154 protein-coding genes, 3 pseudogenes and 2 riboswitches are annotated in these 178754 nt (G+C 72.3%); of the genes and pseudogenes, 76 read left to right on the forward strand and 81 right to left on the reverse strand.

What is annotated here, in order from left to right; genetic code table 11:
* Nucleotides 1-146: 146 nt before the first annotated feature.
* The gene (locus ACFYPR_RS26165; protein WP_387262938.1) at nucleotides 147-1403 is read right to left on the reverse strand and encodes a family 16 glycosylhydrolase; all 1257 of its coding nucleotides are present in this window, start codon (nucleotides 1401-1403) and stop codon (nucleotides 147-149) included.
* 279 nt (nucleotides 1404-1682) lie between these two features.
* On the opposite strand from ACFYPR_RS26165, the gene ACFYPR_RS26170 reads away from it, so the two are divergent.
* On the forward strand, nucleotides 1683-2081 hold the full coding sequence (locus ACFYPR_RS26170) for a hypothetical protein (protein WP_354855030.1): 399 nt from the start codon (nucleotides 1683-1685) through the stop codon (nucleotides 2079-2081).
* Between the two features lie 12 nt (nucleotides 2082-2093).
* Here the strand turns inward: ACFYPR_RS26170 and ACFYPR_RS26175 are convergent, their stop codons facing one another.
* Together ACFYPR_RS26175 and ACFYPR_RS26180 are read right to left on the reverse strand one after the other, a co-directional pair.
* On the reverse strand, nucleotides 2094-3542 hold the full coding sequence (locus ACFYPR_RS26175; protein ID WP_387262941.1) for an aminotransferase class V-fold PLP-dependent enzyme: 1449 nt from the start codon (nucleotides 3540-3542) through the stop codon (nucleotides 2094-2096).
* Complete coding sequence (locus ACFYPR_RS26180) at nucleotides 3532-5280, reverse strand: ATP-binding cassette domain-containing protein (protein WP_387262944.1); 1749 nt, start codon at nucleotides 5278-5280, stop codon at nucleotides 3532-3534. Before ACFYPR_RS26180 ends, ACFYPR_RS26175 begins: the two co-directional genes overlap by 11 nt.
* 158 nt (nucleotides 5281-5438) lie before the next feature.
* Here ACFYPR_RS26180 and ACFYPR_RS26185 point away from each other — a divergent pair, with 158 nt between their 5' ends.
* From ACFYPR_RS26185 to ACFYPR_RS26210, 6 genes are all read left to right on the forward strand, one after another.
* Nucleotides 5439-5831, forward strand: coding sequence for a PPOX class F420-dependent oxidoreductase (locus tag ACFYPR_RS26185; RefSeq protein ID WP_354855033.1), 393 nt, complete (start codon nucleotides 5439-5441; stop codon nucleotides 5829-5831).
* 86 nt (nucleotides 5832-5917) lie between these two features.
* The gene (locus tag ACFYPR_RS26190) at nucleotides 5918-6613 is read left to right on the forward strand and encodes an alcohol dehydrogenase catalytic domain-containing protein (protein WP_387262947.1); all 696 of its coding nucleotides are present in this window, start codon (nucleotides 5918-5920) and stop codon (nucleotides 6611-6613) included.
* 523 nt (nucleotides 6614-7136) lie between these two features.
* Nucleotides 7137-8684: a multiple monosaccharide ABC transporter ATP-binding protein gene (mmsA, locus tag ACFYPR_RS26195; protein ID WP_355135975.1), complete on the forward strand. Its 1548-nt coding sequence runs from the start codon at nucleotides 7137-7139 to the stop codon at nucleotides 8682-8684.
* Nucleotides 8681-9979 carry a multiple monosaccharide ABC transporter permease gene (mmsB, locus tag ACFYPR_RS26200; RefSeq protein WP_355135977.1) on the forward strand — a complete coding sequence of 433 codons (1299 nt, stop codon included), beginning with the start codon at nucleotides 8681-8683 and terminating at the stop codon, nucleotides 9977-9979. The genes mmsA and mmsB overlap by 4 nt, the downstream gene beginning before the upstream one ends.
* A 51-nt stretch (nucleotides 9980-10030) precedes the next feature.
* Complete coding sequence (locus ACFYPR_RS26205; protein WP_387262951.1) at nucleotides 10031-11137, forward strand: substrate-binding domain-containing protein; 1107 nt, start codon at nucleotides 10031-10033, stop codon at nucleotides 11135-11137.
* Nucleotides 11138-11249: 112 nt separating this feature from the next.
* On the forward strand, nucleotides 11250-12512 hold the full coding sequence (locus ACFYPR_RS26210; protein WP_387181709.1) for an ROK family protein: 1263 nt from the start codon (nucleotides 11250-11252) through the stop codon (nucleotides 12510-12512).
* Here the strand turns inward: ACFYPR_RS26210 and ACFYPR_RS26215 are convergent.
* Together ACFYPR_RS26215 and ACFYPR_RS26220 are read right to left on the reverse strand one after the other, a co-directional pair.
* Nucleotides 12509-12649, reverse strand: coding sequence for a hypothetical protein (locus ACFYPR_RS26215; RefSeq protein ID WP_354855038.1), 141 nt, complete (start codon nucleotides 12647-12649; stop codon nucleotides 12509-12511). The genes ACFYPR_RS26210 and ACFYPR_RS26215 overlap by 4 nt on opposite strands.
* Before the next feature lie 74 nt (nucleotides 12650-12723).
* A complete protein-coding gene (locus ACFYPR_RS26220) occupies nucleotides 12724-14334 on the reverse strand; it encodes a hypothetical protein (protein ID WP_387262955.1) in 1611 nt (536 codons plus the stop codon).
* Nucleotides 14335-14470: 136 nt separating this feature from the next.
* Between ACFYPR_RS26220 and ACFYPR_RS26225 the strand changes: the two genes are divergently transcribed.
* Nucleotides 14471-15583: a DNA glycosylase AlkZ-like family protein gene (locus tag ACFYPR_RS26225; protein ID WP_387262958.1), complete on the forward strand. Its 1113-nt coding sequence runs from the start codon at nucleotides 14471-14473 to the stop codon at nucleotides 15581-15583.
* Between the two features lie 48 nt (nucleotides 15584-15631).
* Here ACFYPR_RS26225 and ACFYPR_RS26230 read toward each other — a convergent pair whose 3' ends face one another.
* The 3 genes from ACFYPR_RS26230 to ACFYPR_RS26240 are packed head-to-tail and all read right to left on the reverse strand — an operon-like array spanning nucleotide 15632 to nucleotide 17951.
* On the reverse strand, nucleotides 15632-16612 hold the full coding sequence (locus ACFYPR_RS26230) for an ABC transporter permease (protein WP_387181715.1): 981 nt from the start codon (nucleotides 16610-16612) through the stop codon (nucleotides 15632-15634).
* Nucleotides 16609-17499 carry an ABC transporter ATP-binding protein gene (locus ACFYPR_RS26235; protein ID WP_387262960.1) on the reverse strand — a complete coding sequence of 297 codons (891 nt, stop codon included), beginning with the start codon at nucleotides 17497-17499 and terminating at the stop codon, nucleotides 16609-16611. The genes ACFYPR_RS26230 and ACFYPR_RS26235 overlap by 4 nt, the downstream gene beginning before the upstream one ends.
* Before the next feature lie 44 nt (nucleotides 17500-17543).
* Nucleotides 17544-17951, reverse strand: coding sequence for a GntR family transcriptional regulator (locus ACFYPR_RS26240; RefSeq protein WP_355068880.1), 408 nt, complete (start codon nucleotides 17949-17951; stop codon nucleotides 17544-17546).
* 179 nt (nucleotides 17952-18130) lie between these two features.
* Between ACFYPR_RS26240 and ACFYPR_RS26245 the strand changes: the two genes are divergently transcribed.
* Nucleotides 18131-19399: an Nramp family divalent metal transporter gene (locus tag ACFYPR_RS26245; RefSeq protein WP_355068882.1), complete on the forward strand. Its 1269-nt coding sequence runs from the start codon at nucleotides 18131-18133 to the stop codon at nucleotides 19397-19399.
* A gap of 63 nt (nucleotides 19400-19462) precedes the next feature.
* Here ACFYPR_RS26245 and ACFYPR_RS26250 read toward each other — a convergent pair whose 3' ends face one another.
* From ACFYPR_RS26250 to ACFYPR_RS26275, 6 genes are all read right to left on the reverse strand, one after another.
* Nucleotides 19463-19735 carry a hypothetical protein gene (locus ACFYPR_RS26250; protein WP_355068884.1) on the reverse strand — a complete coding sequence of 91 codons (273 nt, stop codon included), beginning with the start codon at nucleotides 19733-19735 and terminating at the stop codon, nucleotides 19463-19465.
* A gap of 66 nt (nucleotides 19736-19801) precedes the next feature.
* Entirely contained in the window at nucleotides 19802-22660 is a 2859-nt protein-coding gene (locus ACFYPR_RS26255; protein WP_387262962.1) for a DUF5682 family protein, read from the reverse strand.
* The gene (locus ACFYPR_RS26260; protein WP_234582269.1) at nucleotides 22657-23769 is read right to left on the reverse strand and encodes an AAA family ATPase; all 1113 of its coding nucleotides are present in this window, start codon (nucleotides 23767-23769) and stop codon (nucleotides 22657-22659) included. The genes ACFYPR_RS26255 and ACFYPR_RS26260 overlap by 4 nt, the downstream gene beginning before the upstream one ends.
* A 14-nt stretch (nucleotides 23770-23783) precedes the next feature.
* A complete protein-coding gene (locus ACFYPR_RS26265; RefSeq protein WP_387262965.1) occupies nucleotides 23784-25223 on the reverse strand; it encodes a VWA domain-containing protein in 1440 nt (479 codons plus the stop codon).
* A complete protein-coding gene (locus ACFYPR_RS26270) occupies nucleotides 25220-26611 on the reverse strand; it encodes a hypothetical protein (protein WP_363938507.1) in 1392 nt (463 codons plus the stop codon). The genes ACFYPR_RS26265 and ACFYPR_RS26270 overlap by 4 nt, the downstream gene beginning before the upstream one ends.
* Nucleotides 26611-27078 (reverse strand): hypothetical protein, encoded by a 468-nt coding sequence (locus ACFYPR_RS26275; protein WP_355136476.1) that lies wholly within the window; start codon nucleotides 27076-27078, stop codon nucleotides 26611-26613. The genes ACFYPR_RS26270 and ACFYPR_RS26275 overlap by 1 nt, the downstream gene beginning before the upstream one ends.
* A gap of 333 nt (nucleotides 27079-27411) precedes the next feature.
* On the opposite strand from ACFYPR_RS26275, the gene ACFYPR_RS26280 reads away from it, so the two are divergent.
* The 5 genes from ACFYPR_RS26280 to ACFYPR_RS26300 all read left to right on the forward strand — a co-directional run bounded on the left by ACFYPR_RS26280 (nucleotide 27412) and on the right by ACFYPR_RS26300 (nucleotide 32766).
* The gene (locus ACFYPR_RS26280; RefSeq protein WP_387262968.1) at nucleotides 27412-28521 is read left to right on the forward strand and encodes a lectin; all 1110 of its coding nucleotides are present in this window, start codon (nucleotides 27412-27414) and stop codon (nucleotides 28519-28521) included.
* A gap of 173 nt (nucleotides 28522-28694) precedes the next feature.
* Nucleotides 28695-29816, forward strand: a complete 1122-nt coding sequence (locus ACFYPR_RS26285; protein ID WP_387262972.1) for a hypothetical protein — start codon at nucleotides 28695-28697, stop codon at nucleotides 29814-29816.
* Between the two features lie 91 nt (nucleotides 29817-29907).
* Nucleotides 29908-30957: a nitronate monooxygenase gene (locus ACFYPR_RS26290; RefSeq protein ID WP_355136003.1), complete on the forward strand. Its 1050-nt coding sequence runs from the start codon at nucleotides 29908-29910 to the stop codon at nucleotides 30955-30957.
* A 67-nt stretch (nucleotides 30958-31024) separates the two neighbouring features.
* The gene (locus ACFYPR_RS26295; protein ID WP_355068116.1) at nucleotides 31025-32119 is read left to right on the forward strand and encodes an SRPBCC domain-containing protein; all 1095 of its coding nucleotides are present in this window, start codon (nucleotides 31025-31027) and stop codon (nucleotides 32117-32119) included.
* 14 nt (nucleotides 32120-32133) lie between these two features.
* Entirely contained in the window at nucleotides 32134-32766 is a 633-nt protein-coding gene (locus ACFYPR_RS26300) for a hypothetical protein (protein ID WP_354855059.1), read from the forward strand.
* 40 nt (nucleotides 32767-32806) lie between these two features.
* Here ACFYPR_RS26300 and ACFYPR_RS26305 read toward each other — a convergent pair whose 3' ends face one another.
* Nucleotides 32807-34843 (reverse strand): glycosyl hydrolase family 28-related protein, encoded by a 2037-nt coding sequence (locus ACFYPR_RS26305; protein ID WP_354855060.1) that lies wholly within the window; start codon nucleotides 34841-34843, stop codon nucleotides 32807-32809.
* A gap of 221 nt (nucleotides 34844-35064) precedes the next feature.
* On the opposite strand from ACFYPR_RS26305, the gene ACFYPR_RS26310 reads away from it, so the two are divergent.
* The 3 genes from ACFYPR_RS26310 (at nucleotide 35065) to ACFYPR_RS26320 (ending at nucleotide 37367) form a co-directional block, all read left to right on the forward strand.
* Entirely contained in the window at nucleotides 35065-36168 is a 1104-nt protein-coding gene (locus ACFYPR_RS26310; RefSeq protein WP_354855061.1) for an NYN domain-containing protein, read from the forward strand.
* Nucleotides 36169-36515: 347 nt separating this feature from the next.
* A complete protein-coding gene (locus ACFYPR_RS26315) occupies nucleotides 36516-36737 on the forward strand; it encodes a hypothetical protein (RefSeq protein ID WP_030335934.1) in 222 nt (73 codons plus the stop codon).
* Between the two features lie 471 nt (nucleotides 36738-37208).
* Complete coding sequence (locus tag ACFYPR_RS26320) at nucleotides 37209-37367, forward strand: hypothetical protein (protein ID WP_387262976.1); 159 nt, start codon at nucleotides 37209-37211, stop codon at nucleotides 37365-37367.
* 48 nt (nucleotides 37368-37415) lie between these two features.
* On the opposite strand, the gene ACFYPR_RS26325 is transcribed toward ACFYPR_RS26320, so the two are convergent.
* The 4 genes from ACFYPR_RS26325 to ACFYPR_RS26340 all read right to left on the reverse strand — a co-directional run bounded on the left by ACFYPR_RS26325 (nucleotide 37416) and on the right by ACFYPR_RS26340 (nucleotide 41272).
* On the reverse strand, nucleotides 37416-37964 hold the full coding sequence (locus ACFYPR_RS26325) for a DUF1062 domain-containing protein (protein ID WP_387262979.1): 549 nt from the start codon (nucleotides 37962-37964) through the stop codon (nucleotides 37416-37418).
* Nucleotides 37965-38164: 200 nt separating this feature from the next.
* Nucleotides 38165-39226, reverse strand: coding sequence for a Gfo/Idh/MocA family oxidoreductase (locus ACFYPR_RS26330; protein ID WP_387262981.1), 1062 nt, complete (start codon nucleotides 39224-39226; stop codon nucleotides 38165-38167).
* A gap of 100 nt (nucleotides 39227-39326) precedes the next feature.
* Nucleotides 39327-39992 (reverse strand): response regulator transcription factor, encoded by a 666-nt coding sequence (locus ACFYPR_RS26335; RefSeq protein WP_354855065.1) that lies wholly within the window; start codon nucleotides 39990-39992, stop codon nucleotides 39327-39329.
* Nucleotides 39980-41272: a sensor domain-containing protein gene (locus ACFYPR_RS26340; protein ID WP_387262983.1), complete on the reverse strand. Its 1293-nt coding sequence runs from the start codon at nucleotides 41270-41272 to the stop codon at nucleotides 39980-39982. Before ACFYPR_RS26340 ends, ACFYPR_RS26335 begins: the two co-directional genes overlap by 13 nt.
* A 163-nt stretch (nucleotides 41273-41435) precedes the next feature.
* Between ACFYPR_RS26340 and ACFYPR_RS26345 the strand changes: the two genes are divergently transcribed.
* The 3 genes from ACFYPR_RS26345 (at nucleotide 41436) to ACFYPR_RS26355 (ending at nucleotide 44736) form a co-directional block, all read left to right on the forward strand.
* Complete coding sequence (locus ACFYPR_RS26345; protein ID WP_387262985.1) at nucleotides 41436-42131, forward strand: SDR family NAD(P)-dependent oxidoreductase; 696 nt, start codon at nucleotides 41436-41438, stop codon at nucleotides 42129-42131.
* Nucleotides 42125-43759, forward strand: a complete 1635-nt coding sequence (locus ACFYPR_RS26350) for an MFS transporter (RefSeq protein WP_354855068.1) — start codon at nucleotides 42125-42127, stop codon at nucleotides 43757-43759. The genes ACFYPR_RS26345 and ACFYPR_RS26350 overlap by 7 nt, the downstream gene beginning before the upstream one ends.
* A 209-nt stretch (nucleotides 43760-43968) precedes the next feature.
* The gene (locus ACFYPR_RS26355; protein ID WP_387262988.1) at nucleotides 43969-44736 is read left to right on the forward strand and encodes a TetR/AcrR family transcriptional regulator; all 768 of its coding nucleotides are present in this window, start codon (nucleotides 43969-43971) and stop codon (nucleotides 44734-44736) included.
* A 185-nt stretch (nucleotides 44737-44921) separates the two neighbouring features.
* Here the strand turns inward: ACFYPR_RS26355 and ACFYPR_RS26360 are convergent.
* Nucleotides 44922-45275, reverse strand: a pseudogene (locus tag ACFYPR_RS26360) (transcriptional regulator); the annotation flags it as partial.
* Between the two features lie 107 nt (nucleotides 45276-45382).
* Between ACFYPR_RS26360 and ACFYPR_RS26365 the strand changes: the two are divergent.
* Nucleotides 45383-46318 (forward strand): SDR family NAD(P)-dependent oxidoreductase, encoded by a 936-nt coding sequence (locus ACFYPR_RS26365; RefSeq protein ID WP_354855071.1) that lies wholly within the window; start codon nucleotides 45383-45385, stop codon nucleotides 46316-46318.
* Between the two features lie 177 nt (nucleotides 46319-46495).
* On the opposite strand, the gene ACFYPR_RS26370 is transcribed toward ACFYPR_RS26365, so the two are convergent.
* The 3 genes from ACFYPR_RS26370 to ACFYPR_RS26380 all read right to left on the reverse strand — a co-directional run bounded on the left by ACFYPR_RS26370 (nucleotide 46496) and on the right by ACFYPR_RS26380 (nucleotide 48553).
* Nucleotides 46496-46891, reverse strand: a complete 396-nt coding sequence (locus ACFYPR_RS26370) for a hypothetical protein (protein WP_363937191.1) — start codon at nucleotides 46889-46891, stop codon at nucleotides 46496-46498.
* The gene (locus ACFYPR_RS26375) at nucleotides 46888-47328 is read right to left on the reverse strand and encodes a hypothetical protein (RefSeq protein WP_363937193.1); all 441 of its coding nucleotides are present in this window, start codon (nucleotides 47326-47328) and stop codon (nucleotides 46888-46890) included. Before ACFYPR_RS26375 ends, ACFYPR_RS26370 begins: the two co-directional genes overlap by 4 nt.
* Nucleotides 47329-47674: 346 nt before the next feature.
* On the reverse strand, nucleotides 47675-48553 hold the full coding sequence (locus ACFYPR_RS26380; protein WP_355068135.1) for an alpha/beta hydrolase: 879 nt from the start codon (nucleotides 48551-48553) through the stop codon (nucleotides 47675-47677).
* A gap of 137 nt (nucleotides 48554-48690) precedes the next feature.
* On the opposite strand from ACFYPR_RS26380, the gene ACFYPR_RS26385 reads away from it, so the two are divergent.
* From ACFYPR_RS26385 to ACFYPR_RS26395, 3 genes are all read left to right on the forward strand, one after another.
* Nucleotides 48691-52146 (forward strand): BTAD domain-containing putative transcriptional regulator, encoded by a 3456-nt coding sequence (locus tag ACFYPR_RS26385; protein WP_387262992.1) that lies wholly within the window; start codon nucleotides 48691-48693, stop codon nucleotides 52144-52146.
* A 131-nt stretch (nucleotides 52147-52277) separates the two neighbouring features.
* Nucleotides 52278-53849, forward strand: a complete 1572-nt coding sequence (locus ACFYPR_RS26390; protein ID WP_387262995.1) for a Na+/H+ antiporter — start codon at nucleotides 52278-52280, stop codon at nucleotides 53847-53849.
* A gap of 145 nt (nucleotides 53850-53994) precedes the next feature.
* Nucleotides 53995-55290, forward strand: a complete 1296-nt coding sequence (locus tag ACFYPR_RS26395) for a hypothetical protein (protein ID WP_354855077.1) — start codon at nucleotides 53995-53997, stop codon at nucleotides 55288-55290.
* 9 nt (nucleotides 55291-55299) lie between these two features.
* On the opposite strand, the gene ACFYPR_RS26400 is transcribed toward ACFYPR_RS26395, so the two are convergent.
* The 4 genes from ACFYPR_RS26400 to ACFYPR_RS26415 form a co-directional block, all read right to left on the reverse strand.
* On the reverse strand, nucleotides 55300-56046 hold the full coding sequence (locus ACFYPR_RS26400) for an amino acid ABC transporter ATP-binding protein (RefSeq protein ID WP_354855078.1): 747 nt from the start codon (nucleotides 56044-56046) through the stop codon (nucleotides 55300-55302).
* Entirely contained in the window at nucleotides 56043-56822 is a 780-nt protein-coding gene (locus ACFYPR_RS26405) for an amino acid ABC transporter permease (protein WP_354855079.1), read from the reverse strand. Before ACFYPR_RS26405 ends, ACFYPR_RS26400 begins: the two co-directional genes overlap by 4 nt.
* 39 nt (nucleotides 56823-56861) lie before the next feature.
* The gene (locus tag ACFYPR_RS26410) at nucleotides 56862-57692 is read right to left on the reverse strand and encodes an ABC transporter substrate-binding protein (RefSeq protein ID WP_354855080.1); all 831 of its coding nucleotides are present in this window, start codon (nucleotides 57690-57692) and stop codon (nucleotides 56862-56864) included.
* Nucleotides 57693-58036: 344 nt separating this feature from the next.
* Nucleotides 58037-58148: riboswitch (SAM riboswitch) on the reverse strand.
* 83 nt (nucleotides 58149-58231) lie between these two features.
* Complete coding sequence (locus ACFYPR_RS26415) at nucleotides 58232-60172, reverse strand: amino acid transporter (RefSeq protein ID WP_387262997.1); 1941 nt, start codon at nucleotides 60170-60172, stop codon at nucleotides 58232-58234.
* 229 nt (nucleotides 60173-60401) lie between these two features.
* Between ACFYPR_RS26415 and corA the strand changes: the two genes are divergently transcribed.
* Entirely contained in the window at nucleotides 60402-61526 is a 1125-nt protein-coding gene (gene corA, locus ACFYPR_RS26420) for a magnesium/cobalt transporter CorA (RefSeq protein ID WP_355068145.1), read from the forward strand.
* Between the two features lie 16 nt (nucleotides 61527-61542).
* On the opposite strand, the gene ACFYPR_RS26425 is transcribed toward corA, so the two are convergent.
* A complete protein-coding gene (locus tag ACFYPR_RS26425) occupies nucleotides 61543-61728 on the reverse strand; it encodes a hypothetical protein (RefSeq protein WP_007457747.1) in 186 nt (61 codons plus the stop codon).
* Between the two features lie 384 nt (nucleotides 61729-62112).
* Between ACFYPR_RS26425 and ACFYPR_RS26430 the strand changes: the two genes are divergently transcribed.
* The gene (locus tag ACFYPR_RS26430; RefSeq protein WP_355068146.1) at nucleotides 62113-62322 is read left to right on the forward strand and encodes a hypothetical protein; all 210 of its coding nucleotides are present in this window, start codon (nucleotides 62113-62115) and stop codon (nucleotides 62320-62322) included.
* Here ACFYPR_RS26430 and ACFYPR_RS26435 read toward each other — a convergent pair.
* Nucleotides 62319-62834 (reverse strand): 2'-5' RNA ligase family protein, encoded by a 516-nt coding sequence (locus ACFYPR_RS26435; protein WP_355068148.1) that lies wholly within the window; start codon nucleotides 62832-62834, stop codon nucleotides 62319-62321. The two genes, ACFYPR_RS26430 and ACFYPR_RS26435, sit on opposite strands and share 4 nt — an antisense overlap.
* 79 nt (nucleotides 62835-62913) lie before the next feature.
* Between ACFYPR_RS26435 and ACFYPR_RS26440 the strand changes: the two genes are divergently transcribed.
* The 3 genes from ACFYPR_RS26440 to ACFYPR_RS26450 all read left to right on the forward strand — a co-directional run bounded on the left by ACFYPR_RS26440 (nucleotide 62914) and on the right by ACFYPR_RS26450 (nucleotide 65975).
* Nucleotides 62914-63423, forward strand: a complete 510-nt coding sequence (locus ACFYPR_RS26440; protein WP_354855085.1) for a DinB family protein — start codon at nucleotides 62914-62916, stop codon at nucleotides 63421-63423.
* Nucleotides 63424-63507: 84 nt separating this feature from the next.
* Nucleotides 63508-63897, forward strand: coding sequence for an SCP2 sterol-binding domain-containing protein (locus ACFYPR_RS26445; RefSeq protein WP_354855086.1), 390 nt, complete (start codon nucleotides 63508-63510; stop codon nucleotides 63895-63897).
* Nucleotides 63894-65975, forward strand: coding sequence for a glycogen debranching N-terminal domain-containing protein (locus ACFYPR_RS26450; protein ID WP_355136044.1), 2082 nt, complete (start codon nucleotides 63894-63896; stop codon nucleotides 65973-65975). The genes ACFYPR_RS26445 and ACFYPR_RS26450 overlap by 4 nt, the downstream gene beginning before the upstream one ends.
* Before the next feature lies 1 nt (nucleotide 65976).
* Here ACFYPR_RS26450 and ACFYPR_RS26455 read toward each other — a convergent pair whose 3' ends face one another.
* Nucleotides 65977-66243, reverse strand: a complete 267-nt coding sequence (locus ACFYPR_RS26455; protein WP_354855088.1) for a hypothetical protein — start codon at nucleotides 66241-66243, stop codon at nucleotides 65977-65979.
* Nucleotides 66244-66347: 104 nt separating this feature from the next.
* Nucleotides 66348-66851 carry a DinB family protein gene (locus tag ACFYPR_RS26460; protein ID WP_355068150.1) on the reverse strand — a complete coding sequence of 168 codons (504 nt, stop codon included), beginning with the start codon at nucleotides 66849-66851 and terminating at the stop codon, nucleotides 66348-66350.
* A 132-nt stretch (nucleotides 66852-66983) separates the two neighbouring features.
* Here ACFYPR_RS26460 and ACFYPR_RS26465 point away from each other — a divergent pair, with 132 nt between their 5' ends.
* A complete protein-coding gene (locus tag ACFYPR_RS26465) occupies nucleotides 66984-67940 on the forward strand; it encodes a DUF72 domain-containing protein (protein WP_387263001.1) in 957 nt (318 codons plus the stop codon).
* Nucleotides 67941-67996: 56 nt separating this feature from the next.
* On the opposite strand, the gene ACFYPR_RS26470 is transcribed toward ACFYPR_RS26465, so the two are convergent.
* Nucleotides 67997-68371 carry a hypothetical protein gene (locus tag ACFYPR_RS26470; RefSeq protein WP_354855091.1) on the reverse strand — a complete coding sequence of 125 codons (375 nt, stop codon included), beginning with the start codon at nucleotides 68369-68371 and terminating at the stop codon, nucleotides 67997-67999.
* Between the two features lie 156 nt (nucleotides 68372-68527).
* The gene (locus ACFYPR_RS26475) at nucleotides 68528-69184 is read right to left on the reverse strand and encodes a hypothetical protein (RefSeq protein WP_354855092.1); all 657 of its coding nucleotides are present in this window, start codon (nucleotides 69182-69184) and stop codon (nucleotides 68528-68530) included.
* 195 nt (nucleotides 69185-69379) lie between these two features.
* Here ACFYPR_RS26475 and ACFYPR_RS26480 point away from each other — a divergent pair, with 195 nt between their 5' ends.
* Nucleotides 69380-69550 (forward strand): hypothetical protein, encoded by a 171-nt coding sequence (locus ACFYPR_RS26480; RefSeq protein WP_354855093.1) that lies wholly within the window; start codon nucleotides 69380-69382, stop codon nucleotides 69548-69550.
* Nucleotides 69551-69583: 33 nt separating this feature from the next.
* On the opposite strand, the gene ACFYPR_RS26485 is transcribed toward ACFYPR_RS26480, so the two are convergent.
* The 3 genes from ACFYPR_RS26485 to ACFYPR_RS26495 form a co-directional block, all read right to left on the reverse strand.
* A complete protein-coding gene (locus ACFYPR_RS26485; protein WP_387263105.1) occupies nucleotides 69584-70387 on the reverse strand; it encodes an alpha/beta fold hydrolase in 804 nt (267 codons plus the stop codon).
* A gap of 161 nt (nucleotides 70388-70548) precedes the next feature.
* The gene (locus ACFYPR_RS26490; RefSeq protein ID WP_354855095.1) at nucleotides 70549-71805 is read right to left on the reverse strand and encodes a hypothetical protein; all 1257 of its coding nucleotides are present in this window, start codon (nucleotides 71803-71805) and stop codon (nucleotides 70549-70551) included.
* Between the two features lie 149 nt (nucleotides 71806-71954).
* Nucleotides 71955-72635 carry a hypothetical protein gene (locus ACFYPR_RS26495; RefSeq protein WP_354855096.1) on the reverse strand — a complete coding sequence of 227 codons (681 nt, stop codon included), beginning with the start codon at nucleotides 72633-72635 and terminating at the stop codon, nucleotides 71955-71957.
* Between the two features lie 215 nt (nucleotides 72636-72850).
* On the opposite strand from ACFYPR_RS26495, the gene ACFYPR_RS26500 reads away from it, so the two are divergent.
* The 5 genes and pseudogenes from ACFYPR_RS26500 (at nucleotide 72851) to ACFYPR_RS26520 (ending at nucleotide 81125) form a co-directional block, all read left to right on the forward strand.
* Nucleotides 72851-74950, forward strand: a complete 2100-nt coding sequence (locus tag ACFYPR_RS26500) for a hypothetical protein (RefSeq protein ID WP_354855097.1) — start codon at nucleotides 72851-72853, stop codon at nucleotides 74948-74950.
* 129 nt (nucleotides 74951-75079) lie between these two features.
* The gene (locus ACFYPR_RS26505; RefSeq protein ID WP_387263108.1) at nucleotides 75080-77224 is read left to right on the forward strand and encodes a type IIA DNA topoisomerase subunit B; all 2145 of its coding nucleotides are present in this window, start codon (nucleotides 75080-75082) and stop codon (nucleotides 77222-77224) included.
* A gap of 112 nt (nucleotides 77225-77336) precedes the next feature.
* Nucleotides 77337-77765 (forward strand): annotated as a pseudogene (locus tag ACFYPR_RS26510) (DNA gyrase subunit A); the annotation flags it as partial.
* Nucleotides 77763-78398, forward strand: a pseudogene (locus ACFYPR_RS26515) (LAGLIDADG family homing endonuclease); the annotation flags it as partial. The pseudogenes ACFYPR_RS26510 and ACFYPR_RS26515, both read left to right, overlap by 3 nt.
* Before the next feature lie 144 nt (nucleotides 78399-78542).
* Nucleotides 78543-81125 carry a DNA topoisomerase (ATP-hydrolyzing) gene (locus tag ACFYPR_RS26520; RefSeq protein ID WP_387263110.1) on the forward strand — a complete coding sequence of 861 codons (2583 nt, stop codon included), beginning with the start codon at nucleotides 78543-78545 and terminating at the stop codon, nucleotides 81123-81125.
* 120 nt (nucleotides 81126-81245) lie between these two features.
* On the opposite strand, the gene ACFYPR_RS26525 is transcribed toward ACFYPR_RS26520, so the two are convergent.
* The 8 genes from ACFYPR_RS26525 to pseB all read right to left on the reverse strand — a co-directional run bounded on the left by ACFYPR_RS26525 (nucleotide 81246) and on the right by pseB (nucleotide 89302).
* Nucleotides 81246-81881, reverse strand: a complete 636-nt coding sequence (locus ACFYPR_RS26525) for an alpha-ketoglutarate-dependent dioxygenase AlkB (RefSeq protein WP_387263005.1) — start codon at nucleotides 81879-81881, stop codon at nucleotides 81246-81248.
* Nucleotides 81882-81915: 34 nt separating this feature from the next.
* Nucleotides 81916-82575, reverse strand: coding sequence for an HAD family hydrolase (locus ACFYPR_RS26530; RefSeq protein ID WP_387263008.1), 660 nt, complete (start codon nucleotides 82573-82575; stop codon nucleotides 81916-81918).
* Between the two features lie 53 nt (nucleotides 82576-82628).
* On the reverse strand, nucleotides 82629-83687 hold the full coding sequence (locus ACFYPR_RS26535) for a PseG/SpsG family protein (protein WP_387263011.1): 1059 nt from the start codon (nucleotides 83685-83687) through the stop codon (nucleotides 82629-82631).
* Entirely contained in the window at nucleotides 83684-84406 is a 723-nt protein-coding gene (locus ACFYPR_RS26540; protein ID WP_363940916.1) for a glycosyltransferase family protein, read from the reverse strand. The genes ACFYPR_RS26535 and ACFYPR_RS26540 overlap by 4 nt, the downstream gene beginning before the upstream one ends.
* 77 nt (nucleotides 84407-84483) lie before the next feature.
* A complete protein-coding gene (locus ACFYPR_RS26545) occupies nucleotides 84484-86313 on the reverse strand; it encodes a class I SAM-dependent methyltransferase (RefSeq protein ID WP_387263014.1) in 1830 nt (609 codons plus the stop codon).
* Nucleotides 86303-87154 carry a hypothetical protein gene (locus ACFYPR_RS26550; RefSeq protein ID WP_387263015.1) on the reverse strand — a complete coding sequence of 284 codons (852 nt, stop codon included), beginning with the start codon at nucleotides 87152-87154 and terminating at the stop codon, nucleotides 86303-86305. The genes ACFYPR_RS26545 and ACFYPR_RS26550 overlap by 11 nt, the downstream gene beginning before the upstream one ends.
* Nucleotides 87155-87164: 10 nt before the next feature.
* Nucleotides 87165-88322 (reverse strand): DegT/DnrJ/EryC1/StrS family aminotransferase, encoded by a 1158-nt coding sequence (locus tag ACFYPR_RS26555; protein ID WP_387263018.1) that lies wholly within the window; start codon nucleotides 88320-88322, stop codon nucleotides 87165-87167.
* Entirely contained in the window at nucleotides 88319-89302 is a 984-nt protein-coding gene (gene pseB, locus ACFYPR_RS26560; RefSeq protein ID WP_354855104.1) for a UDP-N-acetylglucosamine 4,6-dehydratase (inverting), read from the reverse strand. The genes ACFYPR_RS26555 and pseB overlap by 4 nt, the downstream gene beginning before the upstream one ends.
* Before the next feature lie 364 nt (nucleotides 89303-89666).
* Between pseB and ACFYPR_RS26565 the strand changes: the two genes are divergently transcribed.
* On the forward strand, nucleotides 89667-91400 hold the full coding sequence (locus tag ACFYPR_RS26565; RefSeq protein WP_387263021.1) for a hypothetical protein: 1734 nt from the start codon (nucleotides 89667-89669) through the stop codon (nucleotides 91398-91400).
* Nucleotides 91401-91510: 110 nt separating this feature from the next.
* Here the strand turns inward: ACFYPR_RS26565 and ACFYPR_RS26570 are convergent, their stop codons facing one another.
* Nucleotides 91511-92020 carry a GNAT family N-acetyltransferase gene (locus tag ACFYPR_RS26570; RefSeq protein ID WP_354855106.1) on the reverse strand — a complete coding sequence of 170 codons (510 nt, stop codon included), beginning with the start codon at nucleotides 92018-92020 and terminating at the stop codon, nucleotides 91511-91513.
* 99 nt (nucleotides 92021-92119) lie between these two features.
* Here ACFYPR_RS26570 and ACFYPR_RS26575 point away from each other — a divergent pair, with 99 nt between their 5' ends.
* Genes ACFYPR_RS26575 through ACFYPR_RS26590 form a run of 4 tightly spaced genes read left to right on the forward strand, consistent with a single transcriptional unit; the run spans nucleotide 92120 to nucleotide 94931 of the window.
* Nucleotides 92120-92371: an acyl carrier protein gene (locus ACFYPR_RS26575; protein ID WP_354855107.1), complete on the forward strand. Its 252-nt coding sequence runs from the start codon at nucleotides 92120-92122 to the stop codon at nucleotides 92369-92371.
* Entirely contained in the window at nucleotides 92368-93663 is a 1296-nt protein-coding gene (locus tag ACFYPR_RS26580) for an AMP-binding protein (RefSeq protein WP_387263024.1), read from the forward strand. Before ACFYPR_RS26575 ends, ACFYPR_RS26580 begins: the two co-directional genes overlap by 4 nt.
* Nucleotides 93656-94411, forward strand: coding sequence for an SDR family NAD(P)-dependent oxidoreductase (locus ACFYPR_RS26585; protein WP_354855109.1), 756 nt, complete (start codon nucleotides 93656-93658; stop codon nucleotides 94409-94411). Before ACFYPR_RS26580 ends, ACFYPR_RS26585 begins: the two co-directional genes overlap by 8 nt.
* On the forward strand, nucleotides 94395-94931 hold the full coding sequence (locus ACFYPR_RS26590; protein WP_387263027.1) for a hypothetical protein: 537 nt from the start codon (nucleotides 94395-94397) through the stop codon (nucleotides 94929-94931). The genes ACFYPR_RS26585 and ACFYPR_RS26590 overlap by 17 nt, the downstream gene beginning before the upstream one ends.
* Nucleotides 94932-95471: 540 nt before the next feature.
* On the opposite strand, the gene pseI is transcribed toward ACFYPR_RS26590, so the two are convergent.
* Together pseI and ACFYPR_RS26600 are read right to left on the reverse strand one after the other, a co-directional pair.
* On the reverse strand, nucleotides 95472-96524 hold the full coding sequence (gene pseI, locus ACFYPR_RS26595; RefSeq protein ID WP_387263030.1) for a pseudaminic acid synthase: 1053 nt from the start codon (nucleotides 96522-96524) through the stop codon (nucleotides 95472-95474).
* A 133-nt stretch (nucleotides 96525-96657) separates the two neighbouring features.
* Entirely contained in the window at nucleotides 96658-97842 is a 1185-nt protein-coding gene (locus ACFYPR_RS26600) for a glycosyltransferase family 2 protein (protein ID WP_387263033.1), read from the reverse strand.
* A gap of 247 nt (nucleotides 97843-98089) precedes the next feature.
* Between ACFYPR_RS26600 and ACFYPR_RS26605 the strand changes: the two genes are divergently transcribed.
* From ACFYPR_RS26605 to ACFYPR_RS26625, 5 genes are all read left to right on the forward strand, one after another.
* A complete protein-coding gene (locus tag ACFYPR_RS26605; RefSeq protein WP_387263036.1) occupies nucleotides 98090-99283 on the forward strand; it encodes an acyltransferase family protein in 1194 nt (397 codons plus the stop codon).
* Between the two features lie 92 nt (nucleotides 99284-99375).
* On the forward strand, nucleotides 99376-99873 hold the full coding sequence (locus tag ACFYPR_RS26610; RefSeq protein ID WP_387263039.1) for a hypothetical protein: 498 nt from the start codon (nucleotides 99376-99378) through the stop codon (nucleotides 99871-99873).
* Nucleotides 99874-100091: 218 nt separating this feature from the next.
* Nucleotides 100092-100859 carry a hypothetical protein gene (locus tag ACFYPR_RS26615; RefSeq protein WP_387263042.1) on the forward strand — a complete coding sequence of 256 codons (768 nt, stop codon included), beginning with the start codon at nucleotides 100092-100094 and terminating at the stop codon, nucleotides 100857-100859.
* Nucleotides 100860-101144: 285 nt separating this feature from the next.
* Nucleotides 101145-101285, forward strand: a riboswitch (cyclic di-AMP (ydaO/yuaA leader).
* Between the two features lie 232 nt (nucleotides 101286-101517).
* A complete protein-coding gene (locus ACFYPR_RS26620) occupies nucleotides 101518-102360 on the forward strand; it encodes a C39 family peptidase (protein ID WP_354855116.1) in 843 nt (280 codons plus the stop codon).
* 125 nt (nucleotides 102361-102485) lie between these two features.
* Entirely contained in the window at nucleotides 102486-103232 is a 747-nt protein-coding gene (locus ACFYPR_RS26625; RefSeq protein WP_355067354.1) for an alpha/beta hydrolase, read from the forward strand.
* A 4-nt stretch (nucleotides 103233-103236) separates the two neighbouring features.
* On the opposite strand, the gene ACFYPR_RS26630 is transcribed toward ACFYPR_RS26625, so the two are convergent.
* The 4 genes from ACFYPR_RS26630 to ACFYPR_RS26645 form a co-directional block, all read right to left on the reverse strand.
* The gene (locus ACFYPR_RS26630; protein WP_387263045.1) at nucleotides 103237-104907 is read right to left on the reverse strand and encodes a CDP-glycerol glycerophosphotransferase family protein; all 1671 of its coding nucleotides are present in this window, start codon (nucleotides 104905-104907) and stop codon (nucleotides 103237-103239) included.
* Between the two features lie 39 nt (nucleotides 104908-104946).
* The gene (locus ACFYPR_RS26635; RefSeq protein ID WP_387263048.1) at nucleotides 104947-106452 is read right to left on the reverse strand and encodes a D-ribitol-5-phosphate cytidylyltransferase; all 1506 of its coding nucleotides are present in this window, start codon (nucleotides 106450-106452) and stop codon (nucleotides 104947-104949) included.
* A 144-nt stretch (nucleotides 106453-106596) separates the two neighbouring features.
* Complete coding sequence (locus tag ACFYPR_RS26640; RefSeq protein ID WP_354862102.1) at nucleotides 106597-107406, reverse strand: ABC transporter ATP-binding protein; 810 nt, start codon at nucleotides 107404-107406, stop codon at nucleotides 106597-106599.
* A 4-nt stretch (nucleotides 107407-107410) separates the two neighbouring features.
* The gene (locus tag ACFYPR_RS26645; protein ID WP_354862092.1) at nucleotides 107411-108307 is read right to left on the reverse strand and encodes an ABC transporter permease; all 897 of its coding nucleotides are present in this window, start codon (nucleotides 108305-108307) and stop codon (nucleotides 107411-107413) included.
* Between the two features lie 217 nt (nucleotides 108308-108524).
* Here ACFYPR_RS26645 and ACFYPR_RS26650 point away from each other — a divergent pair, with 217 nt between their 5' ends.
* The 3 genes from ACFYPR_RS26650 (at nucleotide 108525) to ACFYPR_RS26660 (ending at nucleotide 113399) form a co-directional block, all read left to right on the forward strand.
* Nucleotides 108525-109124: a TetR/AcrR family transcriptional regulator gene (locus ACFYPR_RS26650; RefSeq protein ID WP_354862104.1), complete on the forward strand. Its 600-nt coding sequence runs from the start codon at nucleotides 108525-108527 to the stop codon at nucleotides 109122-109124.
* Nucleotides 109125-109258: 134 nt separating this feature from the next.
* A complete protein-coding gene (locus ACFYPR_RS26655; RefSeq protein WP_387263050.1) occupies nucleotides 109259-111370 on the forward strand; it encodes a DUF6077 domain-containing protein in 2112 nt (703 codons plus the stop codon).
* 271 nt (nucleotides 111371-111641) lie between these two features.
* Complete coding sequence (locus ACFYPR_RS26660) at nucleotides 111642-113399, forward strand: CDP-glycerol glycerophosphotransferase family protein (RefSeq protein WP_387263053.1); 1758 nt, start codon at nucleotides 111642-111644, stop codon at nucleotides 113397-113399.
* Nucleotides 113400-113514: 115 nt separating this feature from the next.
* Here the strand turns inward: ACFYPR_RS26660 and ACFYPR_RS26665 are convergent, their stop codons facing one another.
* Nucleotides 113515-113853: a DUF952 domain-containing protein gene (locus ACFYPR_RS26665; RefSeq protein WP_354862097.1), complete on the reverse strand. Its 339-nt coding sequence runs from the start codon at nucleotides 113851-113853 to the stop codon at nucleotides 113515-113517.
* A 126-nt stretch (nucleotides 113854-113979) separates the two neighbouring features.
* On the opposite strand from ACFYPR_RS26665, the gene ACFYPR_RS26670 reads away from it, so the two are divergent.
* From ACFYPR_RS26670 to ACFYPR_RS26680, 3 genes are all read left to right on the forward strand, one after another.
* Nucleotides 113980-114291 (forward strand): hypothetical protein, encoded by a 312-nt coding sequence (locus tag ACFYPR_RS26670; protein WP_354862099.1) that lies wholly within the window; start codon nucleotides 113980-113982, stop codon nucleotides 114289-114291.
* 84 nt (nucleotides 114292-114375) lie between these two features.
* Nucleotides 114376-115032, forward strand: coding sequence for a response regulator transcription factor (locus ACFYPR_RS26675; RefSeq protein ID WP_039907784.1), 657 nt, complete (start codon nucleotides 114376-114378; stop codon nucleotides 115030-115032).
* A 9-nt stretch (nucleotides 115033-115041) separates the two neighbouring features.
* Complete coding sequence (locus ACFYPR_RS26680) at nucleotides 115042-116481, forward strand: ATP-binding protein (RefSeq protein WP_387181844.1); 1440 nt, start codon at nucleotides 115042-115044, stop codon at nucleotides 116479-116481.
* Nucleotides 116482-116527: 46 nt separating this feature from the next.
* Here the strand turns inward: ACFYPR_RS26680 and ACFYPR_RS26685 are convergent, their stop codons facing one another.
* From ACFYPR_RS26685 to ACFYPR_RS26700, 4 genes are all read right to left on the reverse strand, one after another.
* Nucleotides 116528-117490 carry a TAXI family TRAP transporter solute-binding subunit gene (locus tag ACFYPR_RS26685; RefSeq protein ID WP_387181847.1) on the reverse strand — a complete coding sequence of 321 codons (963 nt, stop codon included), beginning with the start codon at nucleotides 117488-117490 and terminating at the stop codon, nucleotides 116528-116530.
* Between the two features lie 71 nt (nucleotides 117491-117561).
* Nucleotides 117562-118254, reverse strand: coding sequence for a hypothetical protein (locus tag ACFYPR_RS26690; RefSeq protein ID WP_363936670.1), 693 nt, complete (start codon nucleotides 118252-118254; stop codon nucleotides 117562-117564).
* Between the two features lie 106 nt (nucleotides 118255-118360).
* On the reverse strand, nucleotides 118361-119158 hold the full coding sequence (yaaA, locus tag ACFYPR_RS26695; RefSeq protein WP_354856700.1) for a peroxide stress protein YaaA: 798 nt from the start codon (nucleotides 119156-119158) through the stop codon (nucleotides 118361-118363).
* 52 nt (nucleotides 119159-119210) lie between these two features.
* Nucleotides 119211-120878: an ArnT family glycosyltransferase gene (locus ACFYPR_RS26700; protein ID WP_387263056.1), complete on the reverse strand. Its 1668-nt coding sequence runs from the start codon at nucleotides 120876-120878 to the stop codon at nucleotides 119211-119213.
* Nucleotides 120879-121001: 123 nt separating this feature from the next.
* Here ACFYPR_RS26700 and ACFYPR_RS26705 point away from each other — a divergent pair, with 123 nt between their 5' ends.
* On the forward strand, nucleotides 121002-122042 hold the full coding sequence (locus tag ACFYPR_RS26705; protein WP_387263058.1) for an App1 family protein: 1041 nt from the start codon (nucleotides 121002-121004) through the stop codon (nucleotides 122040-122042).
* A 16-nt stretch (nucleotides 122043-122058) separates the two neighbouring features.
* Here the strand turns inward: ACFYPR_RS26705 and ACFYPR_RS26710 are convergent, their stop codons facing one another.
* Nucleotides 122059-122589, reverse strand: coding sequence for a DUF6036 family nucleotidyltransferase (locus ACFYPR_RS26710; RefSeq protein WP_354856705.1), 531 nt, complete (start codon nucleotides 122587-122589; stop codon nucleotides 122059-122061).
* Nucleotides 122586-122948, reverse strand: a complete 363-nt coding sequence (locus ACFYPR_RS26715) for a hypothetical protein (RefSeq protein WP_354856706.1) — start codon at nucleotides 122946-122948, stop codon at nucleotides 122586-122588. Before ACFYPR_RS26715 ends, ACFYPR_RS26710 begins: the two co-directional genes overlap by 4 nt.
* Nucleotides 122949-123469: 521 nt before the next feature.
* On the opposite strand from ACFYPR_RS26715, the gene ACFYPR_RS26720 reads away from it, so the two are divergent.
* Together ACFYPR_RS26720 and ACFYPR_RS26725 are read left to right on the forward strand one after the other, a co-directional pair.
* Nucleotides 123470-123889 carry a hypothetical protein gene (locus tag ACFYPR_RS26720; RefSeq protein WP_355067329.1) on the forward strand — a complete coding sequence of 140 codons (420 nt, stop codon included), beginning with the start codon at nucleotides 123470-123472 and terminating at the stop codon, nucleotides 123887-123889.
* 78 nt (nucleotides 123890-123967) lie between these two features.
* Nucleotides 123968-124294: a hypothetical protein gene (locus tag ACFYPR_RS26725; RefSeq protein ID WP_354856707.1), complete on the forward strand. Its 327-nt coding sequence runs from the start codon at nucleotides 123968-123970 to the stop codon at nucleotides 124292-124294.
* A gap of 116 nt (nucleotides 124295-124410) precedes the next feature.
* Here the strand turns inward: ACFYPR_RS26725 and glgB are convergent, their stop codons facing one another.
* Together glgB and ACFYPR_RS26735 are read right to left on the reverse strand one after the other, a co-directional pair.
* Nucleotides 124411-126513 (reverse strand): 1,4-alpha-glucan branching protein GlgB, encoded by a 2103-nt coding sequence (gene glgB, locus ACFYPR_RS26730; RefSeq protein WP_354856709.1) that lies wholly within the window; start codon nucleotides 126511-126513, stop codon nucleotides 124411-124413.
* Nucleotides 126501-128732, reverse strand: coding sequence for a maltotransferase domain-containing protein (locus ACFYPR_RS26735; protein ID WP_387263061.1), 2232 nt, complete (start codon nucleotides 128730-128732; stop codon nucleotides 126501-126503). Before ACFYPR_RS26735 ends, glgB begins: the two co-directional genes overlap by 13 nt.
* Before the next feature lie 116 nt (nucleotides 128733-128848).
* On the opposite strand from ACFYPR_RS26735, the gene ACFYPR_RS26740 reads away from it, so the two are divergent.
* Together ACFYPR_RS26740 and ACFYPR_RS26745 are read left to right on the forward strand one after the other, a co-directional pair.
* Entirely contained in the window at nucleotides 128849-129106 is a 258-nt protein-coding gene (locus ACFYPR_RS26740) for an AbrB/MazE/SpoVT family DNA-binding domain-containing protein (protein ID WP_354856713.1), read from the forward strand.
* Nucleotides 129096-129551: a type II toxin-antitoxin system VapC family toxin gene (locus tag ACFYPR_RS26745; protein WP_355067325.1), complete on the forward strand. Its 456-nt coding sequence runs from the start codon at nucleotides 129096-129098 to the stop codon at nucleotides 129549-129551. The genes ACFYPR_RS26740 and ACFYPR_RS26745 overlap by 11 nt, the downstream gene beginning before the upstream one ends.
* Nucleotides 129552-129780: 229 nt before the next feature.
* Here the strand turns inward: ACFYPR_RS26745 and ACFYPR_RS26750 are convergent, their stop codons facing one another.
* Entirely contained in the window at nucleotides 129781-130008 is a 228-nt protein-coding gene (locus tag ACFYPR_RS26750; protein ID WP_354856718.1) for a winged helix-turn-helix domain-containing protein, read from the reverse strand.
* A 430-nt stretch (nucleotides 130009-130438) separates the two neighbouring features.
* Between ACFYPR_RS26750 and ACFYPR_RS26755 the strand changes: the two genes are divergently transcribed.
* Nucleotides 130439-131617, forward strand: a complete 1179-nt coding sequence (locus ACFYPR_RS26755) for a helix-turn-helix domain-containing protein (protein ID WP_354856720.1) — start codon at nucleotides 130439-130441, stop codon at nucleotides 131615-131617.
* A gap of 22 nt (nucleotides 131618-131639) precedes the next feature.
* Here ACFYPR_RS26755 and ACFYPR_RS26760 read toward each other — a convergent pair whose 3' ends face one another.
* Entirely contained in the window at nucleotides 131640-132890 is a 1251-nt protein-coding gene (locus tag ACFYPR_RS26760; RefSeq protein WP_355067324.1) for a DUF222 domain-containing protein, read from the reverse strand.
* A 108-nt stretch (nucleotides 132891-132998) separates the two neighbouring features.
* On the opposite strand from ACFYPR_RS26760, the gene ACFYPR_RS26765 reads away from it, so the two are divergent.
* The gene (locus ACFYPR_RS26765) at nucleotides 132999-133943 is read left to right on the forward strand and encodes an inositol-3-phosphate synthase (protein WP_355067322.1); all 945 of its coding nucleotides are present in this window, start codon (nucleotides 132999-133001) and stop codon (nucleotides 133941-133943) included.
* Here ACFYPR_RS26765 and ACFYPR_RS26770 read toward each other — a convergent pair.
* Together ACFYPR_RS26770 and glgA are read right to left on the reverse strand one after the other, a co-directional pair.
* Nucleotides 133915-134409, reverse strand: coding sequence for a hypothetical protein (locus ACFYPR_RS26770; RefSeq protein ID WP_355067320.1), 495 nt, complete (start codon nucleotides 134407-134409; stop codon nucleotides 133915-133917). The genes ACFYPR_RS26765 and ACFYPR_RS26770 overlap by 29 nt on opposite strands.
* A gap of 13 nt (nucleotides 134410-134422) precedes the next feature.
* Nucleotides 134423-135628 (reverse strand): glycogen synthase, encoded by a 1206-nt coding sequence (glgA, locus tag ACFYPR_RS26775; RefSeq protein ID WP_354856730.1) that lies wholly within the window; start codon nucleotides 135626-135628, stop codon nucleotides 134423-134425.
* Nucleotides 135629-135700: 72 nt separating this feature from the next.
* Here glgA and glgC point away from each other — a divergent pair, with 72 nt between their 5' ends.
* Nucleotides 135701-136933 carry a glucose-1-phosphate adenylyltransferase gene (gene glgC, locus ACFYPR_RS26780; RefSeq protein ID WP_354856733.1) on the forward strand — a complete coding sequence of 411 codons (1233 nt, stop codon included), beginning with the start codon at nucleotides 135701-135703 and terminating at the stop codon, nucleotides 136931-136933.
* A gap of 28 nt (nucleotides 136934-136961) precedes the next feature.
* Nucleotides 136962-138599 (forward strand): phosphoglucomutase (alpha-D-glucose-1,6-bisphosphate-dependent), encoded by a 1638-nt coding sequence (pgm, locus tag ACFYPR_RS26785; protein ID WP_387263065.1) that lies wholly within the window; start codon nucleotides 136962-136964, stop codon nucleotides 138597-138599.
* 68 nt (nucleotides 138600-138667) lie between these two features.
* Here the strand turns inward: pgm and ACFYPR_RS26790 are convergent, their stop codons facing one another.
* Complete coding sequence (locus ACFYPR_RS26790) at nucleotides 138668-140545, reverse strand: nucleoside-diphosphate sugar epimerase/dehydratase (RefSeq protein ID WP_354856736.1); 1878 nt, start codon at nucleotides 140543-140545, stop codon at nucleotides 138668-138670.
* A 163-nt stretch (nucleotides 140546-140708) separates the two neighbouring features.
* Entirely contained in the window at nucleotides 140709-141635 is a 927-nt protein-coding gene (locus ACFYPR_RS26795) for an NAD(+)/NADH kinase (protein WP_354856738.1), read from the reverse strand.
* A 250-nt stretch (nucleotides 141636-141885) separates the two neighbouring features.
* Between ACFYPR_RS26795 and ACFYPR_RS26800 the strand changes: the two genes are divergently transcribed.
* Nucleotides 141886-143091 (forward strand): hypothetical protein, encoded by a 1206-nt coding sequence (locus ACFYPR_RS26800; protein WP_354856740.1) that lies wholly within the window; start codon nucleotides 141886-141888, stop codon nucleotides 143089-143091.
* Complete coding sequence (locus tag ACFYPR_RS26805) at nucleotides 143088-144359, forward strand: hypothetical protein (RefSeq protein ID WP_387263068.1); 1272 nt, start codon at nucleotides 143088-143090, stop codon at nucleotides 144357-144359. The genes ACFYPR_RS26800 and ACFYPR_RS26805 overlap by 4 nt, the downstream gene beginning before the upstream one ends.
* Nucleotides 144360-144416: 57 nt before the next feature.
* On the opposite strand, the gene ACFYPR_RS26810 is transcribed toward ACFYPR_RS26805, so the two are convergent.
* Genes ACFYPR_RS26810 through gmd form a run of 3 tightly spaced genes read right to left on the reverse strand, consistent with a single transcriptional unit; the run spans nucleotide 144417 to nucleotide 147768 of the window.
* Nucleotides 144417-145541, reverse strand: coding sequence for a DegT/DnrJ/EryC1/StrS family aminotransferase (locus tag ACFYPR_RS26810; RefSeq protein ID WP_354856743.1), 1125 nt, complete (start codon nucleotides 145539-145541; stop codon nucleotides 144417-144419).
* Nucleotides 145538-146758 carry a glycosyltransferase gene (locus tag ACFYPR_RS26815; protein ID WP_387263071.1) on the reverse strand — a complete coding sequence of 407 codons (1221 nt, stop codon included), beginning with the start codon at nucleotides 146756-146758 and terminating at the stop codon, nucleotides 145538-145540. Before ACFYPR_RS26815 ends, ACFYPR_RS26810 begins: the two co-directional genes overlap by 4 nt.
* Nucleotides 146755-147768: a GDP-mannose 4,6-dehydratase gene (gene gmd, locus ACFYPR_RS26820; protein ID WP_354856749.1), complete on the reverse strand. Its 1014-nt coding sequence runs from the start codon at nucleotides 147766-147768 to the stop codon at nucleotides 146755-146757. Before gmd ends, ACFYPR_RS26815 begins: the two co-directional genes overlap by 4 nt.
* A 214-nt stretch (nucleotides 147769-147982) precedes the next feature.
* Between gmd and ACFYPR_RS26825 the strand changes: the two genes are divergently transcribed.
* Complete coding sequence (locus ACFYPR_RS26825) at nucleotides 147983-149230, forward strand: glycosyltransferase (protein ID WP_355136133.1); 1248 nt, start codon at nucleotides 147983-147985, stop codon at nucleotides 149228-149230.
* Between the two features lie 55 nt (nucleotides 149231-149285).
* Nucleotides 149286-150410: a non-hydrolyzing UDP-N-acetylglucosamine 2-epimerase gene (gene wecB, locus ACFYPR_RS26830; protein ID WP_355067308.1), complete on the forward strand. Its 1125-nt coding sequence runs from the start codon at nucleotides 149286-149288 to the stop codon at nucleotides 150408-150410.
* On the opposite strand, the gene ACFYPR_RS26835 is transcribed toward wecB, so the two are convergent.
* The gene (locus ACFYPR_RS26835) at nucleotides 150339-151052 is read right to left on the reverse strand and encodes an acetyltransferase (RefSeq protein ID WP_355067372.1); all 714 of its coding nucleotides are present in this window, start codon (nucleotides 151050-151052) and stop codon (nucleotides 150339-150341) included. The two genes, wecB and ACFYPR_RS26835, sit on opposite strands and share 72 nt — an antisense overlap.
* A 289-nt stretch (nucleotides 151053-151341) precedes the next feature.
* Between ACFYPR_RS26835 and ACFYPR_RS26840 the strand changes: the two genes are divergently transcribed.
* Nucleotides 151342-152457, forward strand: coding sequence for a glycosyltransferase (locus ACFYPR_RS26840; RefSeq protein WP_355067306.1), 1116 nt, complete (start codon nucleotides 151342-151344; stop codon nucleotides 152455-152457).
* A 129-nt stretch (nucleotides 152458-152586) separates the two neighbouring features.
* Nucleotides 152587-153105, forward strand: coding sequence for an acyltransferase (locus ACFYPR_RS26845; protein ID WP_354856757.1), 519 nt, complete (start codon nucleotides 152587-152589; stop codon nucleotides 153103-153105).
* A 27-nt stretch (nucleotides 153106-153132) separates the two neighbouring features.
* Here the strand turns inward: ACFYPR_RS26845 and ACFYPR_RS26850 are convergent, their stop codons facing one another.
* Nucleotides 153133-155163: a hypothetical protein gene (locus ACFYPR_RS26850; RefSeq protein ID WP_387263073.1), complete on the reverse strand. Its 2031-nt coding sequence runs from the start codon at nucleotides 155161-155163 to the stop codon at nucleotides 153133-153135.
* Between the two features lie 168 nt (nucleotides 155164-155331).
* On the opposite strand from ACFYPR_RS26850, the gene ACFYPR_RS26855 reads away from it, so the two are divergent.
* The 4 genes from ACFYPR_RS26855 to ACFYPR_RS26870 are packed head-to-tail and all read left to right on the forward strand — an operon-like array spanning nucleotide 155332 to nucleotide 160155.
* Nucleotides 155332-156297, forward strand: coding sequence for an NAD-dependent epimerase/dehydratase family protein (locus ACFYPR_RS26855; RefSeq protein WP_354856763.1), 966 nt, complete (start codon nucleotides 155332-155334; stop codon nucleotides 156295-156297).
* Nucleotides 156294-157721 carry an oligosaccharide flippase family protein gene (locus tag ACFYPR_RS26860; RefSeq protein WP_354856765.1) on the forward strand — a complete coding sequence of 476 codons (1428 nt, stop codon included), beginning with the start codon at nucleotides 156294-156296 and terminating at the stop codon, nucleotides 157719-157721. Before ACFYPR_RS26855 ends, ACFYPR_RS26860 begins: the two co-directional genes overlap by 4 nt.
* Nucleotides 157718-158905, forward strand: coding sequence for a glycosyltransferase (locus ACFYPR_RS26865; protein WP_363936224.1), 1188 nt, complete (start codon nucleotides 157718-157720; stop codon nucleotides 158903-158905). Before ACFYPR_RS26860 ends, ACFYPR_RS26865 begins: the two co-directional genes overlap by 4 nt.
* Nucleotides 158902-160155, forward strand: a complete 1254-nt coding sequence (locus tag ACFYPR_RS26870; protein ID WP_387263076.1) for a glycosyltransferase — start codon at nucleotides 158902-158904, stop codon at nucleotides 160153-160155. Before ACFYPR_RS26865 ends, ACFYPR_RS26870 begins: the two co-directional genes overlap by 4 nt.
* Before the next feature lie 37 nt (nucleotides 160156-160192).
* Here the strand turns inward: ACFYPR_RS26870 and ACFYPR_RS26875 are convergent, their stop codons facing one another.
* Genes ACFYPR_RS26875 through ACFYPR_RS26885 form a run of 3 tightly spaced genes read right to left on the reverse strand, consistent with a single transcriptional unit; the run spans nucleotide 160193 to nucleotide 163753 of the window.
* On the reverse strand, nucleotides 160193-161662 hold the full coding sequence (locus tag ACFYPR_RS26875) for an O-antigen ligase family protein (protein ID WP_387263079.1): 1470 nt from the start codon (nucleotides 161660-161662) through the stop codon (nucleotides 160193-160195).
* A gap of 58 nt (nucleotides 161663-161720) precedes the next feature.
* Complete coding sequence (locus ACFYPR_RS26880) at nucleotides 161721-162713, reverse strand: SDR family oxidoreductase (RefSeq protein ID WP_354856773.1); 993 nt, start codon at nucleotides 162711-162713, stop codon at nucleotides 161721-161723.
* Nucleotides 162710-163753: a polysaccharide biosynthesis protein gene (locus ACFYPR_RS26885; RefSeq protein WP_354856776.1), complete on the reverse strand. Its 1044-nt coding sequence runs from the start codon at nucleotides 163751-163753 to the stop codon at nucleotides 162710-162712. The genes ACFYPR_RS26880 and ACFYPR_RS26885 overlap by 4 nt, the downstream gene beginning before the upstream one ends.
* Before the next feature lie 266 nt (nucleotides 163754-164019).
* Here ACFYPR_RS26885 and ACFYPR_RS26890 point away from each other — a divergent pair, with 266 nt between their 5' ends.
* From ACFYPR_RS26890 to ACFYPR_RS26905, 4 genes are all read left to right on the forward strand, one after another.
* The gene (locus ACFYPR_RS26890) at nucleotides 164020-164760 is read left to right on the forward strand and encodes a sugar transferase (RefSeq protein ID WP_354856778.1); all 741 of its coding nucleotides are present in this window, start codon (nucleotides 164020-164022) and stop codon (nucleotides 164758-164760) included.
* On the forward strand, nucleotides 164757-165683 hold the full coding sequence (locus ACFYPR_RS26895) for an NAD-dependent epimerase/dehydratase family protein (RefSeq protein WP_387181918.1): 927 nt from the start codon (nucleotides 164757-164759) through the stop codon (nucleotides 165681-165683). The genes ACFYPR_RS26890 and ACFYPR_RS26895 overlap by 4 nt, the downstream gene beginning before the upstream one ends.
* Nucleotides 165684-165688: 5 nt before the next feature.
* Nucleotides 165689-166930, forward strand: a complete 1242-nt coding sequence (locus tag ACFYPR_RS26900; protein ID WP_387263083.1) for a glycosyltransferase family 4 protein — start codon at nucleotides 165689-165691, stop codon at nucleotides 166928-166930.
* A 146-nt stretch (nucleotides 166931-167076) separates the two neighbouring features.
* Complete coding sequence (locus ACFYPR_RS26905) at nucleotides 167077-168024, forward strand: DUF389 domain-containing protein (RefSeq protein ID WP_387263086.1); 948 nt, start codon at nucleotides 167077-167079, stop codon at nucleotides 168022-168024.
* Here the strand turns inward: ACFYPR_RS26905 and ACFYPR_RS26910 are convergent.
* From ACFYPR_RS26910 to ACFYPR_RS26920, 3 genes are all read right to left on the reverse strand, one after another.
* Nucleotides 167954-168421: a hypothetical protein gene (locus ACFYPR_RS26910; protein ID WP_387263089.1), complete on the reverse strand. Its 468-nt coding sequence runs from the start codon at nucleotides 168419-168421 to the stop codon at nucleotides 167954-167956. The genes ACFYPR_RS26905 and ACFYPR_RS26910 overlap by 71 nt on opposite strands.
* A gap of 21 nt (nucleotides 168422-168442) precedes the next feature.
* Nucleotides 168443-169327: an aminoglycoside phosphotransferase family protein gene (locus tag ACFYPR_RS26915; RefSeq protein WP_387263113.1), complete on the reverse strand. Its 885-nt coding sequence runs from the start codon at nucleotides 169325-169327 to the stop codon at nucleotides 168443-168445.
* 467 nt (nucleotides 169328-169794) lie between these two features.
* A complete protein-coding gene (locus tag ACFYPR_RS26920) occupies nucleotides 169795-172236 on the reverse strand; it encodes a Tex family protein (protein ID WP_387263091.1) in 2442 nt (813 codons plus the stop codon).
* A 157-nt stretch (nucleotides 172237-172393) separates the two neighbouring features.
* Between ACFYPR_RS26920 and ACFYPR_RS26925 the strand changes: the two genes are divergently transcribed.
* On the forward strand, nucleotides 172394-173905 hold the full coding sequence (locus tag ACFYPR_RS26925) for a deoxyguanosinetriphosphate triphosphohydrolase family protein (protein WP_387263093.1): 1512 nt from the start codon (nucleotides 172394-172396) through the stop codon (nucleotides 173903-173905).
* 67 nt (nucleotides 173906-173972) lie between these two features.
* On the opposite strand, the gene ACFYPR_RS26930 is transcribed toward ACFYPR_RS26925, so the two are convergent.
* The 4 genes from ACFYPR_RS26930 to ACFYPR_RS26945 all read right to left on the reverse strand — a co-directional run bounded on the left by ACFYPR_RS26930 (nucleotide 173973) and on the right by ACFYPR_RS26945 (nucleotide 178510).
* Nucleotides 173973-175115: an MBL fold metallo-hydrolase gene (locus tag ACFYPR_RS26930; protein ID WP_387263095.1), complete on the reverse strand. Its 1143-nt coding sequence runs from the start codon at nucleotides 175113-175115 to the stop codon at nucleotides 173973-173975.
* Between the two features lie 113 nt (nucleotides 175116-175228).
* The gene (locus ACFYPR_RS26935) at nucleotides 175229-176239 is read right to left on the reverse strand and encodes a serine hydrolase (protein ID WP_354856795.1); all 1011 of its coding nucleotides are present in this window, start codon (nucleotides 176237-176239) and stop codon (nucleotides 175229-175231) included.
* Between the two features lie 106 nt (nucleotides 176240-176345).
* Entirely contained in the window at nucleotides 176346-177329 is a 984-nt protein-coding gene (locus ACFYPR_RS26940) for an SDR family NAD(P)-dependent oxidoreductase (protein ID WP_387263098.1), read from the reverse strand.
* Entirely contained in the window at nucleotides 177326-178510 is a 1185-nt protein-coding gene (locus ACFYPR_RS26945) for a zinc-dependent alcohol dehydrogenase (protein ID WP_354856800.1), read from the reverse strand. Before ACFYPR_RS26945 ends, ACFYPR_RS26940 begins: the two co-directional genes overlap by 4 nt.
* Between the last annotated feature and the right edge of the window lie 244 nt (nucleotides 178511-178754).

Here is a 178754-nt window from a genome sequence, read left to right on the forward strand (position 1 = left end):
TTTTCATAAAACCCCACAGCGGGGGGGGTTTTGGGGGCGCCCGGACCACCGAACTAAACAGGCTCCCCGGGGGGGCGTTTTTGCCCCCGGGGGGGGGGGGGGGGCGGGGGGGGGCCCGGCCCCCCCCACCGCTCGTGCCGGCCTCGTCAGAAGCGGGACCACTTCTGGTTGGCCGCGCCGAGGCAGTCCCACAGGTGCAGCTTGCCGCCGTTGTTGGGGTTGGCGTCCCGCACGTCCACGCACTTGTTGGCGCTCAGATTGACCAGGTCGCCCGCGCCGTTGAGCGTGAAGCGCTGGGCCGGATTGCCGTTGCAGCTGACCAGGTTGACCTCGGTGCCGTTGGCGGTGCCGGCCCAGGCCGGGTCCATGCACTTGCCCATCGCCCGCACGGTGCCGTCGGAGGCGAACGTCCACGCCTGCGCCGCAGTCGTGTTGCAGTCCCAGATCTGCAGCTTGGCGCCGTCGACCGGGTTGGCGCTCGGGATGTCGATGCAGCGCCCGCTCTGCGCTCCCCGGATCCGGGTGGTGCCGGGCGCCGGGTCGCCGCCGCCGGAGGTGTAGCTCGACACCCGGACGTAGTCGACAAGCATCTGCTGCGGGAACTGGGTGGAGCCGTCCGGGTAGCCGGGCCAGTTACCGCCGACCGCCACGTTGAGGATCATGAAGAACGGGTGGTCGAACACCCACCGGTTGCCGCCGAGTCGGGCGGGGTCGACCCGGTGGTACTGCACCCCGTCCAGGTACCAGGTGATCGCACCCGGCTCCCAGTCCACCCGGTAGTCGTGGAAGCCGTCGGCGAGCGGGCTGCCGAGGGTCCGGCTGCCGGTGATGCCGCCGCTACCGGAGTAGCCAGGCCCGTGCACCGTGCCGTAGACGGTGTTCGGCTCCCGGCCGATGTTCTCCATGACGTCGATCTCGCCGGCGTCGGGCCACCCGCCGCCGGTGCCGAGCATCCAGAACGCCGGCCAGATGCCCTGGCCGCGCGGGATCTTGATGCGGGCCTCGAAGCGGCCGTACGTCTGGGTGAAGGTCGCCGCGGTCAGCAGCCGGGCCGAGGTGTACTCGCAGCGACCGTAGTGGCACTGGTAGTTGGCCGGGTTCTCCCGGCGGGCGGTGATGACGAGGTTGCCCTGGCCGTCGTGCACCGCGTTGCTGGTGCTGTTGGTGTAGTACTGCCGCTCGTTGTTGCCCCAGCCGCCGCCGCCGATGTCGAAGCGCCACTTGTTCTGGTCGACGGGCGTGCCGGCCGGGGCGTTGAACTCGTCCTGCCAGGTGAGCGGGCCGATGGCGGCCTCGGCCCGGTCGGACTGTCCCGGGAGGGTGAGGGAGGCGAGGGTGGTGACGAGGACGACCGCCGCGAGGACGAGGGGACGCAGGCGGGATGGGGGGCGGGCTGTGAACACGGGAGGCTCCTCAGCGAGGTGGGTGGCGGAGGCGGCGCGTCGGAGAGTCTCGGAGAGCGCTCTCTAAAGCGAAGCATGTCGATATGAGGAATTTCTGTCAAGAGTGTTTCCAATGCGACGACGGTCCGTTACCGCCTGATCGCACCCCTCGATAGCGGTCGAATCGACCCTTCCTATTGCCGTGGAGCGTCCACGCGGGACAGGATGACGAGGTCCGCAGGAAACCTCCCCGTAACCTGCGTGCTGCTGGTCTCTGTCACAAGGAAGTGGGAGTCAGTCATGAGCGACGCGTCGACGGCGCTGGGTGTGCGCCTCTACCCGGACCTGGTCGAGCGGGGTGGCCTCGCCCCCGCGCTCATCGAGACCGCTGCCCACCACCAGCTCGACGTCGGGCGGGTGACCGCCCCCGAGCAGGGGCGCGCCCGGTTCACCTGCGCCGAGCTGCACTCCGATCAGGGTGTGGTCTGCATCGGGCTGGGTTCGCAGGCCCGATACTTCATGATCGACCTCCGGTCCGCGGGCGAGGTTCTCGCGCGCGGTGACTGCATGGACCTCGTCCAGGTCGTCCAGGTGGCCGCGGCCTGGCGGGCCGGGCTGACGCTCGCCGAACTGACCGCCCGCTTCGCGTTCATGGAGGAGATCAAGCACCGCCCGGCGTCGGTGCCGCAGGCCGTCTAGCCCGCGGGCGCGTCAGCAGCGCAGGCGGGGAGGCAGCGGCGGCTCGGCGCCGACCTCCCGGTCGAGGTAGGACGCCTCGACGAAGGCGAGGAAGCGTTGCGCGTCGGAGGCGTTGGAGGCCAGGCCGAACGAGACCCGGACCGCGCCGCCGGTCGGCAGCCGCAGCGCGCCGAGGTACTCATCGATCGTGTCGACCCGCGCGAGCAGCCCTCGCCGCAACGAGGTCCCGCTGATCTCGAACGCGCCCTCACCGGCTCCCGGGTTGCAGAAGCAGCCGGTCCGCAGCGAGAAGCCGGCCGCGGCGGACTCCCGCGCGACAAGTCGCTCGTCCACCGGGGACCCGTCCGGGCGCAGGACGTTGAACGTCACGGTGCCGCCCCGACCCACGCCCGTCGTCGGCCCGTACACCCGCACCAACGGTTCGCCGGTGCGGTGCCGCAGCGCGGACAGGCGGCCCAGCAGCCACTCGGTGAGCAGCCCGACCCGGGTGTGCACGAGGTCCACGCCGATCGAGTCGAGCCACCGCAGCCCGAACTCGACATCCGGGATGCTCAGGAAGTTGGGCGTGCCGTCCTCGAACGCCGACTCGTCGTCCATCGAGCGGTGCCAGTCGCCCTGCACGCTGACCGCGCGGATGGTGCCGCCGGCGAACCACGGCCGGCGCAGCCGGGCCAGCGCGTCGCGGCGGGCCAGCAGCGCGCCGACGCCGGTCGGGTAGCCGAAGAGCTTGTACCAGCTCAGGCAGACGAAGTCGGGTCGGACGGCACGCAGATCCAGCCGGTTCGTCGCGGCGAACGCGGCGGCGTCCAGCAACACGTCGTAGCCGTGCCGGTGGGCCAGCTCGACCCAGTCCAACGGATGCTGCACGCCGGAGAAGTTGCTCTGCGCCGGGTACGCGAACAGTCCACGGCGACCGGACCGCCCCCGCCGCCCGGCGTCGAGCACCGTGACCAGGTCGGACTCGGCGACCCGCAGCTCCGGCCCGCTCAGCGGCACGTACCGCACCGGCGCGTCGGCCGCCCGGGCGTACTCCCGGATGCCGTTGACCGAGTTGTGGTTGTCCCAGGTCAGCGCGAACGGCGCGGCCGGGCCGAAGTCGTACGCCTCGCCGACCAGTCGACAGGCGCCGCTGGCGTTCGGGGTGAAGACCACCGCGTACTCGGCCGGGTCGGCGTGGAAGAAGTCGAGCACCGCCCGCCGGGTTGACTCCACCAGCGACCCGGCCGCCACGCTGGTGGGGCTCTCCGAGTGCGGATTGCCGTAGAGGCTCGCCAGCAGCCGGTCGTGGTGCGCCCGCACCTGAGCCTGCGCGGTCACCCCGGCGCCGGCGTAGTCGAGGTAGACCTGGCCGTGCCGGTCGAGGTGCTGGTACTCGGTGGCGCGCAGCTCGTCGATCCGGGCGGTGTCGGCGTACCCGGGCAGCGCCGCAGGTGAGGGGAAAGGGGCGTGCTCAGGACGCACGGCGGGCCTCCCGGCGCTCCAGGACCACCCACGCGGCGGCGAGGAAGAGCAGCACGAACCCGCCGAGCACCAGCCAGTCGAGGAAGATCGGCCGGGAGAAGCTGTCGCCGTACGTCTGCAACAGCGGCGGGCCGAGCGGCGAGCCGCCGTCGCGCCACAGCCGCTCCACCCCGGCGGTGTGCCCCAGCCCCTCGAACGCCCACCGGTTCGACATCGCGTAGCTGAGCCACCGGCCGCCGGTCGCCATGGCCGGCACCGGCAGGATCGCCCCGACGAACAGCACCTGCGGGAAGCACAGCATCGGCAGCATGAGCGTCGCCTGGGCCGCGTCGGAGACGGCCGCCGAGCAGAGCAGGCCGAGCGCGAGCGCGGCCGCCGAGGAGAGCAGCAGGGTCGCGTACAGGGCCGCGAAGTCGCCGCCGTCGACCGGGGGCAGCCGGTCCATGCCCCGCAGCACCCCGAGCAGGGCCAGATCCACCAGGGCGAGCAGCGGCAGCAGCACCGCGACCTTCGCCAGCAGGTACGGGAGCAGCCGGACACCGGCAAGCCGCTCCCGACGCAGGATCGGCAACTCCGTGCAGATCTGGAGCAGCCCGTAGGTCAACCCGAAGAAGAAGCCGCCGAACGCGATCCAGAACAGGATCATCACGGTGACGGTCGGGCGGGGGTTCGCCGGGTCGAAGGCACCGGGGCGAAACAGCAGCGCGAACATGCCGAGCACCATGAGGGGCGAGCCGAGCAGGATCGCCAGCGTCAGCCGGTTGCGGGCGACGATCTCCGCGTTGCGCGCGGCGAGGAGCATCCACTGACGCAACCGGCCGACCCGCCGTGCGGCACTCCCGCCCGGGTCGTCGGTCCCGCCCGGGTGCTCCGTGGTGCCTGGATCGCTCCCAGCGCGGGACGGGCCGGCCGGGCCCGGGTCGACCGTGTCGGCGGCCCGGTCGGCGTCGCGGTACGCGGCGAAGCGCTCGGGCCACCCGGCCGGGTCGGACTCCTCGTCAAGCCGCAGGTGCACCTCCGCCAAGGACCGCAGGCCGAAGAACTCCCGGGCGGCGGCGGGCGTGCCGGCGTAGGCCAACCGGCCCTGGCGGGTCAGCACGACGACCCGGTCGCAACGGTCCACGTCGGTGATCTGGTGGGTGGTGAGCACGACAGTGGTCCCGGCGTCGGCGAGGGTACGCAGCACCCGGAGCAGTTCCACGGCGATCGCCGGGTCCAGCCCGGAGGTGGGCTCGTCGAGGAAGAACACGCCGGGTCGGGTCAGCAGCTCGACGGCGATGCTGGCGCGCTTGCGCTCACCGCCGCTGAGGCGGCCCACCGGCACGTCGGCCCGCTCGGTGAGCCGCAGGTCGGCGAGCACCGCGGCGACCCGACCCGACGCCTCGGCCGGGCCGGTCCCGGAGGGCAGGCGCAGCCGGGCCGCGTAGTGCAGGGTGCGGGCCAGCGGTAGCTCGCGGTGGATGATGTCGTCCTGCGGGACGAAGCCGACCGCGCCCGGCGCGGCGCTGCCGTCGTACGCCACGGTGCCCGCAGCCGGTCGGCGGACGCCGGCCAGCGTCTCCAGCAGGGTGGTCTTGCCGGCGCCGCTGACCCCGATGATCGCGACCAGCTCGCCCGGCGCGATGGTCAGGGAGATGTCGTCCAGGATGCGCTGTCCACCTCGGACACTCTGGCCCAGGCCGTCGGCCACGATGGCGACGCCGGTACGCGGTGGTGCGGCGGTCTGCTCGGTCGTCATGTCGAGGGTGCCCGATCCGGTCGGTGACGTGGTACGCCTGACATCGTGCCTCGCCGATGCTACGTCGCGCCCCGGGCGCCGCCGGGGCCTCGATCACGACGTGCGACTGTTGCCGGGCGACCAACGCGAGGTTGGACGCCACCGGAAAGGACCGGCACGTGAACCTGCCCGATGACCTGCTCGCCCTGCTGCGCGCGCCGAGCACCTGCTACCTGACGACGCTGATGCCGGACGGCTCGCCGCAGCTCACCCAGACGTGGGTGGACACCGACGGCACGCACATCCTGATCAACACGGTGGAGACGCACCAGAAGACGCGCAACGCCCGCCGGGACCCCCGGGTCGCCGTGGCGATCTCCGACCCGGACAAGCCGGGCCGCTACCACGAGGTCCGGGGCCGGGTGGTCGACCTGAGCACCGAGGGCGCAGCCGAGCACATCGAGCGGCTGGCCCAGCGCTACCTCGATGGGCCGTACCCGTGGTTCGGCGGCCGCGACCAGGTCCGGATCATCCTGACCATCGAGGCCGACCGGGTCCGCTCGATGGGCTGACCGGCCCGCCGGCCGCCCGACATCGCGACAGCATGAACGACCCGACCGGGGGAAGACCGACACTCCACCACCGGAAGGGGGTCGGGATGAGAGCCGTCGTCTACGCGGACGTCCGGACCGTCGCGGTGCGGGAGGTGCCCGACGCGGCGCTGGAGGCGCAGACCGACGCGCTCGTGCGGGTCACCTCCACCGCGCTGTGCGGCACCGACCTGCACATGTACGACGGGCGCACCGGCGCCGACCCCGGGCTGGTGCTCGGTCACGAACCGCTGGGCGTGGTGCAGGAGGTCGGCTCGGCGGTGCAGACCGTGCGTCCGGGCACCCGCGTGGTGATCCCCACTCACCTGTTCTGCGGCACCTGCGTGATGTGCGCCCGCGGGCTCTCGGCAGCCTGCCTGCGGGCCCGGGCCGAGGGGCCGGGCGCCGCGTACGGCTACGCCGGGATGGGCCCGTACCGGGGCGCCCAGGCCGACCTGCTGCGCGTGCCATGGGCCGACGCGAACTGCGTGCCCGTGCCGGGGGAGCCGGGTGACGCGCACGAGGACGACTTCGTGCTGCTCGCCGACGCGTTCGTCAGCGGTTGGCACGCCGCGGCCACCCTCGCCGGAGTCCAGGCCGGCGACACCGTGGCCGTGCTGCTGCGCGACCTGGTCGTCGCGGGTCGTGCCCGGCCCGGCGTGATCGTGACCCACCACGGCACCCTCGCCGACGCGCCGGAGCTGTACCGCAGCTTCGACCGTCGGGAGAACGGGGTGATCAAGGCGGTGCTGCGCCCGAGCTGACCGGCCGGCGGATCGTGCCCTTTGGGCCTGATCCGCACGTAAGGGAGGTTCAGCCTCCCTGGTGGTGCGCGTGACGAGATCACCGTCGTCGATCCGCTCCGCCATGGGAGGCGTGGGTCACACCGCCGGCCGAGGGTGGTCGTCGCGCCCGCGGGGCGGTGCCGGCGGCGCCGCGCGATCACGATCGCTCGATGGCGGCGTACTCGCGGGTAGGTCGCGCTTCGTCCGGCCGGCGGGGATCGTGCCTGGTGGCGGGCCTGGTAGCAGCGACCGGAAACGATCATCCTTCGGTCCCGCATTTGACAACGTTGCCACCGACAGGCCATGGTGCCACGAGGGGCTGCGGGGGCGGCTGTGACGGGCGAACACTCTGCTACGTCTATATTGCCGGATTGTTACATTTTCAACAGGCCCTCGCCTTGCGGATGGGCTGTTCGCCGCAATACGTTGCCGTCAACAACAAAACCGAGTGAAGGTTCAACCTTCCGGAGGCAACGATGACGTTGGCGAGGTGGTACGAGCGATGAACGACGTGCCCACCCTCCTTGAGATGCGCTCCATCACCAAGGAGTTCCCCGGAGTCAAGGCCCTCTCCGACGTCAACCTGGTGGTTCGCGCCGGCGAGATCCATGCCATCTGCGGCGAGAACGGTGCGGGCAAGTCCACGCTGATGAAGGTCCTCAGCGGGGTCTACCCGTACGGAAGCTACGACGGCCAGATCATCTACCAGGGGTCGGAGAGCAGGTTCTCCGACATCCGGGCCAGTGAGAACGCCGGAATCGTGATCATCCACCAGGAGCTTGCGCTCATCCCGGGCATGTCGATCGCCGAGAACATCTTCCTCGGCAACGAGCCGCGCAAGCACGGCGCGATCGACTGGAAGGCCGCCAACCGGATGGCGCTGGACCTGATGGCCCGGGTCGGCCTCCAGGAGGACCCGGACACCCTGATCAAGGACATCGGTGTCGGCAAGCAGCAGCTCGTGGAGATCGCCAAGGCGTTCGCCAAGGACGTGAAGCTGCTCATCCTGGACGAGCCGACGGCGGCGCTGAACGAGGCGGACTCCAAGCACCTGCTGGATCTGCTGCGGGGGTTCCGCTCGCGCGGCATCACCTCGATCATGATCTCGCACAAGCTGAACGAGATCGAGGCGATCGCCGACCAGATCACCATCCTGCGCGACGGCCGGACCGTGGAGACCCTTGACGTCAAGGCGGACGGGGTCGACGAGGACCGGATCGTGCGGGGCATGGTCGGCCGCGAGCTGGCCAGCCGGTTCCCGGACCACACCCCGAACATCGGCGAGGTCTTCTTCGAGGTCCGCAACTGGAACGTCCGGCACCCGATCTCCGCCGAGCGCCAGGTCTGCAAGGACGAGAGCTTCGTGGTGCGCCGCGGCGAGATCGTCGGCTTCGCCGGCCTGATGGGCGCGGGCCGCACGGAACTCGCGATGAGTGTGTTCGGCCGCTCCTACGGGGTGTACGAGTCGGGCACGATCATCAAGGACGGCAAGGAGATCGTCCTGAAGTCGGTCGCGGACGCGATCGACAACGGGCTCGCGTACGTCAGCGAGGACCGCAAGGCGATCGGCCTCAACCTGCTCGACGACATCAAGTCGTCGACGGTGGCCGCCAAGCTGTCCAAGATTTCCCACCGCGGCGTCCTGAACGAGGTCGAGGAGTACCAAGCGGCCGAGGCGTACCGCAAGGAGTTGCGGACCAAGGCCCCGACGGTCGACGAGAGCGTCTCCAAGCTCTCCGGCGGTAACCAGCAGAAGGTCGTCCTGGCCAAGTGGATGTTCACCGACCCGGACCTGCTGATCCTCGACGAGCCGACGCGCGGCATCGACGTGGGTGCCAAGTACGAGATCTACGGCATCATCCAGCGGCTCGCCGACCAGGGGAAGGGCGTCGTCGTCATCTCCTCGGAGCTGCCTGAGCTGATCGGGCTCTGCGACCGCATCTACACCGTGTTCGAAGGCGCCATCACGGGCGAGATCGCCCGGGCCGACGCCACCCCGGAAAACCTCATGAAGCAGATGACCTCGACGAAGAAGATGCTGACACGATGAGCCGATTGAAGGACCTTCAGAAGAACCTCTTCGGAGGCACCACCTCCAACGCTCGCCAGTTCGGGATGATCTTCACCCTGGTGGCGATCGTCGTCCTGTTCCAGATCCTGACCGATGGCCTCACCCTCCGGTCGGACAACCTGATCGCGCTGTTCCAGCAGAATTCGTACATTCTGATCCTGGCCATCGGCATGCTCATGGTGATCGTGGCCGGACACATCGACCTGTCGGTCGGCTCGGTCGCCGCCTTCGCCGGCATCCTGGTCGCCAAGTCGATGACCGAGTGGGATCTGCCCTGGCCCGCCGCCATCGTGTTCGGCCTCGCCATCGGCGCGGTGATCGGCGCCTGGCAGGGCTTCTGGGTGGCCTACATCGGGGTGCCGGCGTTCATCGTCACCCTGGCCGGCATGCTGCTCTTCCGGGGCGGCAACCAGTTCATCGGTAACGCGCAGAGCATCCCGGTGCCGGAGGGCTTCCGGGAGATCGGCTCCGGGTTCCTGCCCGAGTTCGGCCCGAACACCGGCTACAACAACGCCACGCTGCTGCTCGGTCTGGCCGCGGCGGTGGCTGTGGTGTGGCGCGAGATCCAGGCCCGCAAGACTCGCCGGGCGATGGACGCCGACCCGGCGCCGATGTGGATCTCGATTCTGCGGATGGCCATCATGGTCGGGGTCATCGCCTTCGCGGCGCTGCGCTTCGCCAGCGGTCGGGTCGGCACCAGCTTCCCGATCTCCGGCATCATCCTGCTGGTCCTGGTGATCGCGTACTCCTTCTACACCCGCAACACGGCCGGTGGTCGGCACATCTACGCGGTGGGCGGCAACTCCCGGGCGGCCGAGCTGTCCGGCGTGAAGCTCAAGCGGGTCAACTTCTTCGTCATGATGAACATGTCCGTCCTGGCCGCGCTGGCCGGCATGATCTTCGTGGCCCGTTCGGCGGCCTCCGGTCCGCAGGACGGCAACGGCTGGGAGCTGGACGCCATCGCCGCGGTCTTCATCGGTGGCGCGGCCGTCTCCGGTGGTATCGGCACCATCAGCGGCTCGATCGTCGGTGGTCTCGTCATGGCCGTGCTCAACAACGGCCTCCAGCTGATGGGCGTCGGCACCGACCGCGTCCAGATCATCAAGGGTCTGGTCCTGCTGCTGGCCGTCGCGATCGACGTCTACAACAAGAGCCAGGGGCGCTTCTCCATCATCGGGAGCCTGATGCGACCGTTCCGTCGCGACGACTCCGCCCCACCCGCCTCACCGCCGGACGCGGAGCGCGAGCCCGCCAAGGCAGCGGTGTCCGGCTGACGGCCACCGACCTCTCCACCCGTCTCACATCTAGAAAGGCAAGTCCTCACCATGCGTAAATTCTTCGGCACGTCGGTGGTGGCCATCAGCGCCGCCGCCATGCTGGCCCTGGCGGGCTGCGGTTCCGGCCGCGACGGCGACTCCGGCAGCTCCGACGGCGGCAACGCCAAGGGCTTCGCGGCGAACTCGCTGATCGGCGTGGCCCTCCCGGCCAAGACCTCGGAGAACTGGGTCCTCGCCGGTGACCTGTTCACCAACGGCCTCAAGGAGGCCGGTTTCCAGGCTGACGTGCAGTACGCCGGCGCGTCGACCACGGTCGCTGACCAGCAGGCCCAGATCACCGCCATGACCACCAAGGGCGCCAAGGTCATCGTCATCGGCGCGACCGACGCCGCGCAGCTGTCGACCCAGGTCGCCGCGGCGCACGCCGCCGGCGCCAAGGTGATCGCGTACGACCGTCTGATCAAGAACACGCCGGACCTCGACTACTACGTCGCGTTCGACAACTTCAAGGTCGGCCAGCTCCAGGGCCAGGCCCTGCTGGACGGCATGAAGGCCAAGAAGCCGAACGGCCCGTACAACATCGAGCTGTTCTCCGGCTCGCCGGACGACAACAACGCCGGTGTCTTCTTCGACGGCGCGATGAGCGTGCTCAAGCCGGAGATCGACAAGGGCACCGTCGTCGTCGCCTCGGGTCAGAAGGACGTCAAGCAGACCGCCATCCAGGGCTGGAAGGCCGAGGGTGCGCAGGCCCGCATGGACCAGCTGCTGACCTCGACCTACGGCAGCAAGGAGCTGGACGGCGTCCTCTCCCCGAACGACACGCTGGCCCGCGCCATCCTGACCTCGGTCAAGGGTGCTGGCAAGCCGACCCCGGTCGTCACCGGTCAGGACTCCGAGGTTGAGTCGGTCAAGTCGATCGTCGCTGGCGAGCAGTACATGACGATCAACAAGGACACCCGCAACCTGGTGAAGGAGACCATCAACATGGTCAAGGCTCTCCAGGCTGGCAACGCCCCGCAGGTGAACGACACCAAGTCCTACAACAACGGCAGCAAGGTCGTGGACACGTTCCTGCTCCCGCCGGTCGCCGTCACCAAGGCGAACGCGGCCGAGGCGTACGCGAACGACCCGAAGCTCGCGCCGCTCACCAAGTAATCACCGCACGGTAGGTAGTAACGCCGATGGGTCCCGGGTCTCCTCTACCGGGACCCATCGTCGTCCCTGCACCCCCACACCAACCTGCACCGACCCGGAAGGAGGTCTGACCGTGGCGACACCAGTACGGTCCAGGCCAGCCGGCGTCGGCCGCAACACCGAATCCCCGCTGCCCTCGGTCCCCGGCGCGAGCCAGGAGGAGATCCGGCGGCAGAACCTCGGCGCCGTGCTGCGCTACGTGCACCTGCACGGGCCGACGTCGCGGGCCGAGCTGACCAGCCGCCTCGGCCTCAACCGCAGCACCATCGGCGCGCTCGCCGCCGACCTGACCGCCAGCGGCCTCGTCACCGAGGAGGCGCCGACCACCGCCCGGCGGGCCGGCCGTCCCTCCCTGGTGGTCAGCCCCCGCTCCGACCGGGTCTACGCGCACGCGCTCAGCATCGACGCCGACCGGCTGCGCGCGGCGCGGGTCGGCCTCGGCGGTCGCATCCTCGACCGGCGCGAGGTCGCCCGTCCCGGTGGCATGTCGGCGGTCGACACCGTCGGCCCGCTGGCCGATCTCGTTCGCGACATGGAACGCGGCGTCGCCTCCGACGCGCTGCTGGTCGGGGGAGCGGTCGCCGTCACCGACACCACCCGCGACCCGGACGGCAGGCTCCGGATCGTCGGCGTCGACGAGGGCCTCAGCGTGGCGCTGGAGGCCGAACTCACCGCCGGCCCGGGGTTCGTGGCCGGCGACCTCGCCGACATCGCGGGCCTGGCGGAGCACATCCGGGGCGTGGCCCCCGGCATCGACGACCTCATCTACCTGCACGGCGACCTGGGCATCAGCGCCGGCATCGTCGTCGGCGGCCGGTTGATGATCGGCCACCGGGGTCACAGCGGCAAGGTCGGCCACATGGTCGTCAACCCGAATGGCCTGCCGTGCGGCTGCGGCTCTCGTGGCTGCTGGGAGACCGAGATCGGTGAAGCCGCGCTGCTGCGCCACGCCGGCCGCGACCCGGACGACCGCGCCGCCGTGACCGAGGTGCTGCGCGCGGCGGCGGACGGCGATCCGGCCGCCCGCCGGGCCGTCGAGCAGGTCGCCGACTGGCTCGGCTTCGGCGTGGCCAACCTGGTGAACGTGGTCAATCCCGACGCCGTGGTGTTCGGTGGCTCGCTGCGCGACATCTTCATCGCCGGCGCGGACACGGTGCGGCGACGGCTGGACGCCATGCCGCTGCCGGCCTCCCGCGAGCACCTGCGGCTGCGCGCGGCGGCGCTCGGCCGCGACGCCGTCCTGATCGGCGCCGCCGAGTTGGCCTTCGACAAGCTGTTGGCCGATCCGCTCAACGTTGGCGTCGCCGGTCAGTCGGGTTCCGCCGGCCCGGTCTAGGCGATCTGCCGTACCACGCTGGTCCCGTTGCCCGGCCGGGACTCCCAGGCCCAGGACTCGTGCAGCTCCAGGCCGACCTCGCCGGCCACCACATCCGCCAGGGCGGCGAACCGCCGGCCGTCCAACGAGATCGTCACGCCCACCGAATCTAGTCGGCCCGATGTCGAGGCGTACGCGCCCCCGGTGGTCGGGCCACCGGGGGCGCGGTCGATCATCCGGCGGGACGCAGCACCCGCCCAGGGCCGGCTGCGTTGTCGGCGGCAGCCTGGGTGCGCTGAGCCCCGGTGACGCAGACGTCGTCGCCGATGAACGCTTCGCGCCAGACGTAGCCGGCGACGCAGGTGTGCGGGCCGTACGGGCCGCTGACCCACCGGCTCGCCGCGACCGCGTTGTCCGCGAGCACCTGGGAGCGGGTCGCGCCGGTGACGCAGACGTAGTCGGACTGGTCGGCGTCGCGCCAGACGTATCCGCTGACGCAGGTGTTCGGACCGGACACCAGCCGGGCCGGGTTGCGCCGGGAGGCGGCGGCCGCGTTGTCGGCGGCGGCCTGGCTGCGCTGAGCCCCGGTGACACAGACGTCGTCCCCGGCGTACGCCTCGCGCCAGACGTAGCCGGCGACGCAGGTGTGCGGGCCGTACGGGCCGTTCACCCAGCGGCTGGCCGTGGCGGCGTTGTCCGCCCACACCTGGCTGCGGGTGGCGCCGGTGACGCAGACCAGGTCGCCGGCGCGGGCCTCGCGCCAGACGTAGCCCTGGAGGCAGCGGTTGACCACGTCGGTGGTCACGGTCACCGAGGCGGCGTCGCCGGAGAGCCAGTTCACGCCGATCTGCACGCCGTTGGCGTTGAGTGACTGGGCCGGCCCGCCGCCGGGGCCGGTGCGCAGCAGGGTGGGGGTGCCGTCGCGGACCTCGTGCAGCAGCACCGTGTCGGCGGGGATGCCCGCGCTCCAGCCGGTCTTGCGGCGGAACTCGACGGTGTAGTAGTGGAAGAGGTCGGCCGGGTCGAACGGGATCCGGACCAGCTGCGGGCCGCTCGCGGCGGGCACCTCCAGCGGGGCCAGGATAAGGGTGCGGGAGCCGATCCCGTCAGCGGCCATGGTGAACACCCGGTTCTTCGGCAGCCAGCTCAACTCGTCGCGGTGCGGCCCGTTGAGCCCGACCGCGCTGGTGCCGTAGTTCGCGGTGCCGAAGGCGTGGATGTGCATGGCGCTCATCTCGTCCCACGGGTCGTCGTACTCGCCCGGTTGGGACCACGGCGCGTTCTGGTACGTGGTGTCGTTGGAGAAGGAGTGCCCCAGGTTGTAACCGTGCAGCATCTCGTGCGCGGCGAAGCCGACGTTCCAGGCGCCCGGGTCGAGGAGCACCCGGCCGCCGGCCGCGCCGGAATCCACCCAGTCGTTGAGCATGACCGCGATCCGGTTGCCGGCGGGCACCGCGTAACCGGCGGTCGCCGCCGTGTCCACGCAGTGCTGGATCCGGGTCCACCTGTCGATCGACCCGAACTGGGCAAGCGTGTACGGCATCGTGTACCAGCCCCGCACGACCGAGCCGGCCAGCGACACCCGACCACCGGACTGGTCGGCGAGGTAGTCGGCGACCCCGCCGGTGCCGGCCCCGGCGGCGGTGAGGAAGTTGGCGAAGTGCGACGGCGGTTGGGGCTCCGCCGGCTTGTCGCTGAACTTGCACAGCAGCACCGACCATGCGGTCGCGTTGCGGATCGGGCTGGCCGTCGCCGGGGCGGCCGGCACCGCGACCGCGCCCAGCACGGCGCAGGCGAGCGCCACGGCCGACGCGGCGACCCGACGGAGGATTCTGGGCTTCACACGTACGCTCCCATCTCTGCGGCCCGGCCAACCCGGGCCCGGGGTCCACATCGGAGCACCGTGGGTGAGTGAATCGGCACGTTGAGTCGAGTTGGCGACGGGCCGGAATCCGACTTCGTCGAGCGGAGTGATGTCGGTGCGCGCCGCTAAGCTCGGCGGCGTGGTCGTCCACCAACTCGACAGGGCACAGGCCCGGCGGATCGCCGTCCGCGCCCAACTGCTGGCCGCCCCGCGCCCGACCGACCTGCTGGCGGTGGTCCGACAACTGACCCTGGTGCAGATCGACCCGACCGCCGCCGTCGCGCCGAGCGCGGACCTGGTCTGCTGGAGTCGGCTCGGCTCGGCGTACGAGCCGGTGCACCTGCAACAGGCCCTCGAACGGGACCGGACGCTCTTCGAGCACCAGGCGATGGTGCGTCCCATGGACGACCTGGGGCTCTACCTCGCCGCGATGGCGGCCTGGCCCACGCACGAGCGGCCGCGCGCGTGGCTGCGGAGCAACGACTCGTTCCGTCGTGACGTGCTCGACCTGCTCGCGCGCAGCGGGCCGTTGCTCTCCCGCGACATCCCGGACACCTGCGTGGTGCCCTGGCCGTCGTCCGGGTGGACCAACAACCGCAACGTCACCCAGATGTTGGAGTTCCTGGTGCTGCGCGGCGAGGTCGCGGTCGCCGGCCGCCGGGGCCGGCAGCGCCTGTGGGACGTGGCCGAGCGGGTCTACCCGGCCGGCACACCCGTCGTCGGCCTGGAGGAGGCACACCGGCTCCGCAACGAGCGGCGGCTGCGGGCCCTGGGCATCGCGCGGGAGAGGGCGATGGTCGTTCCGGGTGAGCCGGCGGACGTCGGCGCCGCCGGGGAGCCGGCGGTCGTCGAGGGCGTCCCGGGCGTCTGGCGGGTGGATCCGGCCGCGCTCGGGCAGCCCTTCGCCGGGCGTACGGCGGTGTTGTCGCCCTTCGACCGGCTGGTGCACGACCGGGTCCGTCTCGCCGAGCTCTTCGAGTACGAGTACGTGCTGGAGATGTACAAGCCGAAGGCCAGCCGGCGGTGGGGCTACTTCGCGTTGCCGATCCTGCACGGCGACTCGCTGGTCGGGAAGGTCGACGCGACGGCCGACCGTCGGCGCGGCACGTTCACGGTGCACGCCGTCCACGAGGACGTGCCCTTCACCGCGGAGCTGACCCGAGCCGTGCACGACGAGCTGCGTGACCTCGCGTCCTGGCTCAAACTGACCGCCGAGGGTCTGCGCTGACGGGTGATCGCCGAGGCCCCCGTGGCTCCGGCGATCACCCGCCCCCGATTACGCGATCCGGCGGACCCGACGCACGGCGAGGTAGAGCAGGAGCACGGCGAGGGCGACGAAGATGCCCGTCTCGATGCTCTGGAACAACCAGAACCGGTCCGCCGGCTGGTACAGCTCCCAGTTGTACGCGCCCGGTCCGATACCCAGCTCGGCGCCGCAGGCCTGGCCGGTCGGGCCCTTGCCACCCGGCGGGCACTGGATCCGGGTGTTCTCCGCCGCCATCGTGCCGTCGGCGTTGCGGACTCCCACGGCGAGAACCCAGTTGCCCCGGTCTCCCTCCGGAATCCCGGGCCCCTCGATCGGGAAGGTCTGGGTGCGGGCGGGCTGGTAGTGCGGTCGGGCCAGGATCTCCACCGCCGCCCGTACGCCGATGAACCCGGCCAGGGTGATGCCCATGGCGGGCAGCATCCGCTTGAAGATGGTGCCGGCGAAGATGCCGAGCGCCACGGCGAAGAGGGTGTAGCCGATCGGCACGATGCCCTGCAGGTCGAAGACGATCATGCCGAGTCGGCCCTGGTGCGCGGCGTGGGTGAGCGGTTGGACCCACCACGACATGCCCAGTCCGTAGCCGGCCGCGAGGAGCACGACGGCACCGCCGACCAGCCCGAACTTCACCAGCGCCCAGCGGGTGCGGCCGACGCCCTGGGTCCAGACGAACCGGTGCGTACCCTGCTCCACCTCGCGAGCCACCAGCGGCGCGCCCCAGAACAGGCCGACCAGCACCGGCAGGGTGATCAGCAGCACCGCCACCAGGTTCAGACTGTCGTACCGGTCGCTGAAACGGCGCAGGCCCACGTCGCAGGTCTGCGCGGCAGCCTCGCTGAGGGTGGACGGGCGCAGACACTCCGCCAGCCCGAGGTCGGCGAAGGTGTGCCGCATCGACAGGCCGATCGGCACCAGCACGGCGGCGAGCACCAGGAACCCCAGGAGGGTGTAGAACGCCAGCTTGCGGTGTTGCCGCCAGGTCAGCCAGATCATGCCGCCACCCCCCACTCGCTGTGACTGGTCTGCGTGACGCCGTCGGCCAGGTAGGCCAGGACGACGTCCTCCAGGCTGACGTCGCGCACCGCCCAGGCGGGGTCGGTGACCGGGCCGTCGGTGCGCACCAGCAGCGTGGACTGCCGGTCGGTGTGGCTGGCCCGGACCACCTGCGCGACGCCGCCGATCGGACCGCCGTCGTGCCGGGGGCCGACGAGCTGCCGGTGCGTCGCCACCAGGTCATCGACCAAACCGGTGAGCTGCACCCGGGCGGCGTTGAGCACGATCAGGTAGTCGCAGACGCGCTCCAGGTCGGCCAGCAGGTGTGAGGAGAGCAGAACTGTGGTCCCGGAGTCCGCGACGCTGCCCATCAGCGACTGGAGGAACTCCCGCCGGGCGAGCGGATCGAGGCTGGCCACCGGCTCGTCGAGCAGCAGCAGCCGGGGTTGTTTGGCCAGCGCCAGAGCGAGCGCCACCTGGGCCCGTTGCCCGCCGGAGAGTTTGCCGACCGGCTTGTCGGGCGGTATGCCGAGCTGCGCCAACCGGGTCCGGGCCAGCGCCCCGTCCCACCGCCTGTTCAGCTTGTCGCCCGCGATGACCAGCTCGGCGGCGGTGAAGTCCGGGTACAGCGGGGTGTCCTGGGCGACGAACCCGATGTCGGCCAGCCCTTCCGTGTCGCCGTACGGCGACCTGCCGAACACCCGCACCGCGCCCTCGTCGGGCTTGAGCAGCCCGACGGCCAGGTGCAGCAACGTGCTCTTGCCCGCGCCGTTGGGCCCGACCAGCGCGGCGATCCGCCCGGCCGGAAGGTGCAGCGAACAGTCCCGCAGCGCCCACGTTCTGCCGTACCGCTTGCCCAGCCGGTCGGCCTCCAAGACCATGTCCATCCTCTGTCCTCTCGTAGCGCCGCGTGCTCGCTGCGCTCGCCCGCTCACGCGGGCTCCTTCTGTGGGGTGTCGTCGGCGAGAGTGGCGCGCAGTGTGGTCTCCACCAGGGCGACGACGTCCTCGGCCGTGAGGCCGGCGGCCTGCGCCCGGTGCAGCCACGCCACGAGGTCGTCGCGCAGCTCGGCCTGGTTGGGCAGGGACGCGCCGGCCAGGGTGCGCTGGACGAACGTGCCCACCCCTGGTCGGCCGCCGACCAGACCCTCGATCTCCAACTCCCGGTACGCCTTCAGCACCGTGTTCGGGTTGATCGCCAGCGACTGGGCGACGTCCCGGACCTTCGGCAGCTGGTCGCCGGGTGCGAGCAGACCGACGCGCAGCGCCTGCTTCACCTGCTGCACGAGCTGCATGTAGGTGTTCACCTTCGACCGGCTGTCCAGCACGAACTCGATCACTCGTGATGATCCTTCCTGTTGTCCTACGACAGTAGGACTAATAGACAGCTTGGTAGGACGCCCGCCCTCTGTCAAGCGGCTCCGCCGCCCTGGCACCCCCGGGCCAGCGATTGGCACCGACGGGTCAGCCACCCGGGAAGGGAACCGGCACGCGATCCGTGCGGAGGGGGAGGTGCTCGATGGTCACCAACGAACTCACGACGACGAGGGCGACGCCGTTGCAGGTCGCTCGCGCCCGGGGCCGGGTACGCGGGCGGTTGATCCTGCTCGGCCCGGCGTTCGTCGCCGCCGTCGCGTACGTCGACCCGGGCAACTTCGCCACCAACTCGGCTGCCGGCGCCCGCTACGGCTACCTGCTCGTCTGGGTCGTGGTCGTGGCCAACCTGATGGCCATGCTGGTGCAGACCCTCACCGCCAAGCTGGGCCTGGCCACCGGCCGCAGCCTGCCCGAGCTGTGCCGCGAGCGCCTGCCCCGCCCGGTGAACCGGATGATGTGGGTGCAGGCCGAACTCGTCGCGATGGCCACCGACCTGGCCGAGGTGATCGGTGGCGCGGTCGCCCTGTACCTCCTCTTCGGCATCCCGCTGCTGCCCGGCGGGATCATCATCGGCGCCGCCGCCTTCGTCGTGCTCGCCCTGCGCTCGCGCGGGTTCCGCGCGTTCGAGATCGCCATCGCCGTGCTGCTGGGCGTCATCGTCCTGGCCTTCGCGGCCAACCTGCTCGCCGCCGGCTCCGATCCGGGCTCCGCCGTGGCCGGCCTGGCGCCCCGGCTCCAGGGCACCGACAGCGTGCTGCTGGCCGCCGGAATCCTCGGCGCCACAGTCATGCCGCACGTCATCTACGTGCACTCCGCGCTGACCCGCGACCGCATCCCCGCGACCGACGACGCCGAGCGCCGTACCCTCTTCCGTGGCCAGCGCACCGACGTGCTGCTGGCCCTGACGGCGGCCGGCGCGGTCAACCTCGCCATGCTGCTCATCGCCGCGGCCAGCTTCCGGGGCGGCGGCCCGGTGGGCGCCGACAGCCTGGAGGGGGTGCACGCCGGCCTCGGCCAGAGCATCGGTACCTTCGCCGCGTTCGGGTTCGCGGTCGCCCTGCTGGTCTCCGGGCTCGCCTCCACGAGCGTCGGCACCTACGCCGGCGAGGTGATCATGCAGGGTTTCCTGCGCCGTCGGGTCCCGCTGCTGCTGCGCCGGCTGGTCACCCTGGCACCCGCGCTGGCCGTGCTCGCGATCGGCCTCGACCCCACCCGCGCCCTGGTGTTGTCGCAGGTCATCCTCAGCTTCGGCATCCCGTTCGCGCTGATCCCGGTGGTCGCCTTCACCCGCCGCCGCGACCTCATGGGCAACCTGGTCAACCACCCGCTCACCACCGCCGCCGCGGCGCTGGTGGCCCTCCTGGTCGTCGCGCTCAACGCGTTCCTGCTGTGGCAGGTCGTCGCCGGCTGACCCGGCGGCAACGGACCCGATCCGCCCGCCGGTCGCAGCCTCGTCGGGCCGCGACCGGCGCGGTCAGGTGCGGCGACCCTCGTCGCGCGCGGGGATCTCCTGACGCTGTTCGAGGGCGTCCGCCGGGTTGGCCTCTGCCGGGAGCGACGTGACCTCCTCAAGCGTGCCGCCCGGCAGGGCGCCCTGCTCGGCCAGGTCGGCCTCGGACGCCTCCGGGTCGACGTCGCCGGACATCCGATCCGGCGGCCCGACGTCGAACGCGTCCTGCCGCTGCTCGGCGGCGTCCGCCTCCGGGGGAGGAATCGGTTCGCCCTGATCATCCCGGAACGTGCTCATCGAAAGCCTCCTGCCCGACGGGTGTCGACGTGCCGCCGGGCCGCTGCCTACCCGCCGTGGTCGCGCTCACGCCTGGGCCAGCACTCGCGCGGCCACGGCCTCGATCGTGTCGGGATGCTTCGCCACCAGCGCGGCCACGCCGCCCGGGTCGGCGGGAGCGTCGGTGACCGGCAGCCACCCGCCGTCGTGTCCGAGCAGAGAGGCGATCGCGTCGACCGCCTCCGGATGCGCGGCGACCAGGACGCCCACCCGACCCCGTGGCGCGACGACGGCGCGCATGTCGCCCACCTCCTGCGCACCCACTCTCGGCGGCGGCGGGGACGCGACCCACGGCGGCACCCAGGAATCCAGCTCCGGCAGCGCCTCCGGGAAGGTGCGCCCCGCCTCGCGGATCAGCAGCGGGACCAGCTCCGGCCTCTGGTCCCGCAGGGTCGTGATCAGGGACGGCAGCCATGGCAGCAGCACCGGGTCGGGTAGCCGGGCGAAGGCGGTGGACATCGTCTCGACGACGAACGGCGCCAGCGCGGGCACCGGCTCCAGCGCGTGCACGAACCCGGCCAGATACTGCGGGAAGGCCGGCACCACCAGCGGGTTGGCCAGCAGCTCGGCACACCGGGCCCGCAGTTCGGCCAGCGGCAGCAGGCCGAGCTGGTGTCGGGCCGCCCAGAGCAGGGCGACCTTCGCCGGCGCCGTCGGGTGCGACTGCCCGACGGCCAGCTCCAACTGAGACCGGTCGCAGCCCAGCGACAGCGCCAGGCCCTCCATGGAGAACAGGAAGCCGAGCATCGCGCCGACCTGCCGGACCCCGGTCTCCTCGGCGGCGATGGCGGTCGGCAGCAGGGTGCAGTAGTGCGCGTACCCGGTGGTCACGAACGCCGCGCACCAGGGCGGAAAGGTCGGCGCGGTGGCCCGGTAGTGGGCCAGCAGGCGCCGGATGCGGCGCAGCACGTCCGGGGCGTCGTCGACGGTGCGCTCGGCGGCGAGCAGGTCCACCGCACGCGCCCCCAACTCGTCGACCAGACGAGGGCTGTCGAGCAGCCGGATGGCGTCCTCGACGGCGGCCAGCGCACCCGCGGCGGTGGCGTCGGGGCCGCGTACCGCCCGCCGCAGTCGCTGCTCCAGGACCTGCTCGACGGTCACGCCCTCGTAGCCCAGCTCGATCAGCGCCCGCTGGTGGCGGCCGAGCGCCAGGTCCCAGCTCTCCTGGACCGAGCGGTGCCCGAGCCGCCGCTCGCCCATGATCGGGCGGACCGCGGCCGGTGGCAGCAGGTGCCGCAGGATCCACAGCAGGTCCGAGCAGCGGCCCAGCTCCGGCTGGGCGGCCAGATCGAGCAGCGCCCGCTGCACTGTCCGCTTCTCCAGGGCCAGGCCGAGGGGCTGGAGACGATCGAGCACCTCGCGGGCCAGCGGCGGGAGGGCGTCGTAGCCGACCTGACCGATCCGGTCGCCGCCCAGCAGGATCTCGCAGAGCCGCCGGACGTCGCGCCGGCCGGGCACCACGTCCTTCTCGATGCAGGTGACCGCCGCGTCGGCGAAGTCGTACGGGGTGGGCCGGGCCCGGTTGCGCAGGCCGGCCAGCAGTACCGAGGTCTCGAAGACGGCGATCGCGTCGGCGGTGCTGGCCAGGTACCCGTTGCGCCGGGCCAGCCGGACGATGTCCACGCACCAGCCGCGCAGCTCCGCCTCGTCCAGGCCGTCCAGGTCAGGCGCCGCGGCGAGGAAACCGGTGAGCCGGTCGCTGACCGGCCCGGCGGGGGAGGGCGCCGTCGGGGTCCGGCCCCGCCGCCCCCGGCTGGTTCCGGTGCGCTGGCCGTCCAGCCGGTACGGGGACAGCCCGTGCCGGCCCACCGCCTTCGTCCAGGTCGCCGCCGCGATCGACACCGAGCCCGGCGCCAGCCCGAACTGGGCCTCGATCGCCGAATGGCTGGACGGGATCAGGCCGTACCGCCAGCGGGTGTCGGTGCGCGGGGTGATCTCGAAGTCGTCCGCGGTGGAGCCCAGCCCGAACTGCTCGACCCGGCTGGCGGCGTGGAACGCGCCGCAGACGTAGAGGCAGTCGGCCGGGTCGACGCCGGAGGTGGCGAGGTGCTGACGCATCCGCGTCCACATGTACCGCTCGCGATCCTCGTCGCGGTCCAGCCGATCCTCCCCGGCCGGGCGCAGCCGCCGGAACAGGCTGCCGATCAGCACCATCACCTGCCGGTAGGTGTCGTGGTCGGCGTCGGCCAGCGGGCGTTCCACGTACTGGTCCCACCACTCCGACCAGTGCCGCACCTTGCCGTGGTGCAGCAGGTACGCCTCCAGCTCCGCGAACCGGGGCCGCAGGTCGCCGATCTCCACCCCGACGGCGTCGCCGTGCAGCCCGGACTCCTCTCCGGTGGCGGCCGGCCCGCTTCCGTCGGTCGGCCCGGCCGCGCCGCTCCCGCCGGTCGGCTGATCGCGCGGCGACCACTGAAAGACGTGGTCGGTGGAGCGGTCCACCAGCACCAGCTCCACGCCGGGGGTCTCCAGCACGTACGCGATGGCCTGGTACTCCGCCGACGCCTCGGTGACCGGCGCGACGACGCTGAGCGGCCCCCAGTCGGCGGGAAAGCCGGACAGCTCCGACGCGAACGCCTGCACCGCGACGGGCAGACGGCAGTTGCGCAGCTCCCCGAGCAGCGGTTGGAGATCTTCGCACAGCTCCAGGTAGATGACCCGGGGCTGCTTGGCCCGCAGCCGGCGCACCATGGCCAGCGCGGAGGCCGGTGAGTGGTGGCAGACCGGGAAGATCTCCAGTCGCTCGCCGAGCGCCCGGTCGACGTCGTCGACCATGCCGGCGAGGATCGCGCCGAGCGCGTCGGCGGAGCCCGCGAACGCGGCCGCCGCGTCGCTGAGCTGCTCGCGGAGCGCGCCGAACGGGCCGGCGACGGTGGACGCGGTCACGACAGGGACGCGATCGCCTGACGACCGCCGTCGAGGAAGCCCGCCCACCCGTCGTCGTCCTTGCGGGCCCGGGGCTCCACCACACCGTGCAGGTACTTGTTGAGGATCGCCAGGTCCTCCGGGCTGCGCCGGGCCAGCGACCCGACCAGCGAGCCGGCGAGCGTCGCCGCGCGCAGCGTACGGTCGCCGAAGAACTGGCTGTGCAGGATGGCGTCCTCCAGCACACCGATCTGCTCGGCTGTGGACAGCGCCGACTCCAACTTCTCGTCGTCGCTGGTCGCGGCGGCGGCGCCGGCGCGCAGGTCGGCGAAGCTCTGCAACAGGATGTCCAGGAGGGTCGGCGGGACGTCCAACTCGATGCGGTGCCGGCGCAGCAGCTCCTCGGTGCGGAACCGGACGATCTCCGCCTCGCTGCGCTTGTTGGTCACCACCGGAATCCGCACGAAGTTGAACCGCCGCTTGAGCGCCGAGGAGAGGTCGTTGACGCCCCGGTCCCGGCTGTTGGCGGTCGCGATGATCGAGAAACCGGGTTGGGCGAAGACGATGTTGTCCTGGTCCAGCTCGGGGATGGCGACGTACTTCTCGGACAGGATCGAGATCAGGGCGTCCTGCACGTCGCTGGTGGAGCGGGTCAGCTCCTCGAAACGCCCGACCACGCCACGCTCCATCGCCGTCATGATCGGTGAGGGGATCATCGACTCGCGGGACTGGCCCTTGGCGATCACCATGGAGACGTTCCACGAGTACTTGATGTGGTCCTCCGTCGTGCCCGCGGTGCCCTGCACGACCAGGGTCGAGTTGCGGCAGATCGCGGCGGCCAGCAGCTCGGCCAGCCAGCTCTTGCCGGTGCCGGGATCGCCGATCAGCAGCAGACCCCGGTCCGAGGCGAGGGTGACGATGGCCCGTTCGACGAAACTGCGGTCGCCGAACCACTTCTGCGGGATCTCCCGGGACAGGCCGTCGGCCCGCTCCGAGCCGAGGACGAACAGCCGGACCATGCGCGGGCTCAGGCGCCACGAGAACGGCTTCGGGCCGGTGTCGACCGACTCCAGGAAATCCAGCTCGTCGGCGTACGTGACCTCGGCGGGGGCGCGCAGCATCTCGGACATGAGGGGTTGCTCTCCTAGGTGAGGAAGTTCTTCAGCTCGACGACGAGCTTGCGGATGTGACCGGAGATGACCGGGGTGCCCTGGTCCTTGAAGCGCTGCCGGAACCAGGGGTTGACGCTCTGCTGCCCGGAGCTGCTGACCGAGCCGACCGGAATGACCTTGACGCCGGAACGGTGCACGGCCTGGAGCCCGTCGAAGACCGCCTGGTGGTTGGCCTCGTAGAAGTCGGAGATCCACACCAGCACCGTGTTCTTCGGCTCGGCGATCTTGGGCCGGGCCAGCGTCAGCGCCGCCGTGCCGTCGGTGCCGCCGCCCAACTGGGTACGCAGCAGCACCTCGAACGGGTCGTGCACCCACGGGGTGAGGTCCAGTGCCCGGGTGTCGTACGCGACGAGGTGCACGTCGACCTTCGGCAGCCCGGCGAAGATCGAGGCGAGGATCGTGCAGTTGACCATCGCGTCGACCATCGAGCCGGACTGGTCGACGACGACGATGAGCCGGGACGGCGTGGTACGCCGCGCGGTGTGCCGGTAGTAGAGCCGGTCGACGTAGAGCCGCTCGTCGTCCGGGCTCCAGTTGGTCAGGTTCTGCCAGATCGTGCGGTCGAGGTCCAGGTTGCGGAACACCCGCTTGGGCGGCACCGACCGGTCCAGTGCGCCGACACTGGTCTGTTGCACCTGCGTCCGGAGCACCTCGGCGACCTCGTCGACGAAGCGCCGGATCAGGGCCTTCGCGTTGGCCAGCGCCACCCCGGACAGGTTGGCCTTGTCGCGCAGCAACTGCTCGATCAGCGACATGCTCGGGGTCAACTGGCTGGCCAGCGCGGGATCGGCGAGCACCTCCCGCAGGTGCATCCGCCGGACCAGGTCACCCTCCAGCCCGGCGAGGGTGCCGCCCAGCCCGCCGCCCTGACGGCGCAGTTCGCCGGGCTCGCAGCCGAGGGCCTGCTCGAACCAGCCGGCGTCGGACTGCCAGCGGGCCAGTTGGGTGGCGCTGACCGGACCGGAGCCGGTGGCGAACACGTTCAGCAGCACCTTCGACACCAGCGCCGCGCGGCGCACCTCGGCCGCACCCGGCCGGTAGGTGGAGCCGTCGCTCTCCGACCCGACCGGCCCGGTGCCCTCCGGTGCGGCGGCGTGCGCCTCGGCGGCGTCCGGGTCGGCGGTGTCTGGCTCGGCGGCGTGCGGCCGGTCGTCGTGCGGCCGGGCTTCGGCGGAGGTGAGCAGGCCGCGCAGCTCTGCCGCGAGTGCCGGGAAGCGCTGCACGATGGTGTCCACCGAGACCGACGGGTCCAGCAGGGCGGCGGGCAGCCCGAGGTCGTCGACCACGGCCACGCTCGCCGACTCCAGGCCGGGCTGCTCGTCGCGGTCGAAGAGGCGGGACAGCAGCCGCCAGTAGAGGACCTGACGGCGGTTGGCGTCGGCGAACCCGCCGGTGGGGATCGGCGCGGTCATCGGCGCAGCAACCGTCCCGCGCGCTCGCGCAGCACGGCCACGGCGTCGCCCGCCCGGGCCTCCTCCTTGGCGACCTTCGGATCGGTGACGCCGCACGCCCAGTCGCCGTTGTGTGCCTGCACCGTCCGCCGCTTCACAGTCGCCCGGACCGCCAACGGCTGGAGCAGCCAGCGGCCGTCGTCCCAGCGTAGGAGGCCCAGGCAGGCCGACGCGGCGGCGACCAGGTCGGCGGTCAGCGGGCCGGCGGCCGGCAGCCGGTCGACGGCCAGCACGACCCGTTCGCCGTCCACCTCGATGCCGAGCGTGCCGTCCTCGTCGCGGATCGCGGCGCCCTCGACGAGCACCGGCTCGGCGATGCCCGTCGGGTGCCGGTCGAGGGGGTCGGTCGCGGCCGTGCTCGCGGCCGGCAACAGCACCCGGGCGGTGGCGAACGGGTCGGCGGGCTCGTCGAGCTGGACCCGGTCATCGACCCAGCCCAGGTCGCCACCGCGCAGCGGCAGATCGGTCACGACCAGCGCCCGCCGCTCGGCCAGCGCGGTGAGCAGCAGCGGGTGTGCCGACAGCAGCCGCCAGATCGCCGGCCCGACGATCGTGTCGACCTTCGCGGCGGCGACCGCCGTGCGGACCAGCAGCGCCGGCCCGCCGTCCGCCGGCTCAAGGACGGCGTGCAGCTGGACCTGCACGGCGGTGTCGTGACTGTGCACGTCCACACCGAGCGGCAACAGCCGCCCGGAGACCGCCGGCGCCTCACCGGTCGGCGGTGCGCCCTCGGTGAGCAGGACGCCACGGGCCCACAGGTCGGCCCAGCGGCGGGCCGGCACCTGCGCCATGGTGGCGACCGGAACGCAGGCCCGCAGCTCCGCGGCGAGCCCGTCGAGCAGCACCGCGATCCGGCGCAGCTCCGGCACGGCCAGGCTGGCCTCGACCACCCCGGCGGCGGCGGAGAGCAGCTCGTGGTCGACGCCACGCCAGCCGGTGACCGCCACCTCGTGCCACCAGGCCCGCGCTCCGGCGAGCGCGGGCGGCGCCTCGCAGGGCCCGGTGGTCGGCGTCGTCCACGGCGACCGGGTGCGGCCCAACGCCTCGTCGAGCTGCCCGAGCAGGGCGTCGTGTGCCGCGCCGAGCAGCGCCGAGCGCGCCCCGGCGAGCGCGGCGAGGTGCTCCGGGGTAACCGATCCGGCGGTGACCGCGTCGACCGCGGCGGTCACCGGGCCACCCAGTGGGGTGCCGGCCAGCGCGTCGGCGAGCGCGGCGAGCGCCGCGGCGCCCCGTTCGCCGATCCGACCGAAGCCGTCGGCGAGGGCGTCGTCGAAGCCGGCGACCACGTCGAGCGCGTCGCTCAACCCGGCCGGGACCGCATGCAGGCGCGCGACCTGGGCGCCGCGCATCAGCGGCCGGACCCGGTGGCCGGGAACCAGTGCAGCTCGGGCAGCGCGACAGCGCTGACGGGCAGCTCCAGGTAGGAGAGGTGGCGCAGGAAGCGACTGAACACCACCGCCGCCGAGGCGGGCTCGGGCTGGCCGTCGAGCCGGGACAGCAGCTCGCTGCCGTCGGCCAGCCCGTCGCCGACGTCGACCCGCAGGTAGCGGGCCACCCGGTCGACGCCGTACTGGAGGACGGCCTCGTCGGCGAGCGCGTGCAGGTGCTTGCACGGGATGCCGCGCAGGCCGCCGCAGGGCCGGTTGTTGTTGGTGCTGCACTGGTAGGCGTGGGTGCCGGCGGCGACCGACGAGACGTAGACCCGCTCGACGTCCGACCCGCTGGAGACCACGCCCTGCAACCGGCCGTCAGCCAGCTCGACGAAGGGCACCTTGGCCAGCTTGCGGGGGCGGGCGGGCGGCACCACCGCCACCACGCTGCGCCGCCGCCAGTCGGCTCCGTCGGCGTTCGTCACGTCACGGCCTCCCACTTCGAGAAGAATCCAGGGTGGTGCGCACGCCGGCCGGTGCCGGTGCCGCTACGACGACACGATCATGGACTACGGGTACGACAGATCCGGTGGCGGCGCCGGTCCCCGCGAACCGTTCGGCGCAGCCAGCGCGGCGTTCGGCTCGCGGCCGCGCCGGGCCGGGTCCGGCCCACCCGGCTGATAGCCGAGCATCGATGGATCCGTTCGGATGTGGTAGCCGTTTTCGGCGGGCGGCGTGCCACGACGGTCCCGAACGACCCGCGAGGAGAGGGATCAACCATGCGATGGAACGCACGACGGGCCGCCGCCGGGGCCTTCGGGCTCGCCCTGGGTGCCGTACTGGCGTTGGCCCAGGTCGCACCCGCCCAGGCCGAGTCGAACGGCGGGGTACGCGTGATGCCGCTCGGCGACTCGATCACCAACGGGTTCAACGTGCCCGGTGGGTACCGGATCAACCTGTGGCAGCGGCTGGCCGGCGGCGGTTACACCGTCGACTTCGTCGGCTCGCAGTTCAACGGGCCGGCCAGCCTCGGTGACCACGACCACGAGGGCCACTCGGGCTGGCGCATCGACCAGCTCGACGCCAACATCGTCGGCTGGCTGCAGGCCACCGCCCCGCAGACGGTCCTGCTGCACATCGGCACCAACGACGTGAACCAGAACTACGACCTGGCCAACGCGCCAGCCCGGCTCTCCGCGCTGATCGACAAGATCAGGGCGACGGCGCCGGAGGTCGAGCTCTTCGTCGCCACCATCATCCCGGAGTCCGACCCGAATCTTCAGGCCCGGGTGCAGACGTACAACGCGGCGATCCCCGGGATCGTGGCGCAGAAGGGCAGCCGGGTGCACCTGGTCGACATGCACGCGGCCCTGAGCACCGCCGATCTCGCCGACGGGGTCCACCCCAACGCCGGCGGGTACGACAAGATGGCCGCCCGGTGGTACGACGCACTGCGATCGGTGCCGGGCAGCCTCGTCCCGCCGAGCGGACCGCCGGTCGGCACCCCGGTCGGTCTGCTCAACCCGAACTCGGGGCGCTGCCTGGACGTCTCCGGCGTCAGCACCACCGCCGGCGCCCCGGTCATCATCTGGGACTGCCACGGCGCCGCCAACCAGCGCTGGACCCGCACCGCCGCCGGGGAGCTGCGGGTCTACGGTGACCGCTGCCTGGACGTGCAGGGCGGCGCGAGCGCCGACGGCACCAGGGTGCAGATCTGGACCTGCAACGGCGGTGCCGCCCAGCGGTTCACCTTCCGCTCCGACGGGGCGATCGTGCTGACCAGCGTCGGCAAGTGCGTCGATGTGGCATCGGCCGGCACCGCCAACGGGACCGCCGTCCAGCTCTGGACCTGCAACGGCAGCGGCGCGCAGCGCTGGTCCACGAGGTAGCGGGTCCGACGCCGGTCCACCTCGTGTCCCGGTGGACCGGCGTCCGCCCCCTGCGAGCCCCCCGGTTGGCGGCGCGGATGTCGTCGGGTCCGCGCGGATGGTCGCCGCCGCTGGTCACGATCGGCCAGGATGGGCGGGACGGCCGGACAACGGCCGCGGCGAGGAGGCGGGCGATGCGGGTACGCGGCTGGGTGACCCGGGGGCGGCACGTCCGCGCGGCGGCGACGCTGGCGGCTCTCGTCACCGGCGCGGTGCCGCTGGCCGCGGTGCAGTCGCCGGGCCCGGCGGCCGCCGGCGCGGCGTCGGCGGGGGCGCCCGTGTGCCAGGTCCGCGACGACCGGCTTACCGAGATTTCCGGGATGGTCGCCACCGACGACGGGTACGTGGTGATCAACGACGGCGCCGACGACGAGGCCCGCCTCCGGATCTTCTTCCTGGACCGGCGCTGCGCGGTGGCGCGGACGGTCAGCTACCCCTCCCGTCCCCGGGACACCGAGGACCTGGCCCTCGGCCGGGACGGCACCATCTGGGTCGCCGACACCGGTGACAACGACCGCAACCGCGAGACCATCGCGCTGTGGCGGCTCGCGCCGGGGGCGGACCGGCCGGTGCTGTACCGGATGAGGTACCCGGACAATCCGCACGACGCCGAGGCGCTGCTGCTCGACGCGGCCGGCCAGCCGCTGATTATCACGAAGGGCGGCAGCGGCACCGTCGTGGTGTACTCGCCGGCCACCGCGCTGAAGCCGGGGGTCACCACACCGCTGGCCTCGGTCGGCCGGGTGGTCCTCCCGTCCAGCACCACCAGCAACCCGTTCTCGTTCCTCGGGCGGGGCGTCGTCACCGGTGCGGCGAACGCGCCGGACGGCCGCCGGGTGGTGCTGCGGAGCTACGCCGACGCGTTCGAGTACGACGTGGTCGGCGGTGACGTGGTCGGCGCGCTGACCGGTGGCACCCCACGGGTCACGCCGCTGCCCGACGAGCCGCAGGGCGAGTCGATCACCTACAGCCGCGACGGCCGGTCCCTGCTCACCGTCTCCGAGTCCGCCGACCAACCGGCCGGCAGCCGCCCGACGATCCTGCGGTATCCGGCCGCGACCGCGACGGCCGCCGCGCCGCACCCGGCGGAGTCCACCACGGCGGCCCCGCCGTCGCCCCCGCCGGCCCGCCCGGCGGCACAGGCGGCCGGCATCGGGGGCGGTCGGACCTGGCCGCTGGCCGCCGGCGCCGGGACGCTGCTGGCACTCGTCGCCGTGGCCGGGGTGCTGTGGCGGCGGCACACCGACCGACGCTGACCGACGACGGCGGGCCGGGCGCGCGGCACGGTGTGCGGGCCGGCACCGCGTCGCGAACCGGGGGACCGGCGCGCTGCGGCAGGATGGGTGGATGTCCGTGCTGTCCGAGCTGCGCCACCCGATCGTCGCCGCGCCGATGGCCGGTGGCCCGTCCACCCCGGCCCTCGTGTCGGCCGTCTCCGCCGTCGGCGGGCTGGGCTTCCTGGCCGCCGGCATGATCGACACCGCGCGGCTGGTCGCCGACATCGCCGAGGTGCGCGCGCGTACCGACCGGCCGTTCGGGGTCAACGTCTTCCTGCCCGGCGACGACACGGTCGACGAGGCCGCCATCCGGGCGTACGCGCAGCGGCTCGCCCCGTACGCCGACCGCCTCGGAGTGCGGTTGGGTGAGCCGGTGGGCGGCGACGACGCGTACCCGGAGAAGCTGGCCGCGCTTCTCGCGGACCCGGTCCCGGTGGTGTCCTTCGCGTTCGGGCTGCCCGACCGCGCCGTGGTGGCCGCCCTGCGGGAGCGCGGCACCGAGGTGTGGGCCACCGTCACCCGCCCGGCCGCCGCCACGGCCGCCGCCGAGCTGGGCGTGGACGCCGTCGTGGTGCAGGGCACCGAGGCCGGTGGGCACCGGGGCGGGATCCCGGACGACGACGACTACGCGCTGTTGCCGCTGCTCCGGCTGGCCGCCGCCGAATGCGACCGGCCGTTGGTGGCCGCCGGTGGCATCGCCGACGGCCCCGCCCTGGCGGCGGCGCTGGCCGCCGGGGCGCAGGCCGCCCAGCTCGGCACCATGTTCCTGCGCTGCCCGGAGGCGGGCAGCTCACCCCTGCACCGCGCAGCGGTGGCCAGCGCCGCGCCGACGGCGTTGACCCGGGCCTACACCGGCAAGCGGGCCCGCGGCGTGGTCAACGACTTCCTGCGTACGCACGACGCGGTCGCGCCGGCCGGCTACCCGCAGGTGCTGCACCTGACCCGCCCGCTGCTCGCCGCCGCCCGGCGCGACGACGACGCCTCGGTGGTGAATCTGTGGGCCGGGCAGGCGCACCCCCTCGCCCGGGACGTACCGGCGGCCGAACTGGTCGTCGAGGTCAGCGCCGCCGCCCGGGCCGCGCTGACGGCGGCGGCACAGCGGGCGACCCGCTGGGGCTGACCAGGCGACCTGTCGTCGATCCGGGCGGGCGGAACGGCCCGGACGCCCAACCCGTTAGAGTCTCGCCGTGATCGAGATCGGCGCGCACGTCGACCTGTCCCACTCACCCGACCGGGTCTGGCTCGCACTGACCGATCGGGAGCTGTTGGGCCGCTGGTTCGCCGAGGCGGACATGGTGGAGGGGGTGCCGGACCGGCTGGTGCTGCACACGGCCGGCCTGCCCGGCTTCGACGCCGACGTCGAGGTCGAGGTGACCGAGCGGCGGGTGCCGGAGCTGCTGGTGTTGCGCTGCGACGAGGCAGGTCGGCTCACCGAGCTGACCTGCGCCGTCACCGCCACCAAGCAGGGCAGCCGGTTGACCGTGCGGGAGGTCCCGACGCACGGCTCCTGGTCGGAGGAGCACCACGAGCCACGCGAACAGCAGCTCCGGCAGGCGTTGACCGTGCGCCTGCCGGCCATCCTCGACTGGCTCGCGTTCCAGCAGGTCGATCTGCGGCGTGGCGTGGCGGGGATGACGACCGAGCTGCCGGTGATCGGCGCGTCCGGCCCCGCGCCGGCCCGGGGTCGGCGCCGTGCGGCGGTCGCCGGGCTGACCGGGGTCGTGCTGGTGGCGGGGCTGGTGGCGTGGCTGACGCTGCCGGGCGAGCCGGAGCATTCCGCCGCGCCGACGCCGACCGCGACGTCGACGACGACGCCGCCGAGCATGGCGGCGGCGGCGCCGACCGCGCAGCCGAAGGCGACACCGTCGGCGCGAGCGTCGCGCAGCGTCACGCCGACCACCGCCCGTCCGAGCCGCACCCCGTCGGCGACACCGTCGCGTACGCCGACGGCGGCGGTGCCGCCACCCCCACCGCCGCTGGTGGCGCGCTACGACACCGACTCGAGCCGGCTGTTCGGCTACACGGGGGAGGTGGTGGTCGACAACCCGGGCCCCGCGCCCGCGGAGCAGTGGGTCGTGGTGGTGACCCTCGCCGACGGCAGCAGCGTCGACGACGTCGAGGGAGCGGACTGGCGTCAGGACGGGCAGGCCATCACCTTCAGCGGCTTGGCCGTGCCGGCCGGCGGGTCGCGGACGATCCGGTTCGACGTCCGCGACAGTCGGCCTAAGGCAAGGGAGCCGGAGGGCTGCACAGTGGGCGGCAACCCGTGCGCGGGGCTCTGACTAGGCTCCTCGGCATGGCACTGCTGCACCGGGCGACGCTGCGCCCCACCAAGCTCGAACTGCTGACGACCTGGCTGCCCGGCCGACCCTGGTGGCAGGGACCGGCCGGCGTCGACGTGGTGAGTCGGGGGGCGTACCGCTTCGACGACCCGGCCGGCGAGGTCGGCATCGAGACCATGCTGGTCGCCGCCGCCGACGGGCCGGTCCACCAGGTCCCGCTCACCTACCGCGCCGCGCCTCTCGACGACGCCGACGAGTGGCTGGTCGGCACGACCGACCACTCGGCGCTCGGCCGCCGGTGGGTGTACGACGGCTGCGCCGACCCGGTCTACGCGGCGGCGCTGACCCACGCCATCCTGGCCGGCGCCGGTCAGGCGGAGCAGTACTTCGAGGTCGACGGCCGGCGCGAGGTGCGACCGCCGACGATGGCGATCGACGTCAGCGGCGACGGCGGGGCCGTGCCGGCGATCGGCGCCGTCCGGCAGGTCGTCGACGAGGACGACACGGTCATCGTCACCGACGCGGTGGAGCTGGTCGTGGTCCGCCGGCCGGCCGCCGGGGCGGTCGGGGCCCGGGGCGCCACCCTGAGCGGCGCCTGGGACGGGCAGCCGACGACGGTGCCGCTGGCGTACGCCCGGAGGCGGTGACGGCGGTGGGCGGCCCGATCGGTCGGGCCGCCCACCGCGTTCACCACTGGGCCGGAGGCGGTGGCGGTGCCACCGGCGGTCGGTCGTCGCAGGTGATGGTGTTGGGCAGCAGCCACGGGGCGAGCCAGCCGCCGTCGTTGCCGCCCAGGTCGGTCAGGGTGAACTCTGAGCCGGCCGGGGTGAAGTGGAACGACCCGCAGTTGTTCACGCCGACCGCTCCCACGTTGCGGGCGTCCACGTTGGCGAACGAGGCCGACCCGGCCGAGCGGGCGCTGAGCACTGAGGTGCCGGTGCCGTCGACCCGGATGTCGCGGAAGCGCACGTTCGTGATCGAGTAGAGGTCCTTCACCGGCCAGTCGCTGACCAGCATGATCGCGTTGTAGGTGCTGTCCAGGTACGCGTCGCCGGTCACCTCGACGTTCGCGTCGATGCTGCGGTCCAGCGCGAACATCCAGATGGCGCCGAGCCCGATGTTCCAGTTCAGCTCGTAGGTGCCGGCGCGGGCGGTGGTGTTGGCGGTGAACCGCAGGTACCCGGCGAACGGCTCCGCGCCGAAGCGGGCGCCGGCGTGCAGCCCGCTGCCCTCGCGGACCGGGTCGGCGACGAGGTTGTGGGAGACGGTGGTGTCGGTGCCGCCGTAGATGGCGATGCCGTTGGCGAGCGTCGGTGACTGCACGGTGTTGTGGTCGAACGTGTTGCGGGCGTTGGCCGTCTTCTCCGACCACATCGCCAGGCCGTCGTCACCCGTGTTGCGGACGAAGGTGTGCGCGACGAGGGAGTCGGTCACGCCGGTGTGGAAGTTGAGCGCGTCGGCGATCTGGTCGACGACGATGGTGTTGGTGACGCGGACGTTGCGCATCGGGCCGTCGAACCACAGGCCCGCCTTCGTGTGCCGCAGGTGCAGCCCGTCGACTGTGGAGTCGCTCATCGCGCCACCGATGGCGTTGACCTGGTCGGTGTCGATGCGCTCGCGTACGTCGCCCTCGATGGCGAAGCCGGACAGGTGGACGTTGCGGCTGCCACCGTCGGCGGCGTCGCGACCGTAGAAGCCGACGCCGGTGTGCACCGAGCCGTCCGGCGCGGGCGTCGACAGCGCGACCTCGCGCCCCTTGAAGACCGTGTACCAGTTGCCGGCGCCCTCGATGGTCACGTCGTCGACGATGATGTGCCGGTTGACCTGGTACGTCCCCGGCGGAACGTAGACCTTCAGGTGGGTGCGCCGGGCGAAGGCGATGGCCTTGTCCAGAGCGTCGGCGGAGTCCCGCCGGCCGGTGGGGTCGGCGCCGAACGCCAGCACGTTCGCGGCGAGCAGCCGTACGCGCGGCGGTGCGACCAATTCGGAGTCGAGCAGGTCGATGACCGTCCACGCGGCGGCGCTGCCGGCCGGCGCGGTGAGCCGGACCGTGTCACCGGCCCGGTAGGTGCGCCCGAGCAGTAGCCGCTGCTCGTCGTAGAAGTGGGTGGGCCGAAACGGCGTGCTGATGCTCGGGTACGGCGTGGTGGCCGACGGCACGCACTGGCACTCGGTGATCCACCAGTCCGGGTGCAGCAGCCCGGCCTGCGGGTCGTTGGTGAACGGGTACTGGTTGTAGAGCCACGAGTACTGCGAGGTCAGCGTCATGGTGCGGACGTGCTTGCCGTTGACGGCCACCCGCAGCGGCGCGGTGATCCCGCCGCCGGAGGGCGCGTCCGGAATGCTGTACCGCACGGTGATCCCGTTGGTCGTGCTGGGCAGGACGAACTCGACGTACTCGCCGGGGGTGAGCCGGACGGCCCGGCGGCCGGACGCCTCGGCGGGCAGCGTGTAGGCGGACCGGTCGGGGCCGATGACCTCGCCGTTGGTCCGAGCGTTCTCGGCCTCCTGTTCGACGAAGTCGACGTCGGCGCCGCGCCCGGCGACCAGCGTCGGATCGAGCGCCGCCCGGGTGACCACCGGCTGTGCGCCGGGTGAACCGGGTGGGCCGGCGGCGGCCACGGTGGGCCCGGCGACCAGCACGGCGAGGCCGGTCGCGAGCGCGACGGCGGTGGCGACCGGGCGGCCCGGGCGTCCCCGTGCCGGCAGGATGCTGCGAAACATCGGTGACCCTCCTGGTGGGGTGGTGGTGGAGGTCCGCCCGGCGTTCCCCCGGACGCCCGACATTGATCGTCATGATGCAGCACCGAACATCGCACTGCAAGACGACAATCGAAGATTGAAAAGAGGCGACTATTAGGCCGCAAGAAATGGACGGTCGGTGAGTTGAGGTGTCGCGCGTCGCGTGCGCCCCCGGCCACCCCGCCGGGCGTAGGCTGAGGCGCGTGGATCAAGAAGACCGGATCGCCCTTTTCCTCGACTACGAGAACCTGGCGTTGGGGGCCCGCGACCACCGTGGCGGCGCGGACTTCGACTTCCGGCCGATCGCCGACGCGCTGGCCGAGCGAGGGCGGGTCGTGGTGCGCCGGGCGTACGCCGACTGGTCGTACTTCGACGAGGACCGCCGCATGCTCACCCGAAGCCACGTCGAGCTCATCGAGATCCCGCAGCGCATGGGCGCGTCCCGCAAGAACGCCGCCGACATCAAGATGGCCGTCGACGCGATCGAGCTGGCGTTCGAACGCGACTACATCTCCACCTTCGTCATCTGCAGCGGCGACAGCGACTTCACCCCCCTGGTCCACAAGCTCCGCGAGCTGAACAAGCGGGTCATCGGTGTCGGGGTCGAGGGGTCCACGTCGGCGCTGCTGCCCCCGGCATGCGACGAGTTCCTCTACTACGACCGGCTGGAGGGTGTGGACATCCCGCCCACCCGCAGCCGGCGCGGTCGCCCGGCCCGGCAGCCCGGCCCCGACCAGCGCCCGCCCGAGCCGGAGCAGCAGCGCGAGCAGGAACACGAGCAGGAGGCCGAGGGTCGGCCGGTGGGTGAGGAGCCCGGCCGGGACGTGGACGCCCTCGCCGTGCAGGTGGCCCAGACGGTGGCCGGGTTGCAGGGCAGCGCGAGCGGCGAGGTGACCGCCTCCCGGCTCAAGCGCACCCTGCTGCGCAAGGACCCGACGTTCAGCGAGTCCGACTACGGCTTCCGCACCTTCGGTGAGCTGCTGCGCCACCTCGCCGAGCACAACGTGATCGACCTGGGCGAGGGGCCCGCGAAGGGCGACCCCGAGGTCTCCCTGCCCGAGCACGGCGACCGGGAGGTCGCCTTCGGCCTGCTCCGGGGTGTGGTGGGCGACCTCGGCAGCGCCGGCAACCCGGTGGCGCTCTCCGGCCTGAAGAACCAACTGCGCCGGGCCCGCCCCGACTTCAGCGAGAAGAAGCTCGGCTACCGCAGCTTCCTGCAGTTCTGCAAGGCCGCCGCCACCAGCGGCGCCGTCGACCTACGGTGGAGCCCGGAGGCGGACGACTACCTGCTCACCGCTCAGGGGTGAGCGACCGCCTCCGGTAGGCCCTGCCGGCCGCCCCGTCATGACTCGGAGTCCCGTTCGACCCGGCCGTGCGGGTGGCGTTCCCGCCACCGTTCACTCCGGGTGACATCCAGATCACCGCAGCGGGTGGATTTCCCCTCTGGGCAGGACACGTTGGCCAACACCCTGGCCGGCGTGTTCAGCGGTATGTGACGCCGGCCTGATTGATCGCTCAGGACGGGGAGAAATCGCCGATGCGGTCCCTCCCCGTCGCCCGCACAGGTGGAACTGTGTCTGAGTTGCGGCTATTACGGCGGTATATGCTCACCTGCGCCGTACCCCCAGCACGAAAATTGCTATACGGTCGGCGAATGAAGGTGGAGGAACACTGGTGGAACGGTGACACGACCCCGCGCGGGCGCCGGGACGTGTATATCCGTACTGACGGGCAAGGTTGGGAGGTCCGCGCCCAGATCGGTGGGGCGTCGGGTCGTGAGCGGGTGCAGCAGTGCCCCAGCCGGGCCTCGGCGGCCATCCTCGCCGACGCCTGGCGCGGCACTCACCCATCCTGGCGCGAGCTGAAGCAGCGCTGATCCGGCACCGGGCCGGGCCGGCAACGCTCCTGGGCTCCCGCCCGGTGCGCTCCCCGGCCCGCCCGGTGCTCGACTCACCCCCGACCGTCAGCGCGTTCCCCGGCAGCTGTCGACGATGGCTGTCCGGCTCGTGGCTCACTGCTTCTGGAACATGACCGAGGCGACGTCTGCCACGAATGCCGAGGCCCAGTCGAGCTGGGGGCAGTTGTCGCGGCCCCTGCACTCCAGGCACCCACCTGCTCGCGCCGCGCGTCATCCGGAGTCCTCGATCACCTGCTGGTGAGCAGTTCGGGGAGGCTTTCCTGGAACTGGTGAGCATCACGTGATCAAGGCGCCACCGCGCAGCGGAACCTCGGATACCGCACCATCGCCGAACTGGAGTGCCCGGTGGCCGGGTCCGGCGGGTGCTTTCCGTGTTCCCCGGGGCAGGCCGGGTACACGGGGGCGGTCCGCGTCCGATGGAGGTCGCCCATGTCGCAGGGTCCCGACGAGGAGAACCCCAGGCTCGACGAGGAGGTCCGGGAGGCCGAGCGCCGGCTCGCCGACCTCGCCGACTCGACGGACGACGCGCTGACCGACGACGACGCCCGCGTGCCGGACGGCGCCCTCTCCGAGCAGGAGCCGGAGTAGGGCCTGTCCGGCAGATAAAACCGGACAGGCCCGTGGTCCGGGACGGGCTCAGCGCTTGAATGTGAAGGTGAAGTCGCCGGAGAGCTTGCCGCTCAGGCGAACCGTCGAAACGATCTTCCCCTCCTCGCTCAGCCTGTCGACCTCGGCCCGGGAAAGACCGAAGCCCTCGGCGATCAGTCGCGCGGGCCGGACCGGGATGCGCGCCGCGAAGCGGACCGAGACGTCGACCATCTCGCGGTCCAGGTGCGCCGATCCGTTGGTGTCGAGACGCCAGGCGTCGTCCCAGTTCAGGACGAATCGATTGCGACGCTGCACGACCGGATCCTGAAGCAGTTCGGCGATCAGGCGACGGTCGTTGTCGTGCAGCCGGTCGAGCAGCTCAGGTCGGATGGTGCGGACTGTCGTCCGCTCCAGGACCGTGAGCTTCACCGTGTCCCCGCACCCGGTGCAGAGCGCGAGGAGCCAGATGTCGATCAGCTTCTGGTTGGCGTTGACGCGGAATTTGCCGCTCGGCCGGAGGTGCGCGGACGCGCACACGTGGCAACGGCGGCGAACGATGGGCAGGCAGGTGGGCACGACGGCCCATTGAGAGAGCACAGAAGTACACCGTTTCCAGTGAGAAGTCCGCAGCAAGAAGGAGCGCGGCGCACAGGCGCGACGCGCGAATCAGCGCTCGGGAGGTCTCACAGGGTGTACAACGGGACGTCCTCGCCTCGACGACAGGTTGAGGCAGGACGCTAGCGGCGCAAGCGCCGCCACTCCACTGGTTTTCGCGTACCTCTGAGGGCTCGGCCGTCTCAGGCGGCCGGGACCGGCAGCACCACGCCCTCAGCCGCCGACCGGTGCGCCAGCTCGATCAGCTCGACGGTGGCGACCGAGTCGCGCGGGTCCACCGGCATCGGCGTGCCGTCGCGCAACGCCGCCGCCACCTGGGCGTAGAAGCTCTGGTACGCCCCGGGCATGGTCGGCGTCGGGCGCAGGTCACCGTCGACGCCGAGCAGGCCGTACCGCTCCGGCGGGACCTCGCCCCAGCCGGGCTGGTCCGGTCGGCCGCCGTCGTGCAGCGCGGCTTCCTGCACGTCCAGCCCGTAGGTGGTGTAGCCGGCCCGGTCGCCCAGCACCCGCAGCCGCGGCCCGAGCTGAGCGGTGATCGCCCCCATCCACAGGTGCGAGTGCACGCCGTTGGCGTGGGTCAGCGCCACGAACGCGTCGTCGTCGACCTCGGCGCCCGCGCGGCGGCGGTCGACCTCGGCGTAGACCCGCTCGACCGTGCCCAAGAGCTGCACGGCCTGGTCGATGAGGTGCGCGCCCAGGTCGAACAGCGCGCCACCGGCCTCCTCCGGGCCGGCGAGCTCCCGCCAGCCCGGCTTGATCGCCGGACGGAACCGCTCGAACCGGGACTCGAAGCGCAGCACCCGCCCCAGCTCGCCCCGCTCCACGAGCCCGCGGACGGTCAGGAAGTCCCCGTCCCAGCGGCGGTTCTGGAACACCGTCAGCGGCACTCGGAGACGGTCGGCCTCCTCGACCAGCGCCCGGGCGTCGGCGGCGGTGGGGGCCAGGGGCTTGTCGACGACGACCGGCAGGCCGGCCGCGAGGGCCGCCCGCGCCATCGGCACGTGCTGCCGGTTCGGCGTCGCGACCACGACCAGGTCTAGAGCTTCCGGCGTACGCCACAGCTCGTCGGCGTCGTCGACCAGGCGGGCGTCCGGGAAGTGCTGGTGCGCCTGCTCGCGCCGTTGCGGATCGCGCGTCACGATGGCGTCCAGCCGCAGCCCGGGTGTCGCGGCGATCAGCGGTGCGTGGAACACCCGGCCCGCCAACCCGTATCCCAGCAGACCGACCCGCAGCGCCTCCGCCATGCCGTACTCCCATCTCCTGGCCCGCGCCCTGGACCGGCGGCGGTGCCGGTGCTCGAATCTACGCCGCGCCCGGTCGGGCCCGATCGGGGCCCGGCGCTGGTCAGCCCACCGGGTCGGCGCGCAGATAGGTGAGCACGGCGAGCACCCGGCGGTTGGTGTCGTCGCTGGGTGGCAGGTCCAGCTTCAGCAGGATGTTGCCGACGTGCTTGCCGACGGCGGCCTCGGTGACGTGCAGCCGGGCGGCGATCGAGGCGTTGGAGCGCCCCTCGGCGAGCAGCGCCAGCACCTCCCGTTCCCGGGCGGACAGCGCGGCGAGCGGGTCGCGGGGGCGGTGCAGCAGCTGCCGGACCACGTCCGGGTCGATGGCGGTGCCGCCGCCGGCGACCCGGCGCAGCGTGTCGACGAACTCGGTGACCTCGGCGACCCGGTCCTTGAGCAGGTAGCCCACCCGTTGGCCGTCGCCGCTGTCCAGCAGCGCCGCCGCGTACCCGGTCTGCACGTACTGGCTGAGCACCACGACCGGGAGGTGGGGTCGCTCGCCGCGCAGCGCGACGGCCGCGCGCAGCCCGTCGTCGCGGCGGCCCGGCGGCATCCGGATGTCGGTCAACACCAGGTCCGGTTGGTGTTCACGGACCGCCGTCAGCAGCTCGGGCGCGGAGCCGACAGCCGCGCAGACCGCGAAGTCGAAGCGGGTCAGCAGCGCGACCAGGCCCTCGCGCAGCAGCACCTCGTCCTCGGCGAGCACCACCCGGGTCACCGACGACATGGCAGCTCCACCCGGACCACTGTAGGGCCGCCGGACGGGCTGGACAGCAGCAGCCGGCCGCCCACGGCGGCCACCCGGTCGGCGAGCCCGGTCAGGCCGGTGCCCCGGGCCGGGTCGGCGCCGCCGTGGCCGTCGTCGGTCACCTCGACGACGAGGTCCGCGCCGGCCCGGGTGAGGCGTACGTCGGCGCGGGTCGCGCGGGCGTGCCGGGCCACGTTGCCCAGCGCCTCGGAGACCACGAAGTAGGCGGTGGTCTCCACGATCTCCGGCAGCTCACCGGGCAGGTCGGCGTGCACGGTGACCGGGATGGTGGCGGCACCGGCCAGCTCGCGTACCGCGCCGGCCAGGCCGAGGTCGGTGAGGCTCTGCGGGCGGATGCCGTGCACCAACTGCCGCAGCATCACCATCAGACCTCGGGCCTGGTCGTGCGCCACGGCGAGGGGGCGGGAGGCGGGGGAGTCCTCGGGTACGTCCAGCCGGGCCAGCCCCAGCTGAAGGCTGAGGCTGGTCAGCCGGGGCTGCGCGCCGTCGTGCAGGTCCCGCTCGATCCGGCGCCGTTCCGCCTCGTACGCGCCGACCAGCCGGGTGCGGGAGCGGGTGACCTCGCGCAGCGCCGCTGCGTCCACCGGGTGGGCCAGCAGCCAGCGGGCCACCGCCGCCTGAACGGCGGCGAGCAGACCGACGGCGTAGCAGAGCACCGGGATCAGCAGCACCCCCACGATCGCGTACGGGACGGCCTCGCCGGTGCTGTCGATCGGCTGCCAGATCACCACCGGCTGGTTGGCGTCGCCGGCCAGCCAGGGGCTGGAGATCATCCCGAGGTCGAGCAGCACCAGCACCAGGAACACCCAGTACGCGACCGGCACGAACCCGCCCAGCCAGAACAGGTATGCCACCTCCCGCCAGGTCGCGGGGCTGCGGTAGCGGGCGGCCAGGCCCGGCCACGGCGACGAGGGCAGCGGACGGTTGTCGACGAGCCGGACCCGCCACCGCTCGACGGCGGCGACCGCGAAGCTCAGGATCGGGGCCAACGCCACCAGGATGACGCTGCCGGAAATCAGGAACAGCATCAGCGCGATGCTCGGCGGTCGGCCCTGCCGCCGGAGCGCGTTGACGGCGGGCAGCATGGGTCCGCCGATGACGAGCAGGCCGACGCCGAGCACCCCGGCGATCGGCACGGTGGTCACCAGGTAGGCCAGCGCGCGCCAGGGCCAGGCGGAGAGCAGCCAGCGGCGCTGGCGCAGCGCCCCGGCCAGGTGCGAAGGGTGTTCCGGAGTCATGCAGCAGACGCTAATCGGGAGCGACCGGGTGCCCCAGCCGTCCAGATCCACTCTTCGGGTATGCCCAGCACTACCGCCGTAGCGGGTGTGCGGGGTCCGGAAACGGGAAGAACGCGCCATCACGCGATCCGTGTGACCTGTGGCGGCGGCGGCTGGAGAGACATTGGATGCCAGAACCTTCGTGGTGGTCGGCGGTACCAGCGGGCTGGGCCTCGCGGTGGCCCGGCTGCTGGTCGACGAGTACCACGTCGTGGTGTTCGGCAACGTGCCGGCCGAGGTAGCCGCGACGACCGACGAGCTGGGGTGCGACGGCGCGGTCTGCGACGTCTCCTCCTACGAGCAGGTCCGGGACGCGTTCGCCGAGGTGGTGGGGCGCTACGGCACCGTCGACGGGGTCGCGGCCTGCGCGTCGATGTGGGCGGGCGGCGACCTCGGTGACCTGCCCGTGGAGCACATCCGGCGGGCCGTGGAGATCAACGTCCTGGGTACGACGTACCTGCTGCGGGAGGCGCTGGAGCATCTGCACCGGCAGGGCTACGGGAACGTGGTGTACATCGGCGCGATGGCGCTGGCGGCGCCCCGGCCCGGCATCCCGGTCTACCGGGCGACCAAGAGCTACGGCAGCAGCCTCGTCGAGTCACTGGCCCAGGCCCAACACAGCAACCGAATCAAGGTGATGGAGCTGGATCCCGGGCCGATGCCGACCCGCTTGCAGGAACGCGTCGGCGCGGAGTTCCTCGACGAGGTGTACGCCCTGCCCGAGCAGGTCGCCGCCGAGGTCGTCCGGCTGTTGCTGCTGCAACCCGACGACCTCTACGTCTCCGGCGAGCGCGTGCTGCGCGCGGACGGGCGGTGGTGACGGCGGCAGCCGGACCGGGGGACCGTCCGGCCTCCGCGTGGGCGCCCCTGCGCGGCGCCGTCTACCGCAATCTCTGGCTGGCCCTGCTCGCCGCCAACATCGGCACCTGGATGCAGACCGTCGGCGCGCAGTGGCTGCTGATCCACCACTCCAACGCCTCCACGCTTGTCGCGCTGGTGCAGACCGCCAGCCTGCTGCCGGTGCTGCTGCTGGCGCTGCCCGCCGGGGTGCTGGCCGACAGCTTCGACCGTCGGCGCCTGCTGATCGCCGTCCAGCTGTTCCTGGTGGCGGTGGCGGTGGCGTTGACCCTGCTCACCCTGACCGACCGGATGCCGCCGGCCCTGCTGCTCACCCTCACCTTCGCGTTCGGGGTCGGGCAGGCGCTCACCCTGCCGGCCTGGGCGGCGGTGATTCCGGAGCTGGTGCCGCAGGAGCAACTGCGGTCGGCGTCCGCGCTCGGCTCGATAAGCGTGAACGTGGCGCGGGCGGTCGGGCCCGCGGTGGCCGGCGTGCTGATCGCCCGGGCCGGCGTCGCCCCGGTCTTCGGGCTCAACGCGGTGGCGTTCGCCATCTTCGCGGCCGCGCTGTGGCGCTGGCGGCCGGGAAGCGCCCGCGCCGTCGAGGTGCCCGAGCGGTTCACCGCCGCGCTACGGGCGGGCAGCCGCTACGTACGCCACTCGCCGATCGTGCGCCGGCTGCTGCGCCGCGCGTTGGTCTTCGTGATCCCGGCCAGCGCGCTGTGGGCGCTGCTGCCGCTGGTGGCGGCCCGGCGGCTCGGGCTGGGCTCCGGCGGGTACGGGCTGCTGCTGGCCGCCCTCGGGGTGGGCGCCATCGCGGGCGGGGTGCTGCTGGCCGTGATCCGCGCCCGGCTGTCGGCCAACCAGCTCCTGCTGATCGCCGGCGCGCTGTTCACCATCGCGCTGGCGGTCCTCGGCACCGTACGGGTGGTGCCGCTGGTGCTCCTCGCCCTGTTGCCGGCCGGGATGGCCTGGGTGACGGTGCTGGCCAACGTCAACGCCGAGATACAGCTCTTTTTGCCGAGCTGGGTACGGGCCCGGGGGCTGGCCGTCTACCAGGTGTGTTTCGCCGGCGGGCAGGCCGTCGGCGCCCTCGTGTGGGGTCTGGTGGCCGACGTGGGCGGGCTGGTCCTCGCCTACCTCGCGGCGGCGGCGTTGATGTTCGTCGGGACCGTGACGAGCCGGATCTGGCCGCTTCCGGACCTGCGCTCGGTGAACCGCGAACCGTCGGCCTACTGGCCGCAACTGCACCTCGCGCACGAGCCGGACCCGGGCGTGGGACCGGTGCTGGTGACGGTGCAGTACACCGTCCGGCCGGAGCGGACGGGACCGTTCCTCGCGGCCATGGACGTGGTGCGCGGCGCCCGGCAGCGCACCGGCGCGATGCGTTGGGGGCTGTTCCGGCCGGCCGAGACGACGGACCGGTTCATCGAGGTGTACCTGGTGCCGTCCTGGGGCGAGCACCTGCGCCAGCACGGTGGCCGGTTGACGGGTGAGGACCGCGAGGCCGAGGCGCGGGCCCGGGAGCTGACCGACGGCGAGCCGGAGGTGCGCCACCTCGTGCCGGCCGCCGCCGGGCCGGCGCTGACCGACGACCGCGAAGGACTCTGATCTCCGTACGCCCCATCTCGTGGGCGAATTCTGCCCGCGTCATGGGCAGGACGTGACGCCGCTGCTGCGCCACATCGAGAACGGCGAGCTGGATCCCACCCGGGTGAAGCCGTGACGGGTCGGTGCCGGCGCGGTGGCAGAACGGCCTCGCCGGCACCGCCTCGCGGTCGACGTACGTCGTACGACCGCGTTGTTAGGATGGCCGCACCATGGCGAGTGAGCGCAAGGCGACCGCGGATCCGGCCCGCAGCCTGGCCATTCTCTGGCGCACCCGGGAACCGACCAGCCGCAGCGCCGGGCCGGGCCTCAGCGTCGACCGGATCGTCCGGGCCGCGATCGACATCACCGACGCCGAGGGCCTGGACGCGTTGACCATGCGCCGGGTCGGTGAGGCGTTGGGTGTCGGCACCATGTCCGTCTACACCTACGTGCCGGGCAAGGCCGAACTCGTCGACGTCATGATCGACACCGTGTACGGCGAGATGCCGCGTTCCGCCGTCGAGGGCGACTGGCGGGCCCGGTTGGAGCGGATCGCCCACGACAACCTGGCGCTCTACCAGCGCCACCCGTGGATGCTGCGGGCCGAGACGACCCGTCCGGTGCTCGGCCCGCACCTGGTGGCCAAGTACGACCACGAACTCGGCGCGGTCGCCGACATCGGGCTCACCGACGTCGAGATGGACGCGGTGCTCACCCTCGTCCTCGGGCACGTGAAGAGTTCCGCGCGCGCCGCGTCCGAGGTGGTCGACCTGGAGCGGGAGACCGGCATGACCGACGGCCAGTGGTGGCAGTCGCACGCGCCCTGGCTGGAGACGTTCCTGACGGCCGACAGCTATCCCACCGCGTCCCGGGTCGGCACCGCGGCCGGCCAGCAGCACGGCGGGGCGTACGGCCCGGAGTACGCCTTCGAGTTCGGCCTGCAACGCGTCCTCGACGGCATCTCCGTGGTGGTCGCCGAGCGGGCGGCCAGCCGGTAGCCCCGCCTTCTGGTGCTATCCGTGCGCCTCCGGCGCTGAGACGGCGGCCCCGAGCCGAGCGAGGGAGCGGGCGGACGGGCTGCCCGGCTCGGCGTGGTAGACGACCAGCGACTGTGTGGTGCCGCTGATCGTGACTTCTCGTAGCGCAGCTCCAACTCGCCGACCTGGGGATGGTGAAACACCCGGCGCCCGCCCCCGGCGCGGACGGTGACGTCGTGCCGCGCCCACAACCGCCGGAACAGCTCGCTGCCGGTCGTCAACTCCGCAACCAGCTCGGTGAGCCGTGGATCGTCCACCTCGACCCCCACCTGCGCGCGCAGGCCGGCCACCGCGCTGGCGGCGACCGCCTCCGGCGCCGGATAGAGCGCCGGCACGCTCGGGCCCAGGAAGACCGCACGCAGCAGGTTCACCCCGACCCGGTAGATCGGTGCCAGCGCGGTCGCCATCGGGTTGGCGAAGAGCACGTCCAGGTGCCGGCCGTGCACGAAGGCGGGCGTCCCCGCCCACGAACCCACCAACTGTCGGATGCCCACCGACACCCGCTCCGGGCGCCGTGCCGGGCGGCCAGGAAAACCGGTAACCCGGATATCGCCCGCCGGCCGAGTGACAGTGGGTCACGTAAGCGTGATCGAGAGATGGGACAGAGATGACCGAGCGAATCACGACGCCATTCGGTTTCGCCTCGACCGCCGACGAGGTGCTCGCCGGAGTCGACCTGACCGGCAAGCGGGCCGTCATCACCGGCGGCGCCGCCGGGATCGGCGTCGAGACCGCCCGCTCGCTGGCCGCGGCCGGCGCCGAGGTGGTGCTCGCGGTGCGTCGGGTCGGTGCGGGTGAGCAGGCCGCGGCCGACATCGCGACCAGCATCGGCGCGGACCGGGTCACGGCCCGCGAGCTGGACGTGGCCAACCAGGATTCGGTACGCCGATTCGTCGCCGGCTGGGACGAGCCACTGCACATCCTGGTCAACAACGCGGGGATCATGGCGCTGCCGGAGCTGGAGCGCACCGCCGAGGGCTGGGAGATGCAGTTCGCCACCAACTTCATGGGGCACTACGCGCTGACCGTCGGCCTGCACGACGCCCTCGCCGCGGCCGGTGGCGCCCGGGTCGTGTCGGTGAGCTCCAGCGGCAACCTCTTCTCCCCGGTGGTCTTCGACGACCTGCACTTCGCGTTCCGGCCGTACGACCCCCTGCTGGCGTACGGGCAGTCCAAGAGCGCCGAGGCCCTGCTCGCCGTCGAGGCCGACCGCCGCTGGTCCGGCGAGAACATCCACGCCAACGCGTTGAACCCCGGCGCCATCGCGACCGGGCTGCAGAAGCACACCGGCGGGCTGCGTACCCCGAAGGAGCGGCAGAAGACCCCGCAGCAGGGCGCCGCCACCTCGGTGCTGCTCGCCGCGTCCCCGCTGCTCGACGGCGTGGGTGGCCGCTACTTCGAGGACTGCGCCGAGGCCCCGGTCCGGACCGAGCGGCCCGCCGACTACAGCGGCGTGGCGGCGTACGCGGTCGACGCGGGCAACGCCGAGCGGCTCTGGGAGGTGGCGGCGGACCTCGTCGCCGCCGGTGGCGCCGCCCGCTGACCTCGACGGCCCGGCCCCGGCGGATCCCACCCGGCCGGCCGTCACCGGGGGGAGCGCCGGCCGCCACCGGTGCGCGGACACCACCCGGGCGAGTCCGACCCCGAGTTCCGGGCGGCGGTACGCGACCTCATCGCCCGGCTGCGCTCACCGGACGGCGGATGAGCCGGCGGTGGCCGGTCACTGGTCCTCGGGCAGCTGCTCGGACTCCGCGACCACCGCGCGGATCTTGCGTAGGGTGGCGTCCGGGGCGTGCACCGCGGCACGCCACCGGTCGAGCGTGCGGGTTAGCACCCGGACGTGAAACTGCAACTGGTTGACCTGCTCGCGCAGCAACCCCAGCTCCGATCGCGCGCTCACCGCCTCGCCCTCCAACTCGGTGATCCGTAGCTGCAGCGGCTGCACGAGCGTCAGGGCGGCCTCCGTCAGCGTGTCGGCGGCGTCGGCCTTGAACTTGCCCCGCTGCGACACGACCGTGGCGATGGCGGCCAGACCGGTCGTCCCACCGAGGATGCCGAGCAGGCTGAGCAGCACCTGAACCCAGTGCGGCGCTTCGGGTGTCGGTGCCGAGATCACGTGACACCTCCCACGACGCGTCGGTGAGTCGCGCACTGGTGGCCGTAGGCCAGACAGCGGAGGTCGACGGCGATCAGGGCGGCCCGCCAGAAGGCGCCCAGTGGCACGGCGCTGATCAACGACGCCGCGACGAGGCCCTGCGAACCGGTCACCGCCACCGCGTACATGCCGATGATGGTGCCGAGCACCAGCACGGACGCGAGCTCGATGCCGAGGCCGGTGGAGAGCCGACCAGGCCACAGGATGCCGAGCAGACCGCCCACGCCGACCACGATCAGCGCCACCTCCCAGCCGAGCTGGACGGGTTCCGGCATGGACAGCTGGACCGACGGTGCTTGAACGTCGAGCACGAGCAGGAGGAACCCACAGATGGGCGTCGTAACCAGGGCGGCGACCTCGAACGGCTGGCTCTTGGCCCGGGAGCGGGGATGTCCCACGGTGACTCCTTGGTCGAGACCGGAACCGTTGGCCCGCCACCGGCCGCTGTCGTGTCAGGTCGCACGCGCGATCCGGTTCGCGGGTGGCGATGCTTGTGGACGGTCGATGGTCGAGGCGGTCAGCGACTCGCCGTCGTTGGCTGCCGGTAACTGTCTGTGTAGCATCGGTGACCGGCTCTCGTCCACCTGGTGTAAGGTAGCCCTTTCGCAGGTCAGAGCTGGTTTGCGGGGCGTGTGCGCGGCCTACGCGCGAGGGATCGCCGGCACGGCGGCGACCCCTCGCGATCAGTGACGAATAGTGTCGGATATCTTACTTTTCAGCGGGTGTCTTCGTCCGACCCGCGTATCAGCGCAGGAGCAGGTCCCGCAGCGCCCGGACCACCACGGTCGGCGCCTCCTCCGCCATGAAGTGGCCGCAGGTGACCGTCTGGTGCTCCAGGTCCGGGGCCCAGGCCCGCCACACCCCCGCCGCGTCGTAGCCGAGCGCCGCGCCCCAGTCCTGCGCAAGCACGGTCACCGGCATCCGCAGCAGGTTGCCGGCCGCCCGGTCGGCCGCGTCGTGGACGACGTCGATGCCGGCCGACGCCCGGTAGTCGGCGACGATCGAGGTGACCGCGTTGCGGGACGCCCGCAGGTACGTGGCACGTACCTCGGCCGGCAGCGCGTCCGGGTCGCGGGTCCAGACGTCGAGGAAATGGTTGAAGAACGCGTCCGGGCTGGCGCTGATCAGTTCCTCGGGCAGGCCCGGCGGCTGCGCCATGAGGTACAGGTGGAAGGCGACCGCGGCGCTGGCGCCGTGCAGCACGTCCCACATGTCCAGGGTGGGCAGCACGTCGAGCAGGGCGAGCCGGCTGATCGCCGCCGGGTGGTCGAGGCCGGCGCGGAACGCGACCAGGGCACCCCGGTCGTGCCCGGCCAGGGCGAAGCGCGCATGGCCGAGCGCGCCGGCCAGCGCCACGACGTCGGCGGCCATGGTCCGCTTGGCGTACGCCGTGCCGTCGCTGTCCAGGGGCTTGTCGCTGTCGCCGTAGCCACGCAGGTCGGGGCAGATGACCGTGTGGTCGGCGGCCAGGTCGGCCGCCACGTGCCGCCACATGAGGTGGGTCTGCGGGAAACCGTGCAACAGCACGACCGGTGGTCCGGAGCCACCCACGGCGGCGGTGAGCGTCACGCCGTCGGCGACGGTGACGCGCTGGTAGTCGAATCCGTTGATCCTCGGCTGCACGGAAAACCTTCCTGGGAAGCGGGGTCGGCGGGCGGGGCGCCCGTCGCCGTCGTACGTCACCGAGGCTGCCCGGCGGTGATCAGCAGACGGTCAGCGCCGGATCAGTGCGGGCCGGCACGGCCGCCTAGATTGGTGCCATGACCAGGCAACCGACGCCGCCGGTGGGGGTGACGTTCGGCGTACTCGGGCCGGTGACCGCCACCGCCGCGGGCGGCCCGGTCCCGCTGCGGGGACACCGGCAGCGCCTGGTGCTGGCCCGGTTGCTGATCGCCCACGGCCGGGTGGTGCCGGTGGAACGCCTCGTCGACGACCTGTGGGAGGTCCCGCCGGACGGCGCGGTGGGCGCGATCCGCACCTTCGTCGCCGACCTGCGCCGGGCGTTGGAGCCCGACCGGCCGCCCCGGCAGCCACCCCGCCTCCTGGTCACCGAACCCCCGGGGTACGCGCTGCGGGCCGCCCCGGACACGGTGGACGCCGACCGCTTCGAGGCGGCCGTCGGCGAGGCGGGACGGCTGCTGGGCGGGGAACTGCCCGCGCCGGCCCTGACCGCGCTGGACGCGGCGCTCGGGCTGTGGCGGGGTCCCGCGTACGCGGACTGCGCGGGCGCCCTCTGGGCCGTCGCGGAGATCAACCGGTTGAACGAGCTGCGGATGCTCGCCGTCGAGCGGCGCGCCGAGGCGCTGCTCGCGCTGGGTCGTCCCGACGAGGCCGCCGCCGACCTGCCCGCCCACCTCGCCAGTCATCCGCTGCGGGAGGACGCCTGGCGGTTGCTCGCGCTGGCCCGGTACCGCGCCGGCCGGCAGGGCGAGGCGCTGGCCGCGTTGCGCGAGGCCCGCGACGTCCTGGTGGCTGAGCTGGGTCTGGACCCGGGGCCCGAGCTGCGCCGGCTGGAGGCCGACATCCTGGCTCAGGCGCCACACCTGACCCAGGCCCCCGCCGTGGCCGTGGCCGTGGCAGACCGTGCCGGACCCGTTCGGGACGGTGGGTCCGCAGCGGCGCCGCAGCGACAGTTCGTCGGGCGGGACGCGGAGCTGGAGCGGCTGCGGCACGCCGGCCGGGTCGCCACCTGGTCCGGCCGGCCCTCGCTCGCTCTGCTCAGCGGGGAGCCGGGCGCCGGCAAGACCGCCCTGGCCGAGGCGCTGACCCGGCAGCTCGCCGCCGAGAACTGGACCACGGCCTGGGGCCGCAGTCCCGAGTACGAGGGCGCCCCGGCCGCCTGGCCGTGGACCCAGATCACCGACACGCTCACCGAGCCGTCCGGGTCGGGCGGGCCGGCGGGACCGGGCGAGCTGTCGGGGTCGGGCGAGCTGTCCGGGTCGGGCGAGCCGCTCGACGGCGGTGGGACGGCCGGGACCGGTGGCGCGGGTGACCCCGCCGTGGCCCGGTTCCGTCGGCACCGCGCGGTGGCGTCGTTGGTCTCCGCCGTCGCCGACCGAGGGCCCCTCCTGCTGGTCCTGGACGATCTGCACCGCGCCGACGGCGACACGCTGGATCTGCTCACCGCCCTGCTCACCGGGCCGCAGCCGGCCACCGGGCCGGTGCTGGTCCTGGGCACCTACCGGGCCACCGAGATCAGCCCGGAGCTGACCGCCGCCCTGGCCCGCGCCGCCGGGCTCGAACCGGTGCGCGTATACCTCGGCGGCCTGTCTCCCGAGGCGATCGGCGAGCTGGCCCGCGCCCTCGTCGGAGGGGACCTGGACCCGCCCACCGTCGGGCTGATCCATCACCGCAGCGGCGGCAACCCGTTCTTCGTCCGGGAGCTGGCCCAGTTGTACGCCGGTGCGGGCGGCGCGGCGCTGGCGGCGGTGCCGCCCGGGGTGCGTGATGTCATCCGGCACCGCCTCGCCCAGTTGCCCGCACCGACCCGCACCGTGCTGCGGCAGGCGGCGATGCTCGGCCGGGACGTCGACCCCGCGGTGCTCGGCGCGCTGACCGGCGACCCGGCGGCGCTGCTGGACGCCGTGGACCGCGCGTTGCAGGCCGGGTTCCTGACCGAGCGGGAGCCCGACGGGCGACTGCGGTTCACCCACATCCTGGTCCGCGACACGCTCTACGCGGACCTGTCCGCGGCGCGTCGCGCGGCCTGGCACGCCGCCGTCGCCGAGGCGTTGCGGCGGCGCCAGCCCGTCGACCCCGCCACGCTCGCCCACCACCTGCTGCGTGCCGGCGGCCCGGCAGCCGCCCACCAGGCCGCGGGCTACGCCCGTACCGCCGCCGAACAGGCCGAACGCGCCGGCAACCCGCACGAGGCGGCCCGGCTGTGGGCGCAGGTCATCGACGCGTACGACCGGGCCGGGGGGACCGAGCGGCGCGAGCGGTTGAGCGCGGTGCTGGGTCTGGGGCGGGGGCTGGCGGTGACGGGCCGGTTGGCCGAGGCACGGACGTACCGCGCCGAGGCGATCGCCGACGCCGAGGCGGTCGGCGACCCCCGGCTGACGGCGGAGGTGCTGGCCGGTTTCGACGTGCCCGCCATCTGGACCCGCAACGACGACGACCTGCTCTCCGCGCGGATCGTCGGCGCCGCCGAGAACGCCCTGACCGGCCTCGGCCCGACCGGCTCGGCGCAGCGCAGCCGGCTGCTGAGCACGCTCGCGCTGGAGCTGCGCGGCACCACCGGTGACCGTGGCCGCCGGGCCGCCGCCGAGGCCGAGCGGATCGCCCGGACCGTCGCCGACCCCGGGTTGCTGGCCTTCGCGCTGAATGCGCGTTTCATGCACGCCTTCCACCGCGTCGGGCTGGCCGTCGAGCGGGCCCGGATCGGCGCGGAGCTGATCGACCTGGCCACTGCGCGCCAATTGGTGACCTTCGAGGTGCTGGGTCACCTCATCCTGGTCCAGTCGGGCTGCGCGCGAGCCGACCGGGCCGGCGCGGACGAGCACGCCCGTGCCGCCGACCGTCTCGCCCAGCGGTACGAGTTGCCGCTGGTCGGGGTCTTCACCGGCTGGTACGCCGCGCTGCGCCGGGCGTTGGGCGGCGACCGGGAGGCGGCGGCGACCGCGTACCGGGCGGCCGCCGAACCGCTCCCCGCCGACGCCATGCCGGGTCTGGCCCACGGACTGCTGCCCCTCGCCCTGCTCGGCCTGCGCCTGGCCGAGGCCGTCAGCGCCGACCCGCTGGCGCACGCGCCGACAGGTGCGCGCCGAACGGGCTACGACCAGCCGGTGTCCGGGTCGGCCGGCCAGCGGCCGATCCCCGGGCCGGACGACGAGGACTGGGCGGGCCTGGACTGGGGGCCGCACGAGCCGTGGGTCCGCCCGCTGCTGGTCGCGGCCGAGGGGGACCTCGGCGCCGCCCGAGCGGCCCTGCGGGTCCTCCCGGACGGGCCGCACGACCTGCTGCGGGAGGTGCGGCTGTGCCTCACCGCGCGGGCCGCCCTCGCCGTCGGCGACCGGCCCACCATGGAGCGCGTCGCCGCCGCGCTCCGGCCGGCCGCCGGCGAACTGGCCGCCGGCAGCGGGGTGCTCACCGTCGGCCCGGTGGCCGGGCACCTCGCCGACCTGGCCACCGCCCTGGGCCACGACGAGGAAGCCGCCGTGCACCGTCGTACCGCCCGCCTGCTCACCGCGCGCGTCCGCACCGCCGATCCGGCCTGACCCGGCCGGGGGCGCGTCCCCCGCGCTCGGACGCCCGGCGACTTGCCCGTTCCTGTGGAACCGGCAACCGGGGTGCGATCAGATGGAACAACCCGGCGTTCGTCGTCGGCCGGGGATCGAGGGGGTACGCCGTGCAGGTGCTCGTCCTGATCGTGGTGGTGGGCGTCACCGTCCTGGTCGGCACCACCCTCGGCGGCCGGTACCGGGTGGCGCCGCCGGTGCTGCTCATCGGGTTCGGGGTGCTGCTCGGGCTGGTGCCGCCGCTGTCCGAGGTGACCCTGGAGCCGGACCTGGTGCTGCTGATCTTCCTGCCCGCGATCCTCTACCGGGAGAGCCTCACCATCAGCCTGCGCGAGATCCGGGCCAACCTGCCGGTGATCGGGCTGCTCGCCGTGGTGCTCGTGGTGCTCACCATGGTCACGGTGTCCCTGACCGCGCAGGCGTTCGGAGTGCACCCGGCAGCCGCCTGGGTGCTCGGCGCGGTCCTCGCGCCGACCGACGCCGCCGCGGTCACCGGGCTGGCGAAACGGCTGCCCCGGAAGCTGCTCACCACTCTGCACGCGGAGAGTCTGATCAACGACGGCACCGCCCTGGTGATCTTCGGGGTGACCGTGGGTCTGCTCACCCAGAGCGAGAAGCCGGGGGTGCTGGGCATCGGCGAGGAGTTCGTCGGGGCGGGCGTCGGCGGGGTGGTCGCCGGTCTGCTGGTGGGCGCCGCCGTGGTGCTGATCCGCAAGCGGCTCGACGACCCGCTGCGCGAGGGGGCGCTGAGCGTGCTGACACCGTTCGGCGCGTTCCTGCTCGCCGACTCGGTGCACGCCAGCGGTGTGCTGGCCGTCGTGGTCGCCGGCCTGGTGCTGGCGTACGCCGGTCCGCGGGTGATCCGCGCCCGGTCCCGGGTGCTGGCGTACGCGTTCTGGGACCTGTCCACGTTCCTCATCAACGGCGGGCTGTTCGTGCTGCTCGGCACGCAGATCCCCCGGGCGGTGAAGGACATCTCCAGCACCTCGCCGGGCCGGGCCCTGGCGATCGTGCTGGTGGTCACCCCGGTCGTCGTCGCCACCCGGCTGCTGTTCCTCTACCTGACGGCGGAGTCGGCGAAGCTGCGCCGCCGGATGCTGGACGAGGACCAGTCGGCGTCCAACTGGCGGGTGGGGATCGTGGCCGGCTGGTCCGGTTTCCGGGGCGCAGTGTCGCTCGCCGCCGCGCTGGCCGTCCCGACGATGACGGCCGCCGGTAAACCGGTGGCCGAACGCGACCTGATCATCTTCGTCACCGCGCTGGTCATCGTCGTGATCATGCTTGTGCAGGGCACCACCCTGCCGCTGGTGGTGCGCTGGGCGGGGCTGACCGGCGACCCCGAACGCGTCGACGAGGCCCGGCAGGCCCGCCTGCGCGCCACCCAGGCCGGCCTGGACGCGCTGCCGCAGGTCGCCGCCGAGGTCGGCGTCGAGGGGGAGGCGGTACGTCGACTACAGGCCGAGTACCAGCGGCACCTGGAGGACGTCAACGACAGCGGTGGGCGTACCGCCGAGGAACGCCGGCTGGACCGCCGACTGCGCCTCGGCGTCCTGGCCCACAAGCGGCGGGAGCTGACCCGGCTGCGCGACAACCGGGAGATCGACGACCTGGTGCTCCAGGAGCTTCAGGCCGCCCTGGACAACGAGGAGATCCGGCTGCTGGGGCGGGGACCCAACGAGTGAACACCCGCCGGTGCGGCCCGGTCCGGGCCTGACGGATTGGTGACACCGCCCGCCACGCGTGCGGGACATTCGGCCACGTCGTCGGCGGGTACGGTAAGAACCGGTTCGGCGTCCGTCGATGTGTTCGGTCCGCGAGGGGGTGCCCATGACCACCGGAGGGAGCGAGGCCGACCTGCGGGCGGTCACCGAGCGGGAGTTCCTCGACGAGCTGGTGGCGGTCACCCGCGAACGCGTCGCCACCGAGTTCCTCTACCTGATGGCGCAGGACGACGCCGTCATCGGCGTCCAGTGGGAGCAGCCCGGCGTGGACCACCTCCGCCGCTACCGGGTGCGTGACGCCTGCCCGCACTGCGTCGTCCTCGCGGGGGTGTTGGCGCTGGCGCCGATGCTGCCGCTGGACGTGCTGCGCGCCGGGCGCACCCGAGGGCAGTACGAGACGGTGCTTCGCACCGGCCGGCTGCCCCACCTGGCGTTCGCCCGTCCGGCCGGTCCGCCCGGCGCGAGCTGGCTGGGGGACTGCCACGCGGTCGACGGTGACCCGCACTCCGCCGCCGACTGCCCGAGGCACGCCGTGGCCTCGCCCACCGGCGACCCGCTGGAGCTGCGCCTCGGGTCGCTGCCCCGGGCCGTCCGGGAGCTGTACCCGCACGACGGCGCCGCGACCGCCGACCTGGCGCAGCGGTTGCGGATCGCCCAGGACTGGCGGGCCGACGCGCAGGCGGTGGCGAGCGGCATCCGCGAGGCGGCGGCGACCTGGGCGTTCCTGCGCACCTCCTGCGTGCTGGGCGTGCCGGTGCCCGGCGTCAACGGTCTCGTGCTCACCCTGCCACCGGGCCCGGCCCCGGACGACCGGCCCCTGTCCGAGCTGCACGCCGCGACGGTGCGCGCCGTGCCCACCGGTGGCCCGCTGCCCTACCAGGAGCGGGCCTGCCTGCTGCCGGAGCCGGCGTCGGGAACGCACCGCATGCCGACGTACGCCGGCGCAATGGACCTGACCGCCGCGGCGCCGGTGCGTACGCTGCGGCTGCCGTCGCCCCGCCGGCCGCTGAGCACCACCGGCCGGGGCGTGCTGCTGCTCTACGAGGCCCGGCACGCCATGGGCCGGCACGTCGCGAGCGCGCCGGTGCGCGACGCCGCGTACTGGGATTCCGAAGCGGCGTTGAACGTCTTCGAGTTCACTCTGCTGGAGCGGGTCGCCGGGCGGCACTACCAGGAGGCGGTGGCCGCCTACCTTCAGGCGCTGCGCCGGGAGGGCGACCTGCTCACCCGCCCGCACAAGGTGCTCGACCGGCGCCGGCGCAAGGCGCTCTCGCTGGCGTTCGGCGGGCTGGACGACGAGGAGCTGCACCTGTGGGCGTCGGTCGCGTACCGCAACGCCATCCTGGAGCTGCTCGGCGACCTGAAGGCGTTTGCGGTGCACCTGCGCCTCCAGGCCGGCTGAGCGGTCGTCTCAGAGCACCTGGGCGAGGAAGCGGCGGAGCCGGGGATGCTCGGCGCCCTCGAAGATCCTCTCCGGCGGGCCGGCCTCCAGCACCACACCCCGGTCCATGAAGGCGACGGTGTCGGCGACGTGCCGGGCGAAGCCCATCTCGTGGGTGACCACCACCATCGTCATTCCGGCGGCGGACAGGTCGGCCATCACCCCGAGCACCCCCTTGACCAGTTCCGGGTCGAGCGCCGAGGTGGCCTCGTCGAAGAGCATCACCTCGGGCCGCAGCGCCAGCGCCCGGGCGATCGCCACCCGCTGCTGCTGACCACCGGAGAGCTGCGCCGGCCGGGCATCGGCCTTGCCGGCGAGCCCCACCAGCTCCAACTGGGCGCGGGCGACGGCCACCGCCTCGTCCTCGCCGAGCTTGCGCAGCCGGCGCAGCGCCAGGGTGACGTTGCGCAGCACGCTCATGTGCGGGAAGAGGTTGAACTGCTGGAAGACCATGCCCACCCGCTGGCGCAGCGCGTCCGGATCGTCGCGCAGGACGCTGCGCCCGTCCAGCAGCACGTCGCCGCGGTCGGGCTCGATGAGCCGGTTGAGGGTACGCAGCAGAGTGGACTTGCCCGACCCGGACGGCCCGATCACGCAGGCCGTCCCACCGCGCTGCACGGTCAGGTCGACGCCGCGCAGCACGCGGTTCGGCCCGAAGGCCAGGTGGACGTCGCGCGCCTGGAGGCTGACCGAGGTGGTGGTCGCGGTGGTGGTCATCGCCGGTCTCCTTCCGGGGCCCCGGTCAGCGCCGGGTCGTCCTCGTCCTCGTCGTCGGCGGGTGCGGTGGCCGGCCGGCCGTGGCGCAACCGCCGGTCGATCGCGTTCACGACGTGCGTCAGCGGGACGGTCAACGCCAGGTAGAAGAGCCCGGCGAGCAGCAACGCGGACTCGTTGCCGGTGGTGGCCGCATAGTCCTGCCCGATGCGGAACAGCTCCCGCTGGCTGGCCACCAGGCCGAGGAAGTAGACCAGGCTGGAGTCCTTGATCAGCGCGATGAGCTGGTTGACCCAGGCGGGCAGCACCCGCCGGATGCCCTGCGGGATGATCACCAGCCGCATCGCGTCGGCCCAGGAGAAGCCGAGTGCCCGCGCGCCCTCCAACTGGGCCGCCTCCACCGACTGGATGCCGGAGCGGAAGATCTCCCCGATGTACGCCGCCGCGATCAACGACAGCGCGAGGATGCCCAGCGGGTACGGGTCCGGTCCCCAGACCTGCATGCCGAGCGGTGCCAGCCCGACGCCGATCAGCAGGATCGTCGCCGCGGCCGGCAGCCCTCGGAAGACGTCGGTGTAGACGCGCGCCGGCCAGCGCAGCCACCGGCTGCGGGAGATGCCGGCCACGGCCAGCAGCAGGCCGAACACCGTGCCGAGCAGGGCGGCGGAGACCGCCAGGATCAGCGTGTTGGGCAGCCCGACGGTCAGCATCTCGGGCAGCGCCTCGCGCATCGCGTCGGCGTCGAAGAAGGTCTCCCACAAGGTGCTCAACGGATCCATCGGTCGCCTCTCCTACCGCCCCGCTCGCTCGTCACCGGTTCAGGACGCGGCCGACGCCGACGCCGACGGCGCGGCGGACGCCGACGGCGCCGCCACGGTGCCGCTGCCCGGGGTGAAGTCCGCCGGGATCGGGCGGCCCGGGTAGTACTGGGCCTGCAACCGGCTCCAGGTGCCGTCGGCGATCACCTCGTCGAGGCCCTTGTTCAGCGCCTCGCGCAGCTTGTCGCTGCCCTTGGCCACGGCGTACGCGGTCGGCGCCGGGCTGAGCTGCTTGGCCGCCACGGTGATCTTGCCGTTGCTGTCGGCGGCCGACTTCTCGCCGATCTCCGCCGGGGCGATCCACGCGTCGGCGGTGCCCGCCTTGAGCTGGTTGAGCGCGCCGTTGTAGTCCGGCACCCGCACCGGGTCGAGCTGCTTGCCGGTGGCGTAGTCGTCCTGGACGGTGCCCTGCACCACCACGACCCGCTTGCCGGCGAGCTGGTCGAACCCGGTGATCGGCGAGCCGGCCGGCACGTCCAGCCCGAAGTAGCCGAAGTCGTAGCCGTTGCCGAAGTCGACTGTCTTCTTCCGCGCCTCGGTGATCGTGATCGAGGAGCTGCCGACGTCGAACTTGTGGTTGTTGACCTGGGAGAGCAGCGCGGAGAAGTCGGTGCCGACGAACTCGACCTTCAGGCCGAGCTTGCCGGCGACCGCGGTCAGCAGGTCGTTGTCGAAGCCGGTGAACTTACCGTCCTTGAGGTACACGTTCGGTGGGGCGTCGGTCAGCGTGCCGGCCCGCAGCACGCCGGCCTGCGCCAGGCCGTACGGGTTGCCGGCGGTGTCGTTCGAGGCGTCGTCGGTGCCGCAGGCGGTCAGCGCGCCGGCAACCACAAGGGCCGCCCCAACGGCAACGGCACGGCTCAAGCCAGAAGAAAATCGCACGGGTGTCTCCAAAAGGGTGCGTCGACCCGGTCGATCATGAAGTTGTTGCCCCGACACGCCGGTCGGGCGGGCAACAACGTCATGATCGACGCGAGGGGTGGGGTGGGCGTGGTGCGCCCGAGGGAGGGGAGGGGAGGGGTTAGCGCGTGGGGCGGTGGTTACACGCCGCGCTGCACATTCGCATCAGGTCCACGTGGCGACGCCGGGTCAGGGGCGGCGTGAGCCGACCGGCCGGTGGCGTGGGGCTGAGAATGCGCATACGGTCTCCCGGGTCTGTTGCTGACCTGGGTGCCAGGCCACGCTTGCGCCGGCGTCCTGCCGGTGCCTGGTCTTCACCCGGGGCACCCCACCGCGGAGGAGGGTTGCCGGCCAGCGAGCCGGGGCTTCGCGCTGGCACTCATGACCTGCGGCGAGGCTAGCAGCTCCCACCGGTGGATCGTCCAGCCGTTATGACCACGCTCACCACCGGCGACGGTTCGACCGGCAGGTCAACCGGTGTGCACGTGCGGCCGGCGGCGCGGGTCGGGCTCCTGGCGACGCAGGATCTCCCGGGTGACCGAGGCGATGGCGCCCTGCCCGAACGCCAGGTAGCGCAGGAGGTTGCGACCCGGGCCACCCTCGCTCCATTCGAAGTAGATGTGTGGGCGTCGCCTGCTCCGGTCGCGGATCTCCAACAGCAGGGCGGCGAGCGCGGTGGGCACCGAGGAGCCGGTCAGGCTGAGCACCGGGTAGCTGTCGTGCGCCACGCTGCCGCGCACCGGCAGCTCGGTCTCGAAGTCCGACGGGTCGGTGACGTGGACCTCGACGAAGATGACGTCGCTGTCGTCGGGGAAGTCGTTGTCCGCCATGGTCTGTGCCAGCTTGGCGCGGTATTCGGCCGGGTCGCGGCGGTCCGGCTCGTGCGCGATGAGGCGGATCCGACGGGTGGCACGCTCGTCGATCATCCGGGCGGCGACCGGATCCAGCTCGACGTGGTCGACTCGCACCTCGTAGGCCCGTACGAGCCGGGACAGCACCGACACCAGGATCATCCCGCCGATGAAACACACGGCGATCTTGACGCCGTCGGGGCGTTCCACGACGTTCGCCAGGGTGGTGTAGACGAAGATCAGCGCGATGGCCCCGAAGGCGTACATCCGCCCCCGCTGCCGCCGTCGTCGCGCCGCGAGGGTCACGGCCGTCGCCGCCGAGGTGATCAACACCAGGACCCCGGTGGCGTACGCGCCGCCCTGCGCGTCCACGCTGGCGGAGAAGATCACCGTGATCAGGAATGCCACCGAGGTGAAGACCAGCACCAGCGGCCGGACCGCCCGCGCCCAGGTAGGGGCCATACCGTAGCGCGGCAGATACCGGGGTACGAGATTGAGCAGCCCGGCCATCGCCGACGCGCCCGCGAACCACAGGATCCCGATCGTGGACAGGTCGTAGACGGTGCCGAAAACGCCGCCGAGGTGCTGGTGCGCCAGGTAGGCCAGCGCCCGGCCGTTCGCCGGCCCGCCCGGTTTGAACGCCTCCGGCGGGATCAGCACGGTGGTGGTCACACTGCTGGTGATCAGAAAGACGCTCATCGTCGCGGCGGCGGTGGTGAGCAGCCGCCGCGCCCCCCGGATCCGGCCCAGCGGCCGGTCCTCCGAGTCCTCGCGATCCCCCCGGATGTGCGGCATCACGGCCACCCCGGTCTCGAAACCGGACAGGCCCAACGCCAGCTTCGGGAACACCAGCAGGGACAGCCCGACCACCAGCAGGGGATCGCCGTGCCCGGTGCTCAGCGCGGTGGTCCAGTCCCCGACCGCGCTCGGGTGGGTCACCACCCGCCACAGCGCGTCGGCGATCACCACCGCGTTCAGCGCCAGGTAGACCGCGACCAGGACGACGGCGATCCCGATGGCCTCGCCGAATCCCTTGAGGAACACCGCGCCCAGCAATGCCACCAGCAGCAGCGTGATGGCCACCTCGTGTCCCTTGAGCCCGCTCGGCCAGAACGGGTTCTCGTCGAGGTGGGCGGTCGCGTCCGCCGCCGAGAGGGTGATGGTGATGATGAAGTCGGTGGCCGCGAAACCGAGCAGCACCAGCACCAACAGCTTGCCCGGCCAGTAGCTCAGCAGGCGTACGAGCATCGCGATCGAGCCCTCACCGTGCGGGCTCTCCACCGCCACCCGCCGGTACACCGGCAGCGCGCCCAGCAGCGTCACCAGCACCAGCACCAGCGTCGCCACCGGCGACAGCGCCCCGGCCGCGAGCGCCGCGATGCCCGGCTGGTAGCCCAGCGTCGAGAAGTAGTCGACACCGGTCAGGCACATCACCTTCCACCACGGGTGGTGCCGATCCTCAGGCGGGCGGCCGCCCGGGCCGGAATGCCGCGCGGCCCGCTCCGTACCGCCGTCGAGCAGCCAACCGCGCAGCCGCCCGGCGCGCCTGTTGCCCTGCACCGGCGCTTCCCCCGTCCTCCGCCCATGGTCACCGCGAGTATCCGCCCGGCCACACGCGCCCGTCCCCAGGTACGCCGAACCCGCCCGTACCGGGTGGGGACGGCCGGCGAGTCGGAGGGTTTCGGGCCGGGGGCAGGGGGGATGCAGCGCCTCCGGCGCGCCTCGCACCGAATCGTCCGGTCGGGCCGGGAGGCCGCCGGATCGGATGCCACCGGGGAAGGAGCGGGTCATGGTCGGCGGCCGTCGCTTCCGCCCGGGTGGTGGCTTCGGCCGTCAGCTCGACGAGCACGAGACCCGCGTCGGCGTGCCGCCGCCGGAGCCGCCCCCGCCCGCCGGTGGCATGGTGGACAGTGCCGTCTACATCCGGGGACACCGGATCGCGTCGCCGGCCGGCCTCGCCGAGACGTACTCCTGCCTACAGGAGCAGGACGACGCGATGGCCTGGATCGGGTTGTACCGGCCCGACATCGACCAGATCTCCTCGCTGGCGCGCGAGTTCCGCCTGCACGACCTGGCGGTGGAGGACGCGATCAACGCCCACCAGCGACCCAAGCTGGAGCGGTACGGGCACACGCTGTTCGTGGTGTTGCGTGCCGCCCGCTACGACGACCTGCGGGAGGAGGTCGAGTTCTCCGAACTGCACCTGTTCATCGGGCCCGGTTTCGTGGTGACGGTCCGCCACGGCGAGGTCCCCGACCTGGCGGCGGTCCGGCGCCGGATGGAGGCCGACGCGCCGATGCTCGCCCAGGGGCCCGAGGCGGTCCTGTACGCGATCCTCGACCAGGTCGTCGACGGGTACGCGCCGGTGGTCGCCGGGTTGGAGAACGACATCGACGAGATCGAGACCCAGGTCTTCGGGGGTGACCCGAACGCCAGCCGGCGCATCTACGGGCTCAGCCGGGAGGTCATCGAGTTCCAGCGGGCCGCCCGGCCGCTGCTCACCATGCTCGACGCGTTGGCCACCGGCGCCGGCAGCTACGGCACGGACGAGGAGCTGCGCCGCTACCTGCGTGACGTGACCGACCACCTCACCCAGGTTGTCGAGCGGGTGGACGGGTTCCGGCACCTGCTGCAGAACATCCTCACCGTCAACGCCACACTCGTCTCGCAGCAGCAGAACGAGGAGATGCGCAGCCTGACCGCGGCCAGCTACGCGCAGAACGAGGAGTTGAAGAAGGTCTCCTCGTGGGCCGCGATCCTGTTCGCCCCCACGCTCATCGGCACCGTGTACGGCATGAACTTCGTCCACATGCCGGAGCTGAACTGGCGCTTCGGCTACCTGTTCGCGCTGCTGCTGATGCTGCTGGTCTGCGGAACCCTCTATCTGGTCTTCAAGCGGCGCGGCTGGCTCTAGCAGCGGGGCGCGAGGCTCACTCGATGCCGCGCAGGATGTGCCGCTCGTCCTCGCTGTCGTCGTCACCGGCGCCGATGCGACCGAGCAGCACGGCGGCGGCCCAGATGGTCAGGGGCGTGGCCGCCCCGGTCATCCCGCCACCGGTCCGGTCGTGGCTGGTCTGGCTCCGCTCCGTGCGCGGTGGCCTGCGCTGAGCCTGCATGGGCCCTGCCTCTCCTCGTCGAAGCCGCCGCGGGCGGCCCGCTCGCGCGGGTCACCACCGGTACGGCATCCACGTCGAACCATCCCACGCCCGGCCGCATCCGCACCCCCTGTTTTCGGTTTCCCGACTGTCGCCCGCCAAACCGGACATCTCGCCTCGATGGTGCACCGACCGGCCGAATGGGTAGCGAGGTACAGGTGAGCGGATCTCTCGACACCGCCGTCCGGGTCGCCACCGGACGTGAAGCCCTGCCTCGCTACCTCGTCGCGGCGACGCTCGCCCGCGGCGCGGACGCCGGCGCGACCGTGGGAGTGGTGTTGCTGGCCACCGTGTCGCAGGTCGGGGCGACCCGGCCGGCGCTGCTCGGCGTACGCGCCGGACGCCATGCGGACGCAGGTGTTCGTGTCGACGGCGGCCCTGAAGGTGGCCGCCGGCTCGCTCGGGACCGGGCTGGCCGGTGCGCTCGCCCCGCTGGGTCCGCGCCTGCTGCTGGTGGCCGGGGCATCCATCGCGCTCGCCGCAGCGGTGGCGGCGACGGTGTCCGCGCGGCGGCGCGTCGACCGCCAGGACGGCTGGGACCTTGACAAACCCTAGGCCAGCGGATGGGTGATGCCGCGGGCGTGGTCGGTGAGGGCCGCGCCGACCACGGTCGCCGCCAGCGGCAGCACCTCCAGGCAGCGGCGCACCGCGGCGGCCATCAGCGTGTTCGGCACCCGCATGGACAGCGTGCAGTGCGGCACCCAGCGCCCCGGCTGGTAGTGCTCGACCAGGGTGATCCCGGCGGCGGCGAGCCGGCCGTGCACCAACCGGTGGTGCGCGAGCAACTCCGGGGTGGGCGCCGGGCCGAGCCAGAGCACCCGTCCGACGAACTGCCCCGTGTACTGGAAGTCCAGTCGTAGTGGGGCCGCCACGACCGTTCCGCGCAGCGCCTCGGCGACCTGTTCGGGGTCGAAGCGGGGCGCGACCGCGAGCGACACGTGCGGGCGGTGGCGCTGCTCCAGCAGCGAGCGCATGCTCTGCACGCCCTCGGCCTCCAACGCGTCCCACAACACCCGGATCCGCCGGGTGGCGTCCGGGTCCAGATACAGCTCCAGCGCCGCGACCACGTGATCACCGTAGCGGCCGAGGTCTGGCTGTCGGTGTCGGGCGGTACCGTGATCGGAAACCGACCAGGAGGCGTGCCCCGTGGACGTGAGTGACCTGCTGACCGAGACGTACGACCGGCTGCCCGACCTCGTCCGCGCGGCGGTCGACGGCCTCACCCCGGAGCAGCTGCGTCGGGCGCCCGGCGAGGGCGCCAACCCGGTCGGGTGGCTGGTCTGGCACCTCACCCGCGTCCAGGACCACCACGTCGCCGACCTGCTCGACGCCGAGCAGATCTGGGTCAACGGGGACTGGGCGGGGCGGTTCGGGCTCACCGCCGACCCGCACAACACCGGCTACGGCCACACGCCCGCACAGGTGGCGGAGGTGCGCCCGGAGAGCGCGCAGGCGCTGATCGACTACTACGAGGCGGTTTCGGCGCGTACCGGATCGTTCCTGGCGGGGCTGCGCCCGGCGGACCTGGACCGCGTGGTGGACGAGTCGTGGGACCCGCCGGTCACTCTCGGCGTGCGGCTGGTCAGCATCGCCGACGACGACCTGCAACACGCCGGGCAGGCCGCCTACGTCCGCGGCCTCGTCGAGGCCGTCTGACCCGCGTCCCCCGGTTCACCCGGTTCGGGTGACTCCCGCTCACCCCTCGCCGGGTGATTCTGCGGGGATGCGGGAGGTGATCTGATGGGTACGACGGCGGCGCGGTTCCTGCAGGACCTGGACGCCGGCCGGCGCCCCGACCTGTCCGAGACCACCGCCGGGACGCTGCGGCTGGACATGCGCGGCGACGGCTGTACCGATCACTGGTACCTGACCGTCGCTGACCAGCACGTCCAGGTGACCCGGTCGGCCGACGACGCCGACCTGCTGGTCCGCGCCGATCGGGCGGTCTTCGACGAGTTGGCCAGCGGTCAGCTGCACCTCGCCGAGGCGTTGCTGCGCAACGAGCTGACCGTGCGGGGCGACATGGCACTGCTGTTGCTGCTGCGGCGGATCTTCCCCGGCCCGGCCGACGCCCGGCATCCCCGTGCGCTGGGCCGGGCGGCCCTCGCGAGACAGGAGGGGTCGCGATGAGGCAGGAGCAGGTGCACGTGATCGCCGGCAACGTGTTCGCGATCAGCGACGCCCAGGGCGACATGGAGGTCGACCCGCAGGCGCCGGTCGGGCTCTTCTCGTTCGACACCCGCTTCCTGTCCCGGTGGGTGCTCAGCGTCGACGGGGAACGCCTCAACGCGCTCTCCCGCGACGACATGACGTACTTCGAGACCCGGTTCTTCCTGGTGCCCGGTGCGGCGAGCCACTACGTGGACGCCGACGTGTCGATCATCCGGCACCGCTCGGTGCACGACTGCTTCCACGAGCAGATCACCGTGCTCAACCATTCGCCGAAGCCCGCCGACTTCACCGTGCGGATGGAGGTGGGCGCCGACTTCACCGACATCGCCGAGATCGCCGACGTCGCACGGCCCCGACCGCGGGCCGTCCACGTCGCGGTCGACGCCCACCGTGCGGCACTCGTGCTGCGCTACGAGCGGGAGCGGTTCGGCCGCGTCACCACGGTGCACAGCACCGCCCCCGCCGAGGTCGACGAGGAGGGGCTCACGTTCCGGATCAGTGTTCCGCCCGAGGGGAAGTGGGAGACCACCCTGCACGTCAGCATGACGATGCGGGGCGAGGGTGACCGGGACATGCGCGCCGATCTGGAGTCGCACCAGCAGGTCCTGCGGCGGGGAATGGGTGACGACCTGACCGCGTGGTTGGCCCGGGCCCCGCAGTTGGTGGCCGAACGGGCGGGCCTGGAGGAGACGTACCAGGGCGCTCTGGCCGCCCTGGGGGCGCTGCGGTACCAGCCGCTGGCGTACACCGACCGGGTGCCGGTCGGCGGCCTGCCGTGGGCGATGGGAATGTGCGGGCGGGACAGCATCATCACCTGCCTGCAGAGCCTGGCGTTCGTCCCCGAGTTGGCCCGCGCGACGCTGCGGATGCTGGCGCTGCTGCAGGGTGGCCAACTCGACGACGAGCACGACGAGGAGCCGGGCAAGATCCTGGTCCAGTTGCGCTACGGCGAGTTGGCCGCGTTCGGGGAGCGGCCCAACGCGTTGTACTACGGCGCGGCCGACACCACCCCGCTGTTCGTGGTCCTGCTCGACGAGTACGAGCGCTGGTCCGGCGACGCGGAGCTGGTCCGCGAGCTGCGCCACCCGGCCCGGCGGGCGCTGGACTGGATCGACGAGTACGGCGACATGACCGGCGACGGTTACGTGCGCTACCAGCGCCGCAACGAGCGGCACGGCGCGGTGAACCAGTCCTGGAAGGACTCCCGGGACGCGATCGTCGACGCGCACGGGCGGTTGCCCGCGTTTCCCCGCGCCACCTGCGAGTTGCAGGGCTACGCGTACGACGCGAAGCGGCGCGGCGCCCGGCTGGCCCGCGAGTTCTGGGGCGAGCCCGAGTACGCCGACCGGCTCGATCGGGAGGCGGCGGCGCTCAAGGAGCGGTTCAACCGGGACTTCTGGTTGCCGCACCGGGAGTACTACGCGTTGGCGCTGGACCCGTACGGCGAGCAGGTCGACGCCCTGACGTCCAACATCGGGCACCTGCTGTGGAGCGGGATCGTCGCGGACGATCGCGCCGAGGCGGTCGCCGAGCACCTGCTCGGGCCGCGGCTGTTCAGCGGCTGGGGGGTGCGGACGTTCGCCACCGGCCAGCGCCCGTACAACCCGGTGGGCTCGCACCTCGGGGCGGTGTGGCCGTCGGACAACGCCCTGATCGCCGCCGGTCTGCGGCACTACCGTTTCGACACGCACGCGGCCCGGATCGCGGCCGGCATCTTCGACATGGCGCAGACGCTCGGCGGAGCGGTGCCGGAGCTGATCGCCGGCTACGAGCGGAGCCTGACCAAGTATCCGGTCCAGTTGCCCTCGGCCGGTCGTCCCCAGTCGTGGTCCTCGGGCGCGCTGCTGATGTTGCTGGGCACCCTGTTGGGCCTGCGGCCCACCGGCGAGAACCTGCTGGTGAATCCCGCCCTGCCGAGCGGCTTCGGCGGTATCGAGCTGCTCGACATCCCCGGCCGTTGGGGGCACACCGACGCGTACGCCGGTGATCGCTCCACCCAGGCGGAGGCCCGCCCGCGGACCCGGCGGCGACCGTGACTCAGCGGCCGTCGCTCCGGGCTGTCGCACCGCCGGCGTCCTGATCGAGGGACGGGGACACGTGGGCCGGGGGAGGCCGCCGGCGGTGCGCCTGGGCGCGACGGAAATCCTGCACGGCGAGGCTCAGGCCGGCCAGCTCGTCGGGGCGCGGCGCGGCACGCACCGCCGTCAGGAGCAGCACGACCGGACGCGTGTCGGTCGACGGATCGACGGGGAAACCGCCGAGCAGCCGCTCGGCGGTTTCCTGGTTCATCCGGTCCGCGTTCATCTCGTGTCCCTCAGCGCCCACCCCGCGGGCGATGTCACATCGGCGCCCGGAGCGGGAACCGGTGGTGACAGCACGAGGCGAAGCGCCCGAGGGCGGGCCGGGGCTCAGCCCATGGTCTTCGACCCGTCGATCGCCTCACGCAGGATGTCGGCGTGCCCCGCGTGCTGCGACGTCTCGGCGATGAGGTGCAGCAGCACCCGGCGGACCGTCCAGCTCGCACCCGGCTCGAACCAGGGCGCCTGCGGCAGCGGGTGGGCCGCGTCCAGATCGAGGGTGGCGATCAGCTCGTCGGTGTGGGCGGCCACCGCCTGGAACCGCTCGACCAGCCCGGCCAGGGTCTCGCCCGGCGCCATCCGGAACTGACCGACCCAGTCGATCTCCTCGCGCTGCATGGCCTCCGCGCCACCCACGGCGAACAGCATCCACCGCTCCTCGGTGCCGGCGACGTGCTTGATGAGCCCGCCCGGGCAGAGCTCGCTCACGGTGCTGCGGGCGGCGGCCTGCTCGTCGGTCAGCCCGTCGACGGTCTGCAGGAGGAAGCCCCGGTGCCGGCGCAGCGTCTGCAGCAGGTCGGCCCGTTCCCCGGTGAGCTGCGCGGTGCTGGTCATGGTGTTGCCCTTCGGTCGAGGTCCGTCGGGCGCCAGCCTAGGACCGGGCACCGACACTTCGGGGTCGGACACGACGGGAGCGCCGGCCGCCAGCGGTTGCCGATCGGGGCGCGGGACTGTCCACTGAATGACATGAGTGTGATCAAGGTGGGCACGTCGTCCTGGGCGGACCAGACGTTGCTGCGCTCCGGCTGGTATCCGCGCTCGGCCAACACGCCGGCCGGCCGGCTGGCCTACTACGCGGGACGGTTCCCGCTGGTCGAAGTGGACACGTCCTACTACGCCGTTCCGGTGCCGGAGACGACACAGGGCTGGGTCGACGCGACACCCGACGACTTCACCTTCAACGTCAAGGCGTTCAGCCTCTTCACCGGGCATCCCACGCCGGTCGCCGTGCTGCCCCGGGATCTGCGGCCGGCCGGCGGCCCGAGCCGGGTCCGCCGTCGCGATCTGCCCGAGCAGGCGTACGACGAGCTGTGGGCCCGCTTCCAGGCGGCGCTGGACCCGATCGCGGCCGCCGGCAAGCTCGGCGCGGTGCTGTTGCAGTTCCCGCCCTGGTTGGCGCACGGCGCCGCCGCCGAGCGTCGCATCGTGGAGCTGGCGCAGCGGTGCCGGCAGTGGCGGGTGGCGGTGGAGCTGCGGCACGCCTCCTGGTTCGACGGCGCCGGCGCGGCGGCGACCCTGGACCTGCTGCGCGCGCACGACCTGTCCCTGGTCTGCGTCGACATGCCACAGGGGCACCCGTCGTCGGTGCCGCCGATCCTGACGCGGACGGCGGAGCCCGCGATCGTCCGCTTCCACGGCCACAGCGACGCGTGGGGCGACGGCGACAAGCAGGACAAGTTCCGCTACGCGTACGACGAGTCGGAGCTGCGGGACTGGGCCGCGCGGCTGGCGGAGCTGGCCGGCGACGTCGACGACCTGCATGTGCTGTTCAACAACTGCTGCGCCGGGCAGGCCCAGCGCGACGCCACCCGGCTGGCGCAGTTGCTCGCCGAGACCATGCTCGCCGATCCGCGGGTGCCGCCCGGGCCGCGTGGACCGGCCGACGGTCAGACCGTCGCGGCGCGGGCCGCGTCGAGCGGCTGACGGACCGCTGCCCGCGTGCACCCCGTTTGGAGCGGGCACGCGGGCAGCGCCGTTGATCAGGAGCGTCGACCCCGGGTGCGCAGCGCGTCCTGGGACCGCTCGTTGACGTCCGCGTCGTCGGGGAAGCTCCGACCGCTGGGCGCCGGATCCGGTGGCGCTCCCGGCCCGGCCGTCGTCGTACGGGTGGGTTCGACCGAACCGAAGCCGTGCCGTCCGGCCGGACCGCTCCGGCCGGCCGGGGCGCCCGCGCGCCGCTCACCGCGCCGTCCCTCGGGCACCGCTGTCTCCTCGCTGCCCTCGTCCATCGGCGAGTCGTCGTCCGCGCCCCAGGGCGCGTCGGCGTCGAAACCGTCGTCGGCGCGCCACGGTTTGACCGCCTCCGGGACCGGCCGGTCTCCGCCGCCTCTGCTGCGTCTCTCGTCTGCCGCCATGGCCACCTCGCTCGTCGGTCCGCCGCTGCCGGCGGACGGATTGCCCGTCCCCGGGCCGGTCCTGCCCGCTCGGCACGCCATAGCGCGTGGCGGGCGCGTGGGGTCGGCCGGCGCCCCGCCGTCGACGGTCCGGTGGGAAGCCGGCCGGCCCGACGCTCAGCGTCCGGCCATGGCCATCTGCCGCTTTCCCATGCCCATGCCCATCTTGCCCATGCCCATCTTGCCCATGCCCATCTTGGCCATGCCCATCGGCGCGCTGCGCATTCCGCTGGTGCGGCTGAGGATCCCGCGCAGCACCTGACCTGGCTTCTGCTGCTCACTCATGTACGCCGTGACCACGACCAGTGATCCCGTCAGCGCCGGAATCGCCCACTGGAGCAGCTTCATCTGCCGCTGCGAGGAGGCGACGCTGGCCGGCGTCTGGTGGCTGGGTTCCGTGGCGCCGTTCACCGGCGGGCCGCCCGCCTTCTCCAACCGCATGCCGACCAACCGGCTGTAGCCGGTGACCGCGAGCGCGCCGATCGTCAACGCCGTCTTGATGGCGCTGGCCCGGCCGACCCCGCGCTGGGCCACCACCCGTGGGCTCTCCGTGACCAGTTCCCCGACCGCACCGGCCAGGTGCGCGCCGATCGCGGCCGCGTTGACCGGAGTCCACTTCGACCAACCGGCCGAGGCGACCGGAAGTCGCTGGGTCGAGTCGTTGATTTTCGCCGCTGCGCCGTTGACGCCGAAGGCACCCATGAGGGAGCCGCCGAACCAGGCCGCCAGACCCAGATCGTGCATCGAGCGCAGTGCGGTGTGTCGTTCGGACATGTGATCCCCTTCCGCCGTGTCGGGCGAAGCGGCTTACCCGCCGCCCGGGCGGCTAACCCCGTCGCCCGCCGGTCGATCCCCGTCGCGCCGACACGACGGGGACGTACGGGCGTCGCGGTCGGAGACCGCCGCCGGGAGGAGTCGTCCGCGCGGTGGCGGGTAGATCCGTCCGACGCCGACGGAGAGGGGAACGCGATGTCGCAGCCGGATGAGGTCCGCGAGAAGACCCCCAAGACCGACGCGGTGCTCATGCACCCGAACAACGATCCGCACCGGAACACCGCGGAGGTCGCGCCGCGCAAGGACCACGCGCAGATCCAGGTGGAACGCGACGACGAGCTGGTGCCGCTGGACCCGGAGGAGTGAGCGGGGCGGGCCGCCCCGAGCAGCCGGTACGGCTCAGCGGGGCGGCAGGTCCGCGGCGAAACGGGCGATCCGCCCGGCCAGCGGCGCGCCGGCGCGGATCCAGGTGAAGTGGTCCAGCGGCGCCCCGGCGTCCGCCACCGTGTACCGCTCGCGGGTCACCGGTGCCGCGGTGAGCTTCGCGCAGAGGTGGTCCATGGTCTCGTGCGGGGTGTACTGGTCGTCGTCCACGCTGATCGCCAGCACCGGTGTGCGCACCGCGCGTACCGCCGCTTCGGTGTCCGTGCCGTCGAGCCGGGGAAAACGGCCGGTCCGTGCGGTGTGTGCCCAGTCGCGGATCACGCCGCGCGCCTGCCGGCCGCCGAAGCCCCAGCCCGGCCAGACGCCGAGCAGCGCCGCGGTGGCGGCGATGCCCTGGGTGTACGGCAGCACGCCGAGCCCTCGGCGACCCGGATAGGTGCGCCAGTACGGGACGCCCACCGCGATCAGCGCCAGAGCGTCCACCGCGTCGCCGCCGTGGCGGGCGAGGTGCAGCAGGGCGGCCTGCCCGCCGAGGGAGTGACCGAGCAGCACCCGGGTACGCCCGTCCAGCCGCGGCTTGAGCGCCGCCAGGACAGAGCCGACGTCGCTGGCCAGCTCGGCGTAGCCGTGCCGGTCGGCGCGGCTCGGGGCGGGCGTGCTCGCTCCGGTCCCCCGCAGATCCGCGACGACCACGGCCAGGCCGGCGGAGCGCAGCGCGGCGGCGAACGGCTGGTAGTAGCGGGCGCGGACCCCCATCGCGGGCCAGATCACCACCACGGGCGCGCCGGGCGGGCCGGCCGGCTCGGGATAGACCTGCATGCCGAGCCGAGCGCCGTCGACGTCGACGAACTCCTGCGCGTACTCCGGATCCCCGTTCACCGGCCCAGCCTACGGCCCGACGTTACCGGCGGGTAGCCGAGGCGGTCCGGACGCGGCGGAGGCCCCGCCGGGTGGCGGGGCCTCCGGTGGCGCGCGACCGGTCAGGAGACGGAGATCGTCCCGTCACCGGCGCGGACACACGACACCGCGCGGGCGGCGGTCACGGCCGCGCCGGCGAGGCACCGGCCGAGCACCTGGTGCCCGGTGGCGTTCGGGTGCCACGACTCCTGGCAGGTCTGGAAGTAGCTGACGCACGTGTTGGCGATCCGCTGAATGGCGATCTTGTCCTTGCCGGCGAGGCTGGTCACGAAGGTGCCGGTCGCGCCGTCCTGCAGCCGGATGGGCGTGGCCAGCGCGCCGGTCGGGCTGGACGTCGACTCGCACAGCCGCGCGCCGTCGAAGGCCCGCTGCACGTTGAGGTAGACCAGGTCGTCGGCGGGGAACTCGGCGGCCAGGGTGTCCCGAGTGGACTTCACGATGCCACCCAGGCCCTGCGAGAAGCGGTGCCCGGGGGCGAGGCTGGCCCGGTGGATCGGGCAACCGGCGGCGTACCGCTCCGCGCCGAGGTCACGGAACTTGTCCCGGGTGTCGTCCCGGCCGTCCTCCTCGTAGTACACCGGGTTCAGGTCCAGCGGCAGCGGGTTGGTGTAGTCCTGGAACACCACCCGGTGCTGGCCGTCCGCGTCCACCTGGTCGAGGGTGGTCAGGATCTGGCGTACGGCGGCGGTGGTCTCCGCGGTCGCGGCGCTGAGCTGTGCGGCGGTGGCCAGGTCGGCGTCGCTGCACGGCTTCTGCTCCACCGGCCCGTTCAGGTACGCCCAGAACTCCCACCAGCCCGTCCAGGCGTCGGCGATGAAGCGGTTGGCGCACGTCTCCGCGACGCTGCCGAAGGTGAACGAGCTGTTGTTGGAACCCAGGCCGATCAGCACGAGGTCGATGTCCTGCGTCTGCGCGACGGCGCGCAGCTGGTCGAGCTGGGCGGCCACGGTTCGGCCGTTGGCCCGCGCGCCGGAGGCGGTGGCGATGTCGTGCGGCTGGCCGCCCGAGCAGGCCAGGTTGAACCGGTTCTGGATACCCGGCAGGTTCGCCTGGTTGAGCGAGGCGTTCGCCGACCGGTGGCAGAAGTACGCGTTGTTGTTCGGCGCCGTCCAGCCGGGGAAGCCCTGGGCGACCCCGTTGGCGTCGACCACCGGGGTGTACGCCCCGGCGCCCTCGCCGCTGATGAAGCTGTCGCCGAGCGCCACGGCGGCGGTGGGCAGCGCGGCGGTCGCGGGGGCGGGCAGCGCGACGGCGGTCGACAGCGCTGCCGTGACGATCGTGAGTGCCGCGGCGAGCGCGGTACGGCGGAACCTGGGCATGGGGCTCCCATCCAGCGAAAGATGAAAGATTCTCTGAGAGCGCGATCAGATCACCCCTGTGCGACGGGCGTCAATGGCCCGTAACGGAACCGTTCGATGAAAGACACACACGTCTGGTGCGCGCGGCCGTCGGTTGGTCGGTCGGGCTGCTAGCGGCGGCGCAGCGCGGCGGCGCCGACCGTGTTCAGACCCACACCCCAGATCAGCAGTACGCACACCCACTGCACCCACCGCAGCACGCTCATCTCGCCGGAGAGCAGGTTGCGCACGCTGCCGAACGGGGTGAGCCACGGCTGCGCCGGGCGCAGGGCTTCCACGGCCCCCAGCAGCGCGAACAGGGCCAGCGGCAGGACGATCGTGGCGAGGAACGCGACCACCGGCGACCGCAGCAGCAGGCCCAGCCCGGTGCCCACGAAGCCGGCGACGATCTGCACCAGCACGCTGCCCACCGCGACCGTTCCGGCGAGCCGCCAGGGCTCGTCCGCCACGTCGGCGGGAGTGAGGGCCAGCGTCGCGGCGCAGATCAGCACTCCCACGACGCCGATCACCGTGGCCGGCAGCACCACCGCGAGCACCGTCGGGACGACGTGGACGGTGCCGGACGCCCGACGCAGGTCGCGCACGAGCAGGATGCCGAAGAGTGGCGTGAGGACCGACATCACGCTCTGCACCGTGCCCGAGAGAGCGGCGAACGTCCGGTCGGTGGGCGCCGCGGCAGCGACCAGCGCCACGGCGCAGAACAGCCCCACCACCAGGGTGCCCACGAGCAACCACCGCCGGGCCCGCGTGCCGAGGGACCGTCGCAGGGCGTCGCGTGTCGGCTCGTCCACCACGATCACCTTCCGACGGCTGGTCGGGTAGGTGAGCCTACCGTCGACGGTATCCGTGCGTGGTCCCGTGATCACCGCTGTGCCGTATACGGCACCTCGCTCCATTTGTGCTCACCGGATGTGACAGACGTGGACAGTGGCCGATATCGCTCTCTAGAGTTCCCCCGTCTGGCTGTCTTACATCCACGGGGGTTGCGGTGGCCACTGGCCGCTCCATGCATGCTGTCCACATCCAGAGACCGTCCACTCATCACCGACCATCCACGCACCGCCTGCTCGCCGCCGGGATCGCGGCGTCCATCGGCGTCACTCTGCTCGCCGCGCCTGCCTCGGCCGCGTCGGCGACGGTGACGGAGGGCACCGCCCCGCGCGGCACGGCCGGCCGGGAGGCCGTCCAGGCAACCACCACGGCCACGCGTACCGGCCAGCGGGTGGAGGTCGTCTCCGCTCGCACCGAGCTGACCCAGGTCTTCGCCAAGCCGGGCGGAGGCTTCGTGGCCGAGACCGCCGCCGTTCCGCAGCGGATCCGTCAGGGCGACGGATCCTGGTCCGACGTCGACCTGTCGCTGCGGCGCGACGCCACCGGCTTGCGGCCGGCGGTCTCCCCGGCCAATGTGCTGTTCTCGGCCGGTGGGCGCGGTCCCGCGGCCACGTTGACCACCGGGAAGAGCACGATGACGTTGGGCTGGCCGGGCGGGCTGCCCGCGCCGACCGTGTCCGCGGACGCGGCCACCTACCCCGAGGTGCTGCCCGGTGTGGACCTGGTGCTGACGGCCACCCACACCGGCTTCACCCACGTTCTCGTGGTGAAGGCCCCGCAGGCCGCGACGAACCCGGCGCTGCGGGAAATCCGCTTCGACCTCGGCGGTGACGCGCGGGTCCGGCGGGAGGCCGACGGCTCGCTGCGGGCGCTCGCCGGTGGTGCCGAGGTGGCACGGGCCGCGACGGCGGAGATGTGGGACTCGACCGGCTCCGTCGGCGCGCCTCGTGCGGCGGCAGCCTCCTCGCCGTCCGGTCCCGGCGTCGCCGCCCGTACCGCCCCCGTGTCGACCGCCGTCGACGAGGCCGGTGACCTCGTGCTGCGCCCGTCGGCAGGCCTGCTCGATCCGGCGAAGGCGACCTTCCCGGTCTACATCGACCCGGCCTGGTCCGCCAGCCCTTCCCGCTGGGCGTACGCCACCAGCAACAACTCCACCAACAGCGACACCACGGCCGCCCGGGTCGGTAAGGACGCCGACTCCGGAGTCACCTACCGCTCCTACTTCGAGTTCCCGATCAGCGCCCTCAGCGGCAAGATCATCAGGTCGGCGTACGTGCAGGTGGTGGCGACCCACACCTGGTCCTGCTTCGACACCCCGACCTACCTCTACCAGTCCGGCGCGATCACGAGCACCCCCCGCACCGCCTGGGCGCCCGCGCTGACCACGCTGCGCGCCTCCGCGAGCTCACACGTCCGCGCAACGGGCTGCATCGACTCGCCGCAGCCGCCGATGAACGTGCGCTTCGCCGGCAGCGTCGCCGCCGGCCTCAGCAGCGCGGCGGCCGCTCACCAGACCTCGATCACCTACGGCCTCTGCGCGTGCAGCGACTCGTCCGGGACCGGCGAGAGCACGGTGGACCGGTGGAAGAAGTTCGATCCGAGCACGGCACGCCTGGTGGTCGACTACGACACCGCGCCCAGCCAGCCCACCGCACTCCAGGCCGGCGGTGCGGCCTGCGTCACGGGCGGCCGCGTCACCCTGGGCACCGCGCCGACCCTCTCCGCCGTCTTCCCCGACGCGGATGCCGGCCAGGTCCTCCAGACGGCGTACGAGCTGTTGGAGATCCCCGCCTCGGGCACCTACGACAGCACCACGCCGCGGATGACCGCGCCGACGGGCTCGACCGTCACGGCCGGCGCCCGGTCCACCACGGCTGCGGTGACCGGCACGGCCAATGGAAAGTCGTACGCCTTCCGGACGCGCAGCGATGACGGCTACCTGCTCAGCCCGTGGTCGGCGTGGTGCGAGTTCTCCATCGACAACCAGCCGCCCACGGTGAGCGTCGACGCGGTCACCAGTCCCGCCCCGCCCGGCCAGCTCTACACCTACAAGCTGCGCTCGCCGGACCTGGACGTGGTCAGCTTCCGCTACGGCTGGAGCAGCCCGCCCACCGAGGAGGCGGAGGCGGGCACCAGCCTCGGCTGGACCGGCAAGACCGTCTCGGTGACCCTGGCCACGCCGGCCTACGGCACCAACACGCTGTACGTCGCCGCGGTGGACAGCGTCGGGAACGTCGGCTACGGCTCGCTTGTTATCCAGGTGCCGACGCCGTAGGGCGGCCGACCACCAACCGGTCACGGCGCGGCTGAGGCGTCGAAACCGGACAACACCACACCGCGTCGAGGCCCGCATCCGCAACGAGGATGCGGGCCTCGACTGCGGGGTGCCGTCGTCGTGTCGCATCTGCCGGTTAGGCTCGCTGCGGCGCGCGCCGGCCGACCGACAGTTCGGACGCGGCACCACACCGCCGAGACCGGGGAGTACGACCAGTTGACCGCAGAGCCTGACACCCTGTACGGGGCCGATGACCTCACCCACCTTGAGGGGCTGGACGCCGTCCGCAAGCGGCCCGGCATGTACATCGGTTCCACCGACAGCCGTGGCGTGGGTCACCTCGTCAACGAGATCCTCGACAACTCCACCGACGAGGGTGTCGCCGGTCACGCCACCACCGTCGAGGTGATCCTGCACGCCGACGGCTCGGTGCAGGTCGACGACGACGGCCGCGGCATCCCCACCGACGTGCACGCCAAGTCCGGCATCTCCGGCGTCGAGCTGGTGCTGACCCGGCTGCACGCGGGCGGCAAGTTCGGCGGCTCCGGCTACAAGACCTCCGGCGGCCTGCACGGCGTCGGCGCCTCGGCGGTCAACGCGCTGTCCCGCCGCTTCGACGTGACCGTCCGCCGAGCCGGCAAGGTCCACGCGATGTCGTTCCGGCACGGCGTTCCGGGGATCTTCGACGGCGACGGGCCGGACGCGCCCTTCACCGCCGGCCCCGGCCTGCAGGTGGTCGGCGCGATGAAGCGCGGCCAGCGCACCGGCACCTCGATCCGCTGGTGGCACGACGCCCGCTACTTCGAGACCGGCGCGGCGCTCGACGTCGACGCCGTGCGGATGAAGCTGCGTAACACCGCGTTCCTGGTCCCCGGCGTGACGTACCTGCTGCGCGACCTGACCGGCGAGGCCCCCGCCGAGGAGCGGTTCCACTACCCCAACGGGCTCAGCGACATGGTCGAGTTCCTCGCACCGGCCGGCGACCGGCCGGTCTCCGGCATGCTCCTGGTCAACGGCGAGGGGACGTACCGGGAGAACGCCGCCGACGCCAACGGCGTCATGCAGTCCAACGTGCAGCGTCGCGCCGAGGTCGAGGTGGCGTTCCGGTGGGGCACCGGCTACGAGCGCACCGTCGAATGCTTCACCAACACCATTCGCAACGCCCACGGCGGCACCCACCGCAAGGGCTTCGAGCGGGCCCTCGTCCGCACCCTCGCCGACGCCGTCCGCAACACCCGCGGCCTGCTCAAGGCCAAGGAGGAGCCGCCCACCCTGGACGACGTCCTGGAGGGGATGACCGCCGTGGTGCACGTGCGGATCCCCGAGCCGCAGTTCACCTCGCAGACCAAGGACGAGCTGTCCACGACCGGCATCACCAAGGTCATCCAGACCCTGGTCGACGCGCACGTCAAGGCCTGGCTGGAGGACCGGCGCACCAAGGCCGAGGCGCGCGTCGTCCTGCAGAAGATCGTCGACGCGGCGCGGGTGCGGCTCACCCAGAAGCAGCAGAAGGACGCCGCCCGGCGCAAGACCGCCCTGGAGGGCGCGTCCATGCCGCCGAAGCTGGTCGACTGCCGCGCCACCGGGATCGACCGCAGCGAGCTGTTCATCGTGGAAGGCGACAGCGCCCTCGGCACGAGCCGCATGGCCCGCTCCTCGGAGTACCAGGCGCTGCTGCCGATCCGGGGCAAGATCCTCAACGTGCAGAAGGCCAACCTCCAGCAGGTTCTGGACAATGCCGAGTGCGCCGCCATCGTCCAGGTGCTCGGGGCCGGCTCGGGGCGGACGTTCGACCTCGCCGCGCTGCGCTACGGCCGGGTGCTGATCATGGCCGACGCCGACGTGGACGGCGCGCACATCCGTACGCTGCTGATCACCCTCTTCGCCCGGTACATGCGGCCGTTGATCGAGGCCGGTCGGCTCTACGCCGCCATGCCGCCCCTGCACAAGATCACCACCAAGGGGCGCAACCCGCAGACCGTCTACACCTACACCCAGGCCGAGATGGAGGCGACGGTTCGCAAGCTGGAGAAGGCCGGCAAGCAGATCGTCACGCCCATCCCACGCTTCAAGGGCCTCGGTGAGATGGACGCCGACGAGCTGTGGGACACCACGATGAACCCCGCCACCCGCGCCGTCCGCCGGATCACCCTGGACGACGTGGACGCCGCCGAGCGCATCCTCGAACTGCTGATGGGGGAGAAGGTCGAGCCGCGCCGCAACTGGCTCATCGACTCGGCCGACCGCGTCGACCGCGATGCGATCGACGCATGAGCGAGCGGCAGCGAGCGAATATTCGGAACAGTGCGACGGTGCCTCAGGGCGTCGCGCAGCGAAGCGGAGCGACGGCATGAGCGCCGCTGCCGTCCGAGGGGAAAGCTGAGTCATGGCACGCCGTAAGGAAAACAAGGTCGACCTCTCCTCGTTCGACCAGGCCGGCGCGCGGGTCTTCGACAACCCGCTGGTCACCGAGGTCTCCGACTCCTACCTGGAGTACGCGTTCTCGGTCATCCACTCCCGCGCCCTGCCCGACGCGCGCGACGGCCTCAAGCCCGTGCACCGGCGCATCCTCTGGTCGATGTACGAGCAGGGCTACCGCCCCGACCGAGGGCATGTGAAGTCCGCACGCATCGTCGGCGACTGCTTCGTCGCCGGCACACTGGTCTCCACGCCCGATGGCCTGCGGCCAATCGAGGAGATCGAGGTCGGAGACCTCGTGCTGGACGGCGAGGGCGCGTCGGTCCCGGTTACCACCGTCTTTCGTAATCCGAATTCTGACCTCGTTCGCGTCACCTGGAGCAATGGGCACACGATGCTCGTCACCCCGGGCCAACGTTTCCGGGTGGTCGCGGATGACCTCTCCGTGCAGTGGGTCGAGGCTCGGGACCTTGCGGGACGCCTTGCGCTGGCCTATGGGAGCCGCCGTACCGAGGTGTCGCCGCATCCTGGCGACGTCTACGACTACGTGCGCGGGCTGCTGGTAGCCGAGGGTTTCCCGGTCGACCGGAACCGCACAGCGGACGGCCGGGTCCGCATCCACATGTGTGACATCGAGCCGCTTGATGTCGCTCATGGCTGGGCTATCGCCAGTGGATTGAACGTCTCCCGCGGAAAGCGTGAGGCTGCCAACCCCCGTCATCGCGACCAGCACATTTTGACTTTCAGCCGTAACCAAGGGCTGTTGGAGGTTACTGAGCCGCTCAGCCGTGACAAGCACGTGCCGCGCGACATCCTGGGCAACCGATCGGCGTGGGCGCCGTTCCTCGCTGGCTTCTTCGATGGCGACGGCTACGTCCGCAAGCGGTTCCGAGAGATGGTTTTCGTCAGCACCAGCAAGCTACTGGTGCGGCAGATATACGCCATGCTCGCCGACCTAGGTCTACACGGGCACTACTGGACCAGCGGTCGTCATTCTGATGGACACCCGCTTCACGGGCTCTCCGTATCCGGACGTGACGCCGCTGATCTCGCCCGGATGTTCCTGCCGTGGGTGCGAATCGGCTACAAGCACGATGGCCTGCAACGGGTTGCGAACATCGACTATCGGTATAGCGGCAAACAAGGCAATGACCGGTTGCCGTACGGCCCGGTGATGGCGGAGCTCACCGCAGCGCATCAGGGTGGCGGATGGTTTCGGGATCAGGCCGGACAGGCGTTTCGTGCCTCGCTCTCGGCAAGCGGCGGCCCGAAGGTGCGGTATGGCAAGGACCGCAACGGCAATCCGCTCGCCGAGCGGTCGTTCCAGTTGGAGCGGGCGGTCCGGGACGGCTGGGTCCAGAAACTCCACCGGCTCGGCTCGCCGCTCGCCGCTCGGCTGGATGCGCTGGTCGGTAGTGCTTTTCTGCGGGTCACCTCGGTCGAGGTGGTGCCGCCCGACGTCACGTACGACATCCAGGTGGGCAGTGACGAACACGCCTTCGTTGCTGAGGGCTACGTGGTGCACAACTGCATGGGTAAGTACCACCCCCACGGTGACACGGCGATCTACGACGCGATGGTCCGCCTCGCGCAGGACTTCTCGCTCAACGTGCCGCTCATCGACGGCCACGGCAACTTTGGATCCCAAGACGACGGTCCGGCTGCCTCAAGATATACAGAAGCGCGGATGTCCCGCGAGGCGATGCTGCTCGTCGGGGAGCTGGGCGAGGACACCGTCGACGTCGAGCCCAACTACGACGGGTCGCTGACCCAGCCGACCGTGCTGCCGGCCGCCTTCCCCAACCTGCTGGTCAACGGCGCGTCCGGGATCGCGGTCGGGATGGCCACCAACATGATCCCGCACAACCTCGCCGAGGTCGTCTCGGCGGCCCGCTGGCTGATCAACCACCCGGACGCCACCCTGGACCGGCTCATGGAGTTCGTTCCCGGCCCCGACCTGCCCACCGGCGGCGTGCTGCTCGGCCTGGACGAGGTGCGCCGCGCGTACGAGACGGGGCGCGGCGTGGTGCGGATGCGCGGCAAGGTGGAGATCGGCCCGATCGAGGGCAGCCGGGGCCGCCAGGCGATCACCGTCGTCGAGTTGCCCTACGGCGTCGGCGCGGAGAAGGTCATCGCGGCGATCACCAACGAGGTCACCAAGACCAAGCGGCTGACCGGCATCGCGGACGTCAAGGACCTCACCGACCGGGAGAGCGGCACCCGGTTGGTCGTCGAGTGCAAGGTGGGGGTCAACCCGCAGGCGCTGCTCGCCGACCTCTACCGGTTGACCCCGCTGGAGCAGTCCTTCGGTGTCAACAACCTGGTGCTGGTCGACGGCCAGCCCCGTACCCTCGGGTTGAAGGCGCTGCTGGAGGTCTTCCTGGCCCACCGGTACGACGTGGTCACCCGGCGCAGCTCGTACCGCCGCCGTAAGCGCGAGGAGCGGCTGCACCTGGTCGACGGCCTGCTGATCGCTCTGCTGGACATCGACCGGGTGGTCCGGTTGATCCGCGGCAGCGACGACGCGCAGGCTGCCAAGGACGGGCTGATGAGTCAGTTCGGCCTCTCCGACATCCAGGCGACCTACATCCTGGACACTCCGCTGCGCCGCCTGACCAAGTACGACCGGATCGAGCTGGAGGCGGAGCAGGAGCGGCTGCGCGCCGAGATCACCGAGCTGTCCACGATCCTGGACGACGAGCGGGTGCTCAAGAAGCTGGTCTCCGACGAGCTGGCGGCCGTGGTCAAGCAGTTCGGCACCGAACGGCGGACGACGCTCGTCGACGGCGACCTCAAGGAAGTGCTCGCGGCGTCCGCGCCGGCCGGCCCGCTGGAGGTCGCCGACGACCCGTGCCAGGTCATCCTCTCCGCGACCGGGCTGGTCGCCAGGACCGCGGCCGAGTCGGAGGAGAGCGCCGAGGGGCGCCGGCGTAACGGCCGGGTCAAGCACGACACCGTACGCGCGATCGTGCACTCCACCGCCCGTGGTCGGGTGCTGCTGGTCACCAGCGCGGGTCGCGCCTTCAAGATCGACGTACTGCCGCTGCCGGTGCTGCCCGAGCAGGCCGGCACGGTGTCGCTGCGCGGCGGCATGTCCGCCGCCGAGCTGGTGCCGCTGGAGGCGGGGGAGACCGTGGTCGGTCTGGCGCCGCTCGGCGGTGCGGCGGACACCTCACCCGGGCTGGCGCTGGGCACCCGACAGGGCGTGGTGAAGGTGTGCGCACCGGAGTGGCCGGTGCGGTCCGACGAGTTCGACGTGATCGGCCTGCGCGACGGTGACGAGGTGGTCGGGGCGACCTGGCTGACCGACGGCGCCGAGACGCTCACCTTCGTCACCTCGGAGGCGTCGTTGCTGCGTTTCGCCGCCGGGCTGGTGCGCCCGCAGGGCCTCAAGGGCGGCGGGATGGCCGGCATCAACCTGCCGGCCGGGGCCCGGGTGGTGTTCTTCGGCGCGGTACGCACCGACGACGCGGGGCACGGCGAGCCGATGGTCGTCACGTCCACCGGGGCGACGGTCAAGGTGACGCCGTTCAAGGCGTACCCCGCGAAGGGCCGGGCGACCGGCGGCGTCCGCGCGCACCGCTTCCTCAAGGACGAGACCGACGTGGCCGTCGCCTGGGTGGGGCCGCGCCCGGTCGGCGCGACCGGCACCGGCGAACCGGTGGAGCTGCCGGCAGCCGACCCCCGCCGCGACGGCAGCGGCTTCGCCGTGATGCTGGGCCCAACGGTGGTAGGCCACCTCATCGAACGCGACTAACCCCCACCCCCCACCCCCACCTCCCCGCACTCGTTGATCATGAAGTTATTGCCGCGACACGCCGATGGCGGTGGCAATAACTTCATGATCAACCCGGGGGTGGGGTGGGGTGGGGTGGGGTTAGGCGACGTTGAACGGGCGGAACTGGACGCTCACCCTCGGGCCTACCGGGCGGGTGGTCTTGGGAATGGCGTGTTCCCAGGTGCGCTGGCAGGAGCCGCCCATCACGATGAGGTCGCCGTGGCCCACCGGGAACCGCAGGCTGTCGCCACCGCCGCGCGGGCGCAGCAGCAGCGGCCGAGGTGACCCGAACGAGACGATCGCGACGATGGTGTCGCTGTGCGCGGAGCGGCCGATGGTGTCGCCGTGCCAGGCGACGCTGTCCCGGCCGGAGCGGTAGAGACACATGCCGGCGGTGACGAACGGCTCGCCCAGCTCGGGCGCGTAGTGCCGGGTCAGCGCCGCCCGCGCCGAGGTGAGCACGGGGTGCGGCAGTTGCCGGTCGACGCCGTACCAGCAGAGCAGGCGGGGCACGTCGACCTCGCTGTCGTACATGGTGCGTCGCTCCGCGCGCCACGGCACCTCGGCGAGCAGGGTGTCGAGGACCGCGTCGGAGCCGCGCACCCAGCCGGGGAGGTGGTCGACCCAGGCGCCCCGGCTGAGCTGGTGCCGCCGGAGCTGGCCGGGCAGGGGCCCCAGGGTCGGCTCCGTGTCGGTCAGGTCGAGCATCGACGGCTGGTAGGCGGCCTGCGTCATGCAGCCACCCTAGCAGCACTTTCGTACACCCGTGCTAGGCCGCTGCTGCCGCGTTGTGCTTGGCCACCAGGTCCGGAAGGTCGTCCAGCGCGTCGATGCGGAACAGGCACTGCTCGGCCACGGCCGGCATGTCGAGGATGTGCCCCCACGGGCCGCGCCGGATCAGGCACGCCTTCATGCCGGCCTCGACGGCCGGGCGTACGTCGTTGTCGGGCCGGTCGCCGACGTACAGGATCGACGACGCGTCGCCACCGCCCGCCCGGACGACCCGGTCGAAGAAGGCCGGTGACGGTTTCGCCACGCCCCAACCGGTCGAGGTGCCGATCATGTCCACGGGAAGGTCGAGGGCGTGCAGGAGCGCCTCGGCGGAGGCGGGTTGGTTGCCGGCCAGTCCGACGAACAGGCCCTGCTCCTTGAGCGAGGTCAGGCAGCCGCGCGCGTCGGGGTACAGATCCTCCTCGCCGAACCACTCGGGTTCGCCGGCGGCGGCGCGACGTTCCAGCTCGGCGGTGAGGTCGAAGTCGGGCCGGAAGGCCCGAAACGTGTCCTGGTAGTCCTGGCCACGGGCGATCACGGCACCGAGGACCGCCGAGAGCGTGTGCCGTGGAACGCCGAACCAGTCCGCCCAGCCCGCGAACTCGCGGGACTCGTCGAGAATCGTCCCGCCGACGTCGAAGAAGACCGCTCTGATCACGTGCGTCCCCCGTTCGCCTGGTCGACGGATCATAAGCGGGAGAACGCGCGTCGTCAGTCCGCGACGGCGGCCGGGCGTACAGCGTCGAACACCGCGTCCACGACCCGCGCCCGGCCCCGGCCGTCCACCGTGGACCAGGCCCGCGCGGCCAGCGCCGCGCGGCGCTGCGGCGAGCTGAGCAGCCCGTTGAGGGTCCGCGCCGCCGTCGCCCGGGCGGCCCGCCCGGGCACCCCGGCGCCGGTCAGCTCCGGAAGTTCGCCGAGGCCGGCGGCCAGACCGTGCTGGACCACCCGGGCGTACGACTCGCGTTGGTTGTCGACCACGCAGACCAGCGCGGCGGGCGCGCCGAGGCAGCACAGTTCCCAGGTGGAGGTGCCAGCGGCGCTGACCACCAGGTCGGCCCCGGTGATCAGGGCCGGCAGCGAGCCGGTGGGCGGGACGGGACGGACGATCTGCCCCCGCCCGGGGGTGATCGTCTCCAGCTCGGCCTCGATCTCGGGTCGGCCGACGACGACCGTGAGGTCCATCGGGTGTCCGGTGGCCAGCAGCACCCGGGTCAGCACCGGGGCCGCGCCGACCGCGTCGGTGCCGCCGAAGAAGGCCAGCACCCGGGGCCTGCTGACCGCCGTGGCGGGCCGGGGCGTCGCCGGACGGGCGGTCACGACCGAGTCGCGCAGCAGGGCGTACCCGCTGCCGGCGAGCAACCGCCCGGGCAGCGCCGGGAGCTGGGCCCCGAAGTTCTGGTCGAGGTAGAGGTCGGCGTCCTGGCCCCGGCTGTCCCCGTCGATGACGGCGAGGGTGAACACCCCGGCGGCGCGCAGGGCACCCGCGCCGGCCGGGTCCAGCTCGTAGGAGTCGACGACCATCACGTCGAGGTCGTGTCGTCGGGCCGCCTCGACCAGCTCGGCCGGCGACTCGGGGCCGGGGTGCAGTCCGATGCCGTGCGCGGCCAGTTCGGCGGTGGCCCAGCCGAGCCGTTCCACAGTGCCGAACACCGCGACGTGGGCGCCCCGGGCCAGGAACTCCTCGGCGAGCGCCAGGCAGCGGACGAGGTGCCCGACGCCGCGCCGCGGCCCGGCGTCGCAGCGCAGTCCGACCCGTAGCGTGCTCACGACTCCTCCAGCCGCTTCTGGCGTACGTCGGCGTTGAGCGCGCGCAGCCGCGGCTGCCCGTCGAGCCAGTCGGCGAGCTTGGCCAGCGGCACGCTGACGTCGCCGAAATGGTCGGCGACGGCGCTCACCAGCGCCCAGTCCTGCTCGGTGTCGAGGGTCAGCCGCAGCGCCGAACGGTCCGGGGTGAGGGTCACCCCGAGCACCCGGAACACATCCGGATGGGTGTACGCGTACGAGGTGACGTGCACCCGGTGGTGACCGGTGGCGAGCCGGTCGAGGGTCCGCAGGGTCTCCGCGCGGATGATCTCGACGTCCAGCCCGCGGGGCAGGGTCCGGGCGATCGACGTGCTCGCGTAGTCCAGGCCGGGCACGGCCCGGTACACCGAGGCGACCAGCGTGATGATCTCCGGGTCGAGCAGCGGACAGTCGGCGGTGAACCGCATGACCGCGTCGCCGGGGTGTGCGGCGAGCGCGCCCACGAACCGGCCCAGCACGTCGTCGACCGGCCCGCGGTGACACGGCACGCCGAGCCGCCGGCACTCGTCGACCACCGCGTCGTCGACGGTGTCCGTGCTGGTCGCGACCACCAGGTCGGCGAGGACGCCGCTGTCGCGGGCGGCGCGGACGACGCGGCCCAGCACGGACCGCCCGGCGAGCGGGCGGAGCACCTTGCCGGGTAGCCGCGACGAGCCCATCCGGGCCTGCACGATCCCGACGATCCGGGGCCCGACGGCCGCTCCCGTGTCGGCCGTCGGGTCCGGTCGGCTCGCCGTCGCGGACGCGTTGTCGCCGCCGGTCACTGCTGCTCCTCCTGCCTCGGCGCGAGCGCCGCCCGCGCTCGCCGCTTGGCGGCACGCGCACCCCGCTTGGCCAGCCGGGCCGGCGTGATGGCGAGCCGGCCGACGCGGTAACTGATGGACCCGCTGAGCAGGCCGATCTTCGCCTCGGCCCGGCGCAGCGCCCGCTCCCGGGAGGTGAGCAGCTCGTCGGTCCATCGGGTCAGGGCGGCGAGCCGGCTGATCTCCTCGCGTTGCCGCAGCCACGCCTCCCGCAGCTGCTGGTAGCTGCGCGCGCCGACCGGCGGGTCGGTCGGCTCGACGGCCTGCAGCTCGGCGGCGAGGGTCGCGCGGCCGTTGGCGTCCAGGCCGTGCAGCGTGGCCGCGATCGCCGCCTCGGCCTGCACCGCCTCGGCCACGGTCGCCCGGTCCAGGTCGTGGCCGGCGAGCCCGCCGAGCACCACGGTCAGGCCCGCGACGTCGAGAGTGGACGACCACGGGTGGGCGTACCCGCCGGTGAGCAGGGCCGCCGCGAAGCGCCACAGGCCGCGGGCCAGCACCACGTCGCCGGGCAGCGTGTCGGTGGCCCGCCAGCTCGGGTCGAGCACCGCGTAGCGTTCCCCGCTGACCACCATGTTGTCGGTGCTGGCCAGCGCCGCCGCGCCGGCGAGTCGGCCGTCGGCGTCGGCCTGGCCGGCGAGCCAGCCCGCGTACCCGTGCAGCAGCGTGCGCAGCGTCGCCAGGTCGCGGCGCAGCGCGGCGTCGAGCAGCAGGGTGTGCAGCAGCCGCCCGGTCGGCACCGGCCCGGACAGTGCGGCCGGGTCCCGGTACGCGGCTTCGCGGCTGGCGAACGGCGCGGCCGGCGTGCTCGTGCCGGCGCCAGTGCCGGCGCTGTGGCCCCACCGCCAGCCCGACGGGCCGTCGAGCACCTCCAGCACACCGATCCCGGGCTGGCCGGACTGCCCGGTCTGCGCCAGCGCCACCGGCAGGTCCCCGTCGACGGTGGCGTCCGTGGGCCCACCCGGCCGACGGGCCAGCATCAGCCAGGCCGGCGCGAGATCGGCGGCACGCCCGGCGTGCAGGGCGTCCACCGCCAGCCGGGCCGGGTCCTGGAGCACGGTCGCGGTGCCGAAGGCCCCGGCGCAGGCGCCGTGCAGCACCGCGTCGAACAGCCCGCAGCCCGCGCCCCGGTCGAGCTGGTCGGCGTCGAGCAGCGCCGTCGCGGTCGCGCCGTCGGGGTACGCGGCCCAGCAGGCGACCGAGCGCAGCCCGGCGCCGGTGAGCCGCTCGCGCAGTTGGTCCCGGTTGGCGGGGTGCGCCTGGTCCAGCACGCCACCGATCACCCAGGCGGAGTCGTCGCGGGCGGCGTACCAGGGGGTGGTGGCGACCAGCCGGTGCAGCCCGAGCGGGTTGTCCAGGCGCAGCAGCAGCGCGCCGCCGGGGCGTACCGCCGCGACCAGCCGTGCCAGCACACCGTCCCAGCCCAGCCGGGCGCCCTCCACCGATTCCACCGGGTCCAGTCCGGCGGCGGCGATCACCACGTCGTACGTCTCGTCGTCGGGCAGCCCGGCCGGGCCGCCCACGACCACGCGGGCGGCCCGCTGGGCCAGCGCCACCGCGTCCGGGTGGCTGCGCAGCAGGCAGGTCACCTCGGCGTGGGCGAGCCGGTCGAGCAGCGCCGGGTCGTGCGGACCGGCCAGCAGGACCCGGGCGCCGGGCGGCACGATCCGGGCGGCCAGCGCGGCGAGGGGCCCTCCGTCGGCCAACCGCTCCTTCGGCAGGTCGGACCAGGCCAGCATCTCGCCGCCCGGCAGGGTGATCCGGCCGGCGGGTGCCGTCTCAGTCGTCACTGTCGTCCTCTTCTTCTTCCGGAAGGTTCGCCCAACCGAGCAGCTCCCGCAGCTCGGCCGGTGTGCAGCGGTGGTCGGTGCCCAACTCTGCGCGGGCGATCGAGACGGCGGTGGGCAGGTCGACCTTCGCGCCGTGCAGTTCCGGCCACTGCCGCCGGATGCGGGCGGTTCCGCCGAAGGTCGGGTCCTCGTTGGACAGGATCATCGGGTCGCCGTAGACCGCCGGTTCGCAGCCGGCCGCGATGCCGTAGAAGATCGCGCTGGTCAGCCGGTTGGATGCTACCCGCCGGTGCCGGCGCAGCTCGGTCAGCTGCTTGTCGAGGAACTCCGGGTCGGTGTCCTTCCACCAGTGCCCCCGGTAGCCGTGGCAGATCACCCGGAACCCGGCGCGTTCGTAGAGCCGGCGGACGTGGCGCATGCCGTACTCGTGCCAGTAGAGGCAGACCGTGACCGGGCCGGGCTCGGTGTCGCGGATGCGGGCGATCAGCTCCCGGTGGTCGCCCTTGACGTGCTGGCCCTCCCAGCCGTGGAACGGGTACCAGATGGCGCCCTCCCGCTCCTGCGCCGGCGGGTTCTCCGGCCGCATGGCCAGCAGGTAGGTGAACGGGGCGCCGATCACGACGACGTTGCGCCGCCCCACCGACCAGGCCCGGCGGCGGGTCTGCTCGGACCAGAGCAGGCTCGGGGTGCCCTCGGCGTACGGGTGGCCCGGCGCCAGGCCGTCGCCGATGTTCCAGCCGTGCTGCACGTACCCGTTGATCCGCGGGGGATGCCGGTCGCCGAGGCCGGCGTAGCGGGCCAGCACGTGGGCGTGGCCGTAGAAGTGGTTCGCGTGGTGCATCAGGTTCCCATCAGGCGGCGGTACGCACCGAGCCGGCCCGCAGGGCCACGGCCAGCGCGTCGATGACGCGGTCCTGGTCGGCGTCGCTGAGTCCCGGGTACAGCGGCAGCGACAGCTGCTGGGTGTAGAACGACTCGGCCACCGGGCACGATCCGCGCCGGTAGCCCAGGTCGGCGAAGGCGGGGTGCCAGTGCACGGGCAGGTAGTTGACCTGCACGCCGATCCCGGCGGCCCGCATCCGGTCGTACACCTCGCGGCGACGCCCGTCGAGCACCCGGATCGGGTAGAGGTGCCAGGCCGGGTCGGCCCACGACTTGCGGGTCGGCAGCAGCACGCCGTCCAGGTCGGCCAGCGCCTCGTCGTAGCGGGCGACCAGTGCGCTCCGGCGGGCCTTGAACGCGGCGAGCCGGCGGAGCTGGCTGCGACCCAGGGCGCACAGCACGTCCGGCAGCCGGTAGTTCAGCCCGAACTCGTGCACCTCCTGGTGCCACCCGCCCTCGTCGGCGAAGCGCAGCTCGGCGCGGTCGCGGACCACGCCCACGCCGCGGAACCGGCGGGCCCGCTCCAGGATGCGCGGATCCAGCGCGGCGACCGCGCCGCCCTCGGCGGTGGTCAGGTTCTTCGTGGGGAAGAACGAGAACGTGGTCAGGTCGGCGAGCGAGCCCACCGGACGGCCGTGGTACGCCCCGCCGATCGAGTGCGCCGCGTCGGCGAGCAGCAACGCGTCCGAGCCCTCGACCGACGTGCGCAGGGCGTCGTAGTCGGCCGGGTGGCCGGCGTAGTCGACAGCGGAGACGACCTTGGTACGCGAGGTGACCGCCGCGGCGGCCGCGGCCGGGTCCAGGCAGAACGTCTCGTCCTCGACGTCGGCGAACACGATCGTCGCGCCGAGGGCGACGGCGCTGCTGGCGGTCGCCACGAACGTCATCGGCGGGACCACCACCTCGTCGCCCGGTCCCACCCCGGCGGCCGCGTACGCCACGTGCAGCGCCGCGGTGCCATTGGAGACGCTGGCGACGCCGACCCCGCCGGTCCACCTGGCGAGGTCGGCCTCGAACGCGTCGACCTGCGGCCCGGTGGTGAGCCAGTCGCCGCGCAGCACGTCGGCGACGGCCGCGATGTCGTCCTCGCTGATCGACTGTCGGCCGTACGGGAGCATCGCTGTCATGCGGTGAGGCCGAGCATCTCGCGTAGCTGCTGCACGCTGAGCCACTCGTCGTTGGTGTCCGACTGGTAGGCGAAGCCGTCCGGCACGGGCTCGCAGTCGACCGGCGGCTGGTAGCCCCAGCCGGCGATGGTCGGCTGGACGATGTAGCGGTCCTTGGCGCGCAGCGTCCGCCGGCTGTCGTCCGGGGCGATCATCTCCTCGTGCAGCTTCTCGCCGGGCCGGATGCCGATCTCGTGGGTGGTGGCGTCCGGCGCGACGGCCTCGACCAGGTCGAGGATGCGCATGCTGGGAATGCGCGGCACGAACAGCTCGCCGCCCTGCATCTGGTCGAACGAGTCCATGACGAACTGGACGGCCTGCTCCAGGGTGATCCAGAACCGGGTCATCCGCTTGTCGGTGATCGGCAGGCTCTTGCCCTCGGCGGCCAGCCGGTGGAACAGCGGGACGACCGAACCGCGGCTGCCGACCACGTTGCCGTAGCGGACGACCGCGAACCGGGTCGGGTGGTGCGCGGCGTAGTGGTTGGCCGAGACGAACAGCTTGTCGCCGACCAGCTTGGTGGCGCCGTACAGGTTGATCGGGCTGGACGCCTTGTCCGTGGAGAGCGCGATGACCTTCTTGACGCCGGCCTCGATCGCGGCGTCGACCACGTGCTGCGAGCCGGTGATGTTGGTGGCGATGAACTCCGACGGGTTGTACTCCGCCGTGTCCACCTGCTTGAGCGCGGCGGCGTGCACCACGTGGTCCACGCCGTGCATCGCCCGGGTGAGGCGGTGCCGGTCCCGGATGTCGCCGATGAACCAGCGCAGGCGCGGGTCGTCGCCGAGCTGCTGGCGCAGCTCGTACTGCTTGAGCTCGTCGCGGGAGAAGACCACCACCCGGGCCGGGTCGGCCTCGGTGAGGATGTGCCGGAGGAAGGTCCTGCCGAAGGAACCCGTTCCCCCGGTGATCAGAATGGACGATCCATTCAACTCACTCAATTTGGTGCTCCCGTGATCGTGGATGAACCGGCGGCCCTCGGCCGGCCGACCGGGGTGAGACGCTAACCCCGGCGGGTTAACGCCTCGGCGCTCGCGGGTTAACCGCTGCCCCTGCCGTCGTGAATGGCGAGCAGCGCGCGGGCGAACACTTTCAACCGTCCGGAAAGCGGGCTGACCAGGCCGGAAACGGCCGCTACAGTGGCCGCGCGAGCGACCCGCAGCCTCTGCGCGCCGTCGTTTCCCGCGTTCACCCGACATCCGCACCGCCTCGGTGCGAGCGGGTCATCCCCGAGCGTCACCGCCGGTAGGCGTGCCCACCGGTGGGCACGCCCGTCCGGCACGGCCGGCAGTTCAGGAGGCGTTGATGACATCCGGCAGCGACGTGATGGAACGGCCCGCGGTCCCGACCGGGACACCGCCCGCGACACCCCCGCGCCGGTGGCTGATGCCGCTGCTGCTGTTCGTCGGCTGGGTGCTCAGCGTCGCCTGGCGGATGTGGCTGTCGCGGCACATCGCACTGCCGATCGCCCACACCGACGAGGACAGCTATCTGAACACCGCCCGCGCCCTCGCTGGTGGACCGGGCGGGTTCAGCAGCGAGAACGACCTGCTCCGCCGCGTCGGCTACCCGATGCTGATCTCGCCCGCGTTCCTCGGCGACCGGGACTTCACCGACAGCTACCGGCTGGTCCAGCTGATCAACGCGATGGTCAACTCGGCGCTGCTGCCGCTGGCGTACCTGCTCGGCCGGCGGGTGCTCCGACTGCCCCGCGCGTCCGCGCTGCTCGCGGTGGTGGTGGCGGCCACGCTGCCGGCCACCGCCTTCTACGCCGGTGTCGCCATGATCGACACGGTGATGGCGCCGCTGGTGGTCGCCTGGCTGCTCGCCGTACACCGTTGGATCGAGCGTCCCGGCCCGCTCGCCGCGGCCACCGTCGGCCTGCTGGTGGGCGCGTTCCACCTGCTGCACTCGCGCGGCCTGGTGATCGTGGCGGTGCACGCCGGGCTGGTCCTGCTGCTGTTCGTCCGCCGCCGGATCACCGCCGTCGCGGTGCTCGCGGCGCTGCTGCCGGTGTTGGCCATGGCGCTGGTCAACGAGGCCGGCATCCACGTCCTCGGGGACAAGGTCTACCTGTTGGGCAGCACTCCGGGCGGCGGCACGGTCGCCGCGGTCGCCTCGGCGCAGGGGGTGGTCCGCGTCGCGGCGGCCGTCACCACCCAGCTCTGGTACCTCGTGGTGATCACGTTCGGCCTGGCCGGGGTCGCCTGGGCCGCCGCCGTCCGGGAACTGTGGCGCCCGCGCCACGGCGACGCCATCCGTTGGACGATGGGTGTGGCGCTGGTGGTCACTGTCGGGGTGGCCGGCGGCGCGTCGGTGATCCTCGCCGGGATCACCGGCAAGCCGCTGGACGCGATCTACGGCCGCTACGTGCAGATGCTGGCCCCGTTCTGGCTCCTGGTCGGGCTCGGCGTGCTGCTCACCGCGGAGCGTCGGGTGGTGCTGCGCCGGGCGGCGGTCGCGGTGGGCCTGCTGGTCGCCGGGGGCGCGTTGGTCGCCGTCCGCCTCGCGTACGTGGCCAGCCGGGGGCACTCGCTGCGCTACGGCGGCTTCGGGGCACCGGACCTGATGGCGTTGACCGGCGGCTGGCGGGAGATGCGCCCGGTGGTCGGGTCGCTGCTCGGCATCGGCGCGTGCGTGCTGCTCGTGGCCGCGGTCCGGGTGCCCCGGCTGCGGTTGCCGGTGCTCGGCGCCCTGGTCGTGGTCAACCTCGTCACCATGCAGGTGATCGACCAGCGGCTGGTGCGGCCGATGGCGGCGAGCACCGCGCCGACCCCCCGGGTCGCCGACGTCGGGGTACGCCCCGGCGAGCGCGTCTGGGCCTCCACCGGCGTGCACTACATCCTGCGGTTCAATCTCAGCCACCAGGTGACCTGGACCGATGTGCGGTGGTTCCGCGAGCAGCCGCCCGCGGCCGCGCAGGTGGTGTTCACCCGCTGGGCGCCCGGCCAACCGGACGACTGGGACGGCGCGAAGTACGGCTTCGTCCGGCTCGGCGGCAACGCGCAGCAGCACTGGGCGGCCTGGCGCCGAATCTGACCCGTGGACCCCTTCCGCCCCGGTGGACATCGTGTTTCGTGAACGGCGGATGTCCACCGGGCGGACGGGCGGTTAATAGTGTCGGGCCGGTCCGGAAATTGCGCCGACAATCAGCGCTGGCGGCGGTCCTCCCGCGCCAACGAAATCGGGATGACGGTGATTTCCCGACCCTCGGACAGTTCCTGTCGCGGTGTGCCCTCGACGAATCGGAAACGCCGGTTCATCTGCCGCACCACGGTGTTGTGTTCCAGCACCTCCCCGTCGAGCCGCGCCAGGTGCAGCCCGTCGAAGGCGTACTCCACTGCCTCGGACATGACCCCGAGCCAGGCCGGCAGCGTCTCGCCCCGCTCGGCCAGCCCGTCAGCGTCCAGATAGAAGCCCCACGCGCCGGTACGAGGGCCGTCCAGCCGCAGGTCGAAGAAGGTGACCACGCCGCAGGGCCTGTCGTCGCGGACGTACACCAGCACCCGCCGCGTCGGGTCGTCGCGCACCGCCGACCACCACCGGGCGTGCTCCTCGGCGGTGATTTCGTGGCTGGTCTTGCTGACCTGACGGTTGGTTTCCTGATTACGCCAGGACAACATCAGATGAACGTCGTCCGCCGTCGCTTCGCGCAGCACGTGCTCTCGCTTTCCTGTCTGTTCACGTCCGGTCAAAGCACCTTACCCGGGCCTACCGGGAAAGCAGTTATCCATTCGCTGGGTTGTAGACTCCGGCGCATGAACGAATTGAGTCGCGCGCAGATCCGCGACCTCATGGCTCAAGTGCTGAAGAACCAGGACAAGGAGCTGCCCGCCGACGACGCGGCGCAGCTGCGGGACATCGGCTTCCGGTCACTGGACTTCTCCGAGCTGGCCCTGCGGGTGGAGGACGAGACGGGGGAGGAGCTCAACTTCGACGCCCCTGGCCTGCGCCGCATCGCCACCGTCGGCGACGTCCTCGACTTCCTCGTCGAGCTCCAGCAGCAGTGACCGTCGCGACACCCCGTCCGGCCGCCGCGGGCTCAGAGCCGGCCGGCGTCGACAACCGCCTCGTCGTCGGCGGCGCCCCGCTGACCTGGCGGACGTTGCCGACGCCGACGCTGCCCGACCCCGCCGCGGTGCTGGCGCACTCCGCCGGGCACGCGCTCGCCGCCGCGCGGCAGCACGCCGTGCACGGCACCGAGCTGCTGCTCAGCACCGCGAGTCGGGTCGACGCGACGATGCGCGCCGAGCTGCTGGACGCCGGGTTCACCGTCACCGTCCTCGACGACGACGGCGCGTATCCGAGCATGCCGATCCACCCTCGGGCCGCCGAGCCCGGCCGGCTGTGGCTGCTCACCTCCGGGTCGACGGGCCGCCCCAAGCGGGTCGGCCACACCCTCGACACGCTGACCACCGTGCGGGCCGACCAGCCCGACCGGACCTGGCTGTGCCCCTACGCCCCCGGCACGTACGCCTGGTGGCAGGTGGTGACCCTGTCGCTGACCCAGCCCGGTCAGCACCTGGTGGTGGTCGAGCCGGACGAGCTGGACGACTGGCCGGCGGTCGCGGCCGCGCACGGGGTCGACGCCGCGTCCGGCACGCCGACCTTCTGGCGGCGCACCCTCTACCGGGACGCCGCCGCGCTGGCCCGGGTGCCGCTGCGCCAGCTCACCCTGGGCGGGGAGCCGGTGGACCAGGCGATCCTGGACCAGCTGCGGGACGTCTTTCCCGCCGCCCGGATCTCCTGGATCTACGCGTCCTCCGAGGTCGGAGCGTCCATCGTGGTGCACGACGGGCGGGCCGGGTTCCCGGTCGAGTGGTTGGACCGGGAAACCGCGGGCCGACCCACCCTCTCCGTCCACGACGACGAGCTGGTCGTCACCTCCCCGTACCACGGGGCCGGGTTGGCCGGCCCGGTCCGCACCGGGGACCGGGTGCAGGTGGTCGACGGGCGGGTGCTGATCACCGGCCGACTGGACTCCGACGAGATCAACGTCGGCGGCAGCAAGGTCTCCGCTGGCGTGGTCCGCGGCGTGCTGACCGGGCATCCGAACGTGGCCTGGGCCCGGGTCACCGGCCGCCGGGCCCCCGTGCTCGGGCGGATGGTGGTCGCCGACGTGGTCCTCACCCCGTCCGTCGCCGACGGCCTCGCCAACCCGGCCGACCCTTCCGTCAGCGTGCCGGACGAGGCGGCGCTGGTCCGCTGGTGTGCCGACCGGCTGCCCGAGCACGCGGTACCCCGCAGGATCCGCGTGCTGTCCGAGATTCCCGTCAAGGAGACCCTGAAGAGCGATGTCTGACCCCGCCGACACCCAGCTCGTTCCCCCCAGCTCAGTGGTCCTCGTCTCCGGCGGTTCCCGAGGGCTGGGCCTGGCCATCGTCACCGACCTGCTCGACGCGGGCGTACGGGTGGCCGCGTTCGCCCGTACCGTCACCCCGGAGCTGGAGAAGCTCGCCGCCGAGCACCCCGACCGGGTGCACGTCGGCTCGGTCGACGTCACCGACCTGCGTGCCGCCCAGGGCTTCGTCCGCGAGGTGGAGCAGCGTCTCGGCCCGATCGACGGCATCGTCAACAACGCCGCCGTCGGGCAGGACTCCCTGCACGTGCACACCGCCACCGACGACATCGCCCGGATCATCGAGACCAACCTGACCGCGCCCCTGCAACTGACCCGGTTGGTGATCCGCCGGATGCTCGGCAAGGGCCTGCGGGGGCGGATCGTCAACATCACCTCGATCTGCGCGCAGCGCGGCTTTCCGGGCCTGGTCGCGTACTCGGCCACCAAGGGCGGCATGGACGCCGCCACCCGCTCGCTCGCCCGGGAGCTCGGTGGCCGGATGCTGGTCAACGCGGTCGCGCCCGGCTTCTTCGCCTCGGAGATGTCCGCCGTGCTCGGCCCGACGCAGCTCGACCAGATCGTGCGCCGCACCCCGTCCGGCCACCTGACCGAGCCGGTGGAGGTCGTACCGGTGGTGCGGATGCTGCTGCGTGAGCACACCAACATCAACGGCCAGGTCATCGTGGTAGACGGTGCCGCCTCCATCTGACCTGCGGCCGGTACTGCCGCCGGCGCCCGGCCCGGTCGACGCTGGCCCGGTCGACGCTGGCCCGGTCGACGCTGGCCCGGCCGCGCCGCCGCCGTCGTCCGGGACGGCACGCCCGGTGCCGGGACTGCTCGCCAGCGCCGAACGGCATCTACGGATCGGTACGCCCGCCGAGCTGGCCGACGCGACGACCCGCAGTCACCTCGACGACGGACGCTGCGTCGGCTGGTACGGCCCGCTGGTGCCGGGCTGGCGCGCGGCCATCGACGCGGAGCGCGCCGACGCCCCGGTGCCCCCGGCACTGGCCCGGCGCTTCGGCGCGGGCGACTTCTGGGCCCGGTGGACCCGGGCCGAGTGCTGCTGCAAGTTGGCCGACGTGCCGATCGCGACCTGGTGGCGCCGGCACGGCCTGGGCACTCCGGTGGACGGCACCATCCTCTGGCGCACCCTGCGCGTCGCCGACCTGGTGGTCACCGTCGGCTTCGCCCCCCGCCACTACGCCGGACCAACCGACCGCGACTGACGCTCGGGACGCCGCAGCTGTCGGCCTGTGTCGGTGGCGTCGCGGCTGTTGGTGTTTTGCCGGTGGCGTCGCAGGTGCCGGCGTGCGTCGGTGGCGTCGCGGCCGTTTGGTGTTTTGCCGGTGATGCCGCGGCTGTCGGTGTGCGGCGGTGATGCCGCGGCTGTCGGTGTGCGGCGGTGCTGCCGCAGGTGTCGGTGGTGCCTGTCGAGCTGCCCCAAATATGGGGCAGTACCGGGAGCACACGCCATGCCCCACCTTTGGGGCAGCTCGACAGGACGCAAACAGGGTCGTGCCCGGCGGATCGTGGCCGCTCGCCATGTCTGGCGCAGCCCGGCGCCGGCCGGCCTGGCCCAACCCCGCCGGCATCAGCCCAGGCCCGCGGCTGTCAGCCCAGGCCCCGCGGCTGTCAGCCCAGGCCCCGCCGCTGTCAGCCCAGCTTCGCCGGCATCAGTCCTGCAAGCCAGCTCAGTCCTGCCAGCCCGGCTCGACCGGAGCCAGCTCAGCCCAGCCACACGGTTGAGCTGAGCCGGGCCGGGCCGGTCAGATCAGGTCCCAGCTGAGCGGGGTACCGCGCGGAACGTCGGTGGCGAAGGTGCGGCCCAGCACCCGGTCGATCTCCACCGGAGCCAGCCCACCGGCCGGCCGGATCGACCGGACGTTCCGTGCGGTCACCGGGTCGCCGGCCCGGACGTCCTCGACCACGAACAGCGAACGGCGGAACCGCAGCCCCTCCTGCTCCGCAGGGGTCGGGCCGATCGCGGTGCCACCCAGCGCCGCGTACGCGCGGCCCGACTCGGCGACCAGCGCCGTCAGCTCCGCCGGGTTCAGCGAGAAGTCCGAGTCGACGCCGCCGTCGGCCCGGTCCAGGGTCACGTGCTTCTCGATGAAGCAGGCGCCCAGCGCCACCGAGGCGACCGCCACGCCGATCCCGGGCGTGTGGTCGGAGAGCCCGACCGGGACGTCGAACGCGCCGGCCAGCACCGGCAGGCGGCGCAGGTTGCTGTCGGCGGGCGGCGCCGGGTAGGACGCGGTGCAGGCCAGCAGGACGATGCCCGCCGCGCCACCGTCGCGGGCGGTCCGCACGGCGGCGTCGATCTCGGCCACCGTCGCCATCCCGGTCGAGATCACCATCGGCTTGCCGGTGCTGGCCACCAGCCGGATCAGCGGCAGGTCCACCAGCTCCGACGAAGCGATCTTGTACGCCGGTGCGTCCAGCGACTCCAGCAGCTCCACGGCGGTCGCGTCGAACGGTGACGAGAAGACCGTCAGCCCCCGCTCGCGGGCCCGGGCGAAGATCGGGGCGTGCCACTCGTACGGAGTGTGCGCCCGCTCGTAGAGGCGGTACAGGTTCTCCCCGCCCCACAGCTCGTGGCCGCTGGAGATGCGGAACGCCGGGCTGTCGACGTCGATCGTGATCGTGTCCGGCAGGTACGTCTGGAGCTTGAGCGCGTGCGCCCCGCTCTCGGCCACCGCGTCGACGATGGCCAGCGCCCGGTCCAGGTCGCCGTTGTGGTTACCGGACATCTCGGCGACCACGAAGGGTCGCTCCCCGGCACCGACCGCGTGCGGTCCGATCTTGATTGTCGCCGTCATTCCGACCTCTGCTCAGGTACGCCCGCACCGGGGTGCGGTGGTGCTGTCGTCGTCCACCCGACGGGCTGACGACCTGGAAAACTCCGGCGCCGGGAGCCGACGTGGCTCCCGGCGTGCGGTGCGGTGCGACGGGTCACGACAGGCGGCCGCCGGCCAGCGCGTCCGACCGGTCCGGGGTGACCTCGCCGGCCGTGTGCCCGGCGTCCGACGTGCTCGCGGGCGCCGCCGGTCGGGAAGGGTCGTCGTCGGCCGGCGGCGATCCGGTGCTCGCGTCGGCGCCACCGGCCGGGCCGGGCCGGCGCAACCGACCCGCGACCCGGTGCGCCTGCCGCAGCGCCGAGTACGCCAGCCAGTCACCGCGCCCCACCAGGCGGTGCTTGAGCCCGGTCACGCCCGAGGGCATCGGGTAGCCGCCGATGGGCAGATAGCGGCGGTAGTGCTCGGCGACCCGGTGGAAGAAGGCCCGCCGCAGGTGCGGGTGCAGCCGGTCGTCGTTGCCGACCACCACCAGGTAGTGGCTGATCATCAGCTGGAACAGCTCGGCCTGCAGGCCCTCGTCCGGATACCGGCGGTTGACCCAGTCCATCAGCCGCTCGTACTGGCTGAACGCGTCGAAGTGCCGGCCGCTGCGGGTGGAGGTGATGGCGCCCTGGCGGCCCTGCCGGTACAGGTAGCAGACCCGGTCCAGCACGGAGATCTTCTCCGCGCCGATCAGCAGGGGGTGGCTGAACGGGATGTCCTCGTACCAGCCGGGGAAGAAGCGCAGCTCCAGCTCGTCGAGGAAGGCTCGGCGTACCACCTTGTTCCACGCGGTGTGCTGCACGCGCAGCAGCTGCGGCTGGTCGGCCAGGCGGGCCACGCCCGGTACCCCGCGCAGCAGGTGGCTGCTCGCGTCGACCTCCCGCCGGCCGTCCTCGTGCACCCGCAGGTGGTCCAGCATCAGCACGTCGGGCTGGTGCTCGCGCAGCCGGTCCAGCACCGCGCCGATCGTGCCCGGCGGCAGCCAGTCGTCGCTGTCGACGAACCAGACGTACCGGCCGGTGGCCACGTCGAGGCCCGCGTTGCGGGCCAGGCCCAGACCCACGTTCTTGCTCAGGTGTACGACGCGCACGCCGTCGCGGCCGGCGACGTAGGACCGCAGCATCGCACCGCAGCCGTCCGGGGAGGCGTCGTCGACGGCGATCAGCTCGACCGCGTCCGACTCACCCGCTGGGATGTCCGCCCGGATCGACTCGAGGCACTGGTACAGGTACGCCTCGACGCCGTAGACGGGCACGACGATGCTCAGCAGCGGCGCGTGCGTCGGCTCATTGACCACGTCGCCACCTTTGACGACGCGGGTGGCCAGCCCCGGAACCGCACGTGGCGAAGGACTGTGGAATCCCTGAACACCCGCGAAGCGGAAGGTTAACAACGGCCGCCCGGTTCACCCGGGAGTGACCCGGTAGGGTGCCTCGGTGCGGTCCTGTCGGGCCGTCGCGGGCGTCGCCGTCGCGCCGTCCGACGCCGCGCGCCGAGGAGGAGACGTACGTGCTGGTGACCCTGCGGAGCGTCGGGACCCCGGCATGACGAGCACCACCGACGCGCCGGCCGCGCCGCCCGCGCCCGCTGTGGCCCGGCTGCCCTCACTGACCGGGTTGCGGTGGATCGCCGCGTTGCTCGTCTTCGGCTTTCACGCCGGGACGATGCGGATCATCGCCGAGCCGGACTACAAGGCGGTGGTCGACGCGCTGTTCACCCTCGGCCTGTCCGGGGTGCAGTTCTTCTTCATCCTCAGCGGCTTCGTGCTGGTCTGGTCGGCCCGCCCGGGCGACTCCCGGGCAGCCTTCTGGCGGCGGCGGGTCGCGAAGATCTATCCGAACCACCTGGTGCTGTGGGCGGCCGCGCTCCTGGTCGCCTGGTGGTTCGCCGACCCCGTCCTGCCGGCGGCCGCCCTGGAGAACGTGCTGCTGTTGCAGGCGTGGGACCCCCGGCCGGGCTGGTTCTACAGCATCAACACGGTGAGTTGGTCGCTGTCCTGCGAGTTCTTCTTCTACCTGTGCCTGCCGCTGGCGCTGCCCCTGCTGCGCCGCGCCCGGCCGTCGGTGCTCTGGACGCTGATCATCGCGCTGCCGCTGCTGATCCTCGCGCTCTGGCCGGCGCAGCACCTGGTGCCCGAGGTCAGCCGCTGGTGGTTCACCCAGGTCTTCCCACCGGTGCGGTCGCTGGAGTTCTGGCTGGGCGCGGTGGCGGCGGAACTGATGCTGCGCGGCCTCTGGCGCGGGCCGCGGCTGACGGCGGCCACCGCGATCTTCGTGGTCACCTGGGTGACCGCCGCGCAGTGGATCCCCGCCCAGTGGTGGACCACGCTTCTCGCCATCGCGTACCTGCTGGTGATCACCGCTGCCGCCGACGCGGACGTGCGGGGCCGGCGCTCGCCGTGGCGCTCCCGCCCGCTGATCTGGCTCGGTGAGGTCTCCTTCGCCTTCTACCTGGTGCACGTGCTGGTCATGACGAGCGTGCTGCGGCTCAGCGGCGACTGGGGGACCGGCTTCCGGGGCTGGCGCGGCCCTGCGGTGGTGCTCGGGTTCCTGCTGGTGAATCTGGTGCTCGCCGGGCTGCTGCACCGCTACGTCGAGACCCCGATGATGCGCCGGCTCGCGCCGCGCCGCCCGAAGCGGCCGTCGGCCGTCCCTCCACAGCGCACCGGCGACACCGACGACCGGGCCCCCGGCGCAGGCCGGACCGACGAACGATCGACGTACGCCGACTCGCGCTGACCCATCCGCCCAGGCCGGACGCGGTCGGCGCGGCGTGAGCCGACACGCCCGGCGTCGATGCGCACGGTCGTCGTCGGCGGTAGCGTGGGGACGTGCTTCCGGTCGCGCTCACCTGTCCCCTGTGGTGGGTGGCGCGCTGGGCGACACGGGTGCTGACCAGCCTCGCCGTCATCGCCGCCCTCGCGCTCGGCGCGACCACGGCCCTTCCGGGGTCGCCAACGCCAGCCGCCTCGGCGACGTCCGCAGTCGAGCCGCCCGCGTCGCCCGACCGACCCGCCGCCGTGTCCAGCACCGGGCCCGCGACGTCCATCGTCGACGACGACCAGACCGCCGCCCGCGACAGCGCCGCCCAGGAGCGGGCAGCCCGCGACAGCGCCGCCGTTGACGAGTCCGCCGCCGTTGACGAGTCCGCCGCGGCGTGGTCCGCCGACCCGCAACCCGCGCTGCACGACACTTCGCGCACCCTGGTCGCCACGTCGACCGGCGTGACGCCGGGGCGGGCGGTCTCCGAGCGGTCACCCCGCGCCGACAACCCGGCTGCCCGGTCTCCCCGGGCCCCACCGGAGCACCGAATCACGGCGGGTCGCTGACCGCGCACCGGCTCCTGACCCGCACCGGGTCACTGACCTCCGCGCCGGCCACTGGCCACCGCACCGGCTGCTGAGCCGCCCCGCCGCAGCGCCGAGGCCCCGATCGAGCGTCCCGCCACCGCACCTGTCGACACACCAGTCCGTACCAGCCGACCCGCGGGTCACCGACCCTCGTGCGGCTTCCCCGTAGCAACGCGCATTCTCCCGAGGTGCCGACCATGGAGACCGTCGTCTTCTACCAGTTCCTGACCGAGGTGCCCCAGGCCGCCGCCATCTGGTCGGCCCTGTTCCTGCTGGCGCTGACCGTTCTCGCCGTGCTGGTCGCCCGCCCGGAGCCGGACTCGACCGCCTCCGAGCCGCCGCCGCCGCCCACCGCCCAGGAGGTGGCCGCCGCCGAACTCGCCGACCTGCGCCGCTACGCCGAAGAGGTGGCCGTGGCCGCGGCCCGCGCGGCGCAGACGGCCCGGCGACGACGCGCTGACTGGCTGATCACTCAGGAAGAGGCGCAGGCCGCCTGGTCCCGGTACGACGAGGCGGACACCGCAGCCCGTCGGTTCGCCACCGCCGGGGCGCTGCCGACCCCACGTACCCCGCACACCCCGGCCGAGTACGCGGCCCGGGAGCGCTACCTGCACCGTGCCGCGATGGCGGCGCACTGGCGCGGCGAGTTGACCATGACTCAGCTCGGTGACGTGTTCGGGCACCGGCGCGGCTGGGATCCCCGCCGGCACCCGGTCGAGCAGGAGGTGCTGCTCACCCGGGCGATCCGTGACGCGAGGCTGGCCGACCACCGGGCCGCCGACGAGCGGGAGCGGTCGGCCTGGCGGGACGCGGAGCTGGCCGCCGAGTCGGCACGCACGCTCGCCGAGGAGGCGTACGCGGCGGCGGTCCGGTTGTGGCCGAACCCGCTGCCGTCGCGCCGTACGACGACCCGGGCGTCGCGTTCGGCGGTCGTGACACGCTGGCGTCCGGCCCGGGTCGGTTGAGCCCGATCTGTTATGTGAGGCCCGTCACGGACGATGAAAATCGGGCGACCGGCACCATCGGCGGCCAATGTTCGCGCGATTGTGGCGGCGTTGCCGGCAGCCTGTCCGGTTGTCGCCCGTCGGCGCCTCCGGAACCGGTTGTCCCATCGAGTCACGTCAGCGGCAATACGCGCAGAAATTGGTGCGCCAAACGATGTTTACGCAGGTGGGCGTGGCTTGGCAGGGTCCGCACTGGCCAGTACTGTCGTGCTGTCCGGTGCGGTAACCGATCGCAGGAGGCGACGCCGTGCCGACCCGCTCAATCGTGATCTACGAACCGGGGACCCACAGTAAGTCCGGGGTGAATCCGCGAGCCACGGCCCGCGGTAGGGCGATCTTCCCGCCCGAATCCGTCAGCTAACCCGGTAGGCGGTGACGGAAGGAGTTCCATCCTCGTGCAGCACCTTTCCACCCCTCGGTTGTTCCCCCGCCTCCACGGCGTCGCGGCGCCCCCGCTCATCCGCCTTGTGACGGTGAGCTGACCCCCCGGGTCGCCGCCTTTCCCGCCCGGCCGCGCCGGGCGTTCCCCTGAGCGGTTCACCATCCGCGGACCACGGTTCGCGCGCTGGCGCCTGCCCGGATACCGGCCGAGCCCGGTGTGCCGCTCACCCCCCGAACCGTGGAGGACCCCGTGAAGCACACCCTGCAGCGTCAGCTCCGTCGCCTCGCGACCGAGCGCCCGTACCAGATCGTCGCCGCCTCCGCCGCGGCCCTCGCGATCGCCACCACGACCGGCGCCCTGCTTGCGGGCGCCGACGGCGCCCCGGCCAGCGAGCACACCGCGACCACAGTCGCCGAGATGCGCAGCGACACCATCGCGTCTCGCGACCAGGCGCGCGTCGCGTCCCCCTCGGCCGCGCCGAGCACTGCCGCCCCGGCCACCAGCGCCGCGTCGCCCGCCGCGAAGGCCACGAGCAACCCGGACCTCACCCGTAAGCCGACGCCGCCGAAGCCGCCCGCGACCAAGGTGCTCGACTACGACTACGAGGCGCAGAACACGTACTACAACTGCGGCCCGGCGGCCACCCGCAACGCCCTCAGCGCCACCGGCATCGACCGTACGCAGGAGGAGCTCGGCGCCGAGCTGGGCACCACCGAGATGGGCACCAACTCGGCCGAGGACACCACCCGGGTGCTCAACGCCGAGGTGAAGGGTTCCCCGTACCAGACCCGGATGTTCGCGGGCACGCCCAGCCCGGCGCAGATGGACCGCCTCCAGGCCGACGTCGTCAAGGCCATCACCGACGGCCGGGGCGTGGTGGCCAACGTCGTCGGCGACGCCACCGACACCAATGGCGGCTGGCACTCCTACGGCGGTGGGCACTACATCGCCGTCGTGGGCTACAAGGACAACGGCCGGACCGTGCGGATCGCCGACTCGGCGAACGCGGCCGACCCGGCGTACTGGATCACCACGATCGACCTGGCCAACTGGATCGCCACCCGGGGCTACTCCGCCTGACCCAGGCGCTGACGCCCACGACGCCGCGGGCGCCGTCCCCCACGAGGGGCCGGCGCCCGCGGCGTCTCGCGTCGATGCCGATGACGGCTCTCGTACCGGGCCACGAACCGTGGGAGACTGCGGCCGTGGTGGACGAATCGGTTGGTCACGCCGGTCGCGGGCCGGTCCTGCTGCTGCTGCACGGCATGGGAGCGACGGGCGACGTGTGGCTGCCCTGGGCGCCACTGCTGGAGCAGCACTGGCCAGGGCGGTGGTTGGCGCCGGATCTCGCCGGCCACGGCTGGTCGGCCCCGCTGTCGTCGTACTCCTTCGAGGGTCTGGCCCAGCGGATCGCACAGGGCCTGGCCTTCGACGACCGCATCGTGGTGCTCGGCCACTCGCTGGGTGGGGTGGTCGGCCTGGCGCTGGCGGCCCGCGCCGCCGGCCTGCCGGTGGACGCGGTGGTCGGGTTGGGCATCAAGGCGGTCTGGTCACCCGCCGAGCTGGCCCGGGCCGCGGAGCTCGCCGCCCGCCCGCTCGGTTGGTTCGCCAGCCGCACCGAGGCCGCCCGCCGCTACCTGCGGGTCGCCGGCCTCACCGGTCTGGTCTCTCCGGACCATCCGATGGTGGACGCCGGCCTGCGCCAGGTCGACGGCCGGTGGCGGCTCGCGATGGACACGAGCGCGTTCGCCGTCGGCCAGCCCGACCTGACCGCGCTGCTGGCGGCGACCGACGTGCCGGTGGTGCTGGCACGCGGCGAGCACGACCCGATGGTCACCGACGCACAGCTCAAGGAGTACGGCGTGCCGGTCGCCACGCTGCCCGGTCTCGGCCACAACGCGCACCTGGAGGACCCGGCCGCCGTGCTGGCGCTGCTGGACGCCTACCGCTGAGCTGCTAGACCGGTGCTGACGTGGCCAGGTTCTCCGCCGGCGCCAGCTCTCGGCGCGCGGCCGTCAGGAAAGCCTCGGCGTACGACTCGGCGGGGAAGTCACCCAGGTAGCGGCGGCGGGTGGCCCAGCGCTCCTCGGCCAGCGGGTCGGTGTCCAGCAGCGCGGTGAGCACGGCGTCCACATTCGACATGTCGCGCCGCAGCACGTAACCCGACCCGGCCAACGGGAAACGGTCGGTGAACCGGTCGCCCTCGTCGCCCATGTCGGTCACGGCGTACGGCTTGCCGGAGTAGAGGTAGTCCGAGATCACGCCGGACACGTCGGAGACCAGCGCGTCCGAGCGGTTGACGCACTCGGTCAGGCTCAGCTCGCGGGCCGCCGCGCCGAAGACGTGCTGCCGTCCGCTGCGGGCCCGGTCGGCGGCCAGCAGCTCCGTCAGCCGGCCCAACTGGCGTGCCGACGCCGGGTTCTGCGCCGTGTACGGGTGGGCCCGCAGGATCACCGTGGCACCGCGCTCCAGCAGCCGTCGCAGCAGCTCCTCGGCCACCGGCAGCGAGCAGTAGTCGGCGTCGGCGTGGTGCCCGGTCCAGGTCGGGGTGTAGAGCACCGTCGGGCTCGCGAGGCCGCGCGCCGGCTCCCGGCGTACGTCGATCGACTCGACCTGCGGGCGGCCCACCACCACGAACTTGTCCGCCGGGATCCGCACCCCGGCACGGGCGTACCGGTCGATCGCCGCCGGACCGGCCACGAAGATCCGGTCGAAGATCCCCGAGACCGGGTTGGCGCTCGGCGCCTTGTCGCTGTCGCCGTGGTGCAGCTGGATGTGGGTGAGCTGGGTGAACCGGACGCAGTGGCTGTTCTTCGCCCCGTGGTTGACGTAGAACGCCACCCGCAGGCTCGGCACCAGCGCCTCGTCGATCGCCCGCAGGGTGGGGCAGTAGACCACCGGCGCGTCGGTGGCCGCGGCGATGGGCGCCAGGAACTCCGGCTCGCGCACCAGGACCAGGAACGGCCTGCCGATCCGCTCCAGGTACGGCAGCCACATGGTGACCTGGTATTCCGAGCCGGGCGGCGCGGAGAAGTAGAGCAGGAACTCCGGCTGGTGCCGGCGCAGCGCGCGGGCCACCGGCCCACCGCCGCCGGTGGGCCGGAACCGCCGCCGGGCCAGATCCAGCGCGACCGCCCCGGCGCCGGCGCCCACCAGCAGGCTGACGACGAGCGCCACGGCGGCGGGCAGGGTCAGCGCGGCGGCGAGGGCCACTGCCGCGAGCAGCCCCAACAGGGCGACGCCGAGCCGGTCGGCGATCAGCGGGGTCCAGGCCCGTACCGGCAGGTTGGCCGCCCGGACCTCCAGGTTGCCGGCGGTCCGCAGCGGCCCCACCAGGAGCACCAGCCCCAGCAGGACCAGCGCCGTGGCGGCCAGCGCCGGGTCGAACCCGTCGTCGAGTCGCCGGGAGTAGCCGACCAGGACCGCCGCGGCGATCAGCGCCGTCTCGGCGACCAGGTCAGCGCCGGGCCGGATCCGCTGCTCGGCGGCCGCCGCGGCCAGCGCCGCGACGGCCAGCGCCAGCCCCCACCCGGTGGCGCCGGTCAGCGCCACCACGACGAACGCCAGCACCGCCAGACCGACGCTCAGGCACCGGGCAAGCAGCTTTCGGACCAGGTCACCACGCATGTCGTTCCGTTCGCCGCCGTCGGAGTTCCGTCGCCCGCGTCAGCTCGCGGAGGTCACGGCCGGCGCCGCCTCGGCCCGCGCAGACTGGGCCGGCACCGACGGACCGTCACCGGGCGCCCGGCGTACGTCGATGACCTGACCGGTCAGGTCGGAGATCAGCACGTCCAGCGACGACTGGGCGACGGCCTCCGCGGCGAGCAGGGTGTTCTCCGGCTCCTCGCCGAACGCCCGGGTCCGCATCGGGGTGGCCGTCCGCTCCGGGTTGATGCAGTTGACGCGGACGCCCACGTCGGCCCACTCGTCGGCGAGCGCCTGGGTCAGGTTGACCAGGGCGGCCTTGGTGGCCGAGTAGAGCGCGTAGCGGGCCCGACCCCGGGTGTACGAGCTGGAGGTGTAGAGCAGCAGCTGGCCCTTGGTCTGCTGGAGGTACGGCAGGGCCTGCCGGGCGATGGTCACCGGACCGACGAAGTTGACCTGCAACACCCGGTCCATCGTCTCCTCGTCCATCTCGGCCAGGGCGCCCTTCTCCAGGATCCCGGCGGTGACGACCACGTGGTCGATCCGGCCGGTGGCCTCGAAGGCGGTCGTCAGCGCGGCCTCGACGTCCTCGGCGCGCTCCACGTGGGTGCCAGTGGTGGAGCGGCTGAACGGGAAGACCTGCGCGCCGTAGCGCCGGGCCAGCTCGGTCAGCTCGTGGCCGATGCCGTAGCTGCCGCCGAACACCACGATGGTGCGGCCGGTCAGCTCCTCGCTGTAGCTGCGGTGGTCGGTCAGCCGGGGCGCCTGCGCCGCGGCGAGCTGGAAGAGCTTGTCCGCCAGGTGCACGTCGACCGGGTGGGTGACCTTGATGTTCTCGTCCGAGCCGTCGATCACCTTGATCGGGGTGCCCGGCAGGTAGCGCAGGACCACGCCGCAGTCGTCGGTGGCCGCGAAGTCGGGGTCACCCTCGGCGATCCGGTACGCCTCGCGGATGGTGGGGGAGCGGAACGCCTGCGGGGTCTGTCCCCGGCGCAGCCGGGAGCGCACCGGGATGTCGGTGATGCAGTCGTTCTCGTCCACCTGGATGATCGTGTCGGCGGAGGGGATGGCGACGTCGACGGCGTCGTAGGTCCACAGCGCGTTCACGCACTCGCGGACGATCCGGCCGCTGAGCAGCGGGCGAACCGCGTCGTGGAAGAGGATGTTGCAGTCGGCCGGGCCGACCGCGTCCAGCGCGATCCGGGTGGTCGCGTTGCGGGTGTCGCCACCCTCGATCACCTTCGTGACCTTGCGCAGGCCGGCCTTCTCGACGATCTGCCGGGCGTCCTCGACGTGGCCGGTGGCCATCAGCACGATGATCTCGTCGATCTCCGGGGCGGCCTCGAAGACGGCCAGGGTGTGCTCGATGATCGGCTTACCGGCGATCTTCAGCAGCTGCTTGGGGATGCCGAGGCCCAGCCGGGTCCCGGTGCCGCCGGCCAGCACCACGGCCACTGTCCGCGAGGGCCGCCACGGTGCGGGGGTCTCCGTTGCGGCGTCCGGGCCAGTGGTCTGGTCCTGCGTCATTGCCGGATCCTCACTCTCAGAATTGCGTTAACGGAAGGTTCCGCCCGAGCGGCGACGGAATGAACCTTAACGCGCGGACCGCGCCGCCCCAATGCGGGCGACGCGGTCCTGGTGCCGTGTCGATGCCGGAGGTTGGCCGGCACTCTACTTGCTGTTCGCGTACGCCTCGTATGCGCGGATGACCTCGTCGGTGGGGCCGTCCATCCGGAGAACGCCCGATTCCAGCCAGATCGTCCGTTCGCAGGTGTCACGCACGGACGAGAGCTGGTGGCTGACCAGGAACACCGTGCCGGCGCCCTCGCGCAGCTCGCGTACCCGCTGCTCGCTGCGCTTGCGGAAGCCCTTGTCGCCGGTGGCGAGCGCCTCGTCGATGAGCAGCACGTCGTGCCTCTTGGCGGCGGCGATGGAGAACCGCAGGCGGGCCGCCATCCCGGAGGAGTACGTGCGCATCGGCAGGCTGGCGAAGTCGCCCCGCTCGTTGATCCCGGAGAAGTCGATGATGCCCGCGGCCTGCTTGGCCACCTCGTCGGGGTGCATGCCCATCGCCAGGCAGCCCAGGACGACGTTGCGCTCGCCGGACAGGTCGTTGAGCAGCGCGGCGTTCACGCCGAGCAGCGACGGCTGCCCCTGGGTGTGGATCGCGCCCCGGTTGACCGGCAGCAGGCCGGCGATGGCCCGCAGGATGGTGGACTTGCCGGAGCCGTTGCTGCCGATCAGCCCGATCGCCTCGCCCCGGTACGCGGTGAACGAGACGCCCTTGACCGCGTGCACCTCCCGGACGTTCGGCGCGTTGGTGCGCTTGACCAGCCGGCGCAGCGCGGCCACCGGAGTGGTGCCACCGGTGGCACCCTGGTGGACCCGGTAGATGATGTGTGCGTCGTCCACCACCACGGTGGGGATCCGCTCCTGCGCCAGCACGGGCAGGGACACGGTCGCCTCGTCGGCGGCCCGCAGGGAATCAACCACGGCCGTACTCCTGTTCGCCGCGCCAGAAGTAGATGTAGCCACCGATGCCGGCCACCAGCGCCCACCCGGCGGCGACCAGCCAGAGCTGGGTCAGCGACTCGTTGAGCATCGGCGGCTCGTCCAGCAGCGCGTAGCGCGCCAGCTCGATGTAGACCAGCAGCGGGTTGAACTGGACCAGCGTCGCCGCCCAGCCGGGCAGCCGCGCGAAGAGGCTGACGCTGTAGAGCACGCCGGAGCCGTACATCCAGGTACGCATGAGGAACGGCATGACCTGCTTCAGGTCGCTCGCCTTGGAGCCCAGCCGGGCGACGATCAGCACCACGCCGGCATTGAACACCGCTTGGAGCAGCAGGGCCGGCACCAGCACCAGCCATTTCCAGGTGATCGACTCGCCGGTGACCAGCACGATCCCGATCAGCACCACCATCGAGGCGAGCAGTTGCTGGAACTGGGTCACCGTGGTGGACAGCGGCAGGCTGGCCCGAGGGAAGTGCAGGGCCCGGATCAGCCCGAGATTTCCGCTGATCGACTGGGTGCCCGCCAGCACCGCGCTCTGGGTGAAGTTGAAGATGAACAGGCCGGTGGTCAGGTAGCCGATGAAGTTCGGGATCCGGTCGTTCTGTCCCAGCACCACCCCGAAGATCAGGTAGTAGACCGCGGCGTTGGTCAGCGGGGTGAGCACCTGCCAGAGCTGGCCCAGCTTGGCGTTGCTGTACGAGGCGACCAGCTTGGCGTTGGCGTACGCGGCGATGAAGTGCCGGTAGGCCCAGAGTCGGCGGCTGTACTCGGCGAGGGTGGGTCGCTCACCGGCGACCCGTAGCCCGTGCCGAGCGGCCAGCTGCGCCTGGGTCAGGCCCGTGTCGGGGTCGACCAGCGCGGTGGTGGCCATGGAAATGGCGCTCCGATCTTTCGTGCAGACGGGTTGCTCGCGACGATGGAATCCTAGTGGGAAGGGTGCGCGGGGCGCCGCCTCGCCGCTGCGTGGACAGTAGTCCGAAACACGTCGGGACGCAACCGTAGCGTCGTTGCGCTACTGTAGTGGGCGTGACCTGCGAGAAGAGTCCATGGTGACGACCGAGAAGAGGCGTGTCCCGGCCGGCGCTGCGGTGCTGCGCGACGAGATCACCACGGCCATCCGGCGGGCGCTCATGCAGGAGCTCGCCGCGGTCGGCTACGGCCGGCTCTCCATCGAGGCGGTGGCCCGCCGGGCCGGCGTCAGCAAGACGGCGATCTACCGACGGTGGAGTTCGAAGCTGGACCTGGTGGTGGAGATCGTCGCCGCCGCGGCGCACGGCAAGCTGCCGGTGCTGGACACCGGCACTCTGCGCGGCGACCTCGCGCTGCTGTTCCAGGCGGTGGCGCACGCGCTGCGCCACCCCCTGGCCTCGCAGATCATCCCGGACCTGCTGGCCGAGGCCGCCCGCAACCCGGCCATCGAGGAGACCCTGCGTCAGGTGCTGCACGCCCGCCAGCAGGAGATCGGCGGCCGCCTCGTCACCCGCGCCGTGCAGCGCGGCGAGCTGCCCGCCGACACCGACCCGGACGCCGCCGTCGACCTCATCGTCGGCCCGCTCTACTGGCGGCTCGCCATCGCCCGGCTGCCGCTGACCGACAGCTACCTGGACAACCTGGTCGAATCCGTGGCCGCCGGGCTCGGCGCGACCAGCTCCGTACCGCTGCCCAGGGCGGCGCCGATTCCTGGCTGACCGAGCCCACGACACCACTCGCAGCGGGGCCGGCCGCGCCGCCCTCCTCCGCTAGGCTGCCCACTTGACACCCGGCCGTCACGAAACCGACATCCGTTTTTCGCCCTCACATCCGCCTGACGAGAAGGACGCCCGTGGCCAACGTCGACAGCATCGCCGTCGCGCCCACTGACCCGGACCCGACGCCGCGCCCCGAACAGGTGTCCCGGCTGGGCCAGGGCCCCGACCGGAGCCCCGCCGCCCGGGTACGCGCCCTGGTGGCCGCCGCCCCGGCGCTGCTCACCGATGGGGCCGTGGTCGCGTTCGCGCTCTTCACCGTCCTTTACCACGCGGCGTTCCTGGCGGATCTGCGTCCGTCGGTGACCTTCCGGATCTGGCTGGTCGCCTGTGTGCTGGTCGCTGTCGGGGCCGTGCTGCGCGCCCGCCGGCGCCCCGGAGGGATCTTCGGCGAGGAGGAACGGCCCGAGCCGGTCGAATCGGCCGACCCGCAGCCTCCCGTCGACCGCCGTCTGCTGATCGGCGTGCTCGTCGCTGCCGCGGTGGCCGCGGTCACCGCCGGAGTGGCGGGAACCGGTGCGGCCGTCACCTGGTGGATTCCGGCGGTAGCCGGCCTGCTCGCCGCGACCGGTGGGATCCTGCTGCTGCGTCGGGTCTGGCTGAGCGGCCCAACGTCCTCCTCGGTCGCGCCGATGCCCACGGCATCGCAGTCGGCGTACGCGCTCGTCATCTCGGTGCTGGTCGGAATCTCCTCGTTCTTCCTGGCCCGCAACACTCCCGACGACGTCTACTACGTCGGGAAATCAGTCTGGATCGCCGAGCGGGACCTCATCCCGCTCAACGACTTCCTGTTCTCCGAGAACGTCCTGCCGGCGATGGGTTCGCAGCCTCCGATCCCCTCGATCGAGGTGTTCGACGGCGCGCTCGCCCACGTCTTCGGCATCCACGGTGCTTCGGCCACCTGGTACGTGGCGCTACCGATCATGGCGGTCCTGGCGGTGCTCGCGCTGTGGCGACTGACCCACCGGTGGGCGCCGCGTCGACCCGTGCTCGCCTTCACGGTGGCCGTCGCGTACCTGTACCTGGTCGCCGGCGGGGACGCCGCGCTGGGCACGTTCCACCTGCCCCGGCTCTACGAGGGCAAGGGCATGTTCGTGTCGGCCGTCATCCCGCTGATGTGGCTCTACCTGACCGAGTGGTTCGACAACCGCTCCCGGCGCAGCCTGTTCCTCATCGTGGCGCTCTCGATCACCGCCATCGGCCTCACCACCACCGCCGCGATCATCCTGCCGATGCTGGTCGGCGCCGCCGGGTTCGCCATGTTGCTGGTCGGGCGCTGGAAGGCCGCGGTGGTGGCCGGGGTCGCGGCCCTCGCGTACCCGATCGGCTCGCTCGTGGTGTCCCGTCTGCTGCTCGGCGGGCTGACCGCGGACGGCGCGGACGACGCCTTCTTCGACGCGGCGTACACCTACAAGCGGACCCTGCTGTTCGGCGTGGTCGGCGTGATCTCCGGACTGGCTCTCTGGTGCGGCCCGCTGCTGGCCCGTCGACGTACGCCCGCGCTGCTCACCGCAGGTGCGACCGCGGCCCTGAGCGTGCTGTTCGTCCCCGGGGTGTTGGAGGCGTTGAGCGCGCTCAGCGGCATTTCCGTGGTGCTGTGGCGGGTGCCGTGGCTGCTCGCCCTGCCGACACTGATCGGGCTGCTCTGTACGGTCCGGGTGCCGGCGCCCACGCCGGTGCTGCGTCGCGCCGCGGCGGGTGGGATCGCGGTGCTGCTGGTCGCCTCGTTCGCTCTCTTCGCCACCCCGATGTGGTCCGCGAAGAGTTGGGTCGATGTGCACGAGCGGCCCACCTGGAAGCTGCCGCAGCAACGCCAGTCGATCGCCTTCTGGATCAAGGGCTTGGACCGGCCCCCGGGCCTGCTGCTCGCGCCGAAGACCATCATGCGCGCCTCCCTGGTCGTCACCAGCCAGGTCCGGGTCGTCCTTCCGCGCGACTTCTATCTCGTTGAGTACGATCTCAACTCCCAGTTCGCCAAGGACCGGCTGCTGCTCGCGGGCTTCGCCGACGGCGCCACCACCCCGACGTCGACCGAACTCGCGTCAGCGCTCGACCGGCTGGACGTGGGCACCATCTGTGTCTACAACGGAAACCAGTACGCCCGTGAGATGGCACCACAGCTCGGCTACCAGGAGTTCGCCAAGCGTCGGGGACCCGGGGCCATGACCTGTTTTCGGCGGGTCGGCTGAGCACCCGGTCCGCTGAGCGGCCCGTGCGTCGTCCTGGGGTGGTACGCGGACGGCCGGTGCGTTGACCGAAATGTGCGCCCGATACCCGAGCGACACCGCTGGGTCCGTTCGCGTTAAGGTCGCAGTCACCACTACCGCCCGCCGCACGGGGTCTGGATCACCACATCTGTGGCCGGCCGCTCCTGGTGCGCGGTAGGCCATGCGCGACGGGGAGTGTCATCGACGCACCACGGGCATGCGTCCAAGACGGAAATCGTAGGGAGCGAACTCGTTGTTCGGCACGTTGACAGGACGCATCGGAGTGGCCGCCCGCAGCGCGCTGCTGGTGTTGTCCTACCTGGTCATGCTCGTCGCCGGCGTCTTCGGTTGGGTCGGCCTGTTCGCCGTCGCCGGACTGGCGGCGGTGCTCGGCGAGTTCGCCGTCGCCCGCTGGTCCCCGCAGTCGCAGCTGTTGCTGGAGAAGGTCGGCCTGCACTGGTCGTACCGGCAGTTGACCCGGGACCTGGCGGCCGTGCTGCTGGTCGCCGCGGAGGTCACCCTCGACGGCACCGAGCTGAGCCTGCTGCTGATCCTGCCGGCGGCGGTGTGGGTCGTCTCGGTGTTCGCCGGCGCGCTCTCCACCATGATCGACCGTCGTAACCCGCTGTCGGCCCTGGTGCGCAACATCGAGCTGGGCCCGCTGCGCTCGGCCCCTCGGCCGCCGGCCTGGGCGGCGGCGGTCGCGGGCGAGCGGATGCCCCTGCTCAACGTGCTGCTGGTGCCGGCCGCGGTGGCCGCCGCGGTGCAGCACGAGGCGACGCCGTTCCTCGTGGCCGCCACGGTGACGGTGGCGGCGACCGCGGTGGTGGGCGCGATCATCGCGGTGACCTGGCTGCGCGGCCGGGGCTCCGGGCAGGGCCCGTTGCTGCCCGCCGTGCAGCGCTGGCTCGACACGTACCGGCCCGAGGTGGCGCTCTACTTCGCCGGACCGGCCAAGGACGTCTACCAGGCCAACATGTGGCTCGCGCCGACCGAGGCGCTGAACCAGCGCGCGGTGGTGCTGATGCGCAGCCGGGAGGCGTTCAACGAGCTGGCCGACACCCGGCTGCCGGTGATCTGCGTACCGGCCGGGGTGGACTTCATGAACCTCGAACTCGGCAGCGTCCGCGCGGCCCTCTACGCCGCGAACGTCGGCGCGAACATCCACATGCTGCGCGAGCCCGGCATGAAGCACGTCTTCGTCGGGCACGGCGACAGCGACAAGCAGGCCAGCGTCAACCCCTACAGCAAGGTGTACGACGAGGTCTGGGTCGCGGGCCTGGCCGGCCGGGAGCGGTACGCCCGCGCCGGGGTGGGCGTGCTCGACGCGGACATCGTCGAGATCGGCCGGCCGCAGCTGGCCGGGGTGCACACCTTCGGCGCCGAGTCGGTGGACCGGCCGTTCACCGTGCTCTACGCGCCCACCTGGGAGGGTTGGCTCGACGACGACCCGTACCACACCTCGCTGGTGCTGATGGGTGAGCGGATCGTCAAGGGCCTGCTGGCCACCAACCCCCGGGTGCGCCTGGTCTACAAGCCGCACCCGCTGACCGGGTCGCGGTCCAAGGCGGCCAAGGCCGTGCACGACCGGATCGTCGAGGCGATCAAGGCCGCCGGCGGCAACCCCAACGCCGCGTCCCTGGACGGCACCGCGCACCTCGTGGTGACCGGCCGGACGCCGGGGCTGTTCGACTGCTTCAACCAGACCGACCTGCTGATCAGCGACGTGTCCAGTGTGGTCTCCGACTTCGTGCAGAGCCAGCGGCCGTACGTGGTGGCCAACCCGGCCGGCCTGCCGGAGGACGAGTTCCGCCGCGAGTACCCGACCGCGCGGGCCGCGTACCTGCTCTCCGCCGACTGTGGCGAGCTGGAGAAGATCGTGGCGGTCACCCGGGCTGGCGACGACCCGATGACCGAGGCACGCCGCGACCTGAAGACCTACCTGCTGGGGCCGGCCGAGGCCAACCCCATGGACCGGTTCGCCGAGGAGATCTCCCGCCTCTGCCGCTGACCCGCGCGTACGACGTCCCGCGCCCGGCCCGACATCAGTCGGACCGGGCGCGGTCGCGTCAGCGGAGCCAGGGTGGCGCGGTCGCGTCAGCGGAGCGGGGGTTGGTGCCGTCGCGTCAGTCGAGCAGGGCGGCGACCGCGTCGGCGACCGGTGTGTCGGCGGGCAACGCGCGGGCCGTCACCACAGCGGTCAGCGGCAGCGGTCCGTACAGGTGCGGGAAGAGCTGCCCGCCCCGCGACGGTTCCCAGCGCAGGGCGTCGCCCAGCCGGTCGGCGTCCACGCCCAGCAGGGTGAGGCCGGTGGCGCCGGCGAAGTGCCGGCGGGCCGTCTCCACCACCTGGTCGGCGGCGGAGAGGTGGATGAAACCGTCCTGCCGGTCCACGGCCGAGCCGGCGACGGCGCCGGCGGCCTGGGCGTCGTCCCACTCGACGGTCGGCAACAGCTTGTAGATCACCTCCGCAGACTACGTCGCCGATGTCGCGCTGCGAGAACGTCGGCCGGTGCGCGTTTCGGCCGTACCGCCGCCGACGCCCGTCGCCGCCCGGCATGCTCAGGTGGAGCGGCCGGAAAGGGGTGGACGATGGCGAGCTACGACGACGACTGGACCGACACCCAGCGCGGGTTGTACGACGAGTGCTACCGGGCCGGCGGTGAGTGGGCCGAGGACCCGGACACCCCGTCCGACGACGTACAGCATGTGATCAACCTGGCCGAGGCGGACGACGACGCCTTCGACGACGCCGAGATCGACTTCCCGCCCCTGGTCGACGCCGTGACCCAGGCCAGCGGGGTCAACGTCACCAGCGTGCCGGCCCGGCACGACGACCCCGGATTCCGGGGCTTCGCCGACGGAGTCCGCGACGCGGTCGCCGACGACGTCTTCGGTCTGTAGCCGACCCGACCGGGAGGGCGGCCCTCCCGCTCGCGGCACGCTTCTGCCACCATTCGCAGGACGGCTGCGACGGATGGGGGCACGGTGCGGATCCTGCTGGTGGAGGACGACCGCCGGGTGGCCGCCGCGCTCTCCTCCGCACTGACCCGCCGCGGCTACCAGGTCGAGCACGCGGCCACCGTCGCCGCGGCGCTCTCCGCCGCCCCCTGCGACCTGGTGCTGCTCGATCTGACCCTGCCCGACGGGGACGGCACCGACGTGTGTCGCGAGCTGCGCCGACGCAGCAGCCAGCTCGGCATCATCGCGGTGACCGCGCGGGGTGAGGAACGCGACCGGGTGCTCGGGCTGCGCCTCGGCGCGGACGACTACGTGGTCAAACCGTTCTCGATGGTGGAGCTGCAGGCCCGGATCGAGGCGGTGCTGCGCCGGGCCGCGAACGCGGCGCCCGAGCGGCACCTGATCGAGGCGGGGGCGGTACGCATCGACGTGGCCGCCCGCACGGTGACGGTGGCGGGGCGCGCGGTCACGCTGACCCGCAAGGAGTTCGACGTGCTGCTGTCGTTGGCCCGCCAGCCGGGGGTGGCGGTGCCCCGCGACCGCATCCTGCTCGACGCCTGGGGCACCACCTGGGCCGACCGGCACACCGTCGAGGTGCACGTCGGGTCGTTGCGCGGCAAGCTGGGCGACGCGCGCCTGGTGGAGACCGTCCGCGGGGTCGGCTACCGGCTGCGCGATGCGTGAGGGGCCGCCGTGCGCCGTCGACTGGTGATCAGTTATCTGCTGCTGATGGTGCTCGTCCTCATCGCGTTGGAGAGCCCGCTCGCCGTCACCCTGGCCAGTCGGGAGACCGAGCGGGTGCGCGCCGACCGGCTCGCCGACGCCACCCGGTTCGCCTCGCTGGCCGGGCCGGCGTTGCGCGGCGGCGAGCCCGGCCCGATCGGGGCGGAGCTGCGCAGCTACGACGAGCTGTACGGAATCGGCGCGGCGGTCGTCGACCGGGACCGGGGCATCGTCGTCGACTCGGCGAGCTGGCAGTCCACGGGGACCGCCACGGTGCTGGACGTCGCGCTCTCCGGGCAGCAGGCCAGCGCGCCCGAGTCGGTCTGGCCGTGGTCGGCCGGGCCGGTGGTGGTGGCGGTGCCCATCAACGACGGCGGTGAGGTCCTCGGCGCGGTGGTGATCGTGACCCCCGCCGACGAGATCCGCCGGGCCGTGAGCACCTGGTGGCTGCTGCTCACCCTGGCCGGCCTGCTCGTCGTGCTGGCCTGCGTGCTCACCGCGTTCGGGCTGGCCGGTTGGGTGCTGCGCCCGGTGACCGAGCTGGACGCGGTCACCCACGAGATCGCCGAGGGCGACCGGGGCGCGCGCGTGCAGCACCGGCTCGGCCCGCCGGAGCTGCGTCGACTCGCGGCCAGTTTCAACCACATGGCCGACGTGGTCTCCGATGTGATGGACCGACAGCGTGCGTTCGTCGCACACGCCAGCCACCAGCTGCGCAACCCGCTCACCGCGCTGCGGCTGCGGGTGGAGGAGCTGGGTCCCAGCCTCACCGACGCGGACGGGCGCTCCGAGCACCGGTTGGCGCTGGAGGAGACCGACCGGTTGGCGCTGGTGCTCGACGCGCTGCTCACCCTGGCCCGGGCCGAACGGGAGGAGAACGAGCGGGTCACCGTGGACGCCGCCGCCGTGGCCGCGTCCCGGGTGGCCGCGTGGGCGCCGTTGGCCCGGCACCGGTCGATCGCGTTGCGGCTGGCCACCAGCGACGCCCCGGCGTACGCGCGGACCGTGCCGACCGCCGTCGACCAGGCGCTGGACGCGCTGATCGACAACGCGGTGAAGTTCAGCGGGGCCGGCGGGGCGGTGACGGTGACCGTGGCCCGCCGTGACGACGGGGTGGCCCTGGAGGTGCGCGACACCGGCCCGGGGATGACCGAGAGTCAGCTCGGCCAGGCCACCGAGCGGTTCTGGCGAGCGCCGGACGCGCAGAACGTCGACGGCGCCGGGCTCGGCCTGACCATCGCCGCTGTGCTGGTCGACGCCTCCGACGGCCGGCTCACCATGCGGCCGGCCGAGCCGCGCGGGCTGGTCGCCGGCCTGTGGTTCCCGGCTCCCGAGCCCGAGCCCGAGCCGGCGGGGGAGCCGGCGGACGAGGACCCGTCCGTCGACCTGCGGCCCGCCCGGGCCCGGTAGCGGCCCGACCAGGGCGGCGGGCGCCTCTCGGCGCGGCCGGCGACAGTCAGGGTTTGGCGGCCCGGTACCAGGCGGCGGCACCGGGGTGCAGCGGCAGCGGCGCGGTGGCGATCGCCGAGCGGGGGCTCATCCGTCCCGCCGCCGGGTGCGCCGCGCCCAGCTCGGCCCGCCGCTCCATCAGCAGCCGGGTCACCTCCCGCACCAGCGGCTCCGGCAGGTCTGCCCGCACGATGAGGTAGTTCGGGTCGGCGACAGTGGTCACCGGGTTCATGCCGTACACCGAGCGGGGGATGTCCCGGGAGACGTAGACCTGGCCGTAGCGGGCGCGCAGCGGCTCCGTCCACTCACCGAGGTCCACGATCCGGGTGGCGCTGCGCCCGGCCAGCTCCTCGATGCCCCGCACCGGCAGACCGCCGGAAAAGAAGAACGCGTCGATACGCCCCGAGCGCAGGGCCGCCACCGAGTCGTCCAGACCGAGCCGTTCCCGGCGTACCGTGTCGCCACCGAGCCGGGCCACCTCCAGCAGCCGGGTGGCGGTGATCTCGGTGCCGGAGCCGGGCGCGCCCACGGAGACCCGCCGGCCGCGCAGGTCGCCGATCGTGCGGACCGGCCCGCCGTCGGTCGTGACCAGGTGCAGCTGGTCGTCGTACACCCGCGCCACCGCGTCCACCGTCGGGCTCTGCGTCGGGCTGGCGGGCAGCACGTCGGCCTGGGTGAAGCCCAGCTCGGCTGCTCCGGAGCCGACCAGGCGGACGTTCTCCGCCGAGGCGGCGGTGATCACCACGCTGGCCCGTACCCCGGGCAGTTCCCGGTTGAGGATGGTCGCGAGAGACTGCCCGAACGCGTAGTAGACGGCGGTGGGGCTGCCGGTGGCGATCCGGATCGCCACCGGCTCGGCCGGGTCGTCCCGGCAGCCGGCGGCAGTGAGGGCCGCGACCAGCACCAGCGCCGCCGCCCCCGCGCGGCGCGAACCGGCCCGACCCGACGAGGTACGACTCACGCGGTGCACTGTGCGCGCTCCGGCGGGCGCGCGCAAGCCCGTACCCGTCGATGCCGCCGTGGGTGCGGCGCGGGCTCCGCTCAGCAGACCGGGTGGCGGGCCGGCTCGGGCACCGCGCCGCGGGCCGGCTCCATCGACGCGCTGCGCAGGATGCGCGCCCGGTCCGGCCCGTCGGCCACGCTGACCAGGAAACAGCCGGTGCCCGGGCGGAGCACGGCCGGCACGTCGAGCACGGCCGCACTGCGGATCAGCACGGCGGCCAACTCCCGGTCGGTGAGCCGCACACCGAGGATGTGCCGCCGCACGTGCCGCCCGCCGGCCAGCAGCGCTGAGCGCCACGCCGCCGCCGCGAGCCGGGACATCCACCGGCGGCGGGCCGGCGAGGCGCCCGGCACGGGACCGCCCAGCAGCTCCCGACGCCCCTGCCACCAACCGGCATCCACCATCCGGGCGTACGCCCCCCGGTGCTCCGGTGGCACCCAGAGCCGGTGCAGCTCGTAGCGGCGGCGCAGACCGCCGACGGCCACCTCCTGGGTGACCGGAATGTCGAGGCGGGCGAGCAACTGCCGCATCCGCTGCGCGGCGTCCTCCCGGTTGAACTCGACCCCCGGCGCGTGCGACGGCAGCGCGGTGCCCGACCGGGCGCCGGTCGCCGGCGCCGTGCAGCGCAGCAGGCAGGCGGCCTCGAACGCGTCGCCCAGGGTCAGCCAGTCCAGCGGGGGTGGCGTCGCCGGCGAACGGGGCCGGTCGAGCAGGGCGGGATCGCGGGCCAACGGAGGCTCCCTTGTCGGAGTCTGGGTTCCCCTACCGTGGCCCCTGCGCGGCCGTTGCGGAACGCCTCCCGTCCAGCCTTGAGGAAAATTTGCGGCTCCCGCGCCGCTACAGGTCGGTGACCACCAGGTCCACCTGCCGGACCCGACCGGGGACGGCGGGTTCCTCCACCACTGTGTGCTTCAGCTCCCGCAGCGTGCCGATCAGCTCCGCGGCGGTGCGCGGTCGGGCCCCGGCGACCAGCAGGTCACGCACCAGCCGCCCCTTGGTCGCCTTGTTGAAGTGGCTCACGACCGAGCGGACCGGCACACCGTCGACCTCCCGCTCGTGCAGCACCCGTACGGTCACCGTCCGCTCGGCCAGTGCGCCGCGCGGCGTCCAGGTGGCGGCGTACGCGCCGGAGCGCAGGTCCAGCACCGGGCCCCGACCGGCCGCCTCGGGCAGGACCGGCGCCAGCTCCGCGCGCCAGTACGCCGACAGCGCCCCGACACCCGGCAGGCGCGCGCCGATCGGGCAGCGGTACGGCGGGATCCGGTCGGCGAGACGCACCGCCCCCCACAGGCCGGAGCTGATCAGGATCGACCGGCGGGCCGCCCGCAGCGCCGCCGACGGCAGCGTGGCCAGCTCCAGCGCCTCGTAGAGCACCCCGGTGTAGAGCCGCTCGGCCGGCGCGGTGGCCGCCGCGCGCAACCGGGCGTTGCGGCGCAGCTCGCCCCGCTGGCCGTCGCTGAGCCCGAGCGCCGTCCGCGCCGCCTCCTCGTCCGGCCCGGCGCTGAGCGCGACGAGCGCGTCGAGCACCCGCTCGCGGGCGGGGTTCAGCTCCGGCAGCGAGAGCTTGTCGGGGGTCCACCGCCGTCCGGTGCCGGCGTCGGCCTTCCCCTCCGAGGGCGGCAGCAGGATGAGCATCGGGTCTCCTCGGGCGGGTGAAGCGGCAGCCCGGCCAGCGTACGACCCGCCGCTAGCGCCAGGGCCGCACCGGGGTGTCGGGGTGGTACACGCGATAGCCGCCCACCTCGCGCACCGGTGCGGCGTCGGGCCGGTCGGCGAGCAGCCGGCGCAGCCGCCGGTCCATCGGCGAGTCGATCTCCACCACGTAACCCGGCCGGGCGGCCCGCCCAACCTGCCGCCAGTACGGGCGGTAGCGGTTCTGCCCGGGGGACAGGTCCCCGTCGAGCACCCCGCAGACCACCGTCTCATCGGTGTTGAAGATCAGCCGGTTGCAGGTCCAGTAGTCCCCGTACACCTCGTGCGGCCCGTCGGCGCGCAGCGCGGCGGCCAGCTCCCGGGCCTGACGCTCCTCGGTCCGCGACGCGGCGGCGCCGGTGGTCGCGAAGAGCACGGTGACCACAAGCGTCGTCGCGGCCAACGCCGCCAGCACGGCGGTGGCGAGCGCGCCGGCCAACCGGCCGAGCACGCCCACCGTGCCCCGCCAGCAGGCCAGGGCCGCCACCCAGAGCGGCCACAGCACCGCCGGCAGCGACAGTTGCAGCACCGACAGGTAGCGGGCGTTGGCCAGGGGACTCGTCGCGGCGAGCGGGCTGCGGACGTACGACAGCAGGGTCAACGCCGCGCCGACGACAAGCGCGAGCTGCACCACCGGCCCGACCCGCGCGCCACGCGGCGTGCCGGCGACCCGCGTGCCGGGCCCCGCGGCCTGCCTGTCGCGCGGCATGCTGACGGCCCGGCGGTACGCGAGGAGCGCGAGCGCCGCGGCGGCCACCAGCAGCACCGGGTACAACACGCCGAACCACTGCTGCCACCGGCCGCAGCCGTCGACCGGGCAGAGCCCGTGCGCCAACGGCACCCCCTCCAGCAGGCCGCCCCGGATCCGGTCGGTCCACGGCGGCAGCGGGCCGGCCTTGGTGCTGACCTCCCGGAACACCGTCAGCGAGTCCTCACCCGGCCCGGCGCGCAGGTTGTCGACGATCATCGGCGCGGTCCCGGCCACGAAACCCGCCACCAGCAGCAGTCCGGACCAGCCGAGCAGTTCCCGCCGCACCGCCCAGACCAGGGCCACCGCGGCCACCGCCAGGTACGGCAGGATCAGCCAGTCCGACCAGGCGGCCAGCCCGACCAGCAGCCCGAACAGGGCGACGGCGAGTCGACGGTGGCGCACCGTCCCGGCGGCCAGCCCCACCGTGATCAGCAGCATCAGCAGCACCGCCGGTTTCACCTCCGGCCGGCCGCCGACCACTGTGAGCTGGTCGCGCACCACCCGCTCCGGGCCCAGCGCCAGCAGGCCGACGACGAGGACGGCGAACCACGGCGAGTAGAGCCGGCGGGTGAGCCGGTACACGAGGTAGAGGAAGACCGCGTACAGGGCGAGCATCGGCAGCCGCAGCACCGGCCAGCTCGGCCCGGCCACGGCGAGCAGCGGCGCGGCCAGGTACGACTCCAGCATGCCCATGTAGTGCTGGCCGTAGAGGAAGACGGGGTGTTCCCGGCCCTGCCCGATGTGCAGGGCGGCCAGCCCGAAGGTCGCCTCGTCGCTGTTCGACACCGGCACGGTGTACAGCGTGAGGACCAGCCGGTACCCGACACCGACCAGACCGAACAGCAGCGCGACGAGCGCCGGCCGGTCGAGTCGCGGACGCCACCGCCCGCGATGCTGCTCTGGATGCGACACGACCACGCCCCCGTCGTCGTCCCGACCGGAGTGTTTCACGGACCACGAGCCGGTCGGGGTGGTTCCGCCCAGTCCGGACCGGCTCGCGTGGCCGTGACCGTCGACGTGTGGCAGGGTTGGCGCGTGCCACCCACACCCGCCGGCCAACTGGCCGTGCCGAACCTGCACCGGGCCGCGCGGATCGAGGACGCCGTGCACCAGCTCGTGGAGCGTCGGTTGCGGCGCACCGGCTGGCGGATGAACATCGTCGCCTACACCGGCTACGGCCGTCCGGGCTGGGTGCGGGTGATGTGCCGGGTGCTGCTGGGTCGTCCGGACAACCGCCAGCGGGGTCGGCTGGACAAGGTCCGGGGCTGGCGCAGCTTCGCCACCCTGCCCGCCAAGCACGTCACGGTGCAGATCGAGGCCGGCGGGGTGCGACACGAGGCCCAGGCCGACCGCAGCGGTTTCGTCGACACGCTCGTCGAGGCCGACCTGCCGCCCGGGTGGGGCACCGTCCGGCTCAGCGTGGCGGACGCCGAGCCGGTCGACGCGCCGGTGCGCATCATCGACCCGGACGTGAAGTTCGGCATCCTCTCCGACATCGACGACACGGTGATGGTGACGGCGCTGCCCCGGCCGCTGCTCGCCGCGTGGAACACGTTCGTCCTCGACGAGCACGCCCGCAACGCGGTGCCCGGCATGGCGGTGCTCTACGAGCGACTGGTCACCGCGCATCCCGGCGCCCCGGTCTTCTACCTGTCCACCGGCGCGTGGAACGTGGCGCCGACGCTTACCCGGTTCCTGTCCCGGCACCTCTACCCGGCCGGGCCGCTGCTGCTCACCGACTGGGGTCCGACCGCCGACCGCTGGTTCCGCAGCGGCATGGAGCACAAGCGCTCCACCCTGGCCCGGCTGGCCAAGGAGTTCCCCGACGTGCGCTGGCTGCTGGTCGGCGACGACGGCCAGCACGACCAGGAGATCTACCGGGAGTTCGCCGCCGCCCACCCGGAGAACGTCGCCGGGGTGGCGATCCGCAGGCTGTCCCCGACGCAGTCGGTGCTGGCCGGTAGCCTGCCCGCCCCGGCCGGCCGCCCCTCGTCGGGGCCGGTGGGGCAGAAGTGGCTGTCCGCCCCGGACGGCGCCGGCCTGTGGCAACTGCTGCGCGACGCCGGCCTGGTCTGAGGCATTCGTTGCCGACCTAGCGGCCTTCGAACACGTCCTCCAGAACCAGTCTCGCCCGACCCGGCACCTCTTCCTCCGGGAAGATCTCGGCGCAGAGACCCAGGGCCTCCTCGGGGCTCGTGAGGCCGAGGTGGTCCACCAGGAAGCGGATGTCTTCGGCATCCCGACGTCGTGCGGCGAGGACTTTCATGGCGAGCAGGTGCTCCGGGGACGCCGCCGAAACCCGCAAGCCCGGATGATCGAAGACGCGTGGTGCCTCCGGATCCCCGCCAGCGGCGACGTACACGCTTGCCTGCTCGTTCAGCCACCACTGCGGCAGCCCGAGTTCATCGGCGACAGCCCGCGCTTCGTCGAGCACGATGCCGTGTGGCTGAAACACGGCATCGATGTCCCTGGTTGCCCGACGGGCGTCGTAAGCGAGTGCCATGGCAGCCCCGCCGAAGATGTACAGGTCGGCGACCACGCCCCGCCTGGCCAGCCGGTCACCGAGCCTGCGGAAGGCGTCCTCGATGGCAGTGCGGTCGAGCAGTGGGTCGTCGGCGCTCACGCGACCTTCAGCTCCTCTGGGGAGATGAACACCCCACGTCGCCGGAACGCCGCAGGCGCGTGCACCACGGCGTCGACGCGGGCAGCGCGGGTGTTGAAGGGGAACCAGAATCGCCGCAGCGACCGCGTCTCGACCCAGGCGGGTGCGCCGCGCCCGTCCCGGGCGGCAAGGTACTCCGTCAGTGCCGCGAGGAATACGTCCCAGTGGTCGTCACCTGTCGGGGCCGGCTCCTGGATCAGTAGGTCAGCACGATGCTCGGAAGGTTCCCAGCCGTACTCCTCCAGGAACTCCGCTACCAGCCGCCACCGCCTGGTGTCGTCGGCCCCGACGAGCAGGACGCCCAGGTGTGCCATCGTCATTGGCTCGTACCTCGTAGGACGATTGCTCACAGCATCAACGCTAGTACAAGGCTGCGCCAATCCGCCGCAAGGCCCTCCCTGTCGGGGGCAGAGCCAGACGGCACCGAGTGTGGCGGCCTGCGCGGGTGGGATAGTCATCCGGGTCTCGGCGCGGACCCCCCGAGGCCGCCCGCCAGATCCGACGCCGCTCCGGCGGGCGGCGGTGGGTTGCCAGGCTTCGCTATGGTCCATGGCGACCCGCCTATCCTGAGCCGGGGAAGCGGGGTGGATGGTGCTGCGGCCGATAGGCCCTTATCCCGATGTCGCGTGTCAACGGCTGGAATCGCCGGTTGGCTTGGCGGACGGTGAGGTCTTTTCCTCTTGATCGAACGTGGTGTTCGGATTGACCTCGAGCGCTATTCAGCATCGGTACGTGGCGAGGCGTGGATCGTAAGGGTAGCCGTGCAGTAGGGCGATTACCGACAGTGTTTGGCGGCAATGACATGGCGCGGCGCGCAGTTTCCTTAGCGGTGGTGATGGCTGTGATCATGCTGTCGGGATGTGCGGGCAATGGATCGAATGACCCCAGCGGCAGGTCTGACGAGACGGCCGCGCAAGTCCTGGCGGCATACGATCTTCCCCTGCCCGAATGTGCGCGACAGGCAGCCAGCTTCTGGGACAGTCCGGACAACCTGAATAGGAGCCTTGTCTACAGAGGTGCCGTTGACTTGTCGTGTCTGGAGCAGGCGCTGGCGGTGGTCGGCGTCGATCGGGGCGAGTTGCTTCCATACACGCAGTTGCCGGCCTGGTCCGGGTCAATTGGGGAGAGGTTGCCCTCAGCGGAGATTGTTGGCACCACGACGATCGTTCCGGCAGCTGCTTCTCGCAAGGAGATGCAGGTGGACGTCCATCTCGTGGAATCGAGCCCTGCGTTGCTCTTCCTCCATGCGATCTACCCATGATGCCGGCTGTAGTAGAGCCGCTGAAAATCGGCTGCGCCGGAGGCTTCCACCCTCTTGTCTGGTCAGGAGGCTGATGACGTGGAAGAGTTGACGGCTATCACGCAGACAGCAAGGTGGCGACTGGCGGTGCGGAGCTTCCGGCTTGCCCTCGTCATCTTTCCGTTGTTGATCATCTTGACGTTGCTGGCAGGGTTTGATGACCTGGAAACCACAGTCGAACCGTTGGCCGTGATCCTGTTCGTCATGGGCGGAATTGTGGTGATCACCGGATGGTTTGCGGCGATCCTGCTTGCCCGAGACACCACGAGGATGGCTGTGGGGAAGTCCGGGCTTGTCGATCCGGTTCGCACCTGGCTTATGATGCAGCACCTTGTCAGAGACATCTGCAACTTCCGAAGATGGTGAGACAGGTCGAGCCGGCTCTGGAAACAAGCTGCGCCTTGATCACTTGATGCTGACCAGTTCCAGGAGCCTTCTGGAAACTGGTCAGCATTAAGTGATTATGAGGCTGGGGGCGGTGCTCAGCTCTGGCGGAGCCAGACGACGCCCAGCGGGGGGACCTGGAGGGCCGCGGACGCCACCATCCCGTGCCAGGGCACGTCCTCGGCGTGCACCTCGCCCAGGTTGCCCACGCCCGACCCGCCGTAATGGTGGGCGTCGGTGTTGAGCACCTCCGCCCAGGTGCCGCCAGCCGGCAGGCCGATCCGGTAGTCGTGCAGCGGAGACGCGGAAAAGTTCGCCACGCACACCAGCGTCGAACCGTCCGGGGCGATCCGGACGAAGGACACGGTGTTGTTGGCGACGTCGTCTCCGGCGATCCAGCGGAACCCGGCCGGCTCGGTGTCCTGCGCCCACAGCGCCGGGGTGTCCCGGTAGACCCGGTTGAGGTCACCGACGAGCCGCTGCACGCCGGCGCGGGCCGGGTCGTGCAGCAGGTACCAGTCGAGGCCGCGCTCCTCGCTCCACTCCCGGTCGTCGGCCAGCTCGGAGCCCATGAACAGCAGCTGCTTGCCCGGGTGCGCCCACATGTACGCGAGCAGCGCCCGCACGTTGGCCAGCCGCTGCCAGGTGTCGCCGGGCATCTTGCCGGCCAGGGAGCCCTTGCCGTGCACGACCTCGTCGTGGCTGATCGGCAGCACGTAGTTCTCGCTCCAGGCGTACGCCAGGGAGAACGTCAGCTGGTGGTGGTGGTGCTGGCGGTAGATCGGGTCCTTCGAGGTGTAGAGCAGGGTGTCGTGCATCCAGCCCATGTTCCACTTGAAGCCGAAGCCCAGCCCGCCGTCGGCCGTGGGTCGGGTGACGCCCGGCCAGGCGGTCGACTCCTCGGCGATCATCACGACCCCGGCGTGGTGCTTGTAGACCGTCGCGTTCACCTCCTGCATGAGCGCGATGGCCTCCAGGTTCTCCCGACCGCCGTACTGGTTGGGGGCCCACTGGCCCTCGTCGCGGGAGTAGTCCAGGTAGAGCATCGAGGCGACCGCGTCGACCCGCAGCCCGTCGACGTGGAACTGGTCGCACCAGTAGAGCGCGTTGGCGACCAGGAAGTTGCGCACCTCGTTGCGGCCGAAGTCGAAGACGTACGTGCCCCAGTCGGGGTGCTCGCCGCGCCGCGGGTCGGGGTGCTCGTAGAGCGGGGTGCCGTCGAAGCGGGCCAGGGCCCACTCGTCCTTGGGGAAGTGCGCGGGCACCCAGTCCAGGATCACGCCGATGCCGGCGGCGTGCAGGGAGTCGACGAGGTGGCGGAACTCGTCCGGGTCACCGAAGCGGGACGTCGGCGCGTAGTAGCCGGTCACCTGGTAGCCCCAGGAACCGCCGAACGGGTGCTCCATCACCGGCAGCAACTCGACGTGCGTGAAGCCCAGCTCGGTGACGTACGCGGTGAGCTGATCGGCCAGCTCGCGGTAGCCCAGGCCGGGCCGCCAGGAGCCGAGGTGCACCTCGTACACGCTCATCGGCTCCTGGTGCGGCTGGCGCTCGGCCCGGCGGGCCAGCCAGTCCGCGTCGTTCCACCGGTACGTCGAGTGGTGCACCACCGACGCGGTGGCGGGCGGCACCTCGGCGTACGCCGCCAGGGGGTCGGCCTTGTCCCGCCACTTCCCGTCGGCGCCGAGCACCCGGTACTTGTAGCGGGCACCGACCCGGGCGTTGGGGACGAACAGCTCCCAGACGCCGCTGGAGCCGAGCGACCGCATCGGCCAGCCGTCGTCCGGACCCCAGCCGGTGAAGTCGCCGACCACCCGCACTCCGCGCGCGCTGGGCGCCCAGACGCTGAACGCCACGCCCTCGTCGAAGACCCGGGCGCCGAGCGCGTCCCACAGCCGCTCGTGCCGGCCCTCGCCGATCAGGTGCAGGTCCAGCTCGCCGAGCGTGGGCGGGTAGCGGTACGGGTCGTCGTGGACGGTGCCGTCGACCTCCACCCGGTAGTCGAGCACGGTGCCCTCGATGTGGGTCTCGAAGACGCCCAGGTCGTGCACCCGCTTCATCGGGTGCCGCTCGTCGCCGACGAGCAGCAGCACGTCGCCCGCGCCCCGGCGCATCGTGCGGATCGTCGTCCATCCGTCGGCGGGGTGCGCGCCGAGCAGCGCGTGCGGGTCGTGCGTCACGCCGGTGATCAGCTGGTCCATCGGTCGTCCTTCGGGGCGGCGTCGGTCGGTGCGGAGGCGGACGGGCGGGGCTTCGCCGAGCGGGCCGCGGATGCGCGGGCGGCCGCGGAGCGGGGCGGGGACGGGCGGGCCGCGGGCCGGCGCGCAGCCGCCGTCGTGCCAGCGCCGGCCGTCGGTGCCGGGCTCGTCGGTGCCGGGCTCGTCGGCGCGGTGCCGCCGGACAGGTCGTCCGGGACGTCGGCGACGGTGAGGTCCGCCAGCTCGGCGCCCGCGGGTGCCGGCGCGGCGGGCGGGGTCGGACGGCGGACGGTCAGCACATGCGCCGGTTGCAGGTACGGGTCGAGCCGCACCGCGTTGCGCTGACCCCAGTCGTAGCTGGTGCCGGTCAGCTCGTCGTACACGGTGAACCGCTCGTGCCAGTCGAACCCGAGCTCCGGCATGTCGAGCGTCGTGTTGCCCCACTGCACCACACGTGGGTCGAACGAGCAGATCACGATGACGGTGTTGCCGGTGTCCGGGTCGTGTTTCGACCAGCACAGCAGCGCCGGGTTGTCGATCTCGTGGAAGCGCAGGTTACGCAGCTGGTGCAGGGCCGGGTTGTCGCGGCGTACCCGGTTGAGGGTGGCGAGGAACGGCGCCAGCGAGCGGCCCTGCGCCTCCGCGCCGGCCCAGTCGCGGGGGCGCAGCTCGTACTTCTCGTTGTCCAGGTACTCCTCCGCGCCGGGGCGGGCCACGTGCTCGAACAGCTCGTAGCCCGCGTACAGGCCCCAGGAGGGGGAGAGCAGCGCGGCCAGCACCGCCCGGATCTTGAACATCGGCGGGCCGCCGTGCTGCAACGAGGAGTGCAGGATGTCCGGCGTGTTCGGCCAGAAGTTCGGCCGCATGTGGTCGGCCGACGCGACCAGCTCCTCGCAGTACTCCCGCATCTCGGCGGCCGTCGTGCGCCAGGTGAAATAGGTGTACGACTGCGTGAAGCCGATCTTGCCGAGCCCGTGCATGATGGCCGGCCGGGTGAACGCCTCGGCCAGGAACAGCACGTCCGGGTCGACCTTCTTGACCTCGGCGATCAGCCAGTGCCAGAAGTCGAACGGCTTGGTGTGCGGGTTGTCCACCCGGAAGATCCGGATGCCCTCGCCCACCCAGTGCAGCACCACGCGCAGCACCTCGGCGCGGATGCCGTCGGGGTCGTTGTCGAAGTTGACCGGGTAGATGTCCTGGTACTTCTTCGGCGGGTTCTCCGCGTACGCGATGCTGCCGTCGGCCCGGGTGGTGAACCACTCCGGGTGCTCGGTGACCCACGGGTGGTCCGGCGCGCACTGCAACGCCAGGTCCATCGCCACCTCCAGGCCCTGCGCCGCGGCCGCCTGGATGAAGGCGCGGAAGTCCGCCGGCGTACCCAGGTCGGGGTGGATCGTGTCGTGGCCGCCCTCGGCGGCGCCGATCGCCCACGGCGAGCCCACGTCGGTCGGCCCGGCGGTGAGCGCGTTGTTGCGGCCCTTGCGGTTGATCCGGCCGATCGGGTGGATCGGCGGCAGGTAGAGCACGTCGAAGCCCATCGCCGCCACACCCGGCAGCCGCTCGGTGGCGGTGGCGAAGGTGCCGGAGCGCCCACCCGCCGCTCCTTCGGAGCGCGGGAAGAACTCGTACCAGGCCGAGAAGAGCGCCCGCTTGCGGTCAACCCAGAGGGTGTACGCCTCACCGGCGGTCACCAGCTCCCGCACCGGGTGCTCCCAGAGCAGGTCGGCCAGGGCCAGTGCCGGGTCGACCCGCTGTGGCAACGGCAGGTCGGTGTCGACCAGCGCGGTGAGCGCGTCGGCGACCCGGGGCCGGTCGGCGGCCGGCACCAGCTCGCGGGCTGAAGCGAGCACTCGCGCGCCCTCGGCCAGGTCGTTGGCCAGGTCCTCCGGACCCTGCCCGGCGGCGATCTTCTTGGTCACCGCGTTCTGCCAGGTCAGGTACGGGTCCTGGAACGCCTCGACGGCGAAGGTCCAGGAGCCGACGGCGTCCGGCGCGATGGTGGCGTGCCAGCGGTCCTGGCCCGGTTCGCCGGGGCGCATCCGGGTGAACGGCCGCTGCACGCCGTCCGGGCCGGCCCACACCACGTTGCAGCCCAGCGCGTCGTGCCCCTCCCGGTAGGCGCGCGCCGACACCGGGACCGGCTCGTCGACGACTGCCTTAGCCGGGTACCGCCCGCACGAGACGACGGGGGAGACGTCTTCGATCGGGAACCGTCCTGTCACCCCGCCAACCTACTGTGCGAGATCCCTTCGCGCGCGGCCAAGCACCCCGCTCAGCCCCCCGCGCGGTTCATCGGACGCACCGCGTAACGGTAGGTGTCACGTATCGTTCGTATTACGTGACGGAGGTACAGAGCATGCGGTTGAACAGCAAGGGCCAGGTGACCATCCCGGCCGCGCTGCGAGCCCGTTACAACCTGCACGAGGGCGACGAGGTCGACGTGGTGGAGGAGGGCGGGGCCCTGCGCATCGTGCGCGTACACGGCTCCGACACCCGGGGTCAGCGACTCGTCCGCCACATGCGCGGTCGGGGCAGCGCCAAGGAGACCGAGCACATGTCCACCGAAGAGTTGATGGAGTTGCTGCGTGGCGAGTGAACGGCTCCGCGCGGTGCCGTCGCGTGCATCCGACGCGGTGACGACCCTGGTCGACACCAATGTGCTGCTGGACATCCTGACCGACGACGCCAAGTGGGCGGAGTGGTCCGGCGCCGCCCTCGCCGAGGCCCGCGACGCGGGCAACCTGGTGATCAACCCCATCGTGTACGCCGAGGTGTCGGTCCGTTTCGCCCGCATCGAGGAGTTGGACGAGGCATTGCCGGCAGGGGACTTTCTGCGCGAGGAGCTTCCGTACCTGGCCGGCTTCCTCGCCGGCAAGGCCTACGCGCGGTACCGCAAACTGGGTGGCACGAAGCGGTCGCCGGTAGCCGATTTCTACATCGGCGCGCATGCCGCCGTGTGCCGGTACCACCTGCTGACCCGTGATGGGGCGCGATACCGCACGTACTTCCCAACCCTGACGCTGATCACGCCGGTCGACTGACCGCCCCGCCCCGCTCCCGGAGCGCAAGCCAAGATCCGCACGCTTTCGGGGAAACTGCTGCCTCAACGCGCGCCGACGCAGCAGTTTCCCCGAAGTTGCGCGGATCTTCACGAGGAGCCTGTGGTTTCAGGCGAGCGGCGACGATCCGTGGCACCTCAGCAGCATCACCCTCGGCGTGTCGCACTGCTCAGCTGACAACGATCAACGAAGTCGGGGTATGTCCTCAGGCTCAGGCGGGCGGGTTCGGCGCCACGAACGAGCCCTTGCCTTGGCGAGTGACGATCCAGCCTCGCTCCTCCAAGATCCGCAGGGCGTAACGCACCGGCCAGGCGCTCGACTGGTACTGCTCTCGCATCTCGGCGATGGAGGGCAGCTTGTCGCCCGGCTGCAACGTGCCGGCCTGAATCGAAGCAGCAACGTCATCGATGATCTGCTCGTACAGCGGTGCTTGCGGCATGGTGGCGCCACCTCTCGTCAGCGCACCGATCTTCGCACTGTGGGTAACTCACCGTGCATGCTCTGTTGACTGTGAAGGCAGTGCCTTCTAAGTTGAGGGCAGGGGATCTCTCGTCAGCAGCGGAGTTCCTCCTGGCAGGGCGGGGCGGTTCCCCCGTGTCGCTCCGCCCTGACCTGCGTCGTTACCACCCCTTCCGCCATGTTCGAGGAGGCACAGTTGGACGAGCGTTCTTCGGATGGGCCGTTGCCGCCGGCGTACCCGGTTGCCGGCGGCCGGCCTCCGCAGCCGGACGGAGACCGGGTGCCCTGTCCGCCGCACCCGACGCGGGCGCCGCTCACCCGGCGGCAGTACACCTACGGACTCGTGATCGCGGTGGTCGTACTCCTGTTGTTTGTGGTCGGGATCGTGCGGTGAGCGCGACGGGCCTGCGGTGAACGAGCTGCCGGTGGGTCGCCGGGTCGCGCAGTGGCGGGTGCGGCGCAACATGACGCAGCAGCAGTTCGCCGACCGGCTCGGCAAGTCGAAGAGTTGGGTGGACAAGGTCGAGCGTGGGGTACGCCGGTTGGAGCGGGTGTCCAACCTCCGGGAGATCGCCGAGACGCTCCGCATCGACGTGGAGGTCCTGCTGGCCACCCGCTCAGCCCGTCCGCAGCCCGTCGCGGCCGGGGTGGACGGGATCCGGGCGGCGTTGGCCCGATACCACCTGCCGGGCTCGACCCAGACGCCCTCCGCCGAGGAGCTGCGAGCCCGTCTGGACCACGCCGACCAGAGCTACCGGCATGCCCGGTACCCGGCGCTACTCGCCCTGCTACCCAGCCTGCTCGACGCCGCACGTGCGACGCAGGCCGCCCGCGCCGGCGGGGCGGGCGACACACTGCTGGTGTCGGTGTACGCGCTCATCGCCCTGGCGCTGGTGAAGGTCGACCAGGGAGAGCTGGCGTGGCTGGCGGCCGACCGTGGGATCGCCGTCGCCTTCGCCACCAACGATCCCCGGCTCTCCGGTGTCGCCACCGTGCCGTTGAGTCAGGCCCTGCGGTCCCGGGAGCGTCGGCGCTCGGCCGCGGACGTCGCACTCCGAGCCGCGCACGGGATCGAGGCGTCCGGTGCTAATTCCCCGGATGCCGCATCGCTGCGCGGGACGTTGTTGATCCAGGCCGCCCTCGCCGCCGCGCGCGGGGGAGGAGCGCGCAACGCCCATCAGTCCCTCGACCGGGCCGCAGAGCTGGCCCGCACCGTCGACCGCGGTGGTGGCTCCGCTGGGTGTACTGACTTCGGGTCGGCGGCGGTGGAGGCAGCCCGGGTGGTCGTCGAGGCGGCGCTCGGAGATGTCGCGGTGGCGACGGTCCGGCATGAGCGGCTGCTCGCCACCGACGGGTGGCGGTGGCTGTCACCCGAGCACCGGGCCGCGTACCTGCTTGATGTGGCGCGCGTGTACATCCGGGGTGGCGACATGCTCCGGGCCGGCCGCGCGCTGCTCGACGCCGAACGCACCGCGCACGGTGAGGTGCACGACCGGCCGGCGGTGCGGAAGCTGGTTGCCGTCGTGTGGCGGTCCGCCGATGCGCCCACCGGCCTGGCCCAGCTCGCCGCCACTCTCGGCGTCGCCTGACGCGCTGACGGTGAGCTGTTGGTTAGTTGCGCCGGTGGTAGTGGTTGCGGCGGGGGAGTTGTTCGGGGTCGAGCCAGGCGGGTGGGGTGAATTCGGGGTGGCCGTCGCCGCCGAGGTGGACGGTCCAGTCACCGCGGTGAACGTGTTGGTGGTGGTGGCCGCAGAGGAGCACCGCGTTGTCGAGGCTGGTGTCGCCGCCGTCGGCCCAGTGCCGGATGTGGTGACCGTCGCACCAGCGGGGTGGGCGGTCGCAGCCGGGAAACGCGCAGCCCCGGTCCCGGAGCACCAGGGCGCGTCGTAGCGGCCCGGTGATGAGTCGGCGTTGCCGGCCGACATCAAGGGGTTGGCCGACGCCGCCGAGGACGGCGGGGAGGATGGCGGCGTCGCAGGCGAGCCGACGCACGGCCTCGGGGGTGAGCTGAAGGCCGGTGTCAAGGGCTCCGGCGCCCAACTGCCGCGTCAACCCGTCGTAGCCGGTGGTGATGACGACCTGCGTGGGGTCACCGCCGTGCTCGGGCAGCTCGCCGGTGCGCAGGGCGAGTCGGCAGACGTCGGCCAGGGCGTCGTGGCGGCGTTGCCCGGCCGTGCGGGTGTCGTCGGGGCCGCCGGGCGTGGTAAGCGGGTCGATGGCGGCGCGCAGCAGGGCCGCAGCCTCAACATCGAGAACGCCGGTGAGGCGCAGCCGACCGTCGGGCTGCTCGCTCACGGTGACGTGCCGGTCGCGGGCGGCCCGTGACTCCTGCGCCCGCAGCGCCGCATCGGCGGCGGCGTCGGCGACCTCCGGGGCGACGTGGTCGAGGATGCGGGTGCCGAGCTTGCGCAACAGGGCGGCGTCGAACTGCGCCGCCCAGTCGACGAGGACACCGACGGCCTTGTCGGCAGCCTCCGTGCCGGCCGTGGCGTGAACGGTCTCGACCGTCTCGGCGATGACCCGCACCTGCTCCACGTCGACCGCGCCGCCGACCAACGCGTCACGCACCCCGGATGGGGCGGCGTCGAGCGCTGCGGCCAACTCGACCAGCCGCCGGGCGGCACCAACCGTGAGACGTAACCGGTCCCGCAGCCACACGGCCGTCGAGGATGCGCCTTGTGCGGTCGCGGTGCCTCGACCGTCCAGCTCGCGCACGAGGGTCAACTTGACCGCGGCCAGGCGTTGCTCAAGGCGGTGCGTCGCATCCAGCGCCGCCACGAGATCGCGCTCGTTGGCAGCCCAGGCGGCCGTGTCGAAGCAGGCCGCCACGGCGGCCTCGGCCTGCTCCAACGCATCGATCACAGTAGGAGACTAGAACACCTGTACGACACTTTCCGGAGACCGTTCGTGGTCCCGTCGGAGCGGATCGCCACCCCGTCGAAACGCGCGGAGGTGACGTAGCCTCCCGCCATGATCGAACGGGTGAAGGTTGCGGTTGTCGGTGTCGGCAACAACACGTCGGCACTGGTGCAGGGGCTTGCTCTCTACCGCCAGAGCGGCAGCCTGGTCGGCATTCGCCGGCCGATGATCGACGGGCTCGGGGTGGGGGACATCGACGTCGTGGCGGCTTTCGCCACCTCCGCGGAGAAGATCGGCCGGGATCTGACCGAGGCGATCTTTCTGGCGCCCAACAACTTCCCTCGGCTGGACTGCGACCTGCCCGAAGCGGGTGTGCAGGTCACGAAGGGCCTCGTCGACGCGACCGAGGTGCAGCGGGTGGCAGCGGCGCTGGCAGGGGCGGAGGTGCTGCTCTACTCGGCGCCGAGCGGCCGGCCAGAGACCGCCCAGGCGTACGCCGAGGCAGCTCACACGGCGGGTGTCGCCTTCATCAACACCACCTCCGACCCGGTCGCGCGCGATCCACGCTGGATCGACAGGTTCGAGGCAGCCGGTCTACCGCTGCTCGGCGACGACCTGGCCAGCCAGTTCGGCACCTCGGTGCTGCACAACGCGCTGCTGCGGCTGCTGGCGGAACGGGGCCTCACCCTGGTCAGCTCCTACCAGGTCAATCTGGGCGGCACCGAAGACTTCCGCAACCTGGTCGAAAACCCCAACACCAAGAAGCAGTCCAAGCTCAACGCCCTGTCGGGCGCTGACAGCGTCGAGGTCGCCCCGCTCGGGTACCTGCCGCATCTCGCGTCGCAGAAGGTGGCCCACCTCAACCTTGAGGCGCAGGGTTGGGGTGAGACAGCGGTGAGCCTCGACGTGAAGCTGAAGGTGCACGATCCGAGTGGCGCTGCGGGGGTCAACATCGACCTCATCCGCATCGCCGCCAGCGCGCTCCGGAACGGGCGTGGTGGTTACTGCGCCGAAGCGACGTCGTTGCTCAAGTCGCCGCCGGGGACGGCGATCTGAGGCCGGGGGTGAGCAGGCGTTTCATCCGCTCGTACTCGGCGGTCATCTCCGGGGTGGCGAGGACGTCGTCGAGGTCGGCCGAGACCTGGAAGTCGACCTCCTCGACGGAGCGGATGGCCAACTCGTACAGCTCCTCGCGCCGGTCCTCCTCCAGGTAGGTGGTCCAGTGTTCGAGCGCGGTGAGGACGATCAGGATCCCCTGATCCAGGTCGCCGTCGGCGAGGATGCCCGCGTCGATCCGCGTCAACCGTGCGCGGAGCTCCGTCGCGTCGGCCGTCCGGACGTTCTCGCGGGCGCTGGCCAGCGCCGCCCACGCGTCCTCGGTCAGTTCGTCGTCCGAGGCGGTGTCGAGCAGTTCGCTCCGGACCAGCCGGGTGACCGTCTCCAGGCCGAAGACGCGCAGCTTGGCCTCGTCAGCCTCGACGACCAACTGGAGGATCGCCGCTTCGAGTTCGTCGTACCGCATCTCGCCGGCTCCCTCAGGCCGCGCCGACGGAGCGGTAGACCTCCAGGGTCTGGCGGGCGATGGCGTCCCAGGAGAAGTGCTCAACGGCGCGCCGACGGCCGGCCAGGCCGAACCGCTCGGTGCGGGCCGGGTCGGCGAGCAGCGTGTTGATCGCCGACGCCAGGTCGGCCACGAACCTCTCCGGCCGCAACGGCGTCCCGGAGCCGTCGGTGGCCTGCTCGATCGGCACCAGCAGGCCGGTCTCGTCGTCGGCCACCACCTCGGGGATGCCGCCGGTGGCGGTCGCCACCACAGCCGTCTCGCAGGCCATCGCCTCCAGGTTGACGATGCCCATCGGCTCGTACACCGAGGGGCAGACGAAGACTGTCGCGTGGGTGAGCACCTGGATCACCTCGGGCTTGGGCAGCATCTCGGCCACCCAGACCACGCCGGAGCGGTTGGCCCGCAGCTCGGCGACCAGCTCTTCCACCTCGGCGGCGATCTCGGCCGTGTCGGGTGCGCCGGCGAGCAGCACGAGCTGGGTGTCGGCCGGCAGCTCCCGGGCGGCCCGCAGCAGGTAGGGCAGCCCCTTCTGCCGGGTGATCCTTCCCACATAGACCACGCTGGGCAGCGCCGGGTCGATGCCGAGCCGCTCCAGCACGTCGGTGCCGGAGTCCGGGGCGTACTGCACGGTGTCGATGCCGTTGTAGACCACCCGGACCCGGTCCGGGTCGATCTGCGGGTAGGCGGCGAGCACGTCGTTGCGCATTCCCGCACTGACCGCGATCACCGCGTCGGCGGCCTCCATCGCGGTGCGCTCGATCCAGGAGGAGAGCGTGTACCCGCCGCCGAGCTGCTCGGCCTTCCACGGTCGCAGCGGCTCCAGGCTGTGCGCGGTCAGCACGTGCGGCACCCCGTGCAGCAGCTTCGCGGTGTGCCCGGCCAGGTTCGCGTACCACGTGTGGCTGTGCACCACGTCGGTGCCGGCGGTGCCGGCGGCCATCTCCAGGTCCACACCCATCGTCCGCAACGCGGCGTTCGCGCCGGTCAGGCCGGGCGGATCGGCGTACGCCGTGACGCCCGGCTCGGTGCGCGGCAGGCCGAAGCAGTGCACGCGTACGTCGGTGAGGTGGCGCAACTCCCGGGCCAGGTACTCGACGTGCACGCCCGCGCCGCCGTAGACCTCCGGTGGGTACTCGCGGGTGAGCAGATCGACGCGCAGCGGGGTGGGTTCCGTCATGACCCCGCACCCTAGTGCAGAAGACTCCCCGTACGAGTGGTGAAGTCCGACGCGGGTGGATAGCGTCTGGGCATGGCTGCCAAGGTGCTCGCGATCGTCCTGGCGGGTGGGGAGGGCAAGCGCCTGATGCCACTCACCACGGACCGGGCCAAGCCGGCCGTCCCGTTCGGCGGGATGTACCGCATGGTCGATTTCGTCCTCTCCAACCTGGCCAACGCCGGCTATCTCAAGATCGTCGTGCTGACCCAGTACAAGTCCCACTCCCTCGACCGACACATCACCAAGACCTGGCGGATGTCCACCCTGCTCGGCAACTACGTCACCCCGGTGCCCGCGCAGCAGCGTCGTGGTCCGTGGTGGTTCGCCGGCTCGGCCGACGCCATCTACCAGAGCTTCAACCTCATCAACGACGAGCAGCCCGACTACGTGATCGTCTTCGGCGCCGACCACATCTACCGGATGGACCCGCGGCAGATGGTGGAGGACCACATCGCCTCCGGCGCGGCGGTCACCGTCGCCGGCATCCGTCAGCCCCTCTCGATGGCCGACCAGTTCGGTGTCATCGAGGTCGGCGAGGACGGCCGGAAGATCCGTGCGTTCCGCGAGAAGCCCACCGACGCGGTCGGCCTGCCGGACGCGCCCGACGAGATTTACGCCTCGATGGGCAACTACGTCTTCACCACCCGCGCTCTGTGCGAGGTGGTCGAGCGGGACGCGGCGGACAAGTCCAGCAAGCACGACATGGGCGGCAGCATCATCCCGATGCTCGTCGAGCGGGGCGAGGCGAACGTCTACGACTTCCGTGACAACGAGGTGCCGGGCAGCACCGACCGGGACCGCGGCTACTGGCGCGACGTCGGGACGCTCGACTCGTTCTACGACGCGCACATGGATCTGATCAACGTGCACCCCGTCTTCAACCTCTACAACTTCGAGTGGCCGATCTACACGGAGCAGCCGCCGTGGCCGCCCGCGAAGTTCGTCCACCAGTGGGGTGAGCGGGTCGGCCGCGCGGTCGGGTCGATGGTCTCGCCGGGTGTGGTGATCTCCGGCTCGCTGGTGGAGAACTCGATCGTGTCGCCGAAGGTGCGGGTGCACTCCTGGGCGCACGTCGAGGGCTCGGTGCTGATGGAGGGTGTCGAGATCGGCCGGCACGCGGTGGTTCGCCGGGCCATCCTGGACAAGAACGTGTTCGTCCCCGAGGGCGCCGAGATCGGCGTCGACCTGGAGAAGGACCGGCAGCGTTACACCGTCTCCGACAACGGCATCGTGGTGATCGGCAAGGGCCAGCGGGTCGAGCTGTGACCGTCGCACTATCAAGGAGGTAGACCCCGTGACCCATCCCCGTGCCGGCCAGCCCGCCGAGCCCGCCGACCTGGTCGACGTGCCGCGCCTGGTGACCGCCTACTACGCCGAGCATCCGGACCCCGCGGACCCGGCGCAGCAGGTGTCCTTCGGCACCTCCGGCCACCGGGGCTCCAGCCTGCGCAACGCGTTCAACTCCGACCACATCCTCGCGGTCACCCAGGCGCTCTGCGACTACCGGCGGGAGCAGGGCCTCGACGGCCCGCTGTTCCTGGCCCGGGACACGCACACGCTCTCCGCACCGGCCGCCGTGGACGCGCTGGAGGTGCTCGCCGCCAACGGGGTCACCGTGCTGGTCGACAGCCGCGACGGCTACACCCCCACCCCGGCGCTGTCGCACGCGATCCTCACCCACAACCGGGGCCGCACCAGCGGGCTCGCCGACGGCATCGTCATCACCCCGTCACACAACCCGCCCGACGACGGGGGCTTCAAGTACAACCCCACCAACGGCGGGCCCGCCGACACCGACGTCACCCGCTGGATCCAGGACCGCGCCAACGTGATCCTGGCCGCCGGGCTCAAGGACGTCCGCCGGATCACCTACGCGCGGGCCCGGGCCGCCGACACCACCGGGGAGTACGACTTCCTCGCGCACTACGTCGACGACCTGCCGGCGGCGATCGACATCGACGCCATCCGCGACGCCGGGGTGCGGATCGGCGCGGACCCGCTCGGCGGGGCCAGCGTGGCGTACTGGGGCGAGATCGCCGAGCGGCACCGGCTGGACCTGACGGTGGTCAACCCGACGGTCGACCCGACCTGGCGGTTCATGACCCTGGACGGGGACGGCAAGATCCGGATGGACTGCTCCTCGCCGAACGCGATGGCGTCCCTGATCGCCGCCCGCGCCGACTACCAGATCTCCACGGGCAACGACGCCGACGCCGACCGGCACGGCATCGTCACCCCCGACGCCGGCCTGATGAATCCCAACCACTTCCTGGCGGTGGCGATCGGGCACCTGTTCCGCACCCGCGCCAACTGGGGTCCGGCCGCCGCGGTGGGCAAGACCCTGGTCTCCTCCTCGATGATCGACCGGGTGGCCGCCGACCTGGGCCGGCCGCTGCTGGAGGTGCCGGTCGGCTTCAAGTGGTTCGTGCCCGGCCTGCTCGACGGTTCGGTCGGCTTCGGCGGTGAGGAGAGCGCCGGGGCGTCGTTCCTGCGCCGCGACGGCTCCACCTGGACCACCGACAAGGACGGCATCCTGCTCTGCCTGCTGGCCTCCGAGATCCTGGCCACGACCGGGCGCAGCCCGAGCGAGCACTGGGCGGAGCTGGCCGAGCGGTTCGGCGCGCCCGCGTACGCCCGGATCGACGCCCCGGCCACCCGGGAGCAGAAGGCCGTGCTCGCCAAGCTCTCGCCGGACCAGGTCGACGCCACCGAGCTGGCCGGTGAGCCGATCACCGCGACCCTGACCACCGCCCCCGGCAACGGCGCACCGATCGGCGGCCTGAAGGTCACCACGGAGTCCGGCTGGTTCGCCGCCCGCCCGTCCGGCACCGAGGACGTCTACAAGATCTACGCCGAGTCCTTCCAGGGCCCGGAGCACCTCCGCCGTCTCCAGCAGGAGGCCCAGGACCTGGTCACGCAGGTTCTCGGCTGAGCGGTCGGGCTTCCACCTCGAACGCGGCGGGGCCGACGCCAGAAGGCGTCGGCCCCGTTTCCGCGAGGTCAGCGGGCCAGCGGTACGCCCCCGCGCCGTTGGGGGAGCGAGCCGTGCGGGCTGCCACAGAGCCGGGCGAGCTGATCGACGACCTTGGCAGGTTCGTCGAACGGATCCAGTCCACTGACCTCGAGGGGGTCCAGGGCCGGAACGGTCACGTGCGAGATCAGCGGGTGCAGTGGCCGGTGGTCGGCCTCGCCCTGACCGAGCAGGTCCTCGTGCAGCTTCTCCCCCGGGCGTAGCCCGGTGTAGACGATCGGGACCGGAGTGGCCGACCGCTCGACCATGCGGCGGGCGAGGTCGTCGATCCGGACCGGCTCGCCCATGTCGAGCACCAGGGCCTCCCCGTCGCGGCCGATGGCGGCCGCCTGGAGGACCAGGTGCACCGCCTCCTGCACCGTCATCAGGTACCGGGTCACGTTGGGGTCGGTGACTGTCAGCGGCTGCCTCGCCTCGATCTGCCGTTGGAAGGCAGTAACCACCGAGCCCCGGCTGCTCAGGACGTTGCCGAACCGGACGCTCAGGAAGGTGCCCGGGTAGGTCGCCGCAGCGTGCGCGGTCAGCATCTCGGTGATGCGCTTCGAGTAGCCGAGCACGCTGATCGGGTCGGCGGCCTTGTCGGTGGAGATGTTGACGAAACGGGCGACGTCCCGGCACGCGTCCAGCACGCTGAGCGTTCCCCAGACGTTGGTCTTGACCGCCTCGCCCGGGTGCCGTTCCAGCAGGGTCAGGTGCTTCAGCGCGGCGGCGTGGAAGACGATCTCGGGGCGGCGTTCCCGCATGATGCGTCGGATACCTTCGTCGTCCCGCAGGTCGGCGAGGATGAGTTCGGGGCCGTCCAGCAGCGCACGTCCGGTGAGCGACATCTGGAGGCTGTGCAGGGCCGACTCGTCCCGGTCCAGCATCATCAGCTCACCGGGGTTGGCCCGCATGATCTGCCGGCACAACTCCGAGCCGATCGAGCCTCCGGCGCCGGTGACCAGAACGCGTCGACCGGTGAGCCCGTTGTCGTCCAAGGTCAGGTCGCCGACCACCTGGCGTCGGCCAAGCAGGTCGCTGATCTGGACGTCCCGCACGTCGCTGACAGTGATCCGGTGATCCACCAGATCCCGGACCGGTGGCAGGACCTTGAACGCTGCGCCGGTGCGCAGGGTCGCCTCCCGCACCTCGCGGATCAGCGTGGCGTCGGCGTTGGCCACCGCGAAGATCACTGTGGTGGCGCCGGTGCGGCGGATCACGTCGACGAGGTGCTGTCGGCCGCCCAGCACCGGGACACCGGCGATGCGGAGGTCGTGTTTGCCCGGGTCGTCGTCGAGCGCGCCGACGGGCAGGTAGCGGCCCTTCGGGTCGCTGAGCATCGCGCGCACCAGCCCCTGCCCGGCCTCGCCGAGGCCGAAGAGCAGCACCGGGGTGGCCGAGCGGGCGTCCGGTCGCATCGCGCGGTCCCGTCGGTGGCGGTGCAGGAGCCGGCAGCTGAGCATCAGCAGCAGTGCCAGCGCGGCACCGATCACCGGGGTGCTGGCCGGCACCGGGCGTTCGCCCAGCGTGAGAAGGGCGACGAGGACGATCGCGGCGGTGGTGGCGGTGGTGCCGGCGAGGCCACGAACCTCCTCGACGGTGCCGAGGGGTTGACGACCGGAACGGATGCGACGCAGCGCGCTGACGCCGACGTGCAGCACGGCGGCCCCACCGCCGAGCAGTACCGCGTTGACCGCCTGGTCGATGGTGAGAGCCAACTCGTACCTCGCCCAGCCCGCGACCGTGAACCCGCCGACCCAGCCGAGGGCGTCGGCGGCGAGGAAGACGGCGGTCCGACGACGACTCACCCTGGCCCGGCCGGTGGCTGGTGATGTCGTTGGCTCAACCCGTTGTATCTCCGGCGGCATCTACGACTCCCTGTCCTGTCCGTGGCCGGGGGTGACCCAGGGCAGGTCAGGGGGCCACACACGTCCCCTAACTGCTTAACGGATTTTGCGACACGGAATCCGGTTTTCACATTTCCATAACCGTTTGTCTGATTCAGTGTCGGGAAGCCCGACGAAAGTGCCGTTACCGGCGAGGCTCCTCGCGGCGGCCGAGCTGGCGACGCAGGCTCTCGGGAAGCAACTCGCGAAGCTGCTCCGGCAACAGGGGAAGATCCAGCAGCCCCAGCTTGAGCTGATTGCGTTCCTGGTGGCGGCGCGGATCGAGGCGGACCACCAGGCCGGCGCCGTGGCGGTAGTGCACCTCCACCGCACCCGTCGTCGACCTGTTGCGGATCACCCGCCCGTCCACCTCCACCGAGACCGGCCCGGACCCGGGCCGCAGGTCCAGCCGCACCGTCTCCTCCGGCGAGAGCACCACCGACCGGGAGATGCCGGCCATCGGAGCGCTCGGCGTCACCACCACGGCCCGCGTCGCCGGCGAGATCAGGGGTCCACCGGCGGCGTAGCTGTAGGCGGTCGACCCGGTCGGGGTGCACACGACCACCGCGTCACAGCGGTAGTAGCCGTACTGTTGCCCGTCCACGCTCAGGTTCGCGCTGACGAAGCCCTGCCCCGGATGGCGGACCAGCGCGATGTCGTTGAACGCGACGACGTCGTCGCCGCACACCGTGCAGGCCAGGCAGCTGTGTGCCTCGATGGTGTACTCCCCGGTCAGCAGTCGGGCCAGCGCCGCCGGCAGGTCCGGCGGTTCGACCTCCACGAGGAACCCCAGCTTGCCCAGGTGTACGCCGAGCACCGGCTTCGGGTCGTGGACGGCCAGCCGCAGCGCGCCCAGCATCGTGCCGTCCCCGCCGATGGCGACCAGCATGTCCGACCCGGCGGCCAGCTCCTCCTCCGGCACCCCCCGGACCGGCTCGGGCACCCGGTGCCGGTCCTGTTCGCGAACCGCCAGGACGGCGTGGTGCTCGGCGGCCCAGGCCACGATCGTGCCCACCACCGGGGACACGTCCCGGGTGGGATGGAGCACCAGCCCGAGCCGGAACCGATCCATGTTCCCAGCTCATCACAGTTTGGGCGGCCGCACGGGCCGACCCGCGACGACCGCGTACGCAAGGGCGTTTCGCCCGGTCGGTTGGTTCGTTGGGTCAGGAGCGACCAACAACATCCCAAAGGGGGCGCGCGCGATGACCTGGCCCGGGGCTGCCCTCGACCCCGGCGGGCCGACCGGTGGAACCGAGGCGCGGACGGATCGGCCAACCAGGGACGGGGCGTCGGCTGCCCACCGGGATCTCGTCGGTCGGGTGCTCCGCTGCTACCCGGTGACCGTCGTCGTGCTCGCCCCGTACGCGCTGCTCATCCTGCCGACAGCGGTCTTCTACCGGAATCCGGAGACCGGCTTCATCGTCTCCCTGGTCGGGCTCGCGGTGCTGGGCAGCGCCGCCGTGGAAACGGTCGGGCGGCTGCTCGGGCGGCCCGACCCGCGCTGGCGGGAGGGCTTCCGGCGCGCCCACGCCCGGTACCCGCGGCTCTACCCGGTGGCCATCGTGGTCACGCTGACCAGCATCACCGCCAACGTGCTCGGGGCCCACCTCGGGCGCGGCACCATCGTCAACCAGGTCGCCGGTGACCTGACCGACGGGCCGCTCGCGATGGTGAGCACGCTCTTCTCGGGGTGGACAGCCCTGGGCTTCGCGTTGCTGGTGGCCAGCCACCTGAGCGGTCGGCTGTCGCGGGTGAAACTGTACGGCTGGCTGGCCGTCCTCGTCGGCGCGGAGCTCTACGTCGCCCTGCTGACGGCAGTCACCGCTCCGCTGGTCGCGCTGGCGTTCTTCATGGCTGCCACCGGAGCGCTCTGCGGCGTCTTCCGACTGCGTTACCTGGTGGTCTGTGCGGTGGTGCTCTTCCTCGCCTGGCCGGCCGTGTTCGAACACCGCAACAACATTCGGGAGGATCGCGGCGTCGCGGTGGACACCACTGTCACCGCCACGGACCGACTGCGGTTGGACAGTCAGCTCAGTGTGGTGGCGGGCTTCGACGTCCCGGTCGACCTGGGTCAGCCCGGGGTCACCGACTACCTGCGGTACGGGCTGGTGCCCCGGGTGCTGGATCCGGACCGGCCGGTGCTCTCCACCGGGCAGCGGATCAACCTGTACATCGGCGGTGGGTCGACGTCGGCCTACACCTTCCTGCTGCTGGGCAACATCTGGTTCTTCGACGGCCCGGTCGGCGTGGTCGCCGTGCACGCCTTCTGGGCCGCGGTGGCGGCAATGCTGCTGCGCTGGCGGGGGCCGCCCGGCCCGGTCCGGCTGAGCCTCTTCTGCCTGGTGCTCTTCGACCCGCTGCTCTGGTCCAACACCTACCCGGACTCCACCATCAGTTTTCTGCAGCACGTGGTGGCGGCGCTGCCGGTCTTCGTCCTCCTGGGGCTCACCCGCCGCCCCCTGCACGGGGCCCGCAAGAACGCGGGCACCGGCCGACTGCCCACCGCCCGCGGCGCGATCCGGTGACCGTACGGGTGGGCCGGCACGCGGTCGGCCGGCACGCCGTCGGCCGGGCCGACGCTCCGGACGGTCCACGCACCGGTCGCCGGGCGCTGCTCGCGCTGGTCGTCGGCGGGCTCTCCAGCGGCGGCAACCTGCTGCTGGCGATCACCGTGACCCGACTGGAGTCGGTCGGCGGGCTGGGTCAGTTCGCCCTGGCCTTCTCGTTCTACATCGTCGGCTCCGGGTTGGTGCGGAGCACAGTGACCGACACCGTGCTGGCCACCGGGATCGGGGTCGCGCCGGCCGCCCGGCGGGCGATCCTGCTCGGCCTCGTCGGTGGCTCCCTGGTCGGCGCGGCCGGCGTGGCGTACGGCTCGACCTACCTGCTGTTCGTGGGCCTCGCCCTGCCCGGGTTGGTCCTCTACGACTACACCAAGGCGGTCGCCGTCGGCATCGGCGCTCCCTCGGCGGCGATGGCCCAGGAGATCGCCTGGGCGGTGCTCACCGGGTGTGCCGCGCTGGCCGGCCTGCTCCGGGTGATCGACGCGCCGTACGTCTTCGCCCTGTGGGCCGTCGGCGGCGCTCTGATCGGCGTGGTCGTGGCGGCCCGGCGCCGGTACGCGCTGGTGCCCGGCTGGCGGGTCGGCCGCGCCGAGAGCCGCGTCGCGGCGGGGTTCGGTGCGCAGTTCCTGCTGACCACCGGGTCGGCGCAGCTGGCGCTGACCGCTGTGGCGTTGGTCGCCGGCACGGCGGTGGTCGGCGCGTTGAGCGCCGGGCGCACGCTGCTGGGGCCGGTCAACCTGGTGCTGTCGACCGCGGCCACGCTGATCCTGCCGCAGTTGGCCCGCACCCGGGCCGAGTCCCGCGCGGTGCGGACTCGGGCGGCTGTCCGGCTCGCGCTGCTCGTGGCCGCCGCCGTTCTGCCGTTGACCATCGTGGTCGCCCTGCTGCCGGACGCGGTCGGGAAGGAACTGCTCGGCGCCAACTGGACCGCCGCCCGGAGCCTGCTGGTACTGCTCGCGCTGGAGAGCCTGCTCGCCGTGCCGGCCACGATCGGCTTCGCCGGGCTGCGGATCGAGCGGGCGAGCCGGCGGGCGATAGTGCTCGGCATCCTGCTCGGCGGGCTCCGTGTGCCGGCGGTCGTCGCCGGGGCGGTCCTGTTCGGCGCGCCCGGGGCGGCCGGCGCGCTTGTCGTGCTGGCCCTGCTCAGCGCGGTGGCCTGGGGCGGCAGCTATCTCCTGCTGCTGTCCGACCGGGCGGTGGAGCGCCCACCGGTCGTCCAACCGGTCTGACCGCCGGACCCGCGCCGACGGGGTCGGCGCGGGTCGGGTGACGGGTCGGGTGGCGGGTCAGGCGATGGTGGCCAGGGCGGCGCGGACGCGCTCCACCACGGCCTTGACCGCCGGTTCGGCCAGATCGGCGTACGTGGGCAGGTTGATGCCGCGCCGACTCAGGTCCTCGGTCACCGGACAGTCCGCGCCCGGATCACGATGCGCGGGTAGGTCCGGGATCGGCACGAAGAACGGGCGGGTCTCCACGCCGAGCCGGGCGAGCGCCCGGGCCAGCGCGTCCCGGGACGTCGCGTCCCCCTCGGCCCCCACGAGGAAGGCCGCCATCCAGGGCGCCCGGCGAACTCCGGCGGCCACCGGCTGCGCCGACAGCGCCGGCTCGTCGGCCAACTGCTCCTCGTAGCCGGCGATCACCCGGTCCCGGAGGGCGATGATCTCGTCGGCCCGCTCCAGTTGGGCGCAGAGCACCGCGGCGCACAGGTTCGTCATCCGGTAGTTGTAGCCCAGCACCGGGAAGTAGTACCGCCGGTGCGGATCCATGCCCTGGTTACGCAGCAGGCGCATCCGGTCGGCCAGGGCCGCGTCGGAGGTGGTAACGCAGCCGCCCTCGCCGGAGGTGAGCACCTTGTTGCCGAAGAACGAGAACGTTGTGACGTCGGCGAGCGATCCGGTGGGCCGCCCGTCGAGGGTGGCGCCGAACGACTCGGCCGCGTCGGCGACCAGGAGCAGACCGTGCCGGTCGCAGAGCTGGCGCAGCGCGGTGTAGTCGGCCGGGTGCCCGTACAGGTCGACGGCGATGACCGCCCGGGTATGCGGGCCGATCGCGGCGCGTACCCCGGCGGGGTCGACACACCAGCTCTCCGGTAGGACGTCCACACAGATGGCGCGCGCGCCGCAGTACGCGACGGCGTTGGCCGTCGCCACGTAGGTCAGCGCGGGCACGATCACCTCGTCCCCCGGCCCGATGCCGGCCGCCGCGAGGACCAGGTGCAGCGCGACAGTGCCGTTGCTGGTCGTCACGGCGGTGTCGGCGGCGCAGCGACGGGCGAAACGCTCCTCGAAGTCACGCAGGTACGGGCCCTGTGAGGAGATCCACCCGCTCCGCAGCGCGTCGAGGACGTACCGCTCCTCCAACGTGGAGAGGCTCGGTCGGGCCACCGGATAGGTGTCCTCCGCGATGCTCATGTTCCAACCTCTCCGCTGTCGACGGCGTCGTTCGCGGCCTCGGCGACGAACGGGGACCGTGGCACCGGACCCGATCCGCCCCGCGCGGCCCAGCTCAGGACGTCCAGGTAGTCGCGCCCGGTGGCCGCCCAGGTACGCCCGGCCAGCCGGTCGTTCGCCCGCCGCGAGGCGGCGGCGTAACGTTCCCGCTCGTCAAGCAGGTGCCGCACCGCCTCGGCCAGGGACAGCGGATCCCGCGCCCGGAAGACCGCCGCCTCGGCGCGATTGAACTCCAGCTGGTCGAGCAGCGGCTCGACGTCGGCGCAGGCGACCGGGAGACCCCAGGTGAACGCCTCCAGCAGCGCGCCGCTGGCCGCCTCCCAGAGCGAGGGTACGACCACCGCGTCCGCTCGGGCGTAGATGGCGTTCAGCTCGTCCAGGCTGACGTAGCCGGGGAAGGACACCCGGCCGCGCAGGTCGGGTTGCGCGGCGCGGGCGAGCAACCGGCTCGCCTCGGGCTCGACCAGCGGCCCCGGACAGATCAGGCGGCACTCCGGCAGCAGCGCCATCGCCTCCAGCAGGGTCGCGTGGTTCTTGTGCTCCGCGGTGGACGACGGATAGACCAGCAGCCCCGGTTCGGGCCGCGTGTGCGCCTGCTCCGGTGCGGGTTGGAACGCCGGGGTGGGGATGAGCACGGTCCGCTCCGCGGCCTCCGGGAAGAGGCGCAGGGTCTCCCGGTACGGATGGGGCCAGGTCACCACGATCGCCGCCGCGTGGGCCACATTCTCCCGGATCACCGCCGCGAAGCCGGGGGCGTGGAACTCGGCCCCCAGGTGGCGCAGATCGTGCAGGACGACGACCGATCTGGTCGACCCGATCGGCGCACAGTGGAACGGGAACAGGGTGACGTCGACGTCGGTGTGCCGCATGACGGACCGTTGCCGGATGGCGTTGACGGCCGTGCGGACCGTACGGGAGTTGCGCACGGCCCGCGGCGTCCACCGGCGCAGCAGTTGGCCGGTGGGGTTGTCGGAACGGAGCGGCTGCGCCACCTCGGTCCAGCCGATCCGCGCGTCGGGCACCTGGTCCCGCCACTCGGCCAGCGTGCCCCGCAGGATGTTCACCCGCAGGTCGCAGGAGTCGTCGGCGGCCATACCGGTCAGCAGGCCGTAGGTGAAGGCTTCGAGCCCGGCGGCGTGACCGGGGCGGATGGGTGCGGCGTCGACCGCGACCCTCACCGGTCCACCCGGATCAGTCGGCCCATCCGCTCGTCCTCGAGGAGCTGCCGGTCGGCGTCGACCATGACCCGGACCAGGTCGCTGAAGAGCGTCTTCGGGGCCCAGCCCAGCTTGCGTCGGGCCTTCGAGTAGTCGCCGATGAGGGCGTCGACCTCCGCCGGGCGGAAGTAGGCGGGGTCCAGCTCCACGTACCGCTGCCAGTCCAACCCGACCCGGTCGAACGCGGCCTCGACGAACTCGCGCACTGTGTGGCCCTCGCCGGTGGCGACCACGTAGTCGTCCGGGGTGTCCTGCTGGAGGGCGAGCCACATCGCCTCGACGTACTCCGGTGCGTAGCCCCAGTCCCGAACGGCGTCCAGGTTGCCCAGGTAGAGCTTGTCCTGAATGCCGGCCTCGATCCGCGCCACCGCACGAGTGATCTTGCGGGTCACGAAGTTCTCGCCCCGGCGTGGGCTCTCGTGGTTGAACAGGATGCCGTTGGCGCAGAACATGTTCCAGGACTCGCGGTAGTTCACCGCCGACCAGTAGGCGTACGCCTTCGCGCACGCGTACGGGCTGCGCGGGTGGAACGGGGTTTCCTCGCGTTGCGGCGGCGGGCTCGAGCCGAACATCTCCGACGAGGACGCCTGATAGAACCGGCAACCGACGTCGGCGGAGCGGGCCGCCTCCATCATGCGCAGCGCCCCGAGTCCGGTGACGTCCGCCGTGTACCCGGGGATGTCGAAGGAGACCCGGACGTGGCTCTGCGCGCCCAGGTTGTAGATCTCGTGGGGGCGGATGTCGCGGATCAGCGCGGTCAGCGAGGCGGGATCGGAGAGGTCGCTGTAGTGGAGGAAGAGTCGGGCGTCACCGCTGCGCGGATGGACGTCCACGTGGTCGATCCGCTCGGTGTTGAAAGAGGACGACCGCCGTTTGATGCCGTGCACCGTGTATCCCTTGTCGAGCAGGAACTCCGACAGGTAACTGCCGTCCTGACCGGTGATGCCGGATATGAGTGCCGTTCGTGACATGAAGTCCCTCTCCTGCTGGGCCGGTTTTCCCCGCCGAATCCTTATATCGCTCTCGGAGTCGGCACTCCTGCGGTTTCATGTAACTGGCGGAATTTATTCTTCGCGGCCCCTGCGCAGCCCAGTCGCGGCAGCTCAGTTCGGAGGAGGGCTCAGTCACGGATCGAGCATCCGATCGTTAGGCGAATCGATCCTGTGGCACGAGCGAGGAGCGAGGATGGCCGGCGATCCCACCCCCGCGGCGGACACCCGAGAAAGGCCGGCGACTGTCGACGAGAGCAAATTCCACGTCCTGGTGACCGCCGGCTATTTCGCTCCCGGTTGGCGGGCTGGAGGGCCGGTCCGGTCCATTTCCGAGGTGCTCGCCCTGGCCAGTGACGACATTGAGACGTCAATGCTGACCCGTGACCGCGACCTCGGTTGCCGCGACCCCTATCCGGGGCTCTCCGGTCGCTGGGCCCGGGTCGGCCGGACGAACGTCTTCTATCTCGGCGTACGTCGGCCGGGGCACTGGCGGTCGCTCTGGCGCTCGCTACGCGTCGGCCGGTACGACCTGCTGTACGTCAACAGCGTCTGGTCGACCTTCTCCATCCTGCCGATGGCCGCGGCCCGGCTCGGTCTGCTGCGGGTGGGCCGCATCCTGGTCGCCCCCCGGGGTGAGTTCGGCGCGGCGGCGCTCCAGGTGCACCGACTCCGTAAGCGGATCTTCCTGACTGCCTGGCGGCGGATGCTGCTCGACCCTCGGGTGCTGTGGCACGCCACCACGCCGGTCGAGGCCAACGACATCCAGCGGGTGCTGCCCCGGGCGCGGATCGGTGTCGTCGCGGTCAGCCGGGGCCCCGAGCCGGACGAGTCGCCGGTCGCGACACCCGCGACCCACCACGCGCGGCTGGTCTTCATCGGGCGGATCTCGCCCATGAAGAACCTCGACCTGGTGCTGGCCTCGCTCGCCTTCGTGCCGGTGCCGGTGCCGGTGCGGCTGGACATCTACGGCCCGGTGGAGGACCAGGCGTACTGGCGACGCTGCCGGGAGCACCTGGCCGAGCTGCCCGAGTCGGTCACCGTCAGTTATCGGGGTGAGCTGCCACCCGAGCAGGTCCGCGCGACCTTCTTCCGCTACGACGCGTTCGTCATGCCGACCCGGGGGGAGAACTACGGCAACGCCATCGCAGAGAGCCTCTCCGCGTGCTGCCCGGTGCTCTGCTCCGACCGGACACCCTGGACGGCGGTGCTGCGCGACGGCGGCGGGCTGGTCCTCACCGAGCTGACCGCGGCGGCGTTGGGTGCCCTCGTCACCCAGGTGGCGACCGCCACCCCCGAGCAGCGGCACGCGGCCCGGGTCGAGGCGGGAGAGGCCTACCGCCGTTGGCGGGCGAGCCGGGCGCCGATCAGCGTCCTCGACCAGGCGTGGCGGGTGATCCGCGACCCTGCGTACCGGGTGCCGCCGCAGGGGCGGACCCCGTGAGCCGTACCCGGCCCTGCCTTCCACGACCCGCACATCTGCCACCAGGAGGCGTCAAGTGACCCGCGTGATGACCGTCGTCGGAACCAGGCCGGAGATCATCCGACTGGCCCGGGTGATCGACGCGCTCGATCGGACCGTGGACCACACGTTGGTGCACACGGGACAGAACTGGGACCCGTCCCTCTCCGACGTCTTCTTCAGCGAGCTGGGGGTCCGAGCGCCGAATCTCTTCCTGCGCGCCGACACCCAATCGCTCGGCAGCCTCCTCGGCGCCGTCCTGGTCGGCACCGAGAAGGCGATCGCCGAGCTGCGCCCGGACGCGTTGCTGGTGCTCGGTGACACCAACAGCGCGATCTCGGCGCTGATGGCCCGGCGGATGAACGTGCCGGTGTACCACATGGAGGCCGGCAACCGCTGCTTCGACCTGAACGTGCCGGAGGAGACCAACCGGTGCATGGTCGACCACATCGCCGACTTCAACCTGGTCTACTCGGAACACGCTCGACGCAACCTGCTCGCCGAGGGGCTGCATCCGCGCCGCATCCTGCACACCGGCTCACCCATGCGCGAGGTGCTCGACCACTACCGACGGCAGATCGAGCGGTCCACCGTGCTGGCCCAACTCGAACTCGAACCGGGCGGCTACTTCGTCGTCAGCGCCCACCGGCAGGAGAACGTCGACCACCCGGACCGGCTCCGTCGGCTGCTGGAGTGCCTGCGGGTGGTCCGCGACGAGTGGCGGCTGCCGCTGCTGGTCTCCACGCATCCGCGTACCCGCAAACGGCTTGAGGCGCTGGCGGGCGACGGCCTGCACCTCGACGGCGTGGCCTTCCACGAGCCGTTCGGCTTCTTCGACTACGTGACCCTGCAACGGCATGCCCGATGCACCCTCTCCGACAGCGGCACGGTCAGCGAGGAGGCCGCGATTCTCGGGTTCCCGGCGGTGACCCTGCGCGAGTCCATCGAGCGTCCGGAGGCAATGGACAGCGGGGCGATCGTGATGACCGGCCTGGAGCCCGACGGGGTCGTCGAGGCCATCCGGGTGGTGGTGGCGCAGGTGGCCGAGGGTTCGGTCGCCTGTCCGCTCGACTACCAGGTCCCCGACACGTCACGCCGGGTGGTCGACTTCATCCTGTCGACGGTGCGCCGCCATCACGACTGGGCGGGCATCCGCCGCTGAGCCGGCCGCCGGCCGGGCCGGCACACCCGTCACCACGACACCCGGGGGGACATCGCGCGTCACGCAGGCGCCGGCGCCCACTGTGGCGTCCCGGCCGACGGTCAGCTTCGGCAGGATCGCGGCGGTGGTGCCCACCAGGACGCCGTCCCCCAGCCGGCAGTACCCGGAGACCGCGGCGAGCGGATTGACCGAGACGTAGTCGCCGAGCACACTGTCGTGCCCAACCGTGCAGTTCTGGTTGAGGTGCACATGCCGCCCCAGCAGCACGTTCGTGGTCACCCGGGCGCCACCGGCGACGAACAACCCCTGCTGGTGGACGCAGTCGGGGCCGATCTCGGCGGCCGGATGCACCACTGTGGCCGCCGGCAGGCCGTACCGGGCGATGGTCTGGTCGGTCTCGCGACGCAACCTCGGATGCCCGACACCGAGCACCACGTGGGTGCTGGCGGGTTGGGCGGCCAGCCACCGGGTCGGGCCGAGGAAGGCGACGCCGAGGCGGTGTACCGCCTCGACATTGGACTCGGTGGGGTAGTCGTCGACGAAGCCCAGCATCCGCCACGGCGGTGCATCCTTCGCAATGGTGTTCAACAGCCGAATTACCCCATATGCCTCACGGCCCATGCCGCCCGCGCCTACGATCACTACGTCGGTCGTCAACCGCGGCTCCCTCGGCTACGGAGAACGCTGGCCGCTCTCCGTCATCTGAACCGGTTACCGGTGCCGATGGTGACGGGCGAGTGCCGGCGCTCCCGTCAATCCTCGCGTGTGCCAGGCACTGGCGTGCCCGCGCCGACGCCGGGACAGCAGTCTGGAAGGTGAGCCGAAGGTGAATGAGTTGGCAGGAACGCGTCTCCCCGACCGAGCCGAGACACCACAGAGGACGGCGCGATCCACGACCGCGCCCGGGTACCGGGTGCTCGCCACCGCTCGCGTGTTCGAGCCAGGCTTTCGCGGCGGCGGGCCGATCCGCTCCCTGCGGTTCATCCTCGACACCCTGCCGGACGACCTCGACGTCACACTGGTCACCGGGGACCGGGACCTCTGCTCGTCCGCACCCTACCCGGGCCTGTCCGGTCGACTGGTGCGGCGCGACGACCGCTGCGCCGTCTTCTACCTCGGCCCGTTCGCGCTGCGGCATTGGGTCCGACTCGCGCGGCACGTCCGGTCCCGCCCGGTCGATCTGATCTACGTCAACAGCCTCTGGTCGCTCTTCTCGGTGCTGCCGATCCTGGCGGTGGCGCTGCGACTGGTACGCGTCCGCGCCATCATGCTGGCCCCGCGCGGCGAGCTCTCGCCCGGCGCGCTCGCCATCAAGTCGCGCAAGAAGCGACTCTTCCTGGCGGTCTGGGCCCCGCTGCTGCGTCGGCTCGACGTGCGCTGGCAGGCGTGCAGCTGGCTGGAGGAGAAGCAGATCCGCGCCGCCATGCCCTGGGCGCAGATCATGGTCAATGGCAACGAGTGCCCCATCCCGGAGCTGCCGGCGCCCCGGGCCGTCGCCCACGACGGGCCGCTGCGGTTGGTGTTCGTCGGCAGGATCTCCCCGATGAAGAACCTCACCAGGGCGTTGGAGGCGGTCGCCGGCGCCACGCACCCGCTGGAGTTCGACATCTACGGTCCGCGGGAGGACGAGCAGTACTGGGCGGGCTGCCGGCGCCTCATCGACGCGATGCCCGACCACGTCCGGGTCCGCTACCTCGGGGAACTCGAGGCGGACGAGGTGATGGCGACCTTCAGCCGATACGACGCCTTCCTCTTCCCCACGCTGGGCGAGAACTACGGGCACGTCATCCTGGAGAGCCTGGCGTCCGGCTGCCCGGTGGTCTGCTCCGACGCGACGCCGTTCAGCGAGTTGATCGCCGACGGCGGGGGAGCGGTGGTCCGGCCGGCAACCGCGGCCGCGCTGAGCGAGACCCTCGACCGGCTGGCCGACCGCTCGGCCGGGGAGCGCGCCGAGGCGAAGGAGACCGCGGGCCGGCGGTACCAGCTCTGGCGACAGCAGCTCCGGGAACTCAACGTGCTGGACCACGCCCGGCGATTCTGCGCCTGACCCGGCTCGCCGTCACTCGGGCTGGAGCTACCTCGTTGCAATGGTGGGGCCCGCGTGGGTGGGTCCGTCGTCTGCCACCCCGGTAGGCCCGATGAGCGAGGACAGCACGTGCCCAGTCGCGTTCGTACGATGGTCCGACGAGTCCGGGACCACCTGGCCGCCACCCGTGACCCCGAGGCGTTCGCGCGGTCCCTGGGGGTGAAGCTGACCGGACGGGTCAGGTTCTACGGCGTCAGCCGGGCGATGTTCGGCTCGGAGCCGTGGCTGATCACCATCGGGAACAACGTCTACATCACCTCCGAGGTGCAGTTCGTCACGCACGACGGCGGCACCCTGATCCTGCGCAAGGACCATCCCGACCTGGACTGGACCGCCCCGATCACGATCGGCGACGACGTCTACATCGGGATGCGGTCGATGATCCTGGCCGGCGTCACCATCGGAAACCGGTGCGTCATCGGGGCGGGCTCGATCGTCACGCGCGACATCCCGGACAACACGGTGGCGGCCGGTGTCCCGGCGCGACCGCTGCGGACCACCGACGAGTACCTCGAACGGTTGCAGGCCAAGTCGCTTGGCATCGGGCACCTTCCCGTCCCGGAGAAGCACGAGGCGATGAAGAGGATCTACGGGGTCACCACCGTCTGACCCCGCCCGCCGGCCGCGACCGACAGCTTAGGCCCGCCGGTACGCGACCCGTGGTGGCGGCAGTTGGTGGACGCCAGCGATGGTGATCGCCCCCAACGCGCCGGTCGTCCCGGTCACCTCGTAACCGAACCGGTCCCCGGTCATCGCCGCCGAACTGGTGCCGAGGTTGAGGGTGGTGGTGGCGGCGCCGGCGCTGCTGGCCCGCAACGTGGGCGGGGTGACACCGCTCGTCTGCCACACGTGCCCGTACCAGTGCCAGCCGGCCGGCAGCACCACGGGGACACTCAACACCGACTCCTTGACGCCGACGGACGTGACGGCGACGCTGCCGAAGTCGGCGATCGGGCCGAGGACGGCGGGACGTCCGGTCGCCGGATCGTGCGCGTACACGCCGTGCCGCATGGTCCCGGTTCCCGTCGCGGTGATCTCGACGCACACCCGGTCGACCGGGGTGGGCTCCGCCAGGTACATCGGGTGCAGCAGCAGCGACTGGTAGCTGCCGGTGTAGGTGACGGGCTCGGTCGGGCCGGCGAGGACGAGGAAGTAGCTACCGCGCGGGCCGGTCACCCCGGGGAGCGGCCCCACCGACGCCGGGTCGGGTTCCGCGCGCCACATCCCGTACCCGGTGGGGACCGGCATGCTGTACGAGATCCCGCCGACGGCGACCCGGTCCGGCACGGTGAGGTTCGTCGGGCCGGCCGGGACCAGCAGCCGGTGGAACAGCTGCGGAGCCGGCATCTGGGCTTGGGCGACCGCCTCGACCCGTTCGATCATCACGAAGTCGTCTGTGGAGTCCGACACGACGATCTCGGTGGCCGCCGAGGGCGGCGCCAGGTAGCGCCGGTAGGCGGTACCGGTCACGGATTCGCCAGCCTCCATGGTGCGACCCCACACCAACTGCGGATAGTTCTTCTTCAGGCTGGAGGTGATGAACCAGCCCTTGGCCGTGGTGTAGCGGGCCCGGATCTCGGGCACGCCGTCGGCGACCGGCAGCAACCCGACGGCGATGCCCCACTGCTGGACCTGGCCGCTGTTCACCACCCACTGGGTCATGCTGCTCGCCGGAATCAGCCGGTTCGTCAGGGTCGCCGGGGTGAAGTCGGTGAGAGCCGCGAGCGTGTCGATGTTCGCCCACACCGACCAGTTCAGGCCGCCGGCCGTGCCGACGTTCGGCATGAACTGCCGGCGGCTACCGCCGGCCACCGGGGTCAACGGACCGCACTGGGTCACTCCGGCGTTCAGGGTGAACCGCTCCAGCGCGGCCACCGTCTGTCCGACCAGCAGGCCGCCCTGCGACCAGCGGTAGACGTTCGAGATGCGGCACAGGGACGGGATCCGCGACATGATCGTCGCGATGGGTGTGCCGATGTTCGCCCTGGCTGTGTCGATCATCCCCCGGTAGGACGGGATCAGGTAGGACTCCCGGATCGTCAGCTCCTGCCCGGTGGACCGGCCGTCCGGCACCGGTCGTCCGTCCAGCTCGACAGCCACCGTGTGGGAGTGGGTGGCCGGGCGGATCTGCACGTCGGGCGTCAGACCCGTGATCGGCACGGTGGCCGTGTGGGTCGCCCCCGACAGGTGGGTGAGCGGCGCGGCCGGCTTGACCCGGGCGCCCTGCGCGATGCCGTCGACGATCGTGTACGGGTTGCCGAAGAGCAGGCTGTTCGCGTTGGTGATGGCCAGCAGGGTGAAGGTGCGTGTTCCGTCGGTCCACTGCGAGCCCACGTCGATTGTCGTCTTGCCGTGGTTGGTGACGACGATCTGGTTGCCGACGTTGTAGCCGTGGTTGCCGCCGACGTACGACCAGCCGGTGTTGATCGGGCAGTTGTCGTCGGCGGTGTCATGGATCTTCGTCCCGACGGCGGACATCACCGGCCACACCTGGGCGTCGGTAGCGGTCGAGGGCACCAGGGTGACCTGGGGGAGACCGGCGTGCCACATGCCGACCATCGCCTCGGCGTACGCCAGGTTGGCGGGCATGACCAGGTCACGAGTGCTGTCGAAGCGCGACCGGACGGACATCAGGGCATTGGACCGGTAGACGATCAGCTCGGGCATGTCGGCACCTCCACCGCGAACACGCTGACGACGAACCTCACTGTGCGCCTTCGGAGCGGAGTTGCCCCTTTTCGGTCAGCACCCGGACAGAGTGAATTTTTCGCCGTCGCCGTCACGCCGGCGGTGTTCAGTCGATGAACAGGTGTTCTGGCGTAAACGGGGGTTTTTATGCGCATTTTAATCACCGGCGGAGCCGGTTTCATCGGGTCCAACCTGGCCCGCGCCGCGATGGTCGAGCCCACCATCCGTGGGGTCACCGTTCTCGACGATTTCTCGGTCGGGCTACGGACCAACCTCGACGGGCTGGACGTCGAGCTGATCGAGGGCTCAATCCTGGACCCGGCCGCCCTGGACGCCGCGATGGCAGGCTGCGAGGCGGTGGTCCACCTGGCCGCGCTGCCCAGCGTCCCCCGCTCGCTGAGCGACCCGTTGGCCTCCCACCACGCGAACGCGACCGGCACCCTGATGGTGGTGGAGGCGGCCCGGCGACACCGGGTCGGGCACGTCCTCGTCGCGTCGTCCTCGTCGGTGTACGGCATGAACCCGGCGCTGCCCAAGACCGAGCTGACCTGGACCCGCCCGATGAGCCCGTACGCGGCCAGCAAGCTCGCCACCGAGGCGTACGCCCTGGCCCACCAGGCGTCGTTCGGGCTGCCGACGTTGGCCTTCCGCTTCTTCAACGTGTTCGGCCCGGGGCAGCGCCACGACCACGCGTACGCGGCCGTGATCCCCCGTTTCGTGCACGCCGCGCTGCGCGAGGAACCCGCCGTGGTGCACGGCGACGGGACGCAGTCGCGCGACTTCACCTACGTCGGCACGGTCTGCGACGTCATCGTCGACGCGCTCCGCCGCCGGGTGCACCACCCGCACCCGGTCAACCTCGCCTTCGGCGCCCGGGCCAGCCTGTTGCGGGTCCTCGACGAGCTTGAGTGGTTGTGCGGCAGGCCGATCGCCCGCGAGTACGCGCCGCCGCGAACCGGCGACGTGGCGCACTCCCTGGCCGACAACGCCACGCTGCGGCAGCTGTTCCCGGACGTCGCACCGGTCGCCCGTTCGGAGGGCCTGCGCGCGACCGTCGAGTGGATGGCCGGTCGGTTGGACGCCGAGCGTGCCGTAGCCGCCGCACCTCGGTGACCCGGGCAGCGAGTCGGGCCGTACCGGAGCCGGTGGTCGCGGCGGCGGCGGTCGCGACTGCCGCGCCACCGGCTGGCACCACTGCCGCGCCCGGCGCGCCGACCTCGGCGGCGTCGAAGGATCGGGACCGCACGGTCACTGTGGGCATCGCCGCCGCGATGGTGGCGAAGGGTATCGGCCTGGCCGCCCCCCTGGTCATCACCCCGGCCTGCTTCCGGTTTCTCGGCGACCAGCGGTACGGCCTGTGGATGGCGGTCACCGCCCTCACCGGGATGGCGTGGTTCGCCGATCTGGGGCTGGGCAACGGGCTGCTCACCCGGCTCAGTCACCTGGCCGACGACCCCCGGCAACAGGCCCGGGAGGTCTCCAGCGCGTTCGCCACCCTCGGCGTGGTCGCGGTGGCGCTGCTGGTGGGTCTCGTGCTGGTGGTCCCCGCGGTGCCCTGGGCCGGGCTGTTCAACGTCAGTGACCCGGGTGTCGCCGCGGAGGCGTCCGCCCTGGTCCTGCTCTGCTTCGGCGCCTTCGTGGTCAACATTCCGCTCTCACTGATCCAGCGGATCCAGTACGCCCGCGGCCAGGTGGTACAGAGCAACATTTGGCAGTCGGCCGGGGCGCTGGCGGCCATGGTGGCCGTGCTCGGCACCATCGCCGCCGGGTGGGAACCACTGGCGGTGATCGCCTGCGCGGTGCTGGCCGTGCCGGTGACCAACCTGCTCAACTGCGTGACCTACTTCTGGTTCCAGGATCGCGGGCCGCGGCCCGGCCCGAAACTCGTGCACCGGGCCACCGCCGTCGGTCTGCTCCGGCTGGGTCTGCGGTTCTTCGCACTCACCACGATGTCGGCGATCGCGCTGAACGTGGACAGCCCGCTGGTCGCGAACGTCCTCGGGCCCACCACGGCGGCGCACTACGCGGTGGTGGGAAAGCTGTTCGGCGCCCTGTCGATCTTCGTGGGGCTGGTCGGCATGACGGTCTGGCCGGTCAACGGCGCGGCTCTGGCCCGGGGCGAGGTGGCCTGGGTGCGTCGCAACACGCAACGCATGGTGCTGCTCTACGGCGTGATCGTGGGGACGATCGGGGTCGTGCTGGTCGGCTACGGACACCGGCTGATCGACCTCTGGGTGGGCGGCATCGATCGCGCCGAAATCCCGGTCAGCGTCCTGATCGGGCTGGCGAGCTGGTCCCTCCTGATCGCGGTCACCTCCCCGCTGATCCTGGTGCAGAACAGCATCGGGCTGCTCCGGCCACAGTTCGTCGGCTGGGCCACGTTCCTGCTGCTGGCCACCGCTCTCAAGGTCTGGGCACTGCGGGAGTTCGGGCTCGCCGGTCTGCCGGTGGCGGCCTGCCTCGCCTACGTGCTCACCATGTGGCCGGCCGCGCTGGTGGGGTACCGCCGGGCGCTGCGCAGGGGAGAGCCGACGTGACCGGGGAGTGCCGGGTGCTGCGGGTCGTTGGTGAGCTGAACTTCGGCGGCACCGAGATGCGGACCGCCGAACTGCTGCCCCGGCTCTCCGCCGCCGGCGTCCAGGTGCACCTGGTGACGCTCAGCGACCGGATCGGTCCCGGCCCGCTGGCCGGCGTGGTCGGCCGGCACGGCGGCTCGGTCACCCCGATCCCGCTCGACCTCCGCTTCGTCGCCCGCTTCCTGGGCCTGCTGCGGCGGCTGCGACCGGACGTGGTGCACGTCGACTGCGCCAACTTCTCCGGGGTGCTGCTCGCGCTCGCCGCCCTGTGCGGTGTGCGTGGCCGCGTCGCCCACTTCCGGGGGGACGACAACCAGCACCGCAACCTGCGCCGACGCGTCTACCGCTGGATTTGTAAACGGTTGCTGCGGATCTCCGCCACCGACATCCTCGGCGTCTCGCCCAGCTCGCTCACCTTCGGCTACGATCCGCGCTGGCGCGACGACCCCCGCTGTCAGGTGGTCCTCAACGGACTCGACCTGGACCGGCTCCGCCTACCCAGCCAGGACGACCTACGCGAGTTGATCGGCGCGCGCCCGGCCGAGCTGGTCTGCGTCAGCGTCGGCCGGGCCTCGCCGGAGAAGCGGCGCTCGCTCCTGCCGCCGATCCTCGCCGAGCTGCGGGCCCGGGGAGTGGAGGCGCACGCCGTCCTCGTCGGGCCGGGCGACGACGCCGACGACGAGCGCGTCCGGGTGGCCGCGGCCGCCGCCGGTCTCGCCGACCGGGTGCACCTGCTGGGCCCGCGTGACGACGTGGGCGGGCTGTTGAGCCAGGCCGACGTGGTGATCCACCCGTCCTGCCTGGAAGGGCTGCCCGGGGGCGTGCTGGAGCCCGTCGCGTTGGGCGTCGGGACGGTGGCCGCCGACCTGCCGGGGGTGCGTTTCATCGACGAGCACCTGCCCGGCGTGACCATCGTCGACACCGATGCCGCGCCGCGGCGGTGGGCGAGCGCGGTGTGCGCGGCGGCGGCGTACACCGAGCAGACCTCGGCCTCGGCGGCGGCGGACCGGTTCGCGCGCAGCGTCTTCGCCATCGACACGGCGGCCGCCACCCACCTGACGATCTACCGACGGTGGGCGTCGGCCCGCCCGCACCGCCCGGTGCGACCCCGACCGCCAGCCTTCTCGACACGAGGAGAGAGATGAACGACCAGACGACCGTGATCGGCCGGCAACCACTTCTGGACGCGGGATCGACCGGGCGGGCCGGCCGGCCGCGTCCCCTGCTGGTGGGCGCGTACGCCTTCCCACACGGGGACGCCACCTCGAACCGACTGTTGCAACTCGCCCGGTCCGCCGCGCCCGACGGCACGCAGACGCTTGTCGTCAACGACTGGCCCTGCGAGGTGGCTGTCCCGGCCGGGCAGTCCGGCGTGGCCGGCATCGACCTGGTCACCCTGCGGATCCGGGGTCGGCACCACCTCACCCGCGCGTCGGCCCGGCTGGCCCGACCGCTGCGGGTGCTGCGGGCAATCCGCCGGGCCGGCGTGGGGCGCGGCGAGGTGAGCGTCGTGCTGTTGCCGATGGCCCTGCTGACCCTCGGCAACTGGGCGACCCTGCGCCTCGTGCTGCGCTGCCCGGTGGTGGTGGACGCCAGCGAGCGCCACGACCGACACCAGTTCCGCCGCGGCTGGCTCACCCCGTACTTCGTCCGGCACCGCTGGTCGACGTTCCTGGCGACCCGGCTCGTCGACCGGGCCACGGCGGTCTCCACCACGTTGGCCGACTACCTGACGGGCCACGGCCTGGACGTGCTGGTGGTGCCGCCGCAGGTGGACTGCGACGAGTTCCGGGCGCCGCAACCACCAGCGATCAGGGACGGCCTGCGCCTGCTCTACGCCGGCGCTCCCGGGCGCAAGGACATGCTCGACGTGATCCTGCGGGGGATCAGCCGGCTCGCCCCGGAGCACCAGCGTCGGGTCAGCCTCACCATCGCCGGGGTCAGCGCCGCGGACGCCGCCGCCCACTCGGACCTGGACGTCGGGGTGCTGGACGCGGTCTCGGCCGACGTGCGGTTCCTCGGTCGCGTCCCGCGCGAGACCGTGCTGACCCTGCTGTCGGAGTCGCACTTCTCGATGCTGGTCCGCCCCTCCGGCGGTTACGCCGCCAACGGATTTCCGTCCAAGGTGCCGGAGAGTCTCGCCGCCGGATGCCCGGTGCTGCTCAACCACACCAGTGACCTGGCCGCCTACGTGCACGACGGGGTCGAGGGGTTGGTGCTCGACGGCAACCGCCCGGACGATATCCGGTCGGCGATCGAGCGGGCGCTGCGGCTGCGGGACGAGGAGTGGACGGCGATGAGCGCGGCGGCCCGGTCGCGGGCCCGCGAGTCGTTCGACTACCGGGCCTGGCGGGACCGGGTGAGCGCCTTCGTGACGGCGGGCCGGGACAACTGAGCCGACGCCCCTCGGCTCGACCGCCCTTGGGAAACAGCTAGCGCAGCACGGCGGTGGGTCGGCGCGGCGCCTCGTCGTCGAACACGCCGGCCCGCCGCTGGCGTGCCTCCGCGTGGGGCAGGCCGGCGCGGACGGCGGCGTCCCGGTCGACGGGGTTCCGCTTCTTCGGCAGGTGCAGCAGCGCGGCGGCGACCACGGTCCAGAACACGTACGGGTAGGTCTGGCCGGTGCCGAACATCGCCGACTCGGTGACCTGGATCAGCAGGCCGGTGACGACGAGCCAGACCAGACCCGCGTCGGCCCGGCGTACCGGCGCCCGCAGGACTACCCGCCCGGCGGCCAGCAGCAGCAGTAGCAGCGGCGGCACGGCGGCAAGCCCCAACTCCAGCAGCAACTGGAGGTAGCTGTTGTGCACCACGCTGACGCCGACGGCGCCGAAGAACTCGTCGGCGCTGGCGAGCTCGAACAGGTGGTTCCGCGACGCGTACCCGAAGCCCAGCGTGGGGCGGTTCTGCCACCACAGGTCGATCGTCGCCTGCCACATCTGGGTCCGCCCGTTGGACAGGTCGCCGCCGGTCGGGTCGGTGAAACGCAGCGCGAACTGGCGCATCCAGGGTGCGGCGAAGATGGTGGGCAGCAGGTTCAGCAGCTGTGCCACCAGCAGCAGGGCGGTCACCCCCGCGGCCAGCCGGACCATCCGGCCGAACCCGTAGCGCAGCACCAGCCAGAGCGCGCCGACGAGCACGGCGATCAGCGCGGTACGCGACTGGGACAGCAGGAGGCTGGCGGCGGCCGGCATCATGCCGAGCAGTGCGACGTGCCGCCGGGACTGCCGGTAGACCGCCCAGCCCAACGGGATCGTCAGGGCGCAGACGATGCCGAGCATGTTCGGGTTGTTGAAGAGGCCCTGGAACCGGGTGACGCTGGAGGTCGCCGCGAGGAGCGTGCCGTCGGCGAAGCCGATGCCGAGACTGACCACGATGGACGCCGTGAGGACCAGGTAGACCACGTGCAGGTCAGCCATCATGACCGTCCGGTCGGGCCACCGCCGCCGGATGAGGACGTGCACCAGGGCGGCCAGCAGCAGCAGCGCGACACCCCGCTGGAGGGTCTCCATCGGAACCACCGACCAGGCGAAGCTCACCGTGGCGAGGCCGGCCATCGCCCAGAGCGCCGCGACGAACACGCGGGTCCAGACATCGGTGCGGGCCGGCGTCCGGCCCGGTAGGCAGAGCCCCCAGAGGACCAGGCCGGCGACCGCCGCGTACCGGGGATAGAAGCTGGCCTCGACCAGCGCCGGCATATTGGACGAGGCGCAAACCAGGAGGCCCATGGTCAGGGCCAGCATCCACCGCCAGCCGTCCACCCGCCGGGTGAAGGCGAGCAGCAGCACCAGCGCCACCAACCCGGTCGCGACCAACGGGACGGTGATGGCCGCGATGGTGGTGACCACCACGAGACACGCCGCGCCGACGAGCAGGCCCAGTTGGCCTATCCGGTTTCCCACGTGATGTCCTTCGAAGTCCGGCCGCTGGCGATGCCGGCGGTCGTCGGGTGGACAGCCCTCAGCGAGGCGCGTCCTGTAGGCCCGGTTGGGCCGGTTCGACAGCCCAGCGGGCCCTGGCGGCGTGCATCGCCCGGATCATGTCCGGCCAGTTCGGTGGCCGATAGCCGGTGGCCTGGGCGAGAGCGTCCGCGTTCATCGACCGGTCGCAGGTGAACTGGTCGTCCGGCACGATGTCACCGGGCCACCCGTACACCTCGGCGATCAGGCGGAGCAGGTCGTACTTGGAGATCGGCTCGGCGGCCACGTGGTAGAGCCCGGTCAGCTCCGTGCGGGGCAGGATCACCGTCCGGAGCAGGCAGGCGAACTCGACTGTCGTCACGCCGCTGTAGACGGCCCGGGTGAAGCCGCGTACCTGCCCCCGCTGGGAGAGGAACCAGTCCACAAGCGAGCGGTTCGTGACCAGCTCGTGTCCGATAATCGATGTGCGGAGGGTGAGCGCGGAACCGCCACGCGCCTCACCCAGCAGCTTGGACCGCCCGTAGAGGTCGGGTGGGTCCGGCAGGTCGTCCTCGACGTAGCCGCCCCGCCGGCCGGAGAAGACGCAGTCGGTGCTGACGTGGATCAGGCGGCTGCCGAGTTGCCCGCAGGCGTCGGCGAGCAGGTGCGGGAAGAGCGCGTTGAGCGTGACCGTCTGCACCGCGTCCTGCACGTCCGGGCGTTGCTTGATCACACCCACGCAGTTGACCACGACGTCCGGCCGCAGGTCCTCGATAAGCTGCCGGAGCTGGCCGAACCGGGTCGCGTCGACGGCCGGGGTGATCCGGTCGAGCAGGCGCCGGGGGTACCACCCCGCGCGGTCCTCGATGCTCCGGGCGACGCCGTGGACGTCGAGGTCCGGAGCATCGCTGAGCTCGCGGATGACCGCGTGGCCGAGCATGCCGGTGACGCCGACGACGAGGACCCGTCGCGTCGGGCGCGGCTCCTCCTCGCCGGGACCGCTGCGTCGGCGGGGGACCAGCTCCGGTCGCTGGCCACCGGTACCGGTGCTCATGCCGTTACGACCGCCGCCGCCGCGGCCTCCACCTGCGCCCGCACCTCGGGCAGCGTCAGCAGCAGCGCCTCGATCTCCGGTACGGACAGCCGCCGGGCGTTGTGCGAGTGGAAGTCGGCCAGGTTGCCGCTCTCGACGTCACCCTCCTCGAAGTAGAGGGAGTAGTTGAGGTCGCGACTGTCCACCGGCACCCGGAGGAACTCGCCGAGATCCTCGACGTGGGCGAGCTCCTCGCGGCTGGCCAGGGTCTCGTACAGCTTCTCCCCGTGCCGGATGCCGAGCACGTTGAACTTCGCCGGGACCCGGAACAGGTTGCACAGCGCGGTGGCCAGATCGCCGATGGTGCAGGCGTCGGCCTTGCGGATGAAGACGTCACCCGGCTGGCCGTACCGGAAGGCGTGCTCCACCAGGTCGACCGACTGCGGCAGGGACATCAGGAACCGGGTCATCGACGGCTCGGTGACCGTCGGCAGCCCGCCCCGCAGGATCTGGTCGATGAACAGCGGGATCACCGATCCGCGCGAGTACATGACGTTGCCGTAGCGCACACAGCAGACCCGGGTACGGGCGTGGGGATTGTTGCGGGAGTGCGCCTGCGCGACCTTCTCCATGAGGGCCTTGGTCATGCCCATCGCGTTGACCGGATAGACGGCCTTGTCGGTGCTCAGCAGCACCAGCGCCTCGACGCCGACCCGCTCGCAGGCGTCCACCACGTTCGCGCTGCCGAGCACATTGGTGCGCACGGCCTCCATCGGGAAGAACTCGCACGAGGGAACCTGCTTGAGAGCCGCGGCGTGAAAGACGAACTCCATTCCCCGCGCGGCCTTGAGTACACTGTCGTAGTCCCGGACGTCGCCGACGTAGTAGCGGACCCGGTCGTCACCGAGGCGGTGCCGCATCGCGTCCTGTTTCGACTCGTCACGGCTGAATACGCGCACCTCGGCGGCCCCGGCGTCGAGCAGTCGGGAGACCATCGTCTGGCCGAAGGATCCGGTGCCACCGGTGATCAGGAATCGCCGGTCCGAAAGCGAGGAAACCACATCTTCTCCTGCCTGTTTCCCGGGGTGCCGTCCTCGGGAAACGGATTCTCGTCGAACGCGACCCTACGCGTGCACAAGAGACGCCGTGACCTCTTCCGGCAAAAGGAGTTCGAGTCGCGTTCGCTGTTTTCAACCGCCCCGCCGACAAATATGTGAACCGCGCTCGGTGCTGTCGAAGTGGCTGTTTGGCTTCCATTGTCGACGCGCCTGAACCGCTTATCGTGAAAGTCGGAGTTGGCGCTTGGGAAAGCTGGTATGCGTACTCCATGCCAAAAGTTGCTCTCCACGCGGCGCACCCGCGCGCCGGTGCTTCCGACCTGACGACCGGTCGGGAAACACCTCCGGACGGCACTACGACACGGCGACCCTACGATCGCTGGAAGCGGCTGCTCGACGTCCTCGGCGCTCTTCTCGTCCTGCTGCTCGGCGCTCCCGTGCTGGCGCTGGTGGCCCTGGTCGTGCTGGTGGCGCACGGGCGGCCGGTGCTGTTCCGGCACACCCGCCCCGGGCTGCACGGCAAGCTGTTCGAGGTGGTCAAGTTCCGGACGATGCGCCACCCCGACCCGGACCGGGGGCTGGTGAGCGACGCGGACCGCCTGACCCGGGTGGGCCGCTGGCTGCGGGCCAGCAGCCTCGACGAGTTGCCGGAGTTCTGGAACGTGCTGCGGGGCGAGATGAGCGTGGTCGGTCCCCGCCCGCACCTCGTCCGCTACCTCAGCCTCTACAACTCCGAACAGGCCCGTCGGCACGACGTGCGACCGGGCATCACCGGGCTGGCCCAGGTACGCGGCCGTAACGCGCTGGACTGGGGCGCGAAGTTCGCCTACGACGTCGAGTACGTCGACCGCCGGTCCTTCCTGCTGGACCTGCGGATCGTCCTGGCCACCGTCTGGGTGGTGCTCAGCCGCCAGGGAATCTCCGCGCCGGGGGCCGCCACCTGGCACGAGTTCACCGGCAACCCGCCCGCGCGGGCGACCGCCGACCACGACTCCGCCCACCGGCGATGAACCGGGTCCTGCTGTTGGGCGCCGGTGGATTCCTCGGCCGGCACATCCGGACGGCGCTGGCCGCCCACACCACCGTCCGGTCGATCACCCGGGCGGAGTGTGACCTGGTCCGGATCGAGCTGCGCGACCTGACCGCGCTGGTCGCCCGGGAGCGACCGGACACGGTGGTGACGGCGGCCGGACGGATCGTCGGCTCCGGGTACGACTTCGTGCAGGCGCACGTCGTGGCCACCGCGAAACTGATCGAGGCGGTGGCCGCCGCCGCCCCCGGTGCCCGCCTGATCCGCATCGGCTCGGCCGCCGAGTACGGCACCGTGCCGCACGGCCTCGCCGTCACCGAGGAGTACCCGGGCACACCCGTCAGCGAGTACGGGCTCAGCCACCTGGCCGCCACCCGGTTGGCGGAGTTGGCGGGCGGGGCCGGCCGACTCGACACGATGGTGTTGCGGATCTTCAACCCGGTCGGCCCGGGAATGCCGCCGGGCAACGTGCTCACTCGGGTGACCGCGATGGTGAGGTCGGCGGTCGCCACCGGAACAAAGGAGATCGCCATGGGCCTGCACGACACGTACCGGGACTTCGTCGACGTGCGGGACGTCGCCACGGCGGTCCTCGCCGCCGCGCACTGCCGGCCGGGGCCCGCGCGGGTCTTCAACGTGGGCAGCGGAAAGGCGGTGGCGACGCGCGACGTCGTCCAACTGCTGGCCGAGGTGTCCGGCTTCTCCGGTGACATCCGCGACGGCAGCTTCGCGCCGGATGCCAGCCGCTCGGCCGCCGTGCCCTGGATGTGCGCCGACATCGAACGCGCGAACCGGGTGCTCGGGTGGGCGCCCGCGTACGACCTCGGTGAGTCGCTGACCACGCTGTGGCAGGCAGACGGCGAGCAGTCCACCCGCCCCGTCGCCGGCTCAGCGGCACGGTGAGTCCCATGCGGATCGGTCTGCTCACCCAGTGGTTCGACCCGGAGCCGGGCGCCGCCGCCCTCCCCGGAATGCTCGCCCGCGCCCTCGCCCACCGGGGGCACGAGGTCCAGGTCGTCACCGGCTTCCCCAACTACCCCACCGGCGAGTTGGCGCCCGGCTACCGGGTGACTCGCCGCCTCGACGAGGTGGACGGGCCGACCCGGATCCGCCGGGTGGCCCTCTATCCCAGCCACGACCGTTCCGCCCTACGACGGATGGCCAACTACGGCTCGTTCGCCGCCTCCGCGCTGGTCTCCGGTACGTCGGCGCTGCGCGGCCTGGACGCCCTCTGGGTCGGGAACTCACCGATCAGCGTGGCCGTGCCCATGTGGTTCACCCGGTATGTGCAGCGGGTGCCGGTGCTGCTGCACGTGCTGGACCTGTGGCCCGACAGCGCGGTGGCCAGCGGCTTCCTCGGCACCGACCGGGTGTCACGGATGATCGAGCGGGGAATGGCCGGCTGGTGCGGTGGGATGTACCGCAGCGCCGGCCGGATCGCGTACGTCTCGCCCGGCGCCGCCGACCTGCTCGCCAGCCGGGGCGTACCCCGGGAGAAGCTCGTCCACATTCCAGTGTGGGCCGACGAGACACCGCGTACCGGCGTCGCGGACCTGCGCGCCGAACTCGGGCTCCGCGACGACCAGGTGGTGCTGGTGTACGCCGGCACGCTGGGCGAGGCGCAGGGGCTCGACCCACTCATCGACGCCTGCGCCCGGCTCCGCGACCCGCGGCTGGTCTGCCTGATCGCCGGCTCCGGAACCACCGAGGAGCGGCTACGACGCAGAGCCGAGGCGGCGAACGCGACACACGTGCGGTTCCTCGGGCGGCTGCCCCGGGAGCGGATGCCCGCGCTGATGGCCACCGGCGACGCGCACTACGTGAGCCTGCGGCCCGGCGGCATGTCGGCGTACACGATGCCGAGCAAGGTGCAGGCCACCCTCGCCGCCGGGCGGGCCCTGCTGGTTTCCGCCGAAGGGGACGCCGCCGCCGTCGCGCGGGACAGCGGCGCGGGTATCACCGCTCGACCGGGTGACCCCGACTCGATCGCCGATGCCCTGCGGGAACTCTGCGACCTGGGCCGGGAGAAGCTTGAGCTGCTCGGTCAGGCCGGTCGGGCGCACTACGACCGGGTCTTCTCCCTTGCCGCCGGCGCCGAGCGGGTCGAGCGGGCGCTGCGCGAGGCGATGGAGAGTCACCGGCGGCGCTGACCCCGGTGCAGCAGTCTCCGACCAGGCCGAGGCGCACGTTGTGACCTCGGCCTTGTGCAGCTCCCGGTCACGACGGAGCGAGCTGTAGAGTCGCGACGGCCGGTCGGGCGAGGGAAGCGCCGGCCGGACCGGCGAGGGGATGGCGCGTGCTGCACCTGAGGGTGATCACCCCGGAGAGCAGATCGACGGAGGTCGTCGACCTGCTCTCCGCAGAGGCGGGGGTGACTCACCTCGCTGTGCTGCCTGGTGCCGCCCGGCAACCGCAGGGTGATCTCATCCTCTGCGACGTGGTGCGGGAGAGCGCCGACCGCGTGCTGCGGGAGTTGCGGCGGATCGGCGTGGACACCAGCGGCGGCATCGCGGCCGAGGACATCGAGCTGACCATCTCCGCGGCGGCCGACCGGGCGGCGGACCGGGCACCGGGCAGTGGCGCGGACGCGGTGGTCTGGGACGAGATCGCCGCGAAGACCGGCGAGCAGACGGAACTGTCCGGCACGTACCTCGTACTGATCGTGGTGGCCACCATGATCGCCGGCATCGGGGTGCTGCTGGACCAGCCGATTCTCATCGTCGGGGCGATGGTCGTCGGTCCGGAGTTCGGCCCCCTCGCCGCGCTGTGCGTGGCGTTGCTGCGCCGCCGGCTCGGGGTGATCGGCCGCTCGGTGCAGGCTCTCGTGGTCGGCTTCCTGGCGGCCATGGTGGCGACCGTGCTGAGCACCTGGGCGCTGACCGCAGCCGGCCTGGTCAGTCGGGAGATGCTGCTCGCCGAACGCCCGCTCACCGACTTCATCTGGCGGCCGGACGCGCTGTCCTGGGTGGTCGGTCTACTCGCCGGCGTGGCCGGGATGCTCTCGTTGACGTCGAAGAAGTCGGGCAGCCTGGTCGGGGTGCTGATCTCGGTGACCACGGTCCCGGCCGCGGCGAACGTGGCGGTGGCCGCCGCCTACGGAGTGTGGGACGAGGCCGGCGGCTCGGCCCTCCAGCTGGTGATCAACGTGTGCGCGATCGTCCTGGCCGGGCTGCTCACGCTCGTGGTGCAGCAGCTCTGGTGGTGGAACCTGGCCCGTCGGTCCCGTCGGCCAGCCGCCGGTTGAGCAGGGTCCGCAACGGGATCGACTCGCCGTCGCGGCCACCGGCCCCCACCACCAACGGCGCCGGGCTGGGCTCCGGGTCAGCGCCGAACAGCCGGGCCCGCAGACCGCCCGGCACGGTCAGCAGGTGGAACCGGCCGGCCACGTCCACCGCCCGGGTCTCGGCCCGGTCGACGTACCATCCGGTCAGCCTGGTCCGGTAGCGCCCGCGCCCGTCGTAACCCCGGGCGACCAGGCGCGTGGTGGGCAGCCCGCACCGGGTCGCCTCGGCCACGAACCAGGCCACCAGCTCCGCGGCCTGCGCCTGCTCGGCGGCCCGCCGCCGCGCGTCCGCGTCGGCGTGCGCCCGCACCGCGCGCTGCTGCCGCTCCCGCCACTCGCGGCCGTCGTCCTCACCCACGAGCCGACGGTACGCCCCGACTCAGTCGAGCACGGCCCGCAGGGTGTGCCGGGCGATGTCGGCCATCACCGGGTTGGTGTCGACGTAGTACGGCAGCGCGTTGATCGCCTGCGCCAGGGCCCAGCCGCGCCCCCGCTCCCAGGTGGCGTCGTCCACGCCCAACGCCCGCCGGTACGTCTCCCGCGACCCGGGGTCCAACAGGTTCCACGCCGGCATCAGATCCACCGCGGGGTCGCCGACCTGGACCAACTCCAGGTCGATGACCGCGGCCAGCCGCCCATCGCGCACGAGCAGGTTGCCCGGCATCAGGTCGGCGTGGATCCATACGTCGACCGGGTCGTCCCGGCGCGCGTCCCGGCACCGGTCCCACACCTCGGCGAGCGCGGCGGTGTCGGTGAGTTCGCCGCTGACGGCGAGGGCTGCCCGTACGTCGGCATCCTGGTCCGCCAGGGGCCCGCCCCGGCCGTACCCCGGCCACGACCGTCCGCCGGTGTCGACGCCGTGCAGGGCGACCACGACGGCGGCCAGGTCACGGGCGAAGACGTCCGGGTCGTCGATCCGGTCGGGCTGGGCCGTCTCCCCGGGAATGAACCGGTACGCCGTCCACCACCCGGGGTACCCGTCACCCGGCGCACCGAGGGCGAGCGGTTCGGGCACCGCGATCGGCAGGTGCGCGGCGAGCAGCACAGCGTGTTCCTGCTCCTGCCGCAGCGTGTCGCGCAGCGCGGGGTCGGCGGAGGGGCGCAGCGGAAACCGCAGCACGAATTCCGTGCCGAGCCGGAACAGGGCGTTCACGGTGCCAGCCGAACGGAGGGGGCGCACCGGCAGCCCTCGCCAGCGCGGCAACTGTTCGGCCACCAGCGCGGCAACCACGTCCGCGCTCACGTCCACCTGGTCGGTATGCATCCGCACCGCGAGATCATCACCCAGAAGCCCGCCGACACGCGACCCGTTTCCCGCCCGCCTCGCCGCCCGCCTCGCCGCCCGCCTCGCCGGCTGCCGCTGGCTGGCGCGGTCACGGATGGCCGCGCTCGGCACCCGACCTTCGAACGCCCCCTGTCGAGCTGCCCCAGATCTGGGGCGGGCTCGCCTGGAAAGGCCGACAACTCCAGATCTTGGACAGTTTCCGTCCGCGCCGAACGGAAACTGTCCAAGATCTGCACCGAAACCGGGAGCCGCAGGCGCCCAGCCAGGCCGTGGGTCGGGCGGGCGGTTGGGGGCGTGGGGCAGCTCGCGCGCCCCACCGGTGGGGCAGCTCGACAGTGCCCGCCGATGGCCCGGCGAGTCGGTCACCGCGCGACCGGGCTCGGGAGGCGCCGAGGATGACCGCCCCTGCGGGGCATCCCCGGCGCTTCCTCGCGCTGGCTGACGGATCAGGCCAATCCTGCGCGGCGCAGAGCCTCCGCCATCGCGTCGTTCGCTGGTGCCGGCGCGCCCTGCCGCTGCTGCCCGCCCCGTGCGCCCTGGCCGCCGCGACCGCCGGACCCGCCGCGACCGCCGGACCCGCCGGACCCGCCGCCGCCACCGGACCCGCCGCGACCGTCCTGTCCGCCGCGTCCACCCTGCGGTCCGCGCTGCGCCGGGCCGCCGCGGCCCTCCTGACTCGTCCGACCGCCGCCACCGGCGGCGGGCTCGTCGTCCAGGCGCAGGGTCAGCGAGATCCGCTTGCGGGGTACGTCCACGTCGAGCACCCTGACCTTGACCACGTCGCCGGACTTGACCACCTCGCGGGGGTCCTTCACGAAGGTCCGGGACATCGCCGACACGTGCACCAGACCGTCCTGGTGGACCCCGACGTCGACGAACGCGCCGAAGGCGGCCACGTTGGTGACCACACCCTCCAGCACCATGCCCGGCGTCAGGTCACCGATTTTCTCCACGCCTTCGACGAAGGTGGCGGTGCGGAACTCCGGTCGCGGGTCGCGGCCCGGCTTCTCCAACTCGGCGAGGATGTCAGTGACGGTGGGCAGGCCGAACCGGTCGTCGACGAAGTCGGTGGCCCGCAGCCCGCGCAGGATCGCGCTCCGGCCGATCACCGAGCGCAGGTCCTGACCGGTGCTGGCGAGGATGCGCCGCACCACCGGGTACGCCTCGGGGTGCACGCTGGAGGAGTCCAGCGGGTCGTCGCCGTCGGGGATGCGCAGGAAGCCGGCGCACTGCTCGAACGCCTTCGGCCCGAGCCGGGCCACCTTCTTCAGCTCGGTCCGCGAGCGGAACGGCCCGTTGGCGTCCCGGTGCAGCACGATGTTCTCGGCCAGCCCGGCCCCGATCCCGGAAACCCGGGTCAGCAGCGGCGCGGAGGCCGTGTTGACGTCCACGCCGACCGCGTTGACGCAGTCCTCCACGACCGCGTCCAGCGACCGGGACAGCTTCACCTCGGACAGGTCGTGCTGGTACTGCCCGACGCCGATCGAGCGTGGGTCGATCTTGACCAGCTCGGCGAGCGGGTCCTGGAGGCGGCGGGCGATGGAGACCGCGCCGCGCAGCGACACGTCCATCCCCGGCAGCTCCTGCGAGGCGTACGCGGACGCGGAGTAGACCGACGCGCCGGCCTCGGACACCATCACCTTGGTCAGGTTGAGCTGCGGGTGCCGCTTGATCAGGTCGCCGGCCAGCTTGTCGGTCTCCCGCGAGGCGGTGCCGTTGCCGATCGCGACCAGCTCCACCCCGTGCGCCCCGGCCAGCCGGGCCAGGGTCTCGATCGACGCGTCCCACTGTCGACGTGGCTCGTGCGGGTAGATCGTGTCGGTGGCGAGCACCTTGCCGGTGGCGTCCACCACTGCCACCTTCACCCCGGTGCGCAGGCCCGGGTCCAGTCCCATCGTGGGCCGGGTGCCGGCCGGCGCGGCCAGCAGCAGGTCACGCAGGTTGGTGGCGAAGACCCGTACGGCCTCCTCCTCGGCCGCCTGCCACAGCCGCATCCGCAGGTCGGCCCCGAGGTGGATGAGGATCCGGGTACGCCACGCCCAGCGGACCGTGTCGGCCAGCCAGCGGTCGGCCGGGCGGCCGGCGTCCGACACCCCGAACCGGCCGGCGATCACCGCCTCGTACCGGCTCGGGCCCGTCGGCACGGCGTCCGCCTCGCCGGCCTCCTCGGGTTCCATGGTCAGGTCGAGCACGCCCTCCTTCTCGCCCCGCAACATCGCCAGGATCCGGTGCGAGGGCAGCTTCGGGTACGGCTCGGAGAAGTCGAAGTAGTCGGAGAACTTGGCGCCGGCCGTCTCCTGACCCTCGCGTACCCGCGACACCAGACGGCCCCGCGACCACATCTGCTCGCGCAGCGTGCCGATCAGGTCGGCGTCCTCGGCGAAGGTCTCGATGAGGATCGCCCGCGCGCCCTCCAGCGCGGCGGCGGCGTCGGCGACACCCTTGTCCGCGTCGACGAACCCGGCGGCCGTGGCTCGCGGATCCTGGCTCGGGTCGGCCAGCAGCGTCTCGGCCAGCGGCGCCAACCCGGCCTCGCGGGCGATCTGCGCCCGGGTCCGCCGCTTCGGCTTGTACGGCAGGTAGATGTCCTCCAGCCGCGACTTCGAGTCGGCGGCCATGATCTGCGCTTCCAGGGCCTCGTCCAGCTTGCCCTGCCCGCGGATCGACTCCAGCACGGCGGCCCGCCGCTCGTCCAGCTCCCGCAGGTAGCGCAGCCGCTCCTCCAGGGTGCGCAGCTGGGTGTCGTCGAGCAGGCCGGTGGCCTCCTTGCGGTAGCGGGCGATGAACGGCACTGTGGCGCCGCCGTCGAGCAGCTCCACGGCCGCCCGCACCTGACGCTCGGCCACGCCGAGCTCGTCGGCGATCCGCTGATGAACAGACTGGGTCACGATCTCGATCCGCCTTCGGGAGTGGGTACCGCCTGCATTGTGCCGGGCGCCCCCGGCCGCTGTCGCCGCGCCCGGCCGGGTACACCGTCTCGCCCACCGCGCCCGTCCGGGTTGATCCGTCGACAACCCCCGCCGGGCCTGCGCTAGCGTGGCGATCATGGAATCACCTGCGGAGCCGCGCGCCCGGCGGCTCTTCGGCGGCAGCGCCCGGGCCCTCGGCGACCTCACGGCCAACCCGTTCCGCGCCGACCGGGACCGGATCGTCGGCTCGCCGTTCTTCGCCCGGCTCGGCGGGGTCACCCAGGTGATCAGCCCGGTCGGTTCCGGGTTGCTGGTGCACAACCGGCTCACGCACAGCCTGAAGGTCGCCCAGGTGGCCCGGGCGATCGCCGAGCGCCTGACGGCCGACGACAGGTGGCGCGGCCTGCTGGACAAGCTCGGCGGCTGCGACCCCGACGTGGTGGAGGCCGCGGCGCTCGCCCACGACCTCGGCCACCCGCCGTTCGGGCACCTGGGGGAGCGGGTGCTCGACCGGCTGGCCCGCCAGCGCCTCGGCCTCGCCGACGGGTTCGAGGGCAACGCCCAGTCGTACCGGATCGTCACGAGCACCGAGATCCGGGGCGCGGCCACCACCGGGCTGGACCTGACCGCCGCGGTCCGCGCGGCGATGCTGAAGTACCCGTGGACGCGGCTGGACTATCCCGACCCGCACCCGCGCCTGCTGGACCCGCCGCCCCGCGGCGCCACCCCGCCGCCGGACGACCCGGAGAGCGGCTCGTTGAAGTTCGGGGCGTACCGGACCGAGCTGGACGACCTGCGGCAGGCTCGGGAGCCGTTCGCCGGCCGCATCCCGGACTGGCAGCAGACCGTGGAGGCGTCCGTCATGGACACCGCTGACGACATCGCGTACGCCATCCACGACGTGGAGGACTTCTACCGGGTCGGTGTGCTCCAGCAGGGTGCGGTGTCGGCCGAGCTGATGGCGTGGCAGCGCGAGAGCGGGCACTTCCGGGCGATCACCGATGCCGCGATGGCCACCGCCTCCCGGCGGCCCGGTGCCGCCATCGAGCGGCTGCGCCGGCAGCTGCACCGCAAGGACGCCTGGATCGCCGACGACGACGCGTTCGCCGCCGCCGTCGAGCACGTCCGCGAGGAGTTGGTGGACGGGCTGCTGGCGATGCCGTTCGACGGCTCGATCGAGGCGGAGCAGTACGTCTCGCGGTTCTCCGCCCGCTGGTCCACCCGTTTCGTCGAGGCGATCACGGTGACCGACCAGCCGTCGGTGCGCTCCGGGTACGTGCTGCTCGGCTGCGCGCAGTGGCACGAGGTGCAGGTGCTCAAGTTCGTCCACCACCGGTTCGTGCTGGCCCGCCCCGATCTGGCCCTGCACCAGCGTGGTCAGGCCCGGCTGCTGGGCACCCTCGTCGAGGCGCTGTGGGAGTGGCTGCTCGACCCGGAGGAGGAGTCCCGGCTGCCCCGTCGGCTGCACGACCTGGTCGAGCTGGCCGAGGCGGAGCTGCACCCGCGTACGCCGCACCGGATCGGCCGCGCCCGGGGCCGCGCCATCGTGGACTTCGTCGCGCAGCTCACCGACGGCCAGGCGGTCGCGATGCTGGACGCGCTCTTCGGCCGCTCCGGCGCGCTCTGGACCGACGCCTTCGTGCTCTGACCCGACCGTCAGGCCGTGCCTGCGCTGCCTGACGACGTCAGGCCGGGCCTGCGCTGGCCTGACGATGTCAGGCGACGGACTGCCACCACCCGTCGACGGCGGGCGGGTCGTCGACGACCACCCGCTCGCCGGGGCGGGGCACGGCCAGCCGGACGTCGCGGGCCTTCGCCTCGGCCCACAGCCGGTTCACCGGCTCGGACCAGTCGTGCAGGGCCAGGTTGAACGTCGCCCAGTGCACCGGGATGAACAGCCCGCCGCGCAGGTCCAGGTGGGCGTCGACCGCCTCCTCCGGGAACATGTGGATGGTCGGCCACGCCCGGTCGTACGCGCCGATCTGCATCAGCGTCACGTCGAACGGCCCGTGTTCCGCGCCGATCGCCGCGTACCCGGCGAAGTAGCCGGAGTCGCCGGTGTAGAAGACCTTGCGGCGGGCCCCGGCGACCACCCAGGAACTCCAGAGTGTGCCGTCGCGACGCAGCCCTCGGCCGGAGAAGTGCTGGGCGGCGGTGGCGGTGATCTCCAACCCGTCGACCCGGTGCGACTCGGACCAGTCCAGCTCGATGATCCGCTCGGCGGGCACACCCCACCGGTCCAGGTGGGCGCCCACCCCGAGCGGCACCACGAACGGTGCCGACTGCCCGGCCACCAGCGCCCGCACGGTGGGCATGTCCAGGTGGTCGTAGTGGTCGTGGGAGATCAGGATGGCGTCCAGCGGGGGAAGCTCGTCCAGGCGTACCGGCGGCTCGTGCAGCCGGCGCGGCCCGACCAGCCCGGACGGCGAGCAGCGGTCACTCCACACCGGGTCGAGCAGGACCCGCCGACCCTCGATCTCGATGAGCGCCGAGGCGTGGCCGTACCAGACGATGTTCAGCTCGTCGGCGGTGTCGGCGGCCGGCGACGCGCTGGGGCGCGACAGCGGCACGGGCGCGGTGGGCCGCCGCTTCTGCTTGCCGAAGATCAGCTCCCGGACCAGGTTGCGACCCGGCTCGGCGACCATCGTGCGGGTGTCGGCCTGGTTGTGGAAGGTCCCGTCGCGAAACTGTGGCGAGCGGGCCGCCCGTTCGGCGCGGGCGCCGGCGAGCCGGCCGCCGAGCGCCGCGGGCACGTCCCGGGCCACCCAGGCCAGGCCGGCGAGCGCGGCCAGCCCTGCCGTTCCCCGCATCCGTCGCCCGAGCGACCGTTGCCCGTTCGTGCGTTCCGCTGGCGCCATCGCCGTCCCTCCGCCGTGTCCCGCACTACACGGTAGTTCCCCCGGGCGGTTCCCGCCCCGGCGGTCGCCCGCACCGGGCCGGTCGTCACCCGACGACCGACCCGGCAGCGGGATCAGCCGCCGTTGCTGGGTCGGCGGGCGGTCGTCCGGTACGCCGTGCCGGTGCCGCCGAGACGGTCCACCGCCGCCAGGAACTTCGGACCCATGGCGGCCCGGGCCTGCACCGCCGGGTGGGTCGCGCCGAAGTTGTCCGGGTCGGCCTGCCCGTCGGCGAAGAGCGCGTAGGTCAGCACCGCCGCGCCGGACCGGTCGAAGATCACCCCGGCCTCGTGCCGGGCGTCGGCGAACCAGCCCGCCTTGGTGGCGATCCGGGCCCGCTCGTCCGACGACATGGTGCGCCGGATGCCGTCGGTGAAGGCCACCGGGGAGCGCAGCAACCCGAGCAGGTATGCCGTCGAGGCCGGCGACAGCAGCGTGCCGGCGACCAGGGCGCGCAGCAGGTCGTGGGTCTCCCGGGGGGTGCTGGTGCCGAGGAAGAACCGGTTCGGGTTGGCCACCGGCTCGACCTGGGTGGTCGGGAAACCCTTGCCCACCAGGATCGAGTTGATCTCGGCGGCAGGGGCGACCAGCCCGCACAACCGCACCGCCGTGTCGTCGGAGACGGTCAGCAGGTTGGCCAGCACGTGCCCGATGGTCACGCTGCTGGGGTACACGCCGTCCAGGCTGAAGATGCCATCGCCACCCGGCACCACGATCGAGGCGGTCACCTCGACCCGCTGGTCCAGCGCCAGCAGCCCGCGGTCCACCTTGTCCAACACCGCCGTGGCCACCGCGATCTTGTTGACGCTGTACGCCTCGATCCGCCGGTCCGCGTCCGCCGTCACCGCGACGACCGGCGGGCCCGCCGGGTCGGCCACACTGACGTACGCCTGCCAGTTGCCACCGGCCTCGGTGCTGTACCGGGTGAAGGCGGCGGCGACCCGGTTGGCAGCCCGGGCCGGGGTGGTCGGTGCCGCCTCGGTGCTCTCAGCGGCGCTGGCCGGAGCGGCCGCGCCGAGCACCGTACCGGCAGTGGCCACTGTGCCCAGTCCGAGTGCCGTCCTGCGGTTCAGTCGGAGGGTCAATCGTCTCTCCCATCGTGGGGCGCCGGAGCGCTTGCCGGCCCACCACCCTAGGCGAGTTGATCGACGCACGATGCCCCCAGAGAAGTCCCGAACGATCCCGAACAGGTCAGCCGTGCCGTCGGCGCAGCACGGCGCCGACCACGTCGGCGGCCGCCCCGCGGAGCCGCGCGGCCGGCCCGCGAAGCTGCACGGCCGGGCCGGACATGGCGCGGACGAACTGCCGCAGGTCGGGCAGGTGGCCGCCGCGGACCGACTCGCCGGCCGGGTTCGGGGCGAAGACCGTGCCGTCGTGCGCCGGGACCGGCCGCCCGCTCAGGCCGGCCAGCCGCATCAACGGCCCGACCAGCACGTCGTAGACGCCCGGCAGCACCGTGAAACCAGCCCGCAGCACCACGTTCAGCCGGCCCACCGACACCTCCCGACGGGGACGGTCCACACAGTCGACGATGGCCCGGGCCACCCGCTGCGGCCCGGCGACCGGCGGTGGGGGCCGGCCGACCCGACCGAGGTAGTTGGCCGCCTGCTGGTACACCGGAGTGTCCACACTGCCCGGATTGACCAGGCACAGCCGGATCCCCGGGCTGTCCCGCAGCTCCTGCTGGATCGTCCGGGCCAACCCCTGCAACCCCCACTTGCTGGTCACGTAGGCGCTCATGTACGGAGCGGTGATGTGCCCGAGCACCGACCCGGTGAGGATCAGCGTGCCGGCGCCGGTGGCCCGGAAGTGCCGCAGCGCCACCCGGGCCGCACCCGCGGCGGCCAGCAGATCGGTCCGCACCACCTGCTCGAACACCCGCTCCGGCACCTCGTCGAAACGCCCGTAGGCCATCACCGCCGCGGTGTGCACCCAGACGTCGATGCGGCCGAACCGCTCGATCGCCGCCTCCGCCAGCGCCTCCAGCGCGCCCGCCTCGGTGACGTCCGTCGGTACGGTCAGAACCTCGACGTCGGCGCACTCCGCGCGTACCTCGGCAAGGGTCTGCGGCGCGCGGGCCGCGAGCACCAGGCGGTCGCCGCGCTCGGCGAACGCCCGGGCCGTCGCCCGGCCGATTCCGCTGGTCGCGCCCGCGACCACCACCACCCGGCTCATGGTGCGAGCACGACCTTGATGCAGCCGTCCTCCTTCTTCTGAAACATGTCGTACGCCCGGGGCGCCTCGCTCAGCGGCAGCCGGTGGGTGCGCAGGTCCTCCACGCCCAGGGGGTCGTCGTCGCCGGAGAGCAGCGGCAGGATCTCGTCGGTCCACCGGCGCACATGGCACTGCCCCATGCGCAACTGGATGCCCCGGTCGAACATCTCCATCATCGGCATCGGGTCGGCCTCGCCGCCGTAGACGCCGGAGAGCGACACGGTGCCGCCGCGACGGACCGCCTTCACGGCGGCGTGCAGGACGGCGAGCCGGTCCGTGCCGACCCGGTCGGTCATCGTCTGGGCGAGCTTGTCCGGCAGCAGCCCGACGGCCGCGTGGGCCAGCTTTCCGACCGGCGAGCCGTGCGCCTCCATGCCGACCGCGTCGATGACGGCGTCCGGCCCGCGCCCGTCGACCAGGTCGATCAGCGCGCCCGGCACGTCGGACAACTCGCGGACGTCGAGCACCTCGATCCCGTGCCGGCGAGCCAGCTCCAACCGCTCGGGCACCAGGTCCAGTCCGATGACCCGGCCGGCGCCGAGGTGACGGCCGATCCGGGCGCAGAACTGGCCGACCGGCCCCAGCCCGAAGACGGCCAGGGTCCCGCCCGGTGGCGTGTCCGCGTACCTCACCGCCTGCCAGGCCGTGGGCAGGATGTCGGAGAGGTAGAGGTACCGCTCGTCGGCGCCGCTCTGCGGGATGACGATCGGTCCGAAGTGGGCTTGCGGAACGCGCAGGTACTCGGCCTGCCCGCCGGGCACCGAACCGTAGAGGGAGGTGTAGCCGAACAGCGCCGCGCCCTTGCCCTCGCTGGTCACCTGGGTCGTCTCACACTGGGCGTAGAGCTGGCGGCGGCACATCCAGCAGCTGCCGCACGAGATGTTGAACGGCACCACCACCCGGTCGCCGGGCTTGAGCCCGGTCACCTCCGACCCGACCTCCTCGACGATGCCCATCGGCTCGTGACCCAGGACGTCGCCGGGCTTCAGGTACGGCCCCAGCACCTCGTACAGGTGCAGGTCGGAGCCGCAGATCGCCGTAGACGTGATCTTGACGATGGCATCGGTCGGCTCCTCGATCCGGGGATCCGGCACCTCCTCGACCCGTACGTCCCGCTTGCCGTGCCAGGTCAACGCCTTCATGTCCGGCTGCCCTCCCTCGGTCCTGCCTGACTGCTACCCGGGGGAGGGCGGTTGAACCGGCTGCGACCGACGGCCGTGTCGGTGCTTTCGGCTGGCGTTGGCTGGCGTTGGCTGGCTTGCTGGCTTGGCGGGCTTGGTGGTGGTTGCGGTTGGGGCTGGGGGGGCGGGGGGGGGGGGGGGGGGGGGGGGGGGGTGGGGGGGGGGGGGGGGGGGGGGCCCCCCCCCCGCCCGGGGGGCCGGGAGT

It is taken from the genome of Micromonospora sp. NPDC005254 (genome assembly GCF_042872525.1).
In the GTDB taxonomy this organism is placed as follows: domain Bacteria; phylum Actinomycetota; class Actinomycetes; order Mycobacteriales; family Micromonosporaceae; genus Micromonospora.

Excerpts from the sequence above, each read along its gene's own strand:
- ACFYPR_RS26300 (WP_354855059.1), top strand. The coding sequence starts at position 32,134 with ATGGCACTGCTGCACCGGGCGACGCTGCGCCCCACCAAGCTCGAACTG.
- ACFYPR_RS26365 (WP_354855071.1), top strand. The coding sequence starts at position 45,383 with ATGACCGAGCGAATCACGACGCCATTCGGTTTCGCCTCGACCGCCGAC.
- ACFYPR_RS26285 (WP_387262972.1), top strand. The coding sequence starts at position 28,695 with ATGCGGGTACGCGGCTGGGTGACCCGGGGGCGGCACGTCCGCGCGGCG.
- corA (WP_355068145.1), top strand. The coding sequence starts at position 60,402 with ATGGTCGGCGGCCGTCGCTTCCGCCCGGGTGGTGGCTTCGGCCGTCAG.
- pseI (WP_387263030.1), bottom strand. The coding sequence starts at position 96,524 with ATGACGGCGACAATCAAGATCGGACCGCACGCGGTCGGTGCCGGGGAG.
- ACFYPR_RS26265 (WP_387262965.1), bottom strand. The coding sequence starts at position 25,223 with ATGACCGCGCCGATCCCCACCGGCGGGTTCGCCGACGCCAACCGCCGT.
- ACFYPR_RS26340 (WP_387262983.1), bottom strand. The coding sequence starts at position 41,272 with ATGACTCCGGAACACCCTTCGCACCTGGCCGGGGCGCTGCGCCAGCGC.
- ACFYPR_RS26550 (WP_387263015.1), bottom strand. The coding sequence starts at position 87,154 with ATGCACCACGCGAACCACTTCTACGGCCACGCCCACGTGCTGGCCCGC.
- ACFYPR_RS26250 (WP_355068884.1), bottom strand. The coding sequence starts at position 19,735 with ATGAGCACGTTCCGGGATGATCAGGGCGAACCGATTCCTCCCCCGGAG.
- ACFYPR_RS26630 (WP_387263045.1), bottom strand. The coding sequence starts at position 104,907 with ATGCGTGGTGACCTGGTCCGAAAGCTGCTTGCCCGGTGCCTGAGCGTC.
- ACFYPR_RS26930 (WP_387263095.1), bottom strand. The coding sequence starts at position 175,115 with ATGGCGCCAGCGGAACGCACGAACGGGCAACGGTCGCTCGGGCGACGG.
- ACFYPR_RS26500 (WP_354855097.1), top strand. The coding sequence starts at position 72,851 with ATGCATGCTGTCCACATCCAGAGACCGTCCACTCATCACCGACCATCC.
- ACFYPR_RS26465 (WP_387263001.1), top strand. The coding sequence starts at position 66,984 with ATGAGTGTGATCAAGGTGGGCACGTCGTCCTGGGCGGACCAGACGTTG.
- ACFYPR_RS26870 (WP_387263076.1), top strand. The coding sequence starts at position 158,902 with ATGAACGACCAGACGACCGTGATCGGCCGGCAACCACTTCTGGACGCG.
- ACFYPR_RS26355 (WP_387262988.1), top strand. The coding sequence starts at position 43,969 with ATGGCGAGTGAGCGCAAGGCGACCGCGGATCCGGCCCGCAGCCTGGCC.
- ACFYPR_RS26525 (WP_387263005.1), bottom strand. The coding sequence starts at position 81,881 with ATGACGCAGGCCGCCTACCAGCCGTCGATGCTCGACCTGACCGACACG.
- ACFYPR_RS26230 (WP_387181715.1), bottom strand. The coding sequence starts at position 16,612 with ATGATCTGGCTGACCTGGCGGCAACACCGCAAGCTGGCGTTCTACACC.
- ACFYPR_RS26405 (WP_354855079.1), bottom strand. The coding sequence starts at position 56,822 with ATGGATCCGTTGAGCACCTTGTGGGAGACCTTCTTCGACGCCGACGCG.
- ACFYPR_RS26895 (WP_387181918.1), top strand. The coding sequence starts at position 164,757 with ATGAACCGGGTCCTGCTGTTGGGCGCCGGTGGATTCCTCGGCCGGCAC.
- ACFYPR_RS26450 (WP_355136044.1), top strand. The coding sequence starts at position 63,894 with ATGAGGCAGGAGCAGGTGCACGTGATCGCCGGCAACGTGTTCGCGATC.
- ACFYPR_RS26270 (WP_363938507.1), bottom strand. The coding sequence starts at position 26,611 with ATGCGCGGCGCCCAGGTCGCGCGCCTGCATGCGGTCCCGGCCGGGTTG.
- ACFYPR_RS26315 (WP_030335934.1), top strand. The coding sequence starts at position 36,516 with ATGAAGGTGGAGGAACACTGGTGGAACGGTGACACGACCCCGCGCGGG.
- ACFYPR_RS26395 (WP_354855077.1), top strand. The coding sequence starts at position 53,995 with ATGACCACCGGAGGGAGCGAGGCCGACCTGCGGGCGGTCACCGAGCGG.
- ACFYPR_RS26635 (WP_387263048.1), bottom strand. The coding sequence starts at position 106,452 with ATGACGCAGGACCAGACCACTGGCCCGGACGCCGCAACGGAGACCCCC.
- glgA (WP_354856730.1), bottom strand. The coding sequence starts at position 135,628 with ATGACGGAACCCACCCCGCTGCGCGTCGATCTGCTCACCCGCGAGTAC.
- ACFYPR_RS26335 (WP_354855065.1), bottom strand. The coding sequence starts at position 39,992 with ATGTCGTCGGTGACCCGGGTGGTGCTCGCCGAGGACGAGGTGCTGCTG.
- ACFYPR_RS26290 (WP_355136003.1), top strand. The coding sequence starts at position 29,908 with ATGTCCGTGCTGTCCGAGCTGCGCCACCCGATCGTCGCCGCGCCGATG.
- ACFYPR_RS26280 (WP_387262968.1), top strand. The coding sequence starts at position 27,412 with ATGCGATGGAACGCACGACGGGCCGCCGCCGGGGCCTTCGGGCTCGCC.
- ACFYPR_RS26575 (WP_354855107.1), top strand. The coding sequence starts at position 92,120 with ATGAACGAATTGAGTCGCGCGCAGATCCGCGACCTCATGGCTCAAGTG.
- ACFYPR_RS26810 (WP_354856743.1), bottom strand. The coding sequence starts at position 145,541 with ATGAGCATCGCGGAGGACACCTATCCGGTGGCCCGACCGAGCCTCTCC.
- ACFYPR_RS26330 (WP_387262981.1), bottom strand. The coding sequence starts at position 39,226 with ATGGCGGAGGCGCTGCGGGTCGGTCTGCTGGGATACGGGTTGGCGGGC.
- ACFYPR_RS26485 (WP_387263105.1), bottom strand. The coding sequence starts at position 70,387 with ATGCAGGTCTATCCCGAGCCGGCCGGCCCGCCCGGCGCGCCCGTGGTG.
- glgB (WP_354856709.1), bottom strand. The coding sequence starts at position 126,513 with ATGGACCAGCTGATCACCGGCGTGACGCACGACCCGCACGCGCTGCTC.
- ACFYPR_RS26235 (WP_387262960.1), bottom strand. The coding sequence starts at position 17,499 with ATGGACATGGTCTTGGAGGCCGACCGGCTGGGCAAGCGGTACGGCAGA.
- ACFYPR_RS26890 (WP_354856778.1), top strand. The coding sequence starts at position 164,020 with ATGCCAAAAGTTGCTCTCCACGCGGCGCACCCGCGCGCCGGTGCTTCC.
- ACFYPR_RS26585 (WP_354855109.1), top strand. The coding sequence starts at position 93,656 with ATGTCTGACCCCGCCGACACCCAGCTCGTTCCCCCCAGCTCAGTGGTC.
- ACFYPR_RS26605 (WP_387263036.1), top strand. The coding sequence starts at position 98,090 with ATGACGAGCACCACCGACGCGCCGGCCGCGCCGCCCGCGCCCGCTGTG.
- glgC (WP_354856733.1), top strand. The coding sequence starts at position 135,701 with ATGGCTGCCAAGGTGCTCGCGATCGTCCTGGCGGGTGGGGAGGGCAAG.
- ACFYPR_RS26855 (WP_354856763.1), top strand. The coding sequence starts at position 155,332 with ATGCGCATTTTAATCACCGGCGGAGCCGGTTTCATCGGGTCCAACCTG.
- ACFYPR_RS26925 (WP_387263093.1), top strand. The coding sequence starts at position 172,394 with ATGGAATCACCTGCGGAGCCGCGCGCCCGGCGGCTCTTCGGCGGCAGC.
- ACFYPR_RS26425 (WP_007457747.1), bottom strand. The coding sequence starts at position 61,728 with ATGCAGGCTCAGCGCAGGCCACCGCGCACGGAGCGGAGCCAGACCAGC.
- ACFYPR_RS26645 (WP_354862092.1), bottom strand. The coding sequence starts at position 108,307 with ATGGCCACCACCGCGCTGGTCGACCCCGACACGGGCCTGACCCAGGCG.
- ACFYPR_RS26850 (WP_387263073.1), bottom strand. The coding sequence starts at position 155,163 with ATGCCCGAGCTGATCGTCTACCGGTCCAATGCCCTGATGTCCGTCCGG.
- mmsA (WP_355135975.1), top strand. The coding sequence starts at position 7,137 with ATGAACGACGTGCCCACCCTCCTTGAGATGCGCTCCATCACCAAGGAG.
- ACFYPR_RS26470 (WP_354855091.1), bottom strand. The coding sequence starts at position 68,371 with ATGGCGGCAGACGAGAGACGCAGCAGAGGCGGCGGAGACCGGCCGGTC.
- ACFYPR_RS26615 (WP_387263042.1), top strand. The coding sequence starts at position 100,092 with ATGGAGACCGTCGTCTTCTACCAGTTCCTGACCGAGGTGCCCCAGGCC.
- ACFYPR_RS26555 (WP_387263018.1), bottom strand. The coding sequence starts at position 88,322 with ATGACAGCGATGCTCCCGTACGGCCGACAGTCGATCAGCGAGGACGAC.
- yaaA (WP_354856700.1), bottom strand. The coding sequence starts at position 119,158 with ATGCTCATCCTGCTGCCGCCCTCGGAGGGGAAGGCCGACGCCGGCACC.
- ACFYPR_RS26880 (WP_354856773.1), bottom strand. The coding sequence starts at position 162,713 with ATGAGCACCGGTACCGGTGGCCAGCGACCGGAGCTGGTCCCCCGCCGA.
- ACFYPR_RS26475 (WP_354855092.1), bottom strand. The coding sequence starts at position 69,184 with ATGTCCGAACGACACACCGCACTGCGCTCGATGCACGATCTGGGTCTG.
- ACFYPR_RS26305 (WP_354855060.1), bottom strand. The coding sequence starts at position 34,843 with ATGTTTCGCAGCATCCTGCCGGCACGGGGACGCCCGGGCCGCCCGGTC.
- ACFYPR_RS26320 (WP_387262976.1), top strand. The coding sequence starts at position 37,209 with ATGTCGCAGGGTCCCGACGAGGAGAACCCCAGGCTCGACGAGGAGGTC.
- ACFYPR_RS26445 (WP_354855086.1), top strand. The coding sequence starts at position 63,508 with ATGGGTACGACGGCGGCGCGGTTCCTGCAGGACCTGGACGCCGGCCGG.
- ACFYPR_RS26565 (WP_387263021.1), top strand. The coding sequence starts at position 89,667 with ATGACATCCGGCAGCGACGTGATGGAACGGCCCGCGGTCCCGACCGGG.
- ACFYPR_RS26715 (WP_354856706.1), bottom strand. The coding sequence starts at position 122,948 with ATGACGATGGCACACCTGGGCGTCCTGCTCGTCGGGGCCGACGACACC.
- ACFYPR_RS26260 (WP_234582269.1), bottom strand. The coding sequence starts at position 23,769 with ATGTCCGAGATGCTGCGCGCCCCCGCCGAGGTCACGTACGCCGACGAG.
- mmsB (WP_355135977.1), top strand. The coding sequence starts at position 8,681 with ATGAGCCGATTGAAGGACCTTCAGAAGAACCTCTTCGGAGGCACCACC.
- ACFYPR_RS26845 (WP_354856757.1), top strand. The coding sequence starts at position 152,587 with ATGGTCCGACGAGTCCGGGACCACCTGGCCGCCACCCGTGACCCCGAG.
- ACFYPR_RS26940 (WP_387263098.1), bottom strand. The coding sequence starts at position 177,329 with ATGAGCCGGGTGGTGGTGGTCGCGGGCGCGACCAGCGGAATCGGCCGG.
- ACFYPR_RS26900 (WP_387263083.1), top strand. The coding sequence starts at position 165,689 with ATGCGGATCGGTCTGCTCACCCAGTGGTTCGACCCGGAGCCGGGCGCC.
- ACFYPR_RS26480 (WP_354855093.1), top strand. The coding sequence starts at position 69,380 with ATGTCGCAGCCGGATGAGGTCCGCGAGAAGACCCCCAAGACCGACGCG.
- ACFYPR_RS26915 (WP_387263113.1), bottom strand. The coding sequence starts at position 169,327 with ATGCATACCGACCAGGTGGACGTGAGCGCGGACGTGGTTGCCGCGCTG.
- ACFYPR_RS26180 (WP_387262944.1), bottom strand. The coding sequence starts at position 5,280 with ATGACGACCGAGCAGACCGCCGCACCACCGCGTACCGGCGTCGCCATC.
- ACFYPR_RS26385 (WP_387262992.1), top strand. The coding sequence starts at position 48,691 with ATGACCAGGCAACCGACGCCGCCGGTGGGGGTGACGTTCGGCGTACTC.
- ACFYPR_RS26945 (WP_354856800.1), bottom strand. The coding sequence starts at position 178,510 with ATGAAGGCGTTGACCTGGCACGGCAAGCGGGACGTACGGGTCGAGGAG.
- ACFYPR_RS26825 (WP_355136133.1), top strand. The coding sequence starts at position 147,983 with ATGGCCGGCGATCCCACCCCCGCGGCGGACACCCGAGAAAGGCCGGCG.
- ACFYPR_RS26770 (WP_355067320.1), bottom strand. The coding sequence starts at position 134,409 with ATGCGGTACGACGAACTCGAAGCGGCGATCCTCCAGTTGGTCGTCGAG.
- ACFYPR_RS26795 (WP_354856738.1), bottom strand. The coding sequence starts at position 141,635 with ATGGATCGGTTCCGGCTCGGGCTGGTGCTCCATCCCACCCGGGACGTG.
- ACFYPR_RS26790 (WP_354856736.1), bottom strand. The coding sequence starts at position 140,545 with ATGCCGCCGGAGATACAACGGGTTGAGCCAACGACATCACCAGCCACC.
- ACFYPR_RS26430 (WP_355068146.1), top strand. The coding sequence starts at position 62,113 with ATGCGGACGCAGGTGTTCGTGTCGACGGCGGCCCTGAAGGTGGCCGCC.
- ACFYPR_RS26670 (WP_354862099.1), top strand. The coding sequence starts at position 113,980 with ATGGCGAGCTACGACGACGACTGGACCGACACCCAGCGCGGGTTGTAC.
- ACFYPR_RS26455 (WP_354855088.1), bottom strand. The coding sequence starts at position 66,243 with ATGAACGCGGACCGGATGAACCAGGAAACCGCCGAGCGGCTGCTCGGC.
- ACFYPR_RS26400 (WP_354855078.1), bottom strand. The coding sequence starts at position 56,046 with ATGACCACCACCGCGACCACCACCTCGGTCAGCCTCCAGGCGCGCGAC.
- ACFYPR_RS26205 (WP_387262951.1), top strand. The coding sequence starts at position 10,031 with ATGCGTAAATTCTTCGGCACGTCGGTGGTGGCCATCAGCGCCGCCGCC.
- gmd (WP_354856749.1), bottom strand. The coding sequence starts at position 147,768 with ATGTCACGAACGGCACTCATATCCGGCATCACCGGTCAGGACGGCAGT.
- ACFYPR_RS26460 (WP_355068150.1), bottom strand. The coding sequence starts at position 66,851 with ATGACCAGCACCGCGCAGCTCACCGGGGAACGGGCCGACCTGCTGCAG.
- ACFYPR_RS26520 (WP_387263110.1), top strand. The coding sequence starts at position 78,543 with ATGGCGGAGCTCACCGCAGCGCATCAGGGTGGCGGATGGTTTCGGGAT.
- ACFYPR_RS26190 (WP_387262947.1), top strand. The coding sequence starts at position 5,918 with ATGAGAGCCGTCGTCTACGCGGACGTCCGGACCGTCGCGGTGCGGGAG.
- ACFYPR_RS26765 (WP_355067322.1), top strand. The coding sequence starts at position 132,999 with ATGATCGAACGGGTGAAGGTTGCGGTTGTCGGTGTCGGCAACAACACG.
- ACFYPR_RS26490 (WP_354855095.1), bottom strand. The coding sequence starts at position 71,805 with ATGCCCAGGTTCCGCCGTACCGCGCTCGCCGCGGCACTCACGATCGTC.
- ACFYPR_RS26750 (WP_354856718.1), bottom strand. The coding sequence starts at position 130,008 with ATGCCGCAAGCACCGCTGTACGAGCAGATCATCGATGACGTTGCTGCT.
- ACFYPR_RS26170 (WP_354855030.1), top strand. The coding sequence starts at position 1,683 with ATGAGCGACGCGTCGACGGCGCTGGGTGTGCGCCTCTACCCGGACCTG.
- ACFYPR_RS26245 (WP_355068882.1), top strand. The coding sequence starts at position 18,131 with ATGGTCACCAACGAACTCACGACGACGAGGGCGACGCCGTTGCAGGTC.